149 protein-coding genes, 2 tRNA genes and 20 pseudogenes are annotated in these 178,081 nt (G+C 69.3%); 89 read left to right on the top strand and 82 right to left on the bottom strand.

What is annotated here, in order from left to right:
• Positions 1-524: 524 nt before the first annotated feature.
• Entirely contained in the window at positions 525-1,460 is a 936-nt protein-coding gene (locus ACWEK3_RS17545; protein WP_453250037.1) for a LysR family transcriptional regulator, read from the bottom strand.
• Between the two features lie 211 nt (positions 1,461-1,671).
• Between ACWEK3_RS17545 and ACWEK3_RS17540 the strand changes: the two genes are divergently transcribed.
• Together ACWEK3_RS17540 and ACWEK3_RS17535 are read left to right on the top strand one after the other, a co-directional pair.
• Positions 1,672-2,124, top strand: a complete 453-nt coding sequence (locus tag ACWEK3_RS17540) for an isochorismatase family protein (RefSeq protein WP_453250036.1) — start codon at positions 1,672-1,674, stop codon at positions 2,122-2,124.
• Between the two features lie 42 nt (positions 2,125-2,166).
• Entirely contained in the window at positions 2,167-2,301 is a 135-nt protein-coding gene (locus ACWEK3_RS17535; protein WP_453250039.1) for a cyanase, read from the top strand.
• A gap of 672 nt (positions 2,302-2,973) precedes the next feature.
• Here the strand turns inward: ACWEK3_RS17535 and ACWEK3_RS17530 are convergent.
• The 4 genes from ACWEK3_RS17530 to ACWEK3_RS17515 are packed head-to-tail and all read right to left on the bottom strand — an operon-like array spanning position 2,974 to position 6,767.
• Positions 2,974-4,374: an NAD(P)/FAD-dependent oxidoreductase gene (locus ACWEK3_RS17530; protein ID WP_453250035.1), complete on the bottom strand. Its 1,401-nt coding sequence runs from the start codon at positions 4,372-4,374 to the stop codon at positions 2,974-2,976.
• Positions 4,367-5,554 carry an MAB_1171c family putative transporter gene (locus tag ACWEK3_RS17525; protein WP_453250034.1) on the bottom strand — a complete coding sequence of 396 codons (1,188 nt, stop codon included), beginning with the start codon at positions 5,552-5,554 and terminating at the stop codon, positions 4,367-4,369. The genes ACWEK3_RS17530 and ACWEK3_RS17525 overlap by 8 nt, the downstream gene beginning before the upstream one ends.
• Complete coding sequence (locus ACWEK3_RS17520) at positions 5,554-6,165, bottom strand: toxin (protein ID WP_453250033.1); 612 nt, start codon at positions 6,163-6,165, stop codon at positions 5,554-5,556. The genes ACWEK3_RS17525 and ACWEK3_RS17520 overlap by 1 nt, the downstream gene beginning before the upstream one ends.
• Positions 6,162-6,767, bottom strand: coding sequence for a hypothetical protein (locus tag ACWEK3_RS17515; RefSeq protein WP_450547455.1), 606 nt, complete (start codon positions 6,765-6,767; stop codon positions 6,162-6,164). Before ACWEK3_RS17515 ends, ACWEK3_RS17520 begins: the two co-directional genes overlap by 4 nt.
• A 568-nt stretch (positions 6,768-7,335) precedes the next feature.
• Here ACWEK3_RS17515 and ACWEK3_RS17510 point away from each other — a divergent pair.
• Positions 7,336-7,878 carry a GNAT family N-acetyltransferase gene (locus ACWEK3_RS17510; protein ID WP_453250032.1) on the top strand — a complete coding sequence of 181 codons (543 nt, stop codon included), beginning with the start codon at positions 7,336-7,338 and terminating at the stop codon, positions 7,876-7,878.
• Positions 7,879-8,922: 1,044 nt separating this feature from the next.
• On the opposite strand, the gene ACWEK3_RS17505 is transcribed toward ACWEK3_RS17510, so the two are convergent.
• From ACWEK3_RS17505 to ACWEK3_RS17485, 5 genes and pseudogenes are all read right to left on the bottom strand, one after another.
• Positions 8,923-9,717: a carbon-nitrogen hydrolase family protein gene (locus ACWEK3_RS17505; protein ID WP_453250031.1), complete on the bottom strand. Its 795-nt coding sequence runs from the start codon at positions 9,715-9,717 to the stop codon at positions 8,923-8,925.
• Positions 9,718-9,846: 129 nt separating this feature from the next.
• A pseudogene (locus ACWEK3_RS17500) lies at positions 9,847-10,170 on the bottom strand (RNHCP domain-containing protein).
• 25 nt (positions 10,171-10,195) lie between these two features.
• Positions 10,196-10,335, bottom strand: a pseudogene (locus ACWEK3_RS17495) (RNHCP domain-containing protein); the annotation flags it as partial.
• A gap of 172 nt (positions 10,336-10,507) precedes the next feature.
• Positions 10,508-11,056 (bottom strand): DUF1062 domain-containing protein, encoded by a 549-nt coding sequence (locus tag ACWEK3_RS17490; RefSeq protein WP_453250030.1) that lies wholly within the window; start codon positions 11,054-11,056, stop codon positions 10,508-10,510.
• Positions 11,057-11,285: 229 nt separating this feature from the next.
• Positions 11,286-11,435 (bottom strand): annotated as a pseudogene (locus ACWEK3_RS17485) (IS5/IS1182 family transposase); the annotation flags it as partial.
• A 294-nt stretch (positions 11,436-11,729) separates the two neighbouring features.
• Here ACWEK3_RS17485 and ACWEK3_RS17480 point away from each other — a divergent pair.
• Positions 11,730-12,716 carry a D-cysteine desulfhydrase family protein gene (locus tag ACWEK3_RS17480; protein ID WP_453250029.1) on the top strand — a complete coding sequence of 329 codons (987 nt, stop codon included), beginning with the start codon at positions 11,730-11,732 and terminating at the stop codon, positions 12,714-12,716.
• 287 nt (positions 12,717-13,003) lie between these two features.
• Here ACWEK3_RS17480 and ACWEK3_RS17475 read toward each other — a convergent pair whose 3' ends face one another.
• A complete protein-coding gene (locus tag ACWEK3_RS17475; RefSeq protein WP_453250028.1) occupies positions 13,004-13,678 on the bottom strand; it encodes a pyridoxamine 5'-phosphate oxidase family protein in 675 nt (224 codons plus the stop codon).
• Positions 13,679-14,015: 337 nt separating this feature from the next.
• Between ACWEK3_RS17475 and ACWEK3_RS17470 the strand changes: the two genes are divergently transcribed.
• A complete protein-coding gene (locus tag ACWEK3_RS17470) occupies positions 14,016-14,705 on the top strand; it encodes a hypothetical protein (RefSeq protein ID WP_453250027.1) in 690 nt (229 codons plus the stop codon).
• Between the two features lie 72 nt (positions 14,706-14,777).
• On the opposite strand, the gene ACWEK3_RS17465 is transcribed toward ACWEK3_RS17470, so the two are convergent.
• The 11 genes and pseudogenes from ACWEK3_RS17465 to ACWEK3_RS17415 form a co-directional block, all read right to left on the bottom strand.
• Positions 14,778-15,974, bottom strand: a complete 1,197-nt coding sequence (locus tag ACWEK3_RS17465) for an IS110 family transposase (protein WP_453250026.1) — start codon at positions 15,972-15,974, stop codon at positions 14,778-14,780.
• A 250-nt stretch (positions 15,975-16,224) separates the two neighbouring features.
• A pseudogene (locus tag ACWEK3_RS17460) lies at positions 16,225-17,191 on the bottom strand (alpha/beta hydrolase).
• A gap of 106 nt (positions 17,192-17,297) precedes the next feature.
• A pseudogene (locus ACWEK3_RS17455) lies at positions 17,298-17,411 on the bottom strand (putative quinol monooxygenase); the annotation flags it as partial.
• Between the two features lie 1,223 nt (positions 17,412-18,634).
• Positions 18,635-18,997, bottom strand: a pseudogene (locus ACWEK3_RS17450) (DUF4158 domain-containing protein); the annotation flags it as partial.
• Positions 18,998-19,564: 567 nt separating this feature from the next.
• Positions 19,565-20,284, bottom strand: coding sequence for an SGNH/GDSL hydrolase family protein (locus tag ACWEK3_RS17445; protein WP_453250025.1), 720 nt, complete (start codon positions 20,282-20,284; stop codon positions 19,565-19,567).
• Positions 20,281-20,751, bottom strand: coding sequence for a cupin domain-containing protein (locus ACWEK3_RS17440; protein ID WP_390878952.1), 471 nt, complete (start codon positions 20,749-20,751; stop codon positions 20,281-20,283). Before ACWEK3_RS17440 ends, ACWEK3_RS17445 begins: the two co-directional genes overlap by 4 nt.
• A gap of 82 nt (positions 20,752-20,833) precedes the next feature.
• On the bottom strand, positions 20,834-21,670 hold the full coding sequence (locus ACWEK3_RS17435) for a helix-turn-helix domain-containing protein (protein ID WP_453250024.1): 837 nt from the start codon (positions 21,668-21,670) through the stop codon (positions 20,834-20,836).
• Between the two features lie 191 nt (positions 21,671-21,861).
• On the bottom strand, positions 21,862-23,265 hold the full coding sequence (gene ltrA, locus ACWEK3_RS17430) for a group II intron reverse transcriptase/maturase (RefSeq protein ID WP_453250023.1): 1,404 nt from the start codon (positions 23,263-23,265) through the stop codon (positions 21,862-21,864).
• Positions 23,266-24,039: 774 nt separating this feature from the next.
• Positions 24,040-25,458, bottom strand: a complete 1,419-nt coding sequence (ltrA, locus tag ACWEK3_RS17425; protein ID WP_453250022.1) for a group II intron reverse transcriptase/maturase — start codon at positions 25,456-25,458, stop codon at positions 24,040-24,042.
• Positions 25,459-26,171: 713 nt separating this feature from the next.
• Entirely contained in the window at positions 26,172-26,525 is a 354-nt protein-coding gene (locus ACWEK3_RS17420; protein WP_376653674.1) for a VOC family protein, read from the bottom strand.
• Between the two features lie 200 nt (positions 26,526-26,725).
• Positions 26,726-26,812: pseudogene (locus ACWEK3_RS17415) on the bottom strand (hypothetical protein); the annotation flags it as partial.
• A 36-nt stretch (positions 26,813-26,848) separates the two neighbouring features.
• On the opposite strand from ACWEK3_RS17415, the gene ACWEK3_RS17410 reads away from it, so the two are divergent.
• A complete protein-coding gene (locus ACWEK3_RS17410) occupies positions 26,849-27,283 on the top strand; it encodes a hypothetical protein (protein ID WP_450546119.1) in 435 nt (144 codons plus the stop codon).
• A gap of 72 nt (positions 27,284-27,355) precedes the next feature.
• Here the strand turns inward: ACWEK3_RS17410 and ACWEK3_RS17405 are convergent, their stop codons facing one another.
• The 3 genes from ACWEK3_RS17405 to ACWEK3_RS17395 form a co-directional block, all read right to left on the bottom strand.
• Positions 27,356-27,586: a hypothetical protein gene (locus ACWEK3_RS17405; RefSeq protein WP_453250021.1), complete on the bottom strand. Its 231-nt coding sequence runs from the start codon at positions 27,584-27,586 to the stop codon at positions 27,356-27,358.
• Positions 27,587-28,302: 716 nt separating this feature from the next.
• The gene (locus ACWEK3_RS17400) at positions 28,303-28,884 is read right to left on the bottom strand and encodes a peptidoglycan-binding domain-containing protein (protein WP_453250020.1); all 582 of its coding nucleotides are present in this window, start codon (positions 28,882-28,884) and stop codon (positions 28,303-28,305) included.
• A gap of 128 nt (positions 28,885-29,012) precedes the next feature.
• Positions 29,013-29,477 (bottom strand): hypothetical protein, encoded by a 465-nt coding sequence (locus tag ACWEK3_RS17395; protein ID WP_453250019.1) that lies wholly within the window; start codon positions 29,475-29,477, stop codon positions 29,013-29,015.
• A gap of 311 nt (positions 29,478-29,788) precedes the next feature.
• Here ACWEK3_RS17395 and ACWEK3_RS17390 point away from each other — a divergent pair, with 311 nt between their 5' ends.
• Positions 29,789-30,241: a DoxX family protein gene (locus ACWEK3_RS17390; RefSeq protein WP_453250018.1), complete on the top strand. Its 453-nt coding sequence runs from the start codon at positions 29,789-29,791 to the stop codon at positions 30,239-30,241.
• 397 nt (positions 30,242-30,638) lie between these two features.
• On the opposite strand, the gene ACWEK3_RS17385 is transcribed toward ACWEK3_RS17390, so the two are convergent.
• Positions 30,639-31,643 (bottom strand): DUF1259 domain-containing protein, encoded by a 1,005-nt coding sequence (locus ACWEK3_RS17385; protein WP_453250017.1) that lies wholly within the window; start codon positions 31,641-31,643, stop codon positions 30,639-30,641.
• A gap of 372 nt (positions 31,644-32,015) precedes the next feature.
• On the opposite strand from ACWEK3_RS17385, the pseudogene ACWEK3_RS17380 reads away from it, so the two are divergent.
• The 3 pseudogenes from ACWEK3_RS17380 to ACWEK3_RS17370 all read left to right on the top strand — a co-directional run bounded on the left by ACWEK3_RS17380 (position 32,016) and on the right by ACWEK3_RS17370 (position 35,933).
• A pseudogene (locus tag ACWEK3_RS17380) lies at positions 32,016-33,278 on the top strand (DUF418 domain-containing protein).
• A 664-nt stretch (positions 33,279-33,942) separates the two neighbouring features.
• Positions 33,943-34,695, top strand: a pseudogene (locus ACWEK3_RS17375) (PLP-dependent cysteine synthase family protein); the annotation flags it as partial.
• Positions 34,692-35,933, top strand: a pseudogene (locus ACWEK3_RS17370) (MFS transporter). The pseudogenes ACWEK3_RS17375 and ACWEK3_RS17370, both read left to right, overlap by 4 nt.
• A 19-nt stretch (positions 35,934-35,952) precedes the next feature.
• Here ACWEK3_RS17370 and ACWEK3_RS17365 read toward each other — a convergent pair.
• Positions 35,953-36,342, bottom strand: a complete 390-nt coding sequence (locus tag ACWEK3_RS17365) for an ArsR/SmtB family transcription factor (RefSeq protein ID WP_450546088.1) — start codon at positions 36,340-36,342, stop codon at positions 35,953-35,955.
• 134 nt (positions 36,343-36,476) lie between these two features.
• Here ACWEK3_RS17365 and ACWEK3_RS17360 point away from each other — a divergent pair, with 134 nt between their 5' ends.
• Positions 36,477-38,459 carry a heavy metal translocating P-type ATPase gene (locus ACWEK3_RS17360; RefSeq protein WP_453250016.1) on the top strand — a complete coding sequence of 661 codons (1,983 nt, stop codon included), beginning with the start codon at positions 36,477-36,479 and terminating at the stop codon, positions 38,457-38,459.
• Positions 38,456-38,853: pseudogene (locus ACWEK3_RS17355) on the top strand ((2Fe-2S) ferredoxin domain-containing protein). Before ACWEK3_RS17360 ends, ACWEK3_RS17355 begins: the two are co-directional and overlap by 4 nt.
• 59 nt (positions 38,854-38,912) lie before the next feature.
• Here ACWEK3_RS17355 and ACWEK3_RS17350 read toward each other — a convergent pair.
• A pseudogene (locus ACWEK3_RS17350) lies at positions 38,913-39,086 on the bottom strand (GNAT family N-acetyltransferase); the annotation flags it as partial.
• 160 nt (positions 39,087-39,246) lie between these two features.
• Positions 39,247-40,821, bottom strand: coding sequence for a hypothetical protein (locus ACWEK3_RS17345; protein WP_453250015.1), 1,575 nt, complete (start codon positions 40,819-40,821; stop codon positions 39,247-39,249).
• 108 nt (positions 40,822-40,929) lie between these two features.
• On the opposite strand from ACWEK3_RS17345, the gene ACWEK3_RS17340 reads away from it, so the two are divergent.
• Positions 40,930-42,186: an MFS transporter gene (locus ACWEK3_RS17340; RefSeq protein WP_450546080.1), complete on the top strand. Its 1,257-nt coding sequence runs from the start codon at positions 40,930-40,932 to the stop codon at positions 42,184-42,186.
• A gap of 181 nt (positions 42,187-42,367) precedes the next feature.
• Here the strand turns inward: ACWEK3_RS17340 and ACWEK3_RS17335 are convergent, their stop codons facing one another.
• A complete protein-coding gene (locus ACWEK3_RS17335; RefSeq protein WP_453250014.1) occupies positions 42,368-42,859 on the bottom strand; it encodes a hypothetical protein in 492 nt (163 codons plus the stop codon).
• A gap of 212 nt (positions 42,860-43,071) precedes the next feature.
• Between ACWEK3_RS17335 and ACWEK3_RS17330 the strand changes: the two genes are divergently transcribed.
• A complete protein-coding gene (locus ACWEK3_RS17330; RefSeq protein ID WP_450543150.1) occupies positions 43,072-43,836 on the top strand; it encodes a GNAT family N-acetyltransferase in 765 nt (254 codons plus the stop codon).
• On the opposite strand, the pseudogene ACWEK3_RS17325 reads toward ACWEK3_RS17330, so the two are convergent.
• A pseudogene (locus tag ACWEK3_RS17325) lies at positions 43,776-44,135 on the bottom strand (transposase); the annotation flags it as partial. The gene ACWEK3_RS17330 and the pseudogene ACWEK3_RS17325 sit on opposite strands and share 61 nt — an antisense overlap.
• On the opposite strand from ACWEK3_RS17325, the gene ACWEK3_RS17320 reads away from it, so the two are divergent.
• The 3 genes and pseudogenes from ACWEK3_RS17320 to ACWEK3_RS17310 all read left to right on the top strand — a co-directional run.
• On the top strand, positions 44,077-44,703 hold the full coding sequence (locus ACWEK3_RS17320; protein ID WP_453250013.1) for a hypothetical protein: 627 nt from the start codon (positions 44,077-44,079) through the stop codon (positions 44,701-44,703). The pseudogene ACWEK3_RS17325 and the gene ACWEK3_RS17320 overlap by 59 nt on opposite strands.
• 452 nt (positions 44,704-45,155) lie before the next feature.
• The gene (locus ACWEK3_RS17315; protein ID WP_453250012.1) at positions 45,156-45,980 is read left to right on the top strand and encodes a hypothetical protein; all 825 of its coding nucleotides are present in this window, start codon (positions 45,156-45,158) and stop codon (positions 45,978-45,980) included.
• A gap of 265 nt (positions 45,981-46,245) precedes the next feature.
• Positions 46,246-46,754: pseudogene (locus tag ACWEK3_RS17310) on the top strand (methyltransferase domain-containing protein); the annotation flags it as partial.
• Positions 46,755-46,874: 120 nt separating this feature from the next.
• On the opposite strand, the gene ACWEK3_RS17305 reads toward ACWEK3_RS17310, so the two are convergent.
• Positions 46,875-48,416 carry a PstS family phosphate ABC transporter substrate-binding protein gene (locus tag ACWEK3_RS17305; RefSeq protein WP_453250011.1) on the bottom strand — a complete coding sequence of 514 codons (1,542 nt, stop codon included), beginning with the start codon at positions 48,414-48,416 and terminating at the stop codon, positions 46,875-46,877.
• Positions 48,417-48,670: 254 nt separating this feature from the next.
• Between ACWEK3_RS17305 and ACWEK3_RS17300 the strand changes: the two genes are divergently transcribed.
• On the top strand, positions 48,671-48,793 hold the full coding sequence (locus tag ACWEK3_RS17300) for a hypothetical protein (protein WP_453250010.1): 123 nt from the start codon (positions 48,671-48,673) through the stop codon (positions 48,791-48,793).
• Here the strand turns inward: ACWEK3_RS17300 and ACWEK3_RS17295 are convergent.
• A complete protein-coding gene (locus tag ACWEK3_RS17295) occupies positions 48,769-49,887 on the bottom strand; it encodes a serine hydrolase domain-containing protein (RefSeq protein WP_453250009.1) in 1,119 nt (372 codons plus the stop codon). The two genes, ACWEK3_RS17300 and ACWEK3_RS17295, sit on opposite strands and share 25 nt — an antisense overlap.
• Before the next feature lie 187 nt (positions 49,888-50,074).
• Between ACWEK3_RS17295 and ACWEK3_RS17290 the strand changes: the two genes are divergently transcribed.
• The 6 genes from ACWEK3_RS17290 (at position 50,075) to ACWEK3_RS17265 (ending at position 58,714) form a co-directional block, all read left to right on the top strand.
• Positions 50,075-50,749, top strand: a complete 675-nt coding sequence (locus ACWEK3_RS17290; protein ID WP_450543133.1) for a TetR/AcrR family transcriptional regulator — start codon at positions 50,075-50,077, stop codon at positions 50,747-50,749.
• Positions 50,750-50,975: 226 nt separating this feature from the next.
• Complete coding sequence (locus ACWEK3_RS17285; protein WP_453250008.1) at positions 50,976-52,088, top strand: ABC transporter substrate-binding protein; 1,113 nt, start codon at positions 50,976-50,978, stop codon at positions 52,086-52,088.
• A 127-nt stretch (positions 52,089-52,215) separates the two neighbouring features.
• On the top strand, positions 52,216-54,558 hold the full coding sequence (locus tag ACWEK3_RS17280) for a polysaccharide lyase 8 family protein (protein ID WP_453250007.1): 2,343 nt from the start codon (positions 52,216-52,218) through the stop codon (positions 54,556-54,558).
• A gap of 445 nt (positions 54,559-55,003) precedes the next feature.
• Positions 55,004-55,534, top strand: coding sequence for a (2Fe-2S)-binding protein (locus tag ACWEK3_RS17275; RefSeq protein WP_361421767.1), 531 nt, complete (start codon positions 55,004-55,006; stop codon positions 55,532-55,534).
• Positions 55,521-56,510 carry an FAD binding domain-containing protein gene (locus ACWEK3_RS17270; protein WP_453250006.1) on the top strand — a complete coding sequence of 330 codons (990 nt, stop codon included), beginning with the start codon at positions 55,521-55,523 and terminating at the stop codon, positions 56,508-56,510. Before ACWEK3_RS17275 ends, ACWEK3_RS17270 begins: the two co-directional genes overlap by 14 nt.
• A complete protein-coding gene (locus ACWEK3_RS17265; protein ID WP_453250005.1) occupies positions 56,507-58,714 on the top strand; it encodes a xanthine dehydrogenase family protein molybdopterin-binding subunit in 2,208 nt (735 codons plus the stop codon). Before ACWEK3_RS17270 ends, ACWEK3_RS17265 begins: the two co-directional genes overlap by 4 nt.
• A gap of 101 nt (positions 58,715-58,815) precedes the next feature.
• Here the strand turns inward: ACWEK3_RS17265 and ACWEK3_RS17260 are convergent, their stop codons facing one another.
• Positions 58,816-60,120 carry an MFS transporter gene (locus ACWEK3_RS17260; RefSeq protein WP_453250004.1) on the bottom strand — a complete coding sequence of 435 codons (1,305 nt, stop codon included), beginning with the start codon at positions 60,118-60,120 and terminating at the stop codon, positions 58,816-58,818.
• A 292-nt stretch (positions 60,121-60,412) separates the two neighbouring features.
• Here ACWEK3_RS17260 and ACWEK3_RS17255 point away from each other — a divergent pair.
• From ACWEK3_RS17255 to ACWEK3_RS17245, 3 genes and pseudogenes are all read left to right on the top strand, one after another.
• Positions 60,413-60,508: pseudogene (locus tag ACWEK3_RS17255) on the top strand (IS5/IS1182 family transposase); the annotation flags it as partial.
• A 204-nt stretch (positions 60,509-60,712) separates the two neighbouring features.
• Positions 60,713-61,006 (top strand): putative quinol monooxygenase, encoded by a 294-nt coding sequence (locus ACWEK3_RS17250; RefSeq protein ID WP_450543121.1) that lies wholly within the window; start codon positions 60,713-60,715, stop codon positions 61,004-61,006.
• A gap of 372 nt (positions 61,007-61,378) precedes the next feature.
• A pseudogene (locus ACWEK3_RS17245) lies at positions 61,379-61,702 on the top strand (ATP-binding cassette domain-containing protein); the annotation flags it as partial.
• Between the two features lie 481 nt (positions 61,703-62,183).
• Here the strand turns inward: ACWEK3_RS17245 and ACWEK3_RS17240 are convergent.
• Together ACWEK3_RS17240 and ACWEK3_RS17235 are read right to left on the bottom strand one after the other, a co-directional pair.
• The gene (locus tag ACWEK3_RS17240) at positions 62,184-62,312 is read right to left on the bottom strand and encodes an MFS transporter small subunit (RefSeq protein ID WP_263638119.1); all 129 of its coding nucleotides are present in this window, start codon (positions 62,310-62,312) and stop codon (positions 62,184-62,186) included.
• Positions 62,287-63,612 (bottom strand): OFA family MFS transporter, encoded by a 1,326-nt coding sequence (locus ACWEK3_RS17235; RefSeq protein WP_450543119.1) that lies wholly within the window; start codon positions 63,610-63,612, stop codon positions 62,287-62,289. Before ACWEK3_RS17235 ends, ACWEK3_RS17240 begins: the two co-directional genes overlap by 26 nt.
• A gap of 299 nt (positions 63,613-63,911) precedes the next feature.
• On the opposite strand from ACWEK3_RS17235, the gene ACWEK3_RS17230 reads away from it, so the two are divergent.
• Together ACWEK3_RS17230 and ACWEK3_RS17225 are read left to right on the top strand one after the other, a co-directional pair.
• The gene (locus tag ACWEK3_RS17230; protein WP_453250003.1) at positions 63,912-65,525 is read left to right on the top strand and encodes a right-handed parallel beta-helix repeat-containing protein; all 1,614 of its coding nucleotides are present in this window, start codon (positions 63,912-63,914) and stop codon (positions 65,523-65,525) included.
• A 720-nt stretch (positions 65,526-66,245) separates the two neighbouring features.
• On the top strand, positions 66,246-68,435 hold the full coding sequence (locus tag ACWEK3_RS17225; RefSeq protein WP_450543115.1) for a phosphocholine-specific phospholipase C: 2,190 nt from the start codon (positions 66,246-66,248) through the stop codon (positions 68,433-68,435).
• A 79-nt stretch (positions 68,436-68,514) separates the two neighbouring features.
• Here ACWEK3_RS17225 and ACWEK3_RS17220 read toward each other — a convergent pair whose 3' ends face one another.
• Positions 68,515-69,582 carry a LacI family DNA-binding transcriptional regulator gene (locus ACWEK3_RS17220; protein ID WP_453250002.1) on the bottom strand — a complete coding sequence of 356 codons (1,068 nt, stop codon included), beginning with the start codon at positions 69,580-69,582 and terminating at the stop codon, positions 68,515-68,517.
• 79 nt (positions 69,583-69,661) lie between these two features.
• A complete protein-coding gene (locus ACWEK3_RS17215; protein ID WP_453250001.1) occupies positions 69,662-71,590 on the bottom strand; it encodes a DUF2264 domain-containing protein in 1,929 nt (642 codons plus the stop codon).
• A gap of 310 nt (positions 71,591-71,900) precedes the next feature.
• Here ACWEK3_RS17215 and ACWEK3_RS17210 point away from each other — a divergent pair, with 310 nt between their 5' ends.
• From ACWEK3_RS17210 to ACWEK3_RS17140, 15 genes are all read left to right on the top strand, one after another.
• Positions 71,901-73,241, top strand: coding sequence for an ABC transporter substrate-binding protein (locus tag ACWEK3_RS17210; protein ID WP_453250000.1), 1,341 nt, complete (start codon positions 71,901-71,903; stop codon positions 73,239-73,241).
• Positions 73,238-74,209, top strand: a complete 972-nt coding sequence (locus ACWEK3_RS17205) for a carbohydrate ABC transporter permease (RefSeq protein WP_450543107.1) — start codon at positions 73,238-73,240, stop codon at positions 74,207-74,209. The genes ACWEK3_RS17210 and ACWEK3_RS17205 overlap by 4 nt, the downstream gene beginning before the upstream one ends.
• Entirely contained in the window at positions 74,206-75,087 is an 882-nt protein-coding gene (locus ACWEK3_RS17200; RefSeq protein ID WP_450543105.1) for a carbohydrate ABC transporter permease, read from the top strand. The genes ACWEK3_RS17205 and ACWEK3_RS17200 overlap by 4 nt, the downstream gene beginning before the upstream one ends.
• A 116-nt stretch (positions 75,088-75,203) precedes the next feature.
• Complete coding sequence (locus tag ACWEK3_RS17195; RefSeq protein ID WP_450543146.1) at positions 75,204-76,187, top strand: hydroxyacid dehydrogenase; 984 nt, start codon at positions 75,204-75,206, stop codon at positions 76,185-76,187.
• Positions 76,188-76,703: 516 nt separating this feature from the next.
• A complete protein-coding gene (locus ACWEK3_RS17190; RefSeq protein ID WP_453249999.1) occupies positions 76,704-77,609 on the top strand; it encodes a LysR family transcriptional regulator in 906 nt (301 codons plus the stop codon).
• 418 nt (positions 77,610-78,027) lie between these two features.
• Positions 78,028-79,593 carry a 4-hydroxyphenylacetate 3-hydroxylase N-terminal domain-containing protein gene (locus tag ACWEK3_RS17185; RefSeq protein ID WP_453249998.1) on the top strand — a complete coding sequence of 522 codons (1,566 nt, stop codon included), beginning with the start codon at positions 78,028-78,030 and terminating at the stop codon, positions 79,591-79,593.
• 96 nt (positions 79,594-79,689) lie between these two features.
• Complete coding sequence (locus ACWEK3_RS17180) at positions 79,690-80,625, top strand: VOC family protein (RefSeq protein WP_450543100.1); 936 nt, start codon at positions 79,690-79,692, stop codon at positions 80,623-80,625.
• The gene (locus tag ACWEK3_RS17175; RefSeq protein ID WP_453249997.1) at positions 80,622-81,374 is read left to right on the top strand and encodes an RraA family protein; all 753 of its coding nucleotides are present in this window, start codon (positions 80,622-80,624) and stop codon (positions 81,372-81,374) included. The genes ACWEK3_RS17180 and ACWEK3_RS17175 overlap by 4 nt, the downstream gene beginning before the upstream one ends.
• A 3-nt stretch (positions 81,375-81,377) precedes the next feature.
• A complete protein-coding gene (locus ACWEK3_RS17170) occupies positions 81,378-81,800 on the top strand; it encodes a cupin domain-containing protein (protein WP_281154397.1) in 423 nt (140 codons plus the stop codon).
• 57 nt (positions 81,801-81,857) lie between these two features.
• Entirely contained in the window at positions 81,858-83,408 is a 1,551-nt protein-coding gene (locus ACWEK3_RS17165; protein ID WP_450543094.1) for an aldehyde dehydrogenase family protein, read from the top strand.
• Positions 83,409-83,419: 11 nt separating this feature from the next.
• Positions 83,420-83,821, top strand: a complete 402-nt coding sequence (locus tag ACWEK3_RS17160; protein ID WP_450543092.1) for a RidA family protein — start codon at positions 83,420-83,422, stop codon at positions 83,819-83,821.
• 158 nt (positions 83,822-83,979) lie between these two features.
• Complete coding sequence (locus ACWEK3_RS17155) at positions 83,980-85,359, top strand: purine-cytosine permease family protein (RefSeq protein ID WP_450543090.1); 1,380 nt, start codon at positions 83,980-83,982, stop codon at positions 85,357-85,359.
• A gap of 100 nt (positions 85,360-85,459) precedes the next feature.
• A complete protein-coding gene (locus ACWEK3_RS17150; protein ID WP_453249996.1) occupies positions 85,460-86,059 on the top strand; it encodes a flavin reductase family protein in 600 nt (199 codons plus the stop codon).
• Positions 86,056-87,252 (top strand): acyl-CoA dehydrogenase family protein, encoded by a 1,197-nt coding sequence (locus tag ACWEK3_RS17145; RefSeq protein WP_450543088.1) that lies wholly within the window; start codon positions 86,056-86,058, stop codon positions 87,250-87,252. The genes ACWEK3_RS17150 and ACWEK3_RS17145 overlap by 4 nt, the downstream gene beginning before the upstream one ends.
• 64 nt (positions 87,253-87,316) lie before the next feature.
• Positions 87,317-88,135: a fumarylacetoacetate hydrolase family protein gene (locus ACWEK3_RS17140; protein ID WP_453249995.1), complete on the top strand. Its 819-nt coding sequence runs from the start codon at positions 87,317-87,319 to the stop codon at positions 88,133-88,135.
• Positions 88,136-88,259: 124 nt separating this feature from the next.
• Here the strand turns inward: ACWEK3_RS17140 and ACWEK3_RS17135 are convergent, their stop codons facing one another.
• Positions 88,260-89,411, bottom strand: coding sequence for an MBL fold metallo-hydrolase (locus ACWEK3_RS17135; RefSeq protein WP_450543084.1), 1,152 nt, complete (start codon positions 89,409-89,411; stop codon positions 88,260-88,262).
• 597 nt (positions 89,412-90,008) lie between these two features.
• Between ACWEK3_RS17135 and ACWEK3_RS17130 the strand changes: the two genes are divergently transcribed.
• Positions 90,009-90,704, top strand: a complete 696-nt coding sequence (locus ACWEK3_RS17130) for an alpha/beta hydrolase (protein WP_453249994.1) — start codon at positions 90,009-90,011, stop codon at positions 90,702-90,704.
• Positions 90,705-90,809: 105 nt separating this feature from the next.
• On the opposite strand, the gene ACWEK3_RS17125 is transcribed toward ACWEK3_RS17130, so the two are convergent.
• Positions 90,810-91,394: a helix-turn-helix domain-containing protein gene (locus ACWEK3_RS17125; protein WP_453249993.1), complete on the bottom strand. Its 585-nt coding sequence runs from the start codon at positions 91,392-91,394 to the stop codon at positions 90,810-90,812.
• Positions 91,395-91,512: 118 nt separating this feature from the next.
• Between ACWEK3_RS17125 and ACWEK3_RS17120 the strand changes: the two genes are divergently transcribed.
• From ACWEK3_RS17120 to ACWEK3_RS17110, 3 genes are read left to right on the top strand one after another with little or no spacing between them, the layout of a single operon-like run.
• Entirely contained in the window at positions 91,513-92,349 is an 837-nt protein-coding gene (locus ACWEK3_RS17120) for an EamA family transporter (RefSeq protein WP_453249992.1), read from the top strand.
• Positions 92,350-92,390: 41 nt separating this feature from the next.
• Positions 92,391-93,038: an FMN-binding negative transcriptional regulator gene (locus tag ACWEK3_RS17115; protein ID WP_450543079.1), complete on the top strand. Its 648-nt coding sequence runs from the start codon at positions 92,391-92,393 to the stop codon at positions 93,036-93,038.
• Positions 93,039-93,078: 40 nt separating this feature from the next.
• Entirely contained in the window at positions 93,079-93,786 is a 708-nt protein-coding gene (locus ACWEK3_RS17110) for a B3/B4 domain-containing protein (RefSeq protein WP_453249991.1), read from the top strand.
• 42 nt (positions 93,787-93,828) lie between these two features.
• Here ACWEK3_RS17110 and ACWEK3_RS17105 read toward each other — a convergent pair whose 3' ends face one another.
• The 5 genes from ACWEK3_RS17105 to ACWEK3_RS17085 all read right to left on the bottom strand — a co-directional run bounded on the left by ACWEK3_RS17105 (position 93,829) and on the right by ACWEK3_RS17085 (position 98,705).
• Complete coding sequence (locus ACWEK3_RS17105; RefSeq protein ID WP_453249990.1) at positions 93,829-95,226, bottom strand: M1 family metallopeptidase; 1,398 nt, start codon at positions 95,224-95,226, stop codon at positions 93,829-93,831.
• A 252-nt stretch (positions 95,227-95,478) separates the two neighbouring features.
• Positions 95,479-95,552, bottom strand: a tRNA-Pro gene (locus tag ACWEK3_RS17100).
• An 11-nt stretch (positions 95,553-95,563) separates the two neighbouring features.
• Positions 95,564-95,636 (bottom strand) — tRNA-Lys (locus ACWEK3_RS17095).
• A gap of 32 nt (positions 95,637-95,668) precedes the next feature.
• Positions 95,669-97,033, bottom strand: coding sequence for a hypothetical protein (locus tag ACWEK3_RS17090; protein WP_453249989.1), 1,365 nt, complete (start codon positions 97,031-97,033; stop codon positions 95,669-95,671).
• 130 nt (positions 97,034-97,163) lie between these two features.
• The gene (locus ACWEK3_RS17085) at positions 97,164-98,705 is read right to left on the bottom strand and encodes a M28 family metallopeptidase (RefSeq protein ID WP_453249988.1); all 1,542 of its coding nucleotides are present in this window, start codon (positions 98,703-98,705) and stop codon (positions 97,164-97,166) included.
• A 439-nt stretch (positions 98,706-99,144) separates the two neighbouring features.
• Here ACWEK3_RS17085 and ACWEK3_RS17080 point away from each other — a divergent pair, with 439 nt between their 5' ends.
• Positions 99,145-99,993, top strand: coding sequence for an arylamine N-acetyltransferase family protein (locus tag ACWEK3_RS17080; RefSeq protein WP_450542827.1), 849 nt, complete (start codon positions 99,145-99,147; stop codon positions 99,991-99,993).
• Positions 99,994-100,323: 330 nt separating this feature from the next.
• Entirely contained in the window at positions 100,324-102,057 is a 1,734-nt protein-coding gene (locus tag ACWEK3_RS17075) for a M14 family zinc carboxypeptidase (protein ID WP_453249987.1), read from the top strand.
• Positions 102,058-102,212: 155 nt separating this feature from the next.
• On the opposite strand, the gene ACWEK3_RS17070 is transcribed toward ACWEK3_RS17075, so the two are convergent.
• Positions 102,213-103,715, bottom strand: a complete 1,503-nt coding sequence (locus ACWEK3_RS17070; protein WP_450542823.1) for an LVIVD repeat-containing protein — start codon at positions 103,713-103,715, stop codon at positions 102,213-102,215.
• 65 nt (positions 103,716-103,780) lie between these two features.
• Between ACWEK3_RS17070 and ACWEK3_RS17065 the strand changes: the two genes are divergently transcribed.
• On the top strand, positions 103,781-104,482 hold the full coding sequence (locus tag ACWEK3_RS17065) for a DUF305 domain-containing protein (RefSeq protein WP_390877796.1): 702 nt from the start codon (positions 103,781-103,783) through the stop codon (positions 104,480-104,482).
• Positions 104,483-104,552: 70 nt separating this feature from the next.
• On the opposite strand, the gene ACWEK3_RS17060 is transcribed toward ACWEK3_RS17065, so the two are convergent.
• The 3 genes from ACWEK3_RS17060 to ACWEK3_RS17050 form a co-directional block, all read right to left on the bottom strand.
• Positions 104,553-105,539 (bottom strand): oxidoreductase, encoded by a 987-nt coding sequence (locus ACWEK3_RS17060; RefSeq protein WP_450542831.1) that lies wholly within the window; start codon positions 105,537-105,539, stop codon positions 104,553-104,555.
• Between the two features lie 675 nt (positions 105,540-106,214).
• Positions 106,215-106,520: a DUF427 domain-containing protein gene (locus ACWEK3_RS17055; RefSeq protein WP_450542821.1), complete on the bottom strand. Its 306-nt coding sequence runs from the start codon at positions 106,518-106,520 to the stop codon at positions 106,215-106,217.
• A gap of 80 nt (positions 106,521-106,600) precedes the next feature.
• Positions 106,601-106,927 (bottom strand): hypothetical protein, encoded by a 327-nt coding sequence (locus ACWEK3_RS17050; protein ID WP_450542819.1) that lies wholly within the window; start codon positions 106,925-106,927, stop codon positions 106,601-106,603.
• 155 nt (positions 106,928-107,082) lie between these two features.
• Here ACWEK3_RS17050 and ACWEK3_RS17045 point away from each other — a divergent pair, with 155 nt between their 5' ends.
• Positions 107,083-108,111 (top strand): phosphotransferase, encoded by a 1,029-nt coding sequence (locus ACWEK3_RS17045; RefSeq protein WP_450542817.1) that lies wholly within the window; start codon positions 107,083-107,085, stop codon positions 108,109-108,111.
• 94 nt (positions 108,112-108,205) lie between these two features.
• Here ACWEK3_RS17045 and ACWEK3_RS17040 read toward each other — a convergent pair whose 3' ends face one another.
• Positions 108,206-108,784, bottom strand: a complete 579-nt coding sequence (locus tag ACWEK3_RS17040) for a GNAT family N-acetyltransferase (RefSeq protein ID WP_453249986.1) — start codon at positions 108,782-108,784, stop codon at positions 108,206-108,208.
• Between the two features lie 77 nt (positions 108,785-108,861).
• Positions 108,862-109,299: pseudogene (locus ACWEK3_RS17035) on the bottom strand (MmyB family transcriptional regulator); the annotation flags it as partial.
• Between ACWEK3_RS17035 and ACWEK3_RS17030 the strand changes: the two are divergent.
• Positions 109,231-109,800 (top strand): annotated as a pseudogene (locus tag ACWEK3_RS17030) (SDR family NAD(P)-dependent oxidoreductase); the annotation flags it as partial. The pseudogenes ACWEK3_RS17035 and ACWEK3_RS17030 overlap by 69 nt on opposite strands.
• Before the next feature lie 431 nt (positions 109,801-110,231).
• On the opposite strand, the gene ACWEK3_RS17025 reads toward ACWEK3_RS17030, so the two are convergent.
• Both ACWEK3_RS17025 and ACWEK3_RS17020 read right to left on the bottom strand, forming a co-directional pair.
• The gene (locus ACWEK3_RS17025; protein WP_453249985.1) at positions 110,232-110,618 is read right to left on the bottom strand and encodes a hypothetical protein; all 387 of its coding nucleotides are present in this window, start codon (positions 110,616-110,618) and stop codon (positions 110,232-110,234) included.
• 59 nt (positions 110,619-110,677) lie between these two features.
• Entirely contained in the window at positions 110,678-111,349 is a 672-nt protein-coding gene (locus ACWEK3_RS17020) for a DJ-1/PfpI family protein (RefSeq protein WP_453249984.1), read from the bottom strand.
• Positions 111,350-111,558: 209 nt separating this feature from the next.
• Between ACWEK3_RS17020 and ACWEK3_RS17015 the strand changes: the two genes are divergently transcribed.
• Together ACWEK3_RS17015 and ACWEK3_RS17010 are read left to right on the top strand one after the other, a co-directional pair.
• Complete coding sequence (locus ACWEK3_RS17015) at positions 111,559-112,497, top strand: GlxA family transcriptional regulator (RefSeq protein WP_453249983.1); 939 nt, start codon at positions 111,559-111,561, stop codon at positions 112,495-112,497.
• Positions 112,498-112,599: 102 nt separating this feature from the next.
• Complete coding sequence (locus tag ACWEK3_RS17010; protein ID WP_453249982.1) at positions 112,600-113,475, top strand: PhzF family phenazine biosynthesis protein; 876 nt, start codon at positions 112,600-112,602, stop codon at positions 113,473-113,475.
• Here ACWEK3_RS17010 and ACWEK3_RS17005 read toward each other — a convergent pair.
• The 3 genes from ACWEK3_RS17005 to ACWEK3_RS16995 are packed head-to-tail and all read right to left on the bottom strand — an operon-like array spanning position 113,472 to position 115,289.
• Entirely contained in the window at positions 113,472-114,470 is a 999-nt protein-coding gene (locus ACWEK3_RS17005; RefSeq protein WP_453249981.1) for a nitrilase-related carbon-nitrogen hydrolase, read from the bottom strand. The two genes, ACWEK3_RS17010 and ACWEK3_RS17005, sit on opposite strands and share 4 nt — an antisense overlap.
• A 10-nt stretch (positions 114,471-114,480) precedes the next feature.
• The gene (locus tag ACWEK3_RS17000) at positions 114,481-114,627 is read right to left on the bottom strand and encodes a hypothetical protein (RefSeq protein WP_453249980.1); all 147 of its coding nucleotides are present in this window, start codon (positions 114,625-114,627) and stop codon (positions 114,481-114,483) included.
• Complete coding sequence (locus tag ACWEK3_RS16995) at positions 114,624-115,289, bottom strand: FadR/GntR family transcriptional regulator (protein ID WP_453249979.1); 666 nt, start codon at positions 115,287-115,289, stop codon at positions 114,624-114,626. Before ACWEK3_RS16995 ends, ACWEK3_RS17000 begins: the two co-directional genes overlap by 4 nt.
• 97 nt (positions 115,290-115,386) lie before the next feature.
• On the opposite strand from ACWEK3_RS16995, the gene ACWEK3_RS16990 reads away from it, so the two are divergent.
• From ACWEK3_RS16990 to ACWEK3_RS16905, 18 genes are all read left to right on the top strand, one after another.
• The gene (locus ACWEK3_RS16990; RefSeq protein WP_453249978.1) at positions 115,387-116,580 is read left to right on the top strand and encodes an amidohydrolase family protein; all 1,194 of its coding nucleotides are present in this window, start codon (positions 115,387-115,389) and stop codon (positions 116,578-116,580) included.
• Complete coding sequence (locus tag ACWEK3_RS16985) at positions 116,577-118,196, top strand: ABC transporter substrate-binding protein (RefSeq protein ID WP_453249977.1); 1,620 nt, start codon at positions 116,577-116,579, stop codon at positions 118,194-118,196. The genes ACWEK3_RS16990 and ACWEK3_RS16985 overlap by 4 nt, the downstream gene beginning before the upstream one ends.
• Entirely contained in the window at positions 118,193-119,143 is a 951-nt protein-coding gene (locus tag ACWEK3_RS16980) for an ABC transporter permease (protein ID WP_453249976.1), read from the top strand. Before ACWEK3_RS16985 ends, ACWEK3_RS16980 begins: the two co-directional genes overlap by 4 nt.
• Positions 119,140-119,952 (top strand): ABC transporter permease, encoded by an 813-nt coding sequence (locus ACWEK3_RS16975; RefSeq protein WP_365424732.1) that lies wholly within the window; start codon positions 119,140-119,142, stop codon positions 119,950-119,952. Before ACWEK3_RS16980 ends, ACWEK3_RS16975 begins: the two co-directional genes overlap by 4 nt.
• Entirely contained in the window at positions 119,949-120,917 is a 969-nt protein-coding gene (locus ACWEK3_RS16970; RefSeq protein WP_376603471.1) for an ABC transporter ATP-binding protein, read from the top strand. The genes ACWEK3_RS16975 and ACWEK3_RS16970 overlap by 4 nt, the downstream gene beginning before the upstream one ends.
• On the top strand, positions 120,914-121,747 hold the full coding sequence (locus ACWEK3_RS16965) for an ABC transporter ATP-binding protein (RefSeq protein ID WP_450542797.1): 834 nt from the start codon (positions 120,914-120,916) through the stop codon (positions 121,745-121,747). The genes ACWEK3_RS16970 and ACWEK3_RS16965 overlap by 4 nt, the downstream gene beginning before the upstream one ends.
• Positions 121,748-121,759: 12 nt before the next feature.
• Positions 121,760-123,070 (top strand): amidohydrolase family protein, encoded by a 1,311-nt coding sequence (locus ACWEK3_RS16960; protein WP_450542796.1) that lies wholly within the window; start codon positions 121,760-121,762, stop codon positions 123,068-123,070.
• Between the two features lie 197 nt (positions 123,071-123,267).
• On the top strand, positions 123,268-123,621 hold the full coding sequence (locus ACWEK3_RS16955; protein WP_376541747.1) for a YciI family protein: 354 nt from the start codon (positions 123,268-123,270) through the stop codon (positions 123,619-123,621).
• The gene (locus ACWEK3_RS16950; RefSeq protein ID WP_453249975.1) at positions 123,618-124,871 is read left to right on the top strand and encodes an RNA polymerase sigma factor; all 1,254 of its coding nucleotides are present in this window, start codon (positions 123,618-123,620) and stop codon (positions 124,869-124,871) included. Before ACWEK3_RS16955 ends, ACWEK3_RS16950 begins: the two co-directional genes overlap by 4 nt.
• A 436-nt stretch (positions 124,872-125,307) precedes the next feature.
• Positions 125,308-126,315, top strand: coding sequence for a substrate-binding domain-containing protein (locus ACWEK3_RS16945; RefSeq protein WP_453249974.1), 1,008 nt, complete (start codon positions 125,308-125,310; stop codon positions 126,313-126,315).
• A 172-nt stretch (positions 126,316-126,487) separates the two neighbouring features.
• Positions 126,488-129,001, top strand: a complete 2,514-nt coding sequence (locus ACWEK3_RS16940) for a nitrate- and nitrite sensing domain-containing protein (protein WP_453249973.1) — start codon at positions 126,488-126,490, stop codon at positions 128,999-129,001.
• 11 nt (positions 129,002-129,012) lie between these two features.
• Positions 129,013-129,441 (top strand): roadblock/LC7 domain-containing protein, encoded by a 429-nt coding sequence (locus tag ACWEK3_RS16935; protein WP_361422241.1) that lies wholly within the window; start codon positions 129,013-129,015, stop codon positions 129,439-129,441.
• Between the two features lies 1 nt (position 129,442).
• Positions 129,443-129,799, top strand: coding sequence for a DUF742 domain-containing protein (locus tag ACWEK3_RS16930; protein ID WP_450542790.1), 357 nt, complete (start codon positions 129,443-129,445; stop codon positions 129,797-129,799).
• Positions 129,786-130,403, top strand: a complete 618-nt coding sequence (locus ACWEK3_RS16925) for a GTP-binding protein (protein ID WP_361422247.1) — start codon at positions 129,786-129,788, stop codon at positions 130,401-130,403. Before ACWEK3_RS16930 ends, ACWEK3_RS16925 begins: the two co-directional genes overlap by 14 nt.
• 186 nt (positions 130,404-130,589) lie before the next feature.
• The gene (locus ACWEK3_RS16920; protein ID WP_450542788.1) at positions 130,590-131,612 is read left to right on the top strand and encodes a phosphotransferase family protein; all 1,023 of its coding nucleotides are present in this window, start codon (positions 130,590-130,592) and stop codon (positions 131,610-131,612) included.
• 6 nt (positions 131,613-131,618) lie between these two features.
• Positions 131,619-132,842 (top strand): acyl-CoA dehydrogenase family protein, encoded by a 1,224-nt coding sequence (locus tag ACWEK3_RS16915; protein WP_450542787.1) that lies wholly within the window; start codon positions 131,619-131,621, stop codon positions 132,840-132,842.
• A 265-nt stretch (positions 132,843-133,107) separates the two neighbouring features.
• Positions 133,108-133,758 carry an RNA polymerase sigma factor gene (locus ACWEK3_RS16910; RefSeq protein ID WP_450542785.1) on the top strand — a complete coding sequence of 217 codons (651 nt, stop codon included), beginning with the start codon at positions 133,108-133,110 and terminating at the stop codon, positions 133,756-133,758.
• Complete coding sequence (locus ACWEK3_RS16905) at positions 133,755-134,816, top strand: CU044_5270 family protein (RefSeq protein ID WP_453249972.1); 1,062 nt, start codon at positions 133,755-133,757, stop codon at positions 134,814-134,816. Before ACWEK3_RS16910 ends, ACWEK3_RS16905 begins: the two co-directional genes overlap by 4 nt.
• A 306-nt stretch (positions 134,817-135,122) precedes the next feature.
• On the opposite strand, the gene ACWEK3_RS16900 is transcribed toward ACWEK3_RS16905, so the two are convergent.
• The 3 genes from ACWEK3_RS16900 to ACWEK3_RS16890 all read right to left on the bottom strand — a co-directional run bounded on the left by ACWEK3_RS16900 (position 135,123) and on the right by ACWEK3_RS16890 (position 140,330).
• Positions 135,123-135,476 carry a hypothetical protein gene (locus ACWEK3_RS16900; RefSeq protein ID WP_390729689.1) on the bottom strand — a complete coding sequence of 118 codons (354 nt, stop codon included), beginning with the start codon at positions 135,474-135,476 and terminating at the stop codon, positions 135,123-135,125.
• Between the two features lie 326 nt (positions 135,477-135,802).
• The gene (locus ACWEK3_RS16895; RefSeq protein WP_453249971.1) at positions 135,803-138,472 is read right to left on the bottom strand and encodes a S8 family serine peptidase; all 2,670 of its coding nucleotides are present in this window, start codon (positions 138,470-138,472) and stop codon (positions 135,803-135,805) included.
• A 241-nt stretch (positions 138,473-138,713) separates the two neighbouring features.
• Positions 138,714-140,330 (bottom strand): metallophosphoesterase, encoded by a 1,617-nt coding sequence (locus ACWEK3_RS16890; RefSeq protein WP_453249970.1) that lies wholly within the window; start codon positions 140,328-140,330, stop codon positions 138,714-138,716.
• 321 nt (positions 140,331-140,651) lie between these two features.
• Here ACWEK3_RS16890 and ACWEK3_RS16885 point away from each other — a divergent pair, with 321 nt between their 5' ends.
• From ACWEK3_RS16885 to ACWEK3_RS16875, 3 genes are all read left to right on the top strand, one after another.
• Positions 140,652-141,008: a hypothetical protein gene (locus ACWEK3_RS16885; RefSeq protein WP_450542781.1), complete on the top strand. Its 357-nt coding sequence runs from the start codon at positions 140,652-140,654 to the stop codon at positions 141,006-141,008.
• Positions 141,009-141,231: 223 nt separating this feature from the next.
• Positions 141,232-141,366, top strand: coding sequence for a hypothetical protein (locus ACWEK3_RS16880; RefSeq protein WP_450542780.1), 135 nt, complete (start codon positions 141,232-141,234; stop codon positions 141,364-141,366).
• Positions 141,363-141,503 carry a hypothetical protein gene (locus ACWEK3_RS16875; RefSeq protein WP_453249969.1) on the top strand — a complete coding sequence of 47 codons (141 nt, stop codon included), beginning with the start codon at positions 141,363-141,365 and terminating at the stop codon, positions 141,501-141,503. Before ACWEK3_RS16880 ends, ACWEK3_RS16875 begins: the two co-directional genes overlap by 4 nt.
• 388 nt (positions 141,504-141,891) lie before the next feature.
• Here ACWEK3_RS16875 and ACWEK3_RS16870 read toward each other — a convergent pair whose 3' ends face one another.
• Positions 141,892-142,881: a helix-turn-helix domain-containing protein gene (locus ACWEK3_RS16870; protein WP_450542778.1), complete on the bottom strand. Its 990-nt coding sequence runs from the start codon at positions 142,879-142,881 to the stop codon at positions 141,892-141,894.
• 210 nt (positions 142,882-143,091) lie between these two features.
• Here ACWEK3_RS16870 and ACWEK3_RS16865 point away from each other — a divergent pair, with 210 nt between their 5' ends.
• The 3 genes and pseudogenes from ACWEK3_RS16865 to ACWEK3_RS16855 all read left to right on the top strand — a co-directional run bounded on the left by ACWEK3_RS16865 (position 143,092) and on the right by ACWEK3_RS16855 (position 148,177).
• Positions 143,092-146,853, top strand: coding sequence for a S8 family peptidase (locus ACWEK3_RS16865; protein WP_453249968.1), 3,762 nt, complete (start codon positions 143,092-143,094; stop codon positions 146,851-146,853).
• Positions 146,854-147,096: 243 nt separating this feature from the next.
• Positions 147,097-147,363, top strand: a pseudogene (locus tag ACWEK3_RS16860) (FCD domain-containing protein); the annotation flags it as partial.
• A 157-nt stretch (positions 147,364-147,520) separates the two neighbouring features.
• Positions 147,521-148,177: a formylglycine-generating enzyme family protein gene (locus tag ACWEK3_RS16855; protein ID WP_450542828.1), complete on the top strand. Its 657-nt coding sequence runs from the start codon at positions 147,521-147,523 to the stop codon at positions 148,175-148,177.
• Positions 148,178-148,199: 22 nt separating this feature from the next.
• Here the strand turns inward: ACWEK3_RS16855 and ACWEK3_RS16850 are convergent, their stop codons facing one another.
• The 4 genes from ACWEK3_RS16850 to ACWEK3_RS16835 form a co-directional block, all read right to left on the bottom strand.
• Positions 148,200-149,138: a sugar phosphate isomerase/epimerase family protein gene (locus ACWEK3_RS16850; RefSeq protein ID WP_453249967.1), complete on the bottom strand. Its 939-nt coding sequence runs from the start codon at positions 149,136-149,138 to the stop codon at positions 148,200-148,202.
• Between the two features lie 229 nt (positions 149,139-149,367).
• The gene (locus ACWEK3_RS16845; RefSeq protein ID WP_450542775.1) at positions 149,368-149,568 is read right to left on the bottom strand and encodes a hypothetical protein; all 201 of its coding nucleotides are present in this window, start codon (positions 149,566-149,568) and stop codon (positions 149,368-149,370) included.
• Positions 149,569-149,728: 160 nt separating this feature from the next.
• Positions 149,729-149,893, bottom strand: coding sequence for a hypothetical protein (locus ACWEK3_RS16840; RefSeq protein WP_450542773.1), 165 nt, complete (start codon positions 149,891-149,893; stop codon positions 149,729-149,731).
• 62 nt (positions 149,894-149,955) lie between these two features.
• Positions 149,956-150,852 (bottom strand): methylenetetrahydrofolate reductase, encoded by an 897-nt coding sequence (locus ACWEK3_RS16835; protein ID WP_450542771.1) that lies wholly within the window; start codon positions 150,850-150,852, stop codon positions 149,956-149,958.
• Between the two features lie 359 nt (positions 150,853-151,211).
• Between ACWEK3_RS16835 and ACWEK3_RS16830 the strand changes: the two genes are divergently transcribed.
• The gene (locus ACWEK3_RS16830) at positions 151,212-151,955 is read left to right on the top strand and encodes a GNAT family N-acetyltransferase (RefSeq protein WP_450542769.1); all 744 of its coding nucleotides are present in this window, start codon (positions 151,212-151,214) and stop codon (positions 151,953-151,955) included.
• Between the two features lie 46 nt (positions 151,956-152,001).
• Here the strand turns inward: ACWEK3_RS16830 and ACWEK3_RS16825 are convergent, their stop codons facing one another.
• Positions 152,002-152,325, bottom strand: coding sequence for a hypothetical protein (locus ACWEK3_RS16825; RefSeq protein WP_450542768.1), 324 nt, complete (start codon positions 152,323-152,325; stop codon positions 152,002-152,004).
• A 147-nt stretch (positions 152,326-152,472) separates the two neighbouring features.
• On the opposite strand from ACWEK3_RS16825, the gene ACWEK3_RS16820 reads away from it, so the two are divergent.
• Positions 152,473-152,844: a hypothetical protein gene (locus tag ACWEK3_RS16820; RefSeq protein ID WP_453249966.1), complete on the top strand. Its 372-nt coding sequence runs from the start codon at positions 152,473-152,475 to the stop codon at positions 152,842-152,844.
• A 116-nt stretch (positions 152,845-152,960) separates the two neighbouring features.
• On the opposite strand, the gene ACWEK3_RS16815 is transcribed toward ACWEK3_RS16820, so the two are convergent.
• The 4 genes from ACWEK3_RS16815 to ACWEK3_RS16800 all read right to left on the bottom strand — a co-directional run bounded on the left by ACWEK3_RS16815 (position 152,961) and on the right by ACWEK3_RS16800 (position 155,583).
• Positions 152,961-153,404, bottom strand: a complete 444-nt coding sequence (locus ACWEK3_RS16815; protein WP_453249965.1) for a VOC family protein — start codon at positions 153,402-153,404, stop codon at positions 152,961-152,963.
• A gap of 68 nt (positions 153,405-153,472) precedes the next feature.
• Positions 153,473-153,868, bottom strand: coding sequence for a helix-turn-helix transcriptional regulator (locus ACWEK3_RS16810; RefSeq protein ID WP_453250038.1), 396 nt, complete (start codon positions 153,866-153,868; stop codon positions 153,473-153,475).
• A 159-nt stretch (positions 153,869-154,027) separates the two neighbouring features.
• The gene (locus tag ACWEK3_RS16805; protein ID WP_450542765.1) at positions 154,028-155,167 is read right to left on the bottom strand and encodes an RNA polymerase sigma factor; all 1,140 of its coding nucleotides are present in this window, start codon (positions 155,165-155,167) and stop codon (positions 154,028-154,030) included.
• Complete coding sequence (locus ACWEK3_RS16800; protein ID WP_384433026.1) at positions 155,164-155,583, bottom strand: YciI family protein; 420 nt, start codon at positions 155,581-155,583, stop codon at positions 155,164-155,166. The genes ACWEK3_RS16805 and ACWEK3_RS16800 overlap by 4 nt, the downstream gene beginning before the upstream one ends.
• A 111-nt stretch (positions 155,584-155,694) precedes the next feature.
• Between ACWEK3_RS16800 and ACWEK3_RS16795 the strand changes: the two genes are divergently transcribed.
• Positions 155,695-156,558 (top strand): peptide MFS transporter, encoded by an 864-nt coding sequence (locus ACWEK3_RS16795; RefSeq protein WP_450542763.1) that lies wholly within the window; start codon positions 155,695-155,697, stop codon positions 156,556-156,558.
• Positions 156,555-157,688 carry an NAD(P)/FAD-dependent oxidoreductase gene (locus tag ACWEK3_RS16790; RefSeq protein ID WP_453249964.1) on the top strand — a complete coding sequence of 378 codons (1,134 nt, stop codon included), beginning with the start codon at positions 156,555-156,557 and terminating at the stop codon, positions 157,686-157,688. The genes ACWEK3_RS16795 and ACWEK3_RS16790 overlap by 4 nt, the downstream gene beginning before the upstream one ends.
• A 90-nt stretch (positions 157,689-157,778) precedes the next feature.
• Here ACWEK3_RS16790 and ACWEK3_RS16785 read toward each other — a convergent pair whose 3' ends face one another.
• Both ACWEK3_RS16785 and ACWEK3_RS16780 read right to left on the bottom strand, forming a co-directional pair.
• Complete coding sequence (locus ACWEK3_RS16785; protein ID WP_450547775.1) at positions 157,779-158,648, bottom strand: alpha/beta fold hydrolase; 870 nt, start codon at positions 158,646-158,648, stop codon at positions 157,779-157,781.
• A gap of 26 nt (positions 158,649-158,674) precedes the next feature.
• Positions 158,675-159,067, bottom strand: a complete 393-nt coding sequence (locus tag ACWEK3_RS16780; protein ID WP_384433011.1) for a hypothetical protein — start codon at positions 159,065-159,067, stop codon at positions 158,675-158,677.
• A 155-nt stretch (positions 159,068-159,222) separates the two neighbouring features.
• Between ACWEK3_RS16780 and ACWEK3_RS16775 the strand changes: the two genes are divergently transcribed.
• Both ACWEK3_RS16775 and ACWEK3_RS16770 read left to right on the top strand, forming a co-directional pair.
• On the top strand, positions 159,223-160,161 hold the full coding sequence (locus ACWEK3_RS16775) for a LysR family transcriptional regulator (protein ID WP_453249963.1): 939 nt from the start codon (positions 159,223-159,225) through the stop codon (positions 160,159-160,161).
• Positions 160,162-160,211: 50 nt separating this feature from the next.
• Positions 160,212-160,439 (top strand): hypothetical protein, encoded by a 228-nt coding sequence (locus tag ACWEK3_RS16770; RefSeq protein WP_450547777.1) that lies wholly within the window; start codon positions 160,212-160,214, stop codon positions 160,437-160,439.
• A gap of 108 nt (positions 160,440-160,547) precedes the next feature.
• Here the strand turns inward: ACWEK3_RS16770 and ACWEK3_RS16765 are convergent, their stop codons facing one another.
• From ACWEK3_RS16765 to ACWEK3_RS16750, 4 genes are all read right to left on the bottom strand, one after another.
• On the bottom strand, positions 160,548-161,561 hold the full coding sequence (locus tag ACWEK3_RS16765) for an aldo/keto reductase (protein ID WP_450547376.1): 1,014 nt from the start codon (positions 161,559-161,561) through the stop codon (positions 160,548-160,550).
• Positions 161,562-161,804: 243 nt separating this feature from the next.
• On the bottom strand, positions 161,805-162,599 hold the full coding sequence (locus ACWEK3_RS16760; protein WP_390729519.1) for an SDR family NAD(P)-dependent oxidoreductase: 795 nt from the start codon (positions 162,597-162,599) through the stop codon (positions 161,805-161,807).
• Between the two features lie 105 nt (positions 162,600-162,704).
• A complete protein-coding gene (locus tag ACWEK3_RS16755) occupies positions 162,705-163,529 on the bottom strand; it encodes an aldo/keto reductase (protein ID WP_450547375.1) in 825 nt (274 codons plus the stop codon).
• Positions 163,530-163,567: 38 nt separating this feature from the next.
• Entirely contained in the window at positions 163,568-164,839 is a 1,272-nt protein-coding gene (locus tag ACWEK3_RS16750) for an MFS transporter (protein WP_453249962.1), read from the bottom strand.
• A 170-nt stretch (positions 164,840-165,009) separates the two neighbouring features.
• On the opposite strand from ACWEK3_RS16750, the gene ACWEK3_RS16745 reads away from it, so the two are divergent.
• A complete protein-coding gene (locus tag ACWEK3_RS16745; protein ID WP_450547373.1) occupies positions 165,010-165,477 on the top strand; it encodes a MarR family winged helix-turn-helix transcriptional regulator in 468 nt (155 codons plus the stop codon).
• A gap of 51 nt (positions 165,478-165,528) precedes the next feature.
• Here the strand turns inward: ACWEK3_RS16745 and ACWEK3_RS16740 are convergent, their stop codons facing one another.
• A complete protein-coding gene (locus tag ACWEK3_RS16740; RefSeq protein WP_450547372.1) occupies positions 165,529-166,701 on the bottom strand; it encodes a mandelate racemase/muconate lactonizing enzyme family protein in 1,173 nt (390 codons plus the stop codon).
• Positions 166,702-166,935: 234 nt separating this feature from the next.
• Positions 166,936-167,976: a LacI family DNA-binding transcriptional regulator gene (locus tag ACWEK3_RS16735; RefSeq protein WP_390729526.1), complete on the bottom strand. Its 1,041-nt coding sequence runs from the start codon at positions 167,974-167,976 to the stop codon at positions 166,936-166,938.
• Positions 167,977-168,247: 271 nt separating this feature from the next.
• On the opposite strand from ACWEK3_RS16735, the gene ACWEK3_RS16730 reads away from it, so the two are divergent.
• The 3 genes from ACWEK3_RS16730 to ACWEK3_RS16720 are packed head-to-tail and all read left to right on the top strand — an operon-like array spanning position 168,248 to position 171,007.
• A complete protein-coding gene (locus tag ACWEK3_RS16730) occupies positions 168,248-169,111 on the top strand; it encodes an ABC transporter permease (RefSeq protein ID WP_361422329.1) in 864 nt (287 codons plus the stop codon).
• Positions 169,112-169,148: 37 nt separating this feature from the next.
• Entirely contained in the window at positions 169,149-170,168 is a 1,020-nt protein-coding gene (locus ACWEK3_RS16725) for an ABC transporter substrate-binding protein (protein ID WP_384443086.1), read from the top strand.
• Complete coding sequence (locus ACWEK3_RS16720; protein WP_390729528.1) at positions 170,165-171,007, top strand: ABC transporter ATP-binding protein; 843 nt, start codon at positions 170,165-170,167, stop codon at positions 171,005-171,007. The genes ACWEK3_RS16725 and ACWEK3_RS16720 overlap by 4 nt, the downstream gene beginning before the upstream one ends.
• 845 nt (positions 171,008-171,852) lie before the next feature.
• Here ACWEK3_RS16720 and ACWEK3_RS16715 read toward each other — a convergent pair.
• The 5 genes and pseudogenes from ACWEK3_RS16715 to ACWEK3_RS16695 all read right to left on the bottom strand — a co-directional run.
• A complete protein-coding gene (locus ACWEK3_RS16715) occupies positions 171,853-172,797 on the bottom strand; it encodes a sugar phosphate isomerase/epimerase family protein (RefSeq protein ID WP_453249961.1) in 945 nt (314 codons plus the stop codon).
• Between the two features lie 143 nt (positions 172,798-172,940).
• The gene (locus ACWEK3_RS16710) at positions 172,941-176,396 is read right to left on the bottom strand and encodes a ThuA domain-containing protein (protein ID WP_453249960.1); all 3,456 of its coding nucleotides are present in this window, start codon (positions 176,394-176,396) and stop codon (positions 172,941-172,943) included.
• A 310-nt stretch (positions 176,397-176,706) separates the two neighbouring features.
• On the bottom strand, positions 176,707-176,829 hold the full coding sequence (locus tag ACWEK3_RS16705) for a DUF5958 family protein (RefSeq protein ID WP_450547706.1): 123 nt from the start codon (positions 176,827-176,829) through the stop codon (positions 176,707-176,709).
• A 395-nt stretch (positions 176,830-177,224) separates the two neighbouring features.
• A complete protein-coding gene (locus tag ACWEK3_RS16700; RefSeq protein ID WP_450541843.1) occupies positions 177,225-177,683 on the bottom strand; it encodes a DUF6174 domain-containing protein in 459 nt (152 codons plus the stop codon).
• A gap of 80 nt (positions 177,684-177,763) precedes the next feature.
• Positions 177,764-178,081, bottom strand: a pseudogene (locus ACWEK3_RS16695) (hypothetical protein); the annotation flags it as partial.

Below are 178,081 nucleotides of genomic sequence, written 5' to 3'. Positions count from 1 at the left end.
AACGGCGCCCCCGTCGCCACCGTCGGCCCTCACAGCGAAGCCAACGGCGTCAAGGTGCACCACACCAGGGGCGTCCACGTCAAGGACGGAGTCGTGGGCAGCTTCCGGGTGGTCAAGCGCCACCACGGTGAAGACTTCGACTTCTAAACCCAACCGCACCATGCGAACCACATAGAACCCCGGCCCGCCGTAATCGGGCCGGGGTTCCGGTCTCCCCCGGGACACCCGGCGCGTGGTACCGCACCCGCCCCATGCCCGACGGTCCACACACCTTGCACGCCACACCAAAACCCGCCAGAAGGCGCTGCGAGGCCGCCCACAGCGACATCCTCCACTTCACCGGCCCGCCCCCAGGCACATTCCCGCTGGGACGCCCCCGTCGCCGGTGCACACGCCCCCAGGACACAGCGGCAAGCCACGCGGCCACAGGGCCACAGATGGACCACCGCCAGCGACAACATCGGCTCACCCAACCACCACGACTTCGACAGAGACCTGACCGGGGCACGATGACCGGGCGGCGTTCAGCGTGGAAGCACCCAGCCCGGCGTCCAGGTCCCGGCGGCGTCGTGGCCGACCGCTGTGGCGGCGAGGTGGGCGCGCAGGGTGGCCAGCGCCGGGTGGGGGTTGTCGCGGTGCCACAGGAGCGAGTGCGGGTAGACGGGCATCGGGTCGGTGACCGGGATGCGGCGCAGGCCGTGGCCGGAGGGCCAGACGAGGCGGGTGTGCTCACCCATGAAGGTGGCCAGGGCCGGGGTGTCGGCGATGGTGTCGAGGAGCGCGTCGGAGCCGAAGTTGGGGCCGGTCGCCTCGATGGTGAGGCCGAACTCGGCGACGAGGTCGTCGTAGTAGGCGGCCCACTCGGTGCCGGGGACCACGCCGGGCATCCAGATCCGGTGCCCGGCGAGCCGAGCTAGGGGCACCGACCGGGCGCCCGCCAGCGCGTGGGCGGGGCCGGTGAGGAGCTGAAGCGGCTCGTCGAGCACCCGGACGGACTCGAGGTCCTCGGGAAGGGGCCGGCCGGGCGCGGCGACGGCGCGGAAGGACGCGTCGATCTCACCGGACCGGATGGCGGCGATGGCCGTCTCGATGTCGAACAGCCACATCACGTCGAGCTCGGTCTCGGGGTGCGCGCGGTGGAAGCCGCGCATCAGGCCCGACGCCGCGCCACGCGAGGCGATCACGTCGACGCGCAGCGGACGGCGGCCGGGGCGCACGGACCCGACCGCGCGCTCGGCGACGCGCAGCAGCTCGCGCGCGTGGGGCAGGAACGCCTGCCCGTCGATGGTGAGCTCGGCGCCGCGCGCGGTGCGGGTGAACAGCCGCACGCCGAGGTTGCGCTCCAGTGCGGCGATGCGCTTGGAGACAGCCTGCTGGGTGACCGCCAGCTCGGCGGCGGCCTCCTGGAACTGCCCCGCGTCGGCGGCGGCGACGAAGGTCCGGACGGTGTCGAGGTCCATGCCGACATACTCTACGGGCACAACCGTTGGTTGTGGGCGGGCGGCCCGGCGGTTGTTCGATCCCTGGTTGTGGTGCTCGCTTTGATGCTTCCGATCGCGGATCGGTTGTGCGGATGTATGGCGGCAAACCCGACGCGATTGAGTCCTTACAGCAGTCGGGGGCGATCCCATCGTGCACGACTATGGGGCAGGCGGGACTGATGGGCGCTGGATGTCCAGTGACCAGATCCGACCGGCGATCCCGCAATCCTGCTCGGCGAGCTCCCTGGACGCCGGCCAGCACCGGTCCGCTCACCCTCGACGGCTTCACCGACTCCGTCCCGACTTCCTGCCGGAGTACAAGGAGTACATCCTGGACGGGAAGACCGTCATCGCTTCCCCGCACAAGATCGTGGGGCCGGAGTCGAATGACGTCGTCCTCCAGCTGCGCAAGCGCGGCATCTCGCAGGTGATCCTTGCCGGCATGACGGCCAACCTGTGCACCGAAGGGCACCTCCGGGAGCTGGTCGAGCAGGGCTTCGAGGTCGTCGTCGTCCGTGACGCCACCGCCCGGCCCCGGCTGCCCGAAGGTGACGGGTATCTGGCCGCCCTCATCAACTTCCGCTTCCTGGCCAGCGCCGTGTGGTCAACCGAGCAGACCGTCAGTCAACTCCGTTTGTTCTGACGCAAGTTATCCCTGGAAGGCAGCGGCGCGTGACATGAACTCATCCACGAGGAACCCCGTGACAGCATCATGAGCGCCATCGACTTCCGCATGGACGTAGTCCGCCAGGAAGACGAGGCGGGCGACCGAGCCGGCATCACCATGAGTGGCAAGTTCCTGCCCTGCAAGCCTTACTAAGGCCGGTCATGCGCCGGTGAAACAGCTCCCCGTGGAGGCCCACTGGGAGCGACCCGGTCTCCATATAGACCGGGATCGGCGGCGTGTACGGATGTCGCCTCACTTGCCGCTCGGGACTTGCCCGCAGTTCCGTTCTCGGGACGCCTGGCCGTCGATTGAGAGAACAGCCGGTTGGCAGAGCAGTGCCGCGCTTATCTATAGGTCGAGCCCATCCATGCTGCTCAGGCGGGTGCAGGACGGTAAGAGACGTTAGGGACGTTCCTCAAGAACCGGGGATGAAGCGCGATCAGCTCGACGACAGACGTTCGCCGTGTGTGTTGGGCAATGTAGCCGTGGGACGATGCCTCTGAAACGTGCGTTCGAGTAACAGGAACTTACCTATGTGGTGGGCGCAGGAGATCGTCTCGGACTTGGACCGCCCGCAGTGGACATGGGTCCCGTTCAAGACTGTGGGGCCGCTGCAGTTCGGCCAGAGCATGGCCCGCAGTGAGCAGGGGGTTACAGGGGTCCGGGGTGTCGGCAGGCAACATCAGTGGGCCGCCAAAACGACCGCCGACCGGTCCCTCCCCGTTCGTGCCGAGTGTTTCGGACGGACGAGCGGGCGGCGTCGGGCCCCGTACGTCACTCATACGGGGCCCGATGACTTGCCCAATTGGGCGAAGCTGATCTTGGTTAGGGGTTGGCGGCCGCCCCCCGCTCGTCGTCGGTGAGGGGCGGCTTGGACAGGAACGGCCGCTTCGGTCCGAGCAGCATCGGGACGAGCATGTCCGGGGAGAACAGGCGGGTTGCCGGTTTCTCCATGCTCATCACGTCCAGGAGGGCGCCGAGCGCTCGCGGGTTGCGGGCGCCGGTGGCCACTGCCCGGTCGACGAACGCGGCGAGGTAGCGCTCCACGGCGGTGGGCGGGGTGGCGCTGGCTCCGGGGTAGAACGCGTCCTGGCCGACGGCCAGGTCCCAGGCGGCGGCGACGGGCCGGGCCGCGACGCGCTGGAGGCGGCGCGCGAGCCCAGGAGCCGTGACCGGGGTGGTGCGCAGGACGTCGCGGACAGCGAGGGCGCCCTGCGCGGCGACGGTGAGGCCGTGGCCGTAGACGGGGTTGTATCCGGCGATGGCGTCGCCGAGGACGGTGAACCCGTCGGGCCAGTGGGTGAGTTTCTCGTAGTAGCGGCGGTGGTTGGCGGTGCTGCGTGTGGTGGCGACGTCGCCGAGCGGCTCGGCCGTCTTGAGCAGCTCCCCGATGACGGGGTCGCCCAGGCCGAGCGCGAAGTCGACGAAGGCATCGGGGTCGCTGGTGGGCTCACCGCCGCGGGTGCCGGCGAGCGTGACGATCCAACGGCCCCCCTCCACAGGGAGGATGATTCCGCCCTGGCCGGGGGCGTGTGCGGGGTTGGCCTGGACGTTGACGAGGGGGAAGTCCCTGTCGGCGGTGGTGCCCGGTGCGCGGTAGATGCGGGTGGCGTAGGCGACTCCGGCGTTGACTTCCCGCTCGGTGACGCGGGGCAGGCCGAGGTCCTCGAGCCACTGGGGGGCGCGGGACCCGCGGCCGGAGGCGTCGATGACGAGGTCGGCGGTGAGGACGGTCGTGTCGTCGCCGGTGCGGACGCGGACGCCGGTGACGCGGTCGGCGTCGCCCTCGACGGCGAGGGCGGTGGTGTCCTGACGGAGGGTTATCCGCTCGTCGACGAGGACGTGCCGGCGCAGCACGGCGTCGAGGAGATCGCGGGAGCTGACGAGGTTGCGGTGGTGCGTCGACGTGAAACGGCGGAACCACACCTCGTTGGGGGCGCGGGAGACCATGTCGCCCATGATGTGGACCAGGCGGCCGCCCTCGGCGAGGACGCCGTCCACGACGCCGGGCACCAGGTCGTTGAAAGCGCGTACGCCGCCGCTCCACACCAGGTGAGCATGCCGGGCTTGGGGAACGCCGCGGCGGGGCTCGGGGCCGTCGGGCAGGGTGTCCCGCTCGAGGAGGGTGACGTCGGCATGTTCGGTGAGTGCGGCGGCGGCGAAAAGACCCGCGGCGCTGGCGCCGATGACGATGGCGGTAGGTCTGCCAGTGGCTGTGTCAGGCATGTGCGGTCACGCTCTCTGTGCTGGTCACCCGCTGGCGGATGCTGCCGATGAGGCGGGGGCGGTACAGGGCCCGGGAGACGGCGTCGATGTGGTCGGCGATGTCGATTGCGGCCTGCTGGGATTGGCCGCTGCTGGTGGGGGTCTCGTTGCGGTACGCGTCGGTCGCGGCCTGGATGGCGACGGCCCCGGCGATCCCGTGGGCCTCGTCGGCGCCGTGGGCGGCCGCGGCCACCTCGTACGCCTGCCGGTAGAGGCCCTGGTCGAGATAGGGGGCGAGCAGGCGCAGCGCGTCATGGATGCGCTGCTGGCGCTGCATCAGCCGCAGATCGAGCGGGGCCCAGTAACCGAGCCGGGCAGCGGCCGCGGCGGTTTTGACGACGCGGACCACGTGCCACAGGGACCGCAGCCGCCAGTAGTCACGCTGGTCTCGGCTCCACCGTTGCAGAACAGGCCCTGCCTGCGGGGCGATGAATCCGAGAGCGACCAGAATGGCCTCGCCCAGCGCGAAGGGGGGCGCGGCGTTGGTGCTGAGAAAGTCGAGGTCGACGCCGAACCAGCGGGCGCCCACCGCGATCAGCTTGGTGACGTCGAAGACCAGCCCGGAGGCGAACCCGAGCTGTAGGAAGATCACGCCGGTCTTCAGCCACCGGTTGGTGACTTCGGGCAGCCACCGCCACAGCATGAAGGTGGCCACCAGGGACGACATCATGTGCGCGATCAGGTACAGCAGGATGTGCTCGCGCATCCATGGCGTGCTGGCGTAGTAGGTGTCGAGGTCGTAGATGCGGGGTTCGGGGGCGTGGGCCAGAAGGAACGTCACCCAGAGGCCGACGCCGATGGCAGCGTAGATCCAGTAGATGCGGATCATCCGCCGCCGCCGGCCTTCGGAGGGTGCTTCCCGCCACCGAATGATCATGGTCAGGCCGGTCGCGTTGCACGCGGTGAGGAACGAGTACGCCCACGGCGCTGCGATGTTCGGGACGCCGGTCAGCACGTTGAGCCGGTGAATGTTGATCGGGGTGATCACGATGAGGACGGCCGTGGCCCAGGTCAGTAGCAGCGTGGTGGCCCTGACGTCGGGGTCGCGCCAGGCCCGGAAGAAGGTCGGCGCCTTGAAGGCGAGCGCGATGGCGAGCAGAACGGTGGGGAGGAGGTACGGGACGTGGAAGTGAGGACTCATCAGAGCAGGCGTCCGCCCCGGTTCAGCAGCGACAGGTTCAGGCGGCCCTCCACGGTGGTCGCGCTGACCGGGCTCTCCGCGTACCGGCCGGTCACCCATGTGCGGACCTCACGGCCGAAGAGCAGGCCGAAGGTCTCGGCGTCCACTTCGTGACTGTCGACCGAGTCGGATCGGGCTGCGACGGTTAAAAGGGCATCCCGTGGGACTTCCTCCGTGGTGAGGATCTGCTCGACCGCTCGCTGCACGGCTTCGGGCGCCTCGCTGGTGGTGGCGCGGGCCGCCGCGTTCATGCCGGCGACGTGGTGGCCGCAGTCACCGTTCTCCTCGTGCCACAGCTCGTGCCCGAGGATGACGAGCTGGGCCTCGGGGTGCATGCTCTGCTCGACCACGATGACGGAGCGCTCGCCGAAGTCGATCCTCATGCCGGAGACCGGGACGGGCAGGTCTGCGGGGAACGAGCGGAAGGCCAGTTGGATGGGCCGGCCGGTACGTGCGCTCATGGCCTGGCAGAACGCGTTCATGACGGCCCTCGGTTCGTCCGGCCGCTGGATGACCGTGGATGCTTCCCTGCCGAGGGCGGTGAGCAGAGACTTCATGGCGCGGGTACTCATCGGCCGTTGTCCTCCTGTGGGGGCATGACGGACTTGATGACGCCGGCAAGGAGCGTCTCGAGCTGCTCGGCGGTCAGGCTTCCGTGGTGGCGCATGTCCGTGGCGACCACGCCGTACTTCTTCAGCAGGGCCTGGACGGGGTCCTGTTCGGGGTTCTCGTACTTGTCCAGGATCGGCAGCAGTGCCCGGTTGAGGGCGTCGGGGGACTCGTCGGTGAAGAACGCTTCTTTCGCGTCCTTGAGGTCGAAGAACTTCACCAGGCCGTGGAGGAGTTCGACGGAGGGAACCTTCTTGCCGTCGATGATCTGTCGGGCCCAGACCTCGGAGATGCCGCACTGCCGGTGCACGGCGGCGACCAGTTCCGGCTTTCGTCTTCCGGTCCGGGCCAGGTAGGCGTCGGCGAGGGTTCTCACACGTGCGCAGACCCGTTCACCGACCTCCTCTCGGGGTGGTGTTCCGCCGGCGAGGAGGGTGCGGACGGTGCTTTCCGGCAGAGCCGTCTCCTCTGCCAGCAGGAGCGGGTCGAGGAGTTCCGCAGGGTTCAGCTGCTGATTTTCGATGAGCGCGTCTAATCGCTGAAGCGTCTCGGGGAGGGATGACATGGGCTTCACCGGTGCTCTCCCGGTTCTCATCAGTTGTGGTGTGGCGTGCAGCCTACGCGGGCGACGTCCGTCGTACAAACGATCGTTTCGGTGTGGATAAGGATCGTTGACTGCTGACGCGGGAGCCTCGTAACAGGCTGTTGCTCCAGTCCGTACGAGAACCTGTGCCGCTTCCGACGCCTGATCCTCAGCCGGTTTGCCTGGCCATGACGACCAGACCCGGCCCGCTCTGCTGAGCTGCGGGGAGCCGGAGTTCGGCGACCGGGCGCAGTCCAGCCTGCTCGATCAGGTCCACGAGTTGTTCCGGCCGCCATTTGTGTGTCGCCCAGCCAACGGGTACACCTCTGTAGGCCTCGGTACGCACCGCGTCTTCGTCGCCGACGTGTGTTGCGGTGATGAAGTGTCCGCCTGGTTTCAAGGCGACACCATTGCGAGTCCCGCTCGACCCGCCCCAGTTGCCGAGCGGGAGATGAGGGTCGGCGCGCTCGCGTCTGCGACGCCACCACACCAACTGAGGCGGCCGCATACTGGTTTGCCGCCGGCCAGCCCGGTCGGATAGGAAGATCGCATGCTAAAGGGCAGCAAGGTCGGGCTCAGGGCCCGGCACGAGGACGACATCCCGATCCTGCGGGCCGAGCTCTACGACGACGTGGTCAACGCCTCCCGGGCCGAAGGCGGGCCGTGGCGGCCGATCACACCCGGCTCGAAGGATCCGCGGCTCGTGGTGGACGACAAGGAGCAGGGACACGTGCCGTTCTCCGTGGTGGAGCTGGAGGGCGGCACGCTGGTCGGCACCGCGACGCTGTGGGGCATCGACAACCACAACCGGTCCGCGCACATCGGGCTGGGGCTGCTGCCGTCCTCCCGCGGCAAGGGCTACGGCACCGACGTGGTCGCGACGCTGTGCCACTACGGTTTCGTCGTGCGCGGCCTGCAGCGGCTGCAGATCGAGACGCTGTCGGACAACACCGCGATGCTGCGCTCCGCCGAGCGCAACGGCTTCGTCCGCGAGGGCGTGCTGCGCTCCTCGGCCTGGGTGATGGGCGAGTTCCTGGACGAGGTACTGCTCGGACTCCTCGCCCAGGACTGGAAGCCGGACTCGAAGGGCTAGGCTGCCGCCCGACGGTCAAGGGCGGGCCACGGAGCCGACATGGACGGCCGAAGGCCAGGACGGCGGCGTCGTCCCGCGCTGGCCGTGGGTCCTGTTCGCCGACCGACAAGCGATACGTCCAGGCCGAGGCCACCTATGCAGATCGAGACTGGGTGCAGAGTCACCGCCGTGGTCCAGCCCTCCTCCACCATGTTGATCCGAGAACCGGACTGACGGCAGACGACTTCGCTCGTCTGCCGGACTGGGCAAGTCTGCGTGCTGCATACTCACGGTCGGCGTCCGAAAGCCCCGTACCGGGCGGCGGCCGCAGCCACGGCGCCGACCGGCACGGCACGGACACCGAGCCGGCAGACCGTCATGGGAGAGAACCAGTGCGCTAGCGCGCCCCGAACACCCGTGCTCCGGTCTGGCACGGCACAGCCGTCCCTCCCACAGCCTCCAGCGGGGTAGGGCCTGGCCGACGTATAGCCTCCGCCGCCGATATGCGGCGCGTCCGCGGTGTCGGACGGTGAAGCAAGTGGCGTGAGCGATCAGGAGTACGTCGAGAGCTGGTACGGGTTCTTCGATACCGTCCGCCTCGCCGTCCGGGTGCTCGTGCAGGTCGTCCTGGGCGGTGTCGCGCTCAGCACGATCGTCGCGGTCGCACTGATCCTCGGTCCGGTGATCACGGTCGACCTCCACACCCCGCCTCACTCTCCCCGCCACCGCCCTGTTGCTCTTGCCGCCGCCCGCGCTCGGCTCCTACAGTGCGGCCCGCGAAGACGGTCAGGCAGGTCGAGGAGCCGTCGGATCCGTACGAGAGGCGTTGACCCGGTCGGCAAGGCGGCCCGACATCAGGGCGGCCGTGATTGCCCGCGACCGGCACAGCCAGCCTCCCGCTGGCTGAGGGCGCGCGCGTGTGCAGACTCGGGGCAACGCCTACCCAGGGCGCGGAATGCGGGGCCGCCCGAGCCCTGCGTCCTGTCAGCGCGGGGCACTCACTCCGCAGCGAAGCCCGGGTGACTCGGCTGCGGGCTGCCGACTGGCCTCGGTCCGGCCGACCCATCAGCCGAAGACGACCCGGAACCTCCGGTTCGCCAGGCTGGGGTTTTTGGCGCGGACAGCCTCCACCCGCGCCGCGTCAATAACGGCGGACGCAACCCCGGGAGTCTCGCCCGCCGATGCCGCCACATGGCCCATCGGGTCCACGATGAGGCTCTGGCCCGTGCAGTTGGGGCCGGTCTGACCGCAGGCCAGGACGTAGGCGGTGTTCTCGATCGCCCGGGCGCGGACCAGCGTGGTCCAGTGGTCCTCCTTGGCCGGGCCGACCACCCAGGCGGCGGGGACGACCAGGGCCGTGACACCCGCGTCGATCAGGAACCGGGCCATCTCCGGGAACCGGAGGTCGTAGCAGGTCATGACGCCGAAGGTGACCCCCTCCAGGGTGAAGAGCAAGGGCGAGGGCGTATGGGCCTGGACGTGGTCCGACTCGCGGTATCCGAAGGCGTCGTAGAGGTGGACCTTGCGGTACACCCCGAGCGGATCGCCCTTCTGGTCCACCGCGAGGACGGTGTTGCTGGGCCGTTCGCCCTGGGCTGCCGGTGTCTCGGTCATGCCCGCCACGACGGTGATGCTGTGCCGCCTGGCCAGCGTGCCGATCGCGGTGGCGAACGGACCGTCGATCCGCTCGGTGTGCTGGACGATGTCCGCCTCAGGGTCGGGGTTGGAGTACATGGCGTTCTCGGGCAGTACGACGAGCTGCGATCCCTGGGCGGCCGCCTGCCCGATCAGGGCTGCGACGGCCTCGAGGTTGGCGGCCTTGTCGGTCGTGGCGTTGAACTGGCCGACAGTGGTGAGCATGGTCTGCCTCCTAGCGGTGCTGGTACAGAGCGGTGGTCAGTGCGGTCGTCTCGGCGAGGGGCCGCCCCGAAGCCGGCAGTGAGGGAGCCGGGGGCTGGTGTGGCCTTCCCGTGGCTTCCCTGGACATGGTCACAGGGCGAGCAGCGCGTGGTGTGCGATACCGGCGTTCTTCAGCGGCCTGAGCGCGAGGCGGAACAGGGCCAATGCATTGTCGTCGTCGGCGATGCGGTTGTCGCTGAGCTCGCCGCAAGGCTGGCACTGGTGGATGATCATCCATTCGCCGTCCGGCCGAACCGACATCGGTTGCGGTGCGCGGTGCCCGGTGCGTCCGAGGAGACGTCCAGGCGGCAGCCCGCACAGCGGAAGCCGTTCGCCCCAGCTGTGCAGGACGTCCTTGTGTCGTTGCAGGCCTCGAATCGGCCCGGACCCGTGCGAGTTGGTGTGTCGTGGCATGTGTGCGTCGCCCCTTCCGGGTCGGTCAGAGAGTGCCGAACACTTCGAGGGGAACAGCAGTTGGACCAGCGGCCGTGCAGCCATCCGCATCAGGATGAGCTGGTTGTCGTCCGTGCACGTTGGGTTCCAGGTCAGTTCGTCGCGCCATACACAGCGGTGGTGGACTCCACGATCGTGTGGGCTCACCGGCACGCGGCCGGGGCCCGTAAAAAGGGGCACCGGCCGCAAAACCAGGCAAACACGCGATCGGCTGGTCCCGTGGCGGGCTGGCCACGAAGATCCATCCAGGGCCTGTCCGGCGGGTCATGCCGGACAGGCCCGTGGTCCCCAGGAGGGCTCAGCGCTTGAGCGTGAAGGTGAAGTCGCCGGAGAGCTTGCCGCTCAGCCGGAATGCCGAAACGAGTTTCCCCTCCGTGATCAGTCTTTCGACCTCGGCCCGCGAAAGACCGCAGCCTTCAGCGATCAGTCGCACCGGCCGGACAGGGATCCGCGCCGCAAAGCGGACCGAGACGTCGATCACCTCGCAGTCCAAGTGATCCGATCCGCCGGTGTCGAGGCGCCAGGCGTTGTCCCAGTCGAGGGCGATGCGATTACGGCGCTGCACGACCGGATCCTGGAGCAGCTCAGCTGTCAGGCCAAGGTCGTTGTCATGCAGCCGGTCCAGCAACTCAGGTCGTACGGAGCGCACATTCATCCGCTCCAGGACCGTGAGCTTTGCAGTTTCCCCGCAAACGGTGCAGAGCACGAGGAGCCAGGCGTCGATGAGCTTGTGGTTTGCGTTGACGCGAAATTTACCGCTTGCCTGGAAGCGCTCGGACGCGCACGGGTGGCAACGGCGGCGAACTAGCGGCAGGCAGGTGGGCACAACCACCCAGTTATTGAGCACAGAAGTACACCGGTTTCAGTGAGAAGTCCGCAGCAAGAAGCAGCGCGGCGCACATGCGCGACGCGCGACCAATCAGCGCTCGGGAGGTCTCACAGGGTGTACAAAGGCACGTCCTTGACTAGACGACTTGGTTCGGCAGCACGGTAATGGCGCACAGCGGCGCTGTTCCACTGGTTTTCGAGCGCCTCACCGCCAGGTTCCATCCGGCGGATCATGGACGAAGCCAGAGTCAGATCGCGGCGACGGTGACGGGGCCGTAGACGACGTAGGCCCGCTTGTCGCACCTCGTGGCCAGGGCCCGGAAGTTCTTGAGCCTGTTGATCATCCGCTCGACCTCGCTCCTACGCTCGTAGATCGTCTTGTCGAAGCCGGCGGGCCGGCGCCGGTGACGACGGCTACCTTCATGATGTGCCTCTTGCACACGTGGAGTCCGTAGTCCCCACACGGAATGTGACACCTCAAGGCAACCAATCCGATGCCCTGGCGGGAAAGCAGGATCCTCCCGACCTCTTGCCTGATCCTGCCGAGCTTCCCGGAGCGGACCAAAGACGACGTCAAACCACCGTCATGCAGCATGACACCCGAGCAACATCGCCGTGCAGAAGGCAGTCTGTCAGTGGAGCATCCGCCGTCCAGCACGCCAGAAGCACACCGTGAGCATTAAGGACAAAGAGTGACCACCCTGCCACCTCGTCACGTTGACCTCGGTACCTTCCCCACTCCTATCGAGCCACTCCCCCGCCTAGCCGCCGCCGTTGGCCTCCAGCCCAATGATCTGTGGGTCAAGCGTGATGACCTGACCGGACTCGGCGGCGGCGGAAACAAGATCCGCAAACTCGAATGGACCGTGGGAGCGGCTTTCGCCGAGGGGGCCACCACACTGGTGACAACCGGCGCTCCGCAGAGCAATCACGCCCGACTCACGGCTGCGGCAGCCGCTCGCCTCGGCATGAACGCCGTGCTGGTCTTCCCGGGTTCCCCCGGAGCGTCGCACTCGGGCAACCTGGTACTGGACGGTCTGTTGGATGCGCGTATCGTCTGGGCCGGCGACGCCGACGCCGACCGTCTGGCCCAGGAAGCCACGGCGGTGACCGAGCGACTGCGGCGCCGAGGCGAGCGGCCCGCTCTCATTCCCTTCGGGGGCTCGAGTCCGCTCGCCGCGCGCGGCTACCTGCGCTGTGCGGAAGAGCTCATGGCGCAAGTCGCCGATCTGCGCCATGCCGTGGTGGCTCTGGGATCGGGAGGCACGATGGCCGGCCTTGTCGCAGGACTCGGCGCGGAACGTGTTCTCGGCGTCGACACCGGTGCCCGCGCCGAAGTCGCGGCCGCGGTGTGTGAATTCGCCGCCCCCATCTCGGTAACCGCCCCGACCACCGAAGACCTCAGAATCCGTCACGACCAAGTCGGCAAGGGCTACGGAGTATTCACCGACCAAGTGGCTTCTGCGCTGTTGCTGGCAGCGCGTACCGAAGGGCTCATCCTCGACCCCGTCTACACCGGCCGCGCCATGGCGGGGCTCATCTCCGCCGTGCAGGACGGGGACATCAAGCCCGGTGAGAAGACCGTGTTCGTCCATACGGGAGGCATGCCGGGGCTCTTCGGCCATCAGGACGCAGTCGCCTTCGCCGAGCAACGCGTCAGGCATGGCTGGGATTCGTGACCGTGGAAGGTGTGCTCAATATCGGAGCGCCGCGGGTAGACCGGCCACAGCCGGTCGGTACCTGCCGGGGTGGTGCCGGACCACCCCTGAGGCGGTGTCGTTGCCCCTCGGATCGCCGAGCTGGATGCCTGGCCGCCTTCGCCGGTGGGCCGGGGCGGGAGTGCGCGCTCGGCCACCCCGGCAGGTGCCAGCGCACGAACGGCTGGCCACAACTTCATAGTGAAAAGAGCGGATGAGGCTCACTGCCCCTGACTCCCGCCGTCCCCGAAAGGCGTCACCTTACCCACTCAGCCGTGCCGGGTTCCCTCCCGGCATGCGATGTGCCCCGGTATGGGGGTGCCGGTAGGCAGTGCTGGATCGGGGACGGGCTCGCCCCATACAGCAGTCAGGGGCAGGATCCCGGCCCACAGCCCGAGTCCCGCGTCGGGCCCGTCACCGTCCTCGGGTGCGCCGGTACGGATCTTGACGGAGGCTTCCTCCAGGGAGAGGGCGAGCAGGGTGGTGGCGGCGAGTTCTTTGCGGTTCGGGCGGCGGGCGTAGGACCACTGGCCAGGAGCCGAGTGCTCGGTGAGCCGGCGCAGTCCCGCCAGTTTTTCCTCGGGGTCGGTGACCTGGCGGGCGTCGCCGTGGATCACGGCGCTGCGGTAGTTCACACCATGCTCGAAGACGGACCGAGCGAGCACCAGCCCGTCGACGTGTGTGACGGTGACGCAGACGGGGAGATCACCGGTCAGACTGCGACTGGCTACGGACCCGTGCAGATACAGCCACTGCTCGTCCCGCCCGTACACGGTGGGTAGGACAAGTGGCCGCCCTTCGATCACCACCCCCAGGTGACAGACGAACCCGGCGTCGAGAACCGCCTCCAGATCGGCCCGCTCCAGGCTGGCCTGTTCACGTAGGCGCCGATGCCGGGTGCGGTCGGTGACGGGGAGTCGGGGCGGGAGAGGTTTCGCTACCATACCGCCGAAGGTAGCGATATCGCACAATGCCGTCCAGACATCTTCTGATCTCATCGAAGAGTCGGCCACTGAACAACGAAATCCGTAGAAACGCCTCCTCGCGGAGCCATCCCCTTCCCACGAGCGTCCACTACAGTCTCGCTGAGATCCATCAGCGCAAACACTGTTTCCGTACTCAATTGGGCCCAGGCGAGCGCTATGGATGGCCCGCAGGGTAGCCGCGCCCGGGTCTACCCGCGGTGTCTTTGGAGGCGGCACCGGACGCGGTGCCAGTGCCCTCCTGCATAGTGCGCCCATGATCAACGACATGGACAGCGTCGATGTTCATCGATGAGCCATGCCTACCGAGTCGACGGCCGGCGCGGACAGCGCCGCGCTGATGCGCGAGCGCGCCGACGCCTTCGTCTCCTACGCCTCGGACCCGGGTCCGCAAGTGCGGAGGGCGGGGATCGAGGGGCTCGGCCTCTTCGTGGACGACGCCGACAGAGCGGTGGCGATACTGCGGGGCCGGTTGCCGGTCGAGAACAGGATCGCGGAGCTGCTGCTGGTCGTCCAGACGATGGCCGAGCTGGCGCTGCGGCTGCCCGCCGCGCGTGCCTCCGTCACGGCGCCGGCCGTCGTGCCCTTGCTGGAAGGCCTACTCGACAGCTACCGGCATCACGAGGCGGCCGATGTCCTCGGCCGGATCGGCTCGGAGGCCAAGGCCGTGCTGCCGCGCCTACGGCAGATGCCGGACGCCGGATACAAGTGGACCCGCGTCTTCGCAGCGGCGGCGCTGTGGGACATCGGAGACGAGGCAGAGGCCGGTGTGGTCGTGCCGACACTGCTGACCACCTGGGAGGAGAACGACGCGACCTCGAACCACGTCCTGGCCTGCCTGAACCGGATGGGACCGGCCGCCGCACCGACCCTGCCCCGCCTCCGGGCGGAACTCGCACTGTCCCGCCGCGGCGGTCGCTTCCAAAGCATCGCCAGCGACGAGGAGTTGCAGCGCGACTGCCACGCCATCCTGACGCGCCTCTCCTGACCCCTCAAGCCACAACGCACCAAGCCAGTAGACGCGCAGCGACCTGGTCTGCTCGCTTCCTAATGCTGTTTGTCAAGCAGCCTCGGTCACTGGAGGTGCGACTTGGTAGCACCGTCGGTCACGGATGAGTGCCCACAAGACGTTGACACGTCGGCGGGCCAGGGCGAGCACGGCCTGGACGTGTTTCTTCCCCTCGGCGCGTTTGCGGTCGTAGAACTTCCGCGAGTTCGGGTCGCATCGGACGCTGACCAGCGCGGAGGTGTAGAAGACACGCTGGAGCCTTCGGTGGTAGGTGATCGGCCGGTGGAGGTTGCCGCTGACCTTGCCGGAGTCGCGGGGGGCTGGTGCGACGCCGGCGAAGGCCGCCAGGGCGTCCGGGGAGTCGAACTCGTCCAGGCTGCCGCCGACGGCGGCGAGGAACTCGGCGCCGAGGATCGCGCCGATGCCCGGGACGCTCAGGACGATGTCGGCGAGTTCGTGCTCGCGAAACCGGCCCTCGATGAGCTTGTCCATCTCGGAAACCTGCTCGTTGAGGGCCATCACCTCCTCGGCCAGGGTGTGGACCAGCTTCGCGATGGTCTTCTCCCCTGGGACGGCGGTGTGCTGGCGTTCGGCCGCCTCGACCGCGGCCTCGGCCAGGGCTCTCGCGCCTCGGACCTTGCGGTTGGTCAGCCACTTCGTCAGCCGTGCGGTCCCGGCCCGGCGGATTGCAGCCGGCGTCTGGTAGCCCGTCAGGAGTCTGAGCGGGCCGGTGTTGGTGACCTCCAAGGTCCGCTCCAGGGCGGGGAACATGCTCAGCAGGGTGCCGCGCAGGCGGTTCACTGCGCGGGTGCGGTCCTCGACCAGGTCGGCACGGCGTCCGGTGAGCAGCTTCAGCTCGATGGCGGCCTCGTCGCCAGGACGGATGGGCCGCAGGTCGCGGCGCATCCTGGCCTGGTCGGCGATGACGTAGGCGTCGCGGGCGTCGGTCTTGCCCTCGCCGCGGTAGCCGTCGGAGGCGCGGTTCACCAGCCGGCCGGGCATGTAGAGGACTTCCTGGCCGTGGCTGATCAGCAGGGCCAGCAGCAGCGCGGGCTCGCCGCCGGTCATGTCGATGGCCCAGGTCACCTCGCGGCCGTCGGCCAGGTCGAGCACGTCACCGATCAGCTTCAGCAGCTCGGGCTCGTCGTTGGCGACCCGCCGCGACAGCAGCGTCTTGCCGTCAGCGTCCAGGGCAAGGCCGTGGTGGTGCCCCTTACCGCTGTCGATCCCCGCCCATATGCGGCTCATTGTGCTCCTGACGTGCGTGTTCGTTCTGTTCGTACCACGGACGACCTCGCCGGCATTGCTCTACTCAGCGACTTGTTCGCACTTCCTAATCGGCGGCCGAGTCGTCGTGGGGTGCCGGGCGGCGAAGCGAGCAGAGCCACGAGACGGCAGCCGCCTGATAGCCACACCCAGCACCCCTGGGCGACCCAACCCTACGAATGGCTCGATCAACCCGATCAAGAAGGTAGAGCCGCCTGAGGCGTCGGCATCGTTATGCGGCGCAGTTCGGGGACAGGAGCCTGGCGAGCCAGTCGGTGCGGGTTCGGCGGGCTGTGGTCGAGATGTGTGCGTGGGGGTAGAGGGCGTCGAAGCCATGGAAGCCACCTGCCCAGACGTGGAGTTCGGCCTGGCCGCCGGCCGCCCAGATACGGGTGGCGTAGTCGGTGTCCTCATCTCGGAAGACTTCGGCGGAGCCGGTGTCGATGTACGTGGTCGGCAGGCCCGAGAGGTCGTCGGCCAGCGTGGGCGAGATGTACGCGGGCACCTCGTTGTCGGTGAGATCGCCGAGCACGGCGTGCCATCCGAACGCGTTCATCTCGCCGGTCCAGACGCCGGGCACGCCGGAGTACTGGCGGCTGGAGGTGCTGGTGTTGCGGTGGTCGAGCATGGGGCAGATCAGCACCTGCGCGGCGATGGACGGGGTGTCGAGGTCGCGTGCCATGAGGGTGAGGCCGGCGGCGAGGCCACCGCCCGCGCTGGCGCCCGCGACGATGATCCGGGCCGGGTCGATGCCCAGTTCGACGGCGCGTTCGGCGGTCCAGAGCAGTCCCTCGTAGCAGTCGTCGACGAGGGTGGTGCCGGTGGCCTCCGGCGCGAGCCGATAGTCCACGGAGACGACGACCGCGCCGAACTCGTCCAGCCACTCCAGCGGAATGTCGAGCTGCGAGAAGCGGTCGCCCATGACCATCCCGCCACCGTGGATCCAGTAGATGCAGGGTGCGACGGCGGCGGTGCCATCGGTGTGTGCGGGGCTGAAGACCGACAAGCGGATCTGGGCACCGTCCTTGGCCGGCACGGTGATCTCGCGCCGGTCGACCCGCCGTTGTGCGAGGAGGGGCTCGATGGGTGTCGCGGGGGAGCTGACGCAGTTGCGCGAGGATCTCCGGGGTGAGCTGGGACATGAGGGGCATGTCGGCCAGGAGCTCGCGCAGTTCGGAGTCCAGGCTGGGTCGTGCCATGGCCGTGATCGTTGCCCTTCGCGGGGTCGTGTTGGACGGAAGGTCGAGGAGAGGGCCGTACCGGCGCGGATTCCGAGGCAGCAGGCCGGGATTCCTTCTGGGAGCTTCAGAAGGCGGCCTTGCCGCGGACCGGGACGTAGTCGGTGTACTCGGACTCCTTGGCCAGCAGTCCGTCGATCTGCGCCACGAGGGCCTGGGCGGCCTCGCCGGCGAAGAGCCGGCTCTTTCTGCGGCTCGGGCTCGGTGTACTTGATCGCGCCGTTGCGGTTCTTGGCGCTGATCGTGGCCCACGGCAGCTTCGGCAGTTTGGTATCCAGGGCGCCGAGCTCGGCGCGCATCTCGGTCTGCAGCTGGGCGGTGAACAGCTTTGCGTGGCGCGGCTTGTTGAGCTTCTCGTAGTACTCCTCGCGCCTCGGGCAGGTCGTCGTCGGGGTTGCGCCACTTGTCGGCGCCCACGACCCAGATCTCCTTGCAGCGCAGCCGGTCGCGCAGGGCCTGGAAGACGCACGCCTCGTACACGGTGCGCATGACGCGCTTGAGCCCCTTGTCGGGGGTGAAGATGGCGAGCTCCATCCAGTCCTTGCGTACGACGCCGTGGAGCGGGATGGCCTCGCCGAGCGGCAGATAGGTGGTGGAGGAGTCCTTGTGCCGCTCGATCAGTTTGAGCGCGTCCATGACGGGCTTGTGCTGGTCGTTGGAGGAGCGGAAGTCCAGCACTTCGAGGAGCTTCATCAGGCCGCTGCGGTAGTGGTTGCTGTAGGAGGACTTGAACACCTCCCGTTTGCTGCGGGCGAAGGCGGCGTTGGTGGCCTTCATCTCGGCGACCAGGTCCTTGAGGGTCTTCTCCCCGCCGGCCGCCGGGTAGACCACGGAGCGGACCGAGCCGTCGGGGGCGCCGAGCGAGGCAGCGGCGATCTTTCCGAGAAGCCCGGACTTGCCGCGGACCTTGGTGAACTCGGCGACGAACGCCTCGGTCACCTTCTTCTCCGCCCTCGCGTTGATGCGGTGGACCGTGGAGTTCAGCAGCTCAACCAGGGTGTCGGTGATCTCCCGCTGCCGCTGGAACAGCAGGGCCGCGAGCAGGACGTGCCGTACAGGATCGTCGAAGCGCCGCAGGTGGCTCGGGGAGGCGGCCGAGGCTCTCGCCCTCCAGGCGCCCACGACCTGCACGCCGATCCCGGTCAACACGCTGGCCGGGATGCCTACGGCGCGGACCTGCTTGAGCTTCTTGATCTCGTCCAGCAGCGAGTTGAGGCTGACGTTGCCCGGATGGGACTTGATGTCCGAGAGCACCGTCTCGACATCTTCTTCCGCGTCGTCCTCGCTTTCCTGGTCCGCGGCCTGCTCTGCCGCGGGGGCGCCCGGGCCGGACGCAGGGTCGGGGATGATCGCGTCGACCTGGGCTGCGGTCGGCGGCTCGACCAGGTCCACGCGCATCTGCCGCAGCAGTTCGGCCCGTATCTGTTCCTCGCGGCGTTCGTCGTGCCAGATCACATCCACCAGGTGCGAGATGAGTTTGACCTGGTCGGTCAGGCTGCACTCGTGCCACCCGGTCAGATCCCGCAGTTCGCTGCGGTGCCGCTTCGCGGCGCGGGAGGCGAAGTCGTAGAACCCCAGCTCGGACGCGGCGACGCCCACCTGCTTGGCGACTTGCTCGACCGCATCGGGCGGCAGTTCCAGGCGCATTTTGGGAAACCGGCCGCGCCAGGTCAAATACTTGAGCTGAACGGCGAAGCCCAGCCTGGTGGCCCCGGTCTTGTTCCGTAACCAGCCCGCCTCGTCGCCAGACAGGGTGAAGTGGTCCACCACCCTGTCCAGACCCAGATCCCGCCCCACTGACAGCCCCTTCCGTCACCCCCGTGATCAGTATTCGGGCTGGACGGTAGAGGCGCCGCTGTACACCGGGCGGGGAAATCCGGGAACCGCCCCGGCGAGGACGCCGGACCTGATAGACGGCGCCCGGACGCGGCAGGCCGGGCACCGCGGGTGTCCGGCCTGCCGTCGTAGACAGTGCAGTGTGGAGGTCTCCGGGCCTGGGCGGCGGCTGGCTCGTAGGCGTTAAGTCGGGGTGTGAAACTGGCGACCTCGCGTAATCGGGAGTCGCGTATTCCGGAGCCGGTGAGGGCTTGTGGTCACCGTGAGTGGTCGCCGGGTGCGTAGTGCCGCCAGGTTGGGGTGCCAGGAAGAACCGTGTCACCAGCCGCAAACGGCGGTGATCTTGCCCGGTGTCCCTCGTGCGGGTGAGCCCGAGGCCGTACGGCTGCGGTGTGTGAGCCGGTTGGTTGATCTCGATGCCGTAGGCGTCGACCGTCTGGATCGCACGCCACCTCCGCGCGGTAGAGGGCATCCGACTGGCCGCGGCTCCGGAACCAGCTACGCGCTCTGGGTCAGCAGACCGGCGTCGATGACCTCAGCGATAAGGGTGGCGCCGCGGCTGTTCTGGTGGATGTGGTCGGTCGTGAGCACGAGACCTCGCCGCTGCGAGATCGTGTCGAGGCTGCGGCGCAGCACTGCGTGCTGGACGAGGACGCCGACGACCGCTGCGGGCGTCACCTCCCGGTATGAAATCGGCGGCGGGTCCGCTTGGCGCAGTTCCTCGATCTGGCGTTCGTGGAGCGAAAGGTAGGCCACCTCGTTGGTGGCGGCGACCTCGGCGATCATCCGGCTGTACGCCTGCGATGCCTGTGCCGCTGCTCCGTCGAGTTGTTGGCCGAGTACCGGTAGCGACAGCAGACCGATCGTCGCGTCGGTCTCCGCTCGCAGCCGTGCGACGACGGCTCCCAGGCACTGTTGGAACCAGCCGGCCGACGGGCGATCGGGGAGCTGTTTGCGCTTTATGGCATGCTCGACGGGGTAGCCGGCAAGGCTCGCGCGGGCGTCGTTGGTCCCGATCAACACGGTGATCACATCGGGTGGGTTCGTGACGACAGTATCGAGGCGCTGCAAGAGGTTGTAGGCGAAGTCGCCGTTGGCGCCGAAACGGGCAAGCTGCACGTCACCGGGAGGGCGGCGTCGTCCGAGAAGATCCAGGTAGTCGACGCTGAACTGCGCGCGGGTGAGGCTGTCGCCGAGGCACGCGATGCGTGTCGTCACGGCGCTTCCTCCGGGCTGGGCGTGCCGACGCGTTCGGTCGGGCGGGTGTCGGTCCGAGGACGGTGGTCGGTGCCGAGGGTCGCAGTGATGGCCAGGATGGACGTCGGCCCCTCCATGTCGACCACGTGCCATACCCCGGCCGGGTTGATGGTGGCCTCGCCCGGCCCGAGCAGAACGCGGTCGGGGACCCCGTCCACGTCGCGGGTGACCGTCACGGACCCGCTGAGGCAAACGACCAGTTCGTCGCCTGCAGGGTGGCTCTCCCAGTGGTCGCCGAGCCCGTCGCCGTCGAAGATCATCACCATCCGGCCCTCGGCGCCGTCTGCCGCGACCGCGGCGCTGTAGGCCTGGAGCACCTTCGGGTCCCAGGTGAAGCCCTCGACGGGTTTCGCTCTCGATCCCAGTCCGAGGTGCACGGGGGTGGTCCGCAGGTCCATGGCATTGCGTTCGTGGTTGACGAGTCTCATGCCGACGATCGTCCACGCCAGCGATCGGGCGGTCTTGAAGAAAAGGGAAGAGAAGCCGACGCGACGGGCAGACGGTTGGCAGCTACCCGGCTCCGAGGAGGACTTCGCTGCGACGCCAGGCCGTCGGCGATCGGCCCGTGAACTCGCGCCAGTCCCGAACGAGATGGGCCTGGTCGGCGTAGCCAGAGACGGTTGCCACATTGCCCCACGGGAGCGGGTCCTGCGCCGACGCCAGTTCGTGCGCGTGCTCGAAGCGCAAGACTCGGGCGAAGGTCTTCGGCGACAGGCCCACCTCACCGCGAAACCGCTCGGTGAGGTACCGGCGGCTCCAGCCGAGTTCCGCGGCGACCGCACCAACCTGGACGCAACCCCGCGCGGCGACGAGGCGGCGCCATGCCTCGGCTACCTCGGGGCGCACCCAGCGCACATGGTCGCCGCAGGCGCCACGGCCGACAGTTCGGAGGAGCAATTCGTCCAGCGCGGTGAACCGCGCCGCCCATGTTGTCGCCGATCGGAGCCGGTCGACCAGCTCGACGCCAAGCGCTCCGAGAAGCTCGTCAAGTGGGACCAGTCGGTGGGCGAGCTCGGCGGCGGGCATGCCGTAGATGGCCCGAGCCCCGAGCGGTGTCAGCGATATCTGCACACCTTGCTGGCGTCCGTCGTGGTGGATCGCGACGGACCGGCGCATCAGACCGCCGGCCACGCTGCTGAATCGGGTGACCGGTGACCCGTCGTCAACGCCCGCCGCCACCTCCAAAGGATCTGACAGGCTGATCACCGCAGTGAGCACGCGGCTCGGCGGGCCGCAGTGCACCCCCGCCGGGAGCCCGCGGAGGTCGAAACAGACATACGAGTCGACGTACTGCCGCAATGCGGGCGCCGGACGTGCCCCGATCCCGGTGGCCGTGTGGTCCTCCATTTTCGGCAGTGTACGAGCCGCCGAGCCCAGCAAGATCACCACCCAAGGACTGATCACCGCCGTTTGCGGCTGGGTTGGGTCGGGCCGGGGCGCGGTACTGGCCTTGCGACCAGCCCGTTTCCCCGACCCGCCCGCCGCACCCGCCGTGCGTGTCTCCACGCAACGGGCGCTCCACGTGCCTTGCCCGGTGGTCAGCCGCCTGTGCTGGCGACTGCTGGTCGTGGTGTCCACGGGGTCGGGATGTTGCTGCCGCGGTAGCGGTAGCGGATCACTTTGACGCTGGATGCGCCGGTGAACTCGACTCCGTCGCAGATGAGCTTCCAACTGCCCGGTCGGCAGAACCGGCGGCGCAGTTCCCTCCAGCTGAGCCGGGAGTGCTTGTGGAAGATCCAGCGGACGATGCGATGCCACGCGTGGTCATCGACCGTGCTGAATACCGCCTTCGACACCCCGTGCCGGAAGTAGTTCGCCCACCCGCGCAGGGTGCGGTTGAGGCTGGCCAGCAGCTCGTCCACGTCCCTGTGCAGGTCTGATCTGCGTGTTCTGTCTTTCACCTTGTCCTTGATCGACTGGATCGCCTTCTTGGACGGCTTGGTGTAGACGTAGTGCTTCTGCGTTCCTCGCTTCCGCTGCCTGCGGATGTGGAAGCCGAGGAAGTCGAAGCCCTCATCGATGTGGACGACCTGGGTCTTCTCCGGTGCCAGCCGCAGCCCCAACGGGGCGAGCACGCCGGCCACCTCCTCGCGCAGGCTCTCGGCATGGCGGCGTTCCCCGGAGACCATCAGAACGAAGTCGTCCGCGAAACGGATCAGCCGCCAGTTGCCCAGTCCACGCTTCCTGCGCGTGACCCGCCGCTTGTAGCTGCCCATCTCCTGCTGCCACTGCCGGACGAAGTACTCGTCCAGCCCGGACAGCGCGATGTTGGCCAACAGCGGGGAGAGAATCCCGCCTTGCGGGGTCCCAGTCAGCGTCTCTTCCCGGTCCCCGGAGGTCGTCATGACCCCGGATTTCAGGAACGCCTTCACCAGCGTGCAGACGCGCCTGTCCTTGATCCTCGCCCGTAGGCGGTCCATCAGAGCCGTGTGATCGATCTCGTCGAAGCACGCCTTGATGTCTGCCTCCAGGACCCAGTGAAACTTGTTGGCCCCGGAAGACAGGTGGTGGATCTCGGCAATCGCGTCATGCGCCCGCCGGTTGGGGCGGAACCCGTACGAGCACGGCAGGAAATCCGCCTCGAAGATGGGTTCGAGCACTGCCTTGAGGCTGGCCTGGACCACCCGGTCGGCGACTGTGGGAATCCCCAGCGCGCGGAGCTTGCCGCTCGCCTTCAGGATCATCACCTGCCGTACTTCGACCGGCTCGAACGCGCCCGACTTCAGCGCGTCCCTGATGTGCTCCAGGAACGCCTCGACCCCGATCCAGGTCTCGATCAGGGCCACCGTGGCCCCGTCGGTTCCTGGGGTCCTCGCCCCGGTGTTGGTGGCCACGCGTTCCCACGCGTGCACCAGAAACGCCGGGTCGTAGACGAGGTTGAACAGGTCACCGAACCTGCGGGAGAAGTCTTCTCCCGCCCATCGGTGCAACTTGATCTGCATCTCCCGTACCGCGAAATGAGCCGAGTCAGGACCCGGCCACCTCACGGCGCCGGTATTCACCGGCGCTTCTTCGGGCATTGCACTCCTCTCCTTGCTTGGCACGCTGCCGTCCTTCCCCCTGTGCCGGGCTCTCCCCGGCTCCGAGTACTACGACGGCTCCGCCCCGCTCGCCCCCATCGGCAGGCATCGCGCCTATCCCCGCTGTTCGGCCTGGCTGACCGGGTCGCAGGGAGCGGACACGAGCGGTTCCCACGTTCACTGCTGTTCGGTTGACGGGTTAGGCACCCGGCTCTGCCCCTGCGGCCTCGTCACGACTACGCCGTAGACCTTCGTCGTGACCTCCCGGCCCAAGCTGCCAATACCGGACCGGGAGTTCCCCGCCCTTCCGGACGGTTGCGCACCGCTGACCAGCCCATATCCACCGGATTGGAGCTGGCAAGAACTCAAGAGGCGTAATGACGCCGGTTCCTCGCGTATACCTTCCCGTCTCGCTCACCGGGCCCGACCCATCCGGCAGTGCTGGGCCGACCCGACTTTGTCGAGGCTGCTCTCGCCCTCCCCGGCGGTCCCCGGTTCAGGCTGCCTCCAGCTTCACCTCGCCGCTACGACGGCGAAGCGACGGTGGTCTTCCACCTCCGTCCGAAACAAGTGAGGTCGACCCGGAGCGCGGTACTGGCCTCACGACCAGCCCGTTTCTCCGGGTCGCCTCCCGAACCCGGCGTGCACCGCTAAGCGCACCGGGCTCTCCACAAGTCCCGTGGATTCGTGTTCACTTCACGCTGTGCTCGGCCACGGTGTCGGGATGCGTGTTCCCCGGTAGTAGTAGCGCTTGGCGCTCACCCGTGCCGGGTCGAACAGCTCCCTCCCGCCCGCGGCGGGCCAGATGCCGTAGCGTTGGCGCAGTACCTTCCAGGGGACCCGCCGGTGCTTGCGCTCCTGCCATCTGACGATCTCCTTCCAGAGGTAGGCCCTCAGATAGCTGAAAGTCGCGTTCGAGCACCCGTACTTGAAGTACGCGGTCCATCCCCGCAGCATCCGATTGAGCTGACGCAGCAGGTCTTCGAGCGGCAGGTTCGTGCTCCGCCGGCAGATCGTCTTCACCTTGGCCATGATGGTCACCAGGGCCTTCTTGGCCGGATAGACGTAGACGTATCGTTTGCCGGTACCTTGCTTCCGGTGACGCTGGATGTGCCAGCCGAGGAAGACAAGGCCCTCGTCGATGTGGGTGATCAGGGTCTTCTCCGGCGACAGGCGCAAGCCCATCGTGGACAGGACCCCGGCGAGTTCTTCCCGCAGGGCTTCGGCGTGCGTCTCGGTGCCTGAAACGAGCAGGCACCAGTCGTCCGCATACCGCACGAGGCGGTAGTTGGGCAGACCCTGACGGCGTCGCTTGGCCCTTCCATACGAGCTGGCTCCTGGCCCGCCCGGGCCCTGGGCGATGTACTCGTCCAGGACCGAGAGAGCCACATTGCTCAGCAACGGGGAAAGAATCGACCCTTGCGGAGTTCCGGCGTCGGTATCCACCAGCGTGCCGTCCTCATCGAGGATGCCCGCCTTGAGAAATGCCTTCACCAAGACCAAGACTCGTTTATCTCCGACGCGTCCACGCACCCGATCCATAAGGGCGGAGTGCGAGATTTCATCGAAGCAGGCTTTGATGTCACCCTCGACCACCCACTCATACGAGCGCGATGCGAAATGATGCACCTCGGCCACTGCGTCATGCGCCCGGCGATTCGGACGGAACCCGTAGGAACACGGGAGGAAATCCGCCTCGAAAACAGGCTCCAACACCAGCTTCAAGGACGCCTGTGCCACCCGGTCACGAATTGTCGCGATCCCCAGATAGCGGACCTTGCCACCAGCCTTGGGAATCGCGCGCCGCCGCGCCGGGAGGGGCCGGAAGGTGCGGGCCTTGAGATCCTCCCGCAGTTCCGCAAGGAACCCCTCCAGCCCACGCACGGACTCGATGTAGTAGGCGGTATCACCGTCCACTCCGGCTGTGCGTGCGCCCTTGTTGTTCCGCACCCGATCCCAGGCAACCAGCAGAAAGCCCGGGTCGGTGACGAGGTTGTACAGATCATCGAACCTGCGATGAGGATCATCACTGGCCCATCGGTGCAGCTTGGTCTGGATCTCCAGTACCCGGCGTTCGGCCTTAAGTAAGGCGTATTCCAGCTCGTCGGTATTCACCAACGACCTCCCGGCATTCCAGCATCCGTACTGCTGACTTGCTGGCCCCCTTCGCCATGCGCGGGCCTCTCGCCCGCTCGGACTACTACGGGGCCTCCGCCCCATCCCGCCCCTTCGACGGACGACGCATCTATCCCACAGACCCGGATGGATTCCGGGCAGCGGGAGCCGTGCGGGATGGTTCCCGTGTTCACGGTGAATCGATCGATCAGTCCGGCACCCAGCTTTGCCCCGGCAGCATCGCCACGGTTACGCCGCAGGCTTTCACCGTGGCCTCCCCACCGACACGCCAAGTCGGCTACGGAGTCAGTCCGCCATATCAGCCGACTGTGCACTGCAACCCGGCCCATATCCACCAGATTTGAGCCGGTGCCACGCTTACGGAGCTTTACCACTGATTCCTCTCGTATGCCCTCTGATCTCGCTCGCCGGACCCAGCCCGTCTGGCAGTTCCAGGCCGTCCCGGCTTTGTCAGCGCTGCTTCCCGCCCTCCCCGGCGCCTCCCGGGTCGGACTGCGCTCAGCTCCCACCAGGCTGCTGCGACAGCCTGGCGAGGAGGTCTCGCACCTCCTTCGATTCACCGCGCCTCACGGCGCACCAGCGCCTCGTGGCGCACTGACACGGTTCTTACCGGCACCCCGTGTTGCTGTGGGCGTCGGGGCGCCCCGGACAACTGCCCGGCCTACGCTCAGCGCTTCCGCCAGTGCTTCCGCTCAGCTCTTTCGCTCACTCAGGACGCAGAACTCGTTGCCCTCCGGGTCGAGGAGGGTCACCCAGTGCTGCTCGTCCTGCACGGTGTCGGCGCGCCGGGCACCGAGGGAGAGCAGCCGGGCGACCTCGGCCTCCTGGTCGTCGGGGCGGAAGTCGGGGTGGAGCCGGTTCTTCGACGTCTTGCCCTCGGGGACAGGCACGAAGAGCAGCCCCGGCATCTGGTCCGGCTCAGGCCGGATCTCGATGATTTCCTCGGATTCGTCGACCACTACCCAGCCGAGAGCCTTGGCCCACCAGCGCCCGAGAGCGACGGGGTCGGCGGAGTCGACGATGATCTGTTCCCATTCCAGTGCCATGGGCCTGAGCATAGACAGGACCGGCGGCCCACCCGTCCCTCCGTCGAGGGGCGGGCCGCCCCGGCGGCCCTGGCTCATCATCTCCCGGCAGTGACAGGAGAGGGAGTGTCGGGTAGCCGGAGCGCGTTACCGCGCCCCGGCCCCCTCAGAACCGGACTTGCCAGTCGTCCCGGCATCCGGCTCAAGCAAGCCCCAAGGGCTCACAGAACCTGCGTAGTTGGACGTCTGTCGATCTTCGCGTGGTGCATTTGATGACAGTCCGCGTGTACGAGGATCAGGTTCCTTTTCTCGTCCGTCCCGCCATTCTTTCGATAGGTGAGGTGGTGCCTATTGAGCCCGCCTCCCCTGAGCCGGACGAGATCCGCTCCCCGGAGGAGCTGTACCCGCCGTCCGTGGACATCGACGAGGGTGAGATCGACGGCGCCCTGGCGCTCATGGACACGTTGGCGCGCGACGACCTCGAAGGCGAAGAGTTCCGCGACACGTACACCGAGGCGCTCCAGGAGATCATCGAGGCCAAGCGCGAGCACCGGGAGCCGCCCGCGGCGACGGAGCCGGAGACCGAGCCCGGGCAGGTGCTGGACCTGATGGCCGCACTGAACGCGTCCGTGCAGAAAGCGAAGGCCTCTCGCGGGGAGGCCGACGTGCACGAGATGCCCGCGCCGAAGAAGAAGGCTGCGAAGAAGCAGCCAGCCAAGAAGACGACGGAGAAGAAGACCGCCGCGAAGAAGTCGGCCCGCAAGCCGCGCAGCGCCTAGACCGGCCACGTCTGTCCCCCGAGGGCCCAGCCCGTAACTGCAGTCACGGGCTGGGTCGGCTCGCCTTCAGGGTCAGAAGCCGCAGTAGCTGGAGGCGCCGTTGTTGGGCAGCAGGGTGTCCTTCACCCACCCGTACGTCTTGTCCGTGCTGTTGTAGAGGTACGTCCAGCCATCGAGGCTTGCATACGCCCGCGTGTAGCAGTAGTAGACGAGGGTGTCCTGATTGTCGGCCCACCCCGTGACAGGGCAGCTTGTGCTGGAGCCGGAGCGCATGTTGGCGGCGACGCCCGCCGGCATCCTCACGGTCTTGTTGGTCAGGTTCGTACCCTTCGCGCCGCAAGGGGCGTTAGCTGCGGCAGGCGCAGCCGTGGCCACGACCAGACCTGCCGGCCCGGCAAGTACCCCTACCGCCAGCGCCGCCAACTTCGCGCGGTGTGCTGCTCGCATGTTTCCCCTCCCCAATGAGCCCACGTGCCCATGACGTAGGCATGAGCAGAAGCATGTAGGGGCGATATCCTGCCCGGAAGAAGAGTTATGAGCCATCCGCGATGGAAATGACGCATTCCGCACTTGCCACCGAATCGAAGATGTTGAGCTTCGGACACTGAGACTCCCAAGCCCAAGATCGATCTCATCGACAACCGCTGCCCTGATGTTCCGAAGGCCGTAGATCCCACCCCCGCTGGAACGCGGACTTCTCCTCGTCCTTCGGGAGACGGCGCAGCCACCCCCGCAGATCGTGGGCCGCGCTCCAGTGTTCCTGGGCCCGGCCGGGATCGTCTTTCGACAGCTCGGTCAGGGCAGGAGGTCGTACAGCCGGGAGAGCTGGTTGGCGAGCTGCTCGGTCACGGGGGCGTGGGGCGTGACCGCCCGGTGCGGCAGGCCTCCAACGGGATGTCCCGACGTAATCCCCTCGCTTGATGGCGTCGATAGCAACTTGGACTCTGCGGGCGGCACGCCGAGGGCCCGCCCCCCTTCCGGGAGACGGGCCCTCGCGCCGCGTCTGGGCGTGTCCGACGTCAGCTGCAGGTCCGGTAGTTGTAGCCGGCATTCCGCCATGCGCCATCGCCGTCGACGAACTGGTAGTTGCCGTCTGTGCCACGCTTCATGGAGAAGTTACGGCCCGTGACCCCGGTAGTGGGGTTCCAGCCGTAGTACGTCAGCGTGAGAGACCCGCCGGAAGCAGTACTGCCCGACACGTAACCGATATTGTCGGCCGCATCGCCCCAGGTTGCCTTGCCGGCGCTTCCGTCGACCTTCAAGTTGGCGCCCCACTTGTTGGCGCCCGACTGGTAGTTGGCGGTCGCGGTCTTGGTCTGGCTGCCGAAGATGCCGTCGACGTACGTCTTGGACGAGAGGAAGCCGTTGGCCCACAGGGTCATCTGCCACAGGCAGGTGGCGTTGGAGTACGCGTTCGTGTTCGCGTCCGTGACGCCCTCGTTGTTCCAGTCGTCTTGGAAGAAGTCGGCGCCGTAGACGTAGGCGAGGCCGCTGTAGGTTCCGGACGCAGAAGCCGGTGAAGCGCTGACAGCGAGGATGGTGGCGCTTAGTGCACCGACGGTGCACGCTGCCAGCCTGGCCCTCTTCGTGTGCAGGTTCATGAATCACCTTAGGTTTCGGGCTCCCCCGGAGCCGAGTTCATGGTTGGACAGACGAAAAGCGGCGCTAAGCCCTGGGGTCGCTACGCCCCGGAGCACGCCTGCGCACCGCCCTCTGGGCGCGGCCGGGGTTACGGGCAGCTGCCGTATTTCTGGGCCAGGACGTACGCGGTGGCATCGTTCGCCACCTTGACGTACACCGCGCTCAGCCCGGACCGGTTGTAGTTCGTCGTCCACTGGTTGCCGAGCACGGTGACGAACCGGACCTTGAAGCAGTAGCCGGCGTCGACGCGGAAGGCGTCCCAGTCCTGGCCGGCCGGCGTCTGGCTCCAAGGTTGGATGGTCTTGATCTTGGTGTTGTCGTTCGTCTGCACGCAGTTGGCGCCGCCAGTGCTGCCAGTGCTGCCGCTGCAGGTCGTCCAGTTCTTGTAAGCGACGATCCACGTGGACGACTGGTTCACGGTCTCGGAGCACATGCCGAGCGTGCAGGACTCGCCGGCGGCGGCGGTCTGGACGGGACCGAGGAGTCCGACGGCGGCGGTTGCGAGGCCGATGGTAGCGGCCTTGGCCCATGTGGATCGCATGGTGAGTCGCATGCGTCCCCCCTTGTTTGTTGTGGGCATGGCATCAGAAAGCGAACACTAGTTCGCAAAAGCGAGGTAAAAACCATCCTGACGTGCCCACTATGTCGACGCAAGACCTTTCGACCACCGTCGAAAGGTCGGCAGGAGAGACGCCGCGGGGCGCCAGCCGCGGCCGGCGCCCCGCGCGGTTCTTGGTTCCGCATCACCGCGCCGGCCGTCGTCCGTTCCTCTGCCAGGACGACGCCCTGGACAGGATCGACATGGACCGGGACGTGACCACCCAGTCCTCCTCCCCGACGCGGACCCTCGAAAGAACTTCACCCATGCATCCATTCAACGAGACCCTCGACAGAGTCCAGCCCTATGCTCTGGCCCCCTTCAGGCTCGTCATCGGCCTGCTCTTCGCCTGCCACGGCGCCGCCTCCCTCTTCGGCGTCTTCGGAGGCGTCTACGGCACCAACGGCGGCACCGTCCCCACCGGTGACTGGCCCGGCTGGTACGCGTCCGTCATCCAGCTCATCTGCGGACTCCTGACCGTTGCCGGACTCTTCACCCGCCTCGCCGCGTTCATCGCGTCGGGATCGATGGCCTACGCCTACTTTGTCGTCCACCAGCCCACCGCCCTGCTGCCCCTACAGAACGACGGTGAGTCCTCGGCGTTGTTCTGCTGGGCTTTCCTCCTCCTCGTCTTCACCGGCCCCGGCGCACTCGCGCTCGATCACATAATGACCACCCGTGTCAGGAAGCCGGCCGCGCAAGCCGCCGCTGCGGCATGAGGTAGCCCGCTAGCCATCGCTTTACACAAAGATCCATACACGCCCTCTTCACCCGTGGGCTCGGTGGGTTGCCAGTTCAGGGGGCAGGCGCGCCGTCTTGATGAAGGTGCTCAGCGCCGTGCCCCAGGGCATGGCCCGGGCGAACCCTTCGGCGAGATGAGCGCTTGGCCGCACGGGCTGGGGCAGGTGGCGGTCGCGGGCGAAGCTCGCCCACGACGGGCCTGGCCACCTCGCGGCAGCAACCGGCGGGCCAAACGCGGGCGCCCCCCGCTGTGTTAAACGCTGACCCTACGCACGAACGCCAGCACGGCGTAGACCGCGTCACCGAACTACTCCGGGTGCCGAGCGTGCTTCTTCACATCCGCCTCGGCGTCGTTGCGGGCCTGGCCCCAGCCGATCATGACGCGGGAGCTAGGGCGGTCGCGTTGAGGGCTGGGTGGAGTGCCTTGGCCAGGGTGACGCCGTCGCCGGTGGCCCAGAAGTGCATGTAGAACAGGCGCGGCTGATCGTTCAGCGAGTGGTTGTGCAGTTCGACGATGTCGATGTTGCCCTTGCGCAGCGCCTGGATGACGTTCTGCACTTCGGGGGCGGTCATGACGAAGTCGCCGTTGATGGCGGCCTTGTTGCCGCCCAGGGGCTGGAAGTTGATGCCGGTGGTGATGCCGAGCGCGGGCGGCAGCACGTGGGTGCCGTCGGTGACGGTGTCTTTACGGGGGATGGAGAACTTGTAGATGCCGCCGTCGGCGGTGCCCTTGCGGCCGAGCGCCTTGTCGATGCCGGCGGTGTTCAGGTCGATGGGCGGCTGGGTGGCCGGGGGCGGTGAGGCGGGCGGGATGGCGGTGGCGGCGAGCGCGGACTTCAGGCCCTTGGCCAGGGTGACCGGGTTGCCCATGGCATGGACGTGTGTCCACCAGATCGCCGGGGACTGCTGGAGCAGGTGTTTGTGCAGGGCGGTCTGCTCGATCCCGGCGGCCTGCAGCGCGTCGGTGACCTTGGGCAGTTCGTCCTCGGTGACGACCAGGTCACCCATGAGCATGGTCGCGTCGTGGTACTTGGCGAAGGTCGCATAGCCGCCGAGCGACAGGCCCGGCTTGATGGCGACGCCCTGGGTGGTGACCTTGAGGTCCTTGCGGGGCAGCGGGACGCGGTAGACGGTGTCCTTCATCAGGGTGCCGGTGCGGCCGAGGGCGTCGGCAAGCGGCTTCCAGTCGGCCTCCGTGGTCTTTACGGGCTGCTGCGCCTGGCCGTGGGTGGCGGTCGGGGCCGCGTCCGTCTGCGTACCGCCCCCAGCAGCGCCCTCTGTCGTCGCAGTGCCGCAGCCCGTCAACAGGCCGGAGCCCACTAGCAGAAGGCACGTGGCCGCTGCCCCTGCGACCGGCTTCATAGGCAAACGGGGTGACATGGCCACTCCTCGTCGAGTCCGTCGTCGATGGTGCCTGTGTGGCCAGACAAACCGCTGCCGATGAAACCGGCATGAAGAGCGCCCCCATCGGGGTGACTTCATGACAGCTTCACCCGCGGCCGGGATCGTGGGGGCAAACGGCGCAGCAGAAGCAGAAGGGAGGCGGCATGCGGATCCTGGTGGTCAGGACGAGCCGAAGATATGGGGCCTGCTGCGCCGGGCCCTGCCCGAGGAGGGCTACACCGTCGACACCGCCGCACGATTGGCAGCGCGGCCCCAGCCAGTCGGCCGGAGCGGTTCCGGCCGGTTGGCGGGGTGCCTTCGGAATGGCGCCGCGTGAGCCGTGGCGGGTGTTCGGCAATGTCTGAGGACATGACGCAGAACGCATTGTCGGCTGTGCCGACGCAGGTGCCGCGTGAGCTTGCGGCAGATCGCTCCCCTGCCCCCGCCGGCCCGCCGTCGACGGGGCGGCTGGTCGGCATCGACCTGGCCCGCGGCCTCGCGGTCTTCGGCATGTACTCCGCCCATGTCGGCCCCGACGTGACGGTGGGCGGGCCGGTGGGGTTCCTGCTGGAGACGGCCCGAGGCCGCTCCTCCGCCCTCTTCGCGCTGCTCGCCGGCTTCTCGCTGGTCATCATCACCGGCCGTCCGCACCCCCGGACCGGACGGTCCGGGCGACAGGCGGTGGCCCGGATCGCGATCCGCGCCGCCGTCCTCCTGGTGTTCGGCTACGCCCTGACCGCCCTGGACACCAAGGTTGACGTGATCCTCAGCTTCTACGGGCTGCTCTTCCTGACCGTCCTCCCGCTGTACCGATTGCGGGCCAGAACGCTCGCGCTCATCGCCGGCGCGGGCACACTGATCCTGCCTCAGGTCCTCTACGCGATCCGGAGCTCGGTGGAGGGCGGGAACTGGGCGGACGCGGTCACGGCCAGGGACCCGTTGGCCCGGGTCAGCGGCACGGACGGGATCATCGAACTGTTGTTCACAGGGGAGTATCCGGTCCTCACCTGGATGCCGTTCCTGGTCACGGGCATGGCAGTGGCCAAACTCGATCTCACTCGGCCCGGCATCCGCTCCCGTCTGGCCCTCGCCGGCGGAGCGCTCGCCCTGTTCGGCTACGGCGGCTCCTAGCTGGCCCTGCGCCTGGTCCCGCACGCCCTCACCGCCATCGCGGCCGCCACGGACGGCAGTTCGGCAGCGTCGGGATGGTGGTCCGACACAGTCGGCGAACCCGAGAACCACACCCCGCTCGCCTGGCTGCTGGTGGGCGCGCCGCACAGCCAGACGACCTTCTCGATCCTCGGCAACACGGGTGTCGCCCTCGTAGTGCTGGCCGCGTGTCTGACCGTCGCCGACCGGCTGCCACGGCTCACCCGCCTGGCCACCCCCCTCGCAGCAGTCGGCATGATGGCTCTGACCATCTACGTCCTGCACATCGTCGCCCTCTGGTTCTTCGCCGACGACTGGTACATGGCCGTGATCGAGGCCGAGACCATGAACGCGCTGCCGGTACTCCTCGGCTTCATCGCGACCGCCACGCTCCTGGCGTCCGTTTGGACCTGCCTCTTCCGGCGTGGGCCCCTCGAGAACCTGCTCCACATCGCCACCCAGCCCGCGCGACACGTCAAATAGGGCAGCGCGCACGGGCTGCGCAGCAGGGTCACGGCCCGTCCAGCTCCTCGCCCTTCCGGGACAGCGATTACCGCAATGCTGGCGCGACAGAAAGCAACCATTCCCATACGCTCCGTATGTGATCGGTAGGCGGATCGGGACAGGGATCCCAGGGCGGTCGGGCCATGTCGGCCTGCTGCTGGGGCTTGTTCTGCTGGTTCTCGCCCATCTGGCGGGCACCGTACATGGCTCCTCGTACGGCGGCCCTCATCTGCCCGTCGGGGCCGGAACAGCTGCCTCCACTCATCAGGAAGCCGAAATCAGCCACGGACTCTGCTCGGCTCCGGGGCACGGACACGAGAGTGATGACCACGCTCCAGGGCACCACGACGAGGCCGACGATCACATCGAGCACGCGGCGGACCGGCCCAGGGCCTCCGCCGATGCCACCGTCGACCTCGGATCCGGTCACATCGGTGCGGATGTCGCACCCTCCCCGGTGGCGGGTGCCACGGCCGCGTACGCCGCCTGGGCCAGTCCGCCTCATGCCGCGCGTGCCTCGGACAGCCGCGGCACCCTCACGCTCCACTGCGTCTGGCGCGTCTAGGCGCCGCCCGCACGCCCGACCTCGTCCCAACGCGGTGGCCGAGGCGTGCCCGCGCGCCCATGAACCGCAACGACCGCAGCGCTGGGCGCACACGTCGAGCAGGTTTCGGTCCCACACCCGGAGGGCGGCTGGCAGCGGGCCCGCCGCGACCGTGTCGGTGAACTGCTCGCCCTGACCCCGGGCGCGTACTGCCCGGACCATTACCACAACCCCGACAACAGGGCCGCGTACCGTCCACTGGCCGCGGAGCTCTTCGCCCAGCTCGGCCGCGTCGACGTCCTGGTGGCCGCGGTAGGCACGGGAGGCCATTCGGCCGGCGTCGCGGCGGGACTGCGCGAGTGGTTCCCCGGGCTGCGGCTGATCGGGGTGGACGCGGTCGGATCCACGATCTTCGGCCAGCCCGCGGGCCCTCGTCTCATGCGGGGACTGGGCTCCAGCATCCATCCGTCGAATGTGGACTACGACGCGTTCGCCGAGGTCCACTGGGTGGCCCCGGCCGAGGCGGTGTGGGCCTGCCGCCGGCTCGCCCGCCGGTACCACGTCTCTGGTGGCTGGAGCGTGGGAGCGGTCGCGCTGGTGGCCGGGTGGGCGGCGCGTACGCTGTCCGCCGGCACCCGGATCGCCGCGATCTTCCCGGATGGCCCGCACCGCTACCTGGACACGGTCTACAACGACGCCTGGTGCCAGGAGCACGGGCTCTTCGGTCAGGAGCCACCGCCGGAGCCGGACGAGATCGCTGAGCCGGACGCGTGCGTGGTGACCTCCTGGACACGGTGCAGCCAGGTCCGCGATCCGCTGGGCCGCGAGACGGCGAAGGCGGGTGTCCGATGAGGCGGTTGCGGGCCCAGGTGGCCTCCTTCGACCGGCCCGCGCAGCTGCTGATGGTCAACCAGTTCGCCATCAACCTCGGCTTCTACATGCTCATGCCCTATCTGGCCGACCACCTCGCCCACGGCCTCGGACTGGCGGCCTGGGCCGTCGGCCTGGTGCTGGGCGTGCGCAACCTGTCCCAGCAGGGCATGTTCCTCATTGGCGGCACGCTCGCCGACCGCTAGGGCTGCAAGCCGATGATCCTGGCGGGGTGCACGCTGCGGACCGTCGCCTTCGGGCTGCTCGCGGTGGCCGGCAGCCTGCCGGTGCTGGTCCTGGCCTCAGGGCTGACCGGTCTGGCGGGCGCGCTGTTCAACCCGGCCGTACGCGCGTATCTGGCAATGGATGCCGGTGAGGACCGGCGAGTCGAGGCATTCGCCGCCTTCAACGTCTTCTACCAGGCGGGCATCCTCATCGGCCCGCTCGCCGGACTCGCCCTCCTGACCTGGGACTTCGGCGTGGTGTGCGCGGTCGCGGCGCTCATCTTCGGTGCACTGGCCGCCCTGCAGGCCCGCGCCCTGCCCGCCCGTCCGCCGGCCGGCCGCAGCGCGGAACCCGCCTGGCGGGCGGTGCCCGCCGACTGGCGCACCGTCGCGGCCAACCGGCCGTTCCTCCTCTTCGCCGCCGCGATGAGCGGCTCGTACATCCTGGCCTTCCAGGTCTACCTCGCCCTTCCGCTACGCGCCCGTGAACTCTTCGGCGAGCACACAGGGCTGGTGACCGGCGCGGTCTTCGCCGTCTCGGCGCTGGCCGCGCTGTCGGGGCAGCTGAAGCTGACCGCGTGGGCGAAGCGGAACCTGTCCGGTCCGCGGGCGATCGTGTACGGGCTGGTGCTGATGGGAGCGGCGTTCCTGCCGCTGCTGCCCCGGTCGTACGAGGCTGTGGCCGGAGTGGGTGCGCTGACCCTGTGCGCCGCGCTGTTGGCCTGGGGCGGGGCGCTCCTCTATCCCTTCGAGATGGACACCGTCGTACGACTCTCCGGCGACCGGCTGGTGGCCACGTACTACGGCGCCTACAACACGGCTTCAGGTGTCGCCATCTCCCTCGGCAACCTGGCGGTCGGCGCGCTCTTCGACACCGGTGTGCGGTGGCTGCCGTGGGCGGCGCTGGCCGCCACGGGCCTTGCTTGCGCGGGGCTGGTGCTACGACTGCACCAGGCCGGGTACCTCGTGGCGAGGCCGATTGTCGTACCGGGATGAGGCGAGGCGGCCGCTCGGCTCAGAGGGCTCCGGCCACCGTGGCCGGAGCCTCGGCCGGGGCGTCGCGCAGGCCGAGGCGCAGGTGCTCCACGTGGTAGAGGGCCTGCTCCAGCAGCTCGGCGACGTGGTTGTCGTACAGCGCGTAGATGACCGACCGGCCCCGGCGCTCGCCCGTCACCAGCCCAAGGTTGCGCAGCAGGCGCAACTGATGGGAGCAGGCCGACTGCTCCATACCGACGGCGTCGGCCAGCTCGGTCGCCGCGCACGGGCCTTCCTGCAGGCGGGCCAGAATGCGCAGCCGGGAGGGGGTGGCCAGGGCCTGGAGCGTGGCGGCAACGTCGGCGGCGCCGACGGATTCGAGGCGCTCGCGCGCGGTGGCGGTGGTCTTGGCGTCAGCTCCGTGGCCCATGGCTTTCATCCTACGGAGCGGAACCCATGAACGCATGAACGACTCTTCATGTAGTCCTGTACGGTGGGCGTAGCGGCGCCGGCGTTCCGGCTGTCCGCGACCACGTCATGCCCTCGCGAAGGACCTCCGCACCAATGACCTCCACACTCGCGCCCGCCACGGCCGCCGACCGCGCCGCGCTTCCCCACGACGAGGGTGCGCCCCATCGCCGTACCCGGGTCTTCGCGCTCCCCGAGGCGCGCTGGGCAGCTGTGGCCACCGTCTTCTTCCTGCTCGCGCTGCCGCTGCAGCTGACCGGCGCCCCGGCATGGGCGTGGGGCCCGCTGTACGCGCTGACCTATGCGGCCGGCGGCTGGGAGCCGGGCTGGGCGGGTCTGCAGGCACTGCGCGAGAAGACCCTCGACGTCGACCTGCTCATGGTCGTGGCCGCGCTCGGCGCGGCGGCCATCGGGCAGGTGATGGACGGCGCGCTGCTGATCGTCATCTTCGCCACCTCCGGCGCTCTGGAGGCACTGGCCACCGCCCGCACGGCCGACTCCGTGCGCGGGCTGCTCGATCTGGCTCCGCCCACCGCCACCCGCGTCGACGGCGACGGCAGTGAGGAGACCGTCACGGTCAAGGCGCTCACCGTCGGCGACACCATCCTCGTACGGCCCGGTGAACGCATCGGCGTCGACGGCCGAGTGCTCGACGGGGCCAGTGACGTGGACCAGGCGACCATCACCGGCGAACCGCTGCCCGTGGCCAAGGAGAAGGACGACGAAGTCTTCGCCAGCACCCTCAACGGCACCGGTGCGCTGAGGGTTCGGGTCGAGCGCGACGCCTCCGAGACGGTGATCGCCCGCATCGTGCGCATGGTGGAGGAGGCCTCCAAGACCAAGGCACCCACCCAGCTCTTCATCGAGAAGGTCGAGCAGCGTTACTCCCTGGGCATGGTGGCGGCGACTCTCGCTGTGTTCCTGGTGCCGCTCGCCTTCGGCGCGAGCCTCACCGGCTCGCTGCTGCGGGCCATGACCTTCATGATCGTCGCCTCGCCGTGCGCGGTCGTGCTGGCCACCATGCCGCCCCTGCTGTCGGCCATGGCCAACGCCGGGCGGCGCGGCGTGCTGGTGAAGTCGGCGGTGGTGATGGAACGGCTGGGACAGGTCGACGCGGTGGCGTTCGACAAGACCGGCACGCTGACCGAGGGCACCCCCCGGGTGACCGACATCCGCCCAGTGACCGGTTCCGGGCTCGACGCGGGCCAATTGCTGATCCTCGCGGCCGCTGCGGAGCACCCGAGCGAGCATCCGCTGGGGCGGGCCGTCGTGGCTGCGGCGCGTGAGCGCGGGCTCGCCCTGCCGGTGGCGGAGAACTTCGCCTCCACCCCCGGGGTCGGCGTGAGGGCCACCGTCGAGGGGCGCGTGGTCGCCGTCGGAGCCCCGGCCCGGCTGCTCGGCGAGGCCGCAGACACCAACTCGGCGCAGGCCGAGGTGCTCTCCGGTGAGCTGGAGGACAGGGGCCGGACGGCAGTGCTGGTCACGGTGGACGAAGCGCCAGTGGGCATGCTCGGCATCGCCGACCGGCTGCGCCCCGACGCCGCCGCGGCCGTCGCGGCGCTGACCTCCCTGACGGGGACGCCGCCCCTGCTGCTGACCGGCGACAACCCGCGCGCAGCCGCCCACCTCGCCGCCGAGGTCGGCATCGAGGACGTACGAGCCGGGCTGCTGCCCGATCACAAGGTGACCGCAGTCAGGGAACTGGAAGCCGCCGGCCGCAAGGCGATGGTGGTCGGCGACGGCGTCAACGACGCACCCGCGCTGGCCGCCGCCCACACCGGCGTCGCCATGGGTCGGGCGGGATCCGACCTGGCCCTGGAGACCGCCGACGCGGTCATCGTCCGCGATGAACTCGCCACTGTCCCCACCGTGGTCTCCCTGTCCCGCCGAGCCCGCAGCCTGGTCGTCCAGAACCTCGTCATCGCCGGAGTCTTCATCACCGGCCTGGTCGTCTGGGACCTGGTCGGCCACCTACCTCTGCCGCTCGGCGTCGCGGGCCACGAGGGCTCCACCGTCATCGTCGGCCTCAACGGACTGCGGCTGCTGCGCGAGGCGGCCTGGACGCGGGCCGCCGAGTGAGCCGCCGCAAGGCACCCACGGCGCAGGCGGCGCCCCGGTGCACGGTGACCGTGTGTCGGGGCTGCTGCTGCGGCACGGCCAAGGTCCCCGGTGTCGATCACGCGGCCCAACTCGCCACGCTGAAAGCCGCGCTGAGCCCAATGGCCCAGGTCCGGGCGGTGAACTGCCTCGACGCCTGCGAACAGGCCAACGTCATCGTCGTACAGCCGTCCCCGGCCGGTCGCGCCGCGGGTGGGCGGCCGATCTGGCTCGGACTGGTCAACGACCCCGACGCGACGGACGACATCGTGGCCGGGTCCGGGCTGGCGGTCCGGGGCTCGCCGATCCGCCGGACATCCTCGACCTCTACGAATTCTCTCCGTCCCGGCGCATACGGCGGGCCGTCGAAGACTGAGCGGCTGTTCTGTAGCTTCCGGCTGCCTAGGTGTTCGCGTCCATCCGACACAAGCAGCGTCAGAGCAGGCTGAGGACCATGAGCACTTCGTCACGGTCATCGTCGGGAGCGAGGCGCAGGGCCCCAGGCCAGCGACCGACCTCCTTCCAGCCCAGTCGTCCGTAGAACTGTTCCAGGCCAACTCCACCTCGTGCTGCAAGGTGGAGTTGTTCCAGGCCCATCTCCTCGCGGGCTCCGCCAGGGTCCTTCAGCGGGTCATGCCACGACTCGGTGGGGGCGCGTTCTGCTGCCGGTGCGCAGCGACGCCGGCCTCTGCAGGCGCCGCGCTCTTGCCCGCCGCCTGCCGCTTAGCAGGGTCCAGCGTCGCCGACTGCGAGCGGGCCGCCGCGGTGTTCACCTTCGCCCGCGACGCGGCCGCCTCACCCAGCGGCCGGCGCAGTCGGTGAGGTGGGTGCCGGTGCGCTGGTAGAGCCAGGTCTCGAGGATGTCGACGTTTCCGGCGGTAGCCAGGAGGGCGACGAGGAGGTTCTGGGCGACCTGGCCGGGGGCTGGCCGGTGTTTGGGGTTGCCGATGTCGATCTCGTCGCTTTTGAGCCGCCCGTGGATCCCTTCGTTGTGGGATCCGATGGGCTTGTAGGCGGCGATCCAGGCAGTGGAGAGGTAGGGGATGTCCTGCCGGAACTTGGCGGTCTTGAGATCGCCGGAGGCGTCTGCGGGGACGGTGATGGCGGACTTCCCGCAGACCGGGGGCAGTTGCTCAGCTGGCGGTGGGTCGAGCCATTCCTCGGACGGGATTTGGACGGTGGGCTTGGCAGCCGGGTGAGCCGCGCGCCGGCGGGTGTCGCTGATGTCCAGCACCGCCTGAGGCGGGCCCGCAGCGCGGGGGCCTTGTGGGCGAAGGCGGTCGCGGCGTGCGCAGTTCACGGACGGGGACGGGCCGGCGGCCGGACAGTGCAGACGGACCGAGCCCCGGTCGTCCGGACCCTCCTTCGTCCTGAGGTGGAACGCGGTCCGGGCAGCGATGCGGTCGGTGAGCTGGGAGTTGTCCCGGATCTCGCGGACTGTCTTGTCGTCGGCCCGGTGGGTCGCGTTGGCCAGGGCGGCGGGCATGTGCCGGCAGGTGAGCGTGCCGTCGACCAGGAGGACACCCTGCCAGCTGCCTTGTGTGCCGCGATCGGCAGCCTTGTAGTCGAGGGCCAGGCGGTAACCGAGGCGGCGGACTGGGATCTGGAAGTTCTCCGGCGAGCATCCGGTGTAGGCCCGGTCGGCCGCGCAGGTGCCGACCGGCAGGCCGAGGCCGGACAGGGCCTGGAGCGCGGTGATCGCGTTGCGTCCGGTGCGGACGGTCGGGGTGTCCAGGACCAGGCCGACACACATTTGGGGGTAGCCGGTGGGGTCTCCGGCTTCCTGGCCGGGCGGGCGGCGGTGGGCGGCGACGACGAAGGTCGCGCTGTAACCGAAATTCCCTTTGTCCGATCCGCCGCTGTAGTGCCAGCCGGCGGTGATCTCCACCGACGCGGTCCCGTTGCGGTCGCTGTCCGGGTGGGCCAGCACCGGGATCGCCGTGGCGTCGACACCGACGTCCCCGCGCCAGCCCCGCAGATGCCCACGCTCCTGGGCCATACGGACCGGGGCCAGGACGAGCTGGTTCGCCAAGAGCTGGAGCCGCTCGGCCGCCTCCAGCCCGGCGGGAGAGTTCCAGACGCGTGCGTGGTCGTCGGCGATGTCCTGCGGGAGGCGGGAGCGGCGGTCGCAGCGGGCCGGGTCGAGGACCGTGGTGATCCGGTCGAAGCCACGGTAGAGACGGCGGCTGGCCGCGACGCTCTCCCGCGCGGTCGTGGGCGGGTCTGGATCGATGCCCAACGATGTGCGGGCGTGCGGGCGGAGGCGGAAGTGCAGGATGCGCCATGCTTCGGCGACCGTTGCCCGGCCGGTGAAGTAGGCGGCCAGCAGCAGCCCGGCCAGCACCGTCCGAGGCCGCGGGCGATGTCAGCAGTCTGTGGTTAGAGTTGATTCGACTTCATCTGTCGTCCGGGCACCCTCGGGTCACGGGTGGAACGCGACGGAGCGCGCACGATGACTGCCGAGGACCAGACCGCGGCGCACACGACAACAACGGCTGCCGACCAGGCCGGTGGCGGCTCGACCGGGTCGGCACCGCCCGGCAGGGCGGCGAGCGCCGGACGGTGGCCGGCGACAGCCGTCTTCTTTCTCAACGGGCTCACGCTGTCGACGTACGTCGTCCGGCTCGGATCACTGAAGGACAAGCACCATCTGAGCGACGGCCAACTCGGGCTCATCGGCATGGGCTTTGCCGTGGCGGCCCTCGCCTGCATGCAGGGTGTGGGACTGCTGACGGCACGGGTCGGGACGCGGCCGGTGCTGCGCACCTCACTCCTCGTCATGCCCGTGCTGCTGGCGCTCGTCGGCCTGGTCGGAGGAGCCGTCGAACTCGTGGTGGTCGTCACGGCCCTCGGCGCCGTGCACGGCACCACCGACGCAGCCATGAACACCCATGCCGTCGCGATCGAGCGGCGCCTGGGACGTCCCATCCTCAACGGCTGCCACGCCGCCTGGAGCGTCAGCGCTGTCGTAGCCTCACTCGCCACGGCCGTCCTGGAACGTGCGGGTATCTCGTTCGCCACGCACCTCGTGGCAGCCGCCGCCGTGCTCATGGCCGGGGGCCTGCTGCTGGGGCCACTCCTGGTGGAGACCGACACGGGGGACCGCGCCCGCGCGTCCTCGCCCGAGCCGCGCCGCCTGGGCCTGCGCGGCGGCTGGAGCCGCGAGGTCGTGGCACTCGGCCTGACCGGCACGGCCCTCATGGTCTGCGAAGGCGCCGCCCTCGGCTGGAGCGCGATCTTCCTGCACGACTCCCGGGGCGCGTCGCTCGGTCTTGCGGCCACGGCGGTGACCGCGTACACCGGCGCTCAGGCGGTCGGCCGGGTGATCGGCGACCGCCTGACCTTGCGCTACGGCGCCCCGGTCCTGTTCCGTGCCGGCGGCCTCGTCGCAGCGTGCGGCCTGGCGATGGCGCTTCTTTCGCCGAACCCGGTCGCGGCCATCGGCGGGTTCGCCGTGGCGGGCGCGGGCGCGTCGGTCCTGATCCCGCTGGCCTACAGCGCGGTCGGGCAGGCGAAGGCGGACAGCCCGGAAGCCGCGACGCTGATCTCCCGATTCACCACCTTCACCTACGCGGGGACCCTGCTCGGTCCCGCCGCGATCGGCTGGGCCGCCGAGCTCGCCGGCCTGACCTGGACGCTGGCCGCACTCATCCCCGTGCTGTGCGCTGTCGCACTCCTGAGCCGACTGCCCGGCCGCCCGCAGCACTGAGGTCGCCACCGGAGTCCGCCCCCGCCTGCCTCGGACGATCTTCAGCAGGTTGCATCGTCGCACCTCACTCCTACTCGTACACTCTTCAGCGACACCGGGCGCTGTCGCCGCTGACCGACAAGCGGTGTCAGGACTCACTTACAAAGCCACCGGGTCGGCGACACACGTGCGTCAGAGCCCTTCAGCGGGTCTTGCCGCGCCTGGGGGCGGGCCCGTTCTGCTGCCGGTGCGCAGCGACCCCGGCCTCTACAGGCGCCGCGCTCTTGCCCGCCGCCTGCCGCCTCGTAGGGTCCAGCGTCGCCGACTGTGCGCGGGCCGCCGTGGTGTTCACCTTCGCCCGCGACGCGGCCGCCTCACCCAGCGGCCGGCGCAGCGCATCATTGGTGGCCTCCACCAGCCGTGAGCCCAGCTGCGGCGTGGGCCCCTTCTCCCACGAGGTGTCTCCCATGAGGCGGGTCAGGTGCTCGCGCACTGGCTTGCCCTCGGTCTCCATCTCCGCCATCCGTGCGGCCACCAGGGGCCACTGGCGGTTCGAGAGCATCAGCGTCGCTTCCCGCTCGCGGCCCGGCATCGCTTCCATCACCCAGCGGCCGTTGAGGCTGTTGAGCTTGGCCATCCCGGCGTCGAGGCTGACCTGGAGTCCTTCGAGCGCGTTGTCCGTCAGTCCGGTCAACACCTCGATGCCGCCCGGCGCAGCAACCGGGCGAGGCTTACGACAGGGAGAGCGTTGCCTGATGCAGTACCAGGGCGTGTGTCGAATGTGCTGTTCGCCGACGTGACGCCGTCGGCGAGTGATCCAAAATCACGTGCAACCTGCGCCCACTCATGCTGGGATCATTCGTTATGAATGTTCATTTCCTCAATGACGCCGACTTGACGGACAGGATGGAGCAGAATCTGGCGGAACATGCCTGTCACCTGCATCGAAGCATGAGCGGTGCGACCATTACAGAGACTGATGACCTTCTAGTCGCCGACAGCAGCCTGGACGACGACACTTTCAACATCGTTGCCGCAGCCCGCTTCACCGTCACCACCGCTTCGGCACGTATCACCGAGATCGCCCGGACACTGGCTCGCACCGGCCGCCGCTTCTCCTGGTGGGTGGGGCCCGCCTCGAGGCCACCGGACCTCACCGCCCGCCTGACGGCGGCTGGTCTGCCGGCGTCCGAACGCGAGACGGCCATGTGGGCCGAGCTGGACGACACCCTGCCACTGCCCGCCGCCCAAGGACTGGACATCCAGACGGTGGCCACGCCCGAACAGCTCGCCGACTACGCCGCGGTTCTCGCCGCGAACTGGACCCCGCCTGCTGACACCGTCCGCCGCTTCTTCACCCAGGCCGCCCCGCAGGCCCTGGCCGCGCACTGTCCGGCCCGTTACCTGGTCGGCTACGTAGACGGCCGTCCGGTCTGCTCGGCCGAAGTGTTTCATCACGCGGGGGTTGCCGGGATCTACAACATCTGCACCCTGGCCGCCCACCGCCGGCGCGGCTACGGCGGTGCCATCACACTTGCCGCACTCCACACGGCCCGCGACCGAAACCACCACATCGCGGTCCTGCAGGCGTCCACCGACGGCGAGCCCGTCTACCGCCGCCTGGGATTCCGCTCCTGCGGCCAGTTCACCGAACACACCATCAACCCCTGAACACCCCGAACTCCACAAGCCACTGCATTGCACTTGGTCGGGCTGATCGTCTGGTAGATCTCTCGTGCGACGTAGCGTTTGAGGCAGCGGATGGCTTCACGGCGGGTCTTGCCCTCGGCGGTGCGGCGCTCTACGTAGTCGCGGGTGCGGGTGTCCCAGCGCAGGCGGGCCGGCACGATGGTGTAGGGGGCGGAGTTGGCCTGACGGTCGCCGCCTCGGTTGAGTCAGCGTCTCTGGGTCTTGCCCGAGGATGCCTCGACCGGGCTGAAGCCGCAGAATGCGGCGAAGGATGCCTCGTTGGTCGCCATTGGCGTTGCTTCTTTTGGGGGGAAAGCCGTGCCGTCCTACTCATCCGGCCTTGCCAGAGGGCGGCATGCGGTGTTCGTCGTCTGTCTGCTCGCGCTCGCGCTCGCGGGATGCAATCCGCATATGTATGACGAAGTGCCCGCACTGCATGACGCGAGGCGGGCAGAAGTGTTGGGGTCATGGATCGGCTATGACCGGACGAACGTTGTCTTCTGGCCTGATGGGAAAGTCAACATCCGTCTCCTGGATGGACAGGAATGGGATTTCGATGACAGGTGGCGCCTGTCGGGCACGGGAACCTGGAAGCTGACTGATCAGCGGACCGGGTGGAACGATGGCCAGCATGTCCAGCTGACTCTCACCTCTCGCACCGCGGTGGCGGCTCGTGCGCCGGAGCTGAACGAGCCGATTGACCCGCCGGCGGACCGCCCCCAGGCGCCCAAGACCTACACATGGACATTCGAGCTGGAGCGGGACGACAGGGATGCGCTCAAGCTCTACTTCTTCTTCGGCGACCCAGACTCGCGCAGCACATACATCTTGGAGAGAGAAGAGCCATAGTCCATTGCGTCACCGTCCGACCAAGGGACGCTGCTCCGGGGCGGAGGCAGGCCATGTGCACTGGTCTCATCTGCCCCCTCAGACATGGGTCCGTCTCGATGCCGCTGAACGGAGGAGGTACTGGTGGCGGACCGCCCCTCACGACCGAGGGCGTCCTGCGATTCCTTCCCAACCACAGCCCTACTCCAACTCCCATCCCGTCCGCCGTCGACCCACACACCGTGGAGCGGGCGTGGATCCTGGCGTCCATGTGGAGCGTGCCACTGTAGGAACCACTACGACCTGTAGTCGATGTCCTCGGGTAGATCCGGGTCGAGTGTGCCGTTCCCGAGCATCGCCTGGACGGCGACCGGGCGTGCGCAGCCTGCCTCTGGTGCGCCCATCGATGGTGACGGCCCTTCGCAGGCGAAATCACCTCGGCGCCCAGGGGACAGGGGCGGTACCTTGCCGCCATGTGCATCTCGACAGGTGAGGCCGCGTTCTCCGGCACGATCGTGTACTGCGGACGGCAGCACCACCCCGTGCACGGCCTCATCCACGTCCTGGGCTACCAGAACACGGCCGTCAATCTGGCGGACGGCCCGAACGCCATGCTGCTGCACCTACCCGCACGGCAGCTCACCCCCCGGCACTTCCTCTCCGCCGGACGCACCGACGACGTCCTGCACCGCATGGTCGCCGCCGTCGAACCCCTCGCCGCCGCAGCCGACGGCATCGCGTGGATGAGCACGGAACCACAGTCCGTCCAGGTCTTCGACCACGACGTCTACACAGTGCTCCTGGCCTCCGACCCCACCGCGGTCCCCGCCGCACTCCGGCACGTGCCGCCGCACCGGCGTCCACAACTCGACCCGCGCCTCCTGCACTTCTACTCCGACCACTTCCCCGACCACACCATCGCCGTCTGCTGCTTCGACAACGCCGACACGCAACGCGCCAGGCCCCTGCTCCTGTGGTACCCGCCCCTCGACCCCGACGAGCTGACTGTGCCGGCACTGGACAGCCACACCGGGGCAGCGCCGGATCTCGACATCTCCGTGCCCGTGGACCACTGGGTCCTGCTCTCCACCGACCAGGCCCCCTCCGGCTGGGGCGAATCCGTCGACTACCCGAGGAACATGCGCCACAGCCTGCGCACTTTCCTCCCCGCCACCGTCCTGGGCCGGTACTACGGCCCCGAACAGGCCCTGCTCAATGGAGACTTCACCATCAGCCACCATGACCTTCTCACCGGCGACCTCGACCGCATCGAACGCCTGCAACCGACCCGCCACTGAAAGGCGGCGCGCGTACAGGCAGTGATCCATGACCGCCTCGCAGATGCCCGCTGGCCGCAGGAGTGCCGCTATCTCATGCGGTTCTGGCGGCAACCGTGCATGTCGTACCAGGAGGTGTCGAGGGAACAGCTCGGTCTCTACGTCCGCAAGCCGAAGCCGGATGTGCCCGGTGGTGCGAGATCGTGGTTTCATGGTCGCCTCAGACCGCAACAGCCGAGGCCTTCGTGGGTGACGTGGGCGGTGAGCTTTTCCAACGCCGAGATGCCGCCTCAGGCTGCCCGAGATCCCCCTCGTGCTCGGAGACGGCGACAACCTGCCGCTTGCGTCCGACTCCGTCGACATCCTCACCTACGCCCAAGCCTGGCACTGGACCGACCAGCGCAAATCTGTCCTGGGAGCTCTCCGAGTACTTCGCTGCGAGGGTGCGCTCGCCCTTTGGTGGAACGACTCGGACAGCACGGTCTCCTGGATTGCCGACCAGGACGCCCGTCTCCGCCGCCTCTTCGGTGCCGACGACAGCGAACCCGATCCCATGGCCCGATTCCGCAGCCTCCCCCCGAACTCAAGTTCACTACCCGTCAGGTGCCGTGGGCCCGAAGCGTCCCGCTCGATTCACACCTCGCGAACCTCGCCAGCTACTCCGACTTCCTGGTCCTCGGAGAGAAGGCCACCAAGGCGCTCCTGGCCGCTGAGCGCGACCTCCTGACTGGAACCTTCCCCAGCGGGACGGTCGAGGAGCGCTACGTCGCCAGCTTGGCTGTTGCTCGCTGCTGACGCCGCACTACGACACAGATCTGCCCCGGGTTCGGATTGAACCTTCCAACGTCGAGCCCAACCCGGGTCTTCTGGGTATCCCGACGGAGCAGCCGGCCGAACTACGCAGGCGCGCGAGGTTCAGTCGGCCGCGCCGCAGACCCGCAGTCCCACGGGTGTTCCACACGGGAGATGGCCGTGGGTGGCGACCACGCCCTTGCCGGTTCCGTTGTCGACGGCGTACGCGAGGAAGCTGGAGGCCAGCGAATCGGCGGGGGGATGGCCGTAGGTGTAGGCGTACTCGATTTCGCGGTACGGGTAGCCGCTCGACTCGAGGCGGTCCAGGTCGGGGGCGTGCCCGTCCAGATTGAGACGGTGCAGCCCCTTCGGCCGCTCTGGAGCGGAGGCGGCGCGCAGCTCGCTGTAGCCGATCGCGCCCTGTGTGCGGGCCACGGTGGCGAGGACCTGCTCCGTCGAGTCGAGCTCGCAGCGCAGTACCGGCGTGCTTCGGACCGTGCGGTTGACGCAGTCGTCCGACGACGCGGGTGGTTCGTCCGCGCCGCCCAGGACATGGCTGATCAGGGCGGAGCGGGTGCCGGAGCCAGAGGTGCGGCTGACCAGGACGACGGGCAGGTCGGGGCCGTCGAGCTGCGACCAGTTACGGATCTCGCCCCGGTAGATGCGGCGTACGTCGGCCACGGACAGGTTCGTCAGGCGCACGTCGTCGTGCACAACCAGCGTGAACAGGGAGACCGCGATGCGGCTCTCGCTGAGCTGGGTGTAGCTCGCCGGGCGCGGGCCGTCCGAGAAGGCGATCACCGGCGCGCCCTCCTGGTGCCGGCCCCCGGACAGGGCAAGTTCACGTACTCCGGTGCGGCTGCCGTAGGTGGCGACCGTGATGTCCGGCTTTCCGCCGCAGTGGTCCCGGTACTTCTGTGCCAGTTCGTTCATCACCGGCGCGAACGCCGTCGAACCGGTGAGCCTGAGGCTGCCCGTCTCGCAGTCGTCGGGCAGCGGGCCCGGCACAACGAGCGGCAGGGTGGCCGCCGCGATCAGCGCGAGGCCGAGGACGACGGTGGTCCAGCGGGCCTGCTTGCTGAACACCGGTGGCTTCTCATCGGGCGTCAGGCTGTGGTTCTCGTGGAGCGTGCCGTCCTTGATGTCGCCGGTGACGACGACCGGAGCGCCCTCCTCGCCGCCCGTCAGGAGCACAAGGATCTTGTAGTAGGCACCCGGCTTGAGCGGGACGCGCGGGATGCGCAGGGTGCTCGGGCCCGCGACGAACAGGCCGGGCTGGTTCTCGAAGTAGCCCATCAGATTGGCATGTTCATCGGGCAGCGTGACGTCCTGCGCCTGAATGCGCCGCCCCGGGAACTCCGCAGTGAGCCCGTACTGCGCCGAAGGGTCGATGTAGTCGGATTCTTCGACGTGCCGCGATCCGTCGTTCTCGATGCGCAGCAGGACGAGGGTGGCGTCGCGCATCGTGGGCAGGTCGTTGAAGAGGCCGAGGCGCGGGTCCACCCCGCCTGCCTGGCCGTTGTGGCCTATCGCGATGTCCATCTGCTTGCGGAAGCCGATGCGTCTGCTGCGCCGGGCCCGCCGGTCGGCGATGAACGGCGTGACGATGGAGACGACGCCAAGCACCAGGCCGGCGGCCGTGAAGGTGATTTCGAGCCATCCCACGAGGCCGACAGTACGGACCCGCCGGGCGATTCGGCGGGGTCAGCGGCGATCGTCTCCGACTGTTCGTCAGTTGTTCAGGTACGACGTGCGGGTGACACCGGATCGCGGTGAGACAGGCAGTCGGCCCCGACGCAGTATCAGGACGCCGCCCTGGGTGTCGAGCCGAACCGTATGTGCGGCAAGTCGCCGTCTGGCAGGCCTGTTGAAGACAAAGGGTTACTTCGGGTACCCCGCATTGAAGGCACTTGTGGGCCATGAAAGACGCTCGTCGGCCCGACGCCGGGCAACTCGACGCGCACGCCTATGACAAGGCGGGCCACCCGCACAAGGAAAGCGACTCTCTCCGGCCCGGTCAGCCGTACATCGCCACGCTGTAGAGGGCCGCGAGCGCGTCGTCGATGGGATGAGGCTGCGGCTTGCCCGAGGAGTCGACCCTGTTCCACCTCTGGAGGTTCACCGCGACGGCCATCTGTCGCTTGCCGTCGGCACGGGTCATGGCCAGTGCTCCACCACCCCAGACCGTGCCGCCGTGGCCCCAGAAGGTGCCCTGCCCGGGAGTCTCCATCGGGTGCAGGCCGAGGCCGTAGTCGATCGTCTTTCCTTCTTGGGAGACGACCGGGACGGTGCGTTGCATCTGCGCCAGCGACGACGGGCTGACGATCTCGCCGGCCAGGAGTTTGCGGAAGAAGCGGTTGAGGTCCGTGACGGTCGATATCAGCGAGGCCGCCGGCCCCACCCATGACATGTCGTAGACGCTGTAGTCGCGCGGGGGGTCGATCATGCCGAACCATGCCTCGTAGATCCGCGAGTGCGGCCCGTTGACGTACGGTTCGGTGGGGAGTTCGGTGTCCCGGAGTCCGGCGCGCTCGATGACGTTCCGGGTAATGTACCGCTCGGCCGTTGTGCCGGTTACCTGTTCCAGAAGTTCGCCGAGGATCAGGTAGTTGGTGTTGGAGTACACCCCCGGAGTGCCGCCCGGGGCGCCGACGGCAGGTGCGGTGACCCCCACCTCGATTAGCTCGGTGGCGTGAAACCGCGTGAGCCGGTTGTCGTCCAGGCTCCGGGGCCCGGTGTCCGCGAGGGCGGGAAACGCCTTGAGGGAGGGGTAGGCACAAGGGAGGTACTCGGCGAGGCCGCTGGTGTGGTTGATCAGCATCCGGACTGTGATCGCGTCACCGCGTTCTCCGGGAACCAGCCTCGGAAGGTACCGGCCGATCGGTGTGTCGAGACCGATCCGGCCGCTCTCGACTTGCTGCAGAACCGCGGCGGCGGTGAAGGTCTTGGTGATGCTGCCGACTCGGTGCCGCATGTCGGCGGTGATGGGGCGACCGGTGGCGACATCGGCGACCCCGGCGGCGCCGCGCCAGACCTGGTCGCCGTCACGCACCTCGGCGAACAGGCCCGGCATCCCTGCGCGGTGGACGTCTTCCATGGCGGCGCTCAGCTCCGCGGGATCCAGTGGGTTCCTCACAGCATGCGTCCTTTCGTATTCCCCGGGGTGAGCTTCACGTCGGTCGCCCGACCCGGGTAACAGGGCACGAGTGGCACGCCGACCAGCCTGCTGCCGGGCCCCTCGGCACGCTCATGTCCTCATTATGCACGCGGTGCGTGCAACGCCAAGTGCATAAGATAGGCTGAGAACCGGCGAGAGGAGTGAGATGGCAGGCCGAAGGCGCTGGTCGACCGAGGAGATCCTGGATGCGGCGGCGGAACTGCTGCGCACGAGCGACGCGGAGTCGTTCAGCGTTCGCAAGCTCGCCGCGACCCTCGGAACCGATTCCTCCAGCCTCTACCGGCATTTCCGCAGCAAGACAGAACTGCTGCGGGCGGTCGCCGACCGGATCCTCCTGGCCGCCATGGACGGCTACCGCCCCGAGGGCGACTGGAAGCAGCGCATCACCGCCCTGGCTCTGCGCGTGAGAGAGGCCTTCGGCCGGCAGCCCCAGCTCGCCGCGATCTGGGGACGCTATGCATCAGGCGGCACCGGTTCCCGGATGGTCATGGAGGAGGTGCTGCAGGCCCTGCGAGCGTCGGGACTGCCCGACGAGGAGATCCCGGCGCGCTACCACCGGATCGCGGTCCTGATCGCCGCGTTGATCGCCTCCGAGGCCGGGGGCAGCACCATCGCCCCCGAGGAGCACGAACAGGGCATGGAGCTGTTCCGGGTTGCGGTACTGGGCGCCGACCCCGAACGCTTCCCCGCCCTGGCCCACTTCGCCCGCGACGTCCGCCCCCTCGGGGCAGACCGCCGCGCCGCGTTCGACGAGATCCTCGCCGCCCAACTCGCCCACATCGAGGACACAATCCGCCGCCGACCGCCTGAACAGCGGTGACGCGCCGACCGCTTGAGCCCGCCAAGGTCCCTTGATCCCGACAGCTCAGCGCACGCATAATCGGTTGCCTGTCGGCGCTGCTGGTGGATGCAATGTCCGGCATGGTCACCCAGGTCCGCCCGCTACGGCGAGATGAGATGAACGCGTACTACCGGGCCTTGCCACTCCGCGATCCGGACACACTGCAGCCGAATCGTCCGAATCGTCACTCGGGAGACGCCAGCGCATGAATACGCCACCATCGCCACCTGGAGCGGAGCGGACTGACGGATCATCCGTGCGGATCGGCGGTCTCGTTCCGCTCACTCGGCCTGGCTGGGTCGGGGCAGGCCGGCACTTGCTCGCTGGACTCGAGTTGGCCGTTCGCGAAGTCAATGACGCCGGCGGGATCGTCGGAAGACCACTGGAGTTGGTGGTCCGAGACACCGCGGCCGATCCGCAGAGGGCCGCGGCGGCCGTAGAGGAATTGGCTCGCCTGGGCGTGGCTGCCTTGGCTGGGGAATATCACAGCGTCGTCGCTCGCGCCGCCGCCACCAGAGCCGACGCCCTCGGTCTGCCGTTCCTCTGCTCGTCAGCGGTTCTCGACGCGCTCACCGAGCAGCCGACGCGATGGGTCGCGCGCCTGGCCCCGGCGCAGTCCCGCGGCTGGCAGACCTACGCAGACTTCCTCCTCAGCGCGGGCCACAGTCGCATCGCCGTAGCAGCCGATTCGAGTGTCTACTGGGCATCCGGGACCCGCATTCTGCGGGACTACCTCGCTCCACACGGGTGCACCGTCATCGAACTCGACATGCGTGCGCTCGCCCCCGCGGCCGTGCCCGACGAACTCGCCGGCAATCGCGCGACAGCCCTCCTTCTTCTGGTCGGCCACCCGGAGCCGGCCGTGTCGATCGTCAAGTCCGTCCGCCGCGACCAGCGCCTCGCCGAGATCATGATCGGTGCCCCGGCCGGGCAACCGGAGTCCACCGAGTGGGCGACGCTGCTGGGCGACGACGGCGCCGCGATCCCGTTCCTGCGCTACCTGCCCGAGCGCCTCAGCCCACTCGGTGCACGAGTCGAGACGGCCCTGCGTGAGCGGCTGGCCGAAGCGCCCTCCTTCGTCGCCTTCGAGGGCTACGACACGATCACCGTCCTCGCCGACGTGCTGCGTTCTCACGGCACGGACCGGGCGCGCGCTGCCGAATCCTGGCCGCAGGTTGCAGTCGAAGGCACCCGCGGGCAGATCCAGTTCTCCCGCACGCCGGGCATCAACGTGTGGCAATGGGCTGGGACGCCCATCCAAGTCGTTGATCGAGACCCGGCGGAACCCGATCGCTTTCGGATCCTCCACACCAACTGAGCGAGCACGGAGGTGACTCGAGATCAAGCTCAGCGCCAACCACGATTCCATTGATCCCGAACGCCGTAGAGTCGACCTTCCGTCCGGCCCGTAGACAGCGCTTTCCGTCGGCTGATAGGGCATGTTCATGACTCCGAACCGCCGTACGTTCCTGATCGCCGCGGCCGTGGCTGCCGGCGCGGCTTCCTCGCTCACCGTCCCCGGTCCGGCGACCGCCGCGCCTCAGGCCGACGAGTACGACACGCTGCGGCAGCGCTGGCTGGAGATCGCCCTCGGTGCCGGCTACGACGCGACCGCCGAGCCCTACGCATCCCGGCTGCGAGAGACCGGCGCCCTCGCGAGCGACTTCCGCGCCACCATGGCGCCCGCCGCGAACTCCCTGTGGCCCGGCTATGCCTTCGACCCGCCCGCCGGCATCACCCAGAGCTACAGCAGGCTGTGGACAATGGCCCAGGCCTATGCACAGCAGGGCACCGGCCTGACCGGCGACGCCGGGCTCCTCGCGGACATCCTGCGCGGCCTCGACCACCTCACGGCCACGGTCTACAACTCCTCGACCACCCGCTACGGCAACTGGTGGGAGTGGCAGATCGGCAGCCCGCGCCTTCTGATGGACATCGTGGCCACGCTGTACGACCACCTCACCGACGCCCAGCGCGGTGCCGCCTTCGCCGCCGTCGACCACTTCGTCCCCGACTCCATGCTCGGCGACTACACCGGCACCTCCACCGGCGCCAACCGAGTCGACCTGTGCCGCTCCGTGGCGCTGCGCGGCATCCTCGGCCGGGCCCCGGAGAAGATCGCGCTCGCCCGCGACGCGCTCTCGCCGGTCTTCCCGTACGTCACCAAGGGCGACGGGCTGTACACCGACGGATCGTTCATCCAGCACACCTGGATCGCATACTCAGGCACCTACGGACAGGTCATGCTCGACGGGCTCGGGCGACTCTTCGCGCTGCTCGCCGGGTCGACCTGGGCCGTCAGCGACCCGGGCCGCCAGATCATCCTCGACAGCGTCGAGCACGCCTACGCCCCGCTGATCTTCGACGGCCTGGTGATGGACAGCGTCAACGGCCGTGCCATCAGCCGGGGTTATCTGCTGAGCGACGACCAGCACATCATGCGCAGCGACCACTTCCACGGGCAGGGCATCATCGCCGCGATGGCGCTGCTCGCGGGTGGCGCGAGCGCGGCCGAGCGCGAGCGCTGGTACGGGCGCATCAAGGGCTGGATCGCCCGGGACACGGTCACCCCGCTCCTCAGCGCGCCGCAGTTCGGCGTCGCGGACCTGTCCCGGCTGCACGCGGTCGCCGACTCGGCGGTCGCGGCGGCTCCGGAACCCGTCGAGCACCGCCTCTTCGCCGCCATGGACCGCGCCGTCCACCGCAGGCCCGCCTTCGCCGCGAACATCTCGATGTCCTCCGAGCGGATCGCGTACTACGAGTGCGGAAACGGCGAGAACCCGCGCGGCTGGCACACCGGCGCCGGGATGCTCACCTGGTGGGCCACGGGCGCCCGCAGCGACCAGTACACGGACTGGTTCTGGCCGACCGTCGACTGGTACCGGCTACCCGGAACCACCGTCTCCACCAAGCGACTTGCCGACCTGGCGGGCGGCGAGTGGGGCGCGTCCCGGCCCGCCGTGCAGTGGGTCGGCGGCGTCGCCGACGGCGAGTTCGCCGCCCTGGGCCAGCACGTCAAGGGCCTCGGCTCCACGCTTCAGGCCCGCAAGGCGTGGTTCTGCGCCGACGACGCGATCGTCTGCCTCGGGGCCGGAATCACCGCCACGGACGGCGTGCCCGTCGAGACGATCGTCGACAACCGAAACCTCGGCGAGGGCGGCACCCAGGCCTTCGCCCTCGACGACCGGCCGCGGCCCCGCTGGGCCCACCTCGAAGGGCACGGAGGCTGGGTCCTGCCGGGCGGCGCCGAACTGCGCACTCTGCGGGAGGACCGCACCGGCGCCTGGTCCGACATCAACACCACCAGCTCCGCCGAGCGCCGCACCCGCCGCTGGCAGACCCTGTGGCTCGACCACGGCACCGACCCGGTGGCGGGTTCGTACGCCTACGTCCTGATGCCGGGCGCCACCCGACGCGCCGTGGCCGAGCGCGCGGCCGAGCGCGACTGGCTGCGGATCCTCGCGAACGACAGCACCCGCCAGGCCGTCGCCATCGACCGCCTCGGGCTGACCGCCGCCACGTTCTGGCAGGCCGGCACGGCGGGCCCGCTCGCCGTCTCCGCGCCCGCCGCGGTCCTGTTGCGCCGTCGGGGGCGCAGCGCCACGCTGTGCGTCAGCGAGCCGCGCCGCTCCGGCGCCCCGGTGGAGGTCGTCTGGGACCGGCCGGTGCGTCGCGTCGTCGAGAGCGATCCGTCCGTTCAGGTCCTGGAAACCGGCCGTAGGCTGCGGCTCAGGGTCAGCCCGGGGACGGCGTGCGAAAACCATCGGTGCGAGGTGACTCTCAGTTGACGAACGGCAGGACGCGATTCAGGCCGGCCGCTGCGTTCGAGGCGAGCGCGTCGAAGATCTCGCGCGCGCAGGGTTAACTTTACGCCTCGTATGCCGAGTTGGCTGAGCACCAGCAGTGTGCTGTACGGAACGAGAAGCCACGTCGTGCCGCTGCCAACTCGGCCAGAGGCAGGACCCGGGCCCGGTGTGACGAGCGTCTTCTTCACCGCGTAGCCAGCAGCCCCCGTTTCGCTGGGCCATCGGCACATCCGTGTTGGGAGCGGCCGGGGTGGAGACGGGCGGGTGCCCCGCGCCGGAACGCCCATTCAGCGTATATTGGGGGAAAAGGCGGATGTATTGACATCAAAAGGTCGATCCCGCCTTTCGTGGCGCCTGAGAACCAACTCACCGGATCCGCCCCCCGGAGGGGCTTGAGTCGTACCCGACCCGTCCGGAGGAGGACGCGATGAGGGACGTGGCGAGCAAACGGGACGTGGACGAGCGTCCCGTGGTCACCGAGCGGGTCGTGACACTCACAGTCAATGGCCGGTCGTACACCCTGCGCCTGGACACCCGGGTCACCTTGCTGGACGCCCTGCGGGACCGGCTGGGCCTGGTGGGCACGAAGAAGGGCTGCGACCAGGGTGCCTGCGGCGCGTGCACGGTCCACCTGGACGGTAGGAGAGTGCTGTCCTGCCTGACCCTGGCGGCGCAGGCCGAGGGCCGGGCGATCACCACCATCGAGGGCGTCTCCGGCGCCGACGGGCCGCATCCGGTGCAGAAGGCGTTCATGGAGCACGACGGCTTCCAGTGCGGCTTCTGCACGCCGGGGCAGATCATGTCCGCGGTGGCGCTGATGGCCGAGGGCCGGGCCGGATCCGACGAGGAGATCCGGGAGTTCATGAGCGGCAACCTGTGCCGCTGCGGTGCCTATCCCAACATCGTGGCCGCGATACGCGAGGCGGCGTCCGGGGGAGGTCCCGATGCGCGGCTTTGACTACGTACGGGCCACCGACACCCAGGAGGCGGTACAGCTGCTGGCGGACGACCCGGCTGCGTCCTGCCTGGCGGGCGGCACGACGCAGCTCGACCTGATGAAGGACGGGGTCCTGGAGCCGCCGCGGTTGATCGACATCACCCGGCTCCCGCTGCACGGCATCGAGCGCCGCGGCGAGTCCCTCCACGTGGGGGCGCTCTCCAGCATGGAGGAGCTGGCCGCCGACGCCACGGTGGTCGAGCGGCTGCCCATGGTGCGGGAGTCCCTGCTGCTGGGCGCGTCGGTGCAGCTGCGGAACATGGCCACCATCGGGGGCAACCTGCTGCAGCGCACCCGCTGCCGCTACTTCCGCGACCCGACGGTCGTCGAGTGCAACAAGCGCACGCCGGGCTCCGGCTGTGCCGCGGTGGAGGGCGTGGCGCGTATGCACGCCGTGCTCGGCGTGAGCGAGCGGTGCATCGCGCTGCACGCCTCCGACCTCGCCGTCGCCTTGGTGGCGCTCGACGCGGTCGTGCACATCCAGGGGGTGTCGAGGCGTCGGACCGTCCCGCTGACGGAGTTCTACCTGACGGCCGACGAGAGCCCCGCGCGCGAGAACGTCCTGGAGCACGCCGAGCTGATCACCGAGGTCGAGATCCCGCTGCCGCCGCCGGCCGCCCGGTCGGGCTACCTCAAGGTCCGCGACCGGATGTCGTACGAGTTCGCCCTCACCTCGGCCGCGGTGCTGCTCGTCGTGGACGACGGCACGATCCGCCAGGCCCGGGTCGGGCTGGGCGGGGTGGGGTCGAAGCCCTGGCGGGCCTACGAGGCCGAGCACGTGCTGACCGACGCGCCGGCCACGACGGCCACGTTCCAGGACGCGGCCGAGGCCACGATGCGCGAGGCCTGGACCGTCCCGGGTACGGCGTTCAAGGTGCCGCTCGCCCGGCGCACACTGATGCGCCAACTGCAGACAGTGTCGGGAGTGACCGCATGAGCACCGTCGAGAGCAGGCCGCTGGTCGGCGCGGGCATCAGCCGGGTCGACGGCCCGCGCAAGGTCACCGGCACCGCCCCGTACCCCATGGACTTCAGCGTCCCCGGCCAGGCCTACGGCGCCGTGGTGCAGAGCACCATCGCCGCGGGCCGGATCGTCCGCATGCACACCGAGGCCGCCGAGAGCTCCCCGGGCGTGATCTCCGTACTCACCCACGAGAACGCCCCGGAGGTCGCAACGGGACCGACGACGGTGCTCGGGGGGCCGACGCCCGCACCACTGCGGAGCGATCGGATCCTCCACCACGGACAGCACATCGCCTTCGTGGTGGCCGAGACCCCGGAGCAGGCCGCCGCCGCGGCACGCCTGGTACGAGCCGACTACGAGGCCGCGGAGCCGCTGCTGGACCTCCAGGACCCCCGGGCCGAGCAACTCGTCGACCCGTGGAGGATGGACCACTCGCGCGGCGACGCCGCCGCGGCACTGGAGACCGCGGAGGTGACCCTCAGCGCCACGTACACCACGGCGGACAACACCCACAACCCGCTCGGGCTGTTCGCCACCCTCGCCGTGTGGGAGGGCGACACCCTCACCGTCCACGACACCAGCCAGTGGCCGTCGATGGTCCGCACCACCCTCGCCATGGTCTTCGGTATCCCCGAGAGTTCCGTGCGGGTCCTGGTGCCCTATGTCGGCGGGGGCTTCGGCGCCGGACTGCGCGTGTGGCCGCACGTGATCCTGACCGCCATGGCCGCCCGGGTGCTGAACCGCCCGGTCAAGCTGGTCCTGACCCGACCGCAGATGTTCACCTCGGTCGGGCACCGCCCCAGCGGCGTGCAGTGGCTCGGTGTCGGTGCCACGCGCGACGGCGAACTGGTCGCCCTCGATCACCGCAGCCTCAGCTCCCTGAGCATGGAGGGCGACGACTTCGAGCCGTTCGCCTCGGCAACCGCCTTCGCCTACCGGTGCCCCAACGTGATCACGCGGGACCGGCAGGCGCGGATCAACGTCTCCGCACCGACGTCCATGCGCGCCCCGGCCGAGGCGCAGGGCAACTTCGCGCTGGAGTCGGCGCTCGACGAACTGGCCTGCGCCCTGCGCATGGACCCCCTGGAGCTGCGGTTGCGCAACTACACGGACGTCGATCCGCGCAACGGGATGCCCTGGTCCGGCAAGGCGCTCCTGGAGTGCTACGAGGCCGGTGCCCGGCGCTTCGGCTGGTCCGACCGGAGCCCCGAGCCGCGCTCCATGCGCGACGGGAACTGGCTCGTCGGCTACGGCATGGCGAGCGCGCTGTTCCCCTACTTCGCGCAGCCCTGCGCGGCGCAGGCCACCGTCAACGGCGACGGCAGCGCGCTGGTGCGCAGTGCGGCGACCGACATCGGCACCGGCACGTACACTGTGATGACCCAACTGGCCGCCGAGGAACTGGGTCTGCCTCTGGACCTGGTCCGCTTCGACCTGGGCGACTCGGACATGCCCAACTCGATGATGGCGGGCGGCTCCGGCCTGACCGGTGCGCTGGGCAACGCCGTGCACGACGCCTGCCGGCGGCTGGTGCGCTCAGTCGCGGAACTCGCGCGTGGCGACGCCGACTCGCCCCTGCTGGGGGCGTCCCCGGACGATGTGGAGTCCACCGGTGGGCGGGTCCACCTCGCAGGCTGCCCGGACCGCGGGGAGTCGTACGTCGACATCCTCGCCCGGCACGGACTGTCCGAGCTCACTGCGAACGGGAGCAGCACTCCCCCGGTCGCCGCCGATCTGGGCATGTCTCTCGCCGGCGCGTACGGCGCGAAGTTCGTGGAGGTCCGGGTCGACGCCGACCTCGGCCTCGTCCGGGTCGCACGGGTGGTCTCCGCGATCGACGGTGGCCGCATCCTCAACGCGAAGACGGCCAGGAGCCAGATCATCGGCGGGACGGTCGGCGGCATCGGCATGGCCCTGTACGAGGACACCGTCACCGACCCGCGCACCGGGCGCGTCGCCAACGGTACGCTCGCCGACTACCTCGTCGCCGTGAACGCCGACGTACCCGAGCTCGACGTGGTCTTCGTCGGCGAGCCCGACCGCGGCACCGCGACCGGCACCAAGGGCGTGGGCGAGGTCGGCCTGGTCGGCATCGCGCCCGCGATCTCCAACGCCGTGTACCACGCCACCGGAAAACGCCTCCGCGAACTGCCGATCACCCTCGACGCCCTCCTCTGAGCCACCGCCGCCGGCTGCCGGTACGTCAGTCGGCCGAGCGCTTCCGTGATGGCTACGGCCGCTGACGGAGTCGTGTCGGCTCTTCGTGGCGATAGGGGCCGTCACGCAGACGGGACCGGAGCCTCCGGCGTGACGGGAAGCGTCCGTCCCAGGCGGGCGAGTGGGGACAGGGCCATCAGTGCCGGCGACAGCAGCATGCCTGCGGCTGTTACCAGGAGGCTGGTGCGCGTCCCCCACACTTCTGCGAGAAAGCCGCCGAGCAGCGAGCCGAGCGGGGTCAGGCCCATGCCGACAAAGTTGATCGTCGCGGCCGCGCGGCCTTGCATCCCGTTCGGAGTGAGGGTCTGCCGGACGGCCATGACCGTGACATTCACCAGCTGGCTGAAGGTCCCGAAGACGAAGTTGACCGTGAGGAGCGCGGGAACCGTCACCGCAGAGGAGCCTTGCAGTGCGGGCACAAACAGGAACACGCCGTCGCCGAGTGCTGCCGCGGACACGAGTACAGCGCCATATCCGAAGCGGCTCGGCAGCCGGGCGGCCAGCAGCGAGCCCAGGAGCGCGCCCGGACCCGTCGCCGCGAGTGCCAGCCCAACGGCGGTGCCCGACAGGTGCAGGTCCCGTGGCAGGAGCAGCAGATAGACGGTCATCACAGCCGCGAAGAAGAACTGGAAGGCGGCTGATGCGAGGCACACAGTCCGCAGCGAGGTGTCGCCGGCGACAAAGCGGAGGCCCTCATGGATCCGCCGCCAGACCCGAGGAGGACGTTCCGAGCGTTCCGGGATGGATTCGCGGCGACCGATGCGTCGGATCGACAGGAACGACAGCGCGAAGAACACTGCGCTGGAGGCGGCGGCGATCGGCGCCGACAGCACAGACACCAACGCGCCGCCGAGGGCGGGACCGCCGATCTGCGCCGCGGACCGGCTGCCCTCGAGCGCGCTGTTGCCCCGCACCAACTGATCGCGTTTCACCAGCCGTACGAGAGATGCCTGGTATGCCACGTCGAAGAACACGGACAGAGCGCCGACGGCGAAGGCAACCACGAGCAGCGCCGGCAGGCCAAGCCAACCGAGGAGGCCCGCCACGGCGGCGCCGCCCAGGGCCAGGGCCCGACCGGCGTCCGTCAGCACCATCAGCGTGCGGGTCCGCCACCTGTCCACCCACGCGCCGGCGAAGAGCGACAGCAGCAGGACTGGCGCCTGCCCCACCGCGCGCAGGACGCCCAACTGGCCGGCACCGGCGTCGAGCGTCAGGACGGCGAAGAGCGGCAGAACCACCAGACTTGTGTGTTCGCCCAGTTGGGAGGCCGTCTGGCCCATCCAGAGCCTGCGGAAGTCGCCGTCCCGCCACAGGCTTGACGGAACAGATCGACCGGAATCGGATACAGCGGAGGAGGAGGACGGCACGGGGACCCCTCGGAGGACCGAAGACGAGACCCGCCAACCGGCACACGACAGGTACACCGACCAATTCAGGCAGCGGGAAAGGAAGGCTCGCTATGCCGCGCATCAAGGGCAGCACACGATGACAGGCCGCTCACGGCCTCAAACGTCAACGCGTGCTCGGACGACCGACCATGTCTTCGCTCCTCCTGAGTCACTCGCTGCGCAAACACTAGCTCCCGCTCGACAGGGCACGAAAGGCGATTAGGAGATCGTCTCAACTGGCTCGATCGCTGGGTTGGGTGCCGTGACGACGATGGTGAAGCGTCGGGTGCCGGGAGGGTTGTGGGAGTTGTTCCAGCGAGTGGTGCCGGCTGCTCCGGTGCGGCCGCAGGGCGACGGCCGACGGCGGTACGAAGCAGCCCTCATCTGCTACCGCCGATGCGCTCACCAGCGAACATGCTCATCAAAGGAGAACCCGACCTGATCGTGCGGCCCCACGGGTCGGGCGATGAGTTTCGCGGATGCCGGAAGTCCACACACGTGGGTTGCAGCTATTCGGCCGGCCCTTGCCGGGGGCTACGTCCCTGGGGATGCGAGAGAAGGGAAGAGCGGTATGTCGGTGATCGTTGCCGGTAAGTTGTATGTGGATCCCAAGGACAGGGACCGCTTCGTAGAGGGGCACCGCCCCATCGTGGAGGCGGCCCGCAGTCGCCCAGGCTGCCTCGACTTGTCCATCTCGCCCGACCCGATCGAGCCGGGCCGCGTGAACAACTTCGAGCACTGGGAGTCGCAGGAGGCCCTCGACGCCTTCCGCGCGGTGGCACCGCGCCCCTCCGTATCCGTCGGCATCAAGGACGACCAGGTACTCAAGCACGAGATCTCGCATACCGGGCCGCCCTTCGGCTGACGGGTTCCGCCGGAGACGTCGCGCCGCGGCCATCGCCGTCGGAGCCGCCTTGATCACGCTGGTCGATTACCGCGTCATGCTGAACGAGTGTCTCCCGGAGCCGTCCGCGTCTCCGGGAAGCACCTGTTCGCCGCAACCCACCGAAGAAATGGCTTGTCGGCGTTCGGATTCCCCGCCCAGGGTGCTGCGCATGGGTTCCCTTTGACAGTCCCCGTGCGGCCGCGTTGAGCTCGGCTCCGCCGTCGTGCGTTCTCATCCGTGCTTCCGCTCCTCCCGTGATACCGCCTGTCTGGCGTGCCGTGGAGGGATCTGGCGTGCGCAGATGCGTCCATCCACCCATGCCGATCGGCCCGGCCGAGAACAGGGGACTCCGTGCCTGCCTCACAGCTGTCTCTTCAGCACGTCACCCGCCGCTACGACGACCACGTCGTTCTGGACGACGCGTCCCTCAGCATCAAGCCCGGCGAGAGGGCCGGCATCATCGGGGACAACGTAGCCGGTAAATCCACCCTGTTGCGCCTGATCGCCGGGCAGGACCGGCCCGACAACAACGAGTTGACCGTGGTCGCGCTTGGCGGCTTGGGCTATCTCGCTCAGTCGCCGGCTCTGCCTCCCGAGGCCGGCGTCCAGGACGCGGTGGATGTGGCTCCTTCCGATCTGCGTGATCTGGAAGCGCGGATGCGCCACGCCGAAGCCGGAGGCTCAGGGCCGGTCACCATCTACGCCACGTACGCCACCTCGGTGTGCTGGCGGAGGCGTTCGAAGGAGCCTACGGCCAGCAACTGGCCCCGATGGACCTCGCGGTGGTCGACGAGGCCCACCGGACGTCGGGGTCGATGGGGAAGGCGTGGGCGGGCATCCACGACCAGCCCGTCATCCCGGGTCCGTGCTGTACAAGCTCAGCCTCGCGTCAGCGGTCTCCCGCGGCCTGCTCGCCCGTTACCAGATCATCGTGGTCGAACTCCTGGACCCGGTCGTCACCCCGGAACGGCTGAGGGGCGAGGACCGGCACAGTGAAGAGGTGCGGGGGAACGACTCGAGGCACTGTGATGGGAGCCCGGAGGGCCCTACCAGCGTGCGGTTCGGTCAGCGAACCGAGGCGAAGGGGGACGCCCGTGTGGTCGGCTGCGCGCCGGCTCTCGGGCGCCCGGGCATCTCCCGTACGCCACCGGTGGCCTCACCCGGTGAAGAGCTGCTTGGCCTTCAGGACGAGTTCGTAGAGGCCGTAGCACAGGGGCGCCCCCACCCACAGCCAGGAGAGGGTGATCAGTGCTCGCCGGTCAGGCGGGCTGCTCGCGTCGGCCATCGGCGGCCTCCTTCGGGGTGGGAATGTGGTGGCGGGGATGGACGGGCCGTACGAACTCGTTGGCGATGAACCCGATGACGAGCAGTCCGATCATGATCATGAAGGAGAGGCCGTAGAGGGACGGCCCGTGCTTGCCGGCCTCCTCCTGGCGGTCGGCGATCCAGTTCACGATCAGCGGGCCGAGGACGCCGGCGGTCGACCACGCGGTGAGCAGCCGGCCGTGGATCGCGCCGACCTCGTAGGTTCCGAACAGGTCCTTCAGATAGGCGGGGATCGTCGCGAACCCGCCGCCGTAGAAGGAGAGGATGACGAGCGCGCACAGAATGAACAGCGGCTTGGACGAGTCGCCGAACGACGCGATGAGCAGGTACATGAGCGCGCCGACGCCCAGGTAGACGCGGTAGATGTTCTTGCGTCCGATCAAGTCCGAGGTCGAGGACCAGCCGATGCGGCCGGCCATGTTGGCCGCCGACAGCAGGGCGACGAAGCCGGCGGCCGCGAACGCCGACACCGGGGTGGAGCTGTCCGCGAAGAAGTCCGTGATCATCGGGGCGGCCTTCTCCAGGATGCCGATGCCGGCCGTCACGTTCATGCAGAGCACGAGCCACAGGCACCAGAACTGCGGGGTGCGCACGGCACTGCGGGCGGAGACCTGGGCGCCGACGAAGGCACTCGGCCCGCTCTCGGCCGGCTTCCGGGCGCGCGGCACCCGCACCAACAGGACGCCCAGGGACATGAAGACGGCGTACGCCAGCCCGTGCACGAGGAAGGCGAGGGCGATCCCCGAGTGATCGGCGCCGAACGAATCCAGCATCTGCGCCGACCAGGGCGAGGCGATCAGCGCGCCGCCGCCGAAGCCCATGATGGCGATTCCGGTGGCCATGCCGGGCCGGTCCGGGAACCACTTGATCAAGGTGGAGACGGGCGAGATGTAGCCGATGCCCAGTCCGATGCCGCCGACGAATCCGTAGCCGAAGACGATCAGCCAGTACTGCTCGGTGTACGCCCCCAGGGCGGCGAGCAGGAAACCGGAGGAGAAGCAGACCAGGGCGACGGTCATCGCCCAGCGCGGTCCGTTGCGCTCCACGAGCGTGCCGCCGAACGCGGCGGACAGACCGAGCATCACGATGGCCAGCTGGAACGGCAGCGCGCTTTCGGTGCCGTCGAGGTGGAGCGCGGACTCCAGGGGCGGTTTGAACACGCTCCAGGCGTAGGCCTGGCCGATGGAGAGGTGGACCGACAGAGCGGCGGGCGGAACCAGCCAGCGGCTCCATCCCGGGGGAGCAACGGGAGGACTCATGATCCCGGACGGTACGAATCCCGCGCCTGGTTGAACACCATCCGGTCGACCGTATGCGGTAAGCGGTATCCATCGTGCGGCGAACGGTCCTTGGGGGCCGGGCGGATCTGATCGAATGATCAACGAGGGACCCTAGCGCGCGACCTTTCGATCATATGGCGATCGAGGCGTCCATATGGCTTGACCGAGGTCAGTCAGTCGGCCACCCTACGGTGAGGCACCACTCGGGGCGGAGACCCGTCGCACGACGCGCGCGGCCTGCCCCACCCCATGCCGCTCCCTCCTCAGAGAGGACCCCCATGCCCCACCGCCCCTCCGGCGCCCGCCTCGGCGCCGTGCTCGCCGGCGCAGTGGGAGTCGCGCTGGCCGCCACCGCCACCGCGTCCCCCGCCCTCGCCGACAGTGCCCCGCACGGGCATCGCTACTACCTCGACTGCTCCGCGGACGGCGGACCGGGCGACGGCAGCCACGCGCACCCCTGGACCTCCCTGGCTCAGGCCGGCGCGCATCGCTACGGCCCTGGCGACCAGTTGCGCGTCGCGCGCGGCACGACCTGCACCGGCACCCTCGCCCCGACCGGCGCCGGCTCCGCCGCCGCGCCCATCCGGATCGGCGCCTACGGCACCGGTGCGCTGCCGCATCTGGAGGGCGGTGGCCTGCACGACACAGTGCTGCTGCGCAACATGGAGTACGTCGAGGTCCGCGACCTGGAGATCACCAACTCCGGCGGCGCGCCCGGCACCGAACGCAATGGCGTACGGCTGGAGCTGGCCGACTACGGCATCGGCCACCACTACGTGCTCGCCGGCCTGGACGTGCACGCGGTGCGCGGCGGCGACTTCAAGACCCTCACCGGTTCCAGCGGCATCCAGATCGACGTCGCCGGCACGACGACCGCGAGCGCCTTCGACGACCTGCGGATCACGGGGAACCGCATCCGGGACGTGGACCGGGAGGGCATCTACTTCAAGTCGACGTTCTCCCGCCGCGACCTGGTGGGCGACCAGCAGGACCCCAAGGCCTACCCGGGCCCGTGGACGCCGAGCACCCGTGTCCGCATCGACCACAACACGCTGACGTCCATCGCCGGTGACGCGATGAAGCTCGACACCACCTCGGGGGCGGTCGTCGAGCACAACCGGGTGGACGGCTTCCAGCTGCGCTCCAAGGTCGCCAACGCCGGCATCTGGACGTTCAACACCGACGACACCCTCATCCAGTACAACGAGGTGTCCGGCGGCGGCAACAGCCTGGACGGCATGTCCTTCGACGCCGACGGCGCCTCGAACCACACCGTGTTCCAGTACAACTACAGCCACGACAACAAGGGCGGCTTCCTGCTGAACTGCCCGTACAGCGGCGCGAAGACCGTCGACGTCATCGCCCGCTACAACATCAGCCACAACGACGGCGCCCGGCTGCTGCAGAACTGCTGGGGCCCGATCCTGAACACGCAGATCTACAACAACACCTTCCTCAACAAGGAGGCCGTTCCCACCTACCTGGTGCAGGACGACGCCGGTTCGCCTGCCACCACCCGGCACGAACTGACGGTCCGCAACAACATCTTCGCCGGTCCGGGGGACACCGCCAGCGACTCCTACCGCTTCAAGAACCCGACGCCGGACCTGAACTTCGACCACAACGTCCTGTACGGCATCCCGGGCGGCGTGCCCGCCAACACCGACGGCAGCGGCACGAACCACGGCGGCAGTACCGCGGACCCGAAGCTGATCGCCGCCCTGGCAGGCGCCGACGCCGCCGACCCCCGTTCCCTCCGCGTCGCCCAGGGATCCTCCGCACTCGGCCTGGGCGTGCCCGTGCCGGACGCGGGCCGCCACGACTACTTCGGCTTCCCGATCCCGAAGCGGCACCCCGCCGCCGGCGCGTACCAGGGACCGCCGGTCCGCTGACCCGAAGGGCAGGCTCGCAGGCCGGTTCGCAGGCGCAGCTGGCCCTTTCGGCGAGGCCGCCATGGGCGGCGCAGGGGCGGAGCGCGGCGATGAACTCGTGGTGTCCGGCGGCCTACGCGTTCTCTCCCGCCGGTGTACGGGCGGCATACCAGAGGCGTCCACACACCGCTCCAGCCCAGGCGGGAGTGAACAATACGAGACAAGTCGGCAACTGGTCTTGCCAGGTTGGCCCGACTGTCGGAAAGCTGCAGGCGCCATCGATCAGTCGCCGCCACCGCGCTCCCCCGCCGCGAGTGGCTGCCCACGAAGGAGAGGCCCTCATTCCGCAACTGGACTGACTGACGAGCGCCTCAGCCCCGGGCGGCGGCGCGACAAGCCGGTGCTCCTCTGCGTGCACCAGCCGCTGTCCTTCACCGTCTCCGGCACCTGCCCGCGCGACTGCTGTGACGAGGCCGGGACAGCGCCGTGCCGGTGGGAACCGATCCCGAGGCGTTCGTCCAACGGCGGCCGCCACCACGGCAGTCGCGCGTCACCTTCCCCGCCGTTCGCCGCGTTCCCCCACCGCAGGCGGACCTCCACCCGCTCCTCCCCACCGCGAACTCGGACCTTCCCGCTGTGCGTCCGATGGCTGCCGCCACCGGTCACCCCTGCCCCGAGGGGCTGTCGGCCCATGCTGCTGCCGCGCTCCGGTCCGAGTGCCACATCGAAAGGATCATTCGCATGTCGCATGCCGACGAGCCCACCGAGCACCTTCCCGAGACCAACCCCGATGGCTCGCTGGCCGGCACAACCGGCCGCATCCCGCGGGGCGTTCCCGCGTCAATCTTCCGTTCGGGCCTGAGCAGGCGCCGGCTGCTGCAGGCGGCCGCGGCGTCGGCGACGGCCGCGGCGGCCACCGGCCTCACGGCGGCGGGCACGGGCAAGGCCGCGGCCGCGCCGGCCGATACCACAGCGGTCGACACCGGATTCACCGGCACGATCGCCGATCTCAAGCACGTGGTGATCCTCATGCAGGAGAACCGTTCCTTCGACCACTACTTCGGCATGCTCCCGGGTGTCCGCGGCTTCGGCGACAAGCAGGCCCTGCGCTACCCGGACGACACCACCGTCTTCCACCAGCCGGACGCCAAGCGGACCGACGGCGGCCACCTGTTGCCCTTCCGTCTGGAGACGGGCAAGTACAACGCGCAGAACGCGGGTGGCCTGCCGCACGGTTGGACGGACGGTCACAACGCCTGGGCGATGGGCAAGAACAACGGCTGGATCGCCGCCAAGGGCGAGCAGACCATGGGCTACTTCACCGGCGAGGACATTCCCTGGCAGTACGCCCTGGCGTCCGCGTACACGGTCTGCGACCACAACCACTGTTCGATCGCCACGAGCACCAGCCCCAACCGCATCTACATGTGGTCCGGCGGCATCGACCCGACCGGCGCGAACCACGGACCGGCCATCAACAACGGCGGGGACTACGGCTACCGATACACCTGGGAGACCTACCCCGAGGTCCTCCAGAAGGCCGGGGTGTCCTGGCAGACCTACGTCAACAACGACACCGACAGCAACTGGCTCGGTGACTACACCGACAACACCGTGCGCTCCTTCGCGTCCTTCAACCCGGCGCAGGCCGGTGCCGACACCTCGCCCGACGGGCTGCTCGCGCGCGGCAACGTGCTGCGGACTCACACCAAGCCGACCGGGCCCAACTCCAACCAGAACGTCGACTACGTCCTCAAGGACTTCATCGACGCCTGCAAGCCCGGCGCGGAGCGGCCGCTGCCTGAGGTCTCCTGGGTCGTCGCGCCGTACCTGTGGTCGGAACACCCGGCCGGCGCTCCGGACTACGGCGCCGTCTACACCGACCGGGTCATCCGGGCGCTGCACGAGAACGAGGAGCTGTGGAAGTCCACGCTGCTGATCCTCACCTTCGACGAGAACGACGGCTACTTCGACCACGTGCAGGCGCCGCTGCCGGAGCCCGGCACGGAGGGCGAATTCGTGCAGGGGCTGCCGATCGGTCCGGGCGCGCGGGTGCCGATGACTCTGGTCTCGCCGTGGACGCGCGGTGGCTGGGTGTCCTCGGAGGTGTTCGACCACACCTCGATCATCCGGTTCCTGGAGCACTGGACCACGAGCCTGGGCAAGCCGGCGATCTGTGAGAACATCAGCGACTGGCGCCGGACGGTGTGCGGTGACCTGACGTCGGCGATCGACTTCTCCACGGCCGACACCTCGCTGCCCGACCTGCCGTCGGTCGACGTGCTGGTCGCGGCCGCGGAGCACGACCGGACGCTGCCGTCGATCTCCAAGGCGATACCGGCCCCGGGGCAGCAGTCGATGCCGGTGCCGCCGTCCGGCCGGCTGAAGGCGCGGCCGGTGCCCTACCAGCAGCACGCCACCGTGGCCGTCGACCGCTCCAGCGGCAAGGTCACCGCGATCCTCACCAACGAGGGTGCGCAGGGCGTGAGCATGCAGGTGTTCCCGGACGCCTACCGCGACTTCGAGGCGACGCCGTTCACCGTCACCAAGGACGGCGCGAAGCGCTACGTGTGGGACACGGCGACGACCGACGGGAAGTACGCCTTCAGCGTCTACGGCCCCGACCGGTTCGTGCGGTCCTTCGCCGGAAGCGTCGTTCCGGGCGGCCGGAACGCCGGTGCCGTCCCGCAGGTCGAGGCCGAACTCGTACCCGGCCACCGTACGCTGCGGCTCCAGTTGTCCACCGGTGGACGCGACCAGGTCCGCTTCGCCTTGGCCGCCAACGACTTCGAGGGCGGCCACAAGACGGTGTACGTCGGTCAGGGCAAGCCCGCGGTCGTGGAATGGCCGACCGACCAGGACGGCTACTACGACGTGGTCGTCACCGCGGCCGACGGCTTCCGCTACCGTTTCGCGGGCCGGATCAGCTGACCTTCAGCCCAAGCCCGGCGGGCTCTCCCACGTCGTGAGAGTCCGCCGGGGCTGCGGACGACGCCGCCGCGGCCGCCTCTCAGGTGGTTCTCTCACGGCCGCAGGAGGCCCGTACCTTCAGTTCGGGGAGCAGTTCCACCCGGTGGATCGGGAGGGCCGAGCCGTGCCGCAGCCGCCTCAGCAGCAGGTCGACGGCGGCGGCGCCGACTGCCCGTTTGGGCGGGGCCACGGCGGTCAGCGGCGGGGCGCCGAGGGCCGCGAAGACGTCGTCGTAGCTGATCAGCGCCAGGTCCTCGGGGACGGACAGGCCGCGTGCGCGCAGCAGTGCCGGAAGCTGGATGGCGTCCTGGTCGTTGTGCACGAGCGCGGCTCGCACGCCCCGGCCGACGGCCTCGGCGAGTTGGCCGGCCACCCGCTCGGGGGCCGTGGCGGGATCGTCGATGTCGATCACCGGCTGCGGTGTCAGGCCGAGGGTGGCGCAGCCTTCGGCGTAACCGCTGCGTACCTTCAGCGCCGTCCAGGTATCGCGGCGGGCAGCGAGGGCCACGGTGTCGTGACCGAGCTCGGCCAGGTGGCGCAGGGCGAGCAGCACGCCGTGATGGTGGTCGGAGCTGACCGAGTCGAGTTCCGCGGCGGCCGTGCCGACGGCGGCCCGGCGTTCGACCAGCACCGTCGGGACCGGCAGTCCGTTGAGCCAGAGGCGGTCGTCCGGGTTGTTCGTGGACATCCAGTTGGGCGTGAGCATGAGTCCCTCGGCGCCCGACTTGAGCAGTTGTTCCGCTTGGCCGCGGTCCGCGCCGGGGTCATAGGACGAGATGCCGAGCACCAGGTGGGCTCCGGCGTCGGCGGCTGCGGCGCGCGCGCCGGCGATCACCTCGTCGAAGTACTGGCTGATGGTGTGGCTCACCGTGGGCACGATCAGGCCGAGGGTGCGGGCGTCGGCCTCTGTACCTGCTCGCTCGTCCGGTACCGAGACCGAGCCGTGCGAGCGGCGCAACAGGCCTGTCTCGGCGAGGGTCGCCACATCCCGGCGCACGGTGACCGCCGGGAGGTCCAGACGGGCCGCGAGGTCTGTCACCCGGACCGTGCCGAGCTTGCGCACGATCTCCAGGATCCGCGTCCGGCGCTCGTCTGCCGCGATCGACATGACGGTCCCCTTCTCCCTGATCTGACTCACCACGAGTCTAGCGTTCGATACATTACTGATCTATTGCTCAGTAATTTGATCAGTCCCCGTCGGAGGCGACGGTCACCTCGTCCGCGCGGATGAGGACCTCGCGACGGCTGCCGTCCGGCCAGTGCACGCGCAGCCGGTGCCCCGTCGGGGCGGCCTCCACCGCGACCCGCGCGGCCGACGGCGCGGTCCCGGCTCCGCTCAGCCGCACCACCGAGACGAACAGGCACTCCTCCCCCGTGACCGTGCCGGTCAGCACCGGGACGGCCGCCGCGGGCCCGAACGCGGTGCCCGCAGGCACGGGCTCGGTCGTGGCGGTGTCCAGGCCGTGCAGGGCGACGGCCTCGGAGACCAGCGTGGACCCGGTGACCCGTATCCGTGCTCCGTCGCCGGTCACAGCCGTCTCCACCGCGTTCCCGGCCACGGCCCATCCCGTGTGCCGTACCCGGGTCCCGCTGGCGGCGCCGGTGACCAGGTGCGCGTGGACCTCCTCGGCTCCGTCGGCGAGCACCAGGGAGGTGACGCCGACGCCCGGCAGTTCGGCACCTCCGACGCGGGGCCGGTGTGCGGAGGCCGCCCAGCCGGGTCCCGTGCCGAGCGGGACGATCGGGCCGCGCTCGCTCGCCTCGCCGCCGTCCAGCAGCGCGAAGTGGTTGTCGGCGGTGCCCTCGAAGGCCGGCCCGGTGACGGTGGAGTACGCCAGGCGCGCGTACAGCGGGTCGTCCGGCAGGACCTCGCCGGCCGGCTGGTTGTCGCTGCCGTGGTTGTGCACGCGTACGAGTCCGTCGGCGGACGTGGACTGGATCAGCCAGCACGCTCCGCGCACCGGGACCACGGCGTCGCCGCGCTCGGCCGGTGCGGGTTCCTCCACGGCCGTCCACACGGGGTGGCCGGGCGGCAGCAGCAGGCCGAGGAAGCCCTTGCTCGCCCAGTACGGCGAGGCGGGGCCCGAGTACGGCTGCACCAGCGGAGGGCAGGAACCGAACCAGCCGAGAGTGAGCAGGCCGTCGTCGTCCACGGCGCCGTGGTCGAGGAAGTGGCGCAGGGTGCCGGAGGCCAGCCGTCGTGTGGTGCCCGGACTCAGCGGGGTGTGGCCGGTCAGGGCGCCGGCCCACGGTGCGGCGGCGGAGGCGAACCGGTAGATGAGCGAACGGCCCTGGTGCAGCGGGGCGCCGTCGCCCCCGAAGGTGTGCGCGTACTGCCCGAGGTGGGCGGCGAGCCGGGTGCCGTAGCGGTCGAGCAGCCGTCTGTCGTCCGCCAGGTGGGCGTGCAGGACGGGGTAGAGGTGGAAGGCCCACCCGTTGTAGTGGTCGAAGGCGCGCGGCCGTCCGTCGGTGTACCAGCCCTCGCCCAGGTACCACTGCTCGATCCTGGACAGGCCCTGGGCGACGGCGCGTTCGGCGGCCTCGGTGTGGTGGCCGGTCTCGGCGAGGAAGCCTCCGACGGTGACCTGGAAGAGCCACCAGTTGTTGTCGACGGGGGTGTGGCGCAGCGCGCCCGCGAGCCAGTCGGCGGCGCGGGTGCGGGTCCGTGCGGGGAGGCGGTCCCACAGCCAGGGCCGGGTCAGACGGAGGGCGAGCGCGACGGAGGCCGCCTCCACCATGGCCTGTCCCCGGTCGGTGACAGCCGGCCAGGCGACCGGGTCGCGACCGGTCAGTTCCCTTTCCCCGGTGGGGCACCGCGTGCCCGCGGCCAGCCCCTCGGCGTACCGGTCGAGCAGTCGCAGCGGGTCCTGCCCGCCGGCGCCCGCGACGCGGAGGGCGGCCAGCAGGAAGGTGCGGGCGTAGCCCTCCAGCGCGTCCGAGCGCGGGCCGGACCAGCTCGGGCGCGGGCCGGGCAGCGCGATCAGCGCGTGGCCGGGCCCGGCGTGCCGCAGCGCCGCGGTGAGCAACCCGTCCGCCACGGCCTCCCAGTGGGCGCGGGTCCAGCCCGTGTACGGGCTGAGCGAGCGGTCCTCGGGTGGGAGTGACGTGCGCGGCATGGCGGGGCTCCTTGCTCGGGGTCCCGAATCTAGAAGTCGACCGATCGATCGTCAATGCGATCGATCGAATGATCTGAACACGGGGCTTCCGCAGCCTGCCGGCGCCACAAATCCGCAGAACATCCGCGATGAGCATCTCCCTTCCCTCCTGATCATATGAGATCGTTCGATCGAAAGGTATTGACTTCGATCTGAAGCGTTCCCAAGATGTGCGGTACCCGGGCCCGACGGCCCCGGAGCCCGGCCGGCTTCCCGCCGCCGGCTCCGCACCGGGCACACTCCACCCGTCCCGTCTCCCAGGAGCCGAGCCATGTCCGCTGCCTCCACCCGCAGTCGATCAGCCCTCCGCGCCGCCGCCGCGCTCACCGCCGCCGCGCTGTCCGTCACCCTCCTCGCCGCCTGCGGCAGCGACGGCGACAGCCCGTCGTCCGGCTCGGGCAAGCCCGTCGACATCACGTTCTGGGGCTGGGCGAAGGGCACCCAGCAGGTGGTGGACGCTTTCAACGCCTCCCACAAGGACGTGCACGTCAGCTACGAGGAGATCCCCTCCGGCGCGGCCGGCGGCTATGCGAAGCTCTCCAACGCGGTCAAGGCCCACAACGCCCCCGACGTGTTCAACGTCGAGTACCCGCAGCTGCCGGACTTCGTCAGCCAGGGGGCCGTCCAGGACATCGGCAAGTACGTCGGCGCCGACCTGAAGGCGAAGTACCTGCCGCAGGCGGTGCAGCTGACCACTCTCGGCGGTGCCACGTACGCGCTGCCGCTGGACGCCGCCCCGCAGGCCTTCTACTACCGCAAGGACCTGTTCGACAAGGCGGGAATCAAAGCGCCCACGACCTGGGACGAGTTCCGCACGGCCGCCGAGAAGCTGAAGAAGGCCGAGCCCGGCAGCCGTATCGCCACGTTCTTCCCCGACGACCCGACCACCTTCGAGGCGATGGCGTGGCAGGCGGGCGCCCAGTGGTTCGGCACCGCCGGGGACACCTGGCAGGTGAGCCTGGAGGCGCCCGAGACGAAGAAGGTCGCCGACTTCTGGCAGAAGATGATCAACGACGACCTGGTCCGCGTCGAGCCCTCGTTCAGTCAGCAGTGGACCGCCTCGCTGCAGAAGGGCCAGACGGCCGGCTACCTGGGGGCGTCCTGGGGCGGCGGCGTGCTGAAGGGCACCCTTCCGAAGGACCAGGCCGGAAAGTGGGCCGTCGCCCCACTGCCGTCCTGGAACGGCACTCCTGCGAGCGGCATGCTCGGCGGCACCACCTTCGCCGTCTCCAAGGACAGCAAGAAGGCGGAGGCCGCCGTCGAGTTCGCCACCTGGGCCACCACAACCGCCGAGGGCATCCAGGCCCGGATCTCCTCCGGTGACTCCTCCGCCTTCCCGGCCGACCCCGCGCTGGTGCCGGTGGCCGCGAAGGCGTTCAAGGCCGACTTCTACGGCGGGCAGGACATCTACGGTGTCTACAAGAACGCCGCCGAGTCCATCGAGCAGAAGTGGACCTGGGGTCCGGCGATGGGCGTCACCAACAACTCCCTGAAGGACGCCTTCGGCAAGCTCTCCTCCGGTTCCGGCACCATCGCCCAGGCCCTCGCGACCGCGCAGAAGGACACCGTCGCCGAGCTGAAGAACCGTGGTCTGAAGGTCTCCGCGCCGTGACCCCAACCGCTCCAACGGACACCCGCGCGGCCTCCGCCGCGCCCTCGCGTACCGCTGCCGTCCGGCGGCGGCGGTACGCGGCGCCCGCCGTGCTGCTCGCGCCGTTCTTCGTGCTCTTCACCGGGGCCACGCTGGTGCCGGTCGGCTACGCCGTCTACCTCAGCCTCTACGCCGAGCACCGCTCCGGCCTCGGCTTCGGCGGCAGCGAGACCGTCTTCACGGGACTCGGGAACTACACCCGGGCACTGGGCGACGCGGCCTTCCGCGGCGGCTTCCTCAACCTGGCGCAGTACTGCCTGCTGTACATCCCGCTGATGATGATCCTGGCGCTGGTGCTGGCCCTGCTGCTGGACTCCACCCTGGTCAAGGCCCGCCGGTTCTTCCAGCTCGCCCTGTTCCTGCCGCACGCGGTGCCGGGCACCATCGCCACCCTGGTCTGGATCTACCTCTACACGCCCGGCATCAGCCCGGTGATCGGCGCCCTGAACTCGCTCGGCGCCCGCGCCGACCTGCTGGGCCATCCACTGCCGGCCGTCGTCAACATGGCGGTGTGGGAGTGGACCGGCTACAACATGGTGATCTTCTTCGCCGCGTTGCAGGCCATCCCGCGCGAGGTCCTGGAGGCCGCCGTGGTCGACGGTGCCGGGCCGCTGCGCACGGCGCTCAGCGTCAAGATCCCGCTGATCCGTTCCTCGCTCGCGGTCGTCGGCCTGTTCACCGTCATCGGCTCCCTGCAGCTGTTCACCGAGCCGATGATCCTGCACGGCACCACCCCCAGCGTCGTCTCCACCTGGTCCCCCAACATGTACGCCTACACCGCGGCCTTCGAGCGGCACGACTACGGCCTGGCCGCCGCCTCCTCGGTCCTGCTGGCGCTGGCCGCCGCCGCGCTCTCCTTCGTCGTCACCCGGGCCACCCGCGCCCGGGGCGAGGACCGGCCCCAGCCCGCCACGGAGGCCGCCGCATGACCACCGCCACCGCACAGCCCGGCACCGCACGCGTGAAGGGCCGCCCCTGGTCGCTGTCCAAGGCCGCCGTCAACGGCGCCCTGGTACTGGCCACCGCCTACACCCTGCTGCCGCTCGCCTGGCTGCTCACCGCCGCCGCCAAGAACACCGGCGACCTGCTCGGCGGCCGTACCCTCACCCCCTCCACCTGGCACCTCGGCGCCAACCTGCACGCCCTGGCCACGGCCGGCGACGGCGTCTACTTCCGCTGGTACGCCAACTCCCTGCTGTACGCCGGGATCGGCGCCCTGCTGTGCGCGCTCGTCTGCGTCTGCGCGGGGTACGCCTTCCACGTCTACAGCTTCCCCGGCAAGGAGAAGCTGTTCGGTCTCGTCCTGCTCGGCGTGCTGGTGCCCACCACCGCGCTCGCGCTGCCGATGTACCTGCTCGCCTCCAAGCTGGGCGTCGTCAACACCTTCTGGGCCGTGTTCGTCCCCAGCCTCGTCAATCCCTTCGGCGTCTACCTGGCGCGCGTCTTCTGCGCCGGATACGTACCGGGCGAGGTGCTGGAGGCCGCCCGCATGGACGGCGCCGGCGAGCTGCGGACCTTCTGGTCGGTGGGGCTGCGGATGGTGATGCCCGGACTCGTCACCGTCTTCCTGTTCCAGTTCACCGCCATCTGGAACAACTTCTTCCTGCCCCTGGTGATGCTGTCCGACAACCGGCTGTTCCCCCTCAGTCTCGGCCTGTACAGCTGGAACACCCAGACCCACGCCTTCCCCGAGTACTACCCGCTGGTCGTCACCGGCTCCCTGCTCGGCATCGTCCCGCTGGTCATCGCCTTCATCGCCCTGCAGCGCCACTGGAAGGCCGGCCTGACCGCGGGAAGCGTCAAGTGACGTCCGCCCCTGCCACACCCGTACCGGAGAACCGAGTGTCCAACCCCCCGACCGCACCAGCCGCGCTGCCGAACCCGGCCGCCTCCGGACGGCGGCGTCCGCGCACCCTGCTGGCCATGCACGCCGATCTCGCCGGCCGGCTGATCGACCGCGCCACCCTGGACCGGCTCACCGCGCTCGCCGACCTCGACCCGGCCCTCGTCGTCGACGACTTCGACGACCCGCGGGCCGCCGCGGCCCTGCGCGAGACCGAGGTCATCGTCAGCAGCTGGGGCTGCCCGCCGCTGGGCGAGGACGTCCTCGCCCGGGCGCCCGCGCTGCGAGCCGTCATCCACGCCGCCGGATCGGTCAAGCACCACATCACCGACGCCTGCTGGCGGCGCGGGATCCAGGTCACCTCGGCGGCCTCGGCCAACGCCCTGCCCGTCGCCGAGTACACCGTGGCGATGGTCCTCCTCGCCAACAAGCAACTGCTGCGCCTACGGGACGACTACCGCGCCCGGCGCGGCGTCGAGCACGACTGGCTGACCGCCTACCCCCACGTCGGGAACTACCGGCGTACGGTCGGCGTCGTCGGCGCCTCCCGCATCGGCCGCCGCGTCCTGGAACTCCTCCGCCCGCACGACCTCGACCTGCTCCTGCACGACCCCTACGTGGACGCGACGGAAGCCGAACTCCTCGGCGCCCGCTCGGTGGAGCTGGACGAGCTGTGCGCGGCCAGCGACGTGGTCACCGTCCACGCCCCCGAACTTCCCGCCACCCGGCACCTCATCGACCGCCGCAGGCTCGCCCTGTTCCGCGACGACGCGACCTTGGTGAACACCTCCCGTGGCTCCCTCGTCGACCAGGACGCCCTGGTCGACGAACTCCTCACCGGCCGCCTCAACGCGGTTCTCGACGTCACGGTCCCCGAAGTCCTGCCCGCTGACTCCCCGTTGTACGACCTGCCCAACGTCCTCCTCACTCCGCACGTCGCCGGCTCCCTCGGCGGCGAACTCCACCGCATGGCGGCAGCAGCCGCGGACGAACTCGCCCGCTACACCGCCGGCCTCCCCTTCGCCCACCCCGTGCTGCACGAGGAGACCACCCGCTCGGCCTGACAAGGCCGCACACCCACTCCGGTCCGGCGCAGAGCGGGGGCGTCTTCCGGGACGCCCCCGCTCCCGGCTTCACCGACCGCCACGGAGACGGATACCGCCTCACGCAACTGCCGCGGACGGCCAGTGCCGCCCGACGGCCCGACCAGGGTCGGGTAAACGGTGTGTCCACGGGGGTGCGAGGCAGCGGATCCGTGCCGCTGCGACACCCGAGGTGACCCATGAAGTGGATCCGCAGGCGGGACCTGCTTCACCGGCTCAGGCTGGGCGCCACTGAGCCGTGCCCATTCCTCCTCTGCCCGGCACCGTAATTCGTTCGGCGGTGAATGGGATGGGCGGCTGTTCAATACCGGCGGCGGCCAGACCGGCCCGGTCCGTTTCAGCCGGCGGCACCCCGTAGCGGGTCGGACACGGCCTGATCGTAAGAGCGCCACTCCCACGACTTCATCCGACCAGAACCTTCCCCAAGCCGGTTGCTGATCTGTTGACATTCCGCAGAAGTCATGACATCTAGAGGGCATGGATTTTCGCCAACTCGAGTACTTCGGAGCCGTCGTCGAGGCTGGCTCGGTTTCCCAGGCCGCCAAGAATCTGCACATGACGCAGCCGCCGCTGAGTCACGCCATCGCGAAGCTGGAGCGGGAGCTCGGAGTGAGCCTCCTCGAGCGAACCGCGAAAGGCGTGCACCCCACCCAGGCAGGCCTCCACCTCCTCTCCAGGGGCGAACGTCTGGTAGCGGACCGAAACCGAGTCGTGGAGACGCTGAAACTGATGGGCGGGGGCGCAATCGGCGATCTGCACATCGGCGTGGAACCCATGGTCATCAACGAAATCATCGCGGACGTACTGGCAGAGTTCCTCGACCAGGCCCCCAAGGCGCGCGTCACGCTGGCTGATGTCACTCCCGACCTTGTTGTTCAAGGTGTTCTGTCCGGTGATTTGGACATGGGCTGCGTCCCGTTCGGTCCCACGCAATTCGCCAGGTTCGTCACTGAGGGCTGTGACTGGTGCCCCATTATCGACATCAACGTCAAGCTCGCCGTGCCAAGATATCGCGCCAAGGAATCCCGTCCTGATGGCAAGGGCTGGGGCCGGTGGATCCTGCCGTCCCGGCTTTCCGCGTTCTGGGGTATGCCGGACGCCGCGGAGAAAGCCTTGTCGGGCGACGACTCCTTCGAGGTCATCGAAGTATCCACGCCGCAGACGGCAGTAGCCTTCGTTGCCGCCGGGCTGGGTGTCGCGCTCGTGACCGAGCGCATTGCCGGATCGAGTGATTCGGTGGCGCTTCTCGACCCCCCGGAATGGCTCCGGTCCATGCAGGCGACCCTGCTGTGGAAGCGCGGAGGAGAGATTACTCCTCTCATGGACCGCTGGCTGCAGGCCACTCGAACCGTTACCGAGCATCGCCGCGCGCTCGGACGGTGAGAGCAGCCATACGTGGAACTATGCACCCCCCTACTGCGCCCTATATGGAAAGGGAGGGTGAAATCAAGAGCACATCCCTGTGATCAACCACCGAATCCATGTGACGTGCGCCACATGCGAGCCGGTATCCGCTCCGTAGCGGAACCCGCGTCAACGCTTGAAACGCCAGCTCAGAGGCGGTTTCTGGCTCCAGTGCCGATCGGCCCGTAGGCCGGTGGTCGGCGCACTCGAGCGTCGTTGGGCCCTTCCGTTTTCTATTGCCCGTGCCGTGCGGCCGTGTCAGTCTTCCCGGCAATTCGACGGCGCGGGCCGTTTCGGATCGATGAGAGAAAACCCCTCGTGCGATCGCTGCCCGCGCCTTGGCTGCACGAACCGATGGCTCGGCCCGGTTCCGTGAACGACAAGAAGGGGCCGGTCAATGACGGCGGGAAACGCGAATCAGTCGGCACAGAGCCCTGCCGGCGGTGAGTATCTCCCCTTTACCGGAGATGAATATCTCGAAAGCCTCGACGACGGCCGCGAGGTCTGGATCTACGGGGAGCGGGTGGAGAACGTCGCCGAACACCCCGCCTTCCGCAACTCCGCTCGCATGATCGCTCGCATGTACGACGCCCTGCACGACCCGGCGCGCAAGGACATCCTCACCGCGCCGACGGAGTGGGGAGGTTTCACCCACCGCTTCTACCAGGCGCCCAAGAGCGTCGAGGAGCAGGTGGCCTCCCGCGACGCCATCGCCGAGTGGCAACGGATCACCTGGGGCTGGATGGGCCGCTCTCCCGACTACAAGGGCTGTTTCCTCGGCACTCTCGGCGCCAACGCCGAGTTCTACCGGGGGTTCGAGGACAACGCGCGCAACTGGTATTGCAAGGCCCAGGAGAAGACCTGGTACATCAACCACGCCATCATGAACCCGCCGGTCGACCGCGGCCTCGGTCCGGACGCGGGCAAGGACGTATTCATCCGTGTCACCAAGGAGACCGACGCCGGCTTCTACGTCACCGGTGCCAAGGTGGTGGCCACCGGGTCCGCCCTCACGCACCACACCTTCGTCGGTCACGTGGGCCAGGTCGCCGTGCAGGACCCGGCCTTCTCCCCGGTGTTCATCACACCCACCAACGCTCCCGGCGTGAAGCTGCTCTGCCGCACCTCGAACGAGTACCGCGCGTCCGTGCTGGGCAGCCCGTTCGACTACCCGCTGTCGAGCCGACTGGACGAGAACGACGCGATCCTGGTCCTCGACAACGTGTTCATCCCCTGGGAGAACGCGTTCATCTACAACGACCTGGAACAGGCGAACAAGTACAACATCCACTCGGGCTACCTGGAGCGCGCCTCCCTGCACGGGTGCACCCGGTTCGCCGTCAAGATGGACTTCCTCGTCGGCATGCTGTCCCGCGCCCTCGATGTCACCGGGGCCGGCTCGTTCCACGGGGTCATGTCCCAGCTCGGCGAGGTCATCGCCTGGCGCAACACCTTCTGGGCGCTGTCGGACGCGATGGCGAAGAGCGCGGTGCCGTGGAAGGGCGGCATGATCCAGCCCGACCCGCAGTTCGCCGGCGCCTACCGCGTGATGAACCAGCTGGCCATGCCGAAGATCAAGAACATCATCGAGCAGGTCGTGGCCAGTGGGCTGATCTACCTCAACTCCCACGCCAACGACTTCAAGACCGCGGAGATCCGGGGCTATCTGGACACCTACCTGCGCGGTACGGGGGGCATCGACGCCGAGGAGCGCGTCAAGGTCATGAAGATGCTCTGGGACTCCATCGGTACGGAGTTCGGAGCCCGCCACGAGCTGTACGAGATCAACTACATCGGCAGCAACGACGTGACGCGTCAGACCAACCTGTTCGGCGCACGGGGCAGCGGTCTGCTCGACTACTGCAAGGAATTCGCGCAGAGCGCCATGGACGAGTACGACCTGGACGGCTGGACGGTTTCGGACCTGCGCAATCCCGACGACGTCAGCATCCTCAAGGGCTGACGGCCCCGCGCGGCTCCCTGCCGAGAGGGAGCCCCGATCATTCGGCGACGCCGGAGCGTACCCGTCGCCATGCTCTCACCCACCCCAGGAGGACCCGTGGCTACGGCTATTGATGCTGCCCAAGTCACCTACGAGGCACCGGATCTCGAGGTGATGGAGAAGTTCCTGACCGCGTTCGGTATGGTGCCGGCCGAGGGCAGCGACGACCGGACCCTGTACATGCGGGGAACGGGCACCCAGCATCACATCCATGTGACCCGCAAGGCCGACAAACAGCGCTTCGTCGGCGCGTCGATCGAGGTCGCGACCTACGACGACCTCGTCGAGCTCGCCGCGATGCCGGGGTCCTCTCCGGTCCGCGAGTCGACGGAGCCCGGCGGCGGCCACGAGGTCGCGATGACCACGCCCGACGGCTTCGAGATCCGGGCGGTCCGGGGCCGGCGCAAGGCCGAGCCGATCCCGGACCGGGAACCCTTCGCGATGAACAACATCCGCGACAAGAACCGGGTGAACGCCGTCGTCCGCCAGCCCGTCGCGCCGTGCACCATCGCCCGCCTGGGTCACTTCGTGCTTCATGTGAAGAACCACGACGAGACCATGGCCTGGCTCAACGAACGCTTCAACTTCCTCCCCTCCGACTACTTCGTCCCGCCGGGCGAGGAGGGGCCTGTCGTCGGCACCTTCGTCCGGCTGGACCTGGGCGAGCAGCTCGTGGACCACCACTTCATGCTCGTCCTGCAGTCGGACTGGGCCGGAATCCACCACAGCGCGTTCGAGGTCACCGACATGGACGCCGTCATGTCGTCGCACGACTACCTCATCCAGCAGGGATATTCCCTCGACGTCGGAGTCGGCCGCCATCTGCTCGGCAGCCAGATCTTCGACTACTGGAAGGACCCCTTCGGCTTCCGCATCGAGCACTACACCGACGGCGACGTCGTCGACCACAACCACCGGCCGACCAAGTTCAACGGCACCGCCAGCGACACCACCCAGTGGGGGAACCGCCCGCCCCTGGAGTTCTTCCAGTGACCGCCGCAGCGAGCGCGGACCTCGCCGGACCACTGCCCGAACCGGTCCGGGCGCAGCTGACGCGGGCGGGCTCGGCCACCGTGGCAAACATGCTGCTCCGGCGCGGCCTGCGGAGCGTGATCATGGCCGGGGTGCGGCCGCTGGCGGCCGGCCAGCAGCCGCTGGTGGGCCCGGCCTACACCCTGCGGTTCATCCCCGCACGCGAGGATCTCGACACCCTCGCCACCTACTCGAGCAGCGACAACCTGCACCGTCGGGCGATCGAGGAGTGCCCGCCCGGCGCGGTGCTCGTGATCGACGCGTTCGGCTGCACGGCTGCCGCGTCCATGGGCGACATGATGGCGGCGCGGCTGAAGCACCGGGGTGTGTCCGGCGTCGTCACCGACGGCGGCTACCGGGACTCGGAGGCCATCAGGGGGACGGGCCTGCCGTGCTATCAGCGGGACAACGCGCCCCGAGCGACCCCCATCGCCCTGCATCCGGTCGCGCTCGACGAACCCGTCGGGTGCGGCGGAGTGGCGGTCTACCCCGGCGATGTGCTGCTCGGCGACGGCGACGGCGTCGTGGTCATTCCCCGTGAACTCGCCCCGGAGATCGCCGCGGAAGCCGCCGACGCCACCGCGTACGAGGAGTTCGCGGCTCGTGAACTCGAGCGGGGCCGGTCCCTCTTCGGACTGTTTCCCGCCACACCCGAAAGCCTCCAGGAATACGAAGCGTGGGTGGCCGCAGGCCGCCCGGGATTGGAGTGAACAGTGGACATCAACCCCGCGACCATGAAGTCGCTCGAGGTGCTGATCCATGCCGCCGACCTCAAGGACGAGGACTGGATCGACTATCCCGACTACGGGTTCCGTCAGTACTTCCTCTACAAGAACCCCGACACCGGCGCCAGCATCGCCCTCCTCGAGTACCAGCGGGGCGGCACCATCCCGACCAAGCACACGCACGCCTCGAACCAGTTCATGTACTGCCTCGAGGGCGACTACGAGTACACCGACTCCGGTCTCCGGCTGCGTCCCGGGTCGTTCTACATGAACCCGAAGGACCACCCGCACGGTCCGACCCTGGCGCACGAGCGCAGCGTGCTGATCGAGATCTACGACGGCCCGCACTACTACGAGAAGCCCGAATACCACACGGACGAAACGATCGGCGACTTCCTTGCCAAGGGGTGAGGTGCAGAACCGTCCGACGTATTCCTGCCGAACTCGCAACGTTGATGGAAAGCGATGATGAGCGAAACCACCAAGACTCTGTTCGACGCCGACAAGGTGCTGGCTGAATTCGGCCTGGACCAGGTGCATTCCGGCACCTACGCGGACTCGCTCGGCTGGGGAGCCGTCGAGGGCCGCCCGGTCGTCGAGGCGCAGTGTCCCGCCGACGGCGAGGTCGTGGGCCGGGTCGCGGCCTCGGACGGACAGGACTACGAGACGCTCGTGGCCGCCGCCGTCGAGACCCAGAAGAAGTGGCGGATGGTTCCGCCGCCACGGCGCGGTGAATTCGTGCGCCGGATCGGCCAGTTGATTGAGGAGAATCTGGAAGGCCTGGCCGCTGTCGTCTCGCTGGACACCGGTAAGTCGACGATGGAGGCCAAGGGCGAGCTCCGCGAGGCGATCGACATGTCGACGCTGGCCGCCGGCCAGGCGCGGATGATGTACGGCTTCACCCAGCAGTCCCAGCGTGCCGAGCACCGCATGTACGACCAGTGGCTGCCGCTGGGCGTGGTCGGGCTGATCAGCGCGTACAACTTCCCGGCCGCCGTCTGGGCGCAGAACGGGTTCCTTTCCGCGATCGCCGGCAATACGGTGATCTGGAAGCCGAGCCCCAAGGTGCCGTTGACCGCCATCGCCGTGCAGAAGCTGGTCAACAAGGCTGCGGCGGAGATGGGTTGCGAGGGTGTGTTCTCCCTGTTCATCCCCGACGACAACGCCGTCGCCGAGAAGATGGTCTCCGATACTCGTGTCGCCATGATCTCGTTCACCGGTTCCACGGCGGTGGGGCGCAAGGTCGCCGAGATCGTCGGCTCGACACTGGGCCGCCGGTACCAGCTGGAGTGCTCGGGCAACAACGGCTGCATCGTCGACGAGACCGCCGACCTGGAACTCGCCGCCAGGGCACTGACGTTCGGCGTGGTCGGCACGACCGGTCAGCGCTGCACGAGCACCCGCCGTGTCATCGCCCACGCGAGCATCGCGGACGAGCTGGTCGAGCTGCTGAAGAAGGCCTTCGACCAGATCACCATCGGTGACCCGCGCGACCCGGACACCGTGGTCGGCCCGCTGATCGACCAGCGTGCGGTGGAGGACTACCAGAAGGTCCTCGCCGGTGCCGAGCACGAGGGCGCCACCGTGGCGTACGGCGGCAACGTGATCGACCGCCCGGGTCTGTACGTCGAGCCGGCCATCGTCACAGGTGTCGAGCCGCACTTCGAGATCGCCCAGTCGGAGTCCTTCGTGCCCATCGTCTCCGTGCTGACCTACGACGATCTCGAGGAGGCCATCGAGATCCACAACGGCGTCGCCCAGGGGCTCGCCTCGGGCATGCACAGCACGAACCTGACCAACATCGAAACGTTCCTGTCGGCTCGGGGCAGTGACTGCGGAATCGTGCGCGTCAACATGGGCACGACAGGTGCCGATGTCGGTTCCGCCTTCGGCGGCGAAAAGGAAACCGGCGGTGGTCGTACCGCCGGTTCGGATGCCTGGAAGGGATTCATGCGCCGCCAGAGCGTGTGCGTGAACTGGGGCGGAACGTCCGCGTGGGACAACCGCATCGACCTCTGAGGACAACAGCGATGAAGAAGCAGCGTATCTACTCCGCCGCCGTGCGGGAGCCGGCGGACAAGATGTGGTCGAACTGCCTGAGGATCGACGAGCTCATCATGGTCTCCGGAATGACCGCCCGCGGGCAGGACAGGGAGACTGTCCTCGGCGAGACCTCCTACGAACAGGCCACGGTCGTCTTCCAGAAGATCAAGGACCTGGTCGAGGCGGCGGGCGCGGTCATGGACGACATCGTCAAAATGACCATCTACGTCACGGACATCAGTGACAACGCCGAGGTGTGGAAGGCCCGTCAGAAGTTCTTCTCCGGCGACTTCCCTGCCTGCACGCTGGTCGAGGTCTCTGCCCTCGCCAAGCCCGAGATTCTCCTCGAAATCGAGGCCATCGCCGTAGCGGGTTGCAGCGCGGACTGATCCTCGCGGCGACATCGGGCGGGTCCGGCCATGGAAATTCCGCCGCAGGCGCCACATTTCTCACAAGGACAGGAACCACTGTGTCTTCTTACACCAGGAATCCCAGACCGGCTGATTCGACACTGGCGGCTGCGGCGGAAGACCATGCCCTGGTCAGCGTGCCGTTGGCAGAGCGCAGGAGCGGCTACCAACTCGCCCTCAGCCCGGTCAGCGTCGCCACCGCCCTCGTCGTCTTCGCCATCGCCGGCTTCACCGTCGTGCTCGCCGGCTTCACCGTGGGCCTGATCGTCGGTGTCCTCGTCGCGGCCTTCGCGGTGGGCCTCGGCAAGGCCCTGGGACGGATGGCCTTCGAAACCGGTATGTCGAGCACCATCACTTCCCGGTTCTTCGGATTCGGCTTCAAGGGCTCGGCGATCGGCTCGATCGTCTTCGCGTTCATGATTCTCGGCTTCCTCGCCGTCGAGGCCGCCCTCCTGTACCAGGGCACGCTGTTGATGTTCGGCCTGCCCGATTCGTGGGGATGGCGCATCCTGATCTACGGCTGCATGACGCTGCTGTGGATCGGGCTCGCCATCTTCGGCATCAAACTCGCCCTGCGCGCCACCGGCGTCCTGATCGCCGTCACACTGCTCGTCACGATCTACATGATCGTGGACATCTATGTGATCCAAGGCGCCAACCCCATGGACGTGTTCACTTATGCGGGAGTCGTCCCCGGAGGCCTGTGGCCGCGATTCGAGTCCGCGGTCTCGGTCATGGGCGCCACGGCCGGAACCATCGCTCTGGTCACGACGGACTTCGCGCGTTACTGCCGCACGGGGCGCGACGTGACGGTCCTGGCCGTGGCCGGCCCGGTCACCCAGAACATCGTCATGACCGTCCTGGGCTCCCTCGTCGTGATCGGCGGCATGCCCCAGGTCATCGGCTACCTGATGGCCCACAACAAGGGCATGGGCCCGGAGGCGGCCGCTGTCGCGGGCAACACGTTCGTCATGCAGAACACAGGTGCCTTCTTCGTCATCTTCGCGGGCTGGATGGGCTTCGTCACCATCTACGCGGCCCAGGCCAAGGCCCAGGCGATCAACGCCTACTCCGGATCACTCTCGCTGGTCAACCTGATCGACTCCCTCACCGGCAGGAAGCCGGGCCGGGCGGCGATGGTGTTCGTCGGCAACATCATCGCCCTGGTGATGATCGCCGCCGGAATCCTGGAGAAGTTCACCCAGTACCTGGCGTACCTGGGCGCCATGACGCTCGGCATGTGCGGCGTGATGATCGCGGACTACTACCTGGTGCGCCGGGCGCGGTTCGACAGCGCCAGCCACCGAGTCGAGAAGTGGAACTGGGCCGGAGTCGTCACGCTGGTCCTGTCCGCCGCGGTCGGCGTGATCCTGATGGCCACCGACGTCTTCACCCTCGGCTTCCTGGTGTCCTTCGTGCTGGCGCTCGCCGTCTACCCGGTGCTGCGGAACTGGCTGCCCGAAGGCACCGGCACCACGTTCGTCGCGGGCGAGGAAGCTCTGGAAGAGGCCCATTGACCCCCGGCCGGCAGCCACGGCCCACGGCACGTGGCTGCCGGTCCCTCACCCCCGGTCCTGTCCCAGGACCGGACCCACGATTCATCCAGGAGGCCTCGGGATGACCGAGATCATGTGGGACTCGGAGATCTATGAGAAAGCCGCTGCCGCCAGGACCCTGGCGTCCAGCGCGGCGGTACCATCGCTCGCCGATCCTCGTCAGTTGCGCAACACGCTGGGAAATTTCGCCACCGGAGTCGTCGTCCTCACCTATCGGTCCGGCGACAGCTACTACGGGATCACCGTGAACTCCTTCACTTCGGTGTCCCTGGACCCACCCCTGGTGCTCGTCTCCATGCAGCGGACCTCGCGCGCACTGACCTACCTGCTCGAGCGGCCCTTCGCGGTCAACGTGCTCGGGGACGACCAACTCGCCACCGCTCTGCAGTTCGCGGGCAAGCCGCAGGACACCCACCGCATCGAATGGGTCGGCGACGACGTGGCGCCACGGATCAACGGCTCGCTGGCGTACTTCCAGTGCACGCCGTGGGCGGGGTACGACGGCGGCGACCATGTCCTCGTGCTGGGGCGTGTGCTGTCCTACGGCCAGCAGGACGACACCCGGCCCTTGCTCTTCTACCGCGGCCAGTGGGGCGCTCTGGCCGAAGACGCCGAGCGCAGCGCCGGTGAGGGCGCACAGTCCGAGAGAGGCCGACGATGATGGTCGATACGCAGGTGAACGAGGAAACGAGCAGACTGCTCGCGGAGTTGACGGACATCTACCCACTCCTGCAGAGCGAGGCCAAGGACAGCGAGCGTCTGCGCCGGCCGACACCGGTGGTGCAGGACGCACTTCGCGACAGCGGCGTCTTCAAGCTGATGGTGCCGGCCGAACTCGGCGGCCTGGAGGCTTCCCCGCTGCAGATCCTGCACGTGATCGAGAAACTGTCCCACGCCGACGCCTCGCTGGGGTGGCTGGTGCGCGCCCTGACGAGTGAAACGGCGACAGCGGCCACCTACTTGAGTGACGAGGCGGTCGGTGAGCTCTTCGCCCACGGCACGTACCCGCTGGTGACGGGACAGTCGACCGCCTTCACCGGCCGAGCCGTACGGGAAAGCGGCGGCTATCGGGTGAGCGGTGTCTGGAAGTTCGCCCCAGGGGTGTCCATGGCCACCCACCTCAATCTGGCGGTGACGGTCGAAGGCACGGGAGAGCGGCTGGTCTGCCTGGTTCCCCGTTCGGCCATGCGGATCAGTGACAACTGGGACATGCTGGGGCTGCGCGCGACCGCGAGCCTCGACTACCGGGCCGAGGACGTGCTCGTCGAGGACAAGTACGTCTTCGGCATCGGCCCGGAGAACGTGCGACGAGGCCGCTGCATGAGCCGGGTGAGCCCTGCTCTGCTGGCCGGCCTGCACCAGGCGGCCTGGTCCCAGGGCGTCGGGCGGCGCATGCTCGACGAGTTGCGCGACCTGACCCGGCGCAAGGACCCTTCCGATGGCTCCCCGGTCACCAGTGACGAGTTCTTCGCGGAGTTCGCACGGCACTTCTCGCATGTCCGGGGCACGATGGCGCTGCTGCGTGAGACCTGGCGCGACAACGAGTCGACGCTCGCGACGGGAGCTCAGCTGAACGACGAGCAGGAGACGATGTCGCGGCTCGCGTGCAGCCTGGCCACCCGGACCGCGCTGGAGATCAGTCAGCTCGTGCACCGTTTCGCGGGCGCGCAGGTCATGCGGAACGGCACGTTGCAGCGATTCTTCCGCGACAGCCATGCCGGAAGCCAGCATCGGGGCTCCTCGCACATAGTGACGCAGAAGTGCGGCCGGATGCTGTCGGGCACACTGCCCGCCGGGTCGCACTGGGGGTTCTTCGATCTGGTGGTTCCCGAGCCGGCGGCCGTCGGCCTCTGAGGCATCGGACCGAGCGCGAGTCCCGGCGCGAGCAAGGGCGTCGGCGCAACAGGAAAGGAATGAAGTGAGACTGGCAACCGTGCGCACCCGCCAGGGGACATGCGCAGCTCGCCTGGACGGTGATGAGTTCACCGAACTCCCCGGTCATGCCGACGTCGGTTCCCTGCTGGCGGACGAGGACTGGCAGCGGATCGCGAGGAACGCCACCGGGCGCCGGCACCGCGGGGACGACGTCGATGTGTGGACCGTCGTACCGCGTCCGTCGAAGGTGCTGTGCGCCGGCCTCAACTACACGAGCCACATTCAGGAGATGGGCCGGGAACTCCCGGCCCATCCCACCCTCTTCGCGAAGTTCGCCGACACCTTGACCGGCCCCGTTGATGCGGTGTCGGCCGTGGCGGAGGATCCGGAGATGGACTGGGAGGGAGAACTCGCCGTCGTCATCGGACGGACCGCGTACAAGGTGCGTGAGGAAGACGCGGGCCATTACATCGCCGGCTTCACGGTGGCCAACGACATCTCCATGCGGGGGTGGCAGTACCGCACGACGGAGTGGTTGCAGGGCAAGATCTGGGCACGTTCCACTCCGGTAGGCCCGGTCCTGACCACGCCCGACGAGTTCGACCCCGCGACCGCCGTTCTCCGCACCACGCTCAATGGCACCCCGGTCCAGGAGCACAGGATCGCGGACCTGTTGTTCACTCCAGCTCACCTGGTCGCGTACGTGTCGACCATGGTGCCGCTGCACCCCGGAGACCTGATTCTCACCGGCACCCCCGGTGGAGTGGGAAGGGCTCGCACGCCGCAGAGGTATCTGAGGCCCGGGGACCTGGTCGAGGTGACCATCGACGGTATCGGCACGGTGTCCACCCCGATCACCTGAGCCTCTGTGCCGCCGGCCCGGTGCGCCCGATCAGCGGTCGCACCGGGCCGGGCCACCTGACCGATTCGCGCGCCGGTCGGATCCACCGCGCGGAGGCCGGCGCCACGCAGATCTTCGCGTCGGGTCAGGCCAGCTTGATCCGCTGAAGGTCTTCGCCGACGATCACCTTGCCGCTGTACCCCCGCTGTGCCCACTTCTTCCACTTCCGGACGTCGATCGGGTTGTGGGCGACCTCGGAGATGTGCGAGAGCACGAGCATGTCGACCTCGGCCCGCTGTGCGATCGGACCGACCTTCTGGACCTCGACGTGGGATTGCAGCAAGTGGTCGACGAAGACCGCCGGGGCGTCGAGCCCCTCGACGCTGATCGCCTCGTGGACCAGCACGTCCGAGCCCTTGGCCAGGGCGATCAGATTGTCGCTGTACGTCGTGTCGCCGGAGAACGTGACCGAACCGTGGTCGGTGTCGAAGCGGAAGGCGAAGGAGGGGAACACCGGTCCGTGCGGCACCAGGATCGCGGAGACCTTGACGCGGTCGTCCTCCATCACTACGAACGGCTTCATCGCAGGCGCGGTGTTCTCGTAAGTGGCACCGACCTTGGGAGGCTCGATCTCGTGCACATCGGCAAGGGCCCGGATGTCCTGGATGCCCATGTCACGCAGGAAGACATTCGTGCTGTAGGCGTACGCCGCGTGGCAGTCGTCGGTCAGTGCCTTCAGGCCCGGCGTCGGGCTGTCCGGGTTGACCGTCGGTGCCTGTCCGCCACCGAACTTCGGCGGGAGCCCGCCGGCCGGTCCGGGACCGTAGACGGGGACGGGGCGGGTGAGGTTGTCGTGCTCCTGGTTGGGGACGCTGCCCCCGAGGAGGAAGAAGTTGTAGTAGTCGGCGACGTGGTCGGCGTGGAGATGCGTGATGAAAATGCCGCTCAGGGACGCCAGCGTGAGGCCGGACCGCACGTACTGGGTAGCGGCCGAGCGCCCGCAGTCGATCACGTACGTCGCGCCGTCGACGACGAGCGCGGTGGAGATCCCAGCCCGCAGCGGGTCGATCGGAGGGCCCGCCTTGGTGCCCAGCAGCACCAGTTCGAGCGCACTCGGCCGGCCCTTGCCGGGTCCCCGGCCCGAGGGCTCGGTGCGGGTTTCCGCCGCCGCCGCTGTTGCGCCGGGGAGGCTGAGGACCACCGGAGAGATACCGAGGGCGGCCAGCACGGAGCGCCGGGCGACCCCGCTTCCGGCATCGGCAGGAGATTCAGGACCGCACAGGTTGCACATGATCATCCGCCTTGATGTGTAGTGGGCTGGCTGAGGTTGCGGGCTGCCATTGACAGTGCGCAACATGGCCGCTGCGGGATTGCAAGTAGTCGGAAGTTCTCATTCATCGAACAACGATCCGGGTCCGAAACAGCCTGTGGCGTCGAATTGCCGGGAAGACTCGCATGGCCGTTTGACGCAGAGCAATAGGTGTCAGAGGCCTTGATATGCCGTCTGCGCGTCGGACGGTGCTGCTCCAAGAATCCGCAACGCAACCCGAAGAGCACCTCTGACCAGCCGCTTCAGATCGCGGTAGCAGGGTGCGGCAAAGCGTGAACCAGCCCTCGTGTGATGCAGGTCACGTCAATTCCTCATCGCTCCGCGAGACCTGCGCCGGACTTCCCCTCCCGCTCCCATACAGAAACCGATAGGGGGCGGCAAAGGACTTTGTATGGCTCGGCTTCGGAGGCGGGAAACACCGGACTGCGACACGGCGACTTTACGGATGCGCTCGCCGAGCTTTCTGCCCTGCGCGGGCGTGACGGTGCCGGAGGGCGCGGCGAAGCGTTCTGCTGTCGGCCAAGACTGTCGCGCCTCCCACGGCATGGCCGACAGGATCGTCGCATGCAGCCGATCTTCGTTCTCGTGCACAGTCCGTCTGTAGGTCCCTCGACCTGGCGCCCAGTGGCCGAACACCTGACAGCGGCGGGTTACCAGGTACGGGTGCCATCCCTGCTGCACGTCGGCGCCGGCGCTCCGCCCTTCTGGCCTCGCATCATCAGTGCCGTCCGCGACGACCTCCGGCAAGTCTCGGCCGGCAGCCCCGTCACATTGGTGGCACACAGCAACGCAGGCTTGTTTCTCCCCTCGATTCGCTCGGGCCTCGACCACCCGGTGACCAACTCGATCTTCGTCGATGCCGCGCTGCCGGCCCGCATCGGACCGACCCCTGTCGCCTCACCCGAGTTGCTGGAGTACCTCCGTCCGATGGCTGTGAACGGCAGGCTGCCGCGCTGGACCGATTGGTGGGACGAGGCAGACGTCGCGCCCATGTTCCCTGATCCGGGGGTGCGGCGGACAGTCGTCGAGGAGCAGCCCACCCTGCCGCTGTCCTACTACGAGCAGCACATCCCGATCCCCGACGGCTGGGACGACCACGCCTGTTCCTACTTGCTGTTCGGCCCTCCCTATGACGACTTCGCCGCCGAGGCGCGCCAACGCGGTTGGCGTGTGGCACAACTGCCCGGCTCACACCTCCATCAGCTCGTCGATCCTGCCGGCACAGCCCGGCACCTCCTCGAACTCGCCACCACGGGTTGATCCACCTCCGACCGGGGCGCACCCTTGGCATTCGTCACCCCCGAGGGGGTCTCCTGCCGGCGGCACCGGAGTGCGCGCACCGCCAGGCTGTCGCGTCCGTGCCGGTCAGGCTGTGGAGCCGGGGCCGGGCGGGATGTGAACGGTCATGATCAGGTGGCAGGTCTCGGTGCCCGAGCCGCGGTAGGTGTGGGTGGTGTCACCGTCGAAGGTGGCAGTCTGTCCGGCTTCGACGGGATGCTCGGTGCCGTCGACGATCAGTGTCATCCGGCCGGATGTGACGCTGACGGTTTCCACGACGCCGGCCTGGTGGGGGTGGCTGGGATATTCCTCTCCGGGCTCCAGTCTCCAGCGCCAGACCTCGACCGGAGCCGGTCCCGAGGTGGTCAGCATGAGCCGGGCCTCGCTTCCCTGCTCCCCCGCCCACAGAGGCATGACGGCATCGACGGACACCACTCGGACCCGGCCTTCGGCCGGTCCTTCCATCAGTGCGGACACCGAGATACCGAGGGTGTCGGCGAGGCGGACCAGGGTGGCGAAGTTCGGGTTGCCCTGGGCTTTCTCCAGCCCGACCAGGGCACCCTTGCTGACCTTGGCGCGGCGGCCCAGCTCGTCCAGGGACAGGCCCGCGCGTGTGCGTGCGGCCCTGACGTTGTGCGCGAGCGTGCGCAGGGCTGCTTCTGCCTCGGGCACTTGATCACCGTCCTGACGAGTGGAGCACTGGAATGGACCGTGCGGTCATTTGGTTGACAGCAGGCGGTCGTTTCATTGTACGGTCGGGTCGTTCCATTGTGAAAGTTGGGGAAGTGCCGTGCTCGCTCTGCTGCTGGCCCTGGGCAGCTCTCTCGCCTACGGATGCGCCGATTTCCTCGGAGGCCTCGGTGCCCGTAAGGCGCATGTGCTGCGCACCGTGCTGGTCGCGGCGCCGGCCAGTCTCGCCGTCGAGCTGCTGCTGTGGCCCGTCCTGGGCGCCTCGTTCACCTGGGCAAGCGTCGGGTGGGGCGCAGCCTCCGGCATCGCGTCCGCCGCCGCGTTCGCCCTGCTGTACCAGACCCTCGCGATCGGCCCGATGAACGTGCTCTCGCCCATCACCGCACTGGTGTCCGCCGCACTGCCGGTCGCGGTCGGGCTGCTCCAGGGCGAGCGCCTGGGCGTGGCGGGGCTTGCGGGTCTGCCGCTGGCGCTGGTGGCAGTGGTCATGGTGAGTGCCGGGCACGGAGCACGCTCGTCACGTCCGTCGCGGACGGCGCTGCTGCTGGCCTTCGGCGCGGGTGCCGCCATCGCCCTTCAGCTCGTCTTCCTGCACCAGGCGCCCTCCGACAGTGGTGTCGCCCCTCTGATCATCGGCAGAGCGGTCTCCTCGGCCGTCACCCTGGCCGCGGCCGCGGTGATGCGCCGTCGGCTGGGCCCGGAGAAGCCCGCCTACGCGATCTCCGTGGCGGCGGGCGTGCTGGATTCGCTGGCGAACCTGCTGTTCCTGCTCGCCGCCCGCAGCGGGGACCTCACCGTCGTCGCCGTGATCACCGCCCTGTATCCGGCCGGCACGGTGCTGCTCGCCCGCGGCGTGCTCGCCGAACGCATCCACCGCGGCCAACTCGTCGGCCTGGGCACCGCCGCCGTCGCGGTCAGCCTCCTCGCCCTCACCTGAATCGCCCCACCGTCCGCACTACCGCCGCCAAGGAGAATCGCATGTTCATCCAGCCCTGGGATGCCGGCCTGGACGATGCCGAATGGCAGACCTGGATCGCCGACGGCCACGACTTCGGCCAGCTCAGCGTCAACGGCCTGCCCGGCCAGGCGCCCATCGTCGTCCCCACCCACTTCACCACCGACAACGGCCAACTGCTGGTCCACCTCGCCCGGCCCAACCCGGTCTGGGAGGCGATCGAGCACGACCCGCACGTTACCTTCACCGTCATCGGCGACTACGCCTTCGTTCCCGGGCCCTGGCGCGCCAAGCCCGACATCCCGCCCACCGACGGCGTGCCCACCAGCTACTACGCGGCCGTCCAGTTCACCTGCCGCGCCCATATCGTCGACGCCCCCGAGGCCAAGGCCGACCTGCTGCGCCGCCAGATGGCCCACTTCCAGCCCGACGGCGACCACGCCCCCATCGACGTAGACCAGCCGCCCTACGGGCGGATGCTCCCCGGCATCCGCGGACTGCGCCTGGAAGTCACCGAGGTACGGGCCAAGTTCAAGTACGACGACCACAAACCCGTCGAGCACCGCACCGCCGTCGCCGGCCAACTCACCGAGCGCGGCCAGGGCCTGGACGTGCCCGCCGCACGCCAGCAACTGCGCCGCCTGGACCGCATCGGCCCCTGGAAGCCCTGAAGCCGGCCGCCGACCCACGCACGAGAGGAGGACCATCCTCATGACCGCCTTCCGCATCAGCCCCGCCGTCACCGGCGCCTTCCCCGACACCCTCATCGCCCTGGTCACCGCCACCGGCCTACGCGGCCACGAACCCTGGCCCGACACCACCACCGCTCTCCAAGACCTGGAGCAACAACTCGCCCTCGGCATATGGCAGCCCGCCGACGAGAGCGACCCGCGCATCGAGGCGTGGCACACCGCCTACCGCTCCTTCGGCACCAACCCCCGCCGTATCCGCCCCAGTGTCGACGCCCTCGGCCGGCGCATGACCAAGAAGGGCGTGCTCCCACGCATCAACCCGGCGGTCGACTCCTACAACTCCGTCTCCGTCCGCCACGGGCTGCCGGCCGGCGCCTTCGACCTCGACCACGTCACCGGCGACGTCGACATCCGCTACGCCGACGGAAGCGAGGAGTTCACCCCGCTCGGCGAGCCCGACACCGTCGAACACCCCAAGCCCGGCGAGATCATCTACGCCGACGCCACCGGCGTCCTCACCCGCCACTGGAATCACCGCGACGCCCACCGCACCCGCGTCACCGAGGACTCCGCCCACGTCGTCTTCGCCCTGGAAACCCTCCACGCCATGCGCGACGGCGACATCCTCAAGGTCGCGGCAGACGAACTGCAGGGCCTGCTCGTCCCGCACGCCGAGCGCACCGCGGTGCACTACCTGAGCCCCGCCCACCCCAACGCCGGTTCCTGAACCCTGAAGGTCTCGCCGCAGGCGTAGTTGTACCGGGGATGTTCACCGGATGCGGTGGGTCCTCCAGAAGGAGGTCAGGTCCTTGTCGGTCATGGACTGGGCGGCTTTCTTGAAGTCGGCGGTGGTGGAGACGCCGTACCAGTGGTCGCGGGCGTAGCGCTTGAGAAGGCGGGCCATGGTGGCGCTGCCGAGGGTGCGTTCCAGGTCTGCCAGGGCGCAGGGGCCGGCGGTGTAGATGAGGTGGTATGTGCCGCGGTGCGCCGACCAGTAGGCCATCGAGCTGGTGAGCGCGGCGTCCTGGTCGGGCCACTCGTCCGGGTCCCAGCAGTCGCGGGTGTCCAAGCCGTAGAAGCGGAAGTTGGCGTACTGGGCGAAGCTCTCGTCCAGCCAGGGCGCACGGTATTGGTCGTTGCCGACGATGCCGTACCACCACTGGTGGGCCACTTCGTGGACGACGGCGTTTCCTTCCTCGGTGGTGCCGAGCAGGACCAGGCCGGGATATTCCATGCCGCCGCCGAACTGCGGGGTCATCACCAGGTCGAGCTCGCCGTAGGGGTAGCGGCCGTACTCCGTGCTGAACCGGTCGACGGCTGCGGCGCCGTCCTGGCGGGCGAGCCGCACGCCCTCGGCGGGCGTGTCGGGTGCCCAATAGGATCTGACCCGTACGCCGCCGGGCGTGGTCTGGTCCGCGGTGCGGAACGGGCCTGCCGCCCACGCGAAGTCCCGTACCCGGTGCGCGACGCTGTGCGTGACAGTGCGCCCCGGCGTGCCGGGGCCGGTCCGCGTGCGGCCGGTCGCCGGAACCTTGAGGACCGACGGGTGGTCGAGCGTGACCTGGAAGTCGCCGGCCAGGGTGTAGAAGCTCTCGCCGGTCGACACATACGGATCGAGGTGCCATCCCGCCGCGTCATGCACGGCGAGCACGGGCAGCGCGTTGCCGAGGAAACGGAACGCGCCCTCGCGGCCGAAGCGGTCGTTGCGCCCGGGCACGGTGAGGGACAGGTCGAAGGAGACAGCCGTGCGCCGGCCGCGCTCGAGAGGTGCGGGCAGGGTGATACGCAGCGCCGTGCAGTCCACGCTGAGACGCCCCGCCGTGCCGCCGCGGACCCGGGACACGGTGACGGGGGAAGGGCTGCCGGAAGTGCCGCAGGCATCCACGCCGTTGCCCCACAACCGCAGGTACACCTCGCGCAGAGGCCGGTCGGAGGCGTTGCGGAACGACACGCGCTGCCGGCCCTTCCAATGGGTGCCGTCGGCGTCGGCGCGCAGGGTCACGTCGTAGCGCAGGTGATCGGGTGTCGCGACCTGCACGCTCTTCGCCGCGGCCGCGCGTTCGGGGGCGGCGTCGGCGACGCCGGCGCCGGCTCCGACGAGCAGCGCGAGTAGGGCAACGAGCAGACGACTAGGGGTTGTTGACGGCCACGCGGAGAGAGACGGCATGGCAGCCGATCGTGCCACAGCGCTCTCCGGGATACGCCCTCCTGTGCGGGAAGTAAGCGGGCCGGTTCCGTTTGCCGCGGCCGAGCACGACAGCGTGCACGGTTGCTGGACGATCGGGCCGGCGGGCGGGTCGCGGACGGTGTCAGGACGCCTCGGACGCCACCACAACGGCAGCCCCGCTTCGGGCTCCGCATACGCCAGTGATCAGCCGGCCAAGGTGGCGGCGGCGACCCAGGCCAGTCCCTACGGCGGGGCACCGGGGCAGGATTCGAACCTACGTCCACCCGGTCCCGAGCCAGGCGCTCCACCGCAGAGCTTCCCGGTGCCCATGAGCCGCAGACGAGGGCAGGGCTCGAACCTGCGTCCAGCCGGTTAAGAGCCGGCCGCTCCACCATCTGAGCTTCCTCGCCGGCCCCGAGTCTCCCGGTCGGCGGCGGCGAGGTCAACGCATTTCCGCCGCCGCGGGCCATGGCGGCTTCCCGGAGAAGACCCCTGCCGAGCGCAGCAGCGTGGCCAGCATCGGGTCGGCGACCGTAACACCGTGCACCAGCTCGGGCGTGGCCCGGAACGGCACCGGGCGGACCACCCGCTTCGCTCGGGTCCAGCCGCCCCGCGCGGGATCCACACCGTGGCGCCGGCAGACCTGTTCCACGAGCCACCCCGGGCACTCCGCCTCTCCACGCAGCACCTGCCAGGGCAGCGGCAGCTCGGCCCACACGCCGGTGTCCGGGTGCAGCCCACCGCCCGCCTGGCGGTGCCAGGCGGCCACGTCTGCCGCGACGAGGAGCAGCACCTTGCCGGGGCAGATCCGCTCGATGAGGTCCTGTGCGCCCATGGCCTCCAGCAGTGCGAACCAACTGGACCGTGCCGTGGTCCAGGCCCGTGCCGCCTGGTTCCAGGTGGTGGAATCCTGCCCGCGCTCCACGACCATGGTCGTGCGGTCCACCGGCTGCCGCTGCCACAGTTCCTCCAACTGCTCCGCGACCTTGAGCAGGATGCCGTACCAGCGCCCGAGCAGCAGTCCCCGCTGCTCGTCACCCACATGCTTCAGCACCTCGGCGGTGGGATGCACATGGGCGACGGCGAACCAGTTCGCGGTGTCCGCGTCCAGCCGCCGGAACAGGGCGTCGGCCACCTCGTCGTAGGGACGCTGCTGGCCGGAGACGGTGAACTCGCTGCGCAGGTTGGCGCGTGCGGTCAGGTACGCGATGAACGCGGCCGTGCCGGCATCGGCTGTGAACTCCTCGTACGGCAACCGGGAGGCGAGCCCGCTCTTGCCGATCACCGTGATCTCGCGCTTGTGCTGCTCCACCAGGATCCGGGCGAGCTTGGCCTCCATGCGGCGCAGAAGCCGGAACCGCTTGTTGTACTGCCGCTTGGACACCTCCCCCAGCCCGGCCTCGGCGCGCTGCTCACGATCGAGCCGGTCGGAGAGGAAGTCGCTGTGCCCGTACTGCTTGCGGATCTCCTCGCCCGCGGCCCGGATGACCGCCTCAACCTGCGCAGGATCATCCCCGGCAGCCTCCGGAAGCGCGGTGACGGTGGCGAACAGATCGGCGGCCCGGGCAAGTTGCCGCTGCGCGCCGACCGGGCCGGCGAAGTCCTCCAACATCGACGTGTAGCCGTGCCACAGGCTGCGCAGTGACGTCCGTGTCGCCTTCTCCAGCGTGGTCCGGGTGCGCCGGTCCAAGGAGCCCGGCGTCGTGTCGAAGAGGTCACGGATCAACTGGGCGACGTCCTCGGGGCGCTTGCGCTGCCCGAGGGAGGCATACAGCTCCCGCAGAAGCCGTTCGGAGTGCGCGGACATGCGCATCAGGCTGGCATCCCTGCCCACCGCCGCTCCACCGGTTATCGGCCGGACGCGGGCTTCCCGAGTCCCTGGATGGATGGCGCGGGGAGGGCCGGACAGTCCGGCCCTCCCTTGTGTGCACTGGGAGTTACTCGGTGACCTCGTGGTCGTGGCCCTCGTGCAGGCCACCGCCGCTGCCCGCCGAACCCTTGGTGTTCTGCGGCGCCACCGGCCTGCTGAGGAGGCTGGTGTCCCAGGCGTACTGGCCCACCGCGTTGGCGATGACGTCGATGTTGACGTCGAACGCCTTCATGTTGATGTTCTTCAGGTTGTCGCAAGCGGCGTGGTAGCAGGCGTCGTACGCGACACCGGCCTTACCGCCGTACACCTTCGCCTGCTCGGCCGTCTTGACGCCCTCGGCGCCGGTGAAGGTGCCGCCCGAGGGAATGCCCACCTCGATGAACGGCCCGTAGTCCGAACGGCCGGTGAAGTCGGTGCCCTCGTGCGGGATGCGCCGGCTGTCCAGGTAGTCGGTGATCTGCCGCTCCAGCTGCGCCGAGCCCTCCGGGCCGGGACCGGCACCGACCTGGTCGGAGTCGTCGCCGTCGTAGACGAACTGGGCGTAGTTCGGCGAGGCGATCATGTCGAAGTTCAGGTAGAGCTTGACCTTCGCACGGTCCCCCGCCGAGAGGCTGTCGACGTACGCCTCCGAGCCCAGCAGGCCGAACTCCTCAGCCGACCACCAGGCGAAACGCACCTTGTTCTGGGTCTTCTCGTGGGCGAGGTTCAGGGCCACGTCGAGGATGCCGGCGGAGCCGGAGCCGTTGTCGTTGATGCCCGGGCCGGCCGCCACCGAGTCCAGGTGGGCGCCGAACATCGCCACGTTGTCGGCGTCGCCGCCCTTGGTCTCGGCGATGACGTTGTAGGTGCGCCGCATCTCCGCGAAGGTGCGGATCTCCAGGTTGACGGTCACTGCGCCGGAAGCGGCCTTGGCCGCCAAGGCCTGACCGTCCGCCTGCGTGACGCCACCGGTCGGGATCTTCGCGACGTTCGGGTCTCCCAGGGTGCCGTTGAGCGCGCCGTCGGTGTTGTTGTAGATGATCGCGCCGACCGCGCCCGCACCGGCGGCGGTCGCCTGCTTCTCCGCAAAGGTGCAGCCGCCGCGCTTGATCAGCGCGATCTTGCCGGTGAACGTCCCCGGCGCGTAGTCCCCCGGCTCGCAGCCGGTGGTGTCGTCGACCGGCACCACCGCGACCGGGGCGGTGATGCCGCCGGTGGGGCTGTTGGCGGAGTACGTCATGGCGATCAGCGGAATGTCCTGCTGCTGCGGCGACACCACCCGCAGGCTCTCCGCCAGCGTCTGGCTGAACTGGTAGTCGAACTCGTTCCGGGTCACCGAGTACCCGGCCTTCCGCAGCAGGCCCTCGACGTATTCGGCCGACTGCCGGTGCCCCTCCGACCCGGCCACCCGGGTGTTCCCGTTCTTGTCAGCGATCCGCTGGAACTTCTTCAGATGCTCGTAGGCATCCTCGGCGTTGCTCTTCTTGACGAGCTTCTGTGCAAGCTTGGCAGCCTCCTTGGCAGGGTCGCTGTGGGCGGAGGCGGTGCCCGATCCGATCAGCAACAGCGGCGCTATGAGCCCTGCGGCGGATACGGCGGCTACCGTGGTGCGGCGGTTCCGAGCGTTCAAGACGCGTCCTTCCGGCAGTCCATCAGAAATGGGCGTAATGGCCGAAAACAGGCCGAACGGGCGTCCGGCTGTACTCCGGGGCAGGCAGGGATGGCCGGATCGTCCACCCCCCTGCCACCGGCAAGGAGAAAGGTATCTGCTCAGTAAACGCTTGGTAATGGGTTGACGAGAATCTTCGATGCCGACGCCGCCCGTTGGGGGGCCGAGCGCAGCGACCGGCACCTATCCAACCGAAGTTGACCGGATGTCACCGGTGCTGACTAGTGCCGCGGCAGGCAACGTTTGCCCGTGAAGGAGCGGCGTCCGGTGCGTGCTATCGGCGTGCCGGCCGGAAGTCCTCGTACTGGACGTACTTGGGCTTTCGGCCGGTGCGGCGAGAGGGCGTGCCGGGCGTCGCGACGGGGCGAACGTTGTCTGTCGGGGCACTAGAGTCCAGGGCATGCCGAAGGTGGATGTCGACCGCTATCTGGAACGACTGGGTGTCGCGGCTCCCGAGACCCCGTCAGTGGCGGGGCTGCGGGCGCTGCACGCCGCGCATGTGGCGCGGGTGCCGTACGAGACGCTGGAGATTCATCTGGGGCGGGCGACCACGGTGGATCCCGAGGAGTCGGTGGCACGGATCCTCCGGGGGCGCGGCGGCTACTGCTTCCACCTCAACGGAGCCTTCGCCACTCTGCTCGACGCGCTGGGGTACGCCGTGACGTGGCACCGCGGCGGAGTCCAGGGCAGTCAAACCGCCCAGCCGCCCGGCGCGAACGCCAACCATCTGGCCCTCACGGTGGTCTGCGAGGGCGAGACCTGGTTGGTCGACGTCGGGCTCGGTGACGCGCTGTACGAGCCGCTGCCGCTCCGTGCCGGGGAGTACCGTCAGGGGCCCTTCACCTATCGGCTCTCGCGGTCGGCGGTCGAGCCCGAAGGGTGGCGCTTCGACCACGACCCCCGCGGCTCCTTCGCCGGGATGGACTTCACCATGGCGCCCGCCGGGCCGGACGACTTCGCCGCACAGCACCGGGAGTTGTCCACCTCGCCGAGTTCGGGTTTTGTCCGGGTCGCCTCCGCGATCCGCAGGGATGCGGCCGGCACGGACGAGCTCCGGGGCTGCCTACTGGTCCGGACGGGCGGTGACGGGCGGTCGGAGCGGGAACTGACCACCGAGGCCGCCTGGTTCGGAACCCTCGCGGAGGTCTTCGGTCTCACCCTCACCGACGTCGGCGAGGAGGAGCGTTCCGCGCTCTGGAAGAGGGTGCGGTCGGCCCACCGGGCATGGCTCGCCGCCCGCGCCGGCTGACCAGGTGGCCCCATGTGGTGTGCCGGACCACACAGTTGCCCGCCCGCACCTTGCCCGGTTGACCGCCCTCGCCGCTGCCGCTCGTGCCACGTACCACGTCATCGCTCCCGAGTATGGGGGCCGGTGGGACGCCGGTCCGGACAGACTGGGCCCGTGCCGAACTCGACCTGCTGGATGGCCGTCCAGCGGGTCGGCACCATGCACGCGTATGTGACCACGGTGACCCGCCCGTTGATCAGTACACGGCAAGGTGGAATCCTGCGCGCGTAGGACGGTGTCCCGGCCTTCCCGGCCGCGCGCCGTTTCCCGCGAGCAGAGAGCGAGCACCACGTGAGACAGCCCTCGTCCCGCAGAAAGCCCTCGCCCCACACATTCCGTGCCCTCACCCGCGCCGTCAGCGCCCTCGGCACGACGACGGCCCTACTGGCCCTCACCACCACCGGCGTCCAGGCCGCAGCACCGGCCTCCCCCGCCGGGCGCGGCGAATCGGACCTCGCCCTGGCCAGCGTCCAGGCCGACACCGCCGCCGAGCAGCAGGCGCTCGCCGCAACCGGCCTCGACATCATCGAGGCCGACGACAAGCACGCCGAAGTCCTGCTGCACTCCCCGGACGACCATGTCGCCCTGGCCGCCGGCGGCTGGACGTACCGCACCAAGAGTGTCGACGACGACCTCGCCACCCTCGACGACGCACGTGCGGCCGAGGCCGCCGCGGCCGCGGCGGGGGAGAAATCCACGCTTCCGACCGGCCGCGTCGAGTACCGCGACCTCGACACCATCAACACCGAACTCAAGGCCCTCGCCAAGCGGTATCCGAAGCAGGTCAAGCTGTTCCGGCTGCCTCACACCACCCTGCTGGGCAAGACTGTCTACGGCGTCGAGGTCACCGGGGACGTCAACGAGTACGCGGGCAAGCCGGAGTTCCTGCTCACCGGAGTACACCATGCCCGCGAGTGGCCCACCGCCGAGCTGACCACGGAGTTCATCACCGAGGCCGTCACCTCGTACGGCACCGACGACCGGTTCACCCATCTGATGGACTCGAGCAGGATCGTCGTCGTGCCGGTGGTCAACGCCGACGGTTACGACGTCTCCCGCTCCCGCATCAACGAGATGAAGCGCAAGAACTGCCGCGTCGCTCCCGGCCTTGTGCCCACCGCCGCCGACTGCGAGGACCCGGCCAACGCCAACTCGGGCGTCGACCCGAACCGCAACTACGGCGCCTTCTGGGGCGGCCCCGGCTCCACCACCAACCTCCTCGCGAGCGACCACCACGGCTCGGCGCCCTACTCGGAGCCCGAGATCGAGAACATGCGCGAGTTGGTGAACGCCCACCAATTCACCGTGGCCATCAACGCGCACACCCCGGATGAACGTCTGCTGCGTGCCCCGTCGTCCCCGTTGGAGCCCGACCCGGTCGAGGAGGACCTGTACCAGTCCCTCGCCGAGTCACTCGGCTCGGACCTCGGCGGCTGGCCGTCAGGGCCGTGGCCCGAGGTGTACTACAACGCCTCCGGCACCGCGGAGGAACACGCCTTCTACACCTCTGGCACCTTCGCGTTCACCCCCGAACTGATGCCGGGATTCAACGGACTCCTGCGCTTCCACCCGCCGTACGAATATGTCGCCGACCAGTACTGGGGCACCGGCATCTACCAGGGATCAAGCGCCCGCGAGGCCTTCCTGCACGCCTGGGAGATGTCCACCGACCGGGCCCTGCACTCCGTGATCAAGGGCAAGGCGCCGAAGAACATCGAACTACACATCACCAAGGACGTGACACTCAAGTCGTCCCCCACTCCGGTGGCCGACGGCGGCACCGTCCCGACGGACCAGCACCTCGAGTCCACCCTCAAGGTGTCCGACGACGGTACCTTCACATGGAACGTCAACCCGTCCGTGCGGCAGTCCCAGGACGCCTCCCGGCTGCTCCAGGAGTCCTGGACGATCTCCTGCCTCAACCCGGCAGGAAAGGTGATGCATTCCGAACAGGTCACCGTCACCCGCGGGGCGTCGGCCACGGTGAACATGTCGGAGTGCCCAGGCGGCCCGAAGCGCCATTGACGGCTGGAGTCCTCAGGGTCAGTCCGTGTGTCTTGAACGGAGTGCGCCGGCCCCCACCGGAAAACCGGCGGTCACCCGGGAGGGTGACCGCCGGTGTCAGTCCTTGCCCACGTCTCCGGGTTCCTTGGCCCGGAGCCCGGCGGGCCTTTGCCGGGTCAGTCGAAGTAGTCCGGCTGGCTCTGGACGTTCAGCTGGTCCAGGTGGATCTTTCGGGCCGGGTCGGTGCGCTGGTCGTTGACCTTGAGCACGTCGAAGCCCTTGGCGATGTCGTTCGAGTAGATGTAGCCGTTGTAGTAGTACGCGGACCAGGAGCCGCCCACGGTCAGCCGGTCCGTGGTGAGCGGGCCGCGCTCGAAGTAGCCGATCTCCTTCGGCTGTGTCGAGTCGGTGAAGTCCCAGACCGAGACGCCGCCCTGGTACCAGGCCTGGACCATGATGTCGCGGCCCTTGACCGGGATCAGCGAGCCGTTGTGGGCGACGCAGTTCTCGGTGTCCGCCTGGTGCCGGGGGATCTTGAAGTAGCCGCGGAAGACGAGCTTGCGGTTGTCGCCCTTGCCGACGATGTCGTAGATGCCGTCGGCTCCGCGGTTCGGACCGATGGCCGCGTTGCAGGTCGCGGCGCCTCCGCCGCCGAGTTCGTCAGTGAAGACGACCTTCTTCGCGGTCTGGTTGAAGGTCGCCGAGTGCCAGAACGCGAAGTTGACGTTGTCCTGGACCTGGTCGATGACCTTCGGGTGCTCCGGGTCCTTGATGGACATCAGGATGCCGTCGCCCATGCAGGCACCGGCAGCCAGGTCCTTCGACGGCAGCACGGTGATGTCGTGGCAGCCGGTCGTCTTGGAGACACCCGGGTTGGTGGGCGCGCCGGGGTTGCCGCCACCGTCGGGGCCGTCACCCGGGAAGAGCACCGCGAAGTTGACGAGCGCGGCCTTCTGGGGAGCGTCGCGCGGCACCTTGACGATCGAGATGCCGTCGTGCGGGGGCTGGCAGTCGGGGAACGACGGGCTCGGGGAGTACGAGGACACGTAGATGTAGACGTTGCGGCCATGGGGAACGATGGAGTGCGTGTGTGAGCCGCAGTTGGTCTCGACGGACGCGACGTACTTCGGGTTCTTCTTGTCGCTGATGTCGAAGACCTTCATGCCCTCCCACGACGACTTCTCGGTCGCGGGCTGCGGCGTGCTGGAGCAGGAGTTGTCGCTGCGTGAGGAGTCGGTCGACAGGAACAGCAGGTTCCCGGAGACGGATATGTCGTTCTGCGACCCAGGGCACAGCACCTGGGAGACCGTCTTGGGAGCCTTCGGGTTGCTGATGTCGAAGATGCGGAAGCCGTCATAGTTGCCGGCGAACGCGTACTTGCCCTGGAAGGCGAGGTCGGAGTTCAGGTCCTTCAGGGCGTCCTTGGGGATGTTGGCGACGTGTTCGATGTTGTCGGAGTGGACGACCTCGTCCTGCGCTGGTATCTCGCCCTTGGCGATGGCCGTTCTGGTCTCGGCCGCCTCGCTCTTCGACACACGCTGAGGCGCGGTGGCGCTGTCGCCGGGGTCGGGCGTCGCCACGGCCGGAGCTGCCGTGAGCAGCGCCGCCAGCAGGCCGCCAGCGGCTGCCACAACCCCGAGGTGTCTGGGCCGTGTTCGGGGACTGTTCAACAGGTTCACTGTTTCCTCCCTGGTCTCCGTTCACAAGGGAACGGTTCACGGACAACGGCAGTATCGTATTTTCCATGTACAGATCAAAGGATGGCAACGCACTCACCGTGAAAGTCTTTGATCGTGCCAAGTGGCTGGGGGTCACCGCTCTCGCCCTTGTCGCCCTCACAGTCAGCGGGTGCGACTCGGGCACGGACGCTCCGGCGAAGAAGAGCGCGCCCGGCCCCTCGGTGATCGCGCCCGGCAAGCCCGGTGAGCCCGCCCGGACCCTGTCCGCCGAGGACGCCGCGAAGGAGGTCCCCGACGGGTCCCCCAACGGGGCGGACTTCGAGTACGTCGAGATGATGATCGTCCACCACGGCCAGGCCCTGGAGATGACCGAACTCGCCAAGCACCAGGCGAAGTCGAGCGGCGTGAAGCGGATCGCCTCACGCATCGCCGCAGGTCAGGGGCCTGAAATCGACGCCATGAAGGGGTGGTTGAAGAACCACGGCGGGGGACGGCGCACAAGTGGCGGCGCGGGCTCGGGGCACAACCACGACCATGCCACGATGCCCGGCATGGCGACCGAGGCACAGCTGAAGCAGTTGCGCGCGGCGCGGGGCGTGGCCTTCGACGAGCTGTTCCTGAAACTCATGATCATGCACCACAACGGCGCGATCGTCATGGCCACGTCGGCGCTCTCGGACGGCAACAACGTACAGGTCGAGGAGATGGCGAACGAAGTGATCGCACAGCAGACCAGCGAGATCAGCCGGATGCGTGCGATGCCCTGACGATCGGCGTGGCGTTCCACGGGCCGCTCCCCCGAGGCGCTTTGGTCACTGAGTGCTCGAGGACGGTCTCTTATCCCAAGGCCGCCAGAAGTGCGCGCTCCGTGTCCGCGGCGAGTCCGGCGCGGCGCGGCCGGTGGAGTCCCTGCTCGTGTTCCCAGCGCAGAGTGTCGGCGAGGAGGTCGGTGCGGGATCGGTGGCGCAGCCCCGCGGCGGTGGCGGCGGATCCGTCGCGCGCCGCCCAGCCCTCCCATCCCGGTTCGACCACCCACATGGGCAGTGAGTCGGGGCCCATGTACTCGGTCACTCCGTGCGCGAGGAGCTGTTGGGACGCGACGGGGACGACCGGTCCGGTGTGTCCGCCGACGCCTCGAGACAGCTCGATCCACTCGGCGAAGGGCACAGTCGGGCCAACCGCGTTGTATGTGCCCGTGGTTCGGCGTTCCGCAGCGTCAAGGAGCCACGTCGCCAGGTCGCGTACGTCGATGGTCTGCGTCGGTGCCTTCGGGGTGTCGGGGACGAGCAGCGGCGCCTGCGGGGCACGGGCGGCGCGGGCGACCCAGTAGCCGGAGCGGTCGCTGTGGTCACCGGGCCCGCCGATGAGTCCGGCACGCGCGACCAGGAGTCGGTCGGCCAAGGCTGTCCGGGCAAGCGTTTCACAGGAGGACTTGGCCTCGCCGTACAGCTCACGACCGACCTCTTCGTGCTCTGTGGCGGTCAACAGGGCGGCGGACTCGTCCGCACCGGGCTCGCCGTGGGAGGCGTACGCGCTGATCGAGGAGACGTAGATCCAGTGATGTGCCCGCGCGCCCAGGGCCGCAACAGCTCTGCGTACGAAGCCGGGTTGCCAGGACACCTCGAGCACAGCGTCCCATTCCCGGTCGGGCAGGGACGCGTACGCGACGGGGTCGCGCCGGTCCACGGCCACCAGACGCGCGCCTTCCGCGACGGGCCCGCTGTCACCACGTGCCAGGCACGTCGCCCGGTGGCCACGGTCGAGGGCCTGCCGGGAAACTTCACGCCCCAGCCAGGCCGTACCGCCGAGGACCAGGATCTCCATACGCTCCATGACGGCACTCAATCAGCACGGCCGGATCACACCAAGAGGCTTCTGCCGTCGGCAGAACCACAGAAACCCGCATGCGGCGCTCGCGCAGCCGCCGCGCACCAGCGCCGGACTCACGCTGGCCGGGACGCGACTGGGAGAGCGTGCGCTTCACGACGTTCTGGCTCTGTGGTGTGATCGCTGTGGTCAACGGGAAGCGCCGGCCGCCGGCGGGGGCTCGGCCGCTTGGCAGGCCGGGCAGATGATCTGCGCATGTTTTCCGTATCGCCGGGTGAGCCCCTGGCAGCGCGGGCAGTAACCGACCTCTTCAGGCGTGCACCCCAGCAGGCGCGCAGCGGCCGTCCGGTCGGTCGCCGGGTCGATACGCTGAGCCATCTCGTCCACATGCACGAACATATCCGGGCATACCGGACCACCGCATGCGCAGCTACGGCGCTTACGCGAAATCGATGTTCATCTCAGTGCCGGCCGGCAGAAGGCACAGCGCTCGACGGTGGGATCCGTGAGCGCGGCACGCGCCTCGTCCACCCTGATCCCGCGATCCGGAGGTGGCGCGGAATGGGCCGGAGCTTCCCGGCGGCGGTGTCGGTGCGGGTGGCGCGGGTGGTCAGGGTGGTGGCGATGCGCCGGGTGGCAGCCATGCCACCCGCCGCAGACTCCATACGGCGTTCACCGGTTCACCTGCGGGGTGACTTCCTCGATCACGACGCCGTTCCAGAAGGCGACGTGATTCTTGATCTTCCGGGCAAGCGGGCTGGGATGCCGGTAGGACCAGGCGGCGTCCGGGTTGGTCCGCTCAGCGACGGTCACCGTGTAGTAGCGGGCGAGCCCCTTCCAGAAGCACAGCGACCTGGTCCGGCTCTCGGTGAAGTACTCGCGATGGAGCGACTCGGGCGGGAAGTAGTGGTTGCCCTCCACCACGACCGTCCGCTCGGCCTCCGCGAGCACGGTGCCCTTCCATACGGCGCGCATCATGACCAGCCACCTCCGACGAGATCCTTGGGCTCCATACCGCGACGCTGGAGCACAGGCCACCGGCCCGACGGTGACCGCGCTTACGCTCCCCCGCCCGTGTCGGCAGCCGCGCGCAGGGCCTGCCTGAGCTGGTCGACCCCGGGCGCACCAGCCAAGCCATGCTGGGTGCGGTAGACCCGGCACGCCACCGAGGGCGAGGAGCCGGGCTGGGCGAACGGGTCGCGGCCATTGATCAGGATCGTCGGGGAGCCAGTGAATCCCGACCGCTCGGCCTCAGCCTGATCCGTGATCACCCTGGTGGTGAAGGTTTCGCCGGACAGCCCGGCGCCGTCCAGAGCCTCCCGCAGCTGCTCCTCGGCAATCTGCTGGTTGGGGCATCCTGACACCACGAAAATCTCGATCTTCATACCTCCAGGATCGCGCATCTGGACATGTTTCAGACCACGCACCCACCAGCACTCAGGCGAGAGGTGGTCACATCGACGGCGGCCGATGGCTGAGCGGGGAACACCGGCCTTTCGCGACGCCGTGTAAGTGTTCGCGCACGTGGAAGGATGAGGCCATGTGGTCACGGCTGCCGTTCGGGGAGAGGTTGCGGGCTGAGCTGGGTTCGCCTCGCCGGACTCGCAGGCTGGGCAGCAGTCCGCGATCACGGGTATGGCGGACAGAGCTGTCCGGCACACCGGTGGTGGTCAAGCAGCTCATCGAGGGTCCAGGGGCCGCCGAGAGATACGCCCGCGAGGTGGCCGCGCTGCGGCTCGCGTCCCGGGTCGACCCGCCCGTCGTGCCAGCACTCCTTGGCGCAGACCCCGTCGAACGGGTGCTGGTCCTGGAGCACTTGGACCACCGATCGCCGGCTGACGACTGGCTGGTCGGCTATGCCGAGGCACTGGCCCGACTCCACGCGGCCACCACTGCTGACGACGCCGGCCTTCTCCCCGCCTGGTCCGCTCCCACCGGAGACGACATCGGCTCCTTCCTCGGGCTCGCTCGGACGCTCGGCTGCACGGTGCCATCCGCAGTGCGGACCGAGCTGGACGACCTCCTGAACCGCCTGACCCACACATCCGGACATGCCCTGCTGCACGGCGATCCCTGCCCCGGCAACGACATGCACACCAGCAGCGGGGTCAGGTTCATCGACTTCGAGCAGGCCTCGCTCGGCCATGGACTCGTGGAACTCGCCTACCTCCGCATCGGCTTCCCGACCTGTTGGTGCGTCACGGCCCCGGCTCAGCCCCTGCTGAACGCGGCGGAGTCCGCCTACCGCACGGCCTGGCGCCACGCGACGGGCGCCGATCTCCAGGACGATCTCACCGACACGTGCGCGAGCTGGCTGCTTCGAGGCGACGCACTGGTTGAGCGGGCGCACCGTGGGACCGCCGACCACCTGTCCAAAGTCCCCACCAGGGACTGGCGGTGGGGCACCGCGACAGCTCGGCAGCGGCTCGTCCACCGGCTTGGGATCATCAGCCGGATGACCATGAGCGGCAGCGAACTCGAGAATCTGGGGCAGCTCGCCGTGGCCATGCGCGACGCCATGCTCACCCGTTGGCCCGCGCTTCAACCACTGCCGGCTCAGCGGCCCTAAGGGCCCCCGGTCACTTGGCCGGAGGCACGAAATCCCGATCCGCCGAAGAAGCCCGCCTGAAGAAGCAGGAGCTGAGACCGCTCGGTCCAGATGTTCAAGGAGCGGGGGCGCCGTTGATGGGCGGTGTGGGGCGGTTCAGGCGCCAGACCACGTCGATGCCGCAGCCGGAGGGAGCGGCAGGTGGTGTGGGCTGCTCACGCCCAACTTCGGTGAACCCCAACCGGCGCGGAATGGCACCACTGGAGGTGTTGGCCAGATCGTGCGTGATTTCCAAGTACTCCACGTCCGGCAGGGCGAACCTCTCGGTGACCAGGGCGGCCGTCGCCCTCGTGGCGATGCCCTGGCCGGCGGCGGCAGGGTGCAGCCAGTACCCCATCCTCCATCCCTGCGGTTCGGCCCCGCGGTAGGTCTGGCACATGCCGATGGGCGTGCCGTCTTTGATGACGGCATAGTTGTAGATTTCGCCGCTTGCCCACTTCGACTCGGACTTCGCCAGAAAGTCTCGGGTCCTCGTCTCGCTGTGCTGGGCGACCCACGGCATCCACGGGCGCAGGTGGTCCAGAGACTCCTCGATCAGCTTGAATGCCTGAGCGAAATCGCACTGTCCCCGCCAGCGCCGCAGGATGAAGTCTCCGCACTCGATGATCTGACTCGGTCGGTCCATGACAGCCATGATTGTTTCGCAGAAAGGGTCACGGCAACGAGATATGAGGAACCGGCGCGCTGAAGTTCCGCGAGCGCGACCAGCATTCATCCGTCCTGTTCGTTGGCCGGGTGACTGGTGGACTCGGCGTCCTCGGTAGCAGCCCAGGCGGCGAGGAGTTGGAGCTTGTCGTGGTCGGAGGTGTGGGGTGGGGCGCTGTAGGCGGTGAGGGTCAGACCAGGCTGGGCAGGTAGTTCCATGGCATCGAAGTCGAGGGTGATCTCGCCGATGGCAGGGTGCCGGAAGGCTTTGCGGCCGGTGTAGTGCAGGCGCACGTTGTGCTTGGCCCGAGCGGTGCGGAATTCGTCGCTGCGGGTGACGAGTTCGCCGATCAGGCCCGTCAGGTCGCTGTCGCCGGGCGCACGGCCGGCCTCGGTCCGCAGCAGGGACACGGTGGTGTTCACGGACTCCTCCCAGTGCGGGAAGAACTCGCGTCCGGCGGGGTCGAGGAACTGGAAGCGGGCCATATTGACCGGCTCCCGAGCTCTGCCGGTGTAGAGCGCGCCGGACGCGGCCTGGGCGCGGACATCGCCCGCCAGGCCCTGGCCGCAGGGCACCAGGTCGTGGCCACCGGCCGCCGCCCCGAGCGCGTCCTGGAAGCCCTCGGCGGCGAGCACGGCAATCTGCTGACCACCGCGCTGGACATCACGGACTCGCAGGCGGCCCAGAGCGCCGCCCAGGCCGGCGTCGACCGTTTCGGCCGCATCGACGTGCTGATCAACAACGCGGCCAACTTCTACGCGGGCTTCTTCGAGGAGCTGTCCGAGCGGCAGATCCGGGCGCAGATCGAGACGAACCTGTTCGGGCCGATGAACGTCACCCGCGCCGTCCTGCCCGTGATGCGTGCCCAGCGCTCGGGGCACATCGTCACCGTCTCCTCCCTCGCCGGCGTGGTCGGTGTCGACTTCTGTGTCGCCTACTCGGCCGCGAAGTTCGGCGTCGAGGGCTTCATGGAGGCCCTGCACCATGATGTGGAGCCGTTCGGCATCCACACCACGATCGTGGAGCCGGGCTTCTTCCGCACCGAACTGCTCGTGGATGCCTCCACCACGTATGCGGAGCTGTGTATCGAGGACTACGCCGAACGCACCGCCGCCACGAGGAAGCAGTGGGAGTCCATGAACGGCCGGCAGGCCGGCGACCCGGCCAAGCTCGCCGACGCACTGCTCAAGGTGGCCGACCTCGACCGGCCGCCACTGCGCTTCGTCGCCGGCGACGACTGCCTCCAAGCCGTCGAGGCCAAGGCCAAGGAACTGCTCGCCCAGGTGGCAGCCTCCCGCGAGCTCGGCTCCGGCCTCGCCCACACCGGCGCCGCGAACACCGCACCAGCCACCACGACATCGAGGAGGAGAGCAATGGAACACGTCACGAGCACCCCCACCGTGAAGGCCCCCGCCGAACGCTTCACCGGCGACGTCTACCTCAACCTGATCGAGGCCCCCACCGAACCGGCCCGCCTGGCCGTCGGCCTCGTCCGGTTCACGCCCGGCGCCCGCACCAACTGGCACTCCCACGCCAACGGCCAGATCCTCCACATCACCGACGGCGTCGGCCTGGAGGTGCCGGCCAGGGTGTCGCCGTCTACCGTCACGGCGAAGGTCAGGTTCAGCCGCAGGGGCTTGGTGGTGGACTGCTTCCATGTGAGCTGGTCACCCGCCAACTCCACATCTCTGAGTGGTACTTCCTCCGCCGTGCCACGGGCGACACCGGTGAGGCCCGTGTCCTTCCCGCGGAGTTCGACGGCGGCCTTGATCACGCCGATGGGAGTGGCGATGGACAGGTCCCAGATGCCTTCGACGGACATGGAGTGGTTCTTCTCCTTTTCGCTGTACGGAGTGGCGGGGCGCGGGGAGGGCCGGTCGGTCACAGGCGAGTCGGCTCCGGGCCCTGCGCCCGCCAGACCGTGCCGCGGCGCTCGTACGCGAACAGTTCCTCGACGGCGTGTGCGATCCGGGGCCCCACCTCCCGCTCCAGAAGGTGGAGGGCGAGGTCGAGCCCGGAAGTGGCTCCCGCACTCGTGACGAGGTCGCCGTCGTCGACGACCCGGGCGTGCACCGCGTGTACCCCCGTGGCGTCGAGCAGGTCCAGGCCGAGGTGGTGGGTCGTGGCGGGCCGTCCCTCGATGAGCCCGGACAGGGCCAGCACGAGCGAGCCCCCGCAGACGGCGCCGACCATCATCGCCGGGTTGTCCAGGGCACCCTTCAGCAATGCGGGCAGCGGGGTGGACAGGGTGCGGCCCAGCAGTACGGGGACGGTGGGCTCGGACGCCTCCTCGACCGGCACATCGCCGGGCTCCCCGACGGGCCCCGACGCGCCGGGCACCAGAACCACTCCCGCACGCCCGGGGTCGAGCGCGGCTGTCGCGCGCAGGGCGAGCCCGCCCGTGCCGCTGACCACGTCGCGCGGCCCTTCGGCGGAGACCAACTCGACCTGGACCGCCCCGCCGGACGCGGCGCCACCGGCGTGCAGCACCTCGTACGGGGCGATGACATCGAGCGGATCGAAGCCGTCGAACAGGACGATCTGAACGTGCATGGGATGGTTCCTTCGCATACGACAGGTCCCGGGCCGCGCCGGGATCGCCACCGACGCTAGCCAGCCGCACATCCGCGCCCCAGTGGCATTCATGACGGGTATCAACGGGATGTCGCCACATCGTGTGGAGTCGTCCTTCGGCACACCTGACCTGGTGGTGACGACGTAGCAACGGTGGCGGGAATGCGATGACGCGGTATGTTCTCGCCATGCACACCATCGCCGTCCTGGCGCTGGATCAGGTGATCCCCTTCGACCTGTCCACGCCGATCGAGGTCTTCTCCCGTACTCGGCTCCCCGACGGGCGCCCCGGTTACCAGGTTCGTGTGTGCGCCGAGCGCCCCGAAATCGACGCCGGCGCGTTCACGCTCCGCGCGCACCGGGCACTCGACGGCCTCAAGGGCGCGGACACGGTCATCGTGCCGGGCACGGCCACCCCCACCGCACCGCTCACGCCCGCGGTCCGCGACGCGCTGCTGGCGGCCGCCGCGGACGGCACCCGGATCGCGTCCATCTGCACGGGCACCTTCCCGCTGGCCGCCACCGGACTCCTCGACGGACTGCGCGCCACGACGCACTGGATCGCGGCGGACCTGCTGGCCGCGCTGCATCCGAAGGTGACGGTCGACCCCGATGTGCTGTACGTCGACAACGGGCAGATCCTCACCTCGGCGGGCGCCGCCGCAGGCCTCGACCTGTGTCTGCACATGATCCGCGGCGACTACGGCTCGGCGGTGGCCGCCGACGCGGCCCGGCTCTCCGTCATGCCGCTCGAACGGGAGGGCGGACAGGCGCAGTTCATCGTTCATCAGTACGCGCCCACACCGCAGGGATCCTCCTTCGAGCCCCTGCTCACCTGGCTCCAGGACAACCTGGGCCGGAACCTGACCCTCGCCGACATGGCCGCGCACGCCGGCGTCAGTACCCGCACCCTCATGCGCCGCTTCCGCGAGCAGACCGGCGCCACCCCGCTGCAATGGCTGCACCGGGCGCGCATCCGGCAGGCCCAGCACCTCCTGGAGACCACACAGCACCCGGTGGAGCGGATCGCGGGACAGGTCGGGTTCGGATCGCCCACAGCATTCCGCGACCGCTTCAAGCGGACGACGGGCGTCAGCCCACAGGCGTACCGCCGCACTTTCAGTTGAACTGACCCTGCTGGGCCCGCAGCCACGCGCGTCGTGGAGCCATATCCGCGCCTCCACCCGCGTCCCGGAATAGCCGCGGGCCCGCCCCGCGTTACCGCGCACATGACGACGAACGCGCCGCGACCCGAGGTGCTGCGCTACACCGCCTTCTCCAGCGCCCCCGACGGCGGAAACCCCGCCGGCGTCGTTCTGGACGCCACCGCTCTGGACGACAGCGACATGCTGGCCATCGCCGCCGACCTCGGATACTCGGAGTCCGCGTTCCTGACCGCGCCCCCGGAGGGCCTCGGCGGCCAGGAGGGACGGGCGTACGGCATCCGTTACTTCAGTCCCAAGGCCGAGGTGCCGTTCTGCGGGCACGCCACCATCGCGACCGCCGTCGCGCTGGCCGAGCGGATGGGCCCCGGGGAACTGGTGTTCGCGACGCGCGCCGGCACCGTGCCGGTGGAGGTGGCCGAGGAGAGCGGGACGGTCAGGGCCACACTCACCAGTGTCGAGCCGCACATCGGAGACATCGCCCACACCGACCTCGCAGAGGCACTCACAGCCCTCGACTGGCCGGCCGCCGATCTCGACCCGGCCTTCCCGCCCCGCATCGCGTTCGCCGGCGCCCGCCACCTCGTACTCGCGGCGGCGACTCGCGCGCGCCTCGCCGATCTCGCGTACGACTTCCCGCGCCTCGAAGCCCTGATGCACCGCTTGGACCTGACGACGGTCCAGTTGGTGTGGCGGGAGTCGGCCACCGTCTTCCATGTCCGTGACCCGTTCCCCGTCGGCGGCGTCGTCGAGGACCCGGCGACCGGCGCCGCGGCCGCCGCGTTCGGTGCGTATGCCCGTGAGCTCGGCCTGGTCCCCGAGGACGCGGTCCTGACCCTGCATCAGGGCGAGGACATGGGCCGCCCCGGCGAACTCACGGTGATGCTGCGCGCGGGTGACCCGCGCGTCCGGGTCAGCGGCACGGGAACTCGCATCGGCTAGTCGGTCCTGGCCGACCCGGCAGCGGCGCCTCCACCGGTGACGGCGGTGCGGGTGGATTCGTCGACGTGGAGCGTGAAGACGTCGGGGCGCGCGTAGTGGCCGGTGGGGTCGAAGTCGAAGCGGGCTCGTGCGAGGTCGTCGAGGTCCAGTTCGGCGGTCAGGATGCCCTCGCTGTCGCGCAGCGGGCCGGCGAGGACCTCTCCGAGCGGGGAGACGATGACGGAGCCGCCGCCGATCAGGACGGTGTCGGGCGCGTCGCCCTGGACGGGGTGGAGGTCGGCGGGCAGGGCTTCGCGGCGCAGGTACTGGTTGGCGCTGAGCACGAAGCAGCGGCCCTCCAGGGCGATGTGCCGCATGCTGGCCTGCCAGGCGTCGCGGTCGTCCACGGTCGGCGCGCACCACAGGTCGACGCCCTTGGCGTACATGGCCGTACGGAACATCGGCATGTAGTTCTCCCAGCAGATGGCCGCGCCGAGGCGGGCGGTGCCGGTGTCGACGACCGGGAGGGTGGAACCGTCGCCCTGGCCCCACAGGTAGCGTTCGGCGGCGGTCGGCATGAGCTTGCGGTGCAGGCCCAGGTAGCCGTCGGGGCCGAAGAAGAGGGCGACGCAGTAGAGGGTGCCGCCCCGGCGTTCGACGGCGCCGACGACGGCGTGGCAGCCGAGGTCCCGGGTGAGGGCGGCCAGGGTGTCGGTCTCGGGGCCGGGGACGTCGATGGCGGCGGCGTGGTAGCGGCGGAACAGTTCACGCCCGGCCGGGGTGCGGCTGCCGACGGTGATGTCGAAGTCCAGGCCCTTGGGATAGCCGCCGAGGAACGCCTCGGGCAGGACCACGACCTCCGCGCCTCGGTCGCCGGCGGCCTCCTGGATGAGTTCCTCGGCGCGCTTCAGCGCGGCCTGCGTGTCGAACAGCGGGGCGGCCGCCTGGACGACGGCAGCGGTCACGGTACGGCGGGACTCGGGGGGCGCGGCAGCGGCGCGGGGCAGCGAAGTCATGGCACTGAGACTAGGAATCCCTCGAATCATCGAGCAAGGCAGTGGCGGGGACAGGGGTTGACGCGACGCTTTCCGTATCGCCGGGCAGGTCGCCCAGGGGTTCTTCCCTGGTGACGACCCGGTCGGCGTCGCGCATCAGCTGATCGGCGGCGGTCACGCCTCTGCCTCCGGGTAGTCGTCCAGGATGGCGAGCGCCGCGGCGGTCGCGGCGACCGGGTCGCCGGCACGCACTGCTTCGAACAGCGCCGTGTGGAAGGGGTCGTCGCCGGCGTCGTCCATGCACTGGTTGGCCTTGACGGTCTCCCACAGGACGTCGCTCATGTTCCGGTAGAGATCGCTGAGCACCGGGTTGTGGGACGCCTCGGCGATGCGCAGGTGGAAGTCGACGTCGGCATCGGTGAAGGCGTCCAGGTCCCGGGCCTGGCCTGCGGATTCCCTGCGTGCCATGGCTTCGCTGATCACGGCGAGATCGTCATCGGTGCGCGTCGTACTGGCGAGGCGGGCGGCGACGATGTCCAGGCCGCGGCGGACAACGAGGATGTCGGCGGTCCTCGCCCGGTCGAAGTGCCGGCGCAGCGCGACCTGGCCCTCGTCGGTGGCGATGACGTAGGTGCCGTCGCCTTGACGGGTGGTGAGCAGTCCGGCGTGGACGAGCACCCGGACCGCCTCGCGGATGGAGAGCCGGCTCACGGCGAGGGTCGCGGCGAGCTGGTCCTCCGGCGGAATCCGGTCGCCCACCTGCCATGTACCCCGCGCGAGTTCTCCCCGCAGCTGGTTGATCACAGCGTCGACGATCGACATTCGTGCGACGGGTTTCATGCAACCCTCTTCCCTAATCATCAGATGACTTGATAACCATATGACTCTCCAGGGACGGAGTTCCAGCCCTTTCACCGACTCGAAGGGGGCCGCTGGCATGACCCACGCCCTGTTCACCCACATCCGACCTCATGGCGGCGATCCTCACGACGTGCTGGTGACCGACGGCCGCATCGCGGCCATCGATCCCTCGACGCGGCCCGGGAACTGCGTCGTCGTCGACGGCGGCGGTGCCCTTGCCCTGCCTCCCCCCGTCGACGCACACATCCATCCCGACAAGTCGGCCTGGGGCCGGCCGTGGCTGAGCCGCGAACCCGCCGACACACTCCGCGAACTGATCACGAACGACGTCGCCACCCAGCGCGCCATGACCTCTCCGGTACACGAACGCGCCGGCGCCCTGATCGCCCGGGCGGTCAGCCGCGGCACCCGGGCGATGCGCGCGCACGTCGATGTCGCACCGGTCCACGGGCTCTCCCACCTGCACGGCATCCGCGCCGCCGCCGCTCCGTTCGCGACGGCGATGGACCTGCAGGTGGTGGCCTTCCCCCAGCTCGGCCTCCTCACCGAGCCCGGCACCGCCGACCTGCTGGAGCAGGCCGTCAAGGAGGGCGCCGACATCGTCGGCGGCCTGGATCCGATCGGCATCGACGGTGACCTCGACGGGCATCTGGACGTGCTGTTCGGCATCGCCGAGCGCACCGGCGCACCGATCGACATCCACCTGCACGACCGCGGCCGAGCGGGCCTGGACCAGATCGCCGAGATCGCCCGCCGTACCCGGGCAGCGGGCATGCGGGGAAGGGTCACGATCAGCCACGCGTTCTGCCTGTCCGACTGTGACGCCACCGAGTTGGAGCGCACCGCCGAACTCCTGGCCGAAGCGGACGTGGCGGTGACCACGTGCGCGCTGGGCAGCGAGCCGGTCGTGCCCTTCGGGCCGCTGGTGGAACGGGGCGTGCGGGTCGGCGCCGGTTCGGACGGTGTGCGGGACGCCTGGACCCCGTTCGGCGACGGCGACATGTTCACGCGGGCGCATCTGCTCGCGTACCGCACCGATGCCCGCACCGACGAGGAACTGGAGGCGTGCTACGCCGTGGCAGCGCACGGCGGCGCGGACGTCATGGGCCTGGAGCGGTCCGACCTGCGGGTCGGCGACCCCGCCGACTTCGTTCTGCTGGCCGGGGAGTCCGTCGCCCAGGTCCTCGTCGACCGGCCGCTGCCCGCGATGGTCGTCCGGGCCGGGAACGTCGTCGCCCGTGACGGGCGCCTCGAGAGGACCACCCGGTGAAGCGCCGCAGGCCGGTCCTGCTCACCGGCGGACTCGCGCTCACCCTGACCGCCTGCGGCAACGCCGCGCTGGGCGGGCAACAGGCGGCCCTCACGACGGCGGACCTCGCCACCACCACCGTGTCGGCCGCCCACGGCGTGGACCGGATCACCTGGAACCTGCCCTACGAGCCACAGACGCTGGACCCGATCCGCTCCTTCAACTACGCCGAGAACACCGCGCTCGCGAACATGTGCGAGAGTCTGATGCGGCTCACCCCCGACCTGAAGATCCGCCCCGGTCTGGCCGAGAAGGCGGAGAATCCGACCCCGACCCGGTGGGTCTACACGCTGCGCAAGGACGTCAGGTTCTGGGACGGCAAGCAGATGACCGCCGACGACGTGGCGGCCAGCCTCAACCGCCACCTCGACCCGACGCTGGGCACCTGGTGGAGCGACTACTTCGAGACCGTCGCGTCCATCAAGGCGACCGGGCCGTACCAGGTCACGGTGGACCTCAAGCAGCCCGACGTGCTCTTCAACCAGGCCATGGCGACCGCCGCCGGCGCCGTCGTGGAGAAATCGTTCCTGGACAAGGCCGGAAAGAACCTCGGCTCTCCCACCGGCGGAGTCATGTGCACCGGCCCCTTCAAGTTCGCCGGCTGGAAGCCCGGCGACTCCCTTCGGCTGACTCGCAATGACAGCTACTGGAACGCCGAGCTCAAGGCGAAATCAAAGACGTTGGTATTCCGGTTCATCGCCGACGAGACCACCGCGGTCAACGCCCTGCGGTCCGGCGAGGTCGACGGGCAGTACTTCTACCTCCCCCCTGCCGGACTCAGCCAACTGGTCAACTCCCCCACCGGATCGGTCACGCTCGGCCGCTCCCTCACCTTCTGGGCCCTGCTCGGCGCCGCCAAGTCAGGCCCGTACGCCGATCCGCGCATGCGCGAGGCACTGTCGGCCGCCCTCGACCGACCGGGAATCGCCCGGGTGATCTTCCAGGGGGCCGCAGCCCCGGAAAGTACGCTGGCCAACTCCGACTACTGGGGCTACGCCGCGGACACCTTCCGCGCCGCACACGACGCTCTGCCCGCGGCGAAGCCCGACCTCGCCCGCGCCAAGCGGCTCCTGAAGGCCGCCGGCAAGCCGTCCCGCCCCCTCACCATCGGCATCCAAGGAAGTTCGGCGGTGCACGAACAGACAGCGAGCATCATCAAGGCCGCCGGCGAGGACCTCGGGCTCGACGTCAAGATCAAGGTCATCCCGGTCGAGCAGTACGGCAACCTCTACAGCGACCCCAAAGCCCGTGAAGGCATCGACGCCTTCCTGAGCACCTGGTACGGCAACATGCCCGATCCCCTGGACGTCTACCGCGTGTTCACCAAGCGCGGTCGGTCCAACTTCGACGACTACGCGTCCGTGGACGGCGCCGTCAGGCAGGCACAGGCCGCCTACGGCCCGCAGCAGCGGGCCGAGCTGGTCAGCGGAATCCAGACCACCGTCAGCCGGGACGTGCCCTGGACGCCGATCACCTCCCTGCCCGTCATCCTCTACATGAACAAGCGGATCACCGGAGCGGTCGCCTCGTTCTCGTACCTGTACTACCCCTGGGCCGCCGGGATCGGTGCGCGATGAGGTGGCTGACATTCCTGGCGCGACGGCTTGCCGCGCTCGCGGCGGTCCTTCTCGTGGCCTCGTTCCTGGTGTACGGGCTGCTCTACACGGTTCCCGGCGGCCCGATGGCGTTCCTGCTGGGCAACCGCAGCGGCAGCCCCGAGCAGATCGCGGCGATCCGTCACCTGTACCACCTCGACGAGCCGTTCCTGGTCCGCTACTTCAGCTGGCTGGGCGACGCGCTGCACGGTGACTTCGGTCAGTCCCTGGTCTACCGCCAGGACGTGTCCGCCCTGATGTCCACCCGGCTGGCGACGACGGGGCTGCTGGTCCTGTACGCCACGGTGATCATCGTCGTGATCGGCATCGCCCTCGGCCTGCTCGGCGCGCTGCGACGGGGCCCGGTCGACGCGGTCGTCTCCGTGGTGAACAGCGTCTTCCTGGCCACTCCCACCTTCGTCGTGGGCGTGGTGCTGGTCGTCGCCTTCGCCCTGGGGCTGGGATGGTTCCCGGTCTTCGGCCCGGGAGCGGGCCTGGGCGACCGGCTGTATCACCTGACGCTGCCGGCCATCGCCCTCAGCCTCGGCAGCGCCGGCTTCCTGGCCCGCATCACCCGCGCCTCGGTGGGCGCGGAGTTGGGCCGCGAACACGTGGAGACGGCGCGCAGCCGCGGATTCTCCGAGTCCCACATCGTCCGCCGGCACGTGCTGCGCAACGCGTCGATCCCGGTGGTGACCGTCATGGGCCTCACCGTGGCCGGCCTGATCGCGGGTTCCGTGGTCGTCGAGAACATCTTCGCGCTGGACGGGCTCGGCTCGCTGCTCGTGCGGGCCATTCTCCAGCGGGACTTCGCCGTGGTGCAGGGCGTCGTTCTCGTCCTGGTCACCGCGTTCGTCATCGTCAACCTGGTGGTCGACCTGTGCTACTCGCTCATCGACCCCCGTCTGTCTCCCGGGGAGGCGACATGAAGGCACGCCTGGGCCCGACGGGCCTCGCCGCACTGGCACTTCTCGCGGTCGTTGCCGTGGTCAGCGCCTGTGCGCCACTGCTGGCGCCCTACGATCCGAATCGGCCCGACCTCTTCAACGCGCTGTCCGGGAGCACCGGCAGCCACCTGCTCGGTGGTGACGCGCTCGGCCGGGACATCCTGTCGCGGCTGATGTTCGGGGCCCGCACGACGCTGCTGGGCCCGCTGGTCACCATCGCACTGTCCACCGTGGTGGGCACCACGCTCGCGATCGTCGCCGCGTGGTCCGGCGGCCGGGTCGACGCCGTCATCTCCCGGCTGCTCGACGTACTGTTCGCCGTGCCAGGCATCGTGTTCGCCCTGGTGACCGTGGCAGTGGTCGGTCCCGGTATGACGGGAGTGGTCCTCGGCCTGGCCGTGGCGTACACGCCGTATGTGGCCCGCGTCGTCCGCAGCGCCGCGCTGCGGGAACGCGGCCTCCCCTATGTCTCGGCCGCCTGGCTCCAGGGCAGATCGGCCGTCGCCATCTGCGGGCGCCACCTGCTGCCCAACCTGCGCCCGCTGATCGTCGCCCAGTCGGTGTCGGCACTCGGCTTCGCGATCATCGACCTGGCGGCGATCTCGTTCCTCGGACTCGGGGTGCAGCCGCCGGCCGCCGACTGGGGCCTGATGGTCAAGAGCGGGCTGGACGGTGCGATGCGCGGCCAGCCGATGGAGGCCATCAGCGCGGGCGTGTTGATCGTGATCGTGGTGGTCGCGGTGACGGTGCTCGGCGACCGGATGGGTGCTGAGCAAGGAGGTGCGCGATGAGCAACGATCTCCTGGTCCTGGACCAGTTGCGGCTCGAGGTTCCGGCCGGCCGCGGGCAATGGCGGACGCTCGTCGACGACGTCGGCCTCACCGTCGCCCCGGGCGAAGCCGTCGGCCTCGTCGGCGAATCCGGCTCGGGCAAGTCGATGACCGCGCGGTCCATCCTGCGGCTGACCCCGCCCGGCGCACGGCTGAGCGGCCGGATCCAGTTCGACGGGACACCGGTCCTCGACCTGGGGGCACGGGAGCTGCGCGCCCTGAGGTCGCGGCGGATCGCGATGATCTTCCAGGACCCCCGGGCGCACATCAACCCGGTGCGCAGTATCGGTGACTTCCTCACCGAGGCGCTGGTCACCAACCTGTCGGTGCCCCCGAAGCAGGCTCACGCCAAGGCCGTCCGCCTTCTTGCCGATGTCGGCATCACCGACGGCGAACGCCGGATGCGGCAGCATCCGCACGAGTTGTCCGGCGGACTGCTCCAGCGCGTCATGATCGCATCGGTGCTGGCCGTGGAACCCGACCTGGTGCTCGCGGACGAGCCCACGACCGCTCTGGACGTGACCACCCAGTCGGAGGTGATGGCCATCCTGGACGAACTGCGCCGGGACCGCGGTATGGCCATGCTGCTGATCACCCACGACCTCGAACTCGCCGCGGCGACCTGCGACCGCATCGGCGTCATGTACGCCGGACGGATCGTGGAGGTGCAGTCCGCCGAGGCGCTCACCGGATCCCCCCGACATCCCTACAGCAGTGGCCTGTTGACATCCCGGCCGAGTATCGACCAGGTCGTCCATCCGCTGCCTGTCGTCCCCGGCCGCGCGGTCGCGGCCTTCGAGGCGGGCGAAGGCTGCGCCTTCGCACCCCGCTGCGCGGTCAGCACACCGGAGTGCTCCACCGCCCGCCCGGCGCTGCGCGCGGTGGGCAACGCCCACGTCGCCTGTATACGAGCGGAGGAACCGTGACCGAGATCCTGGTCAGGGCGGAAGGTCTGCGCAAGGTCTACGGGAAGGGCGCCGTCGCCGTCGACGACCTGTCCTTCACCCTCGCCCGCGGTGAATCGCTGGCCGTCGTGGGCGAGTCCGGCTCGGGCAAGACCACCGTCGCCCGCATGCTGCTGGGCCTGGAAACCCCCACGGCCGGCACGATCAGCGTCTGCGGACGACCACGGACGGGCCGAACCGGCTCGGCCGAACGGCGCCGCCGGGCCCGGGAGATCCAGATGGTCTTCCAGGACCCGTACTCCTCGCTGGACCCCTTGCAGCACATCGGGGACGTCATCGAAACCAGCCTCGCCCTGCACTTCCCGCTGAGCGCGCACGAGCGGCGCAGCCGGGTCCTGGAGCTGCTCGAGGCCGTGGGGCTGACCGACCGGCACGCCACGATGCTGCCCCGCCAGCTCTCCGGCGGTCAGCGGCAACGCGTCGCCATCGCCCGCGCGATCGCCGTCGAACCGCAGGTCCTGGTGCTGGACGAGGCGGTCGCGGCGCTGGACGTCTCCGTGCAGGCGCAGATCCTCAACCTGCTGACCGACATCCGCGAACGCAGCGGCATCAGCTACGTGTTCATCTCGCACGACCTGGCGGTCGTCAACCAGATCAGCGACACGGCGATCGTGATGTCCGCCGGCCGCGTGGTCGAGCGCGGGCCGACCCGGCAACTGCTGCGCGCCCCGCAGGAGGAGTACACCAAAGCCCTCCTGGACGCGGTTCCCCGACCCGGCTGGAAGCCCCGCCGTCGCGCGGCCGGCTCCCACCCTTCCCCGCACCCCGCCTCCCCCCGTCCCCAACACTGAGAGGCCATCACCATGTGTCTGGACCACCATCAGCCGCCGCCCTCACACGTCGCCCGGCGCGGCGTCCTCGCCACCGCGATGGCACTGGCCGGCGGATCCCTGCTCGCCGGCACGGCCGAGGCGGCCACCCGTACGCCGGAACGGGAGGCACCCGGCACCGGCCCGGCACCGTCCGGCGGCACTCTCGTCATCGACGGCGGCACCCTCCTCGACCCGCTCACCGGGGACGTGACCACCGACTCCGTGGTCGTCATCGTGGACGGCACCGTGCGGGCCGCGGGCAGCCGGGACGCCACCCGGCGTGCCCGCGCGGCGCTGCGAGCGGGCGTGAGCGTGGTCGACGCCCACGGCCGATGGGTGCTCCCCGGCCTGGTCGACGCCCACATCCACATCAACTCCCTCAAGGAGGCCGGAACGGCCCTGCGCCAGGGGGCGACCAGCGTGCGCAGCGGGTCCACCACCTTCTACCAGGACATCGCCGTACGCGAACTGGCCCGGTGGGCCCCGGACCGGGCACCGCGGATGCGGGCCGCCGGCATCTTCGTCACCCCCGACCTCGGTGACACGATCCTGGCCGACCCCGACCTCGCCCCGCTGGCCCGCCTCAAGGACGGCGTCCGCTCGTCCGAGGCACTGCGCCGCGTGGTCGACGTGAACCTGAACCGGGGCGCGGACGTCATCAAGACCCGGGTCAACGACCGTGCGGGCCTGCCGGACCAGGACCCGCTGCGCCAGGTGTACAACCGTGAGCAACTCGCCACGGTGGTGGCGGCGGCGCGGCGCCGCGGAGCCGGCGTCCTCTGCCACAGCTACAGCGAACAAGGCTGCCGCGACGCCGTCCTGGCGGGCATCAGCAGTCTGGAGCACGGTGTCTTCGTCGCCGAGGACACGCTGCACGAAATGCGGCGCCGCGGGACGTACTTCACGCCCACCCTGACCGCCATCGCCGGCCTGGCCGAATCCGACGACCCCGTACTCGCCACGCGGGGGCGCGAGTTCCTCCCCGTACTGCAGCAAGCCGTGCGCAGGGCACACGACATGGGCGTCCCGCTGGCAGCGGGCACCGACTCCGCCGGGGGGCAGATCGATCCGATCGGCGGCGAGGTGGTGCTGATGCACCAGGCCGGCCTGCCGGCCCTGGACGCCATCCGCACCGCCACGACGGCGGCGGCGCGGCTGACCGGACTGAGCGGCAGCGCCGGGCGGCTGGCGCAGGGCTTCCGTGGCGACGCGGTGTTGCTCGCCGGCGATCCGCTGGAGGATCTCACAGCTCTGAGGACGCCGAGCGCGGTGATCAGCAACGGCGTCGTCGTCGGCACCTGACGGCCGCCTGCGCAAGCGGTGCGCGCTGGTCTCGGTGCAACCGGGGGTGCTCTTCGGCCACGGTGGCCGAAGAGCACCCCCGGTCACGAGGCACGGCCTGGGGCGCTCTGCCAAGATTTCTCCGGTCGTCCTGTCGATTCTCCCCGCGGCCATTCGTCATATCCGCGCAACCAACCCCCAGGCACGAGGAGCGGACCGTGAAGTACCTGCTGCTGATCAACACCCTGTCGCCCGACTCCACCGAGGAGCGACCGGCCGAGGGACCGACCGTGGAAGAGTTCATGGCGTTCGACAAGGCCGTCTCCGATGCCGGCGTCAAGCTGGACGGCAACGCCCTGGACGTCTCGAACGCGACCACCGTACGCGTCCGCGTGAATGGTGAGCGCGTCGTGACCGACGGGCCGTTCGCCGAGACCCGGGAGATCGTCGGCGGCTATTACCTGATCGATGTTCCCGACCTGGACGCGGCGCTCGACTGGGCGGCTCGGTGCCCCGGGGCCCGGTACGGCACCGTCGAGGTCCGCACGGTCTGGGAGCCGGATCAGTCGTGAACGAGTGGCGAGCGGCCCGCTCCGTGGAGGCGGTGTTCCGCGAGGACCGGAGCCGGCTGCTCGCCCTGCTCGCGGCTCGGTTCGGAGATCTCGACCTTGCCGAGGAGACCGCCTCCGACGCGATCGAGGCCGCGCTGGAGCGGTGGCCGGTCGACGGAGTGCCGGACAAGCCACTGGCCTGGTTGCTCACCACGGCACGCCGCAAGGCCATCGACCGGATCCGGCGTGACCGCGCGTACGCGGAGCGGCTGGCGGTGCTCCAGGTGGAGAGCGACCGGGCCGCCGCCGCGGTCCCCGCCGAGCCCGGCTTCGACGACATCCCCGACGAGCGGCTGCAACTGTTCTTCACCTGCTGCCATCCCGCGCTCTCCCCGGAGGCACAGACCGCGCTGACGCTGCGCTTTCTCGCCGGCCTGACCACACCCGAGGTCGCCCGGGCATTCCTGGTGCCCACCGCGACGATGGCCCAGCGCATCGTGCGCGCGAAACGCAAGATCCGCAGTGCGCGCATCCCGTTCCGCGTCCCGGGGCCGGACGAGCTGCCCGCGCGGCTGCCCAGCGTGCTCCGGGTCGTCTACCTCGTCTTCACCGAGGGGTACGCCGCCAGCTCCGGCAACGACCTCGTCCGCCCTGATCTGGCCGACGAAGCCATCCGGCTCGCCCGCATCCTGCACCGGCTGCTCCCCGGGGAACGAGAGGTGACGGGGCTGCTCGCGCTGCTCCTCCTCACCGACGCCCGGCGCGCGGCCAGGACCGACGCTGCGGGAGGCCAGGTACTGCTCGAAGACCAGGACCGCGCTCTGTGGGACGCCGGTCTCATCGCCGAGGGGCGGCGGCTCGTCGTACCGGCCCTGACCGGTCCCGGCGTCGGACCGTACGCGGTGCAAGCGGCGATCGCGGCACTGCACGACGAGGCGACCGGCTTCGAGTCGACCGACTGGCCGCAGATCGTTGCGCTCTACGACGTACTGCTTCAGATCGAGCCATTCCCGCTGGTCGCACTGAACCGGGCCGTGGCGGTCGCCATGCGCGACGGCCCCGAGGCGGGGCTTGCCCTGCTGGACGCCCTTGCCGAGGCGGAGGAACTGCGCGGCTACCACCTGCTTCCCGCGGCGCGGGCCGACCTGCTGAGAAGGCTGGGCCGCACCACTGAGGCGGCGGCTGCCTACCGGGCCGCCCTCGACCTCGTCGGCAACGTACCGGAGCGAGCCAGGCTCGCCCGCAGACTCGCGGAACTCACCGACCGGTGACGGGCCGAAGCCGACACGGGCGCGCCACACCCACGGTGGCGTCGAGTGGCAGAACCGGCGTCTGCGCCGGGTAAGTGCCGGACTATAGACGCGCGGCGAAAGGACCGGCAAGGTCAACTGGGCCCCGACGAACTCCGATTCCTCCGCCGTCATCCTCGCCCTCAGCGCGCTCGCCTCGCCGGTTGGCCGCTCACACGCAGGCGACCAGCGCGCGGGGCGTACCGGACCTCAACCGCGACGCCGTAAAAGGCAGATGATCACAATGCGGCAGCAACAAGCCACGACAGGTCGCCGGTCACTTGACTACCGGGCGTCACACGCGGTTGGCTCCGGCTCAACGAGAGCCACCCGCCCGGTCGTACGTCCGTAGGCCCTCCGCCCAAGTCCTCCCCCCGTTTGCTCCATGCTCGGCTGCACAGTGAGGTGCCGCACCCTCATGAAGACTCCTCCCCCGCACAAGTACCGCAGATCCGCCCCCGGCACCGCACTGACGGCCGCCGTCGCCGTCTGCCTGTTCATGGCCGGCTGCTCCGGCTCCGGCGACTCGCAGTCCGGGTCGGGCACGCGGGCATCCGGTGGGTCCGGGCTCAAGGTCGCCATGGTCACCCATGGGGCCGAGGGAGACGCCTTCTGGCAACTGGTCCGCAAGGGCGCCGAGGTGGCCGCGGCCAAGGACGGCGTCGAGCTGACCTACGCGAGCGACGCCGATGCCGCCGGGCAGGCGAAGTTGGTGCGGGACGCGATCCGGGAAGGGGCCGACGGCATCGCGCTGACGCTGGCCAAGCCGGATGCGATGAAGGGACCGATCGCGGAGGCCAAGGCGGCGGGCATACCCGTGGTCGGGCTCAACTCAGGTATCGGATCCTGGCGTTCCAGCGGTGTGCTGCAGTACTTCGGCCAGGACGAGAGCGTCGCGGGCCGGGCCGTCGGGGACAAGCTGGACGGCCTGGGGGCCAAGCACGCCCTGTGCGTCATCCACGAGCGGGGCAACATCTCGCTGGAGGCACGCTGCGCCGGTGTGAAGAAGGCCTTCGGCGGCAGGACCGACATGCTCTACAGCGACGGCACCGACATGGACGCCCTGACCGAATCGGTCGCGGCCCGGCTGCGGTTGGACCCTGACATCGACGAAGTGGTCACCAACGGAGCCCAGTTCGCGCTGGCCGCGGTCAAGTCCGTCCACAAGGCGGGCAGCAGAGCGCACGTCGCCACCTTCGACCTGAACAAGGACCTGGTCAAGGCGGTTCAGGACGGAGACGTGCAGTTCGCGGTGGATCAGCAGCCCTATCTCCAGGGCTACCTGGCCGTGGACGCGCTCTGGCTCTACAAGTCCAACGGCAATGTGAGCGGCGGCGGCGTCGCTCCGGTGCTCACCGGTCCCGCCTTCGTGACCAAGGCGAACGTCGCGTCGGTGGCGAAGCTGGCCGCCGGCGGCACGCGCTGAGGACATGCCGTGTACGGGGCGCCGGTGACATGACGACACGGTCGGTCTCCGTCCGCCCGGTCCCCTGCGCGGACGGCGTCCCCCGCGCTTCCCGGTCCGTACCGGACGCGCCGTCACCCCGCCCGCTCGTTTCCCCCGTCCCCGTCTTCCCGCAGATCGCTCTAGGACGATGATGTCTCCACGGACACCGACAGGTTCCCGGCGCCGTCTCGGTTCGATACGGCTCTCACTGGTCCTCCTGGCCCTGGTCCCCACGGTCGCGCTCGCCGCCATGTGGGGTGTGACCACGACCCAGATGTTCTCCGAGGGCCTCCGGCTGCGCTCACAGACAGCGCTGAGCAGGTCGACCGGCGCCATGGGCACCGACGCGGCGCTCGCCCTCCAGCTGGAGCGCGGGCTGTCGGCGGCGTGGCTGGCGTCCCCGCACGGCTCCCGGGCCGCTCTGGACGCGCAGCGCAGCACCACGGACAAGGCGGTGGCCGAGCTGGTCGGCCAGGCCGACTCGATCAGGCAGGCCCCCGCCCGCATCAAGAACCGGATGTACTCGGTCGTCGCGTCGGTGGGCAGCCTGGAGTACTACCGGGGCCAGGTGGACAAACCGACGGACATCACCGGTGAGCAGGCCCTGGACCAGTACACCGCGATCATCGACGACCAGATCCATGCCTTCCAGGAGCTCTCACAGGTCGACGACGGCGACCTCACCTCCCAGGCCGGTCCGCTCGTGGCGCTGGAGCATGCCGCGGAGCTGGTCTCCCAGGAGGACGCACAGCTCACCCTGGCGTGGTCGTCCGGGCACATGGACCAGAAGGCGTGGGACAGGTTCGCCCAACTGGTCCACACCCGCCGCTGGCTCGTCGAGGACCAGATCGTCCCCTCGCTTCAGGGCAGCACGAAGACGCAGACCGAACGGATCCTGCAGTCGGCGGAGTGGCGGACGCTGGAGGCCGTCGAGGACCGCGTGCTCGCGGCCCGGGGCAAGGCCACCGGCGCGCGCGGGTTCGCGCTGCCGGACGCGCGCGAGCGTTGGGGCGCCGCGATCGACAAGCTGTCCGTCCAGTACTCGACTCTGATCCGGCAGCAGACGGCCGCGCTGCTCGACCGCAGTGCCGACCGGGCGCACGGGCTGCTGCTGAAGGCCGCCGTCCTGAGCGCGGCCGGCCTGGCCGCCCTGGTCCTGTGCGTCGGCATGTCCTGGCGGATCACCCGGTCCCTGTCCCGGCGGCTGCTGGGGCTGAGGATCGCCACGCTCCGCCTGGCGGAGGAGCGGCTGCCCGATGTGGTGGCCCGGCTGGAGCGGGGCGAGAAGGTGGACGTGGACTCCGCGACGCCGCCGCTGGACTACGGCGCCGACGAACTCGGCCAGGTCGCCCAGGCGTTCAACGCCGCGCAGCGAACGGCCGTGCACACCGCGGTCGAACTCGCCGACACGCGGCGCGGTTTCCAGAAGGTGATCCTCGGGATCGCCCGGCAGAGCCAGAACCTGATCAACCTGCAGCTCAGCAAGCTCGACGCGCTGGAACGGCGGCACCAGGACCCGGAGGTCCTCCACGACCTGTACGAACTGGACTCCATGGCAAGCCAGTTGCGCCGTTACGAGGAGAACCTCGTCATCATCAGCGGGGAGCAGCCCCGGCGCAGCTGGACCGAGCCGGTCGCGCTGATCGACATCCTGCGCGGCGCCGTCGGCGAGGTCGCCGAGTACCAGAGGGTGGAGGTGCACACCGACGAGGAGGTGTACCTCGCCCCGCCCGCGGTGGCCGACGTGATCCATCTGATGGCCGAACTCATCGACAACGCGACCGCGTACTCCGCCGCCCCGAGCCCCGTCGGAGTGCGGGCGGCGATGGTGGCCAAGGGCCTCGTCATCGAGGTGGAGGACCGCGGCCTCGGTATGTCCGAGGAGGACTACGCCCAGTTCAACGCCCAGTTGGCCGTGTCTCCGCAGTTCGATGTGGTGGCGCTCGCCGACGACCTGCGGCTCGGCATGTTCGTGGTCGCCCGCCTGGCCACCCGGCACGGCATCACCGTGACCCTGCGCTCCTCGCCTTACGGCGGGACCACCGCGATCGTGCTCGTCCCGCACGACATCGTGGTGCACGAGGCCGCCGGCTCCCCGCAGCCGCAGCCGTCCGAGCCCGTCCGGGTGCCCGGGCCGGGGCGTCCGGAACGGACCGGCGAGAGCCCGGCCCCCGCCGTCAACGCCCGGCGGAGGAAGCCGTCCGCGGGGCGGAATGCCTCCCGTGCGGGCGACAGCGGACGCGGGGCGGAACGGACACGTGAGCCGGGGCTCTCCCCGCTGCCGCGCCGGGTGCCGCAGAGCAGTCTGGCCGCCGAGCTGCGCGGAGAGGCCGCGCCCGTCGTCGAGGACGACCCCCTCGGCGACTTCACCGCCGAACGCGCCGCCTCCTCGCTGGCCGGCTTCCAGCGCGGCACACGCGAGGCGCGGCACGACGACACCCGGGAGCGGGCCGACGACCCGAAAGAGGCCGCCGCACCGGCCGACTCCGCACCGGACGGCGCCAGACCGGCCGACTCCGCACCGAACGGTGCCAGACCGGACGGCTCCGCACCGGACGGCTCCGATGCGCGCGTTCCCGCCGCAGGCACCGCCACCCCCAAGGCCTCGACCGTGTTCGAGCCGGGGGGACATCCACCCTCGACTTCGCCCGCCGACCGCACATGAAGGACACCCACATGACACGCCCCACCCCCGCCACGCACACCCAGCTCGACCAGCTGCTGACCGGTCTCGTGGAACGGGTCGCCGACGTCAACCACGCCGTCGTGCTCTCCGAGGACGGACTGGTCGTCAGCAAGTCCACCGGATTCCCGCGTGACGACGCCGAGCGGCTGGCGGCGACCGCTTCCGGCCTGATGAGCCTCAGCAAGGGCGTCAGCATGGACTTCGGCGGCGGCCCGGTGCGGCAGGCGCTCATCGAACTGGCCCACACCTATCTGATTCTCACCTCGGCCGGACCGGGCGCCCATCTCGTCGTCCTCACCGGCCCGGGCGCCGATGTCGGTGTGGTGGCCTACCAGATGAACATGCTGGTGAAGAAGATCGGCGAGCACCTGAGCGCGGCCCCGCGTCCGGGTGCCGACGCGTCCGGCAACGGCGCGTGAGGTGAACGGAGGCGACGCGGCGGGCCGGCTCGTTCGGCCGTTCACCCTGACCGGTGGACGGACCCGTCCCAGCCGCGCCGACTTCACCCTCATCACGATGGTGACGGCAGTGGATCCGCCGCCCGAGCGGGCCGTCCGGCCCCAGCCCGAACACGCTCGCATCCTGAAGCGGTGCGCGGAGCCGATCACCGTGGCAGAGCTCGCCGCCCATCTCGATCTTCCGGTGAGCGTAATGGTGATCATGCTCTGCGATCTGCTGGAGGCCGGACGGATCACCGTCAACCGGCCGTCCCCGGTCTCCCGCACCCCGGACCTGGACCTTCTGCAGAAAGTGAGGGACGGCCTTGGCCGGCTCTGACACCACCGCTCGGCCGTCACCGGCCCCCGACACAGCGAAGATCCTGATCGCCGGGGGCTTCGGGGTCGGCAAGACCACCATGGTCGGGTCGGTCAGCGAGATCGCTCCGCTGCGCACCGAGGAACCGCTGACCGCCGCGGGCCTGGGCGTCGACGACCTCGACGGCATCGAGCACAAGCAAGCCACCACCGTGGCCCTGGACTTCGGCCGAATCACGGTCAGTTCGGATCTCGTGCTGTATCTCTTCGGCACACCCGGTCAGCAGCGGTTCTGGTTCATGTGGAACGACCTGGCCGTGGGCGCGCTCGGCGCCGTCGTCCTGATCGACGTCCGCCGGCCGGAGACCAGCTTCGCCGCCATCGACTTCTTCGAGAACCGGGGCATCCCCTTCGTCGTCGGCGTCAACGGCTTCCATGGACGGCACCCCTACCCGCCGGACGAGATCCGGGAGTCCCTGGCGCTGCCCGAACACGCCCAGGTACTGCTGTGCGACGCGCGGGACCGCGAGTCGTGCCGTGACGTTCTGATCGCCCTGGTCGACCAGTTGATCGCCTCGGCCACGCAGGCGGACGCGGCCCGGCCTCGACCGCTCCGGGGCCGCTGAGGTCCGGCGAGACGGAGCGGCGGGCGACCGCGCCCACGACCAGGTACCGCCGCCTGGTCTTCAGGATTTCCACAAGGACTGGCGTCCGAGACACGGATCACTTTGGCATACAGGCACTGGACGACATACCGACCAGTCGGCATGATGGTCGGTCACGTGATGTCGTCTCGTCTCCCAGGAGCAATGATGAGCCCCGACCACCCGCCCGGACTCGATCTCGACCGGCTGCGCGGACTGCTCGACCGGGAGCGGCCAGGTCTGGTGCGGGGCCCTCTGACCGGTCGGCTGATCGAGGGCGGACGGTCGAACCTCACGTACGCGGTCTCGGACGGCGCCTCGCAGTGGGTCGTGCGGCGCCCCCCGCTGGGCCATGTCCTGGCCACCGCGCACGACATGGGACGCGAGCACCGGGTGATCAGCGCCCTGCACCCGACGGAGGTACCGGTGCCGCGCACGGTGTTGCTGTGCGAGGACGAGGACGTGCTCGGCGCGCCGTTCTACGTGATGGAGTTCGTCGAGGGCACCCCGTACCGCACCGCGGACCAGCTCGCCCCGCTGGGCGAGGAGCGCACCCGGAACGCGCTGCTGTCGCTGGTGGACACCCTCGTCGAGCTGCACGCGGTGGATCCGGCCGAAGTGGGCCTCGAGGGCTTCGGCCGCCCCGAGGGCTTCCTGGACCGGCAGCTGCGGCGCTGGGGCAAGCAGCTGGCGGCCTCCCGCAACCGCGAACTGGCGGGCGTCGACGAACTGCACGCGGCGCTCGGGCGCGCACTGCCCGTCTCCCCCGCCCCGGCCGTCGTGCACGGCGACTACCGCCTCGACAACGTGCTGCTCGGCCCGGACGACCGGATCACGGCGGTCCTCGACTGGGAGATGTCCACGCTCGGCGACCCGCTGACCGACCTGGGCCTGCTGGTGATGTACAGCACGCCGCTGGGCATGCCCGACTCGCCGGTGTCCACCACCGCCGAGGCTCCGGGCCACCCGTCCGCGGCGGAGCTGGTCGAGCGGTACGCCGAACGCTCAAGGCGGGACGTCTCGGCCGTGTCCTGGTACACGGCGTTCGCCTGGTTCAAGCTCGCCGTGATCCTGGAGGGCATCCACTACCGGTACACGCTCGGACAGACGGTCGGGCGGGGCTTCGACCGCATCGGCGACCTCGTCCCCGTCTTCATCGACCATGGACTGACGACTCTTCAGGAAGGCTGACCGGACATGGACTTCGCGTTCGACGCGCGCACCGAGGAGCTGCGCGCCAGGCTCCTGGCCTTCATGGACGAGTACGTGTACCCGGCCGAAGCGGTGGCCGAGGAGCAGCGGGCCGCGCTGGCCTCCCCATGGGACACCCCGGCGGTGGTGGAGGAGCTGAAGGCGGAGGCGCGCAGGCAGGGCCTGTGGAACCTCTTCCTGCCGGACGCCGAGTACGGTGCCGGGCTGACCAACCTCCAGTACGCCCCGCTCGCCGAGATCACCGGCCGCTCCCCGCACCTGGCGCCCACCGCGCTGAACTGCGCGGCGCCCGACACGGGCAACATGGAGGTGCTAGCGCAGTTCGGTGACGAGTGGCAGAAGAAGCAGTGGCTCCAGCCGCTGCTCGCGGGCGAGATCCGTTCGGCGTTCGCGATGACCGAGCCGGAGGTGGCCTCCTCGGACGCCACCAACGTCACCACGCGCATCGAGCGCGCCTCCGACGGTTCGGACGAGTACGTCATCACCGGCCGCAAGTGGTACATCTCCGGCGCGATGAACCCGGACTGCAAGATCTTCATCGTGATGGGCAAGACCGACCCGGATGGCCCGGACATCCGCCGCCAGCAGTCCATGGTGCTCGTGCCGCGCGATACGCCCGGCGTCACCGTCCGGCGCGCGATGCGGGTCTTCGGGTACGAGGACCACTCCCACGGCGGCCACGCCGAGGTGGTCTTCGACCACGCGCGCGTGCCGGCCTCCCACCTGATCGGTGAGGAGGGAAGTGGCTTCGCCATCGCCCAGGCCCGGCTCGGACCGGGCCGCATTCACCACTGCATGCGGCTGATCGGCATGGCCGAGCGGGCGATCGAGCTGATGTGCCGGCGGGCCGTGTCCCGCACCGCCTTCGGCAAGGCGCTGGCCCAGCAGGGCGTGGTCCACAACTGGATCGCGGACGCGCGGGTCACCGTCGAGCAGCTGCGGCTGCTGGTGCTGAAGACTGCCTGGCTGATGGACACCGTCGGCAACAAGGGGGCACACACCGAAATCCAGGCCATCAAGATCGCCACACCCCGCGCGGTGGTCGGCATCCTCGACCGGGCGATCCAGCTGCACGGCGCGGGCGGCTTCAGTCAGGACCTCCCGCTCGCCGAGCTGTACGCGGGCGCGCGCACGCTGATGATCGCCGACGGGCCGGACGAGGTCCACCAGCGATCGCTGGCACGGCGGGAGTTGAAGAAGTACCTGTGACCGCGGGGTGAGGAACGACGGCTCCTCTCCTCCTCACCCTCTCAACCACGCGAAGAACGCAACTCCTGGCGCTGCTCACACCAGCGCCGGGAGTTGCTCGTCTCCAGTACGAGGGACTGCGCACGGCTGGGGCCGTCCAGCGGGCGAGGCCGGTCCCGGCCTGCCTCGTCTCCTCTCACCCCACCAGGCGGTTTCGCCTGTGTCACCGGTCCGTGATGTGATGCAGGACACCGGAACGGCATGGCGGATGCGGACAACTGTCAGCGTGGACCATTCACTTCACGCCCGCATCAGAGCGGGCGATCCGGAGGCGTTCCGGGAGCTGTTCCGCGCCCACGCACAGCTTGTCTTCCGGCATGCGGTGCGTGTGACCGGGGACTGGGCGACGGCCGAGGACGTCGTCTCGCTCACGTTCCTGGCAGCGTGGCGGCTTCGCGCGAAGCTGCGGGACGAGGGCGAGAGCCCACGGCCGTGGGTGATGGGCATCGCCGTCAACGTGCTGCGCAACACCTCGCGGGCCGCCCGTCGGCACGCGGCCGCGCTGACCCGCCTGCCGGCCAAGGACACGGTGCCGGATTTCGTCGACGAACTCGTGGGCCGCATGGCGGACGCCGAGGAACTCGCCGCGGCCGGCCGTGCTCTGGCACGCCTCAGACGAGGCGAGCGTGAAGTGTTCACCCTGTGCGTGTGGTCCGGGCTGAACTACGCCGAGGCGGCTCAGGCCCTGGGGGTTCCCGTGGGCACGGTGCGCTCACGGCTGTCGCGGACGCGTACCCGGCTGCGCAAGCTCGCCGCGGAAGAACTGACCACAGGCCGGACAAGACCCTACGAGCCGGTGGAACCGGTCTGCGGGAGCGGACAACACCAGGGTAGTCGCACCACAGCGGCCCGGTCGGGAGAGGAGACGGACCGATGAAGCCGACACCGAGGTTCACACAGTCGGACCCCGTGGAGCTGGCCCGCCTGCTGCCGGCGCCCGGCGATCCGGAGCTGCCGAGCGATCGCCACCGCCAACTCGAGGACGCCGTCATGGCACACATCCAGCAACTCCACAGCGCCGCGGGTCCCGACCCGGCCGATGCCCCCCGCCCGGCCCGCAGGCGCCTGCGCCGGCCTGTGCTGATCGGCATCCCGGTCGCGCTGGCCCTGGCCGGCGTGGCGGTCGTCGCCCTGAACACCGCGGGCGGACCGGCCGGCCCCGGCGAGCCGGCGCCGGTCGCGGCGCCCGTCGTGAACATCCAGGCGGGCTCCGACATCACCCTGGCCTCCACGGTCGAGCACATCGCCGAGGCTGCCGACCGCGATGCCCTGCCTGCACCTCGCCCGAACCAGTTCATCTACGTCAAGAGCAAGGTGTCCTACACGACCACGTACGTGAACGGGGACACCAACAGCTCCCACACCTGGGTTCAGCCCCTGCACGCCCGCGAGGTCTGGCTCTCCCCCGATGGGCGCAAGGGCTGGCTCGATGAACCCGGCTACCAGCCCGAGGAAGGCATCACCCTCGACAGCGACGTCGCCCGCGACTCCTACAACGAGACCAAGTCACTGCCCACCGACCCCGCGGCACTGCTGAAGAAGATCTACGCCCGCACCAACGGCGAGAGCGACCGCGACCAGCAGGCCTTCGCCACCATCGGCGACATCGTCGGCGAGCAACTGGTGCCCGCGCGAACCGCCGGCGCCCTCTACCGCGCCGCGGCGAAGATCCCCGGCGTCGTGGTCGTGGCTCACTCCCAGGACGCCGCCGGCCGCGACGGAATCGCGTTGGCCCGCCTCGACCCGCAGACAGGCCAACGCATCGAGTGGATCTTCGACCGGGACACCTTCGCCTACCTCGGCAGCCGCGGTCTGCAAGTCGCCCCGGGCCACGACGCCAAGCCCGGCACCGTCACGGAACGCACCGCGATCCTGCAACGGGCCGTCGTCGACGAGGAGAAGGAGCGACCCGCGTCACCCGGCCGCGCCTCCTGACCTGGTGACCTGTCCAGACCCGACTACCGGTGGCCGGGGGCGGCCGGCAGTCGGGTCCGCACCAAGTTCACGGCAGTGTCCCGCGCCGCTCAGGATCGTAAGCCGCGGCTGCGGCCGGGTCACCCCGGTGAAGGGCCGAAGGTGGCGCGTCCTGCCTGCCGAGCAGTTCCGTCGCCTGGTGCTGCGTGTGTGCGGCTGCCAGTTGAGCCTCCGCGACGACGTCACCGCGTTCCCGTATCAGATCCTCGTAGATCAGCAGTTGGATTTGTTCAGTGGGGCTGGGTGCCACAGTCGGTCCTTGCGCTTTCAGGCCCGGTTGAGCCGGGCGGCGATTCCGTGTCCGATCAGCAAATACATCACTGCGGGAAGACCATAATTAAGGACGACACGTAGGCCCTCTGTGTCCATTGTGAAGATATCCTGCGACCACCAGGCCAGCCAGTCCGCCGTTCCGTGCACGAACTCGACGAATACATTCGCCTGGTTCGCGTCGAGCAGGAACAACAGGATCCACAGGACCAGCAGACCAGCCGCGGTGTCGGCGATCGTGCAGACCGTAAGCGCAGCGCGGCGACCAGCGGCCTGGCGGCGCACGGAGCGGTCCGGACTCGGGGTCTGGTGGTACGCGGGGTATCCGGAAGCCGGATCTGTGTTGCTCACAAGAAATTCCGATCTGGGGAGGTGTCGTGTTGGCGCGGTCGCCCCGAGCATTGAAATTCAGTCCGGGGTGCTCCGCTTCTCTTTTCTTCTGCGTCTTGCCGACGCGGTCGCGTTACACCTCGATCGCAATGCCGCATCTATGGCTGCCTATTCCGGGTTGCAGGGACATAGACGGAAAGTGCCTTCCCACTGCGGTGACAGAGGCTCTGGACGCCTCATCACCCCAGCGCGGAAGGCACTTTCGCGGTTGCCGCTCAGCGGCTGGTCCGGTGTCGCTCCGGCCGTTGTGGCGGAAACGGTGTCATCACGCCGTCATGGAGCGGTCGTCACTGGGCGATGGACGCCTCCAGGTGGAAGGGGTTGCGCAGCTCCGGAGTGGTGCGGCGGGCCTCGACGACGAACTCCCAGACTCCGGGCTTGGGCGAGGAGTAGGTGCGCGTCAGCGGGTTGCAGCCGTAGCCGTCGTAGTAGTTGGGGTAGCAGTAGATGGTGCCGGCCGCGGAGGACTCGCCGCTGACACCCTCGGGGTTGAAGGCCCACCAGCGGGTCTGACTGTCGTCGGCGAGACCGGAGAGGTTGACCGTCAGGCTCTTGGTGCCGGCCGGGACGGCCACGGTGTAGCGAACGGTCTCGTTGCGGGAGACCGTGTCCTCCGCCGACCAGGTGGTGCCCGGGGTCAGCGGGGCGGCGGCCTCGACGGCCAGGTAGGCGGACTGTTCGACGGCCAGGGTCGAGGGGTCGTCGATGGTCAGCACGGCGCTGTGGGTGCCCTGGGTGGCAGGGGCGGCGGTCACCTGGACGACGGTCGGGACGTTCTTCTCCAGGGCGACGAACTCGGGTGCGGTGAACGTGCCGTCATTGCCCTGGAGGACGAGCTTGTAGGGCCTGGCGTCGTCTCGGCCGCTGGTGCGGGTGAGGGTGACGTCGTAGGTGCGGGACTCCCCGACCTTTTGGCCGCCGCTGCCCGGGGCGCAACTGTTGAACAGGCCGCTGCCGGTGTTCGGCGTGGCCAACTGGCCGGAGAGCACGGTGCAGACCGGGGCGGAGACGGTGACGTCGTCGGCGCGGGCGACGCCCTTGGCGATCTCCTTGCCCGCCTTGGTCAGGTACTTCCAGGCCGCCGGAACGTCGAACTGGCCACGGCCCTGGGCAATGGCCTCCACGGTGTCGTTGTAGTCGGCCGTGGAGTAGACGGCCCTGCGCAGCTCGGCAGGGGTGACGTCGATACCGTTCTGCTTGGCCGCGGAGAGCAGCAGTGCGGCGGCGCCGGTGGCCTGCGGGGCGGCCATGGAGGTCCCCTGCATCATGGTGTAGCCGTCGGGCAGGGTGTACCCGGTCTCGGCGACGGGCGCGGAGACGAGCCAGCCCGGGGTGGAGGAGATCGCGGCGCCCGGTGCGGTGATGCCGGGCGCGAAGCCGCCGTCCTCACGCGGGCCGAGCGAGGAGAAGGGGAAGATGCCCTTGTCGAAGCCGGCCTCGGAGCCGTAGTCGGCCCACCAGGTCGCCTTGGAGACCGATGCCCCGACGGCGACCGCCTTGTCGGCCAGGGCCGGGTCGCCGATGGTGTTGGTGCCGGTTCCGGAGTTGCCGGCGGCTATGACGATCTGGACACCGGTGGTGTCGATCAGACGGTTGTAGAGCAGCGCCATGGCGCTCCGGCCGTCGTTCAGGGCCGGGCTGGAGCCGATGGACAGGTTGACGACGTCGACGCCGTACTTGGTGGTGAGGTCGACCATGCCGTCGGTGAGCGCCGCGCTGGAGCAGCCGAGTGAGTGGCAGGCCCGCATGGAGACCAGCTTGGCCCCGGGGGCCTGACCGTTCATGGCGCCGCCGAGCAGGCCGCGCGCGGCGGTGATGCCGGCCACGTGGGTGCCGTGTGCCTCGTTGATCACGTTGAGGTTGACCGCGAGATTGCTGCTGCCGACCTTCTTGGCCTGGATGGTGAAGGGGACCCGCTGGCTGCTGGTGCTCAGGTAGGCGATCTGGTGGTTCTCCTTGTAGGGCCGCAGCAGTTCCTCGTCGGTGAAGTCGTGGTTGCCGTTGGTGTCGACCCAGACGGCGCCGTCCGAAGGCCGGTAGAGCACACCCAGGTCGGGGACCTTGCTGCCGTCGGGAAGAGTGGCGGACTTCACGCCGATGCGCAGGTCGCTGTCGGCCGGTGCGGTCCAGGTCGCCCTGCCGCCCGGGTCGGTGAAGGTCGGTCCGGAGACCTTCGTCGACGAGAGGAGGTACCAGGTGCTGTCGAACAGCAGGTCGATGAAGTTGTTGGGGTCGGTGCCGGCGACCGTGTCGACGAGTTTGCGCTCACCCGTCGTGGTGGTGGCCAGCGCGGGATGGGTGGGGTCGACCCCGGTGTCCATGATGCCGATGGTGACGCCCCGGCCGTCATAGGTGGGGTTCTTCTTCTTGAAGTCGACCGAGCCGGTCTCGTTGGTCGGCATGTAGGGGTTGTCGTCGGAAGTCGCCCCGGACGGAGCCGCCGGAAGGTTTCCCGCTTCCCTCGCGTCGGCGGCCCGGGCGGCCACGTCGGTCCTGCCGGAGTCGACCCGGGTGTCCTCCAGCTTCAGCAGCTCGTCGACGTCCACCCGGAGCACGTCGTTGAGTGCGACGACCTTGTCGACATCGGCGAACGGCACGTTGGCCTTGATGTAGCCGATCCCGGGGTCCGTCCTCGTGACCTGGGCTCCGAGCTCCGTCAGGGCCTTCTTGGCCTCTTCGGTACGGCCGTCCTTGACCGCGAGCATCAGGGTGACGAAGTCGGGGACCGCCTTGCGTGCTCCGGCGGGGACGCTACGAGCCAGGTGCTGCCGCTTGTACTGCGCGATCAGTGACCGGTCGTGGTTGCCGAGCTTGTCGTGGGGGGAGGACTGCGAGGCTTCGCTGCCATCCGCTTGGGCGGCGGCCGGCAGAGAGAGGCCGCCGACGACCAAAGCGGCGACCAGCGCGGCGGCTGTCCGCCGGGCGGTGCGCGGGCTCGCCGTTCTGAAACGGAACATCAGAGTCCTTCCGAGCTGAGGAGTGATCGGTTGAAACGGCGTTACCGTGTCACCGGCCATGAGCTGCGGAAAGTGTTTAGGCCTGGCGTAATGCCGCCTTGACGTAAACACGTCGTCACATCAGGCGTACGACACCGAGGCCGGGTCGCGCGTCGCGGTCGAACACGACGGGCGACCCGGCCAGGGGCAGGGTGGGACGGGGCGGGATCTCAGCGTGGGGGGCCGCAGTCCCGGGCCCCGCTTACTTGTCGAACGTGAGCGAGGCGGCCGGTGAGGCGTTCCCGTAGGCGTCCACGGCCACGACCCGGGCCACATACTGGGCGCCGTCGACCGTGCCCGGCACCGGGATGTCAAGGGTGTTCGGGCGGGGCATGAAGTAGTAGTCGGAGAAGACCTTGGACGAGACGACCGACTTCCCCGTCGAGGCGTCGGTGATGTCGACGTTGTAGTGATGCACCATCTGGTCGTCGGTGGCCTGGGCGATCCGCAGGACCGTGCCGCCCTTGTCGTCGTTCACGCGGGACAACGGCTGACGCGTGGTGAACGTCGGCGCCACGGTGTTGCGCGCGGCGTCGGTGTAGCGGAAGTTGCCCTTGATCTCCTGGTTCGTCGAACCCTTCAGACGCACGGTCCAGGTGGCGCCGCTGAGGGTGCCCGCGCTGGCGTACGGCGGCTGCCAACTCGCCGACCACTTGCCGCCGGTGTAGATGTCGTGCTTGTCCGCGGCCATGTTCACTCGCGCGATCTCCGTACGGTCCTGGTAGACCTCGACGAAGAGCGCCTGCGCGGTCGGCGACTCGAAGCGGTTCGCCAGTCCGTCCTCGGTGACCATCTGGTAGCCGTGGTCCATCTCGATGTACGACATCGAACCGTCGTTGACCGACGTGAAGTCGCGCTGGTGGATGGAACGGTCGTCGTTGATGTTCAGGTGCGAGTGGCCGGAGAAGTAGATGGCCTGCGGGAAGGCGCTCAGGTCCTCCGCGAGGCGGGGGTTGGCCGTCTGCTGTCCGTCCATGACCGTACCGGTGGTGGGCCGGTGCCCCTGGACCAGGACGGGCTTGCCGGCGTACGCCGGGTCGGCGGTGATCGCGGCGAGGCGCTCCTTCAGCCAGGTGCGCTGGGCCGTGTTGGAGTTGTACGTCTCGGTGTTGACCGTGAGCACGTGCAGGCCGTTCACCTCGGCCTCGTAGTAGCCGCCGCCCGAGTCGGGGAACCACTCCTTGGGGTACCCGTCCCGTATCGCGGCGAGGCTCGCGTCGTGATTGCCGTTGGAGATCAGCACCTTGGTGCCGGTCATGCCCTTGCGGGCGAGGTTGGCCTGGAAGATCTCGGAGACGATCTTGTGGTCGGGGCCCTTGCCGTCGCCGTTGTCGTTGATCATGTCGCCGTTCAACAGGATCGCGTCCGGATCGGGGAAGACGGACCCGATGGTGTTGAAGAAGCTCTCGTACTTCGCGTCGTTGCCGGCGTGGCCGCCGACATGCACATCGGACATCACGACGAAGCGGGCGAGCGGCTTCTCATGAGTCCTGATCAGGTAGCCGTACGACACCGGCACGCTGCTCCGGTTGCCCTGGAAGGCGACCGCCGTGACGTTGGTGTCCTTCTTGATCTGCGGCGGGTTGTCGGGCGAGTAGACGCGGCTGTCACGGGTGGGCGTCGTGCCGTCCAGGGTGTAGCGGACCGTGGTGCCGCGCTCGACCTGGAACTTCAGCTCCACCGCGTGCTCGTACCGCCCGCCTGGGACGCTGACGCGAGGCGCGACCGGGGTGACGGAGCTGGGGGTGTCGGCGTGAGCCACGGCCGGGGAGACAAGCGCGACGGAGGCCGCGGTGATCACGAGAGGGGTGAGTCTCACGGGTTTTCCTGTTCTCTGGTTCGGGGTTACGGACGCGGCTTCACCACACGGTTTGATAACGTATGGGTAACCGGTCTGGTCCAGACGGTACGGCGATCACGCCGGGCCACGGTGCGATCCGATTGACATCCCGGTGAAATGATCATGAATGTCCGCCCGCGGCTTGTTCGGGCGGCTTCCTTTTGACGCCCAGACGGCGTGACGGCCGGACGGCGTCCCACTGCAGCGCCTCGTCCTCGTCACAGCCCGCGTGCCCTGCAGACGGCCTATCAAGTCTGTGTCTAGAGTGCGGTCATGGGGAGCAGGCGCAGGGTCCGCCGCATGGTGGTGGGCAGCACAATGTACGGCTGGTGTTTCGCGCACCGGCACGATCGGGTGCGCGGCTACCCCGGGTGCGGCAGCACGGTGACGCTATGGCGTCCCGGAAGCCGGGCTCGTCTGCGTCTGGTGTTCCGGCCGGGACCCGACCGGGTCATCTCCGACGGCTACTTCGACGAGGGCGCGGCGGTGCGCCTGCCGGACCGGGAGTATCTGAATCTCCACGCACCCTCCAGCGTAAGGGCGCTGCTGGAAGAGGCCCTGGCTCGTGAACTGTTTCCCGCGGCGGGGTCGGTGGAGGTGGACGGCTGGCCCCTGTTCGACGCTGTGACGCCGCAGGATCCGCAGGACAGACCCTAGCCGCGAACTTGTGTTGCGGCAGGTGAGCGGGAACTTCGCGGTTACTTCGCGCGTTGCGGAGGACGACCTGATCGTTTGATGTGTGAGACGACGGCGGTGCCGTCGTCGGGAGAAGTGAGCAACCCATGGCCATGGTGGGCCTGTTCTGGATCGCCGAGGGCGACGTGTACGTGGGCCCGAAGCCGTCCGGTCTGGCTCCCGGGGTGCGTCTGCCCCCGAGGGCGTGGTGGCCCTGGGCGACGGGCAGTCCGGGCTTCACCTGTGGGAGGACGTGAACGCCCTGACGGTGGCGGACGTCCCTGTGAAGTCCCTGATGCGGCAGGTCGGCGCGGTCAAGAACTGGCTCTGGGAACGGTGACGGGGCTTGCCCTGCCCATGAGCCACGGCCTGGTGGACGAGGCCCCGGCGATGATGACGGTGCGCGTGGAATCATCCGACGGAGAGCACGAGTTGGCGACCTACGTCGCCGCGGCCGTCGGCTACCCCCAGACCTAGGTCGACCTCTCCCGCACCCTCCTGACCCGCCTCACGGAGGGCGCCGCGACGATGGCCACGACGCTGGCGGCGATGTCGGAATGGGGCCGTGCATGGGAAGGCGGGTCGCCTCGAGGGGCCGAGAGGGAGAAGCTGTTGCGAGGCTGGGTGAGCGCCTCCGGTCACGACCGGAGCCAGATGACGACTGCGGCAACGGTGACGGCGGCGAGGTGTCGGCGCGCTTCATCATACGTGGATGACTTCCATCGCGCGGTTTGAACGCTCCTGGCTGCCATGTCTGCCGGCCAAGCGGGCCACAGGTACTGGGCAACTACACGTGATCAGAAGGCGCAACGCGAATCGTGGCCGTAGCCCAGCCACATCGTGCGGCTTCGCAGGCGACCACAGGTCAGAGTTGGGGCTCCCGGGCCACCCAGCCCCGCTCGTACGCGTGCCAGCCCAGTTGGAGCCGGGTCGACACTCCGGTGAGTTCCATCAGGCCTTTCACCCGCCGCTGCACGGTCCGCAGCCCCAGATCCAGCTGCTTCGCCACGCTCGCGTCCGTCAGCCCGGCCAGCAGCAGCGACAGGACCTCCAGGTCCATGGCGTCCGGCCCGTTGGACTCCTCCTCCGGCCGGCCGCCCCCGCCGAGCCGGATCGGCATCGCCTCCCGCCACACCGCCTCGAACAGACCCATCAGCGACTCCAGCAGTCCGGAGGCGTGGACGACGAGGGCCGCGGGCTCCGCGCCCCGGCCGGTCAGAGGCACCATCGCCAGGGCCTCGTCGGCGACGACCAGCTTGGTCGGCACCCGGTCGACGACGCGGCACTGCTCGTCACGGCTCAGCGCCGCCGACAGCTCCATGATCCCGGACGGCAGTGAGAGCACCTCGCGCTCCACCACCACCCTGTACGACACCCCGCGCGTGGCGGCCCGCTCCTCGGCCTCGTTCTCCATACCGCTCACCGCGACCGGCTTCCCGGTGACCAGGGCGCACACCTCGTTCGTCGCCCCCAACTGCAACTGGAAGAAGCGGTGCGCCACCGCGCTCGCACCCGTCACCACCTCGACCAGGTCGTGCACGGCGGAATCGGTCGCCTCCGCCCGGTACTCCTCGGCGAGCATCGCCGCCGCCAGTTCCGCCTGCTCCAGTTCATGGCGCTGCTGGGTCAGCAGAGCCCCCAGCGCCACCGCGGGCAGCGCCGCCACCCAGCGGTCGACGCGGGACGAGGACTGGGCGGCCAGGCCGGTCTGTTCCAGTCGGCGCAGGGCCCGTTCGGTGTCCGGCTCGGGGAGCGCCAGCCGGTGGGCGAGGTCGGAGACCTCCGCGGCGCCCACCGCCACGAGGGCGCGGTACACCGACTCCTGTATCTCGTCGAGACCTATGGCTCCCAGCATCCCTCGCTCCCCTCCCGGAAGTCCTGACTCCGCATGTCGTCGCCGTACTCGGGCCTCCGGTCGCGGCGAAAAGCGGCCACGGCGTAAACCCGCCGTGGCCATCATCCCTGTATCGCCCGTCCCTCTGCCAATGTGGCGCCACGGCGGCTCCGACAACTTCCGGAATGCCACCGTTAGTTCAGAGTTAACCGGTTTTACTTAGGGAGAACGATGCGTCCGATATCGCGCACGGCGCTGGGGGCGGCCACCGCCGCCGTCCTGGCCGTCACCGCGATCGCACCGTCCGCGGCCGCGCCGCAGGACGACCCGACCGCAAAGAGACCACTGACCGGCAGCACGACCGCTGCCAAGGCAGGCACACCGGTCACCGTCACCCTGGTCACCGGCGACAAGGTCCTGGTACGCACGGACGGTTCAGGGGCCGCGTCGGTCACCGCACTGCCGCGCGAGGACGGCTCCATGCCCCTCCTCCAGACCCGGCAGTCCGGCAAGGACCTCTACGTCTACCCCGACACCGCCGCTCGGGCGCTGGCCGCGGGCACGGTCGACGAGGAACTCTTCAATGTCACGGGACTCGTCCGGCAGGGCTACGACGACGCGCATACCACCGCGCTGCCGCTGATCGCCGTCTACGGCGACGCCGCGGGTCGCACCGCGCCCGCCACCCCGCGCGGCGCGAAGCGCGGCCCCGAACTGGACGCCATCGACGGCATCGCGCTGAAGACGGACAAGGCCAAGGCCGCCGACTTCTGGGCGGACGTCACCAACACCCGTTCCCGCTCCGCCTCCGGTCTCAAGAAGATCTGGCTCGACCGCAAGGTCCAGGCCACCCTGGACCGGTCCACCAAGCAGATCGGCGCCGACCTCGCCTGGGCCGCCGGATACACGGGCAAGGGCACCAAGGTCGCCGTCCTCGACACCGGCGCCGACGCGGAACACCCCGACCTCAAGGGCCGGATCGCCGCCTCGGAGAACTTCACCGACTCCAGCAGCACCGACGACCGGCAGGGCCACGGCACCCACACCATCTCCACCGTCGGCGGCTCCGGTGCCGCGAGCGACGGCAAGAAGAAGGGTGTCGCCCCCGACGCCGACCTGCTCAACGGCAAGGTCCTCAACGACAGCGGCTACGGCGCCGAATCGTGGATCATCGCCGGAATGCAGTGGGCCGTCGACCAGAAGGCCGACGTCGTCTCCATGAGCCTCGGCAGCCCGGAGCCGACCGACTGCACCGACCCGATGAGCGTCGCCGCCGAGAAACTCGCCCAGAGCAAGGACACGTTGTTCGTCGTCGCGGCAGGCAACTCCGGCCCGACGCTCAACACCGTCTCCTCGCCCGGCTGCGCCCCGAGTGTGCTGACCGTCGGCGCCGTCGACCGCGACGACTCCACCGCCTGGTTCTCCAGCCTCGGGCCCGTGCTCGGCGCGCACACCCTCAAGCCGGAGATCGCCGCCCCCGGCGTCGGTATCTCCGCCGCGGCCGCGGGCGGCCGGGGCATCTACGCCTACCAGTCGATGTCCGGTACGTCGATGGCCACCCCGCACGTGGCGGGCGCCGCCGCTCTCGTGAAGCAGCGTCACCCGGACTGGACCGCCCAGCAGGTCAAGACCGCTCTGGTGTCGTCCGCGAAGAGCGACATCCCCGGCGATGTGCGCGAGACCGGCGCCGGCCGTCTCGACGTGAAGGCCGCCATCGACACGACGGTCGTCGGCGCCCCCGCCGTCCAGGCCGGCAGTTTCTCTTGGCCGCAGAGCAACGGCGACCGCACCACCGTCGACCTCCCCTACACCAACTCCGGCACCGCGCCGGTGAAGTTGTCGCTGAAGGTCCAGGGCGTCACCGGCAACGACGGCTCCGAGGTCCGCTCACCCGTCGCAGCGCTCGACGCGAACACCGTCACCGTCCCGGCCGGGGCCACCGTGAAGGTCCCGCTGCGCATCGACCCGGCCGCGAACCTGAAGGCCGCCCAGTACGGCGACGTCACCGGGCGCGTACTCGCCACCGGGCCCGACGGTGTGAAGGTCTCCACCCCGTTCTCCCTGTACGTCGAGCCGGAGACCGTCACCCTGCGCGTCAAGATGATCGACCGCGTCGGCAAGCCCGCCACGGGCTCCTCCTCGCTGGATGTCATCGGCACCGACACCGCCAGCGGTGAGCGCCGCTTCAACGACGGCACCGCCGAGCAGGTCTACCAGCTGCGGCCCGGTGCGTACTTCGTCTCCGGCTTCGTCATCACGCCGGACGCCACGGACGCCACGGGCCGCATGTCCGAGTCCGTCGGCTACCTCGCCCGGCCTCAGGTCGACGTCACCAAGGACACCACCCTGGTGCTCGACGCCCGCAAGGCCCACCGGCTCCAGGTGGAGACCGCGGACCGCGCCTCCGAGAGCCGCTCCACGACCCTGACCTTCGGCCGTACCTGGAACGGAACCTGGCTGCACTCCGGCTCCATCACCGGTAACCGGAGCGTCGGGACCTACCTGGCGGACGTACAGGGCAAGGCACGCGACGGCGACTTCGAGTTCGCCAGCTTCTGGCGCACTTACGCCCCGCAGATCGAGCAGATGTCGGTCATCGGCGGCGCCGAACTGCACCCGAAGGCGGCGAGCACCGGCTCCGTCAACCTCGACGGAACGGGCGAGGCCGCCCTGATCGACGCGGGCAACGGCACCCCCGAGGAGCTGAAGGCCGCGGGCGTCGCCGGGAAGATCGCGCTGGTCCAGGCCGACGACGACGGCTACCTGTACACCCTGGCGCGTGACGCGAAGGCCGCGGGCGCGAAGGCGATCATCGCCCACCGCCGCGCTGCGGGCCCCTGGCAGCCGTCACTCGGCTTCGGCCAGGCGCCGGTGCCCGCGCTCGGCATCGAGGGTGACGAGGCCGCTCAGCTCAAGGCCGCCCTGGCCAAGGGCCCAGTGACGCTGAGCTGGAAGGCCACCGCCGTCAGCCCGTTCGTCTACAACCTCGCCTTCCCCGAGACCGGCCCGGTCACCTCGGACCGCACCTACCAGGTCCGGGACAAGAAGCTCGGCACGGTCACCTCGACCTACGAGGCGATGGGCGCCGCGTCGGACTACGTCGACATGATGCTCATGGGCCGGCCGTACGGCGGGATGTTCTCCGCCGCCTCCGACTCCGTCGCCGTCCCCGGAAAGCGCACCGAGTACTACTCGGCGGGCGACACCGCTTGGACCCGCTACCTCTCCTCCAGCTTCCCCTGGGGCGAGCTCATGGCCGACCAGGCGCGCACGTACACCGAGGGCTCGAAGCGGGCGGAGAACTGGTACCGGGGCATCCCGGCCCCGACCGCCCCGCGCGACGCCGACGGCAAGCTCCAGCTGGCCGCCGAACGGCAGGACAACCTGATCGGCGTGGCACCCGCCTTCTGGGGCGACACCGAGCACATGGGCATCCAGGGCTCCTTCGGGGACGTCGGCAGCATGAAGCTCACCAGCGGTGGCAAGGTGATCGGCCAGACCGGGTGGCCGTCCGGGGTGTTCACCGTCCCGGCCGAGGACGCCGCGTACGAACTCTCCCTGGAGACCATGAAGTTCGGGTCGCCCGCCGCCGTGTGGAAGCGGTCCACCCACACCCAGACGGTGTGGAAGTTCCGCTCGCACCGGGACGAGAACGCCTACTCCCAAGGCATTCCGCTGCTCTTCCCGAACTACGACCTGGACACGGACGGGCTCAAGACCCTTCCGGCGAAGGACGGTCAGACGATCGGCCTGAGCGTCACCGGTCACGCGGGTTACAGGCCCGGCGAGTTGGTCGCCGCCAAGGTCTCGTACTCGTACGACGGCGGTACGACCTGGACCGAGGGCACCACCTCGCAGAGCGATGGCCGCTGGACCGCGACGGTGAACCACGCGGGCGCGGCCGGCAAGCCGGTCACGCTGAAGACCGAACTGACGGACTCCAACGGCAACTCCGTCATCCAGACCGTGACCGACGCGTACGCCGTGCGCTGATCACGATCACGTCCTGACCGGTCCGCCGGGCGGCTTTCCTGTGGGGGGTGAGCCGTCCGGCGGGCCATTTTCATGGCCGGGTCCATGGAGGATCACTACGGCGGACAGCCGCTCGGCACTGCCACAGGAACGAGCCTTCTTTGTATAGAGCGGAGGCTCTGGCGCCCAGTCCGGGCCTGAGCGCGCATCGCGTCATAGTGGGCGAAGGCGTGGGCACGGCCGGCAAGCCGCAACGAGGGCGACGTCCCGGCCGTGCACGCGGCCAACTCCAGCCTGCACCAGGAGATCACCGCACTCTCCGGCAACCTGCTGCTCGCCGAGACGCTCGAGCCCATCGTGGGACGCGTCGACTGGCTGCGCCGCAAGATCGAGGACTTCGATCTCATCCATGCCGAGCACGAGGCGCCGGCAGAGGCCATCGCCGGCGGCGACCCTGATCGGGCCGCCGCCGCTGCGCGTCGCCACGTACGCGCTTCCCGGGAACGCACCCTCAAGTGGCTCTTCGGCTGAGTGGCTCTTCAACTCTGAAACGTGGACCCCGCCCCGGAACTTGCCCCACAGTCTTCGACGCTTGATCTGCAGCATGCCGAGTCGCAGGACATCGCGGACGCATGGGCCGAGGTTGCCGGTAGGGTGAGCCGTTGTGGACGCGGGCTCAGCAAACGGGATGGTTACGGTCCCGCCGGGGCTCGTGACGCTGTCGGATCGGCGGACGCAGCGCAGTTGGCCGGTCGACGTCGCGCCGTTCCGGATGACGGCGTTCCCGGTCACTCAGTCGTGGTACGCACAGGTCACCGGTCAGTGGCCGGGCACCGCCCGAGGTGACCGGCTGCCCGTTGAGGGTGTTTCGTGGTGGGACGCGGTCCGGTTCTGCAACGCGTTGTCCCAGCACGAAGGTCTGACGCCCGCGTATCACCTCCGTGCCGGCGACGACACGGCCGAATGGGACGCCTCTGCCGACGGTTACCGGCTGCCGACCGAGGCAGAGTGGGAACACGCCTGCCGTGCGGGTACCACCGGCCCGCGGTACGGCCAACTGAACGAGGTCGCCTGGTATCAGGGCAACTCGGATGGGCGGATCCACCCTGTCGGCGGCAAGCAGCCCAACGCATGGGGCCTGTACGACATGCTGGGCAACGTGTGGGACTGGTGCTGGGACGTCTACGACGCCGAGGTGTACGGCACCTATCGAGTGCTTCGTGGCGGTGGATGGTCCGACGAGCACTGGAGCTGCCGGGCCTCGGTGCGGCGGCGCAGTCACCCGACCTTCCGTATCGACGATGTGGGGTTTCGCGTCGCGCGCTCACCGCTGCCTCGGCCCTGACAGCTCATTCCGAAGTGGTCGGTCAGGACCCCTGAGCGACTCCGCCGGGGCCGTGGCCGTTGCCCGGAGGGCCTACGCGGATCGTGCGGAAGTAGTCGTAGGACACGTGGGCGGTGCGGACCGGGTTGGGCTGCTGGTCCCTCTCGATGATGTAGTGGTGATGGGGCAGATGCCGCATGTTGGCGAAGATCCCCGCGAAGTCGATCTCGCCCTCTCCCAGGTCGGTCTCGATGTTGTTCCACGGTGCGCCGTCCTTGACGTGCAGCATCGGGAACCGCTTCTCGTACGACCTGAGGTAGGGGGCCGGGTCCGCACCTGCCCGCAGGATCCAGTAGAGGTCCATCTCGAACCAGACCAGATCCGGGTCGGTCTCCTCAAGCCACACATCGAAGAGAGTCTGCCCGGTCTGCCGATCCGCGTGGAACTCGTTGTCGTGCAGGTGGGCATACCAGCGCAGTCCCCGGGCCCGGGCGGCCTCGCCCCACTGGTTCATCTCCCGCGCCATCGCACGATAGCCCTGAGCGGTCTGGGCGCCGTCCATGTAGGAGACGCCGACGTACTCCTGTCCGAGCGCCAGCGCGTTGTCGAAGGTCTGCTGCGCGCGGGCGCCCCGGAAGTCGCCGGGGTTGTGGTGACTGCCGATCACCCGCAGCCCGTTCGCATCGGCGATCCTGCGGAACTGCTCGGCGGTGCGCCCGCCGTAGGTGTAGGCGGGCTCGATCTCGGCGTAGCCCGCGTCGGCGATCATCTCGAGTGTGCCCTCGGGATTGACGGCGAGCATGTCGCGCACCGAGTAGAGCTGGAGACCGATGCGGCCTGCCGGAACTCGTCTGCCCGCTCCGGGGGACGGGGCCGCCTGCGCCGACCAGGTCTGCGATCCGACGGCCAGTACGGCGGCGGAGACCGCTGCTCCACGGAGGAATTGACGGCGACCGTGTGACTTTCCTTGAGCGGAGTTCATCTTTGTCCCTCTCTCAGCGAAAGTTGAGAGGATGCTATGAACACATCAACCGCTTACACAAGGTCTTTGACATCGATCGCCCATAAGTCGCAGATCACTCGGCTGCCGGCTGCGCTGTGGCCATGAGGGCTACGGGAGGGCTCGTCCGCGACAGTCCGGCGAAGCCCTCGTGGGGGAATCCGATCCACCACCGGGCTCCCCTGAGCAGCGTGCTGACCAGCACAAAAAGTCAGCTCGTCTCGCTCCGTGGCCGGCGGCGGCGGATATCGCGGACCAACTGCCAGACCGTGGTGACTTGCAGCAGGCACGCCAACGCGACCAACCATGCCGGCTGATCCCCACTCAGATACGCCTGCAACGCACCGATGACGAGCATGAGGCAGACCAGAACGCCCACAGCCGATACAGCCAGGCCGACTCGATCGATCATGCGCATTGTCATGGTCCAGTCGCCTCACTGCCAAGTCCGTACGGCCAGGTTCCACGCGGCCGCACCACGCGATGTCCGAGGACCACGACCTCGCCGGGTCCGTCAGAAGCCCGAAGCAATGCCGGCCAAGGTGCGTTCCCATGATGACCGCCCGCGGCCGTCACAGGCCGTCGGTGAGCTGCCAGGTCATGTCGAATGCGCCGGCGACAAGCCCGACCTTCCGCCGCGGGGCGTCCAGGTCCAGGGCCGTGCCGTCGACGTGGGCGAACTCGACCCGCGGATAGAAGGTGTGACTCGTGGAGCTGACGAACTGCTGGCTCTGCACGATGGTGCATCCCTCCTGAGCCAGGCTCTGTGTGCCGCATCCAGGGGCATGTGCGACATGAGTCAGGACAGACGGGCCAGCCAGGCCTGCCTCCAGGCTTCGGTGCTGTCGAGGTCGTTGAACGTGAACACGTGGAAGCCCTGCAAGCGGTGGTCGGACATGCCGAATGCGGGCGTGAGCCGCTCGATGAGCTTGTTCGGGCTGTAGCCCCCGGGCAGGAAGAAGCGCCAGAGCATGCTCTGGCGCTTCTTCAGGAAGCGCGCCGACTGGCCCAAGCCGAGTCCGGCCGAGACACGGATCAGCTTCTCGCGGCTGATCGCGCCGGGAATGCCGACCCGGACGGGCAGTTCGACCCCGGCTGCCTGCACTGTGCGCGCCCAACGGATCGTGGTCTCGGCGTCGAAGCACAACTGCGTGATGACATGGCTCGCGTAAGGCGCCTTGACCTGAAGGGCCTTCTCGATCAGCTCGTCGCTGATCGTGCCGTGACCCTCGGGGTAACCACCGATCCCGATGGACGCGAAAGTCCGTCCCACTGCCTGAAGGCCCTCGAGCAGACTCAGAGCGTCCGGGAAAGCACCCGCTGGTTCGGAGGCGTCCCCGGCGATGACGAAGAGCCGATCCACACCGGAGTCCCGCAGCCGCGACACGATGTCGGTGAGGTGTGCTTCATCGCGCACCAAGCGCGCCGCTATGTGCGGGGCGGCGCTGTAGCCGTGCCCGCTGAGCCGAACGGCCAGATCGATCGTGGGACCCAGGCCCTTTGCCTCGGTCGTCGTCACCGTGAGCGCCACGTCCTTCGGGACATGGGCCAGTACCTTCTCCTCCGCGCTTTTGAACGGCAGGATCTCGTACGAGGCGTTGCGCAGCGCGTCTGCCAACACCGCTTTCGCCGGGCGGACGAACAGGCTGCCGACGGCTCGGGAAGCGGGTTCCTGCGCGGTTCTCGCGGACGTCATCACATACTCCGTAGGTTGGTGCGGCGAAGTGAACATGAAGGGGCTGCGCGACCCTGCCTTCTTTGCGTGTACGCGCGGCGCATTCCGTGCAGGCCTGGCTCAGGACCTGCTGCAACGCCAGAGGTCCACGCCTCGCCGCGGATCACGCGGATGACCTCATCCGCCCTTGGCGACCGTCGCGACCGGACCGGGGCATGTGACGTAGACGAAAGCAACATAGGGGCAATACGGGTGTAGCGGACATTCACAGCCCGGAAATTCAGTGGGACTGCCGAGGTGGACCTTAATTCTGTTGCCGTGCTGAACGCGAAACCGCAGGATGTCTGGGCCGATCACATGTGATCCACCGAGGACGAAGAGTGACTGAGAACGACGAACAGCGCCAGACCCTGACGAACGCGCACGGTGTGCCGGTCCTGACCTACCTGCGCGGTGTTCGCGAGGGGCACCCATGGGCGGATCTGGCCGAAGCGGTCGGCCCCGACCCCGTGGACACCATCGTCTCCGACATGTCGGGATGGGCGGTGTCGGGATCGGTGGAGCTCGGCGAGCAACTGCTGCGCCGGGGCGCCCGGGTGATGCGGCACGCTCATGAGATGCGAAAGGACCTGACCGCGTCTCCACCGCCGGCCGACTGGTCATCGCGCCTCGGAGACGGACTTCGCGTGGTTCCTTGCGACCGCGCCGCCGACGCGGTCTTCCCGGCATGGCGAGCCGCATTTGCCGCCGGGCACCCGGACCATCACCAGGGCAGCGACGAAGAAGCACTGAACGAGCGTCTGGCACCTCTGCTGGCGGGGTCCGTCCTCGGTCCCGTCCTTCCGTGCAGTGCCTTGGTAGTGGACGAGACGGACCACGTCGTCGCCGGGGCGATCGTCACCGACCGCAACGGCCTGCCCTGGATCGCCGACGTGTTTCGCCAACCAGGGGCACGCTACGCGGGACTTGGCGCCAACCTGCTCCGCCGAGTGCTCAGCGATGCGGCGGCCGACGGGTTGACCGAAGTCGCCCTCGCCGTGAGCGACGCGAATCCGGCACGCCGCGTGTACGAGAAGCTCGGTTTCGAACTGACTGACACGTCGCTGACCGTCGTCGTGCCATAGGTCGCCTTCGTACGGCCCGCCTTGCTCTCTGCGGCGACCAGTGAGGTCAGTTCACGGTGGCCGGGCGGAGCACGGGTGTGGCCGTAACGGCCGTCCACGGCGTGCGTTCGAGGACCGGGCGGCGCAATGTGCGCATCTGGCGCGGGGTGTCCCAGCCGAGTACGCCGTCGCGCCACTGCGTGTGCTGCCGGCACTCATCGGTGAGTTGGCTCAGCGCGGGCGCCTCTCCGAAGCCGAGAAGTCGCGTTCGTGTGGGAAGGCGCGGGAAGCCCGTCCCTGCCGCATTGCCATGTGCGGCTTTCGCCAGACCTTCGCAGGATCTGCAGGAACCGTCCGGTAACTCCGCCGGATCGACCGGCATGATGATCACGAAGGCGCCGTGCTCGCGCGGCCGCGGCGGGCGGAGCACGTCCGTTCCGGTCGGCCGAGCGCGCCCTCGGACCCGCCTCGCCGTTGCTACGAACGTTCGTCGTGCCGCCGTGGCGCTGTACCTAGGCACTTCAACGAGAGAGTCGAAATGAGGACCTTCGACAACGCGGAGGCCGGCGCCCACCCCGGGGCCGGGGATTCCGGCAAGCCGCAGCGGCGCGGTGTGCCCCCGCTGGTTCCGGTACTGCTGCTGGCGCTGGTCGGGCTGCTGGCCGTCCTGTGGCTGCCGCTGGGCGTGGCGGTACGGCTGGCCGCGCTGGTGCTGCTCTGGATCTCGCCGTACTGGACGGTGCGCGACAAGTCACTCGCGACATTCGTCGCGGTCGTGCTGACGGCCGCGCTGGATGTGTTCATGTACTACGTCGACCCGGCCGGCCTGACCCCGCAGCGGATCGCGGCCGGAGCGGAGATCCTCCTGCCCGCGCTCGCTGCGGGCTGGCTGTGGCGTACGAAGCGCTGACGCCCCGCCGCCAGCCGCCACCCCGGCCTCCTTCCGACCGGTTCGCACCGGGGAGAGCTCCAGACCAGTGACACGCCCAAATACGGACATGAAGGTCACGGTCTTCGGCTCATGTGTCAGCAGCTCCAATCCTTGTCGAGGTCAAGCTGCTCGCGGCGCTGGGTGAAGGAGAACCAGTTGCCGGAGTCATCACGGAAGATGGCCTCGGTGCCGTACGGCCGTTCCTGCGGTTCCTGCAGGAACTCCACTCCGCGTGCCTTCATCGCCTGGTAGTCGGCATGGATGTCGTCGGTGGCGAATACGCCCGCGCCCAGTACGCCCTTGGCGATCAGCTTCTTCAGTTCCTCGGCGGACTCGGGGTCGAGCGCGGGCGGGCCCGGGACCATCAGTGTGAGTTCGAGATCCGGCTGGTCTTCGGCGCCGACGGTGAGCCAGCGCATCCCGGCCTCGCCCATCGTCATGTCGACACGGACCTCGAGCCCCAGCTTCTCGGTGTAGAACGCCCTGGCCCGGTCGTGGTCGAGGACCCAGACGTTGGCGATGGACAAGCCCTTGATCATGGTTGACTCCGTGTGCTCGGCGGGGCGCCACTCGCCCACCCGCTGCAACCACCGTAGTTACCGCCGCCTCACGGGGCTTCTCCAAAGTTGCGCTCTTCGGTGCCGCGCTCCAGTAGTCCCTTGAAGCTTCCGTGCCAGAGCAGCGCGTAACACCCGGGAATCAGTGCCGCTCCCTGCCCGACATGCCGGGCACGGTACTCACTCGGGGTGAGGCCGGTGTGCTTCTTGAAGCTCGACGAGAAGGATCCCAGGCTGGTGAAGCCCACCAGTGTGCAGATCTCGGTGACCGACAGGTCGGCGGTGCGCAGCAGGTCCTCCGCGCGCTCGATGCGGCGGCGGCTCAGATACTGCCCCGGTGTCTGGCCGTACAAGTCCCGGAAGACGCGGACGAAGTGGTAGCGCGAGTATCCGGCGTGCGCGGCGAGCGCGTCCAGGTCGATGGGTTCGGCCCAGTCGCGGTCCATGGCGTCCTTGGCCAGACGGAGCCGCCGCAACTGCGAGAGCTGGGCGTCGGACGTCGAGGCCGGCGTGGTACTCACCCAGCGATGGTGACACATCCCCGGGTGCCGGCCCCGGACGGGCTGATCCACAGGTCGACTACCGGCACCGCGTGCGGCGATTGCTCACCGGTGCGTGTTGAGCCGGGCTGCCTGGCGTGTCAGGTGGTCGCGTTCTGCGAGGTTGGGGGCCTTGTGGGCCGCCTCGGCGTACAGCCGGGCCGCTGTTGCCAGGTCGCCGTCCCGTTCGTGCAGGTACGCAGCGACCGCGGCGTGGCGGGGCAGTGAGTCGTCCAGTGCCGCGAGTGCCGCCAGGCCGGCGCGCGGTCCGTCGGCCTCTCCGACGGCGACGGCGCGGTTGAGCCGGACGACGGGGTTGTCGGTCAGGCGCGTGAGCTCGTCGTACCACTCGACGATCTGGACCCAGTCGGTCTCCTCGGTGGTGGGCGCGTCGGCGTGGAGTGCGGCGATGGCGGCCTGGACCTGGAACTCGCCCAGCCGGTCGCGGGCGAGGGCCGTCTGCAGGATCCCGATGCCTTCGGCGATGGACTCGGTGTCCCACCGGCCGCGGTCCTGCTCGGCGAGCGGTACCAGGCTGCCGTCGGGTGCGGTGCGGCTGGCGCGCCGGGCGTGGTGGATCAGCATGAGGGCCAGCAGCCCCGCCACCTCGGGGTGGTCGATCACGGTCGCGAGCTGCCGGGTGAGGCGGATGGCCTCGGCGGCGAGGTCGACGTCGCCGGAGTAGCCCTCGTTGAAGACCAGGTAGAGGACGCGGAGCACGGTGGCGACGTCGCCGGGCTGGTCGAACCGTACGTCGGAGACGGTGCGCTTGGCGCGGCTGATGCGCTGCGCCATGGTCGCCTCGGGCACCAGGTAGGCCTGGGCGATCTGCCGGGTGGTCAGCCCGCCGACGGCGCGCAGCGTGAGCGCGACCGCCGACGACGGGGTCAGGGACGGGTGGGCGCACAGGAAGTAGAGCTGGAGCGTGTCGTCCACCGCGGGCGCGGGCCCGGGTGCCGGTTCCTCGTCGACGAGGTCCTCACGCCGGCGGCGGGCGGCGTCCGCGCGGGTCGCGTCCAGGAAGCGGCGCCAGGCCACGGTGACCAGCCAGCCCTTGGGGTCCCTCGGCGGATCGGCCGGCCAGACGCGGACGGCCTCGACCAGGGCGTCCTGCACGGCGTCCTCGGCCGCCGCGAAGTCGGCTCCGCGGCGGACGAGGATCCCGAGCACGCTCGGCGTGAGGCTCCGGAGCAGGGCCTCGTTCATCGGTGAGGGCACTCCGTGATGGTGGGCGGCGCGGCCAGGAACGGGCGCACCTCGAGCCACTCGTGGATCGGCTTTCCGCCCGCCCCGGGGGCGGCGGACAGTTCCCCGGCCAGCTCGATGGCCCGCTCGTAGCTGTCGACGTCGATCACCATCCAGCCGGCGATGAGGTCCTTGGTCTCGGCGAACGGGCCGTCGGTGACCGGCGGGCGCCCCTCACCGTCATACCGGACCCAGGCCCCCTCGGGGGCGAGCGCCTGACCGTCGACGAACTCGCCGGTCTTCTCGAGCCGGGCCGCGAAGTCGTTCATGTACTGCACGTGGGCCGAGATCTCCTCCGGCGCCCACTGGTCCATCGGCACGTCGTTGACCGCGGCCGGAGCGCCTCGGTAGTGCTTGAGCAGCAGGTACTTCGCCATGGTGGTTCTCCTCGGTACTGGTGCGACCCATTGTCGTCGCGTTCACCCCGAGGACGGAGCCGGTCATCGGTTCTCGACATCGCCGTCCGAAGTTTTTTCGGGCCCTCGTGGATGAGCCCGGGCGAGCCGGGCCCAACGAATCCGCTCCGCGTCGGTGAGCGGCGCCGGGTGGCGATGCGCGCGGCCGTGGGTGTCGCGGTGCTGGCCCTGGTGGTCGCGGCTCTCGGCGCCGCCGGTTCCCTGACCGTCCAGACGCTGATCAACGCCGTGACGGTGCTCGCGGTGCTGCTGCCGGTGTCGTACCTGATCATGATGTTGCGGAGCCCGCACACCGATGCCGTGGAGCGGTCACGGCTGATCGCCTACATCCCGCTGTTCATCGGCGCGGTGTGCTACTGGGTGGTCAACGAGCAGTCCGGCTCGGTGCTCGCGCAGTTCGCGGACACGCGAACCGACCTGGAGGTCTTCGGGCTCGCGGTGCCGTCCTCGTGGTTCCAGTCGCTGAACCCGATCGCCACGCTCGTCCTGGCCCCGACCTTCGCCTGGCTGTGGATCAGGCTGGGTGACCGGCAGCCCGCCACGCCACGCAAGTTCGCCACCGGACTGCTGCTCGGCGGTGCCTCGTTCGTGCTGATGGCGGGGCCCGGTCTGCTGCACGGCGTGGACGCGCTCGCCAGCCCGTGGTGGCTCGTCGCGAGCTACTTCGTTGTGATCTGCGGGTCGATGTGCCTGTCGCCGGTGGGGCTTTCGGCCACCACCAAGCTCGCCCCGAGGGCCTTCCTGGCCCAGATGATGAGCTTGTGGTTCCTGGCCTCCGCCGCGGCGGGCGGCATCAACGCGCAGCTGGTGCAGCTCTACCGCCCGGAGACCGAAGTCGGCTACTTCGCCGGAGTCGGTGCGGCCGTCATGGCGACCGGAGCTGTCATGCACCTGATCGCGCCGTGGGTGCAGCGGCGCATGGGCGGTGTGCGATGAGAAGAAGTAGGTCCAACGAGGAGGAGCAGGACATGCGAGTGGTGGTCGTCGGCAGCGGCATCGCCGGTGCGGCAGCCGGTTACGAGCTGGCCCTGGCCGGAGTGGACGTGGTCCTGGTGGACTCGCTGGCCCCCGGCCGCGCGACGTCGGCCGGTGCGGGCATCATCTGCCCGTGGTCGTCCCAGGTGGACGATCCGGACTGGTACCGGATCGCGGTTGCCGGAGCGGAGCACTACCCAAAGCTGCTGGCGGCGTTGACCGCTGACGGGGAGACCGAGTTCGGCTACCGGCGGGTCGGCTCGCTGCGGCTGGTCTCGGAGGCCGAATCCGAGGAGGCGCTACGGCGCGCGGCCGAGCGTGCCGCGAAGTCCCCGATGGCCGGCGAGGTGGCGTTGATCGGCGCGCGCCGGGCCCGCGAGCTCTTCCCGCCGCTTGGACACGACGGCCCGGCGATCCACATCCCGGGCGGAGCGCGCCTGGACGGCCGCTCGGTCCGTGACGCGATGCTCGGCGCCGCGGTCCGGCGCGGCGCTCGGGTCGTCAACGGCACGGCCGCGATCGTCGCCGACGGCGCGGTCCGCGGAGTGCGGGTCGACGACGAGTTCGTCGGCGCGGACGCCGTGATCGCGGCGGCCGGCGCCTGGTCGCCGCAACTGCTCGAACCGATCGGCGTCCAGGTGCGGGTCGCGCCGCAGCGCGGCCAGATCATGCACCTGCGGCTGCCCGGCGTGGAGACCGCGAACTGGCCCGTCGTGCTGCCGCGGTCACGGCACTACCTCCTGGCCTTCGACGACTCGCGGGTGGTGGTCGGCGCGACCCGCGAGGACGAGGCCGGCTTCGACCACCGGGTGACCGCGGCCGGAATGGCGGAGGTGCTCGGTGAGGCACTGTCGGTGGCCCCTGGGCTGGCCGGCGCCACGCACGTGGAGACCCGCATCGGGTTCCGCCCGATGGGACCCGACATCCGACCGCTGCTCGGCACGGTTCCGCAGGTCGCCGGGTTGGTCGTGGTCAACGGCCTCGGGGCGTCCGGTCTGACGATCGGCCCCTACGCGGGTTCGGTCGCCGCGCGCCTGGCCCGCCAGGTCGATCCGGGGATCGACCTGGCGCCCTACGACCCGCTGCGTTGAGGTCTCGGCCCCGCGCCGGGTCGGCAGCCGCGCCACGGCTGCCGACCCGGCGCACGCGGTCACGAGAGTCGAACGCCCCGGGGCGGCGGCTCAGCCGGGGAGGCTGGTCCGTTCCTCGATTCGCTGCAGAGCGTCCTTGAGGTACTGCGCGAACCGCGGGTAGTTCTCGCTCATCGGGAAGTGGCCGATGTCCTTCATCTCGATGAATTCCCCGCCGCGGATCTGCTTGGCGGTGCGCTCGCCGTCCTCGGGGGTGGTGAGGTAGTCGTAGTCGCCGGTGAGCATGATCACCGGGCACGCCTCGCCGTCGATGTCGCCGAGCCGGTCGCGCAGGTCGTGGTCGACCGAGTAGAAGTACAGGTCGCCCTTGAACGCCTCGGAGCCCTGGCTGTAGTAGAACCACGTGGCCCAGCGGTCCCGCTCCGGAGACTGCGGTGCCATGAGGTCCCACACTCCGCTGGCGCACACCTGGGCCGCGTTGGCGTGCGGGTGCTGCCACCAGTCGAGGTAGAAGCCGGGCGAGTAGTCGGCGCCCTCGACCGGGATGACGGCCTTGAAGCGGTCCGGGTGGCGCAGCGCCAGTTGCAGTGCGACGTTGCCGCCGAAGGAGGAGCCCATGAAGATCGGGTCCTCCAGCCCGAGAGCGTCGCAGAATGCGGTGATGAACGCCACGTAGTGGTCGGCGGTGAGCTTGTACTCCTCTTTCCACCAGTCCGTATTCCGTGGCGGGTCGGACTTTCCGTGGCGGGCGAGGTCGTATGCGATGACGCGGTAATTGCTGGTGATCTCCTCGTCTTCCAGGAGATCGCGCCACTGGTGGTTGTGGGCGCCTGCGGTGTGCTGGCAGACGAGCGGCTGACCCTCGCCGTTCTCCAGATAGAACACCTTGTACTCGATGCCTTCGACGTCGATGGTGACGTAGTGGCCGGTGACCGGGGAGATGCGGGAATTATTGCTCATCGGATTCCTTTCGGCAGGGGGATCGGTCAGCCCAGCGGGCCGGTGACGCGCAGCAGTTCCAGCTGCCGGGTCAGACAGCGCAGGTTCTGCATGAGGACCAGCAGGTCCCCCTCGAGGCGCATGCCCCGTCGGAAGGTGGCCGCCCAGATGCCGTGGTACATGGGGCCGGGGGTCGGCCGGCAGAATCCCTGCCAGGTCTCGGCGGTCGCGCGGATCGCGAAGTCGTAGGCCGCCAGCGGCTCCGGGTCGACGATCAGTTCTTCGATGCGCCCACGGTGCACGCGGACGAGAAAGGAATGGGTCTCCATGTCGAGCAGGTAGCTGCATGAGAAATACTTCCCGTGCGCCTGGATTTCCGCATCGTCGTCACTGAGCCGACGGAAACGATCCACTGGCTTCTGCGCCGTTGCTGTCGCCATTTACCTCTCCTCGGTAATGCCGATGTTTCTGCAAAGCTAATGCGGTGCGGCGAGGCGGTCTAATACAAGTCCGCCGCCGATCGATAATCCAGGGTTATTGATGGACGGCGGCATGCTTCTGGGTCCGCGGAGAACCCGGCGGTATCATTCCGGCCATGGAGCTAGACCTGCGCCTGCTGAGGTACTTCACGGCCGTCGCCGAGGACCTGCACTTCGGCCGGGCGGCCCGACACCTGCACATCTCTCAGCCCGCGCTCAGCGTCCAGATCCGCAAGCTGGAGCACATGTGCGGCGTGGAGCTGTTCCGCCGTACCAGCAGGCATGTCGAGCTGACCGCGGCCGGTGAGGCGGTCCTCGTCGAGGCACGCAAGACGCTGGCCGCCGCGGACCGGACCATCGCCGTGGCGCGGAGCGCCGCCCGCGGCAAGGCGAGCCGCTTGACGGTGGGGTTCGTGGCGAACGCCGCCGCGGAGCTGACGCCCGCGATCCTCGAGGAGTTCGGCCGCCGGCACCCGCACGTCGACGTCCAGATGCGGCAGTTCGCCTTCCCCGATCCGCTCGCCGGGCTGGGTGACGGAGACGTCGACGTGGCGTTCGTCCGCCCTCCGCTGCGGTCGGACCCGGCCATCAAGAGCGCCCCTCTCCTCGACGAGGAGCGGGTGCTCATCCTTTCCGAGCGCCATCCGCTGGCCCAGTACCCGGCCGTGACGGTGGAGATGGTGCTCGACGAGCCGTTCGTCGCCCGCCGCGCCCCGGACGAGTGGCGCGATTTCTGGCTGGGCGTCGAGCACCGGGACGGCCATGCGGTGCGGATCGGAGCCGAGGTCTCCACCGTGGACGAGTGCCTGGAAGCCGTACTGACCGGCCGCGGGATCGCGTTCACGCAGTCCTCGTCCCAGCGGTACTACGCCCGCCCCGGGCTCGCGTTCGTCCCGGTCTCCGGACTGTCCGGCAGCACCGTCGCGATCGCCTGGCGGCAGGACGACTTCACCCCGCTGGTTCACGAGTTCGTCTCCGCAGCCCACAGTGTGCGCCGTTCACACGGTGGCGTGCCGGCTCCCCTTCCCGCCCGCTGGGGCCGGCAGACCGCTTAGCCGCTTCACCGCACGGCTCGGGGGCGGGCAGCAGCGCGGGCAGCCGCACGGTGTGGACGTTCCGCACCTCGGCGGCGCGGCAGGGTCGGCTGCCGGTGCTGTTCCCCGCCTACGACGCGGACCTCGACCGCACCACCACCGCGCCGGACGCCGCGGAATTCGCGCTGAAGGTGTCCGCCGGCGAGCAGGGCGGCGGCAGGGCCGAACTCTCGGACGTGACGGTGGAGTACGCGATCGGGCAGCAGCAGACCGTGGCCCGCGCCGACCCGGTGCGCTGACGCCTGAGGCCCGACGGGTGTCCCGGTCCGGTACCGGACCGGGACACCCGTTCGACGTGGCGGGGTCCTTCGTGCGCGGGTCGCGGTCCCGCGGGGGTGCCGGGCGGGTCAGGCGCCGGCCGGGAGCGGGGCGGCCGGGTCGAGCAGGCCGGTCTCCCGCAGGTCGTGCCAGAAGGCGGCGGGAACCTCCTCGTGCAGGGCGCCGAGGTCCTCGGCGATGCGGGAGGGGCGGGTGGCGCCGGGGATCGCGGCGGCGGCTGCCGGGTGGGCGAGGGCGAACTGCAGCGCGGCGGCCTTGACGGACACACCGTGCCGCTCGGCCACTTCCCGGATGCGGCGGACGGTCTCCAGGATGTGGGCCGGGGCCTGCTGGTACTCGAAGTGGGTGCCGCCGGCGAGGACACCGGAGCTGTAGGGGCCGCCGACGACCATGTCGACGCCCTGTTCCCGCGCCGCGGGCAGCAGCCGCTGCAACGCCTGGCGGTGGTCCAGCAGGGTGTAGCGGCCGGCCAGGAGGAATCCGTCGGGGCGCGGCTCGTCCAGGGCGAGGGTGAGCTCGACGGGCTCCACCCGGTTGACGCCCAGGCCCCAGGCCTTGATCACGCCCTGGTCGCGCAGGTCGTCCAGGACCCGGAAGGCGCCGGTGCGGGCGGTCTCGAACTGGGCGAGCCAGCGGTCGCCGTGGAAGTCCTGCGCGATGTCGTGCACCCAGACGATGTCCAGCCGGTCCGTGTTCAGCCGCTTGAGGCTGTCCTCGATGGAACGCCTGGTGGCGTCGGCGCTGTAGTCGTCCGTCATCCTGTTGGGACGGCCGTGCTCGAACAGGCCGCCCTTCTCGCCCAGGTCGCGGGTGGCCGGGTCCTCCACCTCGTCGTCGATGACACGGCCGACCTTCGTGGACAGGACGAAGGAGTCCCGCGGCTGCCGGGACAGCATCTCGCCGAGCCGTATCTCGGCCAGGCCCGCGCCGTAGAACGGGGCGGTGTCGTAGTACCGGATGCCCTGGTCCCAGGCGGCCTGCAGAGTGGCCTGCGCCTCGTCCTCGGGGATGGCCCGGAACATGTTGCCCATGGGGGCGGTACCGAAGCCCAGCGAACCGGGCAGCAGGTGGGTGAGGCTCATCGGGAGCTCCCTTTCGTACGTGGTGGTGAGCCGCTCGACGCCCTCCCCGTACGCTCTTCCGCGGCCTTTCTTGCGTACAACGATAATTGCACACGCCCTTTAATGCAAGCGCGCGTTACGCGCGTGCGAGGGTGGGTCCGGCGTGCCCTCTCGGCCTGCGAAATCAGCGGAAACGGCCCGTGGCCGGACCGTCCTTGGCAGAGGACGGTCCGGCCACGGGCTTGGGAGCAGAGGTCGCCGGGCTCAGGGCAGGATGGAGTCGACGTACCCGCCGTCGACGCGCAGGGCGCCGCCGGTGGTGGCGGAGGCGTGGGGCGAGGCGAGGTAGACGACCATGTTGGCGATCTCCTCGGGCTCGATGAGCCGCTGGAGCAGGGACTGGGGACGGTACTTGACCATGAACTCGTGCTGCGCCTCGTCCCAGGACAGCTCGTCGCCGACGAGCTCGCGGACGAATGCCTCGACGCCGCCGGTGTGGGTCGGTCCGGCGATGACGGAGTTGACGGTGACGCCGGTGCCGGCGGCGTCCTTGGCGAACCCGCGGCCGACGGCGAGCAGCGAGGTCTTCGTCATGCCGTAGTGGATCATCTCGGCGGGGGTGACCACGGCCGAGTCGCTGGCGAGGTTGAGGACGCGCCCCCAGCCCCGTTCCTTCATTCCGGGCAGGTAGGCGCGGATGAGCCGAACGGCGGAGAGGACGTTGACCTCGAAGTAGCGGCGCCACTCGGCGTCGTCGATCTCCAGCGGAGCGGCGGAGCCGAAGATGCCGAGGTTGTTGACGAGGATGTCGACCGTGGGCACGGCCTCCAGTACGGCGGCGGCGCCCTGCTCTGTCGCCAGGTCGCCCGCGGCGCCGGTGACGTCGTCGCTGCCGGAGTCGGCACGTACGGTGCGGACGGCCGCCGCGACGCGCTCCTCACCGCGGCCGTTGACGACGACACGGGCGCCCGCGCGGGCGAGGCCGGTGGCGATGGCGTGGCCGATGCCCTGGGTGGAGCCGGTGACCAGGGCGGTGCGGCCGGAGAGATCGATCTGCATGACGCGTTCCCGTCGTTGAGGCTGTGGAGCTGCTGCGGCGGTGTCGGTGCCCCTGGGCCTCCGGGTACCCGCCCGTGGCGGACGGGTACCCGGGGACGTACGGGGTCAGTTGAGGGTGTCGGGGTCCGGGCCGGTGCGCAGACCGCGGTCGAGGTCCGTGAGGGCGGCCATGTCGGCGTCGGTGAGCTCGAAGCCGAAGACGTCGAGGTTCTGCCGGATGCGGTCGGGGGTGACGGACTTGGGGATCACGATGTTGCCGGTCTGGAGGTGCCAGCGCAGCACGACCTGCGCCGGGGTTACGCCATACGCCTCGGCGACTCGCACGATCGCCTCGTCCCCGAGGACCGCGCCCTGGGCCAGGGGGCTCCAGGCCTCGGTGGCGATCCCGTGCTCGGCGTGGAAGGCGCGCAGCGCGGTCTGCTGGAGGCCGGGGTGCAGCTCCACCTGGTTGACCGCGGGGGTGATGCCGGTGTGCTCCATGAGCCGCCGCAGGTGGGGGATCTGGAAGTTCGAGACGCCGATGGCGCGGGCACGCCCGTCGGCGAGGATCTTCTCCAGCGCCTTGTAGGTCTCCACGTACAGGTCGCGGGCCGGGGTGGGCCAGTGGATGAGGTAGAGGTCGACGTGGTCGAGGCCGAGCTTGTCCAGGGAGGCGTCGAACGCGGCCAGGGTCCGGTCGTAGCCCTGGTCCTCGTTCCACAGCTTGGTCGTGACGAAGAGCTCCTCGCGGGGCAGGCCGGAGGCGGCGATGGCCTTGCCGACGCCGCGCTCGTTGCCGTAGATCGCGGCGGTGTCGATGCTGCGGTAGCCGGCCGCCAAGGCACTGGTGACCGCGGCGGTGGTCCCCTCGTCGGGGACCTGGAAGACGCCGAAGCCCAACTGGGGCATGGTCACACCGTTGTTGAGCGTCATGTTCGGCACGGAAGTCATCGGGGGTTCCTTTCTTCGGTACTGCTGGGTGCGGTGGATCAGGAGCGGACGGCTCCCGCGGCTGCGGGAGCGTCGCCGTGGTCGGATGCGGCGGCGTGGGCGGCCCTGTGGCCGGTGACCGCGACGGGGTCGAGGTTCGCCGGGGCGGAGGCCTCGGCGGTGCGGGTGGACCGCAGTTCGAGCCGGTGCGAGATGACGGCCAGCACCAGAGCGGCGGCGGCCAGTACGGCCCCGACGGCGTTGGGCGCGGTGTAGCCGAGGCCGGCGGAGATCACCAGGCCGCCGAGCCAGGCGGACAGGGCGTTGCCCAGGTTGAAGGCGCCGATGTTGGCCGCCGAGGCCAGCGTCGGCGCGCCGTGGGCGTGGTCGAGGACGCGCTTCTGGAGCGGCGGGACGGTGGCGAAGCCGAGAGCGCCGATGAGGAAGACGGCCACGACGGACGCGGCCTTGCCGGAGGCCAGGAAGGTGAACAGCAGCAGGACCAGCGCCAGGCCGCCCAGTGCGGTGTAGAGCATGGGCATGAGCTTGCGGTCCGCGAAACGGCCGCCGATCAGGTTGCCTGCCACCATGCCCAGCCCGAAGACCACCATCAGCCAGGTGACGGAGGATCCCGCGAAACCGCTGACCTCGGTCATCATTGGCGCGATGTAAGTGATCGCGGCGAACACGCCCCCGAAGCCGAGCACCGTCATGGCCATGGCCAAGATGACCTGGGTGTTCCTGAACGCGGCGACCTCGTGCCGCAGCCGCACTCCCTCCGGCTTGGGCAGGTCGGGCACGAGCTTGGCGACGCCGGCCAGGCCGAGTACACCGAGGGCGGCGACGAGCAGGAAGGTCACGCGCCAGCCGGCGTTCTGGCCCACGTACGTGCCCAGGAGAACGCCGACGACGTTGGCCACGGTCAGGCCGGTGAACATCATGGAGATGGCGCCGGCCTTCTTCTCGGGGGCCACCAGTTCGGCGGCGACGACGGAGCCGATGCCGAAGAAGGCGCCGTGGGCCAGCGAGGCCACCACGCGGCCGATCAGCATGACGGCGAAGACCGGGGCGACGGCGGAGATGACGTTGCCGAGGATGAACAGGCCCATGAGCAGCATGAGCATGTTCTTGCGGGAGATCCTGGTGCCGAGGACGGTCATGATCGGTGCGCCGATCATGACGCCGAGGGCGTAGCCGGTGACCAGGAAGCCGGCCGTCGGTACGGACACGCCGAGGTCCGCGCCGACCTGGGGCAGCAGCCCCATGATCACGAATTCCGTGGTGCCGATTCCGAAGGCCCCTATGGCCAGGGCCAGCAGTGCGAGCGGCATGACGAGGGTCCTTTGACGTGTGAAGTCGGGTTGCGCTAGCGCCTTACGTGCGCCGACAATACTTGCATACGACGGCTAATGGCAAACGCGGGTAGAGTGAGGTGCGTGATACCGCGGCAGGCCTTCCGCCTCCGCCTCCACTCGCACGACCCGCACCGAGGGAGCTGCTCATGACCGCAACCGACCCGGCGATGACCGCACTGGCGCACGGCTGGTCGGCACTCTCGCTGCTGCACGGACGCATCGAGAGCAGAGTCGAGCGCGCGCTTCAGACCGCACACCGGTTGAGCGTGCGCGAATACTCGCTGCTGGACGTACTGAGCCGCCAGCACGACGGCGAGGGCGGGCACCTCCAGATGCGGCAGGTCGCCGACTCCGTCGTCCTCAGCCAGAGCGCCACCACGCGGCTGGTGACCCGGCTGGAGGACCGCGGGCTGCTCTCGCGCTACCTGTGCCCCACCGACCGCCGCGGCATCTACACCGAGGTCACCGGCGACGGCCTGCGCCTGCTGGAGGAGGCCCGCCCCACCCACAACACGGCCCTGCGCGAGGCCCTCGACCAGGCAGCCACCAAGCCCGTGCTCGCACCCCTGGTCCACGCCGTCGAGCAATTGCAGGGCGGCGTCCAGCCGGTATGACCCGACGCCGACTGCGATGACGTCATGATGGGGCGCCTCGCGCGATCCTGCTCACGACCTCTGTTCGAGGACGTCCACAGCCAGTTTCCCCACCGCGGTGTCGTCGACCTCGACGCCGAGCCCCGGACCGTCGGGCACCCGCGCCGTCCCGTTCTCGATCGTCACCGTCGGTCCCGCGTAGGGCGATTCGACGAACTGACGACCATTCAGGTCCACGGGCGTGTCGAGCCCGTAGGCCGCGAAGAGATGCAGCGAGGCGGCAAGCCCCACGTCCGAGTCGGTGAGCCCCGACCCCATGAGCTGGACACCGCAGTCCTCGGCCAGTGCGCACAGCCGCCGTGAGAGCGTGAGCCCGCCGCTGCGCTGCACCTTGGCGATGGCGATGTCGACGGCCTCGAGACGGACGAACGTCGCCAGGTCGGTGGGGTGGCGCAGGCTCTCGTCGAGCGCGACCGGGATCGGCGAGCCGTCCCGGAGCCTGCGCAGTCCGGCGATGTCGTTGGCGGGCAGCGGCTGTTCGAAGGCGGTCACCCCGAGGCCGGCCAGGCGGGCGGACATGCGCAGCGCGGCCGGCACGGTGTACGCCTGGTTGGCGTCCACCCACAACGGGGCTCCGGCCGGGGCGTGTTCGCGCACGGCTGCCACCACGGCCGCGTCCGTCTCCTCGTCGTGCAGCCCCACCTTCACCTTGAACGCCCGGTAGCCCTCGTCCACGCCCTCCGCCACGCTGTCGCCGACCTCCGCCGGCGACTGGCCGGAGACGACCCAGCCCAGCTCGATCGTCTCCCGGCGCCGCTGCCCCCACAGCGTGCCCAGCGGCACGCCGGCCGCCCGGCCGAGCAGGTCGTGCAGCGCGACGTCGACCGCTCCCTTGGCCAGCGGGGCGCCGATGGTGAAGCCCCGGTTGACGGCCCGGTCGAACGCGGTGTCCACGCCGTCGAGGTCCCAGGCCGGGCGCCCGAGGACCGCCGGCGCGAGATAGCGGTCGACGGTCGTGACGATCGACTCCGCGGTCTCGTAGGTCCACGCGGGGATCGGCGTCGCCTCGCCCCAGCCGTGCACGCCGTCGGCGTCGACCCGTACCAGGACGCGGATGCTCGGCCGGCCGGCCACGGCCACCGCGCCGCCGGAGACTCCGAAGGAGCGCCGGGTGGGCAGGGCAACGGCGTACGTGGTGACGCGGTCGATGGTCAGGTCGCCGAGTGGGAGCCGAAGCGGTGTCATGGGCGGTCCTTCCGTCTGAAGTGACTGAAGTGGTTTGCCATTACGAGCCGGGTCTGGCGTACGACCGGGCAGTCGGTGGGCGGTCCGGGCGCCGGTGGGCGGCCCCCGGAATCGGTGCGCGGCCGGGAGCCGATGGGTGACCCCGGAGTCCGTGAGGGTGCGCGGCCGGGAGCCGGTAGGCGGCCCCGGAGTCCGTGCGCGGCCGAGAGTCGGTGCGCGGCCGGGCGCGTGACGTCACCCCCGTCCCGGCGGCGCCGTGCCGCCCCGCCAGGGGGCCGTGCTGCCCCGCAGCAGGATCTCGCCCGCGATGCGCTCCACGCGCGAGCGCCGCCCCCGCGGCTCGCGCAGCGCCAGGTCCAGGACGGTCTCCCCCATCCGTGCGAGCGGCAGCGCGACCGTGGTCAGCGGCGGGGTGAGGTCCCGGACGATCGGTACGTCGTCGAAGCCCGCGAGCGACAGGTCCTCCGGTACCCGGAGCCCGCTTTCGCGCAGTGCCGCCAGCGCCCCGACGGCCATCACGTCCGTGACGGCGAAGACGCAACTCGCCCTGAGGCCCCGGGCGAGCAGTTCGGCGGTCGCTGCGTACCCGCCCTCACGCGTGAACGCGCCCTCGACCACCTGGTCGGCGGCCAGCCGGATCGAGTGCTCGGCCAGCGCGTCACGGAAGCCGCGCAGCCGATCGGCGACCGTCGTCAGCGACGGCGGCCCGGTCAGTACCGCGAACTCCCGATGCCCCAGGCCGATCAGGGCCCTGGCCAGCTCCGCCGCCCCGGCCCGGTTCTCGGGCAGCACCGTGTCCACCCGCAAGCTGCGGTGGCGGCTGACGACGGCGACCCGGCCGCCGCCGGCCACGTACGGCCCCAGTTCCGCGGCCATCGACCGCTCCCAGTCCGCGTCCTCGAAGCCGGAGCCGATGAGCAGGATGGCCCGGGCGCGGTGGGCGCGCAGCGTCGAGACGTAGGCGACCTCACGGGCGGGTTCGCGGAAGGTGCTCGCCAGCATCACCATGAGGTGTCGCGCGGCGGCGGCGCGCATCACGCCGCTGGCTATGGCGGAGAAGTACGGGTCGCCGACGTCGTGGCAGATGACACCGACGACGGAACTCTGGGCACTCGCGAGCGCCTGCGCATGGGCGTTGGGGATATAGCCGAGGTGCTCGGCGGCGAGCAGCACGCGCGTGCGCAGGTCCTCGCGGACCCGTGCGGTGCCATTGAGTGCCCGCGAGGCGGTGGCCGCGGAGACCCCGGCGGTCCGGGCGACGGAGTCCAGTGTCACATGCGCCCGTGCCCGTTCGGGCCGTTCGGGTACAGGCGCGTTGTCTCGGCTTACGGGTCGGTTCACGGCACCCCCAGATCGCACAGGGCCACGGGCGCAGCGAGGTCCGGAAACCTCTTGACGCCCTATTGACCATTCGTACGCGCTGTCCCTAACGTGGCAGAGCATAGCAGAAAGCGCTTTCTGGAAGCGTTTTCCGATACTACCAGGCGTTTCACCAACCCCCCACGGCTCCTTTCCCGGCACGACCCGACGTCAGAGGAGTTCACTCATGAGCCAGAGCACCATCCGCCGAACTCCCGCTCCCCCGGCGGGAGTCAAGGAGCGCGCGCAGCGTGGTGCGGCCGAACGGCTCGGCGAGGCCGTCGAGCGGTCGTGGCGGCCGTTCGCCCTGCTCCTCGCGTGCCTCGTCGCCTGGTGGGCCGTCTCGGCCTCCGGCCTGGTCGAGTCGTACCTCGTGCCGTCGCCGGGCGCGACCCTGGACCTGATGGCCACCAAGAGCGGCTACCTCTGGCACCACAGCTGGGTGACCACGTACGAGACGCTGCTGGGCTTTGTGATCGCGGTCGGCGTCGGCGTCCTCGCGGCCGTGCTGATGGTCTACTCGTCGACCGTCGAGAGGACGCTGTATCCCATCCTGTTGTTCGCCCAGGTGATCCCGAAGATCGCCATCGCGCCGCTGTTCGTAGTGTGGTTGGGCTTCGGCATCGCGCCGAAGATCCTCATCGCCGTGCTCATCGCCTTCTTCCCGGTGGTCATCTCCATGGTGACCGGCCTGAAGTCGGTGGACCCCGAGATGATCCAGCTCTCCCAGACGATGGGTGCGAGCGCGCTGCAGACCTTCGTCAAGATCCGCTTCCCGGCGTCGTTCCCGCACCTGTTCTCCGGTCTGAAGGTGGCCGTCACGCTGGCGGTCACCGGTGCGGTCGTCGGCGAGTTCGTCGGTGCCAACGAAGGTCTCGGCTATGTGATCCTCCAGGCGAACGGCAATCTCGACACCCCGATGCTCTTCGCCGGACTCCTGGTGATGTCGCTGATCGGTGTCGTCCTCTTCGTGCTGGTGGAAATCGCCGAGAAGCTCCTGCTCCCCTGGCACGCCAGCCGCCGGGGCGACGCCGTCAGCACCGCGTACTGAGGCAACTTCCCGCTACCGCTCCGAGAAGGGCCGAACCATGCACCTGCGCAGACTGCCCATCGTCCTCGTCCCGCTACTGCTGTTCGCCACCGCCTGCGGCGGCGAGGGCTCGGACAAGACCACGAGCGCGTCGGGCAAGGAACTCGACAAGGTCACGCTCACGCTGAACTGGTATCCGTACGGCGAGCACGCGCCGTTCTACTACGGCAAGCAGCAGAAGATCTACGAGAAGCACGGCATCGACCTCCAGATCCGGGCCGGACAGGGCTCGCAGAAGACCGTGCAGGCCACTGCCGCCGGGCAGACCGACTTCGGCTGGGCGGACACCCCGGCGGTCCTCGCGGGCGTGGACCAGGGAGTCAAGGTCAAGAGCCTGGGCGTGTTCCTTCAAACCACCCCGGCGTCCGTGCAGTTCTTCGCCGACAAGGGCATCGACAAGCCTGCGGACATCAAGGGCAAGACGATCGCCGGAACCGCCGGTGACGCCCTCTCCAGGACCTTCCCGGTCTTCCTCGAGAAGAACGGGATCGCCGAGTCCGACGTGAAGATCCAGAACACCGACCCGGCCGGCAAGATCGCCGCGGTGATCTCCGGCCAGACCGACGCGCTGCTCGGATACGCCAGCGACCAGGGCCCCACCATGCAGAACAAGGCCGGCAAGAAGGTCTCCTACCTGCGCTTCTCCGAGCATGGGCTCAACTTCTACTCCAACGGCCTCATCGCCGGGCAGCGCGCCCTCACCAGCGATCCCGACCTGGCCAAGCGCATGGCCCAGGCCACCAGCGAGGCATGGGCCGCGGCGGAGAAGAGCCCGGGCCCCGCCGTCGCCTCGATGGCGGGCGCCTCCGACCAACTGCCGCCCGAGAAGGTCCTGTCCGACCAGTTCGCCACCACGCTGACCCTGCTGCACACCGACGCCACCCAGGGCAAGGCCCCGGGCGTCAACACCGAGGCGGACTGGCAGAAGACCGTCGACCTCTTCGCCCAGGTCGGCATGGTCCGCAACGCCAAGCCGGTCTCGGAGTACTGGGACACCAGCGCGGCCCCGAAGGGATGACTGTGGCAGAGAAGACCATCCGCACGCCGTGGGCGGACGCCGGCCGGGAGCCGTCCGCGGCCGAGTCGTCCACGGCCGTCGAACTCGACGCGGTGCAAGTGCGGTTCCGTACGAAGAAGAGAGACGTCACCGCCCTGCGGGAAGTCTCGCTCGACGTCGCGCCCGGTGAGTTCGTGGCCATCGTCGGACCGTCCGGGTGCGGCAAGTCGACCCTGCTCAAGCTCGTGGCGGGCCTGCTGCGGCCGTCCTCGGGCGCCGTCCGGCTGCACGGCGAGGACGTCACCGCGCCCCGCCCCGACATCGGGTACGTCTTCCAGCGCGCCGCGCTGCTCGAATGGCGCACGGTCCGGCGGAACATCCTTCTCCAGGCCGAGATGCGGAAGATGCCCGCCGACCGGGCCCGCGCCCGGGCCGCCGAACTCATCGAGATGACCGGCCTGACCGGCTTCGAGGACGCCTACCCGCACGAACTGTCCGGCGGCATGCAGCAGCGCGTGGCGCTCTGCCGAGCCCTGCTGCACGAGCCGCCAGTGCTGCTCATGGACGAGCCCTTCGGCGCCCTCGACGCGCTCACCCGCGAGCAGATGAACGTCGAACTGAACCGTATCTGGCGGGAGACCGGCACCACCGTCCTGCTGGTCACCCACTCGATCTCCGAAGCGGCCTACCTGGCGGACCGCGTGGCGGTGATGAGTGCGCGGCCCGGCACGATCACCGAGATCATCGACGTCGGCCTGCCGCCGGAACGTGACTACACCGACACCATGAGCCGCCCGGAGTTCCGCCGCGCCACGGCCCGAATCCGTACTCTGCTGGGCGCGGCCTCTGCGGCCGACTGAGGGGCGCCGAACTTCCGCCCCGGCGCGACCTGGCGGTGCCCTCGGCCCAGGCGGCCGAAGGCACCGCCCCTTTCGCGACGGGGGACGCGACGGGCCCGGCCGGATCGGTGCGGCAGGTACGCTTGGGCCGTCGGCGGTGTACGACCCGCAGTCGCGCGGGCGGACCGGTCCGGGGCGGACGTAACGGCTTGCGGTCCCCGGCCGCGTCGTCGTCGACGAGCAAGGTGAACCGATCCGACACGAAGTACGCGCCGCAGGTGTGGACCGAGCCGCCCGGGCCGGAACCGGATTCGGTTTCGGCCCGGCTCTCGCGGCGAACAGCCCTCGGGACCGCTGGAGCAGAGGTCCGGCACATCGGCGGAATCCACAGCCATGGTGAGACCAGCCGTGTCGCCACGGCGGCGCTCGTCGTACCGCCGGTCCACGTCGGCGGGTCTTCGGCCGTGAGGACGGCTAGTGCTGCGACCGGAAAGGTTCACCGGCTCGCGACGCCCGGCACGGGACTCCCCCAGCCTTCGGCCGGGGGTACCCCCACGCCGCGTTGTCGCATCACCCGAGTACATCCAGTACGCGGGCGACGCTCCGCCTTGCGATGCTCCCCCACAGCCTGAACGGCGTGGGAGGTACCCCCAGCACCGGACGCCGCGGGCTTCCCGGCAAACCTTTCCGGTCACTGCGCTGGCCGGTCGTACGACGAGTCGGGCGCCGACAGCGGCGACACCGGCCTGTCGCAGAGCACCATCTCGTAGCCGGGCGGGGACGTGAACCCTCTGCCGCCGGGACGCCGACGCCCCGTGGTCTGCCGGGAGTTGGACCCGACAGGCCACGGGGTCGCAGGCCGCGGGTCAGAAGCGCACATCCCGCAGGTACTCGTAGCTGGTGCGGGCCGAGGCGAAGGGGTCGGCGGGACGGTCGTGTTCGACCAGCCACTGCTTGACGCCGCCTCGTCGCGCCGAGCCGAACATGTGGGGGAAGTCCAGGACGCCGGCGCCGACGTCGGCGAAGTCGCCGTTCGGTGCCATGTCCTTGACGTGCAGAGCCGGGAAGCGGTGCCGGTTCTCGTTGAAGTAGTCGGCCGGGTCCTTGGCGCCGCCCTTCGCCGCCCAGTACAGGTCGAGTTCAAAGCCGACGAGGTGCGGATCGGTCTCCGCGAGCAGGATGTCGTACAGCATCTGCCCGTTGATCGTCCTGTGGTCCGGCTCGTGATTGTGGAACAGCACCTTCAGCCCGGCGTCGCGGGCGATCAGCCCCGCCTGGTTCAGCTTGCGCGCGGCCTCCCGGTAGCCATCCGGAGAGAGCAGGGAGCCCGGCAGGCTCGGTACGACGATCCACTTCCCGCCGAGCGTACGGACGTCCTCGAGGGCCTGCGGCAGACCGCTGCCGGTGACCGTTTCGTATGCGACGTGTTCGAGGACCGCCTTCAGGCCCGTCGCGTCCAGCATCCGCCGTATGTCGGCGGCGCTGTGCCCGTGGCGGCCGCTCACTCCGACGGTCGCGTAGCCGATGGCCGCCAGCTTCTCGAGGGTGCCCTCGAAGTCCCGCGCCAGCGGGTCGCGCATGGTGTACAGGTGCATGCCGATCGCGCTCGGCGGGATCGGCCGCGTCTGCCCGGTCTCGGCCGAGGTGCTCGCGGCGGAGCCGGTCGCCGCCCTCGCCGAGCCGGCCGTCGCCGCTGCCGCCGCGGCGCCGAGCAGGCCGCCGAGGAACAACCGCCGGCCGGGCCCGGGCGCTTGCCCGTTCGCGGACTTCGATCCCAGGTTGCGCGTTGCGTGCCGTTGTGCTTCGTCCATGTGCTGTCGCCTCCGATGAGGGGTGGGTTGGTGGGGAGCGAAGAAGGTTGGTTGCCGTGTGGCCTTGCGCGGTGGCCGGGCTCCTTCGAGCCCGGCCACCGGCCTGTGCGGCGGGGGCCGCACAGGCCGCACGGTCCGGACCGTCAGCTCACGCTGATCCGGACCGCTCCCGTTGTCGTGTGTCCCTTGTCGTCGGTGACGGTGAGGTGGGCGGTGTAGCTGCCCTTGCGGGCGTAAGTGTGCTGGACCGTCGCCGTGTCCGCCGTCTTGCTGCCGTCACCGAAGTCCCAGTGGTAGGACTTCACGGTCCGCCCGGCCTGAAGGCTTGCCGTGCCCTTGAGCGACACGGCCAGCGGCGCTGCGCCCTCCGACGGCGCGGCCGTGACCGCCACGCTGCCGGCGGGCCGCTGCTGGACGCCGGGACCGTTGAAGTGCAGCCAGTCCAGAGCCAGCAGATCCGCCTTGTCTGCCGACCACTCCGGGTTGCGGAAGACGACGTACAGCTTCATCGTCCCGCCCGGGTCGGCCAGATCGACCGTCGGCGAGACGAGGTTGCCCCAGCCACCGGTGTTGGGGATGTGGGCCGTGCCGAGGAGCTTCCCGGTGGGCGAGCCCGCCCGGAACTCCACGTCACCGCCGATTCCGCCGGACGCCGCGCCGACGGTCACCGAGTCGATGCCCTTCAGGTGAACCGGATCGAGGGCGATCCAGTCGCCGTCCTCGATCTCGACGAGCCGCTTGCCGCCGGAGGCGTCGGCCCGGTCCCCGATCTGGGCGCCGCCGTTGGAGCCGCCGGTGGCGGTGTAGTGCTCGGCCTCGCGGAACGTGGGACGCAGCGTCAGCGCCGCGGAGCCGGTGAGGGCCGGCGCGCCCGGGGCGCCCTTGTCCTCGTACTGCGCGCTGATCCCGGCGTACAGGTTCTGGCCCGGGCCGTGGCTGTCACCGGTGTCGGTCACGATCTCGCCCTCGCACCCGGTGTAGTTGTCCAGCGGGTGCAGGTGCGTGTCGTGGCCGAGCTGGGACTGCACGACGACACGCTCGCAGTCGATCGTGCCGTCCTCCGGGTCCTTGACCTTGACCCTGAAGGGAATGGTGTCACCGAAGGCGAACATCCCGCCGTTCGGCGGCTGTTGGATCGTCACCTCGGGTCGGGTGTTGCCGACCGTGATCTCCTTCACCGCCGCGGCCTCCAGCCCTCCGGGCCCGGTGACCGTGAGGCGGGCGGTGAACACGCCCTTGTCGCGGTAGGTGTGCGTGGGATTGGCCTCGGTCGAGTCGACGGTCCCGTTCCCGTCGAAGTCCCAGGCGTACGTCACGGACTTCCCGTCCGGCACGCCCGACCCCTCGCTGGAGAACTTCACCGTCAGCGGCGCGGGACCGTTGTCCGGGCTTGCCGCCGCCTTCGCGGTCGGCAACCGTCCGTCCTGGACGTAGTCGATGCGGTAGATGCCCGACCCCTCGTTGCTGCCGCCGCGTCCGGTTCCGCTGCCGAGACCGAAGTCGATCACGTACAGGGCGCCGTCGGGACCGAACTCCGCTTCGAAGGGCTGGTTCCACTTCATGTCCGCGAAGATGGAGTTGATCGACAGCAGATCGCCCTTCTTGGCGTCCGGGAAGCGGGAGTTCTCGAAGGACTGGTCCTCCTGCTGGAACGAGAAGGTCTTGAACCACTGGCGCGTCAGCTCGTAGGTGAACCACTTCTTGTCGAAGTAGGCGGGGAACTTGGCCTTGTACGGGTTGTCCTTGTCGTACGCGTAGACGGGCCCGCCCATCGGGCCGCCGCCGCCCGCCCCGAGCTCGGGGAACTCCTTCGAGGCCGAGTACGCGTACCACACCACCGCCGGCTGGGCGGGCGGCAGTTCACGCAGGCCGGTGTTGTTCGGGGAGTCGTTCACGGGCGCGCCGCAGTCGAACTTCGAGCCGGACTTCTTCGTCGCGAAGTCGTAGTCGTTGAACGGGATGTTGTTGCCGATGCAATACGGCCAGCCGAGGTTGCCGGCCTTGGTGACCCGGTTGAACTCGACCGTGCCCTCGGGGCCGCGGTTGGGCACCTCGTTCTTGGCGTCCGGACCGTAGTCGCCGATCATCAGCGCGTCGTCGTGCGGATCGATGGTGATCCGGAACGGGTTGCGCATCCCCATCACGTAGATCTCGGGGCGGGTCTTGTCCGTCCCGGGCGCGAAGAGGTTGCCATCGGGCACGGTGTACGTGCCGTCGGCCTCCGGGTGGATGCGCAGGACCTTGCCGCGCAGGTCGTTGGTGTTGCCCGCGGTGCGCTGGGCGTCGAAGGCGCGACGGCCTTCGCGCTCGTCGATCGGGGTGAAGGCATCGGACTCGAACGGGTCGGTGTTGTCGCCCGTCGCCGCGTACAGGTTGCCCTTGGTGTCCATGGCGAGCGAGCCGGCCATGTGCACGTTGGCGCGGGCCTCGCCCCGCTGGGTCGGGATGGTCAGCAGCCGCTTCTCGGACGCCGGGTCGACGCTGGAGCCGGAGACGGTGAAGCGGGAGAGGTTGAGGTGCTTCTCGGTCTTGTCCGAGTACAGCAGGTACAGCCAGTGGTTGTCGGCGAAGTGCCGGTCCAGGGTGAGGCCGAGCAGTCCGTCGGACTGGCTGGTCATCTCGGGGGTGTACTCGAAGTCCAGGGCGGTGGTGACCTTCAGGTTCTCCTGGTCGACGATCTTCAGCTTGCCGGTGCGCTCGATGAAGAAGACCCTGCGGTCGGGCGCGACAGCCAGCTCGAACGGGTCGGCAAGGCCGTCGGTGACCAGCGGGCTGCGCTGGAAACTGCCGGTCTTGGTGGCGGAGCAGTCGCCGGGCTTGGCCCCGGCCGCCCACTCGATGCCGCCGAGGAGGTGCTTGACGAACAGCGGCTCGGAGAAGGCGGAGGAGTCGTGGCCGCCGGCGGTGAACCAGGACCGGCCGCCGTCGTAGTTCTGGCACCAGGACCACGGGTGGTCGACGCCCTGGGTCAGGCCGGTGATGCCGTCACGCTGCTTGATCTGCGCGAGTGTGTGGACCTTGCCGGTGGGGTTGACGCGCCAGTTGTACCACTCCTCGGTGTGCTCCCACAGGTCCGGGAGGCCCTTGGTGGATGGGTGCGCCTGGTCGAGCACCTTGACCCGGCCGGTCTGGACGGCCGGGTGCTGGTCGAAGACCGCGCCGACCAGGCCCCCGTACCAGTCCCAGTCACGCTCGCTGGCGGAGGCCGAGTGCAGGCCGATCCAGCCGCCACCGCCGCGGATGTACTTCTGGAGGGCGGCGCGCTGGTCGGCGTCGAGCAGGTCGCCGGACTCGGGGGTGGAGTTGGTGTTGTTGAAGACGATCGCCTGGAAGCGGGAGAGGTTGGCGTCGGTGAAGGCGGCCGAGTCGTCGGTCGCCTCGACCTCGAAGTTGTTCTGCGCTCCCATCTTCTTGATCGCCTCGACACCGGCGGGGATCGAGTCGTGACGGAAGTTGGTCACCTTGGAGAAGACCAGGACCCGGAACTGCGGGTCGGCGTGCGCCGGTGGTGACGCGGCCACGCCCCAGGCGAGAAGGAGGGCGAGGAGTACGGCAAGGACGGGAAGGGGGGACCGAGTGCTGCGGACCAGTGGACTCATGGCGCTCCCGGTGCGAGTGAGAAAACTGCCTACGAGACATGGAAAGCGCTTACTGAGTTGCGCCGCTCAGAGTAGGTTCCCTTCGCGGGGCGGTCAACGGGGCCGGACGGTACGCGTGTTGCATGCGAGCAGAGACGCCGGGACGGCGGGTGCGTGGGCGAGGGGAGCCGCTGCCGGTGTCGACCGCGGTCAGAGAGCCACGTGCGGTGCACGTATGGGCCCTCGCGCAAGAGCGATGCAGTCAGCCGATGGCTGCGCCAACTCAGGCCGCTCGACCGGGTACTGATCCCCGTGAATCGCTCTCAGATGATCACGTCACCGACAGTCCGGGCTCCTCGCCGCGTGCCAACGGATGCCACTCATGACGGCACTCGTCGGCGCAAAAACGCTCTCGGCGCCTTGCGTCCGCAAGCCCCAAGATCTGGAGTCGCACGCCTGCCCGTCGAAACGTCCCACACGGAGCTGCTCGCCCTGGAGCACGTGCTGTCGACTGCGGACAACATCGTCGACGACCCGCCCACACCGTTTCTCGAATACGCGGCAAGTCTTGTGTGACGGACTCACTGGTCGTTCAGGTGGGACTAGTGCTGCGACCGGAAAGGTTCACCGGCTCGCGACGCCCAGCACGGCGCCTCGCCGCGTTGTCGCATCACCCGAGTACATCCAGTACGCGGGCGACGCTCCGCCTTGCGATGCACCGCACCGGACGCCGCGAGCTTTCCGGCAAACCTTTCCGGTCACAGCACTAGACATACGTGCACGGCTCACCGGCGATTCACTGAACGGTCGAAGGCCCACGGCAGGGCCCCGGGATCTCGTCGCACGCGGTCAGGGGAGTTCGCGGTATTCAGTGATGCAGTAGTCGGCCTCGTCGTCGATGGCGTTCTTCTGCCAGTCGATGTGGACCTCGGTGGGGTGGCCGTCTGCGGCGAATACCGCACGGGCGACATCGGCGTGGCCTGCGCGTGCCTCCTGGACCTTGGTGAGGAGACCGCCCAGGGTCGGGGCGTTCTGTGGATTGTCCTCGACGGTACGCCGGGCCGGCTCGTCGAGACCGATCGCCTTGACGACCTTGCCGTTCTCCACCGTGATCCGGTACTCCCCGAGGTCGCCCCGTTCTCCGGACTCGGAGAGAAGGCGGAAGGAGTACCGGTCCGGTTCGGGCCATCGGGCTTGCCTTACCTGGGCAGCCCCTTCGGCGGCCGGTGCAGGCCCTGTCCCGCAGCCGACCGCGGCGAGGACAAGCCCAGCAGACACGACGAGCAGATGCGTGCGTGTTCTCGTCATGAATGGCCCCCCGTAGCTCAGTTGGCCCTTCGACGGTGTCACCGTTGATTCGGTTCCAGCCCCGGAACGGGGTACGACGGTCAGTCCAGGTCGGCCTGCCACAGGTCGGGGCCGAAGACCTCGTACTGGATGTCGTGCGGGGCGACGCCGTGCTCGATCAGCCGGCTTCGTACGGCCTGCATGAAGGACAACGGGCCGCACAGGTAGTAGAGAGCGTCGCCGGAGATGTCGACGGCGGTCGGGTCCATCAGGCCCTCGAAGACCCCGTTCACCGGTTCGAGGCTGTGCGCGTCCTTTTCGTACCAGTAACCCAGACCGGCTGCGCCGGCCGCCGTGAGGCCGGGAAAATGTGGGTTGTGTCCGTCCGGGACGCCGGCGAATCTGTGATGCCTGTGAGC

It is taken from the genome of Streptomyces sp. NPDC004721, assembly GCF_053601495.1.
The sequence above is the reverse complement of the archived record's forward strand: the minus strand, read 5'-3'. Positions and strand labels throughout refer to the sequence as shown.

Bases quoted from the DNA above. Each gene is read 5' to 3' on its own strand.
- ACWEK3_RS17225 (WP_450543115.1), top strand. From the start codon at position 66,246: ATGTCGCATGCCGACGAGCCCACCGAGCACCTTCCCGAGACCAACCCC.
- ACWEK3_RS16710 (WP_453249960.1), bottom strand. From the start codon at position 176,396: ATGAGTCCACTGGTCCGCAGCACTCGGTCCCCCCTTCCCGTCCTTGCC.
- ACWEK3_RS16870 (WP_450542778.1), bottom strand. From the start codon at position 142,881: ATGCTGGGAGCCATAGGTCTCGACGAGATACAGGAGTCGGTGTACCGC.
- ACWEK3_RS17530 (WP_453250035.1), bottom strand. From the start codon at position 4,374: ATGCCTGACACAGCCACTGGCAGACCTACCGCCATCGTCATCGGCGCC.
- ACWEK3_RS16775 (WP_453249963.1), top strand. From the start codon at position 159,223: ATGGAGCTAGACCTGCGCCTGCTGAGGTACTTCACGGCCGTCGCCGAG.
- ACWEK3_RS17470 (WP_453250027.1), top strand. From the start codon at position 14,016: ATGCCTACCGAGTCGACGGCCGGCGCGGACAGCGCCGCGCTGATGCGC.
- ACWEK3_RS17510 (WP_453250032.1), top strand. From the start codon at position 7,336: ATGCTAAAGGGCAGCAAGGTCGGGCTCAGGGCCCGGCACGAGGACGAC.
- ACWEK3_RS17265 (WP_453250005.1), top strand. From the start codon at position 56,507: ATGAGCACCGTCGAGAGCAGGCCGCTGGTCGGCGCGGGCATCAGCCGG.
- ACWEK3_RS17010 (WP_453249982.1), top strand. From the start codon at position 112,600: ATGACGACGAACGCGCCGCGACCCGAGGTGCTGCGCTACACCGCCTTC.
- ACWEK3_RS17130 (WP_453249994.1), top strand. From the start codon at position 90,009: ATGCAGCCGATCTTCGTTCTCGTGCACAGTCCGTCTGTAGGTCCCTCG.
- ACWEK3_RS16760 (WP_390729519.1), bottom strand. From the start codon at position 162,599: ATGCAGATCGATCTCTCCGGCCGCACCGCCCTGGTCACCGGCTCCACC.
- ltrA (WP_453250023.1), bottom strand. From the start codon at position 23,265: ATGCAGATCAAGTTGCACCGATGGGCGGGAGAAGACTTCTCCCGCAGG.
- ACWEK3_RS16815 (WP_453249965.1), bottom strand. From the start codon at position 153,404: ATGATCAAGGGCTTGTCCATCGCCAACGTCTGGGTCCTCGACCACGAC.
- ACWEK3_RS16790 (WP_453249964.1), top strand. From the start codon at position 156,555: ATGAGAAGAAGTAGGTCCAACGAGGAGGAGCAGGACATGCGAGTGGTG.
- ACWEK3_RS17365 (WP_450546088.1), bottom strand. From the start codon at position 36,342: ATGGGCCACGGAGCTGACGCCAAGACCACCGCCACCGCGCGCGAGCGC.
- ACWEK3_RS16800 (WP_384433026.1), bottom strand. From the start codon at position 155,583: ATGGCGAAGTACCTGCTGCTCAAGCACTACCGAGGCGCTCCGGCCGCG.
- ACWEK3_RS16715 (WP_453249961.1), bottom strand. From the start codon at position 172,797: ATGGACGAAGCACAACGGCACGCAACGCGCAACCTGGGATCGAAGTCC.
- ACWEK3_RS17090 (WP_453249989.1), bottom strand. From the start codon at position 97,033: ATGTCCGCGCACTCCGAACGGCTTCTGCGGGAGCTGTATGCCTCCCTC.
- ACWEK3_RS16915 (WP_450542787.1), top strand. From the start codon at position 131,619: ATGGACTTCGCGTTCGACGCGCGCACCGAGGAGCTGCGCGCCAGGCTC.
- ACWEK3_RS16785 (WP_450547775.1), bottom strand. From the start codon at position 158,648: ATGAGCAATAATTCCCGCATCTCCCCGGTCACCGGCCACTACGTCACC.
- ACWEK3_RS17040 (WP_453249986.1), bottom strand. From the start codon at position 108,784: ATGGCTGTCATGGACCGACCGAGTCAGATCATCGAGTGCGGAGACTTC.
- ACWEK3_RS16795 (WP_450542763.1), top strand. From the start codon at position 155,695: ATGAGCCCGGGCGAGCCGGGCCCAACGAATCCGCTCCGCGTCGGTGAG.
- ACWEK3_RS16725 (WP_384443086.1), top strand. From the start codon at position 169,149: ATGCACCTGCGCAGACTGCCCATCGTCCTCGTCCCGCTACTGCTGTTC.
- ACWEK3_RS17025 (WP_453249985.1), bottom strand. From the start codon at position 110,618: ATGTCCGTCGAAGGCATCTGGGACCTGTCCATCGCCACTCCCATCGGC.
- ACWEK3_RS16755 (WP_450547375.1), bottom strand. From the start codon at position 163,529: ATGACTTCCGTGCCGAACATGACGCTCAACAACGGTGTGACCATGCCC.
- ACWEK3_RS16750 (WP_453249962.1), bottom strand. From the start codon at position 164,839: ATGCCGCTCGCACTGCTGGCCCTGGCCATAGGGGCCTTCGGAATCGGC.
- ACWEK3_RS16990 (WP_453249978.1), top strand. From the start codon at position 115,387: ATGACCCACGCCCTGTTCACCCACATCCGACCTCATGGCGGCGATCCT.
- ACWEK3_RS17420 (WP_376653674.1), bottom strand. From the start codon at position 26,525: ATGGCACTGGAATGGGAACAGATCATCGTCGACTCCGCCGACCCCGTC.
- ACWEK3_RS17060 (WP_450542831.1), bottom strand. From the start codon at position 105,539: ATGGAGATCCTGGTCCTCGGCGGTACGGCCTGGCTGGGGCGTGAAGTT.
- ACWEK3_RS16835 (WP_450542771.1), bottom strand. From the start codon at position 150,852: ATGACGTCCGCGAGAACCGCGCAGGAACCCGCTTCCCGAGCCGTCGGC.
- ACWEK3_RS17395 (WP_453250019.1), bottom strand. From the start codon at position 29,477: ATGCGACTCACCATGCGATCCACATGGGCCAAGGCCGCTACCATCGGC.
- ACWEK3_RS17105 (WP_453249990.1), bottom strand. From the start codon at position 95,226: ATGCCGTCTCTCTCCGCGTGGCCGTCAACAACCCCTAGTCGTCTGCTC.
- ACWEK3_RS16700 (WP_450541843.1), bottom strand. From the start codon at position 177,683: ATGACGAGAACACGCACGCATCTGCTCGTCGTGTCTGCTGGGCTTGTC.
- ACWEK3_RS16850 (WP_453249967.1), bottom strand. From the start codon at position 149,138: ATGAACTCCGCTCAAGGAAAGTCACACGGTCGCCGTCAATTCCTCCGT.
- ACWEK3_RS17400 (WP_453250020.1), bottom strand. From the start codon at position 28,884: ATGAACCTGCACACGAAGAGGGCCAGGCTGGCAGCGTGCACCGTCGGT.
- ACWEK3_RS17080 (WP_450542827.1), top strand. From the start codon at position 99,145: ATGCCGAAGGTGGATGTCGACCGCTATCTGGAACGACTGGGTGTCGCG.
- ACWEK3_RS17220 (WP_453250002.1), bottom strand. From the start codon at position 69,582: ATGTCGATCGCGGCAGACGAGCGCCGGACGCGGATCCTGGAGATCGTG.
- ACWEK3_RS17200 (WP_450543105.1), top strand. From the start codon at position 74,206: ATGACCACCGCCACCGCACAGCCCGGCACCGCACGCGTGAAGGGCCGC.
- ACWEK3_RS16960 (WP_450542796.1), top strand. From the start codon at position 121,760: ATGTGTCTGGACCACCATCAGCCGCCGCCCTCACACGTCGCCCGGCGC.
- ACWEK3_RS16940 (WP_453249973.1), top strand. From the start codon at position 126,488: ATGTCTCCACGGACACCGACAGGTTCCCGGCGCCGTCTCGGTTCGATA.
- ACWEK3_RS17435 (WP_453250024.1), bottom strand. From the start codon at position 21,670: ATGGAGGACCACACGGCCACCGGGATCGGGGCACGTCCGGCGCCCGCA.
- ACWEK3_RS17150 (WP_453249996.1), top strand. From the start codon at position 85,460: ATGACCGAGATCATGTGGGACTCGGAGATCTATGAGAAAGCCGCTGCC.
- ACWEK3_RS17520 (WP_453250033.1), bottom strand. From the start codon at position 6,165: ATGAGTACCCGCGCCATGAAGTCTCTGCTCACCGCCCTCGGCAGGGAA.
- ACWEK3_RS17015 (WP_453249983.1), top strand. From the start codon at position 111,559: ATGCACACCATCGCCGTCCTGGCGCTGGATCAGGTGATCCCCTTCGAC.
- ACWEK3_RS16765 (WP_450547376.1), bottom strand. From the start codon at position 161,561: ATGAGCCTCACCCACCTGCTGCCCGGTTCGCTGGGCTTCGGTACCGCC.
- ACWEK3_RS17065 (WP_390877796.1), top strand. From the start codon at position 103,781: ATGTACAGATCAAAGGATGGCAACGCACTCACCGTGAAAGTCTTTGAT.
- ACWEK3_RS17385 (WP_453250017.1), bottom strand. From the start codon at position 31,643: ATGTCACCCCGTTTGCCTATGAAGCCGGTCGCAGGGGCAGCGGCCACG.
- ACWEK3_RS16805 (WP_450542765.1), bottom strand. From the start codon at position 155,167: ATGAACGAGGCCCTGCTCCGGAGCCTCACGCCGAGCGTGCTCGGGATC.
- ACWEK3_RS17145 (WP_450543088.1), top strand. From the start codon at position 86,056: ATGATGGTCGATACGCAGGTGAACGAGGAAACGAGCAGACTGCTCGCG.
- ACWEK3_RS17275 (WP_361421767.1), top strand. From the start codon at position 55,004: ATGAGGGACGTGGCGAGCAAACGGGACGTGGACGAGCGTCCCGTGGTC.
- ACWEK3_RS16810 (WP_453250038.1), bottom strand. From the start codon at position 153,868: ATGGACCGCGACTGGGCCGAACCCATCGACCTGGACGCGCTCGCCGCG.
- ACWEK3_RS17185 (WP_453249998.1), top strand. From the start codon at position 78,028: ATGACGGCGGGAAACGCGAATCAGTCGGCACAGAGCCCTGCCGGCGGT.
- ACWEK3_RS16745 (WP_450547373.1), top strand. From the start codon at position 165,010: ATGACCGCAACCGACCCGGCGATGACCGCACTGGCGCACGGCTGGTCG.
- ACWEK3_RS16855 (WP_450542828.1), top strand. From the start codon at position 147,521: ATGGTTACGGTCCCGCCGGGGCTCGTGACGCTGTCGGATCGGCGGACG.
- ACWEK3_RS16935 (WP_361422241.1), top strand. From the start codon at position 129,013: ATGACACGCCCCACCCCCGCCACGCACACCCAGCTCGACCAGCTGCTG.
- ACWEK3_RS16975 (WP_365424732.1), top strand. From the start codon at position 119,140: ATGAAGGCACGCCTGGGCCCGACGGGCCTCGCCGCACTGGCACTTCTC.
- ACWEK3_RS17440 (WP_390878952.1), bottom strand. From the start codon at position 20,751: ATGAGACTCGTCAACCACGAACGCAATGCCATGGACCTGCGGACCACC.
- ACWEK3_RS17390 (WP_453250018.1), top strand. From the start codon at position 29,789: ATGCATCCATTCAACGAGACCCTCGACAGAGTCCAGCCCTATGCTCTG.
- ACWEK3_RS17250 (WP_450543121.1), top strand. From the start codon at position 60,713: ATGTCGGTGATCGTTGCCGGTAAGTTGTATGTGGATCCCAAGGACAGG.
- ACWEK3_RS17160 (WP_450543092.1), top strand. From the start codon at position 83,420: ATGAAGAAGCAGCGTATCTACTCCGCCGCCGTGCGGGAGCCGGCGGAC.
- ACWEK3_RS17525 (WP_453250034.1), bottom strand. From the start codon at position 5,554: ATGAGTCCTCACTTCCACGTCCCGTACCTCCTCCCCACCGTTCTGCTC.
- ACWEK3_RS16920 (WP_450542788.1), top strand. From the start codon at position 130,590: ATGAGCCCCGACCACCCGCCCGGACTCGATCTCGACCGGCTGCGCGGA.
- ACWEK3_RS16740 (WP_450547372.1), bottom strand. From the start codon at position 166,701: ATGACACCGCTTCGGCTCCCACTCGGCGACCTGACCATCGACCGCGTC.
- ACWEK3_RS16885 (WP_450542781.1), top strand. From the start codon at position 140,652: ATGGTGGTGGGCAGCACAATGTACGGCTGGTGTTTCGCGCACCGGCAC.
- ACWEK3_RS17165 (WP_450543094.1), top strand. From the start codon at position 81,858: ATGAGCGAAACCACCAAGACTCTGTTCGACGCCGACAAGGTGCTGGCT.
- ACWEK3_RS16730 (WP_361422329.1), top strand. From the start codon at position 168,248: ATGAGCCAGAGCACCATCCGCCGAACTCCCGCTCCCCCGGCGGGAGTC.
- ACWEK3_RS16970 (WP_376603471.1), top strand. From the start codon at position 119,949: ATGAGCAACGATCTCCTGGTCCTGGACCAGTTGCGGCTCGAGGTTCCG.
- ACWEK3_RS17300 (WP_453250010.1), top strand. From the start codon at position 48,671: ATGAAAGACGCTCGTCGGCCCGACGCCGGGCAACTCGACGCGCACGCC.
- ACWEK3_RS16780 (WP_384433011.1), bottom strand. From the start codon at position 159,067: ATGGCGACAGCAACGGCGCAGAAGCCAGTGGATCGTTTCCGTCGGCTC.
- ACWEK3_RS17290 (WP_450543133.1), top strand. From the start codon at position 50,075: ATGGCAGGCCGAAGGCGCTGGTCGACCGAGGAGATCCTGGATGCGGCG.
- ACWEK3_RS17050 (WP_450542819.1), bottom strand. From the start codon at position 106,927: ATGAAGATCGAGATTTTCGTGGTGTCAGGATGCCCCAACCAGCAGATT.
- ACWEK3_RS17005 (WP_453249981.1), bottom strand. From the start codon at position 114,470: ATGACTTCGCTGCCCCGCGCCGCTGCCGCGCCCCCCGAGTCCCGCCGT.
- ACWEK3_RS17475 (WP_453250028.1), bottom strand. From the start codon at position 13,678: ATGGTAGCGAAACCTCTCCCGCCCCGACTCCCCGTCACCGACCGCACC.
- ACWEK3_RS17340 (WP_450546080.1), top strand. From the start codon at position 40,930: ATGACTGCCGAGGACCAGACCGCGGCGCACACGACAACAACGGCTGCC.
- ACWEK3_RS17215 (WP_453250001.1), bottom strand. From the start codon at position 71,590: ATGCCGCGCACGTCACTCCCACCCGAGGACCGCTCGCTCAGCCCGTAC.
- ACWEK3_RS17360 (WP_453250016.1), top strand. From the start codon at position 36,477: ATGACCTCCACACTCGCGCCCGCCACGGCCGCCGACCGCGCCGCGCTT.
- ACWEK3_RS16865 (WP_453249968.1), top strand. From the start codon at position 143,092: ATGCGTCCGATATCGCGCACGGCGCTGGGGGCGGCCACCGCCGCCGTC.
- ACWEK3_RS16995 (WP_453249979.1), bottom strand. From the start codon at position 115,289: ATGAAACCCGTCGCACGAATGTCGATCGTCGACGCTGTGATCAACCAG.
- ACWEK3_RS17285 (WP_453250008.1), top strand. From the start codon at position 50,976: ATGAATACGCCACCATCGCCACCTGGAGCGGAGCGGACTGACGGATCA.
- ACWEK3_RS16895 (WP_453249971.1), bottom strand. From the start codon at position 138,472: ATGTTCCGTTTCAGAACGGCGAGCCCGCGCACCGCCCGGCGGACAGCC.
- ACWEK3_RS17135 (WP_450543084.1), bottom strand. From the start codon at position 89,411: ATGATCATGTGCAACCTGTGCGGTCCTGAATCTCCTGCCGATGCCGGA.
- ACWEK3_RS17020 (WP_453249984.1), bottom strand. From the start codon at position 111,349: ATGCACGTTCAGATCGTCCTGTTCGACGGCTTCGATCCGCTCGATGTC.
- ACWEK3_RS17270 (WP_453250006.1), top strand. From the start codon at position 55,521: ATGCGCGGCTTTGACTACGTACGGGCCACCGACACCCAGGAGGCGGTA.
- ACWEK3_RS17110 (WP_453249991.1), top strand. From the start codon at position 93,079: ATGACCGCCTTCCGCATCAGCCCCGCCGTCACCGGCGCCTTCCCCGAC.
- ACWEK3_RS17505 (WP_453250031.1), bottom strand. From the start codon at position 9,717: ATGCTCACCACTGTCGGCCAGTTCAACGCCACGACCGACAAGGCCGCC.
- ACWEK3_RS17465 (WP_453250026.1), bottom strand. From the start codon at position 15,974: ATGAGCCGCATATGGGCGGGGATCGACAGCGGTAAGGGGCACCACCAC.
- ACWEK3_RS17230 (WP_453250003.1), top strand. From the start codon at position 63,912: ATGCCCCACCGCCCCTCCGGCGCCCGCCTCGGCGCCGTGCTCGCCGGC.
- ACWEK3_RS16945 (WP_453249974.1), top strand. From the start codon at position 125,308: ATGAAGACTCCTCCCCCGCACAAGTACCGCAGATCCGCCCCCGGCACC.
- ACWEK3_RS16980 (WP_453249976.1), top strand. From the start codon at position 118,193: ATGAGGTGGCTGACATTCCTGGCGCGACGGCTTGCCGCGCTCGCGGCG.
- ACWEK3_RS17235 (WP_450543119.1), bottom strand. From the start codon at position 63,612: ATGAGTCCTCCCGTTGCTCCCCCGGGATGGAGCCGCTGGCTGGTTCCG.
- ACWEK3_RS17055 (WP_450542821.1), bottom strand. From the start codon at position 106,520: ATGATGCGCGCCGTATGGAAGGGCACCGTGCTCGCGGAGGCCGAGCGG.
- ACWEK3_RS17195 (WP_450543146.1), top strand. From the start codon at position 75,204: ATGCACGCCGATCTCGCCGGCCGGCTGATCGACCGCGCCACCCTGGAC.
- ACWEK3_RS17515 (WP_450547455.1), bottom strand. From the start codon at position 6,767: ATGTCATCCCTCCCCGAGACGCTTCAGCGATTAGACGCGCTCATCGAA.
- ACWEK3_RS17045 (WP_450542817.1), top strand. From the start codon at position 107,083: ATGTGGTCACGGCTGCCGTTCGGGGAGAGGTTGCGGGCTGAGCTGGGT.
- ACWEK3_RS17280 (WP_453250007.1), top strand. From the start codon at position 52,216: ATGACTCCGAACCGCCGTACGTTCCTGATCGCCGCGGCCGTGGCTGCC.
- ACWEK3_RS17240 (WP_263638119.1), bottom strand. From the start codon at position 62,312: ATGGCCGACGCGAGCAGCCCGCCTGACCGGCGAGCACTGATCACCCTC.
- ACWEK3_RS17190 (WP_453249999.1), top strand. From the start codon at position 76,704: ATGGATTTTCGCCAACTCGAGTACTTCGGAGCCGTCGTCGAGGCTGGC.
- ACWEK3_RS17330 (WP_450543150.1), top strand. From the start codon at position 43,072: ATGGAGCAGAATCTGGCGGAACATGCCTGTCACCTGCATCGAAGCATG.
- ACWEK3_RS17315 (WP_453250012.1), top strand. From the start codon at position 45,156: ATGTGCATCTCGACAGGTGAGGCCGCGTTCTCCGGCACGATCGTGTAC.
- ACWEK3_RS17540 (WP_453250036.1), top strand. From the start codon at position 1,672: ATGTCCAGTGACCAGATCCGACCGGCGATCCCGCAATCCTGCTCGGCG.
- ACWEK3_RS17210 (WP_453250000.1), top strand. From the start codon at position 71,901: ATGTCCGCTGCCTCCACCCGCAGTCGATCAGCCCTCCGCGCCGCCGCC.
- ACWEK3_RS16845 (WP_450542775.1), bottom strand. From the start codon at position 149,568: ATGATCGATCGAGTCGGCCTGGCTGTATCGGCTGTGGGCGTTCTGGTC.
- ACWEK3_RS17115 (WP_450543079.1), top strand. From the start codon at position 92,391: ATGTTCATCCAGCCCTGGGATGCCGGCCTGGACGATGCCGAATGGCAG.
- ACWEK3_RS16720 (WP_390729528.1), top strand. From the start codon at position 170,165: ATGACTGTGGCAGAGAAGACCATCCGCACGCCGTGGGCGGACGCCGGC.
- ACWEK3_RS17545 (WP_453250037.1), bottom strand. From the start codon at position 1,460: ATGGACCTCGACACCGTCCGGACCTTCGTCGCCGCCGCCGACGCGGGG.
- ACWEK3_RS16905 (WP_453249972.1), top strand. From the start codon at position 133,755: ATGAAGCCGACACCGAGGTTCACACAGTCGGACCCCGTGGAGCTGGCC.
- ACWEK3_RS16820 (WP_453249966.1), top strand. From the start codon at position 152,473: ATGAGGACCTTCGACAACGCGGAGGCCGGCGCCCACCCCGGGGCCGGG.